This is a genomic window from Clostridium sp. CM038, assembly GCF_055081105.1.
On the sequence record NZ_CM143651.1, the window covers coordinates 1,043,085 to 1,273,770 of the forward strand.

Below are 230,686 nucleotides of genomic sequence, written 5' to 3' on the forward strand. Positions count from 1 at the left end.
ATTTTCTGAAAGGAATATAAGTGAATATTTCAGCTCTGCAGGATATGGGTTAATAGATTTTTTTATAAAAGGTAATTTATATGGGTGCCTTCTGTAAGTTGGAATTCATAAGTTTTTTTAAGTTAAGACATTTAGGGGGTAAAAATTATGGAGGTTATAGTTGCAAAATTTGGTGGGAGTTCAGTATGCGATAGTAAACAATTTCAAAAAGTAAAAGATATTGTCTTGTCGGATGTTAGGCGGCGTTATGTTGTGCCATCAGCTCCCGGGAAAAGAAATAAAGGTGATTATAAGATTACAGATCTTTTATATTTGTGCCATGAGCATGTAAAAAAATCACTACCATTTGATGAATTATTTAAATTAATTGAAGAAAGATATACTGTTTTATGTAGTGAATTAAAGATTTCTATTGATATGTCAAAACATTTAAGAGAACTTAAAGAAAAAATAATTAATGGAGCTTCAGAAGAATTTGTAGCAAGTAGGGGAGAATATTTTAATGCTTTAATATTAGCTGAATATTTGGGGTACGAATTTATTGATGCTGCTGAGATTATTTTTTTAAAGAAAAGTGGACGATTGGATGAAAAGGCAACCTACGATGCCGTAAAGACTAGGTTATCAAAAGTAGAAAAAGCGGTAATTCCAGGATTTTATGGTTCTTCCAAAGATGGTGAAATAAGAACCTTTTCAAGAGGTGGTTCAGACATTACCGGGGCAATAATTGCTAGAGGTGTAGGTGCGAAGCTATATGAAAACTGGACAGATGTGTCAGGTCTCTTAATGGCGGATCCTAGTATTGTTAATAATCCCAAACTTATTGAAGAGGTGACATATAAAGAACTTAGGGAACTTTCATATATGGGTGCAAATGTTTTTCATGAAGAGGCAGTTTTTCCAGTTAAAAATCATGGAATCGCAATAAACATAAAAAATACTAATAAGCCAACAGATAATGGAACCTTTATTTTAAGTAATAAATCAGAAATTAAAGTTGGAAACATTACAGGGATAGCAGGAAAAAAAGATTTTACAGTAATAGCAATGGAAAAGACACTTATGAACAAAGATATAGGATATCGTCGCAGGATTCTTTCAATTCTAGAAAGTAATAATGTATCTTTTGAGCATATCCCATCAGGGATAGATTCAATTTCATTGGTAATTGACGATTCTGAATTAGAGAATAAAATTGATGAAATATTAGAAGAAATTGAAAATCAATGTAGTCCAGATTCATTAATAATTCACCCAAATATGGCTTTAATGTCAGTGGTTGGAGAGGGTATTATAAGAACGAAGGGGATATCTGCTAAAGTACTTAGCGCATTATCAAAATATGATATAAATATTAGAATGATCAATCAAGGGTCAAGTGAGTTAAGCATAATTATTGGTATAGAAAATGAGGATCTTGAAAATGCAATTAGGGCAGTTTATAAAGCATTTGAAAATTAATAATTACCTGTGGATAAGAAATAATATTTAAGAGCCGCAAGAGACAATTTAAAAGGGGGAAATTAATATGGAAAAGGTAAAAATAGCGATTTTAGGTTTTGGAAATGTTGGGACAGGTGTATGGAAAATACTTCACGAAAATAGAAAAGAAATAATGAAACGTTCAAATTATGAAATAGAAGTTGCTAAAATACTCGTAAAAGATATAAATAAAAAAAGAGATATAGATGTACCTAAGGAAATATTAACAGATAATATTGATGATATTATAAATGATGAAAGTATAAAAATTGTGGTTGAGCTTATTGGTGGAAGAAAAGAAGCTAAGGAGTATATGATACGCGCAATGAAAGCTAAAAAACATATTGTAACTGCTAACAAATTAGTTATCGCGAACTGGAGCGAAGAGTTATTTAAAACAGCAGAGGAAGAAAACGTATTATTTTATTATGAAGCAAGTGTGGCTGGTGGAATTCCAATAATACGTGAAATAAATGAGAGTCTTACAGCCAATAGGATTGAACAGATAATTGGAATTATAAATGGAACAACTAATTACATATTAAGCAAAATGACAATGGATGGAATTAGCTTTGATGAGGCACTAAAAGAGGCTCAAGAAAAGGGTTATGCTGAAGCAGATCCAACCTCTGATGTTGATAGCTTTGATGCTGTATATAAGCTTGCGATAATGTCTTCTCTAGCATTTGGAACTAAGGTAGATCACGATTGTATTTACAGAGAAGGAATAAGAAGTATTAGTGACATAGATATAGAATATGCTAAAAAATTTGGTTATACAATAAAGCTTTTAGCAATAGCTAAAGAAGAAAATAACAAATTAGAGTTAAGAGTACATCCAACAATGATACCTTCGAGCCACCCAATGGCAAATGTAGCCGATGCATTTAATGCGATTATGATAAAAGGAAATGCAGTTGGAGAATTAATGCTATATGGAAAAGGCGCTGGAGATTTACCAACTGGGAGTGCAGTTGTAGGTGATATAATATCCATATTAAGAAACAATGTGAAGCCTTCTGATGCAAGGGCCCTAAGTGACGAAGGTGATTTTAAAAGAGTGAAAAAATCAGAAGAAAATGAATCAGAATTCTATATCAGACTTAACGTTAAAGATAAGGCAGGAGTTTTAGGAGATACAGCAAAAATTTTTGGAAATAACAATGTTAGCATCGTATCAGTTACTCAAGATGTAATGCTTGAAAATTATGTAATATTGGCATTTATTACACATAAGAGTGAAGAAAAGAATATACGAAATTCATTAGAAAAAATAAAAGAACTAGAAAATGTAAACAAAATAGAAAGTATAATAAGAATAGAATCATTTAATTAAAATTTATATGATTTAATGAATTTTTTCTTAAATTATGCTTTAACGAAAAGCATAATCTAAGAAAAAAATCTAATATTCAAATGATAAGACTAGGTTCGTACCTAACAGTGCATTTGGCAATTGAAAATTCAAAGATTATTAATGACATCCGCAGCCTACGGCTAAAAGATTTTTGGGCGTGGATTATTAAGATTTTTCTTGTGTTTTTGTCAACTGTTCCTGCTAAATTCATCTTAATATAGATATGCATAATGGTATGAACTATCGACCAGAGTGACTCGAAATAAGAAGAGCAGAAACATTGAAATTCCATTTAGAAATTCTTGTTTTGCCAATATTAAATACTCGTGAGCCTGACAGGAAGTCAGGCTAGTGAACCGGCCGTAAGCCGAATGTGAGCGTCAGAGAATTTAATATTTGCAAAAGATTAGAATTTCTTAATGGAATTTCACGTTTCAAGCTCTTATTTCGAGTCACGCGGTCGATAGTTCACAGGATGTATCCCTTATTCACATTCGAATAATTTTCTCGCAAATTTTACAGTTTGAGTTGCATCTTTTGCATAATAATCTGCTCCTATCATTTTTGCATACTCTTCATTTAAGACAGCGCCTCCAACAAGAACAGTGCAATCCAAGTTATTGTCTCTAAGTGCTTTTATTGTTTCACCCATGCTCCTAACTGTTGTGGTCATAAGTGCACTTAAACCAACTAATTTAATGTTTCCGCTGCGAACTGCATTAACAACTATATCCTCGTGTACATCTTTACCAAGGTCAATTACCTCAAATCCATAGTTTTCGAGTAGGATTTTCACTATGTTTTTTCCTATATCGTGTATATCTCCTTTAACAGTTGCAAGCACAATTGTACCTTTGCTAAGTTTTTTATCCGTGCTTGCCATCATTCTTTCTTTGATTACCTCAAAAGATTTCTTTACTGCTTCTGCAGATTGTAATAATTGAGGAAGAAATATTTCTCCGCTTTCATATTTTTGGCCCACAATATCAAGTGATGGAATTAGATATTTGTTTACAACTTCAAGTTCTGACATAGTTTTCAAAAGTTCTTTTGTTATTTTCGAAGATTCTTCTTTCAAACCATCAATAATAGTTTGATTTAAATCTTTAGCATTTACAACTTCTTTACCAACTGGTTTTCCTTCAAAGGATGAATAAGCATCTATATATTTTTTTGAAGCTTTATCTTTATTCCATAAAACATTAAATGCATTAATAGTCGCCATCATATCGGGGGATAGAGGATTGAGTATTGGTGCATCAAGGCCAGCGGTTAATGCTGCAGCAAGGAACGTTCTATTTAATAGTTCTCTTTGTGGTAAACCAAATGATACATTGCTTACTCCAAGAGTAGTTTTAACTCCTAGATTAGATTTAACAAGTTCAACTGCTCGAATTGTCTCTTTAATTTCACTTTGCTGCGCTGATGCAGTTAAAACAAGACAATCTATTATAATATCTGATTTATCTATTCCGTACTCTTCAGCCTTTTGTACAATTTTCTGGGCTATTTTAAGCCTGCCTTCAGCCGTTTTTGGAATGCCATCCTTGTCAATAGTTAAACCTATTACACATGCACCATATTTTTTAACAATTGGAAATATGGAAGCCATTACTTCGTCTTTACCATTAACAGAGTTTATTAGTGGTTTTCCGTTATATATTCTCACTGCTGACTCAATTACGTCACATCTAACACTATCAATTTGAAGGGGAAGATTTATTACACTTTGTAATTCTTTTATTGTTCGTATCATAACCTCATGCTCGTCGATTTCAGGAAGTCCCACATTTACATCTAGTATATCTGCTCCTGCATCTCTTTGATTAATAGCTTCATAGAGTATATAGTCCATATTATTATTTTTTAAAGCCTCTTTAAGTTTCTTTTTGCCTGTAGGATTTATTCGCTCACCGATAATTTTTATTTGTCCTCCAAGGACTACTGTTAAAGAGGGGGAACTTACTGCCGTTATTCTTTTAACATCACGGCGTACAGGCTTTAATTTTTTAAGCTCAGCCTTTATAGCTGTTATATGCTCGCAAGCGGTACCACAGCATCCACCGAAAATCGTAACACCCATTTCTGCCATAATTTTTGCATACTGCGCAAATTCATGGGCCTGAACATCGAAAACTGCGTCTCCATTTACAAGTTTAGGAAGACCTGCATTAGGTTGGACTATAACAGGAATACTTGAGTACTTAAGTATTTTTGTTATTATTGGAAGCATTTCATTTGGTCCTAAAGAACAATTTACCCCAATTGCATCTACTCCAAGACCTTGAAGTACGTTCACCATAGTTATTGGGTCTGTTCCCGTTAATGTGCGCTCGTCACCTTGATATGACATTGTACATACTATTGGAAGAGAACTATTTTCTTTTGCCGCAAGAATAGCAGCCTTCGCTTCATAAATATCGGACATTGTCTCAATAAGAATTATATCAGCGCCTTCCCTAGAGCCAATTTTAATCTGCTCTGCAAAAGCCTCATATGCATTATTGAATGATAATGTTCCAAGTGGCTCCATTAATTGACCAATAGGGCCAATATCAAGTGCAACAAGATTATCACCAGCCGCTTTTCTTGCAATTCTCACAGCACTTCCAACAATACCTTCAACGGTATATTGCGTGTCTTTAAGCTTATAACTATTGGCACCAAATGTATTTGTGGTAATAACGTCACTTCCTGCATCTAAGTATTCACCATGTATTTTTTCAATGATTTCTGGGTGCAATATATTATAGCTTTCTGGTAATTCACCCATCTTAATTCCGTATTTTTGCAGCATTGTTCCCATAGCTCCATCAAATAATAAAAAATTATTAAAGTTTATTTTTCTACACACAATATCTACCATCCTTTCTGAATTCACAATTTTTATTTTTACAAATTTTACATTTTTGTAATTTGTCAATTGATTTTAAACTTGCAACTTCACTAAGACCTATAAGTGCTGTTACCGATTTTCTTGGTATCATGATACTATTTTCAGTAATAGATAGTCCTATTTTTTTATAAGCATCTAAAACATTTAATATTTCTGACCCATTATCAATAGAGAAGTCTCCATATCCAGGGCTGTATCTAGTTGTAATATGCAAATTATCTATTAAGGCATTTTTCATAATCTCATCTTGCAACTCATTACATAAGGTTTCTATTGCGGTGGTTGCACAGGCGTCCATAATTAAACCCTTTGTAATATTAAATCTTGAATAGTAAGATATTCTACTATCCACATTTATCCCTAATGTTGCGGCCATAACCACACATTTTCTTGAATTTACTAGGAGATTTATTATATCTGCATCTTTTAAAACTAACGTACTACCCAAGAGGAAAATCTGATCATTTTTTCTTTCAATATCAAAAATTTCATATACAAAATTTTCTTTACATATGTCAATAATCTCACCGCAACATTCATCAACTAAATCAATTATACTCTTATTAATAATTTGATTTTTATAGCCCAAATATCTTAATACTTCTTGTTTATCAATTACCATAGTACGCTCCAATCAGTTTTACTTTTAGAATAAAGTATAAATACAATAATTGCAAATATAATATATTTTATGAATATTTATGAAATGTATGTTTGCATTGACATTTGATTTTATATGAGTTACAATAAAAAACAATAATTTGATAAAGCTCTTTTTTACGTATAGTAGTATAAAGAATGATAGTCAGATGATTATGGTGAATACATATAATAAATAATAATAAAAAGGAGTATTAATATGAAATATATTGTAGTACTAGGAGATGGAATGGCAGATTATCCTGTGAAGGAGCTTAACGACAAAACACCTCTTCAATACGCTAATACGCCTACTATAGATTATATGGCAAAGCACGGCACTCAAGGATTAGCTAAAACTGTGCCAGAGGGTATGCCGGCAGGCAGCGATACAGCAAACATGGCTGTTTTGGGATATGATCCATTTGTGTACTATAGTGGACGTTCACCATTTGAAGCAGCAAGCATGGGAGTCCAAATGTTAGATACAGATGTAACATTTAGATGTAATTTGGTAACGGTATCTGACGACCAGCCCTATGAGGAAAAAATTATGATTGACCATAGTTCTGATGAAATTACAACGCAAGAGGCAGGAATATTAATAAAAGAATTAAGTGAGTATTTAAACGCTGAGGCAATAAAGTTTTATCCAGGTATTGGCTATAGGCATCTTATGATATGGGATAACGGACCATACTCTTGGAAACTTACACCACCACATGACATTCTAGATAAAAAGGTAAAGGATTATATGCCTAAAGGACTTGGTAGTGAAATATTTGAAGAAATGATGAAAAAAAGTTTCGAATTTTTATCAGGGCATGATATAAATAAAAAGAGAGTAGCAAGGGGACTAAAGCCAGCTAATTCAATATGGATCTGGGGTGAAGGAAAGAAACCGCTCTTGTCTAGCTTTTATAAAAAATATAATTTAAAAGGCTCAGTAATTTCTGCTGTTGATTTAATAAAAGGAATAGGAATGTGTGCAGGGATGGACATTATTGATGTAGAAGGGGCTACTGGAAATATTAATACTAATTTTAAAGGTAAAGCAGAGGCCGCTCTAGGCGAAATGGCAAAGGGGAATGATTTTGTTTATATTCATGTTGAAGCTCCAGATGAATGTGGACATAGATGTGAAATAGAAAATAAATATAAAGCCATAGAGTACATAGACAATCAAATAGTAAAGGTTATAAAAGATGAAATGGATAGAATCGGTGAAGATTATAAAATGATAATACTCCCAGATCATCTTACACCACTCGTACTTAGGACTCATACAGGAGAGCCGGTTCCGTTTTTAATATATGAAAGTAATAAAGAAAAGGACAACCTAAATGGCTCTTATAATGAATTCGCGGCTAAAGAGACAGGACTATATTTTCCGGAAGGATATAAGTTAATGGATTACTTTATAAAAGGTAGTATATAGGGGGAAAAAAATTTATGAAACAAATATATTATAAGAGTACTCGCGGAAATGAAAAAGAAGTAAAATCCGCAGAAGCTATTGCAAGAGGACTAAGTGAGGATGGGGGACTTTTTGTACCAACATCAATACCAAAGTTAACTATAGGACTTGCTGAATTATGTCATATGGATTATAAAGAATTAGCATTTACTATAATGAAAGAATTTTTAACTGATTACGATGAAAAGGATTTATTAGAGTCTATAGATATGGCTTATGATGAAAAGTTTGATGCGAAAGCTATTGCGCCGATTTCAAAGAATGGTGGATTATATTTTTTAGAATTATACCATGGACCAACTTTAGCATTTAAGGATATGGCTTTATCAATATTACCTTATCTTTTAAAAAATGCAGTAAAGAAGTTAAACATTGATAAAGAAATGGTTATTCTTACGGCCACATCTGGTGATACAGGCAAAGCAGCACTAGAAGGTTTTGCAAATGTAGAAGGCACAAAGATAATAGTCTTTTTCCCACAGGAAGGTGTTAGTGAGATTCAAAAAAGGCAGATGTTAACGCAATCTGGGGATAATACTTTTGTAATCGGAATTGATGGAAACTTTGATGATGCACAAAATGGAGTTAAACAGATGCTTACAGATGAGGGCCTTCTCAAGAGATTAGAAGAAAACAATAAAATGTTCTCATCAGCTAATTCAATAAATATTGGAAGACTAATACCACAGGTTGTATATTATTTCTATGCATATGCTCAGCTTTGTAATATGGGAGACATAAAAATAGGGGAAGAGATAAATTTCTGTGTTCCTACTGGTAATTTTGGCGATATATTGGCAGGATACTATGCAAAGAAAATGGGATTACCAATTAAAAAGCTAATTTGTGCTTCAAATGAAAATAAAGTATTATTTGATTTTATAAATACAGGCACATATGATAGGGTAAGGGATTTTGTAATTACTATGTCCCCTTCAATGGATATATTGATTTCAAGTAACCTTGAAAGACTTTTATATGCTATAAGTGGGGAAGATTCAAGTAAGATAAAAGACCTTATGAATAAGCTTAAAAAAGATGGTAAATATGAGATTGATGATGATATGAAAAAAGGGCTAAAGGATTTCTTTGGAGGATATGCAAGTGAGGAGGATACGGCAAAGGCAATAACTGAGGTTTATAAAACTACTAATTATGTAATTGATACACATACTGCAGTTTCCTATGCGGTTTATCAAAAATATTTAAAAGAATCAAAGGATAGTGCGAAGACAGTTATTGTGTCGACGGCAAGCCCATATAAATTTACGCCAGATGTTATGAAATCAATAGATGCAAAATACACAGGGCTAAATGACTTTGAATTAATAGTGGAACTTAGTAAAATAACAAAGGTCGATATTCCAGTAGGGATAAAAGATTTAGAAACAAGACCAGTACTTCATAAAACTAAATGCGCAAAGAATGAGATGCAAATACAGCTTGAAAAGATTCTTAAAATATAGTAGGATCAACCTATGGTTAATATTACATTCCCTCAGACTATTTAATTAGTTTGAGGGTTTTTCTTTTATTAATAACAGGGTTAGCCATAATTGGTTAAATATTGAAAGGATTTATTGACAATATATTTATAAATAGTTAGAATAGTATTGAGGTAATTTAGTATACTCAATCAACTTAATATGAAAACTTAAATATTTATATTATTGAAAATAGAGTAAGGGGTGATGTAATTGAAAAAGCAGCAATATGATGTAATCGTTATCGGGTCAGGAGTAGTTGGTAGTGCAATTGCAAGGGAACTTTCAAAATATGAAATTAATATAGGTGTATTAGAGAAAGAACTAGATGTAGTATGTGAGACAAGTGGTAGGAATAGTGGAGTGCTTCATGCAGGATTTAACAGCAAACCTGGAACACTTATGGCAAAATTTTGTGTACAAGGATGCTTAGGATTTGATAAAGTTGCAAAAGAATTAGATATACCCTTTAAAAGAACGGGGAAACTTGTAATAGGCTTTAGTGAAGAAGATATGGAAGGATTAAAAGATTTAAAAGCACTAGGAGAAAAAAATGGAGTTCCAGGTCTTGAAATTGTAGGTCGTGAAAAAATTAAAGAATTAGCACCTAATGTAGAAGGGACAGCAGCTTTATATTCTCCAATGACAGGTGTATTGGATCCATTTATATATACAATTGCATTAGCAGAAAATGCTTGCCAAAATGGTGTGGATTTTTATTTAGGTAGAGAAGTAATTAACATTGAAAAAAAAGAAAGTTGTTATAAAATTACTACAAAAAATGGAGAAACTTATTATAGTAGATGGGTAATTAATAGTGCTGGATTAAATTCTGATAAAATAGCAGGTCTGGTTGGTGTTACAGATTATACAATATATCCATGTAGAGGAGAATATTTTATTCTTGATCAAAGCATAGGCAAGTTTCTTGAAATTCCAGCCTATCCAGTTCCTAATAAGAAAGAGGGAGGTCTTGGTGTACATCTTACGCCTTCAATTCATGGCAATATATTTATCGGACCAAGTGCTCAGTATATAGATGAAAATGATAACTATTCATCAACTGAGGATGTTATGGACATGCTTATAAAAGAAGGCACAAAAATATTGCCTCAAATTAAAAGAGAACATTTTATTAGAAATTTCACAGGCATTAGACCAAAGCTTGTTAGTAAAGAAAAAGGTGGATATGCAGATTTTGTAATAGAAGAAAGAAAGGAAATCCCTAATGTAATTAACTTAATTGGAATTGAATCGCCAGGACTCACTTCAGCAGTCCCAATTGCAGAATATGTAGTAGAAAAAATTAAGAACAAGGAAGATTTAAAAGAAAATAAAAAATTCAATCCTATAAGAAATGCAGTAGTAAAGTTTATAGAACAATCTGAAGAAAAACAAGATGCACTTATAAAAGAAAATTCAGATTATGGAGAAATTATTTGTAGATGTGAGAACGTTACAAAAGCAGAAATTATACAAGCAATAAGAAATCCATTAGGAGTAGATACATTAACAGGCATTAAATATAGAACAAGATCCATGATGGGAAGATGCCAAGGTGGATATTGTCAAACTAGAATTGCAGAAATAATTATGAAAGAAAAAAATAAAAAAGTAGATGAAATAACTTATTTAAGAGAAAATGGAAAAATGTTTTATGGGGAGGTAAGACAATGGAAGTAATTCAAAAGGAAGCAGTTATAATTGGTGGTGGCCCAGCTGGGCTTGCAGCAGCTCTAAAACTAAAAGAAGAAGGTATAGAAGATGTTTTAATATTAGAAAGAGAAGAAAAGCTTGGTGGAATATTAAAACAATGTATTCATGATGGTTTTGGTTTACAAAGATTTAAGCAGGCGCTTAGCGGTCCTGAATATGCGGCTAGATTTGTAGAACAGGTAAAAAAAGCGAATATTGAATTACAAACAGGAGCGACTGTAATAAATATTACAAATAACAAGGAGGTTATATCAGTTACAAGGGAAGGGCTAAAAAAATATAAAGCTAAAGTAGTGGTGCTCACCATGGGTTGTAGAGAAAGAACAAGAGGAGCTATAAGCATACCTGGGACAAGACCAGCAGGTGTATTTACTGCTGGAGTAGTTCAAAGCTATATGAACCTAAAAAATATTATGGTTGGAAAAAGAATTGTTATACTAGGTTCTGGAGATATCGGACTTATAATGGCAAGGAGACTCACACTAGAAGGAGCAAAAGTATTGGCCGTAATAGAAAAATTACCTTATCCTAGTGGATTGCCAAGAAATATAGAACAATGTTTAAATGACTATAATATTCCCTTATATTTAGGTCATACGGTAACAAACATCAAAGGAAAAGAAAGATTGCAAGCCGTAACAGTGAGTGAATTAGATAAGAATGGACAAATTATTTCAGGCACAGAAATAGAATATCAATGTGATACATTAATACTATCTGTTGGTCTTATTCCTGAAAATGAGTTATCTCTTAAAGCTGGAGTAAAAATTGATGAACGGACTAAGGGACCTATTGTGGACGAAAATTTACAAACTAACGTAGAAGGAATTTATGCAGCTGGCAATGTGCTTCATGTGCATGATTTAGTGGATTTTGTATCTGATGAAGGAGAAAAGCTTGCTAGGGCAGCAGCAAAATATATAAGAAATGAAAAACAAAATGAAAGTCATATTTTAATAACAACAGATAAAACTATTAACAATGTAGTTCCACAAAAAATAAGTGGGAAGCAAGATGTAGAAGTAACTTTAAGGGTTAGTAGGCCCTCAAGAGATGGCGTCATAGAAATTGTGCAGGGCGAAAAAGTGATTAAATCAAGGAACTTTAAAAAATTGAATCCTGCAGAAATGATACGCTTAACATTAAAAAAAGAGGATATTATTAGTGAAGAAAACATTAAGGTGGTGGTATCACAATGAATAGAGAAATGACATGTATAGTTTGTCCTAATGGTTGTGAATTAACTTTAGAACTAGAAGAAAACATTATCAAAAATGTAACTGGAGCTTCCTGTAAAAAAGGAATAGCATATGCAACGCAAGAAATACAAAATCCTAAGAGAACTATTTCATCATTAGTTAAAGTAAATAATGGAGAAATGCCACTGGTTAGTGTAAGGACAACAACATCTATTCCTAAAAACAGGATATTTGATGTTATGAAAGAAATTAAGAATATAGAAGCTGATGCACCTATAGAAATTGAACAAGTGATTATTAACAATGTGTTGGGTCTCGGCGTAGATATTATTGCTACAAAGTCTATATGGAAGAAATAAATCATTATAATTAATATGACAATTAAAAGGGGGGTATTTATGGAACTTTTAAATGCTTTTGGTAGTATATTTAGTATTGTTATAATGATAGCTATTGGATGGTGGCTAACGAAAAAAAATTGGATGGATAAGTCCGGTGCAAAGCTATTCGCAAAAATTGTTATCAATGTAGCGTTACCGGCTTTGATGATTAGCAATCTTATGAAGGATTTTGACAGAGCAAAGCTTTTAAGTTTAGGGAAGGGTATTATAGTTCCAATAATTTCAATAGCTCTTACTTATTTAATTGGCAAGACCTTTGTAAAAGTTTTTAATGTTACGAAAAATAGACGTGGTTCCTTTGCATCTATGTTCTTTGTGTCTAATAGCATATTTATTGGATTGCCAGTAAATTTAGCTCTATTTGGTTCAAAATGTGTTCCTTATGTTTTGATATACTATATAGTTAATACTACATTCTTTTGGACTATAGGTGTTTTTGAAATAAGTAAAGATGGGAATGGAGGATCTAATAAATTTGCATCACCGGATACTTTAAAAAGAATATTTTCACCTCCTCTAATGGGATTTGTAGTAGCTATAATATTAATACTTTTAGCTATTCCTGTACCTGCATTCCTAATGGATACTTGTAAATATTTCGGAAATTTAACTACCCCTTTATCTATGTTATTTATAGGTAACACAATTTATTATGTAAATTTAAAAGGAATACGTTTCAATAAGGATATGTGGGGCATTTTATTGGGAAGATTTATAATATCGCCACTACTGGTAGTGTTAATATGTAAATTCATTCCTTTGCCTCAAATCATGAAAAATATATTTATTATTCAAGCAGCTATGCCAGTAATGACTACTACTGCTATAGTGTCTAAATCTTACGATTCAGATTACCAATATGCTGCTATTATGATTGCTCTATCCACGTTGTTAAGTCTATTTATAATTCCTATATATAAAATACTCCTTTGATAAGATATATGAAACAAAATAAAGAATATATAAAAAGCCTTCTTTTCATTTAAATAAGTGAAAAGAAGGCTTTTTAATAAAAATTTACTTTGTTTCAAAGGCATCTAAAAAAACGCTTGGGAGTTGTTTAGTAACACCATAGGCATGCTCTAGATGGTCCTTTTTCTATATTCATTAGGTGAAACGCTTACATATTTCTTGAAGGTGGTACAAAAATGACTTTGACTATTAAACCCGGATTTGGTAGAAATCACATCTAAAGGATAAGAGGAATTATCTAGGATATCTTTTGCCACATTTATTCTATATATGTTTATATATTCACAAAATTTAAAACCGGTGTTCACTTTAAAAAGATAACATAGATAGTTGCTACTTATATGAATGTGAGTTGCAACTTTTTCTAGGGTTATTTTTTTCTCAATATTTGAGTGGATATAAGCCAAAGCATTGTTTACAATTTCATTTTCTGATGCTTTTTTACCATTATTAATGACTTCCGTGTAGCTTTTAATAATTTTTTCTCCTAGAGAAATTAAGTCTTCCTTCAAATGACAAGTGTCCATTAGCTTAAGATTTTTATAGCATAAGTCCTCCAAGGGGATTGAATTGTTAATACAGAAATAGGTGTATATAAAGATATTAATTGAATATATTAGTTTTTTTAATTCATCTGGGCTACTCGATGAAGATAAAAGTATATTTATCTTTTTTATATATATGGCATTGGCAGTTTCTAAGTTGTTATTTCCAATACTTAAGACCAGTTCAGTGTGATTGAGTAAATTTTTCATCGCATCTCCTTAATATTTTTAAAAAAGACAATAATAATTTTAAAAAACCTCTAACTTAAATATATTATAATATAATCAAGAATGATAATCAATATCAATGCAATAAGATAATATAAATTAAGTCTAAAAATGCATTGAAATTATTACCACATGAATGTACAAAATATTTTATATGAGGAGGAAATTGATTTGAAAAATGTAGTTATTATTTATTGGAGCGGAACAGGGAATACAGAGGCTATGGCAGTAGGGATTATGGAAGGGGCAAAAAATGTAGATGCAAACGTTAGACTACTTAATGTGAACGATGCAAAAGTAGAGGACGTAATAAATGCAGATGGAGTAGCTTTGGGATGTCCATCTATGGGCTCAGAGCAGCTTGAGGAATCAGAAATGGAACCATTTATTGAGTCAATTGCGAGCGCAATAAGCGGCAAAAACACTATTTTATTTGGTTCTTATGGATGGGGCAATGGAGAATGGATGGAGGATTGGCAAGAGAGAATGGAAACATATGGTGCTAACATTATAGTAGATGGACTTATAATTAATAACGATTCTGATAAAGAAGGTATTGAAAGGTGTAAGGAAATAGGTGCGTTATTATCAAAAAAATAAAAGTAAACTTAATATGAAGTTGATAGTGTTAACACTATTGTGAAATTAATGGAGGGTGTTTTATGGGAATAGTAGAGTTAAGGGGATTGTTAGAAATTGTAGATGGTTATGATGATTTGGAGTATTTATTTTCAGTAATAATACGTAATGCAGGACCAACTATTAAAAAGCATAAGACATCATCTTTAATTAATTTTAGTAATAGTAATAGAAACTTAAATAACATATGGGAAAGATATAAAGATGAAGTGAAAGCTAAACTAGATATTGATTACTTTGAATTAAAAAAGGATATAACAAATACGTTTGTACTATTTTATAATAAAGAAAAAATCAAGTTAAGTATAAGCGATAATAAAAACATGGAATTTTTAAAAAGATTTGGATACAATGAAAAAATGAATATAAAGGAATGTTTATTGCTTTTAGGCAAAAGATTCGAAAATATATGCCCTCACGAAATTGGGATTTTTTTAGGCTATCCTCTAGAAGATGTAGTATCATTTGTTGATTATCCAAACGCTAAATGTAAAATGGTAGGTTATTGGAAGGTATATCATGATATTGAAAAAGCAGAAATTATTTTTAATAAATATGATGAAATTAAATTTACCATCATGAGATTAATGATGAAAGGGATGAAACCAACAGAACTTTTAAATAAAGATAATCGATTAAAACAAATAGAAGAACAAAAGCGTGGAGAATCTATATTTCAATATATGGAAAGCAAAGATATGTATAGAGTTCAATAACATTAATTAGATATAGTGAATCTAGAGTAAAATAAACGGTGAATTTTTTTAATAAAATTTCACCGTTTTAACTTTTATATATTTAATTTTAATATCGACTACAGAAGGAGATAATTAGATTAAATTCCGTTTATGTCTAAATAATGACGATTAATGCATTTTATATTGAATTATAGACCTTTATGAAATATAATACGAATGAATCATGCTTAAATAAGGAATAAAACCATATTTATGGATGCAAAAAAATCATAAAACAAAGTTTTTGCTGCAAATGTTGTAAATCAAAGAAGAATGTGGTAAACTAATTCTGAAAGTTGTTATTAATTTAACAAATTTTTTTATTTAAAGTGCATTTATAGGAGGGGAAATCTATGAAAAAGAAACATATTATTTTTTTAAGCATTATTGGTGTAATAATACTATTTGGAATCATTGCCTATGTAGTTAAAAACAATAAAGATTCAGCAGGTAATAAAGGTAAAGAAGTAGCTTTATATACAATACCGGCTAAAGCGAAAATATTTGTAAATGGTGTTGTTGTTCCTGAAAAAACGGAAAATATATATCGAGATGAAACAAAAGGAACTATAAATAAGGTTTCGGTTACGAATGGACAAGTAGTAAATAAGGGTGATGCTCTTTTTACATACAGGAACAGTTTGGTTACGGATGAGATAGATAAGGGAAACCAAGAAATTACTAATGCTAACAATCAAAAAAAGAAATTAGTCGATAAACAAGAAGAAGCAAAAAAACTTTTAGAAAAGCAGAAGGAAGAAGCAAAACAACAAGCAGAACAGGCTGGTGTCGATCCCGCTGCCATGGGTGCGTCGGCTGCAGCAGGTACTGAGGCTCAAATTAGTGGCTACTCAGATCAAATAGATGCTGTGCAAGCTCAAATTGATACTTCAAAAGGGATGCTTAAAAATTCAAAAGAGAAAGAATACACTTATATAAAAGCGCCGATAAATGGAAAAGTAATATTAAATGATTCTAAAGATATGACGAAACCATATATTGTAATAGAGTCTACTACAGTTTATGTAAAAGGAAGTATTAATGAAAAGGATCAAACAAAGGTAAAGGAAAATCAAAAAGTGGATATACTTATATTCGCTATAAATAAAACTATAACAGGAAAGGTGAAAAGTGTAGGAAATAGTCCAGCAGCGCCAGATGTAGCGGCTGGAGCGCAAGGTGCTACAGGTGGAGCTTCTGCTATATCTTATTATGATGCAAATGTATCCTTGGATTCACAAACAGATGTTATCAATGGTTTTCATGTACAAGCCACAGTGAAACTTAAAGAAGAAGATATGAAAATACCAAAGAGTGCAATACTTGAGGAAGCTGGAAAGCAATACGTGTTTAAAGTTGTGGATAAAAAGTTAAAAAAACAAGCAATTACTTATAAAAAAGGTGTGGAATCAGAAGTTGTTGTACTTAGTGGGCTAAATGAAAATGACCGTATAGCGAAAACTACTAAAGAAATGAAGGAAGGTATTTCTGTTGAGTAATCTTATTGAGTTAACAAATATTAATAAGTATTATAAGTTAAAGGATTCTAAATTACACGTATTGAAGGATATAAATTTAACTATAGAGCAAGGTGACTTTGTTATGATAATGGGGAAATCAGGTAGCGGAAAAACTACACTTTTAAACCTTCTTGGTTTTCTTGATCATTTTGATAATGGAAAATATGCGTTTAATGGCAAGGATGTTACTCATCTTAGTGAAAATGAAAGATCAGAACTTAGAAATAGTTATCTGGGGTTTATATTTCAACAGTTTCATTTGATAGATTCATTGACTATTGGTCAGAATGTTGAGCTTCCTTTGCTTTACAAAGAAGGCACTGATGTACCTAAAAAAGAAAGAGCACACCTTGTAGAAAAATATTTAGATACGGTAGGATTGCTTCATAAAGAGAAGCAATCACCTTCACAATTATCTGGAGGACAGCAACAGCGTATTGCAATAGCAAGAGCTCTCATTAATAATCCTTACGTGATTTTAGCTGATGAGCCAACAGGCGCTCTAGACAGTAAAACCAGAGAGGAAATTATGAATATACTAAAGAAACTTAATGAAGAAAATAAAACAATAATAATGGTAACACATGATGACGATTTAACTAAATATGCTAGCAAAGTAATCCATTTAAAAGATGGAGTGATAACAAAGGTGGATTAGATATGTCTATAATAAATTTAATCAAAACTTCAATATACAGTCTAAAATCACATAAATTAAGAGTTTTTCTCACAATGATAGGAATAATCATAGGTATAAGCTCTGTAATATCCATTATGTCAGTTGGTAATGGGTTAAAGGTAAAAATGAATGAATCTATGGCGGATACAAGCGCAAATAAAATAAATGTTAATTTTGAACCAGAAAACGTTGATGCGGATTTAACCTTGATTGAACCCTTTAGCAAATCCGACCCATATTCTCTTAAAACAGTGGCTGGAGTAGAAAAGGTTGAGGAATCAAAGGATATGCAAGGAATGGGCGGATATACATCAGGCGAGGCTGTGTATTTTGATAAAAAAGCATACATTGGGCTAGAAGATTATGATGATAAAGAAATAAATATTAAGTATGGTCGTTCTTTCAAAAAAAGTGAAAATTCTAAAAAGTTAATTATGTTGGATTATAAATCAGCAGAAAAACTTTTCGAATCTCCAGAAAAGGCAATAGGTAGTGGAATAACGGTAAATGGAATTATATACGAGGTAGCAGGAGTTCTAGAAAAAGAGGGTGCATTCTCTCTAACAGGTGGAACAAGTTTAATTTCAAAGGAGTCAAAAGAAGATATGAATACAGAGGCCGCTATTTCAAGCTTAGATGTTTATCTTAAAGCTGGTGAAGATAAAAATAAGGTTTTTGAAAACATAAAAAAGGAGCTTATAGTGTCTCATCCTAATTTAAAAGGTGAGTATAAGCTACAGGATCCTCAGGCAAGTACTAAGATATTTGAACAAATTATTGGGTATTTAACTGCTTTCATAGCATTGATTAGTGGTATTTCCTTATTTGTTGGGGGAATAGGTGTAATGAATATAATGTATGTTTCTGTAACTGAGCGGAAACGAGAAATTGGTATACGTAGGGCTATTGGGGCAAAACCTAAAAGTATATTACTCCAATTTCTTATAGAAGCGATTATGGTGACAGGGCTTGGTGGTTTACTTGGTATATTATTCGGATTTATTTTTTGTAAAATAATTGGTGTATTTATGCCATTCCCTCCAGTTATGAGCGGAGAAAGCGTTATAGGAGCAACTGCAATCTCTGTTATAATTGGAATAATTTTTGGAATTATACCAGCAATTAATGCATCGAAAATGGATCCAATTGAGGCTATTTACAATTAAATCTTGGTGAAAGCCATTATTATATTATTTTAAAAATATATTTATTGGAGGCGAATTATGGAAAACGTTAAAAAACCAAAAGTAGGAGCAGGTATAAAAACAATGTCGATTATTCAATTGATTGTTAGTGGGTTTGGGTTAATAGGGATTATAGTAGCCCTTTTAATGAAAGATAAGCTTGCAGCTCAGTATAAAACAATGGGGATGGATGTTCCTCAAGTATCAACTTCTACTTATATTATTAGTTTAGTAATAATAACAATAATAACTATAGGTATTATTTTAATTTTAATGAAAAAGGAATTAGGAATATATATCTATTTTACTGCTATAGTGGCAAACATCGTATATACAATTGTAAGTGATGGATTTAAACCTGTATCACTTGTTGGTTTGATAATCCCTGCACTTATGGGATTATTCATTTGGAAGAAAAAAGAAATATTTAGTACTGACACTAAAACTGAAAATATAGATGTATAGTGCCTGTTATTAATAAGAACAAAAAATAATATTAGATTAAAAATCCTGTTAACTTATTATGTTAACAGGATTTTTAGAATTTGACTGTATGTGCGTTAATGAAAATAATGTAATAGTAATCAAAAAGGCTGCCGTCTATAGGCAGCCAGTTAAGGTAATAAAATTAGTTATAATCTGTTGATGTTAAACAATTCTGAAGACAGATATAGTTCCAATAGCCCCAGCTAGACCTGCAAGTACTATACTAATAGGACCATTTGAATTGTTAGCAAATCTAAAAGATTGTCCTGCTGTTGCGGCATAAACCTTGTTAGAGCCATTTACAGTTGGATTTGTTACTAAAATAGATATACCACCAATAACAACTCCACTAGGGGATTCTTCTAAATCAAGTTGTAAAGCAAAGGTTAAAGGATCTGGAGTAACAGCAAACTTCCAGTCGATTACATAAACACCTGTTGTATTAATTGTAAATATACCTGTTGTTGGATCATAACTTAAATCAGGTCCTACAATATCTACAGTATCATAAATAATAGTGCCGCCAACTGGAATTGATATTTTATTTGTTGTTATAACACCATTTGCATACGAATTAAAACTTGGACCAGTTGCACCAGTTGCTCCGGTTCGTCCAGTTGCTCCAGTTGCACCAGTTCGTCCAGTTGCACCAGTAGCACCAGTTGCTCCGGTTCGTCCAGTCGCACCAGTCGCACCAGTTCGTCCAGTAGCTCCGGTTGCTCCAGTTGCACCAGTTCGTCCAGTTGCACCAGTTGCACCGGTTGCTCCAGTTGCACCAGTTGCACCAGTTCGTCCAGTAGCACCGGTTGCTCCAGTTGCACCAGTTGCACCAGTTGCTCCGGTTGCACCAGTTGCACCAGTTCGTCCAGTTGCACCAGTCGCACCGGTTGCTCCGGTTCGTCCAGTTGCACCGGTTGCTCCGGTTCGTCCAGTTGCACCGGTTGCTCCGGTTCGTCCAGTTGCACCGGTTGCTCCGGTTCGTCCAGTTGCACCGGTTGCTCCGGTTCGTCCGGTTGCACCAGTTGCTCCAGTTCGTCCAGTTGCTCCGGTTGCTCCAGTAGCTCCGGTTGCACCAGTTGCACCAGTTCGTCCAGTTGCTCCGGTTCGTCCAGTAGCCCCAGTTGGTCCAGTTGGTCCAACTATGCATTTTATACAGCAAGGATGACAGTCGTGTTTGTCATCACAGTGGTGTTTCTCATCGCAGTGTGGTCTTTCGTCACAGTGGTCTTTATCATTACAGTGTGATTTGTCATTACAATTGTGCTTTTTAGGAATTAAAAAGTCATAAGGTTCATATTCATCGTCAGATTGATATTTTTCAGAAGAAAAATCATTGTATTTATTCAATATAGATACCTTCCTTATTAATAATATTTTTTCTATTTAAAGAGCTTGTACTTTCTTTTATTTAAGATGCTTACACTTTCTATACATAATATGCAAATACCTTGCTTTGTGTTAAAGATATATATTAACAATTTAGTTCAACAATTACCATTCGAACTATTTATGTGAAAATTATGTGTTTTGTGAAAAATTGTTATGATCGTCATTGATTAAAAATGGTTACTTATATATAATAGAAAGATATGGTTAAAAATAGATATTTATTATATTTCTTAGGAGGAGGTTGCAATGAGACTTATTAGAGGATTTTATGCCAGAGAAGCTTTGCAGGTTGCTAAGGAACTTTTAGGAAAAACACTTGTACATGAAGTTAATGGAGTAAAGTTAAGAGGAAAGATAGTTGAAACAGAAGCATACATTGGAACAATAGATAAGGCTTGTCATGCTTACGGGGGAAAACATACACCAAGACTTGAGATTTTATATGGCATGCCTGGCATCGCATACGTATATTTTATTTATGGGATGTATCATTGCTTTAATGTAATAACAAAAGAAGAAGGAATTGCTGAAGGAGTTTTAATTAGAGCTATTCAGCCAATAGAAGGTCTAGACGAAATGTCAAAGCTAAGATTTAAAAAAAGTTATAATGAATTGACAAAAGCTCAAATTAAAAATTTAACCACAGGCCCATCTAAGCTCTGTATAGCTATGAATATAAATAAGGAAAATAACAAACAGGATTTGTGCATAAGCGAACTATATATTGAAGACGCAGTGGAAAAAGAAAAAATTGAAATTATAGAAGCTAAGAGAATTGGAATTGATTATGCAGAAGAAGCAAAGGACTTTCTATGGAGATTTTACATTAAAAACAATATTTGGGTATCTGTAAAATAGAGAAATTACATCATCTCTAAACTAATCTGGTATTTTTTGAATGGTTCTTAATCCTGTCTTTACAAGATTATAATGCATATCCACCATTTATATACTTCCTTTCGCTAATAAGTATTAAAACTTCTATTATAGTTATATGATTATTATTTAAATCTTGGTTAGTTGGCTGAATAGGGAATGTTTCTTTTGATAAGAAAATTGACTATAATAATATTGATATTGAATCATTATAATAAAAATGAAGGGAAGTAATCGGAATGAGTTTTTTATTTAAAGACAATGATAAAAAAGAGGGGGTACAAGAAATTAAGTTTGGGAAAATTATAAATAAAAATAGAAAAATTATAAGGGAGGCAACATTTAGAATATTAAGTACTGCAATTATATATAATGATGAAGAAGATTATTATGATACATTGGCAACATGTGTTAATGAAAATAATGTAATAGAAACAATAAGCATAGAAGGATTTGATATACATGAAAATGTTGTAGATCTTAAAGGGGCGTATATTGACTATGAAGAGGATTCAGAAGTAAACTTCACTGGGACAATATACTATTTGTAATTTTATGTAGATTATGAAAAGAATTGAAATAATAGAGAGGTTAGTATATCGTATACTAACCTCAATTTGTTATGTCCTTCTATATTCCTTTTTTTATGGGTACTTATTGCTCACATAAGCATATTATAGTATAAAAATTAGAAAGTGGTGATAACAATGTATTTATTTCCATATGATGCATCTTGGATGGTGGCGCAACGGCACATTACTGAGCCTAGGATAATTAGTGAAGCAGAAGTAGATTTAAGAAATATTATGCGTATACTTTGGGAACAACATATTGTCTGGACGAGGATGACAATAACAAGCATAATAAAAGATTTACCAGATGTAGATTTTGTTACTAAGCGACTTCTTCGAAATCCAACAGATTTTAAGTTAGTATTAAAACCTTTCTATGGGGATGAAATTGCTTCTCAATTTAGTGAATTATTTAAAAGTCATCTTGTCATCGCCGCACAGCTTGTTAAAGCGGCCAAAGCTGGTTATAGTAAAGAGGCAGCAGATGCTGAGAAAAGATGGTACGCAAATGCAGATGAAATCGCAGTTTTCCTTGCTAGAATCAATCCTTATTGGTCTCAAGAAAATTGGAAAACAATGTTATATGAACACTTGGCTATGACCAAAGCAGAGGCAATCGATATACTTACCAACAACTACGAAAGAAGCATCACAGTATACGATGAAATTGAAAATCAAGCTCTAAAGATGGCAGACGTTATGGCAGAGGGCATTGTTAAACAATTTTCAAAATAAGTTTTCAATTCATCTTCTGCAAAGCTGTGCAGCTACGCAGGAGATAATTTAATTATAAAAAGTATAGATAATTAAAGGCATATAGGGTAAAATTAAAAATATGGCACTTTATGGTTAAACAAAGGAGGAGTATTTTGGAGATTAATCAAATATCACAATTATTAAAGAATATTGGCACCAGTGGAACGCAATCCACAAGATCAGACTTTAAATATTAATAGGAATCATTCATATGTTTAATTTATCAACGATGCAATGGTCATGTTTAATAATATCGGCCATCTTAGTAGGAGTTTCAAAGACAGGAATAAGCGGATTTCTGATGCCTGTTATACCAATTATTGCTAGTGTTTTTGGAGGGAAAGAATCTACAGGTGTTATACTTCCTATATTAGTAGTAGGGGATGTTTTTGCAGTGTACTATTATAATCGACATGCTAAATGGGAAAATATAAAAAAACTTTTGCCATGGACAATCATAGGTTTACTACTAGGCGTTATAGTTGGAAACTTTATTAATGATAAACAATTTAAGGCGGTTATATCTATTTCAGTTTTACTTTGCTTAGTCGCTTTAATTTATACTGAAAAAAAAGGTGGAAATATAAAAGTCTCAACAAATAAATGGTTTTATGCAATGGCTGGAATTGCTACTGGCTTTACATCCATGATTGGTAATGCTGCAGGCCCTATATTCAGTGTGTATTTGTTATCTATGAACTTCAAAAAAAATGATTTTATGGGCACAACGGCTTGGTTTTTCTTTCTTGTTAATTTGGCCAAATTACCATTGCAAATTTTATTTTGGCAAAATATTTCATTTAAAACTATTTTACTTAGCATTGGTATGATACCAGCAATTGCAGTAGGAGCACTCTTAGGGATGCTTATGATTAAAAAAATTAATGAAAAAAACTTCAGATATATTATTATAATCATGACATTTATAGCAGCAGTAAGACTGTTGGTATAAGTTTAGAAAAAACAGTAATCCGATTTATAATCATATTTTATGCACAAGGATATAGTATCTTTAATGATTTAGATGAAATTTTTTCTTCTTCCAATTTTGATAAATAAAAATTATTAAATAAATGAAAAGGCTGTGAAGTAATTACTTCACAGCTTTTAATATTAGCTATAGAATTTTTATAATTTTAAATATCCAATACGACAGTATTCCCCTAATTTAGCAAAGTTACTATGATAGAATGTTTTTAATGAAGTTTTTAAAAATAAAAATGTAAAATTTTGTACTGAGGTAGATATGGTTAAGAATAAAATAGAAGGTTTAACACAGGTAAAGTAGAGTGGAGCACATTATTTTTTATAAGAGGGTACGTTACTTAGGAGGAATTATTTATGAGGGAAGTTGAATTTTCAGAACTAATAAATATTGATTCACTAAAAAAGATGGCTGAAAATATTTATGCTGCTGTAGGCATTAATTTTGGAATTGTGGATATAGACGGCACAATTATTATTGCAACGGGATGGCAGGATATATGCACTAAGTTTCATAGAGTTCATCCAGTTACATGCATGCAATGCTCCATTAGTGATCAATATATTAGTGATCATATTATGGATGGTGTATATATATCTTATAAGTGTCTAAATAATATGAGGGATATTGCATTTCCTATTGTTATTTCAGGAGAACATTTGGCTACGATTTTTTTTAGCCAATTTTTTTATGAAGATGAAGTAATAGATAAAGAATATTTTGCAGCACAAGCAATAGAATTAGGGTTTGATGAAAAAGAGTATCTAGATGCGTTAAGCAAGGTGCCTGTTTATTCTAAAAAGAAGGTTGATCATATAATTGAGTATTATTCAGGGCTTATTATGACGCTTGCCGAAAGTGGTTTAAGGCAACTTACGTATGAAAATTCTCAGAATGAACTTGAAAAAAGCCAAAAATATCTAAGCGCAATTTTTAATTCCGTAAGTGATTCAATATTCATTCATGATGTTTATGGAAATATAACAGATGTAAATGAAACTGCCACCACTATGTTTGGTTATTCGCAAAATGAATTAATAAGCATGAATGTATACGATATTATCTCAAAAAAATCTGATAATACTGAAGTTGATATAGCATCGTTAAGTAGTAATGAACATCTTATACAAGAGTTTATAGTTAAAAATAAAAGTAACAAAGACTTTTGGGTAGAAGTTAATGTTCATGCTACAAAGATTCATGAAGATGAAATAATTATAGCAACTGTGCGAGATATTACAGAAAAAAAACGGAGTGAATTAGCATTACAGAATGAAGCTATTGAAATAGAGAAGTTAAGATCTGAATTTTTTGCCAATGTTTCTCATGAACTAAAAACTCCCTTAAATATAATATTAGGTACAATACAAATTATTGGAATGTGTATTAATGATGAAGAAAATCTTATTAATAGGGAAAAGATTATTAATAATATAAATATTGAAAAACATAATTGCTTTAGATTGCTAAAAGTAATAAACAATTTAATTGATTTAACTAAATTAGATGTAGGTTTTTATGAACTGAATATGGTCAATTGTAATATTGTTAATATAGTGGAGGAAATTACTTTATCTGTAGCTGTAGCTGAGTATATTAATAATAATGGCTTAAGTCTCATATTTGATACTGATATAGAGGAAAAGATAGTGGCTTGCGATCTAGATAAAATTGAAAGAATAATGCTTAACATGCTATCCAATGCTATAAAGTTTACAAATCCTGGTGGAAGCATAATTGTTAATATATCTGATGGTGAAGAATACATAACTATTTCAATTGAAGACACAGGAATAGGTATACCGAGCGACAAGGTGAATCTAATATTCGATAGATTTCGTCAGGTAGATAAATCATTTACAAGAAATTATGAAGGAAGTGGTATTGGATTATCTCTTGTTAAATCACTGGTAGAAATACAAGGTGGGACGATAACAGTTGAGAGTAAATATGGAGTTGGTACTAAGTTTTTTATAAAATTTCCTGTTAAGGTATTGAAGCATGATGGCAGAGAAGAAAGTATAAAGAGGGTTGATAATGGCATAAACGATTTTGAGCAAAAAATAAAAATTGAGTTTTCAGATGTATATAAATAGGACATGCTGGATTTAATACCTATTCCATTTTGACAAGCAGAATCTTCAAGAGCTCACTTCCACAAAGATAGACAAAGCCACATAATCTGTGCAGCTTTGTCTATCTTTTGATTTTATACATACTTGAGATATCATTTAATAGATGCCTTGCCTCATTTTTCGCTTAGTAATAATACTTCCTAAGAGCCAAAGTGCAACAATCCAAATAAGTAAATATATAAGCTGTCCTTTAAAATAAAACATGCCATTCCCGTTCTCTATCCCTTGAATCAATGTCATATATGCATTTTGTGGAAGGATACTGCAAATAGTATCAAAAACTTTATTGTTCCCCGTAAAGGAATAAAAACAGCCTGCTAATATACAAGTTATTACGTATATAGCACTGGCCACTAAAGAGATGTTTCTCTCTAGCACTGATGAAATAAATAAAGCAAGTGATGTTGAGAGAGCAGTAAGAATTCCAATTAACATTGCTAGCATTAAAAGGCCAAATCCAATCTTTATATTAAAACACAGCTTTGTGATAACAATTACTAGATAGGTGGGTATATAAAGACATAAAAATGTAAAAATTCCCTGTGCAAAAATATATTGCTTTTCGCTTACGGGTGTCGTTAATATCCGCCTAAATGTTTTTAGGGTTCTATCTTCTGGATAAAGGATCGTCAAAGCAACCCCCTGCATTAAAACAATCATTAGAATAAATCCTAAAATATTTGTTCCAACACCTCTTTTCGATTGTCCACTTTGATCGCTTTTGGGAATTTTACCGAAGTTAAAAAAGTTTTCTATGAGTTCCTTATCAGCTTTGCTTTTTATACCTGTTACCTCATAGGTTCCATCGTTTTTTTCTTCCACAACGGCAGCATATTTACCCAAAAGGAGATTCGAAGTAGCTGGTTTTTCATTCATTACATCAATTTTAATCCTATCATTTTTGGGAATGCTCTGTGCATAATTTGTTACCAAGGCAATATGTTCCTTCATCTCCATTTTGCCAGAAAAAAATACAGCAACTCCAATCATAAGGGGTACAACGACCACTGCAATTATAACTATCTCTTTTTTTGCTAAAATCCTGTTTAAATTATTTTTAAATAGATTGAGCACATTCATTATACATATTCCTCCGGTTTAAAAGTGATTTGACATATTATTATACAGATGATACTACTAAACAACACAATGAGAAGAGTAGGGAGGTATATGCTGAAATCATTATCATAAATGACCTTAAATGTACATTCTGTAACCCACTTGACTGGCGATAAATAAGATATTCTCTCCACTATATTTCCAAGACTAGCTACAGAAAAAAACAAGCCACCCAAAAATATAAACAAAAACAAAAATATTTGCATTACAGAATTTGCTCCTTCTTCACTTTTGAAAATACAGCAGAACATGGTGCCGAGAGAGCAGCCAAATAACGAAAATACATTGATTAACAACATAATATACAGAATGTTTTTTCCTCCAAAGTTAATATGAAAAATATATTGTCCTACAAGCAATAAAACACTGTATGAAACCGTACCCAAAATATAAGTAGCAATCAATTTAGATAGATATATCTCTGTTTTTGAAACCGGAGCATATACTATGCGAGTATTACCTTCCTTTACCCTTTCTTCCATAAATGTATTGGAAGCTGTCATGGCAATGAATAACGCTGTAAAAATCATCATTGTGACTCCATAATAATCATAGGAACTTACATGCCCTGCACCATAATTACCTTTTGTCACAAAACCCATAACCGCAATCATTATTATTGGAAATACAGTGTTAAACATTAGCAGAGTTGGGTTTCTAATGATATTCATAAAATCAAATTTGACTATTTTTATAAAGTTCATGTATTTCCTCCTAATCTCTTAGATTCTTTCCGGTAAGTTCTAAAAATACAGTTTCTAGAGATGCCTCTTTACTGCTCATACTTTCAATCTTACAGCCCTTTGCTATGATTACGGATATGATTTCATTGAGATTATCCTTTGACTTTTCGGCGGTTATTTTAAACACATTTTCAGTAATTTCAATTTTAGTTATGCCATCAATTCCGGAAAATTGATTATTGCTTAATTCATTTAAATTGTTTACATGAAAAGAATATGTGATTTCATCATTCACTTCCTGTTTTAATTCTTCTTTTGTACCTTCAGCAATAATCTTTCCTTCGTTCATAATAATGATTCTATCAGAAATCGCTTCCACTTCTTCCATGTAATGTGTGGAATAGATAACTGTTGCACCTTCATTTTTCAGGATTTTAATCGATTCCAATATATGATTTCTTGATTGGGGGTCGATACCAACTGTGGGTTCATCCATGATAATAAGTTTTGGCTTATGGGCAATGGCACAAGCAATATTTAATCTTCTTTTCATGCCGCCTGAAAAGGTTTTTGGCTTATCATCCTTTCTATCGTAAAGACCTACTAATTCAAGGGCCTCCTTGACCTGTTTTTCCAGCTGATTTTCTTTGAGTTTATATAGACTTGCAAAAAAACGCACATTTTTCTCGGCAGTAATTTCTTCATAAATGGCCAGGTCCTGAGGAACTATTCCAATTCCCAGTTTGATGGCTTTTACATCTTTTTTTAAATCATGGCCCAAAATAGTTATTTCGCCATTATCAGGTGATAATATGGTGGCAAGGATATTGATAATTGTACTCTTGCCCGCCCCATTAGGACCTAAGAGTCCAAGAATTTCACCTCTATTTACTACAAAATTTATTCCATCAACAGCTTTTTTCGTATTATAACTTTTTTCTAAATTTTTAACGGTAACAATATTATTCATTTTTATCTCTCCTCTCATTTCGAGAATGATTTCTTCGTCTTTCAAATTCCTTTAATGCCCTCGATTGATCGTCACTTAGTTCTTCTTCCCCTCCAAAACCAGCATCTTCTTCAAATCCATCCTGCTCTTCACCGTTGAAACGATACAGTTTCTTTAATAGGTTCCACAATATTTCCATTTCGTTCGTGGTGAAATCTTTAAAAACATCTGCGAAAAAGTTCATTCCTTTTTCACCACATTCCATCATTACCTGTTTCCCAGACTCTGTAATTTTAACATTTACCGCGCGCCTATCCTTCTGGCTCGGCATCGTGACAACGTAACCTTTATTTTCGATAATCGTTATCAGTTGTTTCACACTCTGTTTGGTGGTACCTAACTTTCTCGCAATATTGTTCAGCGTAGTTCCATCCTCCGGCAAATGAATAATTGCAATCATTGCCATAAACTGTCTTGAAGTTAAGCTCTCAAAGTATTTATCGCCTTGTACCTGAAGCTTATTGTTAAGAGAAAAAAGTGTAGCGTAAGTTTGCTGCATTAAAAATAAATCTCTATAGTTATCCATAAATACCTCCTATTATTAAGACATTATACTGTCGAAACAATAGTAACAGAACACTTTAAATTTGTCAATATACTGTCTATTTTTGTGAATACAGTCAAACTATAATCTATATCTCAAACGACTATTAGTAGTTTGAGATATAGAACCTCAAAAGAGATTTAAACCACCTGTGAGTTCTGTATCGTAGTTATAGTTCAGTACATGCTATCAAGGACTGTAATTTTTATAAAGTTACTGTTTTACCTTTTATAAAGGAAGCTAACATGGCTAGAAAAGTAGGGTAGCAATAGGCATTGAAATGTATATAACTCCAGTCATTAAGAAAAACCATCTGGAGCTGAGCTCAGATGGTTTTTTCTTTGGTCGAAGATAGCATTTTATTATTTTGTATATTTTTGTTTTAGGTGTAACCAAAATAATAGAACTACCGGCATTTTGATGAAATCTACGCTAAAAGCAATTAATTTTTAATTACCAATTTATAGGGCTTAAATTTATATGTATTATTCCAAATATCTTCTGACGAGGGTATATATGTGTAGTTAAACTATTTTCCGTTCAAAATCACACCTTTCTATAAATTATTATTAAATTTTAAAATTTCATGATAATTTACTACTATTAGTTAGAAATATTGTATGCCATTTTTCTTATAAGTTTTAATAAATTTTCTCTATCTTCATAAGTATCTAAAGAAAGCATTATCTTTCCGTAAAGCTCTTCTTCAAATTTAATATGTTCCTCTTGTGCCATGTGACCTTCCTGCGTAAGTTCTAGTTTATAGGATCTTCTATCCTTGTTACTAATAGCTCTAATAATAAGATTACGCTTTTCTAATCTATCAATCATGCTGGTTAATGTACTTTTAGGTACATTTAATGTTTCTAATATATCTTTTATAATAATATTTTCTTTTTCAGAGACAATTCTAAGTATTGTAAGTTCATTAGTTCTTAGTCCTTGTATTCTCAAAAACTTTGATTCTATTTCCTTATAATTGGAGGCTACTAGCATAAAATGCCATAATTTATTTAATTCATCTACTTGCTTTTTATATTCTTTATCCATATTATCACTCCAAAATTTATTTTATATTAGCATTAATAGCAAAACTTTTATGATTTATTTTTTTAAAGTTAAATGGCTTAAATCCAGACTTTATTAAGAGTTCTTCGATTTTATTCTTATGATATATTTTATAATCACCAGTATTACTTAGTTTGTAATATAAATTTAATACTTGTCTAATAACTACTGGTGCAGTTGGATCTCCAATAATTAATGTTCCATTAGATTTTAATATTCTTTTCATCTCCAATAATGTTTTATCTGGGTTCGGATAATGGTGAAATGATGCATTACATACGATTACATCAAAAGTATTATTTTCCCAAGGAATACATTCTGAATCGCTAACTTTTAAATCTGCTCTATTACCAAGATTTTTTTTTGCAACATCAATCATTTTTTCTGAAATATCTAATCCAGATAATTCTATATTATTATTTTCAACTAATTTCATCAATACATTTCCTGTGCCACATCCAACATCTAATAATTTTTTAGGCTTAACAAGCATTATTCTGTTAATAATTTCATTATACATCGGAGCTACGAATTTCCCATTAGCACTTTTATCGTAAGATTCAGCTTGTTTATTAAAATTTATTTTTGAATTCTCTTTAAAAACATTTTTATTGCTTTTCATATAAGTTCCCCCTCTAAATAATAGAGCTTTCACGGAAACTCCTTAGCTCCTGTGATTACTCATTTTTAGTATCATTAATTTTTGTTGATTCCCCCACTTTTTTTGCATAAAACACTTGACAAGCCTGTAAAATTTTGCGGTCCTCCTCTTAAAGACATGTTTTAATAGGAGGATTATTTTATGCTTAAAAATTGGAGCTCTCATGCTGATTATCAGCAATTTATTATTTTAAATCTCTCATGTTTCTACAAAGCTTTTCCTAAAAAAATTATAGAACTTGAACCTTCTATCTCTAAGTTGTATTGCTTAGACTTAGATATTCTTAGAGAGATATTAAAACCTTATTATTCTAATATTGGTAGACCTGCAACTCTTCAACCTGAGATATTTCGTTCATTTTCTTTAATGCTTTTTCAAAAGGAAACAAGCATTACCAACTGGGTTAAAAAGATTCATGCCTGTGAGTTACTTGCAACCTGTATAGGCTGCACTAAAAATAATGTCCCATCACTTGGTGCTCATTATGATTTTATCTCTAGATTATGGCTTTCAAATCTGTCTACCGACAGGGTAAACCTAAAAAAAATATATTCGTATAAGAAGAAACCCTCTAAAATTAAGGCACCCGGGAAAAATAAAAAGCTTCCTAATAAAAAAACTGGTGTTGTTAAGAGAATTTCAGATTTTTTTGAAGCTGGTCGCTCATTTTCCCTAAGAGCCGAAAGGCTGCTTCAAAAAATATTCTCATTAGTTGCTGTAGAACCCTCTTTTAATCTTAACTTAATAGAAAAAGATAACCTTACAGTTGGCGGCGATGGTACTTGTGTTCACTGTAAGTCTTCTTACTATGGTTCTAAAGTTTGTGACTGCCGTGAAAATGGAATTTACGATTGCAAATGCCCTCGTAGACTTTCTGACATAAATGCTAATTGGGGTTGGGACAGCCATGAAAATCGTTGGTTTTATGGCTACACTCTCTATGCTTTATCTGTCTATAATAAAAAATATAAGATAGATCTACCTATTTATCTACGATTTGTAGAGGCAAGCAGACACGACAGTGTCACTGGAATAGTAGCATTAGCTGAATTTAGAGAACTGTTACCGCAGTTCACTATATCAAATTATGTTCTTGACTCAGCTAATGATAACTACCCTACATATGAATTATGTTCTAAATGGAACATTAATCCCTTTATTGATCTGAACTCCAAAAACAAAGGAAATTCAAAATATCCAGTTACTCTAGATATTAATGAAAAAGGATTTCCTATCTGTATTGGTGGCCATGAAATGGTCTATAACGGTTATGAAAAAAGTCGTTCACGCCTTAAATGGCGTTGCCCTTTAGTTTTAAAAAAGGTTGCTAGTTGCTCTTGCTGTGAACAGTGCTCACCTTCACCTTATGGGCGAGTAATCTACACTAAACCATCATGGGATTTGCGGTTGTTTACTCCTGTGCCTCGCGGCTCAAAACAATGGAAAACTATTTATAAAACTAGAACCTGCTCAGAACGTATAAACAATCGTATTCTAAATGATTATAAAATTCATACTTTACGAATACATGGTAAAAAACGTTATTCATTTATGACTATGATTGCTGGAATTAATATTCATCTAGATGCAAGACTTAAAGTTTCAGGTTTTAGTATTTTAAATTTATTAGAGTAGCTGTTTGACAATTAAGTACTTTTTTCTGAAAATTCCTGCATCGTGTAGGCTTGTTTGCTATACCTATTTTTATTCCTAACTGCTCTCTGAACATAAAATTTATAGCACTATAATGACTCTATACATAATTAAGTTTTACATATTAGTTTCCGTGACTACTCTAATATAGCACGTTGATATAGTTCTTGTTTCGTACTATATTAATATAGTACTACTTTTCATAAAAAAACTCAATATTATTTAAGTTTTTTTATGAAATAGAGTGTAGATAATTGAACTAACGAATCTAATGTAATTGGACAGGATATGAAGAAAAAGTCACTATCAAAGAAAAGGCTATGAAGTTGCTTGAAAAATCAAATTTTAAATATGAATATAAACATATTACCTATGAAAAATCAGGTCATATGCTAACAGTACCATTTCAGTCTATACCATCATTAAAAGGATCTAGAGTAGACATAGACAGGTGGGCAAAAGCAAATATTGATGCATGGAATGAGACAATTGATTTTTTGGAAAATTGGGCAAAGTAGTATCGTTAATATAAAGTTTTGTTCATGTCGTATACTAATAATTTAACTACTGTAACTAAATATTTAAACTTTTTTTTATGATTCAGTATAGAGAAGTCGGAAAAAATCACGCTAAAAAACAGTTATCTATGGTATAATTTACTTATAAATTGTTGCAAATTGTCAGAACTTACGAAGGTATACAGTTGAAAGAGGTAAGTTTAAAGATATATCAATAAGATTTTACGCAAGGGGGAATTAAATTGTTAGAGGTAAAAAACCTTACTAAAAAGTTTAAAGATTTTACAGCGGTGGATGGAGTTTCTTTTGAAGTTAATAAGGGAGAAATATTAGGTCTCATCGGAGAAAATGGAGCTGGGAAAACAACTATAATGAGAATGCTTGCAACTATGCTTAAGGTAACAGAGGGAGAAGGGAAAATTTCAGGACATGATTTAGTAAATGAGCCTGAGAGTATTAGAGAGGAAATTGGAATTTTATTTGGTGGAGAGGTTGGCCTATATGACAGGCTTACAACAAGAGAAAATATAATGTATTTTGCTCAATTAAATGGAATGAACGCATGCGATGCCAAGAAAAGCATTGAAGAGCTTACGCGAGAACTTGAAATGAGTGAATTTATAGATAAAAGGGTAGGGAAATTTTCAAGAGGTATGAAACAAAAGGTAGCAATTGCAAGAAGTATTGTCCATAAGCCTTCAGTTATGTTATTTGATGAGCCAAGTACCGGACTTGATGTTTCTGCCACAAGACTTATTCAAGATTTTATATTTAAGTGTAAGTCAGAAGGTAAGGCTATAGTTTTCTCAAGTCACAGTATGGTAGAGGTTGAAAAGCTTTGTGATAGAGTTGTAATAATACATAAGGGAAAAGTTGTGGAACATGGAACAATAAGTTCGCTTAAGGCTAAATATAATAATGAAGACATGGAAGATATTTTTGTTAAGCTTATTGGAGGTAATCATGAATAAATTAGTTAGTGTAATATTGGTTAAAGAACTTAAGGACATGCTTAGAGATAAAAAGACAATAATAGTAAGTTTGTTAATTCCTCTTTTATTAATGCCTATACTTAGCTTTATTATGGGGAAAACTATGAATAGTGCTGAGGATTCTGTTGAAAAAAATATAAATATTGTGATGGTCGATAAGGGAAATAGCAGCATTGCGAAGATATTAAAAAATGATAAAACTATTAAATTTAAAACGGGCATTGATGGGAAAGCCGCAGTAAAGGATGGAGAAGCACTGCTTTTTATAGAAATACCAAAGAATTTTGATGAATCTATTTCAAGTGGTAATGTTTCTGATTTAAAGATTTTTTATGATAATACAAATACAAAATCATCTATTGCACTTAGCAAGGTAACGGAAACAGTAGACAAATTAAGTAAACAAATAGTTGCAAATAGATTAACAAAAATAAATATTGATGTAAAGATATTAACGCCAATAAAAATTGCTAAAACAAGTTTTCAAAAGGAAGAAAATGCACAAAGTCAAATGTTATTAGGTATAATGATTCCTATGCTTGTACTCCTTTATAGTGCACAAGGAACCCTTGCAGCAGCCACAGATTTAGGAGCAGGTGAAAAGGAAAGAGGAACACTTGAACCACTTTTAACAACAAAAGCTGGGAGACATTATATATTAACAGGAAAACTCTTTGCAATAACAATAATGGGATTTATAGTATCGGTATGTTCAATGCTTGGACTTCTAATTTCAATGAAAATACCTAATGGAATGTTCGGAAATGGAAGTTCTTCAGTTGGTTTAAGTTACAAAGCAATAGCCTTAATTGGAGTAATAGCAATAATAACAACAATGTTTTTTGGTGCTCTTGAACTAGCGGTAAGTATATATGCTCGTTCATTCAAGGAAGCCCAAACCTATTTGGTACCATTTTCAATAATTCCGATATTTGCCGCTTATGGAACTATGTTTATGGATTCAAAAAACATACCTTTTCTTTATTTTAATATACCATTGCTTAGTGTAAGCTCAGTGGTTAAGGAACTTACAAGTGGAATTTATAATTATGGTCATATAGGAATAACAATAGTATGGTCCATAGTTTATACGATAGTTGCTGTTATGCTAGCAAAACATATGTTTAATAAGGAAAGTGTAATATTTAGATCTTAATAATTTAACCTGTAAAATAAACGAAGGATTTAAACTGTATAATTAGAAAATCGAGAGCATAGCAAAGTAGGTGTAATTTAAATGGCATTAAGACAAATTAGATTTTTTGATGATGAAATACTAAGAAAAAAGAGTAGAATAGTTGATGTGGTAGATAATAAAATAAGACAAATACTAAATGATATGGCAGAAACTATGTATAATACAGAAAATGGTGGAGGATTAGCAGCTCCACAAGTAGGTATATTAAAACAATTAGTTGTAATAGATATGGGTCAAGGACTTATAAAACTAGTTAATCCAAGGATAATTAAGCAGGAAGGTATTCAAGAAGTTATAGAGGGATGTTTAAGTATTCCAAATACATTTGGAAAATTAAAAAGACCTGAAAAAGTAGTGGTGCAAGCATTGGATGAAAATGGTGATGAAATTATATTGACTGGTACAGGAGATTTAGCAAAATGTTTTTGTCATGAAATAGACCATTTAGTAGGTATTCTTTTTACTGATTTAGTTACTGAATATATAAAGTAATGTTATTGAACTTAACCATGTTAAATGGATACTAAAAATAAACAACTACCGTAAAATATATTGAATTTACGTAAGTTGGCATCGCTTTTCATATGGTGTCAGCTTTGCTTTTAGTTGAATATATCTGGTTATTTTATTATCCTTTTACCTATTACAAATTTTTCTTTATAATATCCAGTTAATTCAGATGTTTTTATAACATCACCAGTTTTAGGAGAATGTATAAATTTACTGTTTCCAATATACATTCCTACATGGGATACTTGATATGGAAGATCTGGATTTGTCATAAAAAAGACTAAATCCCCATTTTTAAGATTATTCATATTAATAGAAACACCTTTATTTATTTGGTCCATAGTTGTTCTGGGCAAATTTATACCAAAATGTTTATAAGCATACTGTACAAACCCCGAACAATCAAATCCACCTTTTACATATTTACCTGTAGAATCTAATATTGCAGGAGTTGTGCCACCAAATAAGTATTTCATTCCTAAAAACGTATTTGAATATGAGACTAAATCATTCCCATTTATTAAGGCTTCATATTGTTGTCCATTTTTAATATATTTAGCTTTGGTTAATGGAGTTTCAAAATTCGAAGAAATAACAAAAATCATATATACTATTGTTACTGCTAAGAGAATTAACAGTATTAACCAAAGTCTTACTGGATTCCTTTTGTTAAAAGATTTTCTCATATTGCCCCCCACACTACGATGTTTAATATAACCTTATATTAAATTACTATATCATTTCTAAAAATATTCTAAAATGTTTAGAAAAATCAAGAATTCTTACAATACACTAATAGCTAATTTTGATTAATAGACAAATTTATACTATAATATATTCATCTAGAATGTGATTGAGAGCATTTAGATATTGGGGAGAGGGTAATACTATGGAATATATAGGAATATTAGCATTCTTTTTAGCTATTTCAAATATGGGATTAAGTGATAAAGTTAAAAAACTAAAAGAAGATGTTAAAAAAATGAAGAATTCAATGAAGGGGGAAGTCAAAATGTCTGAAATACTAAAAGAACTTGAAGGTAAAAGATGTACGCTTACAGTGAGTGGAAGTTTAGTGGGACCAATAGATTGTGAAGTTATAAATGTGGATGGTGAATGGATGAAGGTAAATCAATTTGTAAGAAAAGATCAACGTAAAATAAGGATAATTAGAATTGATAATATAAATGATATAAATGATGTGTCAATAGTCTAATTTCTATTAAGTATGATGGATAGGCATTTAGCGTCTATCCATTATTTTTTTTGCCCTTATCGATAGGGTTACATCATTTTCAATATGTAATGTGATAGCATTACCCTAATTTAGCAAAGATTATATGGTAGAATGGGTCGAATGAGGGTTTAGATAATAAAATGTGAAATTTTTAAAAGGGGATGAACAAAATGGATTTTATAACTGTAAATGAGAAAAAATGTATTAAATGCGAACAATGTATTAAGGAATGTCCAGCATATGTTCTAAAGATGGGAGAAAAGGGACCAGAAGAAGTAGCAAATACCACTTGCATTGCCTGTGGACATTGTGTTGCTATATGCCCGAGGGAAGCTATAGATAATAAAAAAATACCACTCGCACAACAAGTTGATGCAAAAGATTTTGCAGAATTAAATGCAGAGCAGGCGGAGCATTTTCTAAGGGCACGTCGTTCTATAAGAAATTATCAAGATAAGTCTGTATCAAGAGAAAAATTAACAAAATTAGTTGATATTGCAAGGCTAGCACCTACTGGAAGTAATAGTCAAGGTATATCATTTGTTGTAGTTGAGGATAAGCAATTAGTTAAAAAAGCTGCTGAACTTACTATTCGAATGATAGAAAAATCTCCACTAAAGGATGCATTAAAAGGATTAATCAGTACTTATAGGGAAGACGGGGTTGATTCAATTCTGCGAGGTGCTCCAAACTTAATTATAACCACTGCGGACAAAGTCTTTTCAAACGGGAGGGCTAATTCTATTTCTTGTCTGACTTATCTAGAATTATTTGCTCCTTCACTAGGACTTGGAACTTGTTGGGCTGGATTTTTTGAGTATTGTGCATCCATTAAGGGTTCACCAATGTTTAAATTATTTAATATTCCAGAAGGCAAAACTATAACAGCTGCCGTTATGGTCGGATATCCTAAGTATAGCTATAAGAAATTAGTTGATAGAAATCCATTAGAGGTTACTTATATATAATATTATAGGGAGATTAAGTATGTTACATACAATTTTAGGAGCTTACTAGCATTTACTCTAAATTTTCAACTGTTAATAAAGTAATTTAAGTTAAAGTCCTAATCAGTGGACAATATAAATTTCATTGATTAGGGCTTATATATATTGTACTGTGTGATTAAACATTCTCTTTAGTAATCATTTTTGGGGGTTTTTATAGTTTTGAAAATTATATAACAAACATTTATGATATAATTGGTACATATTATAGTATGAGTGATATTTTTGATAGTAGTGATAATTAAATTATTTATATAGTATAAAATTATAAAAAAAGTTAATATAGGGACCTTCTAAAAATTAAAAATTGGAGGAATAATTATGCAAAGAAAATTATATAAGTCTACCACAGATAAACAAATAGACGGCGTTTGCGGTGGTATTGCTGAGTATTTTGATATAGATGCTACAGTTATCAGATTAGCTTGGGTACTTTTAACGCTAATATATGGTATAGGTATATTATTTTATATAATATGTTGTGTTGTTTTGCCAGTTAATAATAATACTCATTATGATGATGACGATACAATTCAATTTAAAGAATTATAAATGTAGGAACTTATGCTGGACAAACTGTAAACCATCTACATGTGCACTTGTTTTCCAGATATATAGGTGATGTGACTGATCCAAGGGGTGGGGTAAGGAATTTAAAAGAAGCTTTAATTGAGTATAATGGATAGGCATTTAGTGCTTATCCACTATTTTTTTGTCAATTGCCTGTTGACAGTTCCCTTAGAGGATAGTTTAAACTCAATTTTAGGAGGCGATGATAATGAAAATTAATGAAGTGATGAAAGAAACGGGACTAACTAAAAAGGCAATTTATTATTATGAAGAGGTGGGACTTATTAGACCCCAAAAAGAGGAAGAAAGCAATTATAGAATTTATACTATGGATGATATTAATAGACTAATTACTATTAATGCTTTAAGAAAATTGGATTTCTCTATTAAGGATATTCAACTTATATTATTAGAAAAACAGGATGTTGCAGAAGTTATAAAAAAACAGTTAGACATCATCAATGAAAAAATTAAACTGCTCGATAACAGTAAAGGAGTGTTAGAAAATTTGATTGAACAAGGAATAGATTCAAATATTGATAATTTAAGGGTGTCAATTCAATGTTTAGAAGCCAAATCTAAAAATATTGCTGGATATATGCAAAAGGAACTTCATAGGATACTACCAGGTAATATGGGGAAAATGTTTGCGATTCATTACGGACAGTTTTTGGACGAACCGCTAGATACTAAAGAAAAAGAGAAGGCTTGGATGAGCCTTATAAATTTATTAGATGCTAAGGAAGAGGTTCAATATGCAGAAAATATAAAAGAACTAATTGACGAAATGTTTGGAAAGTATAGCGACAAAGATCTGATGGAATTAAATGAAAAATCGAAAAGTGTAACAAACCAAATATTAAAGCGAGATGTGGAAGTCTGTGAGGAAGTAAAAAATGAGGTCAAAGCAAAAATTATAGAATACGAAAAAACGCCTCAATATCAAAAAGATTTAAAATTTCAGCGGTTTATGATGGATAATATAGCTCCTATTTTCAATGAGATTGAAATATATTTATGTATTTTAAGCACTAGATTTGAGAAGTTCAATAAAATTTTACGTGCTTCAGCTAGCACTGAAAATTAGGTACCCATTTTCTTAAGATTATATTATGATAAGGCAGGGATAATCCTTGTCTTTATTTTTATTTGTTATAGTTATGATAATATGTATAAACGATTTTGCACTCAGAATAAAAGTTGAGTTTTCAGATATATATAAATAGTTTAGATATGCTTGACCAACGGATAATTTTAGAGGTATTGTATTGATATGATTTAATTAGAATCTTGTTAATTTAACAAGAATTTAATTCAACACTTAACTGCATTATCTAATAACATGCTGAAACCATTGATTCTATGGAGTTAAGTATAGTTAATAATTTAGTTAAATTTAACTAAATTTAATAATAGATTTTAACAATGAAAAAAGCAGTATAGATTCATACCTTAATACAAAATAAAGGCGGCGATAATAATGTCAGAATGTATATTTTGCGACTACGATGAATCAGAAATAATAGTAGAGAATAAATTGGCCTTTGCTATATTAGATCATTTCCCAGTAAATAATGGTCATTGTTTAATAATACCAAAGAGGCATTTTGCAAACTTCTTTGATGCAACTGAGGAAGAGGTTAAATCAATATATAAATTAATGCACGAGGTAAAAGAAATGTTTGATATTCAATATGAACCAGCTGGATATAATATAGGTATAAATGTAGGGACTTATGCTGGACAAACCATAAACCATTTACATGTTCACTTGATTCCTAGGTATATAGGTGATGTAGCTAATCCAAGGGGTGGAGTAAGGAATTTGAAAGAGGCTTTGGTTGAGTATGATGGTTGAAGTAGATGTAATTAATAAAGGTATAATTACCAGTGATTCCATTGCATTTAAAGAGGCGAATCTAGAGTGTGATTCAAACTGTTCTACAGGGGGTAATGATTATTTACTACCTAAATTAACAGCTTAATTAAAAAGGGCAAAGAGCATAGATATTATAGTAGGATTTTTAATGGAATCAGGTGTTAAATTGCTTATTAACGATTTAAAACAGGTAGCAGATAAAGGAGTTAGAATTAGAATCTTAACAGGAAATTATCTTAATATCACTCAGCCTCAAGCTTTATATTTAGTAAAGGATGCTCTAGGTGATAAAGTAGATTTAAGGTTTTATAATATTCATAATAAATCATTTCATCCTAAATCATACATATTTGAATATGAAGAGGATGGAGATGTTTTTACAGGATTTTCCAATATGTCGAGTTCTGCATTAACTAGTGGCATTGAATGGAATTATAGATTAAATAAGAATAAAAACCTAGAAGATTTTACACATTTTAAAAATGTTTTTGAAGACTTATTTTTAAATCATTCTATAATTATTGATGATGATGAAATGCGGCATTATTCAGCAGTATGGAAAAGGCCTAAAATCTTTAATGTTTTCGAAACATCAGAAGATAGCAAAGAAGAATTTGGAAAGTTAATTCCTCTGTACGAACCTAGGAGGAGCACAGATTGAAGCTTTATATGAACTAAAGAAATGTAGAGAGGAAGGCTTAGATAAAGGATTAGCTGTGGCAGCAACAGGCATAGGTAAAACTTATTTAGCCGCTTTTGATTCATTAAATTTAAATAAAGTTTTATTCGTAGCCCATAGAGAAGAAATATTAAATCAAGCAGAAATATCCTTTAAAAACATTAGGCCTAATATAAAGACTGGATTTTTCAGCGGTAAAAATAAAGAAACAAATTGTGATGTTGTATTTGCTACAGTACAAACATTGGGACAAAAAAAGTATTTGTGCGGGAAGTATTTTAAAAAAGATGAATTTGATTATATTATAATAGATGAATTTCATCATGCAGCTGCGGGTAATTATGGGAATATATTAAAATATTTCACTCCGAAATTTCTTTTAGGACTTACGGCAACTCCTGAGAGGATGGATAACAAAGATGTATTTGTACTTTGTGATTACAATATTGTTTATGAAGTTAGATTAAAAGGAGCAATAGACAAAGGATGGCTCGTTTCTTTAGATCTGAGAGAAAAGCTAAAAAAGGTAAATTTTGATTTTATGAAAAATCATTACATTTACAATTTATATTTAAGTTGTTGCTGAAAACACATTTTGCACCTCAAAATAGAACCCGCCAGATAAATGCTATGGAGGGTTTTATCTATTCATAAACTTTTTCAAGGACTATGCCTTTTTCAAAGCCGCCGCGGTCTTCTTTTTTTTCAGTCCTTTTGTTAATTAAATCTTTTTCAGAATACCCAAGAGCATTTGCAAGACCAATTAAAACTTCCATAACGTCAGCAAGTTCTTCTAAGTTTTTAGTTTCTAGATACTCAGATACTTCCTCGTTTAATTTGGTTTCAAGTAATGGTAGTAGTTCTTCTTTTTTAGCATAGTGAACATCAAAGTTTTTGCCAGTAGCGCTAATGATTTCAGGGATTTTGTCACGGACTAGTTTGTTGTAGATTTTCATGGGGGGGCCTCCTTGGGGTGAGTTTATGGGTTTATTATAATTATAACATATGGTAGGGATATGAAGGTAATGCACATAACAAGTGATAAAGTGTTGTTTATAAAGAAGTGTGGGTAAAGTCCCTTTTAGGGAGTATATATTGTTAAATTGTGTCAAAAGTATGGATATAAGTAAAAAGAAAAAATAGTGTTTTGGTGAGAGGGGATAATTTAGTTGAGAATTGTTTCGTGGAATTGTAATGGAGCATTTAGAAAAAATACAAATATATTCAAAAATTAAATTCAGATATTTAGGTTATACAAGAATGTGAAGATCCTGCAACAACTGTAGATGAGGAATATAAAAAGTTTGCAAGTAATTATTTAATTGAAAGGATAGTTTCATAAGAAATTATACTGCCACGCCTTGGAAAAAGAAGGAGGATATTATAAATATATTAAAAACCATAAACAAAGCAATAAACTAAAGACCTCATTTTTAAAGGATATAGATAGTGATTATAGAAATACATCTATATTTTTAGTTTTTGATATGGCAAGCGGGTATAGAGAAATTTATAAATATTATTTAACGACATTTTAGAATGAAGGTCCTCCACATATATATGTGGAGAATAAATACTATGACAAAAAAAGAACTTTAGTGGGAATTTAATTATCATTCTGAAGTCGTTAATATTGCAGCACCGGAGGTGATGATTTAAGGATAGAACAGTTCTTGTGGGATACTTAAGAAATAAAGAGCAACTTGAAATAAATTTAAAAGGGAAGTTTTATCACACCAAATGCAGCAACATAAATCTTACAGAGTATAATATTAAGTTTGTAGCTTTAGCGCAGTCAAAGAGACAATTTGTAGGTGAAGCTGGCGTAACTAATTATGGCAAGGTAGTAGACATTAAAGTTGTGAAGAGAAATTCAATAAAGAAAATCCCAAGTGATTCTGATATAGATTATTATGTTTTTAAAATAGATACATGGAAGAAGCTTTAAAGAAAAATCGAAGTAAAGGGATACCAAGTGGGGAAAGGATATAAATAGATACTATATGAAGTTAAATCTAGCATTTAAAGAATGCTAGATTTTTATTGTGCGCCCGGCATGGGCGCAATCTAATGGGTGAAAGTCCCTAGCACGGGTTAATAGTGCCAAGTGCATAGCTTAAGACAAGGGTGTCCATCGTGAGATGGAATCTGAAGGAAGTTGGCGGCCAAACTCCGGTCTGACGAACAGAAACTACATATAAGGCATATGCTTGTGGGTAAGTTTGCAATACAAAACGAAGCCCAAAACTATTCGAAACAAGTGGTGTAAATGTAGCAGATAGATGGAGTGAAAGATTGCGTTCTTACCCGGGGAGATCTGATAGGTAAGTTGTGGATATGAATTTAGAAATAACAACCCATACAGTGATGTATGGCTGAACTATCAGAAGTCAGCAGACGTCATAGTACCATGCAAAACGCGTTAGCGTGGGAAGGACTGAACAATAGGAGGTTTTGGAATTTTGAAGGATACGAGAAAATATGATAAAAGCAGACAACTTCATAAAGAAGGCTCTCTACGAGAGAATAGAGTGGAACTCGAAGGTAATGTAGAAGTGCATAGTATTTCCTCTATGTCAGAAGAAGGAAGAAACGATGTGAATGAATATGATAATGGTTTACTCGAGCAGATATTATCGAGAGATAATATGAATAAAGCATATAAAAGAGTAAAAGCCAATAAAGGAAGTCATGGGATTGATGGTTTGACAGTAGATGAACTTCTACATTATCTAAAAGAGCATGGACAAGAATTAAGGCAATCATTATTAGAAAGTAGATATAGACCTCTAGCCGTAAGAAGGGTAGAAATACCAAAACCTGACGGTGGAATTAGGCTACTTGGAATACCTACTGTATTAGATAGAGTTATTCAGCAAGCGATATCACAAACTCTAATACCAGTATATGAAAAGAAATTTTCTGATAATAGTTACGGTTTTAGACCTTTAAGAAGTGGAAAACAAGCTGTTGAAAAATGTAGGGGATATATTAATGCTGGACATACATGGACGGTGAATATAGACCTTTCTAAATACTTTGATACGATAAATCATGATAAATTAATAAGGATACTATCGGAAGATATTAAAGATAGTAGAGTAATTTCTCTGATACGAAAGTATCTACAAAGTGGAGTGATGATAAATGGGGTATTTATGAATACAGAAGAAGGAGCACCTCAAGGCGGGCCTTTGTCCCCATTATTAAGTAACGTAATGTTACATGAACTCGATGTAGAACTAACAAAACGAGGACTAAACTTTTGTAGATATGCTGATGATGCGAATATATACGTCAAAAGTGAGAAATCAGCAAATAGAGTAATGAAGAGTATTACGAGATTTATTGAGGAAAAGTTAAAGCTTAGAGTGAATAAAGAAAAGAGTACAGTAGATAGACCTTGGAAACTTAAATTTTTAGGATTTTCATTTTACCGAGCAAAAGGTGAATACAGAATGAGAGTTCCTCAAAAACCTATAATCAAATTCAAAGCAAAGCTAAAAGAATTAACTTCAAGAAGTAATGCGATGAGCATGAAATATAGGTTTATGAAACTTAAGCAAGTGATAGTTGGATGGATAAATTATTTTGCTATTGCAGACATTAAAAGTATTCTTAAAACACTTGATGAATGGTTAAGGCGAAGAATTAGAATGTGTTTTTGGAAACAATGGAAAAAGATTAAAACAAAATATGGGAACCTTGTTAAATTAGGAATACCAAACAATAAAGCTTTGCAATATGCAAATACAAGGAAAGGCTATTGGAGAACATCCAATAGCCCTATATTAAACAAAACATTGACCAATAAATACCTTAAAAATATAGGATTAGTTTCTATATCTGAGACATATTTATTAAAACATTAATTTCTATTGAACCGCCGTGTACCGAACGGTATGCACGGTGGTGTGAGAGGTCGCTAAATAAATTAATTATTTAGCTCCTACTCGATTTGATAATATTTTAGTATGTAAAAAATCATGTTAATAATAGATTGAACTACCATTAATATTCTGTAATGGAGGAATTAAGCACAATATGTTATAATTAATCAATTAATGAAAAAAAGTGGGGTATCATGGGTATTTTTGATGTAATAAAGAAAAGTATACTTGGTGTTAGCTTCGAGAGTAAACTTATGAAAACAATAACTACACCAATTTTTATAAAGGAATTTAACAAGGAAAGTAAGAATATACTTAATTTTAAGGAACTTTTAAACAATTCAACTGATCAGGTTGTAAAAAATAAAATTGATAATGAACTTAACCTTCAAAAATATGTCCAAGAAGGTCTTAGCAAAGTGTATTTTGAACTTGAAAATCCACCAGCACCGTTTTATGGATTACATAACATTAGGTTAGGACTGGGAGATGGTATTGCGGACATAGACTTTTTAATGATTACTCATCAGTTCTCTTACATTATAAAGTGTAAGAGTCTTCAGGGAAACATTGAAATCGATAGTCAAGGTAATTTTACAAGATTTGTAAAGAAAGCTGAGATTGTTTTAAAGAAAATATTAAAGGTGTATAGTCTCGATAAGTTGCCAGTAGTTTCTTTAACAGTTTCTACAAATCCTAAAGCTACAGATAAACAGGAGTTTATTGTAATTAAAGGATTTGGAGAAGTTAAGTTTGAGAAGTATGGTGAAGATATTATAAATATAATAAAAAGATTTACGTGTAGGGGGGAGAATTATGCAACTTAATGTAGAACAGAGAAAACTCGTTCAAAGTAAACCTGCTGGGCATTCCTTAATCAAGGGAGTTGCAGGTTCAGGAAAAACCACTGTTGCAGTGTATAGAATACCATTTTTATTAGAAAATTATTGTTTTCATAAGGATGATAAAATTTTAATGGTAACTTATAATAAAAGTTTAATAAGTTATATTAAGTATATTTACGATAAGGTTGAAAAAGACAGGGAATATGAAATTATTTCTCTTTTTGAAATAGATAAGAGTAAGTTAGAAATTAAAAATATAGATGCTTTGATGTATAGATACTTTATGGAATACTGTAAGTCTAATCATCTGAAATTACAAGTTGAGAGCAGACAGGCGATTATCTCAAGTATAATTATAAAAGCTATCTATGATGCCAAACAATATTATCCTGATGTTAAAATACTAGAGCACAGTAATTTAAATTTTATATTAGAAGAAATTGGATGGATTAAAGCTTGTAGATACCTAGATGTCGAGGAATATCAGAGTGCTGATAGAATTGGTAGAATGTCAAATCATGATGGACCTCAAAAACTCCAAAAAAATTCAAAGACTAGAAGTGCTATCTATAAAGTAATGCAGCTCTATGATATTAGTATGAGGGAAAATAACAAAGTTGACTTTAATGATGTTTCACTTTTAGCACTAGAACAGATTAAGAAAAAACCAATTAAAAAGTATACGCATATAATTTCAGATGAGAGCCAAGACCTTACTAGGGTTCAGTTAGAATTTATATATGAGTTAATGAATAATAAAGATTATTCTTCTACCATGTTTGTATCCGACAATGCACAAAGCATTTACCCTCAATCTTGGTTGGTTAAAGGAAGAAGCTTTTTGAGCGTAGGATTTGATGTTAAAGGTAGAAGCAATTCTCTTGCTAAAAATTATAGAACCACTACCCAGATTGCTCAGGCGGCCTATAGCCTATTAGATAAAGATTTACTAATTATAGAGGACGAAAACTATGTTAAGCCATCATTATTAGATAAACAAGGTGTTTATCCTGTATTTAGGGCATTTGCCGACAAACCTTTGGAAGCAAATTATTTAACAAGACTTATTTCTAAACTTTTCAAAAACTATGAGTATGGAGATATAGCAATAATAGCAAGGACTAATGGTCAGATTAAAGAATTAAGCACCTACCTTGAAACCGCCAATGTACCTTTTAAACTTATGACAAAGCAAGATGGTTATGAATTTGGTGATGATAAAGTTAAAATTCTAACCATGCATTCAATTAAAGGGCTAGAGTTTAAAGTTGTAATAATGATTGGTTTAAATTCTAAATCGATTCCACTAAAACGTATTAGTATTGACGATGATGGAACTTTTGAAACGAGAGAAAGAAAACTTATGTATGTTGGTATGACAAGGGCTACTGAAAGGCTTTATTTGACTGCGGATGGAACACCTTCGAAATTTATTAGTGATATAAATCCTAAGTTCTTAAAACATGATGAAAACACATTAATGAGTAATTTTTATTCCCTTAAGCAAGAAGATTTTTCATTTGAAGAAAAACTTACGGATGTATATTCAGCCGAAGAAAAAGTGAGACAGTGGATTATTAATGAACTCAAGGAAAACTATAAATACCCTGAGAAGCTTTTAGATATAGAGTATCAAGTTAATATATTTTCTAAAATTGGGTACGTGGATGTAGTTGTTTCAACTTATAGGAATAATACAAAGACTCCTTATATTTTCATTGAGGTTAAAAGACAGGGTGCTGGGATTGTAAATTGCTTTGAGCAACTAAAGAGTTACATGAGTACGACACCAACTTGTAAGTATGGGTTAGCTACAGATGGAGTAGATTTGTTATTCATAAATAGCGATTTGGAAGTAATTGAGGATATGCCTCCATTTAAGGCTTCAATGCTGCCTTCTAGTTTAGAAAACTATTGTTACGTGGATCTAAGAAACAATGTTAATCATAAATTTATGAGAGATTACAATAATATTAGTGAATTGATTTTTGAAAATGAAGAGGTATCAGAACTTAAGGACATGAAAAAATTGAATGTATTTAGTGGAATAGCCGCTGGAGACCCTATTTTATTAAACTCTACTGTTGATGAACAATTTTACATTCCTGAGATATGGACCCAAAAAAATAGCACTAACTATATGATAAAAGTAAGAGGGGATAGTATGATAAATGCTAATATTAATGATGGCGAATTAGTAGTTATACGACAGCAAAACACTGCAAATAATTATGAAATTGTAGCAGTAGATTTGGATGGAAATACTACATTAAAAAGATTTGTTAAAATGGGGGACACAGTGCTTCTTATGTCTGAAAATCCAAATTATGAACCAATTAATGTTGCAGAGACTCAGATGAGTATTTTAGGGGTTGCTGTTGGGGTAGTAAAGAGTAGTAATTAGAAAAAATAAGCATATTACTTTTGATGGTAGTGAGTGATATGCTGTTATAAATAGAAGATTTAAAAGATCCAATCAAAGTGACGATGAGTCAATTTTGTTGGCTCTTTTTTAATTGTATGTAAATTCAAAAAAAATAAAACACGTATAATCTTGTGGAAAATAATAGACATTAAGACTATAATTAGAATGAATTTACAAAAAAGATCCAACTAAACTAGTATGTTTTATTCCTAAAGGGAAAAAATTAGATTTATAAATTTAATGGTCGTAAAAAATGTTTATTCAAAGCAAATTGTTTAGATAAGATTTAATTTATACGTGTATTGAGAGATATTAGCAAGAACAAACTGTTCCCAGTTTCTTCTATGGGGTCTGGACATCCACCTAAAAAAAGGGACAAAGCGACAGCCAGCGAGGAAACTGCTGAAACATAGGTTTTGGTAGTTTTTTCGTTGTTAAAACATAATCCAATGACAGTTATAGAATATCAATCTATAGTGTTTAAGTAAATAGTAAAAGGGATTTCCAAACAGCGAATCGCTTAAAACATATCTAACTTAAAATAGTTAAGTAGCATATATTGAAAAACCTAACAAGGAATCTCCTTAATTATGATGCAATTATAAAAACTATTTCAAACTTATGTGGCTCTGGTCATAAATCTGGCTGGACGTTAACTTAGAAATTAAGAAGGGTGGTGCATACAACATGATCAAAGTAAAGCAAAACACATTTCTCGAGTGTGTTATTGTAGTGACGACCACAGGTGGGGTAGGTTTTTTAATTCTATTCCCTTTTATGAGCATGAGTTCCTTAACATATAGTATTTCACTAAACTTCTTACTGATGATTTGGATGTCTATAGTGGAAACATTATTGAGGCCGCAACTCAAATCATCTTATTTTAATTGTCACCGTATTGAGGATGAAGGTAAAATATACAAGTATCTTGGTGTTGGTTTTTTTAGGAAATTACTAGTATTAAGTAATTGGGAGAGCAGTAGAAAAAAGGAAACTCCTATCAGAAAATCTTTAATTTTATTAGAGTATTATGAATACAGAACCCGGACTTCTGAATTTGGACACGTAATTATAGCTATTATAATTGCAATCATTACCGTATATGTTTGTATGGCATATTCATTTAAGCAAACAATATGGTTAATATTTTTTAATATATTTCTTAACATATACCCTATTATTGTCCAGCGGTATAATCGGCCACGGGTACGGCGAGTGATTAATAAACATAAGTTAAAACATCCTAATTTTGCTAAAGAAATTGATAATATAGTGAAGTTTTATTACTAGGTATTCTTTGTATCATATAAAATTATTAGCAAACCCTAAGATTTGTTGTTAATACATATATAAATAATTTAAAAGCCACTTCCGAAAGGAAGTGGCTTCTGCTTATTTGTTAATATGGTATATCAATAATCGTGATTAGAGGCTTATCTTCATTACAACATCTTTTAATTAGATATTAGCTTCTAATTAAGTTTTGTTTTGCTCGAAAACATAGAACCAATAGCCATTATAATTGCAAAGATAATTAGATATGCAACAACTGCCATTTTATGAGAAAAACAAGCAGCAATTATCATGAATATGCATCCCGCTAATGAAATAATAGGCATTACGAATCTTTTAAATGAGCTTAGATCCTTTTCTTTTTTCATTATCATAATAAAAATAGGAATATATAATGCATAAATAGTAACTATAGGTAATTCTGATGAATCAAAACAAAAGAATCCGAACCAAGGGTCTGTTAAGTTAGCGCCATAGAAGTATAATAACCATATAGCACAAAGAAGTAGTCCCAGTATAGATGAATTTGTTGGCATATTAGTCTCACTATCTATTTGTTTAAATATTTTTGGTTTTGGTCCAAAGCCCCTTGCTGCTAATGAATAAATACCACGAGTACATCCGAGCATTAATCCATTTAAAGTTCCGAGGCAAGAAACAATAACAAATACAAATATTAGAGAACCAAATGTAGAGGAGAATGTTTTTTGAAATGCCAATTTAGCTCCAGCTTCTCCGCCTTTCATCATAACTTCGTTTGTTACAGCTCCAGCTAGTCCTATGTAGTAAAGAATATAAACAGCCATAATTAGAAAAGTTCCTCCAATAAGAGCAAGTGGAAGATTTCTCTTTGCATCTTTTAATTCAGCATTGATACTTGTAGCAATAATCCAACCCTCATATGCAAAAGCTGTAGCAACAACTGCTGTAAATAATGCATTCGTAGTATTTACTTCTTTTACTACTGTTGTAAAATTAAACATAGTCATACCACTATTGATACCTACGATTGTCCCAATTATACCCATTAAAATCAGTGGAATTAGTTTTATAATAGTTGTACTAACTTGAAATTTACCAGCTAAAACTGGTGATAATGCATTTAAAGCATAGCTACCTATCAAATATAGACATGCGATAGTCATACACTCTCCACCTGTAATTGGAAATCCAAATAATACGCAGGTATATCTAGCTGAAACCCATGATAAAACTGATGTCAATGTTGGATAGTAAATTAGTGCCATAAACCAGCCAACATAATATCCATATTTCTCACCCATAGCAGCTTCTGCATAATCAACTATACCATTTACTTTCTCGTATTTAGTTGCCATTACAGCAAAAGTATAGGCGCAAGAAATCATAATAATACCGCCAATAATCCAAGCCAAAATACCTAGTGGAAGACTTCCTCCAGTTGCAGTTAATACTTTTTCTGCCTTAAAAAAAACACCACTGCCGATTACGATGCCAACAACCATTGCGATTGCAGTCATTAGCCCGTACTTTTTTTCTAATTTTGGCTTCATAATTAACCATCCCTTTCGTAATTTATAATTTTCAGATAATTTATTATATCATTATACTTTACTGTTTTATAGGGATAAAACCAATATTATTGTTGCCAATATTTACATATTTATACATCCTTCAAATTTGTATTTTGATAAATATTATCGCCAACGTTGTTACAAAAGATATCCCGGATAATTATATTGCATACGGTAATCCGTGCAAACCAATAAGATTAATTACAGAGAAAGATTCAAAGTTAAACTTACTGTAATTTTCTAATATCCAGTATGAGGTAATAATGTTATAATTAATTAAAAGGTTTGTTATGTAATAATAAGATAATATCGGGAGGGTATAACCAATGAAAAAAATTGAAAAAATATCTATGCCACTGGGGATGGTTGGTGTAATTGGATATATGCTACATACTATTATTGGAAACTTGCTATGGAAACAATATAATCCGATTACAACAGATATTAGTTCTCTAACAGCAGTTGGTGCTCCAAATTCTGTAATACTTAAATTTTTTACAAGCGTATATGGTATTTGCACAATTTTATTTGTGGCAGGACTTATCATTAAATCTTTTAGAAAATATCACTTGGTAACACGAGTAGGATATGTTGTGATGATGATTATGCAGATTGTTTCCATGGTTGGCTATATCCTTTTTCCATTGACGGGTGATAAAACGGTTATGAATTTTCAAAATAGGATGCACATCGTAGTAACAGTTGTGGTAATGTTCACTACAATTTCATCCTGTTTTATACTTGCAGTTGGATACTTAAAGCAAGAAAAAATAAAAAAACTCGGAAGGTTTGTTTTAATAATGTCCATTGTTATAACACTAACAGGAGCAACCAATCCCATAGGAATGGGTATGAGACTTAATATTTTAGGATTAACAGAACGATTGGTTATTTATTCCTTGCAATTTATGATGTTTACACTATCCTATTATTATACTTTCAATAAAGATGAGAAAAGTTATTTGGATACCTCAGCTTTAAAAGTGGGGGTATTTTATAAGTTTATGGTGAAGGAGAAATCGTGATTATGCGTAAGTTCAAATCACCATTTATATTAATAATAGCATCAATGTTATCAGTACTAGTATTACTTTTTTTATTCCATATGAAACAATCTAGAGAAAAAGCAACTTCTAATAAAGACTTTAACATAGGAGTAATTGAAACAACTGAACAAGATAATAAAAGCAACTTAACTTTTTACAATAAAGGTTTAAAAAAAACTGGAACACAAAAAATTAAATTAGGGTCCATGGGTTCGTCATTTGACCTTCCAAGAATGTATGGTAAGAATATGTATGTTGTTCCAAAAGGAATAGGTAATCAGAAAGAGTTAACTGTAATTATGGAATATAATACTGAAACTAGTAAATATAAAACATATGATATGAAGCAGCACGGTATAAATAGTTTTGCTGTTAATGATAAAGCAATCTACAGCGCAAACACTTTAAGTAATGAATCCATAATAAGTTGGTATGATAAGCGTTCGGGAAATGTAAAAACAATATCGAAGGAAGGTATTTATATTGACCGTATTGACTTGTATAATGATACTTTATATGCTTTTGCAATGGAGAAAGATAGCGATGGAAATAAATCTCATTTGTATTTGATTGATACAAAAAGTTTTAAGATTACAGATATAATAGATATAAGTAAAAGTGGTGAAGGCCACAATTACTCAACTAAAATAGGTGATGATATTTATTTTACTAACCAATATGAAGTATCTGATACTGAGCGAGGATCCTATAATTTAAGTAAATTTAATATTAAAAGTAAAACTGTTTCAAACATAAAGCTTAAAGAAAGGTATCCATTTCAAATATTAAATTATAAAAATAAATTAATAATATCTCATTATGATTTAGTTCAAATGCAAGGAAATAAAATTACTATATATGACCCGAGGACTAATGAACAACAGGTTGTAACTCTTGAAAACAATTTGGGACAAATAAGTATTAAAGATGATAAGCTTTATTCAAAGGATAGAGAATATTTATATGTTTACAGTATTAACAATAAAACTTTTAAATTACTAAACAATGTTGATATTTATACAAAGAGAAAAAATATCTTATTTTATTATGTATCCGGATTTTTTACTAAATAGGGGTAAACATAGATAAACCTTATTTTTTATGTCTTGATGAAATGAATTTAGCAAGGGTGGAGTATTATTCTCCTTTAATAAAGAAATGGACTACTCAATTGTTCAAAAATATTAGCAACCTCAGTCGCAAGATCCTTCAGAAAATGCTCCGGGGGATGTTAGCAAATTGTGAAAGCAATTAGTTTTGCTAAAAATAACAAGAGAAAAAAATGCTCAGGTTATTTTAACTTGAGCATTTTTATTGAAATTTTAGTGGGTAAGGAAAAGATTTATATTACAAGAGGCTATTTGAAATTGTAAAAGGATCAAATATACACTGAAGTTTAATACATCATATAGATCAATTTTTTCTTTTTTCTATTTTGGCAATTATATTTAGGTCTCTCAACATGAATAGATGCCTCACTATGTAACTGCTATCGGGTGTTTTATATCGAAGGATATAAAAGTAGGATTTAACTGATAGTCCTCTGCTATGAATGTGGTGCTTATTCATTCTAGGCATTATTGTTGATGCTGCATGTGAAGCGCTCATTCTTATATGGAAATAGTACAAAGGCTCCAAAAACACAATTATCATAGGCACATGTTTTATTATTTTTATATACTATGGCATCTCTATACCTGTGCATAGTATTTATATCCTCTTCCTTAGGTCCAATACCATCATAACTTTTTTGGTATTCAGTTGATGTATCTATTTTATACTTTGCATCAAATACAAAAATATAAGCTCCGCTTACTATACTGTTATCCAAATTATTTGGTATATACGAAAAACTACCTATAATAGCGCGATAAGGATTATATACAATAGTATTTTTAGAAACAATCATTTTTTTTTGTTTTTCATTTACAATTTCTTCGCCAAAAACATGTTTTGAAAATTCAAGATAATTGTTTTCATTATTCTTATTTACGGAGCAAAGTGTATATTCTTTATCTAAAGCTTCATCTGTCGATAAATCTAATTTTTTAGAAAATCTTTCTATGGTATAATTTCTTAAAGGAATAAAATTGTCAAAATCCTTTCCAATATTTTTCCAAAACAAGTAATATGATGGATCTAATCTATTTTTAATATTTTTAATTTTAACTCTCATACAATCACTTAATAATTCTTTTCCTCTGGATTTTTTTGAATCACTATCGAAGTTTTTAAGAGAGTTTTTTAAAATATCGACTTTAGTGTTTTTCATCTCCACAATATTATATTTTTCTAATATAATATCAAGATCTGTTTTTTCTCCATGTTTCACAAAAACTCTACCATTTAACTCAAAACCAACATTTTCGGCAGAGGCCATAAAGATGGTGTAATCTAACTTCTTTTTAATGTTATTTATATTATCTAACAAATTATCTGTGATCAATTTTGAAATCTCATACTTTAATTCAGTCGTATATTTTTCAATATATAAAACAACTGTATTTATTGTTTCAACACCTGATTGCACAAATGTATGAGTAGGCAATTCAATAATAGCTTTAATGTGTGCATTTCTTAAAATATATTCTCTTGTTTTTAAATCTTCAGAATTACTTAATATCCCCTCTGGTAAAACAATAAGCATCCTGCCTTCAGGTCTTAAAAGATTTATACCTCTTTCAATAAATAATACATGCGCATCCATTGAATTCTTGCCTTTTGCTAAATCATATTGTGATAATATAGCAGTGTCTCTTTCCTTAATAAATGGTGGATTTGCTAATATTAATGTACATCCACCTTCTTTTTTAATTTCGTCATATGGTGATAGAAAATACTTTTTTCCTTTCCAATCTGTTTTACTAAGACCATTACCCCTAACTATTTTTCTTCCGTCACCCCATAACATCATGTTCATTTTGGCAATACGAACTGCACGTGGTTCAGCATCAATTCCAAATAGTTGATTTTGTTTTAAATTCCCTTCAAATTCGTTTTTCGTAGTCCCCATTTGCATAAATATTTGCTCGGGCAATACTGTTAAATTTTCTTTCATTTTACCGAATGCCTTTATAAGAAAGCCACCCGAACCACAGGAAAAATCCGTTACTATATCATTAATACTTACATCAGCCATTTCTACCATAAAGTCAACAATTTTTCTAGGAGTAAAAAATTGTCCTAATCCTTTTCCTCTTAATTGTGAAGGTAAGAATTCCTCAAAAGCCCTACCTTTAATATCTAATTTGTCATCGTTAATATAAAAACCTTCTAATTTTTTTAATACTTTCTCCAAAGTTACAATTGAAATTTTAAGTCCTGATATTTCTTCAAACACGTCCTTATAATACAGTTCCATACTATTTCTAAACCAAGTATTAATTAAAGTCATCGGATTTTGTTCAGGTACATTTTTGAATTTTTCAATATCAAAATATTTATTAACAATTTTGTCGTCTCTATAGTTCATATCTGCCATTTTCAAATATAATATCTTACTAAATTCATCAAAGCATGAGACAGAATCAAATCTTTCATTATTTCTAATAATATTATGAATACTTCTAAAGAATCTTCTATAATCAGTTATTTCATTTGTCTTGGTTTTCTTTTCAGGCAACTGTTGCTTTTTTAAATTGCTAATATTATCTTTTGAAATAATATTCTTTAAAGATTGAAAATTTAAATCATACAATTTGTCTATTGTACTTTCAATTATGTTTACTTTTTTATTTCCACTTAAATATTCCCTTAAAATTATAGAACGTCCATTACTAATTACAGAATACGCAACTTCTTTTGCAAAAGCATAAGAATCTACTTGTGTAATGCCGTCTGTAAGTGATACATTAGGTTTTTTTGATTCTACAACAATTACTGGATTTCCATCTTTATAAATTATTAAATCGCTAATTTTAGTGCGTTTTTCTCTACCTAACTTATAAGTAACTTTTTCTTTCCATTTTAGATCCTTATTTAAATCATATCCTAATTCTTTAACAAAAAATTCCTGAATGAATTTATTTTCAACATCACCCTCGCTGAATAAATCCGCTGGTTTGTACTCTATATTACTAATAGTTATCACCCCCTTTATGTTATGAGACAAGTTATTACAGAAAAGAACAGGGTGTAATATACTGTTTTATTCTACTATTAACTAGCTATACAAGTTTAGAGAATGTTAGCAGCAAAATTGTCCACTTCATTACCAATTTTTGTTTCTATTCTTCAGCTTTTGATTAATAAAGTTCGGATTATTTTAAAAGTAGATTACTAATGCTTATTAATATAAGCATATTTATGATTAAGCAGAAATATATTAATAATTTGAATATATTGGAAATTATAAGTGGGTTGAAGGAATTTAAATTACTTATGGTATCCCAGAGGGAGCAGCTAATCGTGAAAAAATAGTTATTTCAGTTGAGAATGAGTTCAAAGTTCAGAAATTCAAATTTTCTGATTTAAGCAAGCTTGTTTTTAAAGTAGATGACGAACATTTTGATACAAGGCTACATGAAGATAAGGTTAAAGAACATGGTTCAGATGCATTGGAGTACTATAGGTCTTTCCATTGGGACCACCTGGATGAAAAGGGACAAGTATCCAACAAAAGTGGGGAATATATATTACTGATGAAGGGTTGTATTTTGTTGCTAAAAATGTATTTATGAGCCAGTGGATAGATAATCGAACAAGTATAATTCTTACATTTAAACTTTTATTTATGCATGAGTATTTTTACTTTTTAACAGATATAGCTGCAGCGACTATGGAGATTACATTAAAAGAAAATATGCAGAATATATATGATGAATATATAAAGGGGCCTTTAAAATCTATTTTATATGAACTAAAATCAACTAAAAGTGAGATGTTAATAGATATTTTTAAAAATATATTGTTAGAAAAGAATAAGTATAATTTCTATGAAAATTATATGAAAAATGTGTATATACAAACAATAGGTTCATTTGAGGAAGCTATTGCAAATGCATATTCTTATAAAAAAATTAGGGGATCTAAGGACTTAATGGGAATAACGAAATTTATGAAGAGTCAGCCTACAGGTTATAGGAATTTTGACAATTATGTGTCTAATAAAAAGTTTCAAGAAGGAATAAGAAAATAAAGTACGTCAATTTTAAAATCTGCAGATGGATCATATACCAATAGTTGTTTACAGCCGCCATTAATTTTATATGATATAAATTGTAGTTTTATTAAGTATGATGATGTACCTATATATTTTATAAGTAAATTATGTGATAGTGGATCTGTTATAAAAATAATCACATCCATTCCTAAAGAAAAATTTGTAGAAAGTAAAAACTTTAAGAAGGAGTTACAGTCTCTTCATCCAGATATGGTTAAACAATGTTATAAGACATTAGATAAAATGACTAAGAACCTTTTACTTGTTCGAAAGGTTTAAATTTCGAACAAGTAAAAGGAGTTAAGGATGAGTTTACAGCTAGTAAGCTTTTTATAGTTTATTATTTTTAAGTGTTTTTCAATATTTTAGTTTTAAATAATTTTATATGTGCTAAAATAATAAATATGGTGAAAACTAGTATCTAAAAAATGCATAAAATTCAAGAAATATATCTAGAAGGGTAATAATAAAATGATTGATGAAAAATTGGTTGTTAAATTAAAAGAAATTTTTGAAAAGTATAAAGAAATTGAAAAAGTAATATTATTTGGCTCGAGAGCGAGGGGCGATAATAAATATAATTCAGATATAGATATTTGTATAGTTGGAGCAGGAATGATGCACTTGACATTAGCTAATATTAATATGGATATAAGCGAAATAAATACGCCTTTAAGTTTTGATATATTATCATTTAATGAGTTAAATAAAGAAGAATTAATAAAGAATATATTAAAGGAAGGGGTTGTTATATACAATGGGAAAGAGATTAGGTGAAAAAGTAAGCGATTTTGTAAAAGCCTTAGCTAGATTGGACGAAGCATTAAAAAAGGATATTACAGATGATATAATTATTGATGGAATTATTCAAAGATTTGAATTTACATTTGAGCAAAGTTGGAAAGTTATGAAGTCGTATTTAGAAGAGCAGGGTATAATAGACGAGGAAATATCTCCACGGAGTACTATTAAGATAGCATATAAGCATAAGATAATTGTTGATGGGGAAATTTGGATCGAAATGATGTTGGATAGGAATAGAACATCACATATGTATGATGAAACAATAGGTAGAAATATAGTTGAGCGAATTAGAAAAAGTTATATTGCTGAATTTAATAATTTAAAAGCTTTTTTGCAAACATATTAATGAGATGTCGCGAAGCAAGAACGTCATTTAAATTTGTGAAATTGTTTTATATAGAAGATAACTTATCTTTATATTTAAGATAAATAAACTTGAACCAGAGCAAACAAAACAAATGTTTGGAAGGTTCTTTTTTTTATTATCTTAATATGCTGATTTATGGGAAAAGTGTAAATTTGAATATGTTTATATTAGGGATATTATAAAGATGGGTTTTGGTATAATATAATTTGTGAGGTGTAATAGATATGTTATCATGTATAAAAAGTATACATTTTAGAAGATTAAGAATGAGAGGAATAAAAAACAATTAAATATTAATATAAGGGTGGTAAACATGATATGTAATTTAAGATTGCAAAAGATTTTACACATATTATTAAGTGTTGATAAGATAGTTACTGGAGAATATCTCTGTAATACATTAGGCGTCTCATCTAGAACTATAAGAAGTGATATAAAGGAATTAAACTATATATTAGAAGATAAAGGTGCAATTATTTTATCCGAAAAATCAAGAGGGTATAGAATTGAAATTCTTAAAGAGAAAACATTTAAGGAGTTCTTAAGTGAGAACAAAGAAAAGAATACATCTAATAATTTAACAGCTATAGAAAGGGCAGAATATATAATAACAAGGTTATTAATAAATGAGTTAAAAGGAATGGCGGGAATAACTCAAATTGAACTCGCAGATGAATTATATGTAAGTTTATCATCATTAAAGAATGATATTAAACTTGCAAAAAATACTCTAGTAAAATTTAGTGCTGATATAGAGAAGATTGGTAATAAGGGAATTAAAATTACTGGAAGTGAAGAGAATATACGTTATTGCATCAATAGATATGTTTTAGCTAGTAATAAAGAAATAAAAAATAATCTGCATATCCAAATAAAGAAAATTTTAGGAGAAAAAAATACATATATAAATTATATAATTAAAAATAATATTTCTAAATTTAATTTTAGATTATCGGACATAGCATATAGAGATATACAATCTTATTTAATAATAATGATTATTAGAAACTATTATCATAAAAATATTTCTTATGATGCGGATATTAGAAAAAAGTTAAAAAGAGAATCAAAAATTAAGATAGCTAAAAGTATATGTAATGAAATAAAGGATGAATTTGGAATTGATTTAATCGAAGAGGAAATGTTATATCTGACTAAACATATAATGGCAAGTAGTCATATGGAAACAAGCAAAGAAACAGAAGAATATTATGTAGAGGAAGATGCAATACTACGAAAAATATTAGCATCAATAAATAATAGTTTTAATATCAATTTTACTAATGATAATATGCTTATCAATTTCTTAGGTCATCATCTTAAAGTATCAATAAATAGAGCGAGATATGGAATTAGGGTAGAAAATTCTATGCTGAGTGTAATAAAAAATAACTATCCTTTTGCATTAGAGCTTTCACTTCTCGCAAACAAGATTATTAAAGAGGAAACAGACCTTAATTTAACAGAAGATGATATTGGATTTATTGCTCTACATTTTGCAGCAGCCATTGAAAGAAAAAATAAAAACAGAGAATCTACTGCAAAGAAAGTCATAATAGTATGTACAACAGGTGTTGGGACATCTCTGCTTCTTAAAGTAAAGTTAGAATCCCATTTTAAAAATAGGTTAAATATTGTAGATACTATTCCGCGATATGAATTAAATGATGACGTAATAGAAAAAGCAGATTTAATAATATCTACAGTTCCTTTAGATATTAGATTAGATAAGGTTATATATATTAAAAGCTTATTAGATAGTGAAGAAATTAAGCTTATTGAAGAAAAGATAGACAATAAAATTAATAATACAAATGGTCTTGTAAGTAAACTTAAAGAAAATTTATTCTTTAAGAATGTTGTGGCTAGTAATAGAGACAATTTACTAGATTTTATGACAAAAGAACTAATTAAAAGAGAGTATATAAATGAAAATGTAAGAGAGAGTATTTTTAAAAGAGAAGAGATAGCTAGTACAGAAATAGGCGAATTAGTTGCGGTGCCACATCATATGAGCGAGGACATAAATGAGTCTTTTATTGCTGTTGCTGTATTAAAGAAGGGAATTACTTGGAGTAAAGAACAAGTACAATTAGTTTTACTTATAGGTATGGCGGTTAAAGATAGGTATGAATGGAAAAATTGTTTAGAGCATTTATATAAAAATATTATAGACATTGAAGTTGTGAAAAATATTATTAAATGTAATGATTTTGAAGAATTAAATAAGATAATAAGCAAATTTTAAAGATAAAACTTCGGTGGGAGGATAAATCTCCTTCTGAAGTTTTATTTTTGCAGCATCTAAGATGATGATTTAAAAGAATTGTAATTAACTAAAAGTAGATATTTAATTTCCGCTATAACAGGAAAAAGTGTATCTATGAATATGTTTACATCCAATATATAATAAAGACAAGAAATGAATAAAGCATTTGAAGTTTCTTAATTAATAAAGTAAACGGAGGATGAAATATATGAAATTATTAGCAGTTACATCATGTCCAGTTGGAATTGCACATACTTATATAGCCGCAGCAAAGTTAAGTAAGATGGCAAAGAAAATGGGAGTAGAAATTAAAGTTGAAACTCAAGGAGCAACGGGCGCGGAAAATGTAATAACAGAAGAAGATATAAGAGAAGCTGATGGAATAATAATTGCAGCTGATAAAGCAGTAAGTTTAGAAAGATTTGAAGGGCTTCCAATGATAGAGTGTCCAATAACTAGAGCTATTAAAGAACCAGATGTTCTAATACAAATGTTTTTAGATGGAAAAGTAGAAAAGAAGAAAGAAAAAAGGATGAAGAGTGTTGATGAAAGTAAGAAGGAATTAAAATCTAAGCAACCAACTTTTTATAAGCACTTAATGGGTGGCGTTTCATATATGATTCCAGTTGTAGTTGTTGCAGGACTATTAATAGCAATGGCACTTGCATTTGGTGGAAAACCTACTAATGCGGGACTTGTAATACCAGATGAATCATTTTGGAAAATTATAGAGAAGATAGGTGGAGCAGGATTCCTATTCATGGTACCAGTATTGTCTGGATTTATTGCGTATTCAATAGGTGATAGACCAGGTTTAGTACCAGGACTAATTGGTGGATATATTGCATCGAATGGATCTTTTTATGGGTCAGAAGCGAATGCTGGATTTTTAGGCGGTATAGTAACAGGATTTTTAGCTGGATATATAGTTAAGGGATTAAAATCAATTAAAGTTCCAGACATGATTAAGCCAATAATGCCAATAATAGTAATTCCAATTATATCAACATTGGTAACGGGATTAGTATTTATATTAGTTGTAGGTGGACCAATAACAATAACATTTGAAGCATTAAAAAGTTTTCTAGTAGGTTTGTCGGGCACAAGTTCAGTAATTTTAGCTACTATATTAGGTGCAATGGTCGCATTTGATATGGGTGGACCAGTAAATAAAACAGCATTCTTATTTGGTGTTTCAATGATAACAGCAGGCAATCCAGAAATAATGGGTCCTATTGCAGCAGCAATAGCAATTCCTCCAATAGGAATGGGTATTGCAACATTCTTAAAAAAGAAATACTACAGTAGTGAAGAATTAGATGCTGGTAAAGCAGCATTTGCAATGGGGCTTTGTGGAATAACAGAAGGAGCAATTCCATTTGCTTCACTTGATCCTTTAAGAGTTATACCATCATTAATGGTAGGTTCAATAGTTGGTGCTAACATAGCTATGTTAGGTGGAGTTGCTGATAGAGTACCACACGGTGGCCCAATAGTTGCTTTAATGGGTGGTATTGACGGAATATTAATGTTTTTAATAGCAATAATTGTAGGTTCAATTGTTACAGCATTGATGATTAATTATCTAAAAGGTATGAAAATAAGAAAAGAGCAAAAAGCTTAAAAAATAAGGAATACAAGGAGAAAAAATATGAGTAAATTATTTGATGTGAAATATATGGATTTAGATTTAAATACATCTGAAAAGTTTGAAACTATAAAACATTTAGCAAACTTAATAGATGAAAGATTAATAGATGTAGATAAATATGTAGAAGATGTTAAAGCAAGAGAATCAATATCAACAACAGGAATAGGTGATGGAGTTGCTATTCCACATGCAAAGTCAGCCTGGGTTAAAGTACCAACAGTTGTTGTGGGGAAAAGTTCAAGTGGAATAGAATGGGAAAGTCTTGATGATGAACCGGTGAACATTGTATTCCTAATAGCAGTACCAGAAGATGGAAAGAATGAACACTTAAAGATTCTTCAAAGACTTGCTATAAGCTTAATGGACGATGAGATTAAAGAAGAAATAGTAAATGCAACAGATAAAAAAGTTATAGAAGAATTATTAAATCACAATACAGAGGGATAAGTAAAATAGTAAGCTATGAATTTAGAAATTTCTAAATTCATAGCTTTTTTATATAATAATAACTAAATTAGATACAGATTGAATGATTTAATAGAACTTGTCTGGATTTTATATCCGTATGTTTTCTATGACAAGAGACGCTAATGAATTTTTCCATGACGAAAAAATTGATGGAGATATTTATTTTTCAGGAGGATATGATTTGCTTCAAGAAGATGAACATATATTTCCCTATGATGAGATCGAGCATTATGAGGAAGTAGGGATCGATGCCTATGAAGAAGATTCTTTTGAACTTATTAGATGGTTCTCGGAAATATGGAAGAAAATTATTGGAACAAAAATCAACATTCCTTCGTACTTTTCTTAAATGTAGTACAAAAATGACTTTGACTATTAAAACCAGATTTAAAATAAATCACATCTAGTGGATAGGATGAGTTGTCTAAGAAATTTTTTGCTACATTTGTTCTACATATGTTTATGTATTCACAAAATTTAAAACTAGTATTCTCTTTAAAAAGATAACACAAGTAGTTTCTGCTTATATGAATGTGAGTTGCAACTTTTTGTAAGGTTATCTTTTTTTCAATATTTGAATGAATATAGGCCAAAGCATGTTTTATAATTTCGTTTTCTGATATTGATTTATCATGATGAATGGCTTTTATGTAGCTCTTAATAATTGCTTTCCCTAAAGAAATTAAATCTTCCTTTAAGTGATAATTGTCCATAAGATTAAGATTTTTATAGCATAAATCCTCCAAGGTTATGGAATTGTTGTTGCAGAAATAGGTGTATATAAAGATGTTAATTGAGTAGAGCAGTTTCCTTAATTCATTTGTATTACTGGATAATACTAAAAGTACTTTTACCTTTTTCATATATATCATATTGGCATTTTCTAAGTTATTATTCTTAATGCTTAAGGCAAGTTCTGTGTGATTGAGTAAATTTTTCATAGCATCTCCTTTATATTTTAAAAAAATATAGTAATAATGTTAAAAAAATCTAATTTAAAACCATTATAATGTAAATAAGAACGATAATCAATATCAACACAATGAAAAATGTAAATAAAATTGTTCTCTATCATAATGAAGATGGACGGTAAGGGTTATCAGCAGTTACTATACCAATAGGAATATGAATGTACATAATATTATCAAGAGGAGGAAAAAAATGAAAAAATTAGTAATTATTTATTGGAGTGGAACTAAGAAAGAGGTGATTGTGTATGCCTAAAATAAGTTACAACACTAATGGATTAAGAAAGCTGGAGTTGATTGAAGCCATCAACAAGGTAAAGAATTTTGGCTACGATGGCTTAGAAATGTCATTTCATGATAACCATATTAATCCATTAAAGGTGAGTAGAGAGCAATTATTGCAAGTAAAAAAAATATGCAAAGATATAGATATAGATATCGTATGTATTGCTACTGGCGCGGATAAGTTATTAAGTTCTGAACCATTTGAACCATCATTAATAAATACTGAAAAGGAGGGCAGAAGAAAAAGAATTGATTTGTTAAAAAAATCAATAGCTGTAGCTAAATATTTAGAAGTACCTGTTTTAAATTTTGCAAGTGGAAAATTAAAAGAAGGTATGGATAAAGAAAAAGCTATGGAGTATCTTTGTGAGGGAATTGATACCTTATTAGAAGAAGATGACAAAATAATACTAGCAATAGAACCAGAACCTAATTTTTTTGTCGGTACATCAGCTGTTGCAGTAGAATTAATTAAAAAGATAAATAATCCAAGATTTAGGTTGAATTTAGATATTGGACATGTTTATTGCTGTGAAAATGATTTTTATGGAGCTTTAGAAAATTCTTTACAATATACACGCCATATTCATATAGAAGATATTAAGAATAAGGTACATTATCATCAAATACCTGGAGAAGGAGATATAAACTTTCAAAAGGTGTTTGAAATCCTAAAGAAATATAACTATGAAGATTATGTAAGTGTAGAGTTATATAACCATTCAGAAATGTGTGATAAGGCATTAAAGGAAAGTAAAGAGTACCTAACTAATGTAATCGATAGTTTTTAGTATAGTGGGAATGCATTATTAGATATAAAAGGATATATAGATGGTCTCAAAACAAATAAACAAATAAAGGAAGAGGGTAATAAGTATGGTTTTAGAAAAAACGGGGCTTTTTAAAAACAAAGCTGTAATGTTAAGTGGTCCCCAAAAGATAGAAGTTAAAGAAATAAAATTGAACCCAATCAAGGATGGTGAAATACTCATAAAGGTTAATTATGTAGCCCTTTGTGGTTCCGATATAAAACTATATGAAGGAAAATACTTAGGTCCACATAGTTATCCCATCATTTTGGGACATGAATGGGTAGGAAAAATAAGTTCTATTGGGGAAAATGTAAAAGGAAATTGGAATATTGGAGATTTAGTAACTGGGGATTGTTCTATCTATTGTGATGAATGTACTCTCTGTAAAGAGAATAAAAATCAATGTGACTATGTACAAAAAAGAGGTATAACAATTGACGGAGCATGTGCACAATATATTATTGAAAATGAGAAGTATATTTATCATTGCCCAAAAATTAGCAAACATAAGGCGTTTGTTCTAGCAGAACCTATGGCTGTTGCTGTACAAGCAATAACCAACAGAATTGAAAAATCAAAATTAAAAAAAATTAATAATGCTTTGGTACTAGGTGCCGGCGGGATAGGCGTGATGTCATTATTTGTATTACGAGAGATAGGTATCCCTAATATTACAGTGGCAGATATAGAAAGCAAGAAACTAGAGTTGATTTCTTCATTTGATTTTTCTAATGTAAATACAGTTAACATGGATTTTAAGGATAGTATAGGGGATTCAAATAATTGTTATGATCTTATCATTGAGGCTACTGGAAGTGGAGAAGCGTTTAAGAAAGCACTTATTCTAGCTGAAAGATGTGGAACTGTCATTTGCATTGGTCATCAGAACTATATTGATTTAGATTTTGAAACAGTTATTAAAAAAGCATTAAGTATTTATGGCAGTATTGGCGGTACAGGAGGATTTGAAAAAGCAATACAAATAATAGAGAAGAACAGTGAAAATATTTCAAAAGTAATTACTGAGACAATACCATTGGACGACGTTGAAAAAGAGTTTATTGATGGATTAAAAATATCAGATAATATTAAAATTGCGATAAATTTACAAGTATAAACAAGTATCATATGCTGATTAAGAGGGGGTACGGGGCAATATGTTAAAGGTTGGAATTATTGGTGTAGGAAGAATTGGGAAGGTACATGGAGAAAGTATATCAAAATATGTTAAAAATGCTGAAATTAAATCAATTGCTGATGCATACTTAAACGATGCTACAAGAGAATGGGCAAAGAGTAAGGGAATACTTGAGGTATATACTGACTATAAAAAAATATTAGAAGATCCAGAAATTGATGCAGTATTAATTTGCTCCTCAACAGATACACACTCACCAATCTCAATAGAAGCAATAAGAGCAGGAAAGCATGTTTTCTGTGAAAAACCAATTGATCATGATTTAACTAGAATAAAAGAAGTCATTAATGAATTAGGTAAATCTAAGGTTAAGTATCAAGTAGGGTTTAATAGAAGATTTGACCATAACTTTAAATCAGTTAAGAATGCGGTTGCTAGTGGAAAAATTGGAGAACCTCATATTTTGAAAATAACTTCAAGAGATCCTGAGCCACCTTCAATAGATTATGTGAAGATTTCTGGTGGCATGTTCTTAGATATGACAATTCATGATTTTGATATGGCTAGATATCTTTTAGATAGTGAAGTTGAAGAAGTTTATGCAGTCGGTAATGTATTGATAGACAACGCTATAGGCGAAGCTGGGGACATTGATACAGCTATTATAACATTAAAGATGCAAAACGGAACTTTAGCAGTAATTGATAACTCAAGGCAGTCAGCTTATGGATATGATCAAAGGGCTGAAGTGTTTGGATCATTAGGTCAGGTTTCAATAGCAAATGATAGCACTTCATCGGCAGTAATATCAACTCAAGATGGTGTTACAGGAGAAAAACCATTATTCTTCTTCCTAGAAAGATATATGCAGGCTTATGCGCAGGAAGTAACAGAATTTATTGACGCAATTGTAAATAATACAGATACACCTGTAGATGGTGAAGATGGGTTACAAGCTGTATTAATTGGTGAAGCTGCTACAAAATCATTACATGAGAATAGACCAGTTAAATTATCTGAAATTAAATTTTAATTATGAGGGGTGTTAATTATGTTAGATAGTAAAAAGGTCAAATTAGGTATTGCTCCAATTGCATGGACAAATGATGATATGCCAGATTTAGGAAAAGAAAATACTTTTGATCAGTGCTTGAGTGAAGCCGCATTAGCCGGTTTCCAAGGAACAGAGGTAGGAAATAAGTATCCAAAGGATGTTAAAGTTTTAAAAAAGGCTTTAGAGCTTAGAGGGTTGGAAATTGCAAGTGCTTGGTTTAGTTCGTTCTTAACTACGAAACCATATGAAGAAACTGAGGCAGAATTTATTAAGCATAGAGATTTTCTACATGATCTGGGGGCTAATGTAATCGTTGTAGCTGAGCAAGGACATAGCGTACAAGGTGAACTAGATACTCCAGTGTTTGATGGGAAGTACCATTTTAATGAGGAAGAATGGAAGCTGCTTGGAAATGGATTAAACAAGCTAGGAAAGTTAGCTCAAGATAAGGGAATGAAAATGGTTTACCATCATCATATGGGAACAGGAGTACAAACAACAAAAGAGATAGATAAGCTTATGAGTATTACTGATGAAAATTTAGTTTACTTGTTATTTGATTCAGGTCATTTAGTATATTCAGGTGAGGATCATATAGCAATAATTAAAAAATATATAAATAGAATCAAGCATGTTCATTTAAAAGATATTAGACGGGAAATAGTAAAAAAGGTTAAAGATGAAAAACTTAGTTTCTTAAAAGGAGTTCGATTAGGAGCTTTTACAGTGCCAGGTGATGGAAGCATTGATTTTAAGCCAATATTCAAAATTTTAGCAGACAATAATTATGAGGGTTGGCTATTGGTGGAAGCAGAACAAGACCCTGCAAAGGCAAATCCATTTGAATATGCAGTAAAGGCAAGAAAATATATTAAAGAGACATGCGGACTATAATCTCCCTGTAAGTATATTAAATTTATGTGGTGTATTTTTACTATACTATAATGAAGGGAAATATAAAAGTTTACCAGTTAAAAGCTAGGGAAACCAATGCTTTCTGAATTTAACAAGCTACTAATTATGAAGTAGGAGGAATTAGTATGGAACAAAATCTTAAGAAAAAAAAATTCCTAAGCAAAATAGCTTTTATATCAACTTTGGGTGGACTTTTATTTGGATATGATACGGGGGTAATCAATGGGTCCTTAAGTTATATGGCTAGAAAGGATCAATTGGATTTAAACACTATCACTGAAGGACTTGTTACAAGCGGATTATTATTTGGTGCAGCTATAGGTGCAGTAGTAGGAGGACGTTTATCTGATAGATACGGTAGAAAAACAATAATTAAATTTCTTGCTATAGTTTTCGTCTTTGCAACTTTAGGTTGCTCAATTTCATCTAGTGCATCAATTTTAATCTTTTGTAGATTTATATTAGGACTAGCGGTGGGAGGAGCATCAGTTATTGTACCAACATTTTTAGCTGAAATATCTCCTACGCACTTAAGGGGAAGTATTGTCACCCAAAATGAAGTTATGATTGTTATTGGACAACTATTAGCTTATATATTGAATGCTATTTTAGGAAATGTTTTTGATACTCCTGGTATTTGGCGCTATATGATAGTCATTGCTACTATCCCAGCAATTATCTTATGGGTTGGAATATTAACAGTTCCTGAAACCCCGAGATGGTTAGCCGCTAACGGAAAATTTTATCAAGCATTGGAGATTTTAAGAAAGATTCGTAATGAAGAAGATGCAGAGGAGGAAATTAAAGAAATAGAACAAGTTATTCAATCTGAAAAAAATTTAGAGTGTGCTACTTTTAAAGATTTAAATACTCCATGGATTCGCCACATTGTATTAATTGGAATCGGAATAGCCGTTACACAACAAATCCCAGGAATTAATATAATGATGTATTATGGAACAACAATTTTGGAAAAAGCCGGTTTTGGAACTCGAATGGCATTAATAGCTAATATAGCAAATGGATTAATGTCTGTTATTGCGGCAGTTATCTATATGAAATTTTTTGCAAATAGATTTGGTCGTAGACCCTTATTATTAATAGGACTTTCTGGAACTACCTTAACTATGCTTGCAATGTCTATTCTTACAAATACGTTAGCGGGTTCAAGTATGCTTCCATACGTTGTACTTATATTTACTGTGATTTTCTTAGCTTTCTTCCAAGGGTGTCTTGGACCAATAGTCTGGTTATTACTAGCCGAAATTTTCCCGATAAGAATAAGAGGATTAGGAATGGGTATTGCAGTATTTTTCCTATGGACCACTAACTTTTTTATTGGCCTTCTTTTCCCTACAATATTAAAAGGGTTAGGTTTATCTGGTTCATTTATGGTATTTGTAGTGTTAGGCGCTATGGGTATGATATTTGTATATAAATGTGTACCAGAAACACTTGGTATATCTCTTGAAGAATTAGAGAAAACTTTTAAGAATTATAAAACAAAAAATACAGGGATAACTATAGAAAAATAAATAGTAGGAATTACATATAGACAAAGGTACATTTAAAAAAATAGGTTCTTAATTAGTGTGATTTCTAGTCAATAATAATAAAGATTATTCTTATATGTCATCTTAAGTAACCCCATATCTATGATAGGGGGTTACTTGAGATGACAATGATCTTAATAGGGGTTATTGCAACATTAACCTTTATAAATCAAAGAAGCAACATATGGTTTTTTAAATGCAATATTTATTATATGCGTTTCCCAAATAGCATGTTATTCCATGTATTTGTTTATTTCTTCCTCTAAATTTTGTTCTTTACCATATTTATTACTTACATCAAGAAATTATTTCCCTTTCTTTTTCTTTTTAAGATTTCCTTGTCTACCAATACTTTCTGTAGGTTTTATCTTGGACTTTGCCTTGACGCTCTTAGCTTTCTCCACTGACTTGTTAACAGCTACCTTACCCTTAACAATTGCCTTCATAATATCCCCCTTTTGATTTTCTTTTATTCTAATATGGTAATTTGCCCTATTATCATATTGTACGTATTTATCATAGAAATAACACTTAAAATCATAAATAGTACCACAGTGACTTTCACAGCGTTAATGGCAACCGCAGTCGCAAGCTCCTTAGAAAAACTCCCTGGGGGATATTAATAAATCATGGATATAATTTGTTTTGCTACTTTGTCTAACTAAATTAGATGCTCTATGCTCTTAAAAAAAAGTAAAAAAGTGTTGACCCTAACACTATGTCATAGTGTAATATAAAAATAGAGTTTAACGACATTGGCAAAACTCATAGACGGCGAGTATTAAACAGTATTGATAGCTCTAAAGTCAAAGTTGGAGGTGCAGCAATGAAAACAATAAAACAAGTTTCGGATTTGACAGGAATAAGTGTGCGCATGCTACATTACTACGATAAAATCGGATTGTTAAAACCAAGCAATTTTACAGACGCAGGTTACAGACTTTATGACGATGAAGCTCTTGAAACCTTGCAACAGATTTTATTTTTTAAGGAACTTGATATACCACTAAAAGAAGTTAAAGAAATCATGGCTAGTGCCCACTTTGATAAAATGCAAGCACTAAAAAGTCATGAAAAATTGCTTATACTAAAACGCAACAGATTGAATGGTTTAATAGAACTTGTAAATAAAACATTAAAAGGAGAAACCACAATGAGTTTTGAAGAATTTGATATGAGTGAATATTATAATGCACTAGAAGAATTTAAAACTGAACACAAAAATATTATAATTAAATCTTATGGTAGTATGGATAAATATGATAAATTTATTGGAATGTGTAAATCTAAGGAAGCTGAGATTGCTAAAATGGCTATAAAGCAATATGGAAGTATTAAAAAATATGTTAAAGCTATGAAGAAAAATTTTAATAGTGATATGTTTATTAAAGAAGAACAATATGATAAGTTTAAAAAAGATTGCTTGGAAGATAAGCATCCTAAATTAAAAGAACTATATAAAAAGCTTGTATCTGACTTAAGTAAAGATCCTTTTTCAAAGGGAATTCAACAGATTGCTGAAGAAATAACAAATATAGCTAAAAAAGATTATGAAATTTTCAAAATGGATAATGGGGATGATTATTGGTACTCTATGGTAAAAATTTATTTAGTATATCCTAAGTGGATAGAAGAAGTTGATAAGAAATATGGAAATGGTGCATCTAAATTTATCGGAGAAGCCCTAAAAAATTATTTGGCAGATAAGCTGCCTAAAATAAATACATTATATGAAAAGCTTACATCTGACTTAAGTAAAGATTCTTCTTCAAAAGAGATTCAACAAATTGTTGATAAAATTGCAGCTATAACTAAAAAGAGTCTTGAATCTTTAAAAGTGGATGTTGGAGATAACTATTGGGGTTATACAGCTGATCATTATTTATCAAATCCTACGTATATAAAAGTAATCGATAAGGAATATGGCACTGGTGCATCTAAATTTATTGGAGAAGCTTTAAAATTTTATTCTGAAAATAATAAGTAATGAATTATTCCAAGCACTCTCAATTTCTTGAGATGTTTCATTTTTAATGAAGGCTTTACATCTGGATTTTCTATCCGTTTTCTATGACAAGAGATGCTAATGAGTTTTTCCATGACAAAAGAATTGATAGAGATATTTATTTTTCTGGAGGATATGATTTGTTTCAAGAAGTGGAACATATATTTTCCTATGATGAGATCGAGTATTATGAGAAATTGGGGATCAATTACTATGAAGAAGGTTCTTTTGAACTTATTAGATGGTTTTCGGAAATATGTAAGAAAAATCAACATTCCTTCGTACTTATGTTTACATGAACGATATAAGATCTTTTGATCTAATAAATTTGAGAAGTGTTTAGGCACATGCTGAATATTAGTTCCAGCATGTGACCAGTTTTACAATTATGTCCATTGAACCCTATTTGAATCTACCCAAATAGATATTTTAAAGGTATTAATGATCTATTACTAAGTAAATACAAAATATTTTATACTAGAATTTTACTGAAGACACAAAACATAAATTAACTGCAGCTCCATCGGTTCCAGGAATGTCAATTAATGCTAAACTTGCACCAGTTGCTAAAACAGTGTTGTTGCCTGATATTATATTGTCTCTATTTGAATCTATATTAGCAACACTTTTACTAATATTATCTTCAAACAATAATCTTAGCTGTTCAGAGCAACATTGCTTACAAGCATCTGACATATCTTTAATAGTTTTATCCAAAGCAACTTTCAATGCATCTGGTACTTTATCGGAAGAACTATCTACTAAAGCGGAAGCTTGTATTAACTCAATTTCACAAAGAGATACAATTGTTCCATCTTTAAATTGAACTAATACCGCTGTGGATGCATCATTTGCATCAGGATAAAATCTATCTATGCTGTCATTAGTTACAGGTGGTTGTGGTGCTACTGTTTCAACCCTTATGTTAGTTGCACTAACGCTAAATAGATAACCTAAAACTACTCTTAAACTTGGTAAACAGCATTCACAACTACTTGGCCCGGCAGGTCCTTGAGCTCCAGTATCGCCTTTCGGTCCTTGTGGCCCGGCAGGTCCTTGAGCTCCAGTATCGCCTTTCGGCCCTTGTGGCCCGGAAGGTCCTTGAGCTCCAGTATCGCCTTTCGGTCCTTGTGGACCGGAAGGTCCTTGGGCTCCAGTATCGCCTTTCGGTCCTTGTGGACCGGAAGGTCCTTGAGCTCCAGTATCGCCTTTCGGTCCTTGTGGACCAGCAGGTCCTTGAGTCCCAGTATCGCCTTTCGGTCCTTGTGGACCAGCAGGTCCTTGAGCTCCAGTATCGCCTTTCGGTCCTTGTGGACCAGCAGGTCCTTGAGTCCCAGTATCGCCTTTCGGTCCTTGTGGACCAGCAGGTCCTTGAGCGCCAGTATTGCCTTTCCGTCCTTGTGGACCAGCAGGTCCTTGAAATCCAGTATCACCTTTCAGCCCTTGTGGACCAGGTGGACATTGTGGTGGGCATGGTTTTGGTTTACAACAAGTTTCACAATATTTTTTTTTATAATTTGTACAATTTTTACAACTTACAATATCATTCTCATCAATAGCATGCCAATAATACCTACTGTTTGGTCTTTGATTAATCCCCATAATATTTTCCTCCTTAATTCTAATAAAAAGCTCTACTTTATATAATATGTGACTATGACAATTATGATAATTATCTTATTTGTTGGATGTGTGGTAATAATACTATGAGTAAGATTTATAATGACAATAGTAAAGTAGGCAATATATCTGATACTTTTGGTTTAGATTAAAGTTCAGGAATTGCCCCACTTGATTTCACTGTACATGTATTAAGAAAGCTTGTTGTATTTTTACCAGAAGTATTAGATACCTTTTTTATTGGGGTATTTTCATATATTGTACATCAACTTAAAAAGGCAGTAATGTCTTTTTTCTATATAATCTGCTAATATCATAGAAATAACACGAATGATGAATGGTTATACGACTTTGTCTCTATTTTTTCAGATGTAGCTCAATGCTTAGAATAATTACTTTAACATTGTTGAAATAGAAACAAAAGTATAATATAATATTGTTAATACACTAACGGGTGGGAGGCCAGGCCATGAACAAAGAAGAACAGGTCATAATAGGTTTCAGGGACTTATTAAACAAGATAGTTTCGCTTAATAAGGTTAAGATGAAAGACAGTCTTAAGGGCTATAAGTCTTCTGAAGTACATTGCATCGAATACATTGGAAGAAATATAGATTCAAACGTGACAAAACTTGCGGAGTCCTTTTATATGACTAGGGGTGCCATAAGTAAACTAACTAAGAAGCTCATAAAAAAAGGCATTATCGAAAGCTACCAGAAACCGGATAATAAGAAAGAAATCTATTTTAGGCTTGCTGAGCAAGGGAAAGTAATTAACAAAGTCCATGAGCAGTTGCACAAAGAGTTTCAAGAGCGGGATAAAGCCGTATTTGAAGAGGTAACCGAGGAACAATTTGATATCATGCTTAGCTTCGTCGAAAAGTATAGTAGGCATTTGGATGCAGAAATAAAGAAGCAAGGTGTAGATATAAAAAATCCAAATGATTCTGAATAATGGGGTTGTATAAAAAAGTAGCCTAAAGGGGCTGTATCAAAACGCTGAAACATCAGCGTATGATACAGTCCCCTTTATTATTGACAAGGAAACAATAAAGTGATAGAATGGTTATGTTGCCAAGGAAACATAACTATTCTTTTTCGAGAGGTGAGAATTTTAAATGTGTAAATTTAAGTAAATCAATACACAATCTACAGAACAAACCGTTATATAGTATATATAATAATACTATAAATAGACCAGACATAAAAGGAGAAAAAATGAAAGAAAAAATAAATCATGTAAATGTCAAAGAGATGAATTTTGATCAATTATTTAAACAAATTTCTACGGAAGAGATATGCGACAATGTACTTACGTTGGTAGGTCCGTTGGTAGGAAAAGAATTTACGGTTATTACTGCGGGCAAGGAAGATCATTATAATTCCATGATAGGCAGTGGGGGTGGTTTGGGAACTCTTTTCAAAAAGCCCACCACTTGGTGTATTCTTCGAGCAGACCGTTATACGCTTGAAATAATTCAAAAAGAGCAAACATATACGCTGTCTTACTTCGCGAATGAATATAAGGAACAAGTGCTCCTTTTGGGAAGTAAATCAGGAAGAGATAGTGAAAAAATGAAAGAAGTTGAATTGACAAGTGTTCAAACTCCTTCCGGTGATATGTCTTTCAAAGAAGCCAGACTAATTATTGAATGTAAATTAACGCAACTTACTACCCCCAATCCCAATGATTTTTACACACAAGAAACTAAAGACTATATAAACGAAGCTTACAAAGAAGCAAACCATTATCGCAAATTTGCATTTGGGGAAATCACCCATGTTTGGGTAAAGAAATAAGAAGAAACCAGAATTAACGCAGAGAATAATAAGTCATTCTCTGCTTAAGTCGTAGGGGTTAAAAATAGGGTTGTTTTTTAACAACTCTTTTTTTAATTTTCCATAAAATTGCAAAATATACAATTTTATGGAATTGAAATATAAAATATGGTATATTCTTATATGTAAGGTATTTAACTATCTTATTTTTAAAAATATAAGGGGGCGTTAAAATGAGAGGAAATGTATCAAAAAAGCTTATATCTACGGTAGTAGCGGCTACACTAATGTTGGGGTCATTCTCAATAAATGCATATGCTAAGGAAGATAATAATCAATTTGAAGGTAAGGTAAGCATAGGCGATTTCGGGCTATATACTAAAATAGCGGGAGAGGGCAAGGTTTCTGTAGTGTTTGATTCAGGTTATAATGATGGTATAAATACTGAAAGTGATCCCCAAAAAGGTTGGGGAGAAATTCAACAGGAAATATCTAAATATGCAAGAACAGTAACATATGATAGAGCAGGGCTTGGAAAAAGTGATGACACTGCCAATAGAGAACCATTAAATGATAAAGATAGGCAACTATTGATGAATAATAATTTTTGCTCAGTATCATATGATAGCTCAATATTTGAAAAAGGTAATGGCAAAACAGCCATTGATAAAGCTCGTAACTTACATGCCCTTTTAAGAGCAAAAGGTGTTAAAGCACCTTATCTTTTAGTAGCTCATTCAATAGCTAGTTTAGATGCTGTTGAATTTACAAAATTATATCGAAAAGAGGTTGCAGGCATAATTATGGTAGATGGTTCAGGAAAGAATGTTATGGGGGATGCGATGAATTTCATTAATTCAAATATGCCAGAACTGAAAGAATCTCTCTTAGGTCAGTTTACTAAAGCGGATGGCACAATAGATGAAGTATTACAAAGTGAGCAGCAGGTGTACCAAGCAGGAGATGTACTTAGAAATGTACCATTAACTTACCTATCAGCAGATGATGAAGGTATGGGACCCATATATCAAGCAGTTGTAAACGCAGAACAAGAAGATTGGCTTAGCTGCTCTAATTATTCTAAAAGAATACCAGTTCCAAATTCTGGACACTATATATATATAGACCAACCTCAGTACGTAGTAAATGCAATTAAAGACATGATTAATACTATAGAAAATAAAAATTCACCACACAAGGATGATAATCAAAAGATTATGAAATAATAATCGGTACTTTGTTAAGGTCAATTCAAGTAAAGTTTGCGCTAGATTAAGAGGGTGATTTCTGTATTGTGAACAGGAGTTATCTTTTTTTTATTGGCCATTCTAAGGGGGTCATTTTCAGGATTGCAGCTGAATCTTGAGAAAACAAGGATTTTATATTGTAAAGATGATGATAGAAAGGGAGATTACCCAGATTATAAAATTTCGTTTGAGGACTATTTACAGAAATGATTGAATAGCCATAATAATATTGGAAAGAATTATAAATATAAAACTGTTAGGAGGAATTTATATGAAGCCTATACTAAAATTAAGTGTTATATTGGCCATGGTTCTAACTTTTTCATCTTGTTCTTCTCCAGAAGTTAGCCAAAATTCTAAGACAACTACTGGAAACCATGGACAATCAGTACAAGTATCGCAGGTTCAAACTCCTGTAAAGATTCCAACTATTAAAGAAACAGTTGCTACTTTATGCTCAGATGAGTTTCAGGGGAGATTAACTGGCTCAAAAGGAAATGAAAAAACTGGCGAATATATTGTGAAAACTTTTAAAGACATAGGATTAGACCCTTTTTTTGATGATAGTTATTATCAAAAATATTATCTGGGAGTTAACAGCAGTTATAGAGGCGGAGAAAATAATATTAAACTTAAAATGGTTAATAATGTTGTAGGAGTTATAAAAGGTAAAAAAAGCGAAAATGCAGTAGTGATATCAGCTCATTTTGATCATTTAGGATATGTGGATGGAACAATTATTAGGGGAGCATTAGATAATGCTTCGGGGGTATCAGCCTTAATAGAAGTAGCACATAAACTAAAAGAGAAATCTAAAGCAAAACCATTTGATACGGATATAATTTTTTGTGCCTTTAATGGAGAAGAAGTTGGATTAAAGGGGAGTCAAGCTTTTGTCAATGCTGTTACATCTACTAATTATAATTTCTATAACATTAATATAGATTGTGTAGGAGCTAAAAAAGGAGGAAAACTTGCTCTAAAGAATAAGAACGAGCTTTCCAATAAGTTATATGGCGCAGTAAAAACTGCTTTTAAAAAGGATAACATTGGATTTGAAGATACTGTGGTGCATGGTTTAAGTGACCATGTCAATTTTCAATCTATGGGGATTCCCAGTGTTTTTATAGCACAAGAAAATGTTGAGAATTTAGTCCATAAACCCACAGATACTCCGGACACTTTAGATTATGGGCAAATAGATAAAATTGCAAATGCTATAAGTGATTTTATAGGGGCAAATGATGGAGTAATATTTATACAATAGTTATTGTTGAAAAAGGAGACTAATAAAAAACTATATTTATATTTCATCACAAGTAACCCCATATCTAATGATATGGGGTCAGACCGTTGACAAACATAAAATGTAAAACACTCTAATTTAAAATTGGAGTGTTTTTTTTTATATTCAAAAAGGATTTTAGGACATCAATGTCGAATATATATAGTATACAAACTTTATAATTCGGAGGGCATTATTATGATTAATGAAAAGAATTTTACACAACAAAAACTAGAAATGGTGTATTTAGAAGATTTAGTTCCTAAAGACCATATTCTGAGAAATATAGATAAATACATGGATTTCTCTTTTATAAGAGAACTGACTAAAAAATATTACTGCTTAGATAATGGAAGACCTGGCGTAGATCCTATTATACTTTTTAAAATGCTGTTTATTGGGTACTTATTTGGAATAAAATCTGAACGACAACTTGTAAAGGACATTGAAGTAAATGTGGCTTATAGATGGTTTCTAGGACTAAGTCTTACTGATCCTATTCCAGATCATTCAACAATTAGCCAAAATAGACGTAGACGGTTTAAAGGTACAGATGTGTTTCAAAAAATATTTGACGAAGTAGTATTTAAGGCTATAAATCTTAAGATGGTAACCGGTAAAATACTTTACACAGACTCTACACACCTAAAAGCAAATGCTAATAAGCGAAAGCTTGTGAAAATTGAAGTTGAAAAAACGCCGAAAGAATATGTAGCTGAACTTAATAAAGCAGTGGAAGAAGATAGAATAAACCATGGTAAAAAACCTTTAAAGGAAAAAGAACCTGTTACCAAAATAAAAGAAACTAAAGTTAGCACAACCGACCCCGACAGTGGATATATGATGAGAGATGGCAAGCCGGAAGGCTTCTCATATTTAGATCACAGAACTGTCGATAGCAGACATAATATAATTACTGATGTGTATGTTACTCCTGGAAACATAAATGATGTTGATCCTTATATCGATAGATTAGATGTGCAAATAAAAAAGTTTAATTTTAATACAAAATATGTTGGTGCAGATGCTGGTTATGCTACAAATCTTATATGTAAAGAACTATATGAGAGGGAATTAAAATCTGTAATGGGATACCGTAGGTCTCCACATACAAAAGGAATGTACACAAAAAATAAATTCCAATATGTTAAAGAGCAGGACATTTACGTATGCCCTGACTTAAGGGCTTTACATTATAAAACGACAACAAGAGAAGGATATAAAGAATATGTTGGTAATGCAAAATATTGCGAGATATGTCCAAATAGAGCTCAATGCTTTTCTGCAAAAAGCAAGTTTAAAACTATTAGAAGACATGTTTGGGAAACGTATAAAGAAGATGTTGTAAAGTTCACCAGAACAGATAAAGGCAGAAATATATATAGAAGAAGAAAAGAAACTATAGAGCGAAGCTTCGCAGATTCAAAACAACTGCATGGGCTTCGCTATTGCCATATGCGTGGATTAGAAAATGTGCAAGAGCAGTGTCTGCTTACAGCAGCAGTGCAGAATATGAAAAAGATAGCTAGCCTGCTATCTTTACTGTTTTTTGATTTTCTAACTAAGAAGATAGTTGTTATTTTAAATTTATCCATAACTCAAAATGCTATCGCATAATTGCATGTAAAAAACCCAGTATAATAAAAAAATTATACTGGGTTTGTAAACAACCTGACCCCATATCTAATGATATGGGGTTTAATATATTTAGATTATATTGATGTTCTGAATGTAACACTAGAATTTGTACTGTATGTTATAATAACAATATTTAGTAAAATGCACTTTATCTCTAAACTATATATATTTAGCAGTAAGAGATTCTTTACATTTAGTTAACTCTAAAGGTGTCCCCTCAAAAATTACATTTCCGCCTCTTATACCACCCTCTGGTCCAAGATCTATTATCCAATCTGCGCTCCTAATAATATCCATATTGTGTTCTATTATAATAACAGTATTTCCATTATCAACAATATTTTCAACTATGCCTATGAATTTTTCTATATCAGACATGTGAAGTCCAGTTGATGGTTCATCCATAACATATATTGAACCATTTTTATGTAATTCGTTAGCAAGTTTCAACCTTTGGCATTCTCCACCGGATAATGTATCAAGTGTTTGACCTAAAGTTAAATATCCAATTCCCATTTCTTCTATTGACTGTAACTTTGTCTTAATTTGTTTATTATTAAAAAATACTAAAGCTTCCGAAACAGTCATATCTAGAACATCTATTATTGTTTGATCTTGGATAGTATATTCTAAAACTTCTTTTTTGAACCTTTTACCAGCGCATTCTTCACAAGTGTTTTTAGTATTCTCCATAAAAGCAAGGTTTGTTTCAATTATTCCAGTGCCATTACAATTTTCACAGGCACCTTTTGAATTATAACTAAATAGTGATGCATTGACGTTATTATCTTTTGCAAAGACCTTTCTTATGTTATCCATTATTCCACCATAAGTGGCTAGGCTTGATCTAGAATTTGCGGAAACCGCACTCTGGTCAATTAATATAACATCTTTATTTTGATTTGGAAATTCCTGTTTCATAAGTGTACTTTTTCCAGAGCCTGCAACACCTGTTATAACCGTTAATACCCCCTTGGGGACCTTAACTGATATGTTTTTTAGATTATTTGTATTGCAATTATTAACTTCTAGATATCCATTAGGCTTTCTTGTAACTTTTTTAATTGAAAGACTACTCTTTAAGGCATTTCCTGTAAGTGTGCCAGATGTGAGTAATTCATCATAGCTTCCTTCAAATACTATATTACCGCCTTTGGTACCTGCATATGGACCAACATCAACAACATAATCAGCGATTTTTATGACATCTGGATCATGTTCAACTACAATAACTGTATTTCCTTTATCTCTGAGCTTTTGTAATAGATCATTTAATTTATGAACATCTCTTGGATGAAGCCCAATACTTGGCTCATCAAATATATACAATAAATCTATAAGATTACTATTTAAATGCTTAACCATCTTTATGCGCTGAGATTCACCACCTGATAGTGTTGAAGTCTCCCTATCAAGGGTTAAATATCCCAGGCCTATATCAATAATATTATTGAGTTTTTCTTTTATACTATCAATTACCGTGGAGACTTCTTTAAAATTAATTTCGTCTATAACATTAATAAGTTCATCAATTTGCATTGACATAAAATCTGAAATGTTATAACCATTAATTAAAGAACTTAATGCTTCTTGATTTAGTCTTTTACCGTGGCACAGAGGGCATTCTGCTGACATCGTTAATTTACTAAGCTTTTTCTTTGAGGCCTCAGACATTTCTTTATCACTATTTAAATATGATCTATTAAACTTTAGAATTAACCCTTCATAAGTTATATTCATTGTTCCAATAACATTTACTTTTATCTTTTCAGGGGGGCCATATAAAAATTTCTCTAGTTCCTCATCTGTATAATCACATAGCTTCTTATCATTATCGAAAAATCCAGATTCAGCAAATATTTTCCATGGCCAAGAACCAATACCAAACCCTGAGAGCAATATAGCACCTTCATTAATTGATTTATTTTTATCTAGAATTTGATCCATATCTACAGTTAGTTTCATGCCAAGGCCCTCACACTCTGGGCACATACCACTTATATCATTAAAAGAAAACTTATTTCGCTGAGCTATATGAGGAATTGCTATTCTAGAAAAGAGCATTCTAATGAATGGGTTGATATCTGTAATCGTTCCAAGGGTTGACCTTGAATTCGCACCAATTCTTTTTTGATCAATAATTATCGGTGTAGATAAATTTCCTATATATTCAGCTTTCACTTCGCCATACTTTGGTAAAAAGTTTCTAATAAAGGCACTAAATGTCTCATTTAACTGACGTTTTGCTTCCTTTCCTATTGTATCAAAAACAATAGAGGACTTTCCTGAACCAGATACCCCAGTAAATATAGTGATTTTTCTTTTAGGTATATTTAATGAAACATTTTTTAAATTATTTTCTCTACATCCTTTTAAAATTATAAACTCTTCCTTCATTTTATCTCCTCCATCGATCATTCTTCTGTTGCTCTTACTATATCTACATTTATATCTAGTGTTTCTATAACTTCTTTTAAATAATCCTAGTTGCCAACTTTTATTTGATAAAGCATTTTAAATATAGACATCATACCATAATTTAATTATATAACATTAATGCAACCTATAAACTCGCTGGAGAAAAATCTATGATCGTTTGGGGTAAGATGGATTAATAAATGAACTGCGATGTAAACATTTAAATACAAGTGTTACCCAAGATGAATTGCCGAATAGCGATAAGTTAAAAATATATGAATCCCCAACATCCTTTAATCGAGCATTTCAAAGTGTTCATGGTGTCGCTCCAACTGTTGCACGTACAAAGGGAACATTATTAACCGCTTATTCACCTATAAGTTTTTCAATTTCAGTTATAGGAGGTGAGAATATGAACTATAGAATTGAAACAAAAGAAACAATTAGAATTGTTGGGGTTAGGACAGCGTTACAAGAGGATATGGACCAAAACCAAAAAAATGTTCCCGTATTTTGGAATAGGATGCTTGAAAGTACGTTATTTTCTGAAATTTGTGGACTTATAGACAAAGATCCACATGGTATTTTTGGTGTCACAGCCTATACAAATCCACAAAATATCTATTACTATATTGCTACTCCTACGGATAAACCTGTACCTGATGGAATGTTTGAGTTTGAGATACCAGCTGCCACATGGGTGGTCTTTGAATGTAACGGTCATTTTAAGGAATCCGTTCAAACTATATTCAAACGATTTCTTACAGAATGGCTTCCAGTTTCAGGATACGAATACGCTGAACTTCCTGATATAGAAGTTTATCCTGTTAGCGATAAAGGCTCAAAAGGCGGTCATGTAGAAGTCTGGATTGCAATTAAGAAAGAGAGAAGTGAAGAATAAATGGATTATCAAATTGAAATTAGAGATATCGAAACTATTAGAGTGGCTTTTATGAAGTATAAGGGAGTTGTCACTGAAGCAAGTAAAGTATTTCCCAATGTGTTTAAGTCTATTCAGGGCAAATCAAATGGTGCACCATTTTTCTGCTACTATGTGGTGGATCAGAAATCAAAAATGGGTGAAATGGAATTATGTGTTCCTACTGCTGAAACACCAAACGGGAATGGTATTACAGCAAAAGAACTTCCGCGAATAAAAGCTGTTTGTGCTACTCATATCGGTTCTTATGAAACTATGAATTACGAATATGAAGCAATTGACCGTTATGCACGGGAAAATAACCTAACATTACAGCCTCCGTTTAGGGAAGTCTATATCAAGGGTCCGGGAATGTTTTTGAAAGGCAATCCCCAAAAGTATATTACAGAAATACTATTCCCGATTAAAGAGGAGGAATAGTATGTCTGCAATTGTAATTGATAAATTGGTTAAACAGTATAAGAACGGCGTCAAGGGCTTAGACGATTTAAGTTTGGAAGTAAACTGCGGAGAAATTTTTTCTTTGCTTGGACCAAATGGTGCAGGAAAGTCTTCGCTTATCAACATACTAACAACACTTTACAAGCCTACATCTGGAACTGTAACCGTGTTAGGTAAAGATTTATGCAAGGAACCCGCTTGGATTCGTACACAGATTGCCTGTGTTTCACAGCGCGTTTCTATTGATGATCACCTATCTCTTATGGAAAATATGATATTTCAAAGCAGGCTCTACAAGGTGGACAATGTTACAGCAAAAAAAAGGATAAACATCCTTATTGACAGTTTCGGACTGTCGAAGTATTTGAAATACCCGGTTGCTTCCTATTCCGGCGGAGTAAAGCGTCGATTGGATATTGCAATGAATATGGTATCAATGCCTAAAATACTTTTTTTAGACGAACCAACGGTTGGTATGGATGTCGCTTCCAGAAAGGCCATGTGGGAAATCGTTCAAAAAATCCGGGATGATTTTAAAACAACGATTTTTTTGACCACTCATTATCTTGATGAAGCTGATCAACTTAGCGATACAATTTGTATTATGAAAGAAGGCCACGGATTGATACAGGAAACTCCTGGAAATCTGAAGCAATATATAAGACAAAATATACTCCGAATTGGTTTTTATGAGAAGAAAAAAGCGGAAGAATGTGCGGAGATACTTGCTAAATCACATATACTTCCGTCAATAAACATCCGTAAATACTCGATTTTTGCGGATGCTGGAGATGATCGAAAAACTTTTGAAGATATTAACAAGTGGCTTCTGGAAAAGAGGGTCTCTTTTGAGGCGATAGAAATAGTACAGCCCAGCCTTGAAGATGTGTTCTTGAAGTTAACTGGGTATGGCGAAGAGGTGAGTAAATGGAGATAATAAATATATTATGGCGCAATATAAAGTGGCGATTTCAGAACCCTATTTCAATACTACTTACAATTATACAGCCTCTTATTTGGTTAGTATTATATAGTTCAATCGCGGAACAGTCCATGAAGAATATATCAGGCGCCAACTATACTTCGTTTATGCTACCTGGTATCATGGTGCTTGTTACACTCGCATGCTGTAGTAGCGGCGGTTATATCAATTTTATTATGAAATCCAATGGTAGCTTCTACAGGATATTGATAGCGCCTGTAAAACGAAGCTCCATTGTTCTGGGACAAATACTGGAAGCAGTTTTAGTTTCATTCATTGAAATAGCCATCATGCTTGTTCTATCTATATTTTTGTCAGTACGTATTGCATCTGGATTTATTGGATTGTTTCTGATGATACCTCTTATTTTTCTTACGGCATTTTTTATGTCGGGGTTATCTTATGCTATTAGTATGTGTTTGCCCAATGAAACAATTTATGAAACCACCATGAATCTGATTGTACTTTCCATCTTCTTTACAAGCACAGCATTATTTCCCATGGAAAGTATATCTGGAGGCTTAAAAATTGCGGTAATGATAAATCCTTTCACTCATATTATAAACCGCCTGCGGAGTTTGATTTTGGGAACTTCTATTGATTGGCAAAACTTATTACTTGTGACAGTGATATTTATCTGTCTTTGCTCAATCAGCTTTGTATTGGCATTTTGGAGACTGAAAAAAGAAACTGTTAATTAATTAAAGTGATTTACAGTTAGAGTTAATCACTTGTTTTACAAATTTCATATATTTCGTCGCAAGTAATCCTATATCTAATGCTATGGGATTACTTTGCTTTAAGTGTATATTGATATTCTGAAAGTAACACAATACCAATTGAGTTACTTTCACAGTGAGGCTATAGACTAGATATGAGTATAGGGGTAGCACCAACATTTTCGGATTCATTGGCTGTATACTAATTAGCAATAATATTTATTATTCCATAATTATCTAGTCTGCTTCTTATAAATTTTGTTGTTCTGTTATAGTTTAAATATTACATGCTACAGGTATTAATCATAATTCATCTATAAATTCAAACAATTCTTCAACTCTTACTTCAAAGACTTTAGCCAAACCTATAGCAAGTTTTAAAGAGGGGTTATATTGCCCTTTTTCTAACCGGATTATAGTTTCTCTTCTTACTCCAACTTTAGCAGCTAATTCATCCTGTTTCATATTGGTTTTTGCTCGATATTCCTTTAATTTAGTTACTAACATTATTTAATTACTCCCCTTCGCTGTCACTTACTGTGCGGTCGAACCATAAAAATAATATACTTTTTGCAGCTATAGCAGCAAATGCAACACATCCAAAAACATTAGCTGGAATTATGACCTCTTTCAATGTCAAGAAATGAAATACTACGAAAGCTACTAACATTAAAATTATTATTATCTTATTTGCTTTATTAATATTTGATTCTACCAGTTCATCTGCTTTTTCATATTCCCCCACAAACACAAACACCGTATAAAAAACGATTTCTGCTAATACTATAATACTAATAGGTCTTTCCATTGGTATTACTGACAAAACTCCCATAATGATGGATAGGCCTGCAATTAAAAAATGTTTTTGTTTTAAGTCTTTCATAAGTTCCCTCCTATATGTGATTAATTTATCACTTCATGTTACAATTAAATCACATATCGAAAGATATATCAATACAAATGTGATTGATTACTCAATTGTAAAGCGATATGCCACTTTGTAAATTGAAATGCTCAATCCTGTAATGATAACTGTCCTGATTTCATTTTGGAAATCTGTACTGCCCGCTTTAGGGTTCCCTATGTCTGTAATGGTTGTGAAACGCTTGGAAAATGCTCTTTATTAAAAAATATATACAATGCGGAGCATGCCCATATGAAAGCTCACGAAGCCATTTCACAGTCCAGAAGTGGATTGTGTGTATCGGAAGATGAAGTAGCCAGACTCAATAAAATAATTTCTCCACTAGTTCAAAACGGTCAATCTGTTCATCAGATATATGTTACGCATGAAGATGAAATTATGTGTAGTGAAAAGACTATTTACAACTACATAGATGCCTGCCTTTTCGATGTGCGAAATATTGATCTTCCGAGAAAAGTCAAGTTCCGCGAAAGGTATAAAAAACCGGAATTCAAGGTAGATAAAGGCTGCCGCATTGGGCGCAACTATAATGACTTTCAGGCATTCCTTGCTAAAAATCAGGATACCACTGTTGTACAGATGGATTCTGTGATTGGAAGTAAGGGTGGCAAATGCCTTTTAACGATTCACTTTGTAGATACCAGCTTGATGTTAGCATTTCTTAGAGATGCAAATACTTCAAAATCAGTAACGGATATTTATGAAACACTTTATGAAACCCTTGGGAAGGAGGTTTTTACAGCCCTTTTCCCTGTAATTCTTACAGACAACGGGAGCGAATTTTCGAATCCAAAGGCAATTGAATATGGTACTGAAAAATTCTCAGGACATCGTACCAATGTATTTTATTGTGATGCTGGAAGTCCCTATCAAAAGGGAGCCATTGAGGTTAACCATGAGATGATTAGGCGGATTCTTCCGAAGGGAAACAGCTTCGATCATCTGACACAGGAAAATATCAGCCTAATGATGAATCACATTGATTCCTATAAAAGAAAAAAACTGAACAACCGTAGCCCATACGAAACGTTCAGCTTTTACCATGGAGAAGAGATTTTACAAAACCTAGGGTGTACACCGGTAGCAGCCAGCGACATCATGTTAAAACCAATTCTTCTCAAAAAATAAAAATATAAAACAGTGCCGCCAGCTATCCATACAATCCTAAAATAGGGGTGGATTCTCCGATTACAAAAAAATCGAGAGTGAGTTGACCTCTATTCGGCATGCATATTTTCTATTATCATACATCAAAAAACCGAAAAATCAAACTGCATTTGGATTACAAATGTGGCTTTTGGGTTTCAAAACTGGCTTTTCAGATACAAAGGTTGCATTTCATTTACAAATATTCAATTGTCAATTACAAACGTTGCATTTCAATTTACGGTAAGTTGTAAAATGAAATGACCATAGAACAAAAAATAAAGACTCAAGAGAAAAAATCTTGTACAATGTTAAGTGACTAAACCAACACAAGTACAGGAGGATTTCAAATGAGTCAATCAAATTTTATCACAGAGAACAAAAAAGGTAAACACCTAACATATGAGGATCGTATAAAGATAGAGACATTATACAAAATGGGGCTAAATTCAAGCTGTATTGCGGAGCAAATAGGTGGACGTTCAGAGCGTACAATAAGGCGTGAAATTGCTAAAGGAATAGTAGAATTATTGAATAGTGATTTAACCACTCGAATGGAATATAGCGCAGAAATTGGGCAGTCAGAACATGACAGACAAGGCACAGCAAAAGGGCCTGCATTGAAAATAGGGAAAGATCACAAATTGGTGAAGTACTTAGAAAAAGCCATTGGTAAATATGGCGAATCTCCGTATGCAGCTATTCAAAATATAACAAATAAAGATCTACAATTCGAAACAACTATTTGCTTCAAAACTGTGTATAACTATTTGGATAATAATTTATTCTTAAACATAAGTAACAAAGATCTGCCTGTTAAAAAGAATGCCAAAAAGAGAAACTATAAAAAAATAAGGCCGGCGTATAACAATACCAAAGGAACAAGTATATCAGAAAGACCTACAGCGGTAGCTGCACGTGATGAGATAGGGCACTGGGAAATGGACACCGTAGTAGGAAAGCAGGGTACGAAGACTGTATTAATGGTATTAAGCGAAAGAGTAACTCGCAAGGAGTTAATCTTTAAAATACCTTCTAAATCACAGGTCGCTGTTGTGAAGGAATTGGACAAATTGGAGCGTAAAATGGGAATGGCATTCTCAAAAACATTTAAAACAATCACCTGTGATAACGGCTGTGAGAACCTTGATTTCGAGGGTATTGAGACCTCAGTAAGGAATAAACGAAAGAGAACTAAAGTATATTATGCCCATCCATATAGTTCATGGGAACGAGGCACAAACGAGAATATCAATAAAATGATACGACGATTTATCCCAAAAGGTGTGGATATTTCAGCATTCTCTAAAAAACAAATTATGCAAATACAGCACTGGATCAACAATTATCCAAGAAGGATTTTTAACGGTCTATCTGCTAATATGATGGAACGGAAAACCATTACAACTTAACATTATATTTTTCTTGAAAATTTCGGACATTTTATATTGCAATCTACAGAGCCTTTCTTCATAGGTGAAAAACGTTGACATATATCCTCCATTCTGCCGCCAACTCTTTTAGGATATGTAATTTTGAATGTTAGTAAAACAAAAGACTGACACATACCAATATTTTTGTATACCGAGATGCAACCTCTTGGCATATATATTTTATTTAAGAATTATACCTCAATTGTAAATAGAACAGGTTGCTTTTAGATTTACAATTGAGTAATGTGATTGATTTACTCTACCATGTATTTTTTTCCTTTCCTTGTTAATACTTTATACTGTTTTCTTTCAAAGTCCTTACCACTTGCTCTATCCTCGAATGTAACTTTATATTCAATGTTATTAGATACAGCATATTGTTCTAGGGCTTCATGTTGCCTGTCTGTGTTTTGTTCCTTGGTGCTAACTCTTATATAAGTATATATATTTTTCATCCTTTACAACTCCCACGAATTATTTACCATGATTTTATTGTAATGGGTACCATAAAACATATCAAACCACATTTGTTTAAATCATTAAAAATCTAGTTGCCTAAAAACTATGAATTTTTAGGAAGAATCATTCTTTACAGATCATATGATAAAAATATCTCACCTTAGTGTAGTTTGGTATCGTTTAAAATGCCTGTCATTACATTTATTACATTTATATACTATTTTTGGCTTAATTAGTGGTAATATCCTATTTGTACAGAAATAAAACATCTTATTCACTAAAACATGTTTGTTATAAAATGAATAGCACTACGCCAATTTTTTATTGAATATCGATGGTTAGAAATAATTCTATACTATTATTATAATTTCCAGTTATCTTTATCATTTTGTAGTTAGTTGAAATACTGGAAATTCATTAAAAACTAAATACAAAATTAATTATTCGAGGAGGAAAACTATGATGAAAGATGTATTAGTATCACCACAAACAAAAGATTTAAATGTAATAACAAATGTTGAAGGTACCAAATTTAAGCAAGCTAACAATGAGGGTTTATATTTAGGAGTGTTCGAAGACGTTAAAATTGCTATTGCCAAAGCAATATATGCACAAAAGGCGTTGACTATTTCTTATAATAAAGAAGATAGAGAACGACTTATAAGAAGTATAAGAAAGGCTACATTGGAAAATAAAGAGATACTCTCAAGAATGATTTTAGAAGAAACAAAAATGGGACGATATGAAGATAAAATATTAAAACATGAATTGGCAGCTAAATATACTCCGGGTACAGAAGATCTAACTACTACAGCTTGGTCTGGAGACCACGGGCTTACCGTAGTAGAGATGTCTCCATATGGGGTCATAGGTGCCATAACACCCTCCACAAATCCAACGGAAACTGTTATTTGCAATAGTATAGGTATGATAGCTGCCGGAAATTCTGTCGTGTTTAATGGACATCCAGGGGCAAAAAAATGTGTTGCATTTGCTGTAGATATGATAAATAGAGCCATCATCTCTTCTGGTGGTCCAGAAAATTTAGTAACTACTGTAGAAAATCCAACTATGGAATCCTTAGGTGTAATTATGAAACACCCATATATAAAACTTTTATGTGGGACTGGAGGACCAGGATTAATAAAAACACTTTTAAATTCAGGTAAAAAAGCTATAGGTGCAGGTTCCGGAAATCCTCCTGTTATAGTAGATGATACTGCCGATATAAAGAAGGCCGCAAAAAGCATCATAGAAGGTTGTTCTTTTGATAACAATTTACCTTGTATTGCAGAAAAAGAAGTGTTTGTTTTTGGAAATGTAGCAAATGATTTAATAAATAATATGATTCAAAACAATTCTGTACTTCTAAATAAAGAGCAAGTATCAAGGTTATTAGATTTAATACTAATAAAGAAAGATGAGAAAAGTTATAATTGCAACAAAAAACTAGAATATGATATAAATAAAAAATGGGTAGGAAAAGATGCAAAATTATTTTTAGATCAAATAGATGTAGAAGTACCTACTAACGTTAAATGTATAATATGCGAGGTAGATACAAATCATCCTTTTGTAATGACAGAGCTTATGATGCCAATACTTCCAATTGTAAGAGTTAAAGATATTGATGAAGCTATAGAGTGTGCAAAAATAGCGGAACAAAACAAACGACATAGTGCATATATATATTCAAAAAATATTGATAATTTAAATAGATTTGAAAAAGAAATAGATACAACTATTTTTGTAAAGAATGCTAAATCCTTTGCTGGAGTAGGTTTTGGTGCAGAAGGATTTACAACATTCACTATTGCTGGACCTACTGGTGAAGGAATAACCTCTGCAAGAAATTTTACAAAACAAAGGAGATGTGTGCTTGCAAACTAACTTTTTAATGAAGCCGGTGCATTTACAAACCATGGCAGGGAGATACAACCATTGATGAAATTAATATTAATTCTGTGACAGAAGCAAATTTAATTATTCCAGATGATATAAAGATTATGGATGTATAAAAATTTATATTTCAAAATATAGTACTTGTAAGAAAATTGTTGATAATAATAAATAAGAAAAGAGAGTGATTATTTTATGTTAGAAAGTGAAATAACTAACCACATTACAACACCACTTACTGCTCCATCATTTCCTAGAGGACCCTATAGATTTCATAACCGTGAATATCTTAATATAGTATACCGTACAAGTGCTGATGCCTTACTAAAAGTTGTACCGGAACCTTTATCTTTAGATTTAGATGAACCTTTAGTTAGAGTTGAAATGATGTATATGCCAGATGTAAGTGGATTAGGTGCTTATACAGAATGTGGCCAGGTTATTCCTGTAAGTTTTAATGGTATAAAAGGTGACTATTTGCATATGATGTATTTAGATAATTATCCAGCTATTGCCGTTGGTAGAGAACTTAGTGCCTACCCTAAAAAACTTGGTTATCCAAAACTATTTGTTGATTCAGATACATTAGTTGGTACATTAGATTACGGAAAATTAAGAGTATTAACTGCTACGATGGGATATAAACACCAATCTTTAGATATAAATGAGGCACGCAATGAAATTTGCCGTCCTAATTTTATGCTAAAAATTATACCTAATTATGATGGAACTCAAAGAGTTTGCGAGCTCATATCTTCACAAATTACGAAGGTTACTATACATGAGGCATGGACTGGTCCTGCAAGATTACAATTATTCGATCATGCTATGGCACCATTTAATGACCTACCTGTAAAAGAAATAGTATCCTGTTCTCATATTCTTACGAACTTGACCCTTCCTACTCCTAAAGTTGTATATGATTATCTAAAAAAATAGTTATAATATATCACTGCATAAAAAGATATCACCAACTGACGAGGCCACTGAAAAACTATATGAAAAATCGTCATCTAATTAAAGATGGCGATTTTTTTATATAAAAGACTAAAAAACAAAAAGGAATTTTAAAAGATATGTCGAATTAGTATAGTAGAATAAAATAAAAGGGGCTAAACTATTATGCTAAAAGGACAATTGGAAATAAAAATAAATACATACCATAGCTTATATTCGTTAATTATTCCGAAAGATAACATTTTAAAGCAAATTAATGACCTTGTTGACTTTTCATTTGTTTATGACGAATTGATGATTAACTATAGTTCATCTATGGGTAGAGGTGCTATTAACCCCATAATGCTATTTAAATATTTACTTTTGAAAGTAATATATGAATTGTCTGATGAAGATGTTGTTGAAAGAACTCTTTATGACATGTCCTTTAAATATTTTCTAAATTTAGCCCCAGAAGAAACAAATTTAATAAACTCAAGTACACTAACTAAATTTAGAAAGCTTCGCCTTAAAGACATGAATTTATTGGATTTATTAATAAACAAGACTGTAGAACTTGCTATAAAAGAGGGAGTTTTAAAAAGTAAAGCAATAATAGTTGATGCTACGCATACCAAGTCACGTTATAACCAAAAGTCAGCAAGCGAGGAATTATTGAAACGTGCAAAAAACTTAAGAAAAACATTGTACGGAGTACATCCTGGTATTAAAGAAGAGTTACCTAATAAAGTTACAACTGGAGTACTTGAAGATATTCTTGAGTACTGCAAATTATTAATTGATACCATAAACGAGAAGCCAGAAACTGCAGCAAATCCAGCTGTGAAAACTAAATTAAACTACTTAATGGAAGCTATTAATGATGACTTAGAAAATCTAAAAATATCAAAAGATGAGGATGCAAAAGTGGGGCATAAAACTGAGGATAGTTCTTTTTTTGGATATAAATCACACCTTGCTATGAGTGAAGAACGTTTAATTACAGCAGCTGTTATTACAACTGGCGAAAAAAGTGATGGAAAGGAGCTCATAACCTTAATAGAAAAAAGCCGTGAGGCTGGTATAGATGTAAATGAAGTAATTGGAGATACAGCTTATTCTGAAAAGAAAAACCTAGAATATACAAAAGAAAATAAAATTGCATTAATTTCAAGACTAAATCCTGTAATTTCACAAGGAATGCGAAAAAAAGAAGATGAATTTGAGTTTAATAAAGATGCTGGTTTATTTGTATGTCCGGCAGGTCATATGGCTATTAAAAAAGCAAAACAGGGAAAGAAGAATGTTGGTAAAAATCAAGTGCTAACCTACTATTTTAATGTAGAAAAGTGTAAAAATTGTGTTCATAAAGATGGGTGTTATAAAGAAGGCGCTAAATCTAAAACTTATTCAGTTTCAATAAAGTCAAATACTCACAAAGATCAAATAGAGTTCGAAAAAAGTGAATATTTTAAAAAACGAGCTAGGGAACGTTATATGATAGAGGCTAAAAACAGTGAACTTAAGCACCAACATAGCTATGATGTAGCAATATCGTCAGGCTTAATTAGTATGCAAATTCAAGGTGCATTATCAATCTTCACTGTGAATCTAAAGAGAATAATTAAGTTGAAAAGCATGAAATAGGGCTTTTAAAACTTAATTATAAAATAAAAAGCATGAGATATCCAAAATATGAATATCTCATGCTTTTTCTATTCAAGCTTGAAAACTCTACTAAATAAAGAGTGCTTTTTTCAGCGGCCTCCCAACTGACAGGTGGTATTTTTTTTGCATTTTTAAATAATAGATTATCAAAAGTATTAATTGTTGTTAATGCACAGTATTTGCAATAATGTTATTAACATTTGTTCTATAAATCAATCTTAGGATATGTGTAGTAATGGAACGAAAATCCCTGTCGTTTCAATTAAATAATTGTTTAGTTCATAAAACGTTTACAGTTAATTTACAGTTAAGCTAACTGTTATTAAACAGTAGATCACGTAGTACTGATCTTGTTAGTATACCTGTTGATTGCTCATAATTCAATCTTTTTAGTTCAGGAGCGGCTTCAAGTCTTTTTCTCCAACTAGTTTTAGCTCGTGCCATTTTGACTAAAATTTTAATATTAGCTTGAGTTCCATTCTTAATTTTATAAGTTATTAATATCTAAACCACCTCGCTCCTCTTTTTTATATTCCTATAGGAAATATTAGTATCATTTATTTGTGGAATGAATTTAAAAGAGCACCTTATAGAGCCTTTATCTAACTTTTATAATAAAATCATATCATAAAACCTGCAATTTTTTTGTAATATTATGTTTTGATTAATGATAACTATTTTGCAAATTTCGCTAATATTATAAATGTAGACTCTTATAAATTGGTACATATGTCAAGGATATTCTAAAAAAAAGGTACTAACAAGCCAAGAGCTAGACACTCCTGATAATTCACATAAGCATCTGGTTATATTTTTAAAGTTATATTTTTCAATAACTTCTTTAATAGTTTTAAAAGCATCACTAGATTTAATTTTGTTATTGACTCTAACGTAATGTAACGTAATAGTTTATTGTATAACTATACTAAAAAGAAAAGAGGTAAAAAAAGTGAAAGTTACAGCAATTAGATCCGATGAAATCTATAAAAAAATGATTTCCTCAAAGCTTGAGCAGCGAGATGACATCTATCGATATGAACTGATGAAACCATTTGAATTTAAGTGGTCATGTATTGGTATTCCAATTAAAGCGGATCAGTCAGGTGGTTACGATGTTGTTATGGCAAGCAGTATGGGTGGTGGATTTTCACCAAGCCAAATTAACAGTGAACGAATTAATGATGTTGAAAAAATCAGTGATGAAAGATTTTGGAGTGATTGTGAGGAGAGTATTACAAAAACGCTTAATGAGTTTGAGGATAATGGTATTTCACTTCCTACAAAAGATTATATCTTTACTGTTTTACTGAATGATCCACTAAACCCAATGTCAAAAATGACTGGTGATTATTGTGGGGATGGGGGAATTCCTGGTTATATCATCGGAACAATTATCCCCAATGAGCAATCGATTAAAATGCTACCTGTCGCGCTTGCCCACGAAGCCAATCATAATGTAAGATGGCAGTTTATGCATTGGAGTAATGGAATTACATTGGGAGATATGATTGTTAGCGAAGGTTTAGCAGAAAACTTTGCCGCCTTTATGTTCGGAGAGGATAAAATCGGTATGTGGGTTAAAAACACAACAGCAGAAACGCTTGCAACTGTTATTAAACCTGCAATTAAGGAGAATTTGAACAATAATGACTTCAATAAACTTTCAGTATTTCTCTATGGCGATGAAATTATGGCCATGCGTGGTGTAAAGCCAGTTGGTATGCCTTATTGCGCAGGATATGCTTGTGGCTATTATCTAATCAAGCATTATCTTAAAAAGACTGGTAAAACAATATTTGAAGCTACAATTACACCAACTGTTTATATTTTAAAGGAAACAGAGGATTTTTGGAATTGAAGATTAATGAAATTGCAAAATTAACTGGAGTTACAGTAAGAACATTGCATTATTATGATGAAATAGGATTGCTTAAACCGAGCCAAATTACTGAAGCATGTTATCGCTTATATGATGAAAATGCCATTGCTGAATTGCAACAGATATTATTTTTCAAAGAGTTGGAATTTTCGCTTAGTGAAATTAAGGATATTATTACAAATCCTACATTCAATAAAACAGAAGCACTAAAAAATCACAAAGAGTTACTTATTAAAAAGCGTGAACGAATTGATAATCTGATAACTCTTGTAGACAATACAATAAAAGGAGAAAATAACATGAGTTTTAAAGAATTTGATATGACAGAAATTGAAAGTGCCAAAAATAAATATGCAAAAGAGGTTAAAGAACGTTGGGGGAAATCTGATGCCTATAGCGAAAGTGAGAAAAAATGTAACAATTATAGTAAAAATCAGTGGCAGGAAATAAACGAGGAATTCAGAGATATTTTAAAAGCCTTCGCTACCAATATGAATAATAAAACTCAAGGCAGCGAAGAGGTTCAAGCACTTGTTAAAGAGTGGCAGAGTTTTATCACAGCAAGATGGTACAACTGTACAAATGAAATTTTGCAGTGCCTTGGTCTTATGTATGCTGGAGATGAACGTTTTAAGAAAAACATTGACCAGAATGGTGAGGGAACAGCAGAATTCCTCTCACAGGCAATTGCGATTTACTGCACAAAATAAGTATAACTTTTAGTTGTAACCGGCAATCATAAAGGGGAAGATTTCGGCAAACTAAAAGGGTGAATTTCTTCCAGTTCAAAAACTAAGGTTGGTGTAGCGAACTATAGAATAATGGATATACGTTTATAAAATTTGTTTCGGGGATGTATGTCTTAATGTGTATTTTATAGGAAAGATTGGCTGGTTTCCTAAAACAATATAAAAATATCGAGAACCATCTGTACCTAAATTAATTTTAGTAGCATTAAATAGTCATCTTTTTTTTCAGCTATAATTTCAAATCCTACAGCCTTATACATTCTCACTGCATAATTGCCTTTGGATACACTCAATGATGTTTGGCTGTATCCTTTTTCCTTCAAGTATTCTATCAGCTTTTTCATCAAAGATGTTCCTATCCCTTGATTTTGATATTCTTTTATCAGCGAAATAGAAAACTCTGGCGTTTTATCATCTATGTTCCCATAGCCTTTTATTTCACCTGCTAAAATCCCAACCCATACAGCACCAATTATAATACCTTCAACATCTGCCACTAAGCAGTGATCGTCCTTCTTTTTAAGAAAATCATCGATGTATACACTAATTTCAGGTATAACGTACCTAACAATATAAACGCTATTAAATGTGTTCATCACGAGTTATCCAGGGTTAAAAATAAAGAATTTCTTAAAATTTTATTTAAAAAATGTGATGTAGCTCAATTAGATGTAGCGAAAATTTTCGAGAACCTCATTATAGAGGAATCTTTTGATATTAAATTTACTGATGATAGAACTTCTGTAAATTGCTACTTAGAAAAAGTGGACAATCATCCTATAAACTTTACTTTAGAAAGCAGCTCTAATGTAATTCCCATGAAAACAGAAAATATAGAAGACCAAGATAATAATGATTTTCTGAAAAAGGAAGAAATTCAGGAGCCACGTGAATTCATAATTAACAAGGATATTAGTAGGGGCTTACAAGGCCCTTATAAGGGGCTACCAAGTAATAGAATAAGAAGTAATAAAGAAGAATAAATAAAGAACAAGAATTAATAAATAAAGAAGAAGAAGAAGCAGTAACTAAAGAAGAAGCAATAGTCATAAAATATAGAAATAATTCTGCTGCTGCTGATGGTGAGGGCTTAAAAAGTGTACTTAAGGTATTTGAAGAAAATGTACATGCTATCACGCCTTTGGTGTATGAAAAAATATTAGATTTTGCAAAGCATGTAAGTAGCAAAGTTATCATTATGGCTATTGATGAGTCTGTAGAATATAATGCTAAAACTATAAAGTACATCACTAAAGTACTCAATAGCTGGATAAGTAAAGGCATAAAAACTTCTGAGCAGGTAAAATTCTATCAAAAACAGTGGGCGAGTAAAAAGAGTGGCAGCTCAAGCCCTAATGTGAAAAATGGTGGCTTCTGCGACTATGATCAAAGGACATATGATTTCGATCTTCTAGAAAAACAGCTATTAGGACAAGTATACTGATTAGTTATCTTTGGATATTCCCTTAATAACGAATTTTATATTCCAGAGATATGGGTTCAAAGAAATAGTATTAATTATATGGTGAAAGGTTATTGGAAATGAATTTTCAGTTTTTGTTGTTAACAATATATCCAGCAATGTTATTGAAATTTTAGGATATATTGTTATAATAAAGTAATAGTTTGTTGGTTAATTCGCTTGTTTATAGACATAAATAACTTATCAAAGGTGAATTTCAAATGATAATAAACTTGGAGGAATGAAATCATGAATGTAGATACCTATAAAAATTTACTGGATGAAGTGGGCTCAGGAAATAATGCTGTTATTATTACAATGTTGGATAACAAAAATTGTGGAAATAAACCATCTCAGAACAAAACACTTTTTACAAAGGAAGGTCTGAATTCCCATAATCGAATATCTGATTTAGATGAATTACTTTACCAAAAGGCAAACTATGCAATAGAAACTGGAATTCTTCAGTTTGTTAAAATTAGTGAAAGTGAAGCTTATTTAATTGAACCATATTTTCCAGAACCACGCTTGATAGTTTTAGGTGGTGGACATATAGCTAAGCCCTTAGCTGAATTTGGTTCAAAAGTAGGTTTTTCAGTTACAGTTATCGATGACAGACCATCATTTGCTAATAGTGAACGATTTCCTACTGCTAAAAAAGTGATTTGTGAGAGTTTCGAGAACTGTTTCGACTTAATTAGTTTAAACAATTCTGCCTATGTTGTTATTGTAACTAGAGGTCATAGGCATGATATGGATTGTCTCAGACAAGTTTTAAAACATGATACTGCATATGTTGGAATGATTGGTTCAAAACGGCGAGTTAAAAGCGTCATGGAGCAAATGGTAAATGAAGGATATACTCAAGAGAAGTTAAACAAAGTCAATGCCCCTATAGGTCTTGAGATAGGAGCAGTAACACCAGAAGAGATAGCGTTTTCTATTATATCTCAGGTCATCAGTTATAGACGACTCGGTGATATAACCAATAGTATTAATAGGCATACGAAAAGTAATTGGCCGGAATTTGACAATGAAGTGTTGATGGAATTGTGCAAAGAAGAAAATTCTCCAAAGGCAATCATTACAATCATTTCTACGAAAGGTTCAGTTCCAAGAAATGCAGGAGCTAAAATGCTTGTATGGCCTTATGGTAAGATTTTAGGGAGTATCGGCGGAGGGTGTAGCGAAGGCACGATAATTAATGACGCCCGTAACTTACTCGGAAATGGTGGGTATCAAATTCAAAGCATAGATATGACAGGCGCCATCGCTGAAGATGAAGGGATGGTATGTGGAGGAATCATGGAGGTAATAATAGAGTCTTTTTAAACATCACGAGTACGGTTGTATTTATTTTTGGTTAAATAAAATATACTTGTCCATATCTAAAGTTTACAATTAAAATAATTACAAAAGCTATAAGTCTTAATCTTATTCTTGGTTTTTTATTAGGCCTGCAAATAATTTTGTGTAAACAGGATAAAAAGCACTTTTTCTTGGCAATAATTGAGATAAGCTAATTATCAAAGATTGCAAGGAGGAGTATTTTTATGTCAAACATTTAGAAAGATATTTTAAGGGATTATATCAACGAGTAAAAGTTTACAAGTCCAAATGAGGTTTTAACTGCTATGAAAAGTATGTTTAGAGACGTTCTTCAGGAGACATTAGAAGCAGAAATGGATTCGCAACTTAGATATGATAAATATGATATATCCGAAAAACAAACTCCAAACAGTAGAAATGGTGAATTTGAGCCTAAAATATTGCCTAAGTATCAAAGAAATATAACTGGTATCGAAGATAAAATAATGGCGCTCTATGCAGCTGGAATGACTACAAGGGACATATCAGAGCAAGTGAAAAATCTATATGAGGTTGAGATATCTGCTGAAATGGTTTCGAATATAACAAACAGAATTATGCCTGTAGTTACAGAGTGGCAAAATAGGCCACTTGAAAAAACGTACTCTTTTATTTTTATGGATGCAATTCACTACAAAGTACGTGACGACAAGCATATCATAATCAAGGCAGCCTACGTTGTTTTAGGTGTAAATATGGATGGCGAAAAAGAGGTGCTTGGTATTTGGATAGGAGCAAATGAAAGCAGTAAGTTCTGGCTTTCAGTGCTTAATGACCTTAGAAACAGAGGCCTTAAGAACGTTTTGGTGTTCTGTGTCGATGGCTTAAGTGGCTTCAAGGAAGCAATAGGCGCGGTATATCCTTTTGCAAAGATACAACGATGCATAATTCATCAATTAAGAGCAAGTATGAAATATATACCACATAAAGACAAGGAGGCATTTGCTAAAGATTTGAAAGCCGTTTATGGCTCAGTAAATGAAGATTTTGCACTAGAAAATTCAAATTTTGCTAAAGAAAAATGGGGTAGTAAATATCCAAATGCAATAAAAAGTTGGGAAGATAATTGGGATAATCTCATAACTTTCTTTGTATTTCCAGATTATATTCGTAGAATTATATATACCACAAATGCTATAGAGAGTCTTAACAGTCAATTTAGAAAAGTTACGAAGACAAAGCTTATATTCCCGAACGATGATAGTCTTATGAAGATGCTATATTTGGCAACTGAAAAGGTAAGTAAGAAATGGACTAGAGTATATGCAAATTGGGACCTTGTTATCAGCCAGCTCAATATATTATTTAGTGAGATCCTAAATGAAGGAGCGTAGCTTTGGGACTCCGTCCCCCAAACCCCTAAGAGTTATAGCTTGAATTTTCCCGTTAAACAAGCAAAACGGACTACCCAGAGGCAATCCGTTCATGTATGATTCATCAATAACGACTCAAATCACTTTCAATACTACCCTAACCTAATATTTAGAGAGTATATTAATAACTAAAAATGGAAATAATATACTGAAAAGTAATTACAAAGTAACAACATTTATCAACTATACTAACATTTTTTCATAATTAAATTATTTTGCTTAAAGGAAGAGAATACACAAAATAATTTACACCCTCCAATATGATTTTCATTATGTTGTATGTTCTTGATTGTTTATTTATATCTAAAATTTAAAAAGTTAATTAAACTTTGGATATTTTATTAAACACTTTCTCCTTATGCCACTTAATATACGGAATTTGTTCTACTCTTAACTTTAAATTTATACTTTCATTAATATTCAATAATTTAAATTGAGATGTCTCTATTCTTTTAGATATTATAATATTACCATCAATGTTAAACGTTATTAAACCTTTATCAAATAATGAATCATGCCCTGCGCATAATAACATACCATTATTAACATCTAATCGTTCTATGTTATTACTCTCCTTCCAAGGTTTACAATGACTTGCTATAAATAATTCTTTTATTGTAAGATTACATATCGCACATACACATGAATTTTTTAATAACTTATTTTTAAATAGTCCTTGTCCAACTCTTATCTTAATTATTGCTTCTCTTTCTGTTTCATCCTTAAATTTATTAAGTAAATTATTAATACTGTCTATGTTATCTTTTTCCTCTTGTGATAAACCTTTATTGGTATTAATGTTATGCCTTTTATAATCTGTGGGGTATTCCGGATCATAAATTTTATCTATTTCGTCTAAAATAAGATTTATCTCATCATTAGTTTTAAAAACTAAATTTTTTCTGTTACAGAATTCTTCGTATAACTGGTAGTTATATTTCATATCACATAAATTTGAATAAGCTTTGCATCTTTTGTTATATCTCATCGCGACCTTTAAAAAGTCCTTATAGGTTAGACTCCCATTTCTGTCTTTTATATGTTTTATATAGAAGAACATACCAGATTCCTTTAATGAGTCTGCAGTTACATGTACTCCCAATGTCTGTTTTGCTGTAAGTCTTAATGTAGATGAAATTGTGTTTTTTTTTCTCTATAATCTGCTTTTAGGGACTCTTTTACATTATCGAAGACCCTTTCATAAGAAAGACTATCAGTAACCCTATAACCTTTAATTTTTGCCCACTTTATATATCTATCATAAGTACTCATGCCTTGATCACACGATGATTTTGATACAGTTTTAAATAGTTTAAGTAATGTTTCTTTTAATTGGTCATCTGTAAAATTGAAAAACTCATTTTTATTTTTAGGTTGTCTTTCGTACATAATAAGCTCATTTAAAAAATGTTTAGATTGAATTCTACTTGCGTCTTTATTAGAAGCATATTATTCTTTAATAAAAGCTTGTTTATAAGCTATCACTATTTTTATCCCCCTAAATTAAATCTTTATTGTAATTATATACTTTAAAATGTAATTAATTCATATTAGGGTGATTAAGTACTATCAAACTGCTTGGAAATTTATGAAAGGTAAGTTAAAATAATAATACTAAATATTTATTATTGTATTATAAAGATATAAACCATGCATAAAAGTAGTGTATATTCTCAATTAGACACCTTTTATGCAGTTAAATAGAGCCTTATTGCATATGGAAAAAGTATGAATGAGGGTATATGCTAGATATAGGTACATAACAAATGACGTGAAATTAAGCTTTCACGACATTTGTATTTTTCCTTATTATATTAAGAGTTATTAAGTAATTTATCAATAACATTATCTTTACCAATAACCCATACAATATAATTTAATTATGTTGTATGGGTTATTGGTAGTTTTAAAAAATGATATTCCATATATATTTTTATTTCACCTTAATAATACGTTCCAGTGTTAAAAAAGTGTATGATGTTGTTTTATCATCATTGATGTACCCAGTTTCTTCTTCTCTACTATTCCACTCTAAATAGTTTAGTTTAGGGAAAAAAATATCAGCATTATATTTCTTATGTACTTTTGTTAAATGTATTTTATTACAATAAGGCAATAATAACTTGTAAATCTTTCCGCCACCTATAACAAAGTATTCTTTACTGTCTTCCATAAATGCAAATAACTCTTCCTTAGAATTTAAAATAGTAACTCTTTCATCATTTATAACAAAATCTTTATTTTGTGTAATAACAATATGATGTCTACCAGGAAGGATACCAGGAAGTGACTCAAAATTCTTTCTTCCCATTATAATAGTATTTCCACCTGTGATTTGCTTGAACCTTTTTAAGTCTTTTGAAAAATGCCAAAGTAAATTGTTATTTTTACCTATAGCAAAATCCTCTCCAATTGCAACAATACATGTAAGCATTATACCGCCACACTCCCCATATTTATTTTCCCAAGGTGTTTATAATCTATAAGTTTAATATCTTCTGGTGTAAAGTTATAGAAGTTTTTAATATCTGGAATTCTTCTTCTAAATCAAATTGCATAATTTGATGAGGTAGTTTGTAAGTTGCAACTCCAGTACGGTTTTAGTCATGATATCCTCTTTTCAAAATCTTCTCACCCATTTTAAGATATTGTCTATCCATTTCATTTAACATAATTCATCTTTAGTGAGAGGGTATTCAACAATTACCCAAACCCACTAAATATTCACTTCCTTCCTATATCCCGTGTACAAAGCACTAATAGTTAGCTGCCCATATTATACAAATACAACATAGCATTCTATAAATGTGTTTTAAATATTATATCATGAATAGCCGCATATGAGTTTACCACAAGGGATATTTTGTATAACTCATACACTGAATTGCATAAAAAGCCACATAAAGAATAAAGTACAAATGACGTGAAAGTCTATTTTCACGTCATTCGGGTACAGCCGACATACGTGGTGCGTCCCGACAGGGCGTATATTCTAGCAGGTGGGAATCCTGTCAAGGTAAGATTTAGCAAATCGCTTTGTATCGAGTCTTAGAGATGTTGCGGTAACGTAACATTTTAAGGGTAGACAGAAAGTTAGCGAGGTAGAATTGACTGGGTGGTAACCCAGCAGTGAATGGTATTGAGCTTCGAAAAATCGGTCAATGATGTGGCAGAAACGTTCACGTACGTGGAAAGCAACATTTATTTGTGCGTTAAAGCGAGTGCAAATAAACGCATCCGTAGTCAGAGGCCCTACCTAGCTAAACATTGAGAATATACGGAAACTCGGGGAGATCCTACTTGGTCTTTTCAAATGAAAAGTATGCAGTACAAACTGAAGAAGTAAGGAACGCAAATGCCAGTAGGAAGTCGGATACTTTCATAGTACTGAAGATAACGGGTAATTCCGGAGGAAGGAGAGTAACATATGGAACTGCTTAAAAGAGAAACACTGCCCGGACTTAGAACTGGAATAACAGTGAGAACAAAACTTGTAAGCATAGCACAAGTAGCTCGCAGAAACAAAGAAGCAAAATTCTGTTCATTGGCTTATTTAATGAACAAGAATACTTTAAAAGAATCATTCAATAGACTGAATGGCTCGGCCTCTGCGGGTATAGATAAGGAAACTAAAGAAAGTTATAAGAAAAACCTAGATGAAAATTTGAATAATTTGGTAATCAAATTAAAGAAAGGTTCTTTCAGACCTCAACCAGTAAAACGTTTATATATCACCAAAGTAGGTAGTAATAAAATGAGACCACTTGGTATACCTATACTAGAAGATAAAATAGTACAAGGTGCTTTAGTTATTATTTTGCAGAGCATTTACGAAGAGGACTTTCTACCAATATCATTTGGTTTCAGACCAGATAAAAGTTGTCATGATGCACTAAAGAATTTAAGTGATGATATAAGTGGTTTCTTTGACCATGTTAACAATTAATGGATGATGAAATTTCTCAAACTTAGAATAAGTGATAGTAAGATACTTGCTTTGATTAAAAGATTTTTAAAAGCAGGCACAATGGAAAAAGGTAATTTTAAAGAAACAACAGAAGGTGTTCCGCAGGGCGGTAGCTTGTCTCCACTTTTGACAAATATATACTTGAATTACACTTTTGACCTGATAGTGTAACCTGTTTTCAATATGAAAATGATGCAAAAAGGTATTATGAAGAACTAAAAGGTAGACTAGCAAAATTCGGATTAAGTATAGCAGAAGAAAAGACTAAAACTATAGAATTTGGACGCTATGCTAAAGAACGATTAAACCGAAGAGGAATAAAGAAACCGGAAACCTTTGATTTTCTTGGATTTACACACTATTGCAGTAAAAGTAGAAATGGCCTTCCAATAGTTGAAAATTAATAATTCTTAATAAAACCTCACAACTATTAAAACCGAATAATCCTTTAAAACACCGTATTATTCAAATTTGAATTTACGGTGTTTTGCGTCGCATTTCAAAAACATTCTGAACAAACTTTATTACAAAATATCTACTTATAGTAGATTTAGCTAAAGTCTTTTTTCCTAAATCGTTACATTTAGGGGGCTGTGTTTTTTCTTAACGTACGAAATATCAATTTTGCGTATGCTACCACTAATTACCTATATTTATATTTCAAAACATGTACTATCCATTTGACATCTGTCAGAAATAAATAAGATGTACTTATGAAACATAAAAACAACGAATAAGGACTATTTCAAAAAGTGTACTTTGTGAAATAGTCCTTATTCCCCCTTTTGGAGGGGATGGGCAAAAACACCCATAAACTAATATATAGCCATGTGTTGGATATTGATTCCAGCATGTGGCATACGGCAACCATTCATGTAAAAATGGGCCACTTCCCATGTTATGAAATAAATTCAAGTTTTTTATTGGATTATTATTAATGATCTTTGTAAAATTCGCTCTAAATAATAGTAACATATCGTATATAATGGTATTATTTACTTGAAAGTTAATTCGTAATCATAGATTAAAGCTAAGTAAAAATTATATAATCTAATTATTGGAGGGTGACATATGGAGTGGACAAAAAAAATCGCACAAAAACACATATATATTTTTTCATTTATAGTTGCATTAATCGCTATAGTGCTTCTGTATATTTGTAACTTTTGGATATTCAAATCGGCTAATGGGTCGAACTATGACTTGAACCGTATCCTTGCTTATGTAGCACCATTAATTTTTGTTTTGGTTGTTTGTTTATTTTTAGGAAATATTACTATTATTGAATTTCATAAAAAAGGCATTGTCACAGGTGTCTTGTTTGGATGGCTTATTATTGCTGATGGTGTATATGGGTTTGTGTCATCATATGTTAGTTTTGATAAAAGCAGCATTTCCTTTCCGAGTATGCAAAAAATAATCTTCTTTACCTTAGGAATGCTTTTGGTAGGTATACTTGAAGAAGCACTCTGCCGAGGGGTTATACTAAATAATATGCTAAATAAATGGGGCCACACTAAAACTGGTATAATAAAATCAGTAATATTATCTTCACTAATTTTTGGATTGCTTCATTTAGTAAATTTAATTGTATCTCCAACTCTTATTATGGCAACCGTAAGCCAGGTAATATATTGCTTTTTACAAGGTATTTTGTATGCTTGTATTTATCTTAGATGTAAAAATCTATGGGGGGTTATTATTCTTCATGCTCTATATGACGGACTTGGGTTTGCATCAGATATTTATCATACAGCGGCTGCTTCTGTAGCACCAGTTGATATTTCTGTTGTATCAGGGTTAACTACTGATATGCTATATATACCTTTTGCTTTACTCGGTTTTTTCTTACTTAGAAAAATATTTGTTGAAGATATGTTTCAGTCTGTAACAAATATATAATCAATATAATTGAAAGTGAAAGTTATTTCGGATTCTTCATATATGTCGACATACTGCCCCCCACATCATTAGATGTAGGGTAATTATGTTAAAAATGTAATATCTTCAAACAGCGTGAAAGGCATCTTTCACGTCATTTGTGTTTTTCAATCCATAATATATACGTGTTTTTTATAGTATAATTAACTATATATTTATGCCGTATTAGTAAAAAAACTGCATAGTATAGATAATTTATACCGATATAGGTAGAAATATGGTAATTTGAGAGGAGGAATTTATATTAATATGGCCCTTTGGATTGCAATAGGTGCTACTTTTTTATCCTTTTTTGTTGTTATCAACGAAAAAGATAAAAAGAAATAATTTCAATTTATTATTTGGTTAATTCGTAATCTTCTTATCTTGCGACACAACTGCATTTTATTGCGGTGCAAGATAAAAAGGGGAGTGAGTAATGTTCTGGTTAGTAATTCGATTTGTGCTTTGTTTTTTGACTATTCCTGTGTTCATGATAATCTCAATAAAATTTGGATGGAGCAGAGCATTATGGACTGCTTTGGAACAAATACCATAGAAGTCATTAATACTTTGATTGAACAAGTTTTGATAAAAAAGTTATTGTTTCAATGTTTTTTGATGTATTTATACTTGTTGTGGTATTCTTTGCAACCACATACTTACTTGATAATAAGATAATTCTAAAACGATTTTTTTCATATAACTAACACTAATTTTAGGGGGGTATATTATGATTAATGAAGTATTAAAAATTGAAAAACTAAAAAAAGTAATTGGTAAACGTACAATCGTTTCAGATATTTCCATTGAACTTAAAAAAGGAGAAATATTCGGTTTTCTAGGACCTAATGGTGCTGGAAAATCTACTACTATTAAGATGATTGTTGGATTATCCAAAATTACTGAGGGAAATATTTATGTAGATGGATGCTCAGTAAAAGAAGATTTCAAAGGGGCAATGCGTAACATTGGGTGCATAGTTGAAAATCCGGATATGTATACTTATATGTCTGGACTCGATAATCTCAAACTATTCGCTAAAATATATAAAGAAGTAGATGAGATTCGAATCAATGAAGTTGTGAAAATTGTGGATTTAGAGCGGGCAATAAATGATAAAGTAAAAACTTACTCTCTAGGTATGAAGCAGCGCCTAGGTATTGCTCAGGCATTACTTCATAGTCCAAAACTTCTTATACTTGATGAGCCTACAAATGGTCTTGACCCAGCAGGAATCAAGGATCTGCGGGAGCTACTTCGAAAGCTTTCATCAGAAACTGGTCTTACTGTGCTTGTATCTAGTCATATATTAGGTGAAATGCAGCAGATGTGCGACCGTGTTGGGATAATTAATAAGGGGAAAATTATAACGGTAAAATCCATTGAAGAACTCCTTAACATGTCGCAGAATGGTGATAAAACTATTCTGAGATTAGAATCTGATAATAATAAAAAGGCAGCTTCGCTTCTAACAAGCGTTAATATAAATAACAGTATCTTAGAAGGTGGATTACATATTGAAACAACCAAAAATCGTGTTCCAGAAGTAGTTACAACCTTAACTTCTGCAGGCATAGCTATTTTCGCTATGGATAGACAAGTAGTTCAATCACTTGAAGATGTATTTATGAAACTTACAGGGGAGGTAAAATAACATGGGGAATTTTTTTACACTTATTTCACTAGAAAATACAAAACTTTGGAAAAGACTTTCTACAAAAATAATGTTGCTCATAATGATTGTAATTGTAATAGCGGCAACGAGTATTTATAAATATCACAAGATGTCTCAGAATGATTCAACTACTACAAAGATTTCCGAAAATTGGAAACAGGACTTAATGGTAAATCTTCCGGTAGAAAAAGCTGCTCTAACGCAAATTGAAAAAAAAGATAAAACGTCACCAGTTATAGGAAATATGAAAAAAAATATAGCTGAAGATGAATATAGCATTACTAACAATATCAAGCCAGAATCCAAAGACAGCATTTGGACAAAAATCACAAAGTTTGATGGCTATGTTCCATATAGTTTAATTATTGCACTTCTTTTAATGATATCATGTTCAGCTTTATTTGCAGGTGAATTTTCTGAGGGTACAATGAAAATGATGATATCACGGCCTTATAAACGGTTTGAAATTCTTACTTCAAAATTAATTGTTACATTATTTTATGGTCTTATACTTTTGGTAACAACATTTTTGTTGAACTTTATATTGCTGGGTATATATTTCGGTTTCAATGGCATGGGTGCTAAGGAAATGATGTGGACGAGTACCAAAATAATATATATACCGTCCGTACTAAAAACATTTATTATTTATGGCCTTAATTTTCTTACTGTGCTTGTGTATGTATTAGTAGCTTTTGCACTTTCAATAATATCTCGTTCACGCTCAATTGCAACCGGATGCTCTTTATTCTTGCTTTTAGCTGGTAGTTCTATGGTGCAACTATTCTCAACCCGTTTCAACTGGGGTAAATATCTTCCTTTTGGACTGTCGGATTTTACTAACTTTATTATTAACGGATCATTCGTCGTTGGTACAACACTTGCATTTGCTATTGGCGTATCCACTGTATATTCTATAATATTCTGCTTTGCAGGTTATTTCGTATTTCAAAAACGCGATATTTAAACACAAATACTTTCACATTGGGTCTATTGCCTATTACTTAAAAATTTCATTTTGGATGTATTACGAATTGATATTAGTATAATAATAAAACTCCGCAGTCAAAGGCTGGTCCACATCAAATTTGCTCCTTCATTCTTCATACGAAAACCTGATGTGGCACAAGCTCTTTCACTGCTCTAGGTCCTAAAGGAAGCTTTGGACAATGTGCGAGACGTTAATTAGTGAAAAGCTAATTAACCTAACTTTCATGGTTAGGTATAACTGATAATTTGAGAAGTAGAATGAAGGGGTAACGTCCTGAAATGCTTCCTTTGATACTCCGAATAGCTTTAGATTGATTAAGCAATCTATGGTTATAAGCTCGGTAAAGTCGGCTGAGATTATACCCTAACATTAAGTTGAGGAAAAGCGAACTAGAGGTAGTCGAGTATAAGATAGGTCGGAAGTCCAAAAAAATTACCTATGGTGAGAATGTAATAAATTACTGACGAAATTCCGAAAGTAAGGGTCTAAACAAAGAATAACTAGAAATGGTTATGACAACTAAGTTTGTCATATGAGGAGATTAGTAAACATGTTGTCTATGAAAATCTCTATACTGTTACAGGCAGTATCAATCATATAGGCTCAGAGGAAACACTTAAGGGTAAAATGCGGATAAAATTATCGGAACGTCGTAAGCCAGTAATATTGAGGTATTAATGCCAATGAGATAGTAGTAAGGAAATTCATAAGATATAACTTACTTTAATACTGGTGAAAGTAGAGCCACAGTATTGATGAAGCTATGATAATAAGTAGTGGAGAGATAGGCTCAAGTCAAGATGTTATTAGAAATGTTAATAGAATTAGAATGTTGTAAGGTTCGAGTAAGACTAAGAGAAATACGAAATCGTAAGGAGAAGTAGTATTGACTTACACGACACAGGATAAGAAAATTAAGAAGAAACAAAAACTAAGAAACAATGAGTATTATAACACTCAAAAAATGCAAGACAAACTTTATGAAGAAAGTTGCAAAGGAAGAACATTCAAGAGATTAATGCCTTTAATTTGTGCAGAAGAAAATATACTTCTTGCATATAGGAATATTAAACAAAATACTGGAAGCAATACAGAAGGCACAGATGGTATGACTATTAGAAATATAGAAAATTTACCGTCTCAACTTGTAGTGAATACAGTTAAGGCGATGCTTAGTGATTTTAACACTGGTACAGTTAGAAGAGTTTTTATTCTTAAGTCCAATGGAAATTTACGACCACTAGGAATACCTACTATGTGGGACAGACTGCTACAACAGTCAATAAAGCAAGTACTTGAACCCATTTGTGAAGCAAAATTTCATAAGCATAGTTATGGATTTAGACCAAACAGAAGTACCAAACATGCTATAGCTAAATCCATGTTATTTATCCACTTCAACAAACTACGTCGCAACAGTATAAAAGTCCGAAGTTAGAATTATTTATTTTTAAATGTATATGGGGGAAATTAGATGGATACAAAATGTATAAGTACAAAGCGATTAATTATAATAAATACTGTTCTCATTCTATTTTCTGCACTTTTTGCGATTATTGTTCATGCACTTTTGCCCACTTCTGTAGATGTTGCGCAGTTTGATAGTATTTTTGTTAAATGCTTTGGGTTTCCTACCGTAGCAATATTTTATTTCATTCTGCTATTTATACAGTCTGTAATGGTGGTAAGATACATAGGCGTGAGAGCAGATGCGCCTAAATTACAAATAGGGATTAGATTTGGGATAGCCTTCGCAATGATTTACTTATTTGGAATGCAAGAGATAGTAGTTGAGGGGTCTCTTTTTTCAAATTGGGGACTCGGTTTTGTTAAGTATCAGCTTATAATGGGAATAGGAGATGGTCTACCTGCAATATTGTTATGTGTGGCAATTGCTTATTTTACATTAAGTGAAAGTAAGGAAATTAAACCAATTAGTAAATTACAAATGACGAAATGCATAAAAACCATTGCTATTATTGCAATTGCTATTTTTGTGGAGAGAACAATTGGTTATGAAAGCGGTCTTATAAGCAGTGACAGTGCTACATATCCAGTTCCGTGCTATATATGGACAGGTTTCTTTGGAATACTGATGGGTTATGTTTATGTGATTTTGTATCCTTTGTTAGTATTCGAAAAAAGGCAGTGTGGTATAGGTATACCATTAAGGTTCATAGCAACTATAGGTGTGAATTGGATGATTTTTAATAGCTTTATTGGCTTAATAACGAAAGGTGCTATGCCTCAAATGTTATTACGGAGTGGATTAGATGTTGTGGTGTTGTTTTTGGCTTCAGCAGTAGCCGGTAACTATATTATTGAATTAAATGACGCTAAATAATTAACGTAATGTGAAAATATTTTAATTCACAATTTTCATATAGTATGACTAAAATCCTACCTTTTTCATTTTCTAGGAATATGTTTGAAATATGTTTTAGAGTAATTAAAGCACCGATATATTCAAAAAATTCTTTGAGTATATCGGCGCTTTGGTAATATATGTCTTAACGTATAAAATCCGCGTTTTGTGGTTACTACCCCCTAGGCGGAGTTCTTTGAAAATTTAAAAAATTAACCATAGTAAATATAATAAGAAATCTATAGTCTATTATTGAGATGATTACAATTAACCCATATCGATTATGATGTGGGTTTTTAACATATGATATTCTGAACGTAACACAATAGTGATTGAGTTACATTCACTTTGGGTCTATAGGCTAGATGTTCATATACAATAAATGACGTGGGATTTATATTACTAATCGTTTGAACGACGATAGTGAACTTCGTAAGTCAAAGCACCTACAGGAGCTTTAAAAGGTCCATGCTGCATGCCTGGTGGACGAACTGCAACCATTCCTTTAGTAAATGTTTGTTCTCCGCAAATCAAACCACCTTCAATAATATAAACTTCTTCCCAACACTCGTGAATCAGAATATTTGTTGTCTCTGTTCCTGGCGCAAATTTTAGAAGTCTAGTAAACTCACTCGTCTTTTTATCCTGAGTAACTATTAGTTCCAATACTCCTTCTGGATAACCTTTTGGCCGGTTCCAGCCTGACTTATTTGGATTAAAAAACTCTTTTTCTTCTTTCGGCATGATAGTCACTCCTTTTTTGTATTTTAGTTATTATTCTATGGCATATTGTATATTCCTTCTTATATGGGATATAAAGAACATAGCTGTCCTGTACTGAAAACTCGATTCCTAAATATGGTAATAACTAACCTAAGCATTAATTAAAAGTTCCGAATCTTATTTTGGAACTTGAACTTAGGTGTATTTAAAGCATTTTATTGAGTATTTTAGATGCATATGGTAAGCTACTCTTAAAATAAGCTCCTACTCTTGTACTTATAGGAACTTTTAAAGGTAGGGCACATATGATAAAAGATTTTAATTTAAACCTAAGAGAGCTCCAATTAGTTTATAATAAATAAAATGAGGCAAAAATAGGATTTGCAGTGCTGTATAAATATTTGCAAAATTACGGTAAACTTCCTGAGAGTAAAGAAGCAGTGTCAGAAAAAAGTATTGAGTTCATTGCAAAACAACTTAAAATTGATGGAAAAACTTATTTAAATTACGATTTTAATAGCAGAAATGCTTTTTTTCATAAGAAGCAAATTCGAGAAGAACTTTGCTTTCGTGAATATAGTAAAAATGATATGGAATCAATTAAAGAATAGCTTATACAAATAGTTTTACCTGTTAATGATGATATTGAGTATTTAAAGCAACAACTATATAAAAGGTTTTACGAAATAAAAATTGAGTCTACTACTGAAGAAACTTTAGAGCGTATAGTTTCTTCAGCTATAAATACATTTAGATATAGGTATAAACAATGTTTTTTTATCCAACATGGCTGATATTTATTTATCAAGTGCCAATAAAGTATGAATGTTGTAGATAAGAAATATGGTAATGGCGCAGTTAAATTTATTGGAGAATCTCTAAAATTTTATTCTGAAAATAATAAGTAATGAATTAAAATGGAATATTACGCAGATGATAATAGACTAAATACTCAATATTGCATATGCGGATTCACTATAGATTAACGGGGGCGAATTATTAAAAAACCATACATTTTATTCCTTAGCGTGGGTTAGTATAGATAAGTCGGAAATGTTGGCTGCACCCCAGTATAATAAGACTAAATGTGTAAATGCAAAAGATTTTACTTGTAATGACACAAATGGAGGTATGGGATGAATAAAATATTGGTTGTTGAAGATGAAGATATTTTACGTGAAGTGATAATTGACTATCTAATTGAGTATGGATATCAGGTATTAGAGGCCGAAGATGGGGAAAAAGCTTTAGAGCTATTTCAATTAAATTCTGTTGATTTAGTTATACTAGATATTGTTCTGCCGAAGATTGACGGCTGGTCAGTATGCCGTAGAATACGGAAAAATTCCAGTATCCCTATAATCATTTTGACTGCACGTTCAGATGAGGATGATTCTCTTCTGGGATATGAGTTGGGAGCGGATGATTATCTGATCAAACCATATAGTCCTCTGGTTCTAATGGCAAAAGTGAAACGATTTCTTGAAAAATACCCAGGTACTATGGATGGAATGTTGACGTCAGCCGGCGGTATTGTTATAAATATGGGGTCAAGACTTGTTTCTATTGATTGTAATACTATTAATTTGACTCATACAGAATTTGAGATTCTAGCTTACTTAATGCAAAATAGAGGGATTGTAATTACCAGAGAACAATTAATAGCTAAAATATGGGGTTATGATTTTTATGGTGATGAAAAGACAATGAACAGCCATATCAGAAACCTGCGTGCTAAGCTTGGAAGTAAAGGCTGCTACATTGTTACGGTTATCCGCTCGGGATATAAATTCGAAGAGGGGCAGCTATGAAAAAAAGTATTGTTTTTAAATGGTTTGTGCTAACAGTTCTATTATTCTCTACTATGTTTTTATTCATTGGAATAACGCAAAATTACTTTTTTAAGAAATATTATATTAATGAGAAATTGGATACTCTCAAAATGTATATGAAGGAGTACTCAGATATAGTAGCGAAAAAAGGAGCGGAAGCAGCATCTGGTGAAATATATAAGAATAACCAAATCTGGATTACAAAATTGGACAAAAATGGTCGTATCGGCGATGTGGAAAATTACTATCTCGAAGTGAAATTGAAAAATGAATCTCAGGGTACTTTGCGGATACCAATGTACTCCTTTGAAGGAGAATATTCTTCTGATGTACTCGCTTCATTTAAGGTCGGCGATGAGGTGATTATTGATACAGTGAATATAGCAGATGAAAAGATACCTTATATGATAAATACTAATTCAACGGGCGTCGTAAATTTAAATATTGCAAACAAGCTGAATGGTCCTAATGCCGATAAAGCGTATAGTCACCTTGTAACTGACGTATTGAGGGGAAAGATAACGAAGACTGCATTTCCCGAACGAGGGTTGGATATTTCGTTTCCCTACCATGAACTTTATTTTTTGAAACAGATAAAAGAATTTCAAGCCGGTTTGCTAGCTAATAATGCGAAACCTCTTCAGGGTACAGAAGAATTTAGTGCAACAGAAAAACTTGTGGAATATAAGATAATTATTAAACCGGTTGTTGAAAATGGGGTAACGGGATATATTTTTGCTATGACATCTCTTCAGCCGGTAGATGAAGCAATATCGGTTATACAGCAATTCTATCCTTACTTTTTTGGATTTACATTTCTGTGTGTTATATTCTTGGCATTTATTTTTTCTAAGTGGCTGGCGAAACCTCTGATATCCATCAACCAGGTCACAGAGAAAATAGCAAACATGGATTTTACGGAAAAACTGCCGGTGCGTTCCGCCGATGAAATTGGTCAGTTATCCCAAAATATTAATTATCTGTCGAACCAGATGGAAGTATATATTGGTCAGCTTAAACAGGATCTTGATAAAGAGAGAAAATTAGAAACTATACGAAAGGAATTTATTGCAGGTGTATCTCATGAGCTGAAAACGCCTCTTGCGGTTATGAAAAGTTGTCTGTCTATTTTTAAAGACGGAATTGCAGCTGAAAAAAGGGAACATTACTTACAGGCGATGGAAGATGAAATACAACGGATGGACTTGCTGGTTGTAAACATGTTGGATCTAGCTAAATTTGAATCTGGTACCTATAAGCCTGAATTAGCTCCTTTTGAAATGGATAAAGCAATTACCGAAGTATGCAAGTCCCTGGCTGAGCAAATACAGGAGAAAAATATCTCTCTTATATTAAGACTTTGCCCTAAAATTGTAGTGGGGCATAAATGGCTAATCAGTCGAGTTATTACTAATTTTCTCAGTAATGCAATCCGGAATACGGAGAATGGATATGCAATCGTAATTGCTATAAGCTGCAATGGAGAGACAGCAGAAATCAGCATAGAAAATCAGGGGAAGCCAATATTAGAGGAAGACAGGAAAAAGATATGGGACCAATTCTACCGTGTGGAGGCACGGACATCCAAAGCAGGTACGGGTCTTGGACTTTCCATATCCAAGGGGATATTGGAGCTTCATCATGCAATTTATGGTGTGGAAAATACGAAAGATGGCGTCTGTTTTTTCTTTTCTCTACCGGTCCAACCATAAATCATTGATTATATCTTCAGAGAAAGATATATGCCTTCTTTAAGATACTTTTATTCAAAAAAATTAATATTTTACTGACGAAAAAGCTATGAAGGGTACTTCATGGCTTTTGTTCTGCAAAAAATTAGAAAGAAATAATATCCGAACTCTATCTTATCTGCACCTGTTCTGCATTTTACTATTGTAATATAAGTTTATCAAATAAAGAAAAGAGGTATTTTTATGAAAAAATTAATTATTAGTTTCCTTATGGGTATTCTTTTGATAGGTATGAATGCCTGCGGGAATACAAATGCTGCAAAGGATGTTACAGCTAAGTCTAAGAACAATGTGTTTATCGGAGATTCCATTACCGAAGGTTTTGTCATCAATGAAATTCTTCCTAAAGAAAGTGTAATAGCTGGGGCAGGAGCCACAGCCGGGTTTACGTATGATAAAATTGATGGCTTGACTAAAAAGAAACCGGACAACGTCTTTATCATGTTGGGATCGGATGACCTGTTCATGCCTGTGAAGGATCCTAAAGAATTATTCAGAAATGATTTAACAAAACTGATTAACAAGATAAAGGAAGAACAGCCCAATTGTAAGATATATCTCCAGTCCATAACACCTGTAACACAGGAGGCATTAAAACTAGAACCCCGCTATAAAAATGTAGATGAATATAACAAGCTTTTAAAGGAGTTAGCGGGCAAGTTATCAGTTAATTATATAGACATAGGAGCATTGGCAAAGGAAAATCCCAATTTATTTGCGGAAGATGGTGTTCATTTCAAGAAAGAATTTTATCAACTGTGGTTGAAGAAACTTTCTAAATAATTATAGCGGAGGGATATATGATATTCAGTAGTCTGTTTTTTACATTTGCGTTTTTGCCTATCACAGTAATTCTATATTATTCCTTAGGAAAGCACTTTAGGAATATTGTCCTGCTGACTGCAAGCCTGTTTTTTTATGCATGGGGAGAACCTATCTATGTGTTATTGATGTGCGGTTCCATAACGATTAATTACTGTCTAGGCACTCTCTTAGGTAGATCTGATACCAGCAGCCGAAAAAGGAAGCTTTTTTTAATAATAAGCCTGGTGCTCAATTTAGGCTGTCTCGCTTATTTTAAATACATCGGCATGATCATAAGTACAATAGGTAGTTGGAATTTGAATGTAGGAATACCGGCGCTTCCCTTAGGAATTTCGTTTTACACCTTTCATGCACTATCTTATGTGATTGATGTATACAGGGGAAAAATAAAGCCTCAGAAAAGTCTGATTCTTTTTGCTCTTTATATTACTATGTTCTCGCAGTTGGTGGCAGGGCCAATTGTGAAGTATATAGACATTGAACCACAGTTAGCTTACAGGAGCATGAACTTCAAAAAAATTAATTCCGGGATGCAGCGCTTTCTGTGTGGTCTTGCGAAAAAGATGCTTCTTGCAAATAATATAGGACTACTATGGTCTGAAGTAAAAGCCATGCCAGGTACAGAAGTTTCAATGCTCATGGCATGGGCCGGGATTATTGCCTTTACATTACAGATTTATTTCGATTTTAGCGGGTATTCAGATATGGCTATCGGATTGGGAAAAATGTTTGGATTTCGTTTCAAGGAAAACTTCCAGTATCCATATATTTCGCAAAGTATTTCGGAATTTTGGCGCAGGTGGCATATCTCCCTAGGATCATGGTTTAAGGAATATGTATATATTTCTCTTGGTGGAAACCGTGTCGGTAAGTGGAAACTGATACGGAACATGTTCATTGTATGGTTTCTCACCGGGCTCTGGCATGGTGCAAGTTGGAATTTTGTTTTATGGGGGCTTTATTTTGGAGCTTTAATATTAATAGAAAAATTGTTTTTGCAGAAAAGCATGACAAGATGGCCAAAGGTTGTCCGTCATATATACTTATTGCTGTTTGTTGTTATAGGCTGGGTGCTTTTTGAATTTACCAACCTGACGGATATGCTCGGTTTTCTGCGGATCATGTCTGGAGTAGGAGGTAATGCGCTTATTAATAACCAAGCAATTGTGAAGCTAAAAGCTTATGCCATCTTATATATTGTTTGTATCATTGCGGCTTCACCTTGGCCTAAGGAACTGGCGTTAGTATTTGAAAGAAGTCATTACAATATTTATAAATTAGCAGTAACCGTGTATTATTGTGTACTAATGTTTTTTTCCACGGCATACATGGTTAGTTCAACCTACAACCCATTTATATATTTCCGATTTTGACCAGGAGGATTGATATGAGAATAAGTAACAAAAAAAAACTTGCCGTTATACAGAATATCGTGTGTATGTTGCCGCTTTTATTTATACTTGCTATGTTTATATTGAATCTTGCTCTACCGGCTAAAACCTATTCAAGAGAGGAGAGGCGTTACTTAGCACAATGGCCTGTTTTTCGTATTGAAAAAGTATTAGATGGCAGTTATGAGACTAAGGTTGAATCATATTTTTCTGATCAGTTCCCTTCTCGAAATTTTTGGGTTCATATTCAGAAAGGCTCCAATCAAATTTTATTTAAAAGGTAATTTTTATTACATTGCTGTGGATAGTAACATTAGCAACGATTGATCAATATGAGAGAAAAATGCTACAACTACAAGATCCTTCTGATACATATCAAATATGTCAGATAAACGATGAAGTTCAAGACAATGTAGAAAGAGGGTAAAAATCCATGAAAAAAAAGTTGTTGAAAATAAATATAAAAGCACTCTTTGTATTCTTATTAATCCTGGGATTGCTATTTATTAGTAATATGGTGAAAAAAGGAGAGAATGCTAATTCACAGAGTATTACTTCTAATTTTACAGTATGTATTGATGCAGGCCATGGCGGATATGATGTTGGTGCTACAAACTCATCGAATATTTTTGAAAAGGATGTAACATTAGCAATTGATCTTAAAGTAGGCGATCTCTTAGAAAAAGATGGTATTAAGGTGTTATATACAAGGACTACTGATAAAGTGTCCTGGCCCTCTGATAATAAGCTAGATCTTAGAGCAAGAGTTAAAGTATCAAATGAGGCTAAAGCAGATGCATTTGTATCTATACATTGCAATGCTGCTACTGACTCTAGTTATCATGGAGTAGAAACCTGGTGTAGGTTTCCTAATACTGATGGTGAAAAACTTGCTAAAAGCATCCAAAAGGAACTTGGTAATAGTAAGTACTCCGCCGATAGAGGTTTAAAATATGAATCTAATGGACACTCATTGGCTGTATTACGGCTTAATAATTCTGTTTCCGCATTAATTGAAATAGGTTTTTTAAGTAATTCTTCAGATGCTAATTTTGTAACATCTGAAAGTGGACAAGATGTATGTGCTAATAGTATAGCAAAAGGAATTTTAAAATATAAGTCATCAGTTAAAAAGTAATTAGTTTTTAACTAAAATTAATGTTTAGATATAACAAAGGAGAAAAAAATTATGAGAATAAAAAGCAATAAATTTAAGACAATAAGAAACACTGTAATTATAGTATTATCTATTATATTATGTGCTTTATTTTATACAGGGTATACATGGGTTTCAGAAATGAATGTTCAAGCCAAGGGAAATCAGGTATTACAGGCTAAGGCACAGGAAATAAAGGAAAAAGACGAAGCGGATAAGAAAGCTAAAGATTTAAATACTAAAGCCGCCAATGCTGCAGCTGATTATGATATACAAAAAGTATCAGATATATCTAGCGGTAGAGGCGTGAAAGATGGCAAAAAAATGGCATTTCTTACTTTTGATGATGGCCCATCTACTACTGTAACACCACAAGTACTAGATGTATTAAAAGATAATAAAATAAAAGCAACCTTCTTTACTGTTGGAAACCTTATAGAATCTAATAATTCAAGTAAAGAGCTTATAAAAAGAATTTCCAAAGAAGGACATTCTATAGGAAATCATAGCTATAGTCATTCAATGAAAACATTATATCCTCATAACAGACTTGATGTAAGTATTTATATGGCTGAACTTGAGAAAACTAACAATATCTTAAAAGATATTTTAGGACAAGATTTTAATGCACGAGCAATGAGAATGCCAGGTGGATATATGTCTAGAGTATACTACGATGATCCTAATTTGACTGAATTGAATGCCAAGTTAAAGGAAAAAGATATGTATAGTATAGATTGGAATGCATATATTTTCGATGCTGAGGGTAAAAACAAAACTGCACCCGAATTAGTAGAGGCCTTTAAAAAGGATGTAGGTACACAAGAAAAAATAGTAGTATTAATGCATGATACCTATGGTAAGGAAGAAACTGCAAAGGCATTACCTGAAATTATAGACTATCTAAAAATAAATGGATATGAATTTAAGATTATAAAATAACTTTCGGAGGGCATTGTAAAGTAATTTTGGAGGAGGTGAAAATGGGATGAAAGCTGTTGCTTCTGTGGTCATGAACGGAATTAATGAAGCTTATGACGAATATCTTAGGATAGGTCAAGGTGATTTAAGAAAAGTTATATTCCAGACAGGACAATTTGATCGTGTAGCCTCCGAACTTGGTGGCATTGCTAACCCTAAAACCATTTGGGCAAGTCCACTAGAACAAATACATTATGGGGTAATAATCGCAAAACGCGGATTTTATACGTTAAGACATATATTACTAAAACACCGATATATTCAAAAAATTTGTTGAATATATCGGTGTTTTGCTTCCTTTTTTCAGTTTATCATTTGCCATTTTTATCTCTCGCTTAGTTAGTATTATCAATACTATAATTGTATTTTAACTAACTTGTTTTGATCAAAAAAATAAGAGCTTTATCATTTAGTGATTAAACCCTAGATATATCAGTGCTTTACACTGATGGTATATACTTTTTCGAGTTAGAACTATTACATATTAATTCTAAGTCGGAATATTAAAATAATAGTGTTGAATTGTAAATAACTGGCTTAGCGTTGTAAATTTACGCTTTGCGAGCACTACCCCTGTATACATTATATAATAGCTGTTGCATCAAGCCTATATATTTTTGCAATATTTCAACATAACCCAATTAGTTAAAAGTCTTAAAAGAAAGGATTTTGTATCTATAATAAGTAACAACATTTATCAACTATACTAACATTTTTTCATAATTAAATAATTCAATTATTTTGCTTAAAGGAAGAGAATACACAAAATAATTTACACCCTCTTTTTATTTTCTGAACATATCTATAAATGGTGGCTTCAGATGACCCTAATGTGTTAGCAAGCTGTTTAACGGCACCTTTTAATAAAAAAATCCCTTTTTGATGAAGTTCCTCGACTATATGAATCTTATCTTCTTGTTTTAAATATTCAATAGTAATACCTTTAGCAGAGGTTATTTTATTAATTGAACATTGAGCTAATTCTTCAATGATTGAAGAGAGATTTTCTGATTCGCTATCATATTTACTAATTATCATAGCTGTAAAAAACGTCAAAACGGCAATTAATTTTAACGATGATAAATATTATTAAAACTTTCGGATAAAGTAAAAAGTTTAAGATTTACCTATACAAGGAAAAAAGTTAAAGTAGATATCAGACCATAGGCTTAAAATATAATAATTTATTAGATAAGTATCTAAAACTTTACAACAACTTTACATATATGATAATCTTCTCATATAAAAATAGTTTATAATTTTACTTGCTAATTATTTATATTAATAAATTTGAATAAATAAAACAATAATATTATTGGAGGTGATATGGTTGAAACAAAACATTCTAATAGTAGAAGATGATTTAGCAATATCAAACTTAATCAAATTAAATTTAAATATAGCAAATTATGAAACTAAAGAAGTTTATGATGGCTTAGAAGCAATTAATATAATTGAAAATGAACCTTTTGATTTAATACTACTGGATGTTATGCTTCCAAATGCTGATGGTTTTACTATAATGGATAAAATAAGATATTTAGATATTCCTGTTATATTTCTTACTGCTAAAAACTCAGTTATTGATAAAGTAACTGGATTAAAATTAGGAGCAGAAGATTATATTGTAAAGCCCTTTGAGGCTCTAGAACTGTTAGCAAGAATTGAAACTGTTCTTAGAAGATATGGAAAAGCTAATGATGCTTTGGAATTTAAAGATATTAAAATATATTTAAAAGAAAGAATAGTAAAAAAAAGTGGCAAAATAGTAGATTTAACTCTTAAGGAATTTGAATTATTATGTATATTGGTGCAAAATAAAAATATAGCATTAACTAGAGATATACTATTAGAAAGAGTATGGAAATATGATTACTTTGGAGGAACTAGAACTGTTGATATGCATATAGGTTCAATTAGAAAAAAATTAGACCTAAATGATAATATTAAGACGGTTTATAAAATTGGCTACAGGTTGGAGGACTAATAGATGAAATTTTGGCAAAGAATATACATTTTATTTTTGACTTTATTTATTTTAACCTTTAGCTTTGCAGGAATTTTAATAATAGAAAAGATTCATAATGAAACATTAAAAAGAGAAGTAGATAGATGTTTAAGTGAACATTTGAGTATTTATTCAGGAGTGAATTTAAGTATTCCGGTGTATGACACTTTAAGAAGGTATTCCCGTAATACCAGCTCGGATGATGAAATTTTATCTAATGCCATCAATGATTATTACAAAAAATACAATGATAAAAATGTTTATGTAGAGATTTTAGATACAAATAATAAAAGTGTGTTTAGTAATATGAATTTTAAAATGCCTGATAAAAGAGAAGAAATCAATTCACTTCAACCAGATAAAAGACAATATATAATTAAGGATATAGGTAATAAATCATATATATTTATATCAAACTTGATAAATATAAACAATAAATCCTATAAATTTACTTATGCGCGAAATATTTCAGGAATTTATAAAGAAAGAGGAAATCAGTATGTTTTCTTTTTTAAACTAGACGTAGTAGTATCTTTAGTTTTCATGGCGTTTATGTATTTTGCAAGTAAATATATAACAAAACCAATCCAGAATCTTATAGGGGCTACTAAAAGAATAGTTAAAGGAAATTTTTCAGAAAAGGTAGAAATAAAATCTAAAGATGAATTTGGCGTGCTGGCAGAAAATTTCAATACAATGGCTGAGGTTGTTGAAGAAAAAATAAATGAATTAGAAAGAAATAATAATGAAAAACAGAGGTTCATCGATAACTTGGCCCATGAATTAAAAACACCATTAACTTCTATAATAGGGTATGCAAATTTACTTCGTACCACCAAATATAATGAGGAAATTTTTATAGACGGTCTTGGCTATATATATGGAGAGGGAAAGCGGTTAGAGGAATTATCTTTTAGGCTAATGGACTTAATACTATTAAGAAAAGAAGAGTTTAAGCTGCAAAATGAAAGCATAAAAAACATTGTTCTTGAAGTAAAAGGGTCATTGCTTCCAAAACTTATTGAAAAAAACATAAGCTTAGTAATAGAGGATAATGATTTTGAAATGATGATGCAACGTGATTTAATGAAGGTACTACTAACTAATCTTATAGACAATGCTATAAAAGCTTCTAAGGTTAAATCAGAAATTCACATTGGTATTAACAAATATAAATATGAAGTTGAAATAAAAGATCATGGCATAGGGATTGCTAAGGAACATATAGATAAGATCTTTGAACCCTTCTATATGGTTGATAAAGCAAGAACTAGGGCAAGTAATGGTGCCGGATTAGGTTTATCAATATGTAAAAAGATATTGGATATTCATAGTGGATGCTTTGTAGTTGAAAGTGAAATAGATAAGGGAACTTCAATTAAATTAATATTTAATACTTGTAAAGGTGGTGACTCCTTTCATGAAACATAAAATAATACTTCTCGTATTATTGATTTCTAGTATTTTTTTAACTTCCTGTAGTGATTTTAGTAACATAAAAAAAAATCAACTGGTAGTTATAAAGCTTGATAAAAATACTATATCTACTTCAGATATAGTGAATGGAAAAAAAATCTTAACAGAGGAAGGGGCAAAATTAAAAGCTCTAGAAATTTTAGAAAAATATTTTAATGTGAAACTTTACCTGACAGAGGTTGGAAGTAATGTTCAGTTCTTTAGTTCATCAATGTTAAAAAGAGATTTAGAGCTGATAAAGCCAAGTAATTATTCAAAAACGCAATTGGAATATAGTAAATCTGTGTTAGAAAACGGTTTATATAATGTAGAATTTTTTACAAGAGTAGAAAAGAAAACACAAAATACAAATTACACAGGCTATGTTATGAAAATAGATTCAAAAACAGGAGAATGTATATATTTTAACAGTTATGATAGTGAGATTATACCTTCTTCAAACAGTAGTATTGATATAACCGAAGCAAAAAAAATAGCAAAAGAATTTATACTAAAAAATAATATTGGTAATATTAAAAATATAAAGTTAGTTAATCAAAATCCGAAAAGCGTAAAGGAGCCAGTTGGATGCAGTTTAGTATACGAGGATGCTGACGTAGCTAGTAATAAAGTAATAATTTCTATTGATGAGAGCACTAAAAAAATATACAGTTTCTCAATAGGAGTAATGGCGATAATTCAATCTAATACTAGTTGGTAAGAAAATAAACAAATGGAATAAAATTATAAAACCTACTACCTTTAGTGTAAGTGACATAAATAAGAACAATCATCCCATATTCGGAATGCTTTTTCTTATATATGTCACTTTACAAAATACTCACTTTTAACAAAATCTTATTTTGTTAAAAGTGAGTATTTTTTTAGAACTAGATAATTCTTTTCTTTACATATACTTTACAACTATTAAAAACTTCTGATATATGCTCCTATTATAATTAAATATATCAGATAAACGATAAAAAGCAAAAACAATGTAGAAAGAAGGGAAAACTATGAAAAAAAAGTTGTCGAAAATAAGTATAAAAGCACTCTTTGTATTCTTATTAATCTTGGGATTGCTATTTATTAGTAATCCAGTAAAAAAAGGAGCGAATGCTAATCCACAGATTATTAATAACCACGAGCAAAAGAGTAATACTTCTAATTTTACAGTATGTATTGATGCAGGCCATGGCGGATATGATGTTGGTGCTACAAACTCATCGAATATTTTTGAAAAGGATGTAACATTAGCAATTGCTCTTAAAGTAGGCGATCTCTTAGAAAAAGATGGTATTAAGGTGTTATATACAAGGACTACTGATAAAGTGTCCTGGCCCTCTGATAATAAGCTAGATCTTAGAGCAAGAGTTAAAGTATCAAATGAGGCTAAAGCAGATGCATTTGTATCTATACATTGCAATGCTGCTACTGACTCTAGTTATCATGGAGTAGAAACCTGGTGTAGGTTTCCTAATACTGATGGTGAAAAACTTGCTAAAAGCATCCAAAAGGAACTTGGTAATAGTAAGTACTCCGCCGATAGAGGTTTAAAATATGAATCTAATGGATACTCATTGGCTGTATTAAAGCTTAATAATTCTGTTTCCGCATTAATTGAAATAGGTTTTTTAAGTAATTCTTCAGATGCTAATTTTATAACATCTGAAAGTGGACAAGAAGTATGTGCTAATAGTATAGCAAAAGGAATTTTAAATTATAAGTCATCAGTTAAAAAGTAATTAGTTTTACACTAAAATTAATGTTTAGATATAACAAAGGAGAAAAAAATTATGAGAATAAAAAGCAATAAACTTAAGACAATAAGAAACACTGTAATTATAGTATTTTCTATTATATTATGTGCTTTATTTTATACAGGGTATACATGGGTTTCAGAAGTGAATGTCCAAGCCAAGGAAAATCAGGTATTACAGGCTAAGGCACAGGAAATAAAGGAAAAAGACGAATCGGATAAGAAAGCTAAAGATTTAAATACTAAAGCCGCTAATGCTGCAGCTGATTATGATATACAAAAAATATCAGATATATCTAGCGGTAGAGGCTTGAAAGATGGTAAGAAAATCGCGTTTCTTACTTTTGATGATGGCCCATCTACTACTGTAACACCACAAGTACTAGATGTATTAAAAGATAATAAAATAAAAGCAACCTTCTTTACTGTTGGAAACCTTATAGAATCTAATAATTCAAGTAAAGAGCTTATAAAAAGAATTTCCAAAGAAGGACATTCTATAGGAAATCATAGCTATAGTCATTCAATGAAAACATTATATCCTCATAACAGACTTGATGTAAGTATTTATATGGCTGAACTTGAGAAAACTAACAATATCTTAAAAGATATTTTAGGACAAGATTTTAATGCACGAGCAATGAGAATGCCAGGTGGATATATGTCTAGAGTATACTACGATGATCCTAATTTGACTGAATTGAATGCCAAGTTAAAGGAAAAAGATATGTATAGTATAGATTGGAATGCATATATTTTCGATGCTGAGGGTAAAAACAAAACTGCACCCGAATTAGTAGAGGCCTTTAAAAAGGATGTAGGTACACAAGAAAAAATAGTAGTATTAATGCATGATACCTATGGTAAGGAAGAAACTGCAAAGGCATTACCTGAAATTATAGACTATCTAAAAATAAATGGATATGAATTTAAGATTATAAAATAACTTAAGGAAGTATTTGTAATATAATGGTATAAAACAACTTATAAGTGTTGCCTAATTAGTGTAGCGAAGGCACGATAATGCTTATTCTTGGTTTTTTATTTTCTGAACATATCTATAAATGGTGGCTTCTGATGAGCCTAATGTTTTAGCAAGTTGTTTAACGGCACCTTTTAATAGAAAGATTCCTTTTTGATGAAGTTCCTCGACTATATGAATCTTATCTTCTTGTTTTAAATATTCAATAGTAATACCTTTAGCAGAGGTTATTTTATTAATTGAATATTGAGCTAATTCTTCAATGATTGAAGAGAGATTTTCTGATTCACTATCATCTTTACGTTCTAATTCAGGTTCTTTTTTATAAAGAGAATATACCTTTGAAACAGTTTCCATCAAAGTATTAAGTGCTGTTTCATCAGTGTTCACAGATATAAGACCAATTAAATTCATATCATCATCTCTTATAAAAAAAGTTGATGAACGTAGGGAGTTATTTATTTTATTATCTCCGTTATAATTAGTAATAAAATCATTTTTTTCATTTGAATTTTCTTTTAGTATTTTTAAAATTAAATCTGTTGCAGGAGCACCAACTTCTCTTTTGGAAATATAGTTATTTTTTATACTAATAATAGAATGGTCTAAATCTGTTAAGTCGTGTAAAGCCACTTCACTATTTTTACCCAAAATCGCAGCAATAAAATCTACCAACGGAATATATTTATTTAATTTATTCTGTATAAGTTTAGATGACATTTTTTCACCTCATAAATATCTTTATATTTAGCCTTGTGCATATTGCAAAGTGTTGTCTTTATAGAATTTTAACTGAAGAGATATAATTCCAGTAAGTGTTATATTTTCACTGGAATTATAGTACTATCTCCTAACTTACATAAATGATTCTGTTTCTATATGGGATATTTTATTAGTGGTAATTTTTTTATCAGCCCAATTTTTACCTTCAATAATGCGAGAAATAATCATTGCAACCCCAGTATCACCAGTAGCGTTAATTGCTGTTGCTGGTGCGTCTGTTATTGTTCCAATTAAAACCATAATTGGAATTGAAACAGCCGGAAATCCAAAAGCAGCTACAATAAATATTTCTCCAACATAGCCACCTGCTGGTATTGCACCCATTACTGATGAGGCTACTACAGATACTACAATAGCAGTCAATAAGTTTTTAGGATCCAGAAAGTTAATGTTAAAAATAGAACACATAAATGCAATTTTTAAAATTGAAATTAAACACGCTCCATCTTTATGAAGATTACAACCCATAGGAATAGTAATATTCTTAATATCTTCTGGAATGCCAATGTTTTTTGAGGCAATAAGATTACTCGGTATACTTGCAGCACTAGAGCACGTACCTAAAGATGTTAAAGCTGGCGGAATAATGTGTTTCCAAAAATTTCTAATTCCTCTATTCCCATCACCAATGAAAGCGAAAATAGTATTTGCTAAAAAGAAATATATTAGTGCCGCTATAAAATATATTATTAATGCTCTTGATAGTGGTCCTGCAATTTCATCACCATACTGCCCAATCAAAGTAGCGAAGAATGCACCTAGTCCTATTGGGGCTAAAAGCATGACATATCCAACCATTTTCATAATAACACTAGATAGTGAGTCAAATAATTGCATTACAGGTTTTCCTTTTTCTCCTATAGCAACAGTAGATACTCCAAAAAACATAGAAAAAACAATTAAAGCCATCAAATTTTTTCTTGACCATAACAGTGAAAAGTCATTTACTGTAAACATCGATAAAAAATTACTACTGCTCGTCATATCCTTTACTGTTTCATTCATAACGATATTTGCTCCATGAGCTGGATCAAACACTCCACAGATGACAGCCATATAAACGCTGGCTATGATTTCTGTTACAATAAACAATACCATCATGATAGATAATACTTTACCAAGCTTGTGCAAATTCTCCATATTAGCAATGGAAGATACTAACGATACGAAAATCATAGGGACTACGCAACAATATAATAAATTTAGAAAAACATCTGCTATAGGAGTAAGAAGTACAGCTTTTGGTCCAAGTATCCATCCTACAATGGACCCTACTAACATTCCCCCAAGGAGGATAAAAGAAAATTTATAATTCTTTAAAAACTTCATTAGTGTTCCTCGCCTTCTATTTTTACAAAGAATTGATATTCTTTATGATGTTGTCTACAGCCATTTCAACATATTTGGGATCAGTAGCCATATTGAGTCTAACAAAACCTTTGCAATCTTTACTAAACAACTCACCTAAATCAACAGCAAGTCTACATTTGTCCTGTATAAAGGTTTTTGTGTCCTTAGGATCTATATATTCTCGTAAATCTAACCAAGCAAGATAGGTTCCTTCTAATGGCGTAATAATTATTTTTGGTGCTTTTTCATTTAGTCTGGTTTTAACATAGTTATAATTATATCGTATTACATCTAGTAAAGAATCTAACCACTCTTTTCCATGGCTATAAGCAGCTTCTGCTGCAGTGAGTCCCATGATATTTACTTCTGTTTGATTAACAGTTTTTGCATAAGCGTCATATTTAGCTCTTATTTCTTCATTGGATATGATTATATGGGAATTTAATAACCCAGCTAGATTGAAAGTTTTTGACGGTGCTGTAACTGTTATTAGATTATCTGCATACTTTCCGCAACTTACAATCGCTGCTGGAATTTGAATATTTTTTCCAACTATAATATCCTGATGAATCTCATCTGAAACAACAAGTACATTGTGTTTTTTACATATAGACAAAACTTTATCCAATTCTTCTTCTGTCCAAACTCTACCAACTGGATTATGAGGAGAGCATTGGATAAATAATTTGACGTCGTTTTCAACAATATTCTTTTCAAAATTCTCGAAATCAATAGTATATACTCCGTTAGTATTAATTAATTCCGATGTAATCAATTTTCTTCCATTATCGTTTACCGCATTGTGGAAGGGATAATAAACTGGAGTAATAATCATTACTGAGTCATTGGGTTTTGTAAAAGCATTAACAAACCAGTATAAGGCAAGAACAACACCAGTTGAAAAACGCATCCATTCTTTATTTATCTCATAATTATGTTCATTCTTTTCCCACTTAATGAAGGCATCATAATAGGATTCAGGTACATAAGAATATCCAAATATTCCGTGTTGAATTCTTTTCTTCAGTGCATCAACTACAACTTCAGGAGTTTTAAATTCCATGTCTGCAACCCACATAGCAATTAAATCTTTATCACCATAACGCTTATCTAGTGCATCCCATTTTAAGGAGTTTGTCCCTAACCTATCTATTGAATACTTTTCACAAAATTCTTTGATATTCATTATAAAAGCTCCTTTTTTTTATAAATTAGCTATTGCGTAAACTTCGACTAATACTTTTTATACGTTTACAATATTATATAAACTAAATAGCCATTAATTTATTATAACAATATATTATCATAGCTGTAAAAAAACGTCAACATAATAAATTATCTTAATCTTGATAAACTTTTATTAAAATTAAGATAATTTATTTTAGAATAATTTATGGATGCGAAGCATATGGTTATGTGAAAGATGAAATATTGGCTGAAGATTATTTAGTTTTTGTACTAGAATTAATGATTAGATATAACAGGGGGAGAAAAGAATTATGAGAAGAAAAAGTAATGATTTTAATACAACAAGTAGCACTGTAAATATAGTGTTTTTTATTGTATTATGCAGTTTATTTTATACAAGCTATACATGGTTTTCTAAAGGGGCGAAAGCCGCTAATGCCACTAATGCCACTAATGCTGCAAATGCTGCAAATGTTGCAGCTGATTATGATATACAAAAAATATCGGCCATAGCTAGCTGCAAAGGGGAGAAGGATGGCAAAAAAATGGCATTTCTTACTTTTGATGATGGGCCGTCTACTACGGTAACACCTCAAGTACTAGATGTATTAAAAAATAATAACATAAAAGCGACCTTCTTTACAGTTGGAAAATTTATAGAATCTAATAATTCGAGTAAAGAGATTATAAAAAGAATTTTCAAAGAGGGACATGCTATAGGAAATCATAGTTATAGTCACTCATTGAAAACCTTATATCCCCATAACAGACTTGATGTAAGTACTTATATGGCTGAAATTGAGAAAACTAACAATATCTTAAAAGATATTTTAGGACAGGGTTTTAATGACCGAGCAATAAGGATGCCAGGTGGTTATATGTCTAGAGTGTACTATAAAGATCCTAAGTTGATTGAATTGAACGCTAAGTTAAAAGAAAAAGATCTGTATAGTATAGATTGGAATGCATACATTTTCGATGCTGAGGGTAAAAAGAAAACTGCACCCGAATTAGTAGAGGCATTAAAAAAATCTGTAAGTACACAAGAAAAAGTAGTAGTATTAATGCACGATACCTATGGTAAGGAAGAAACTGCAAAAGCATTACCTGAAATTATAGACTATCTAAAAATAAATGGATATGAATTTAAGATTATAAAATAGTGTTGCCTAATTGTAGGAAAATACGAAAATTATAAATTTAATAAAAAAAGCACCCATAAATGAGTGCTTTTTATTACTGATATTAAGAACAAAGGTAATTCTAAAATTATGCTCCCATAAACATTTTTATATCATCATCTACATTACTTATTCCACCAATACCAAAGCTGTCAACCAATACCTTTACTACGTTTGGTGATAGGAATGCTGGTAGTGTTGGTCCTAAATGAATATTTTTAACTCCTAAATGCAGTAATGCAAGTAATACTATAACTGCCTTTTGCTCGTACCATGCAATATTATAAGAAATCGGAAGTTCATTTATATCATCTAATTCAAATACTTCTTTTAGTTTAAGTGCAATTACTACTAATGAGTATGAATCATTACATTGTCCTGCATCCAATACTCTTGGAATTCCACCAATATCACCTAAATTTAACTTGTTATATTTATATTTTGCGCAACCGGCTGTAAGTATAACTGCATCCTTTGGTAGCTTTTCAGCAAATTCTGTGTAGTAATCACGGCTTTTCATTCGTCCATCGCAGCCTGCCATTACAAAGAATCTCTTTATTGCTCCAGATTTAACAGCGTCCACAATTTTGTCCGCAAGAGCTATCACTTGATTATGAGCAAATCCTCCTACTATTTCACCTTTTTCAATTTCTTTAGGTGCCGCACATTTTTTAGCCTGTTTAATTATTTTAGAAAAATCTTTTGAATTTCCATTTATTCCATCTGCTATATGCTTAACGCCTTCAAAACCTGTTAATCCTGTAGTGTATATTCTATCTTTATAAGATGCTTTTGGAGTTACAATACAGTTTGTAGTCATAAGTATTGGTCCATTGAAGCTTTCAAATTCCTGGTTCTGTTTCCACCATGCATTGCCATAATTTCCAACTAAGTGCTTGTACTTTTTAAATGAAGGATAATAGTTAGCTGGAAGCATTTCACTGTGAGTATATATATCTACTCCCGTGCCCTCCGTTTGTTTTAATAACTCTTCCATATCTTTTAAGTCATGTCCACTAATTAATATAGCGGGATTATTTTTAACTCCTATATTAACTTTTGTTATTTCAGGATTCCCGTAACTCGTAGTGTTCGCCTTATCAAGTAAAGCCATTGCATCAACACCATACTTACCACATTCAAGTACTAAGGCCACAAGTTCATCAACGCTTAAATTATCGTTAAGCGTTGAAGCTAACCCCTTTTGAGTGAATGCATGAAGCCCATCATCGTTGTATCCAAGACTACTCGCATGCTTAGCATACGCAGCCATTCCCTTCAGTCCGTAAATAAGCAATTCTCTTAAAGATCTTACATCCTCATTCTCTGTTGAGAGTACTCCAACTTTTCCTGCTTTTTCATCAAATGCTTTTAAGTCATTAGAAAACCAAACTGCTGCATCGGGTAAGTTTAATTCCTCCTCTTTGCCAAATCCAAACGTATTAAATATCCTTGTAAGCCAACTATCATTTTCGCCTTTATCACTTAACTTAATTCCAGCTTTAAGAATCTGACCTTTTACTTCTTCCCTTAATCTTAAACCTTCTCTTATTCTTTTAATAAATACATTTCTATCAAAATTTGCATTAGTTATAGTTGCAAATAAACTTTCCATTATAAAAGCATCTACTTCTTTATTAACGATACCATTCTCTCTAGCACGTACACTGTATATAGATATTCCTTTAGTTATATAAATTAGCAGGTCCTGAGCTTTTGCGAGACTTTCAGTCTTACCACAAACTCCCTTTACCGTACAACCTTTGCAATTAGCTGCTTCTTGACATTGATAACAAAACATAGCCATATTAATAAACCTCCATTTTTCTCTTTTGTAAGCACTGGTTGTGCCTGTTCTATGTGATTATTATACTGATATATAATCATGTTGTCGGTAACATATGTTACTAACTTATTTTATTACTATACGATGTCTAGTGTATTTTTGTTTCTTCTAATTTTCTGTGTACAACACTTGCCTCTTTTATGTATGTTTAAAATTAATCTAAATACTTCTTCTCTAATTCTTCTAAAACACTTATATATTCTTTTTGTAATTGATTTTTAGTTGCCTCTAATTCAATATTTTCACAACTTACATTTACGCCCTCCATGTCCACTTGGCTTAATGCTCTTCTAGCAAAGGTATATATCAATTTATCTTCTTTATCAATATGTCTTGTTAACAGATTAGCATAGCATACGGAATTTGCGATTATATCCACTCGTGAATCTAAGTCACCATTTTTAACTCTTAAAAGAGCTTCTTCTAAAAGCGTTATATGTTGCCTTCCTAAATCATGTTCTATATACATTCCAGATAAGGGTCCTTTTACCATATTTTGCCCTAGTTGAGTTTCCATCTTCTTAAAAAGGACAACCTCTTCCTTATTGTGATGATGCTTATCGGCATAGTTTCTAACAAATAGAATCATCTTTTCAAAAGACACAAAATCAACAGTATTGCTATTTAATATTTCTACGCTTAATATCTTAAATAATTTTAATCCACGTAAAATATATTTATGTTCGTCCATCATTAAATCTATTGCATCCATAATTAATCCTCCTAATTTTTTCAATTCAATATTTATTTCAAATTATAATTATATTATTAACTTGTTTAATAATATAATACTAGTTCTTATAGTGTAGAACAGTAGATTTCATACTCCTATGTTATAATTCTACTTAACTTTAATTTGAAAAAATATGATTTAAATCAAAATTATAAAAAAACAACCTAAGGCTTATGTAATAGGCCTTAGGTTGCTTGAAAATTACTATTCTACATATGATCTTAAAATATCTAATTGTTTTATAATTACCACTTTATTACCCTTAAGGATGATAATACCCGACTCTTCAAATATACTGAGCTTCCTGCTTATGGTTTCTCTCGTTACCCCAACATAATTTGCCATCTCTTCCCTATTTATAGGTAAGTTGATTTGCAAACCCTGATTTGTAGCAACTCCATACTTTTCACCAAACTCTAAAAGCATAAACGCAACTCTTATTTCTGCATCATTAGTAGCCAGATTTTGGGCAAGATTTTCAGTCTGAGTTAGACGCTTTGAAATAACTTGTAATAGCTTTATTGATATTCCTGGGTTGCCCATGATAATTTTATCCATATCTTGTTTGGTTAATGTACATATTTTAACATCTGATATGGCGTAAACATTAAAATTATATATTTCATCACTACTGAACAGGCTTAGTTCTCCAAAGAAATCTCCACTAGTGAAGATATGAACTATTTGCTCTTTACCCTCTTTTGTTAACTTAGATATTTTTACTTGACCTTCATTAATAATAAATAATGTATCTGATTTTTGTCCTTGGCTACACAGCATATCTCCTTTTTTATAGAATTTATGCCCTGTCATATCAACAATTTTTATAAGTTCATCGTCAGAGAGGAATGAAAATATAGGTACCTTCTTAGCACATAGGCTATGATTACAATTTCCACAACTACACTCTTTCATATATATCACCTACCATTTAGTATAATAACATCTTTAATTTAGCCCAGTCAAATAATAATCAGTATACTTTTTTAGTACTTAAAGATTTTGATTTTCTGTTTCCCCTTATTGAAACTTTGAAATAACAAAGGATGATAGTGTCTTATCAAAAATACATCAGGTTATAAAGGATACAGAGGATGAGCATGATGCTGCTGGAAATATAATTAAAGAATTAGAGAAGATAACCAGAGATTTCAATGCTTCGGAAGGGGTATATGAATATTCTCATTAATATCGTGTATAATCATGCCAGTAATGTGCAAAATATTATATAGAAGTTTTAAAAATTAGGAGGGTTACATATGCAAGGAAAAATGTTTTGTTTTCAATGTGAACAAACTTTCGGCGGAAAAGGTTGTACCAAAGTAGGAGTCTGTGGAAAAACGCCTGAAATTGCAGCAATGCAGGATTTGCTCATTTATCAGTTAAAAGGAATAAGCTGTTATGCTACTAAACTTTTAGCCAAAGGCGAAAAAATTGATAAGTCATGGGTTTCATTTATTGAAAATTCATTGTTTATGACATTAACTAATGTAAATTTTGATCCTGAATCTCATATGGATATGCTTAAAAGATCTCAAGTAATAAAAGAAGATGCCAGGAAAAAAGCAGCAGGGGAAGAAGTAAATTCTGAGGAAGCTTTATATAATTTAAGTGATACTAAGCAGCAGATACTTGAAGATGCTAAAAAAGCTGGCGTTATGTATAATGAAGACTTAGATGCTGATATCCGTTCAGTTCGCGAAACTATAAAATATGGATTAAAAGGGATTGCAGCTTATGCACACCAAGCTAGATGTATTAAATATAATAGCGATGAAGTAGATGATTTTTATTTTATAGGCTTAGCAGTAATGACTGATGATAGTTTAAATCTACAAGATCTTATCAAGTATTTAGTTAAAACTGGAGATATGTGTGTTAAGGTTATGGAGGTATTAGATAAAGCCAATAATGAGAAATATAATTCTCCAACACCTACAAAGGTTAATGTAAACATTAAAAAGGGTCCATTCATTGTAGTTTCTGGTCATGATTTAAGGGATCTTGAAATGTTACTTGAGCAAACAGAAGGCAAGGGAATAAATATTTATACACATGGTGAAATGTTACCATCGCATGGATACCCAAAGCTCAATAAATACAAACATTTAGTAGGTAATTTTGGAGGAGCATGGCAAGATCAACAAAAAGAATTTGATGGTATACCTGGTTGTATTTTAATGACAACAAATTGCTTAATGAAACCAAGAGATTCTTATAAAGATAGAATATACTCAACAAGTGTTGTTGGTTGGGATGGTCTAAAACATATATCTAATGATGAGAATGGATATAAAGACTTCTCTGAAATGATAAATAAAGCACTAGAACTCGGTGGATTTGAAAAAGATGAAGAAGTTAAAGAAATTCTAGTAGGATTTGGTCATAAAGCAACTTTAAGTCATGCTGAAACAATAGTAAATGCAGTTAAGGAAGGAAAAATTAGACACTTCTTCTTAATTGGAGGATGTGATGGTGCAAGACCAGGAAGAAACTATTACACTGAATTTGCTCAGCAGGTGCCTAAAGATTGTATTATTCTTACTTTAGCTTGTGGAAAATATCGTTTTAATAAGTTAGAGTTTGGTGAGGTAGCAGGACTTCCAAGATTACTAGATGTAGGTCAATGTAACGATGCATATTCTGCTGTGAAAATAGCCTCAGCACTAGCGGATGCATTTAAATGCAGCATTAATGATCTACCACTGGCAATTGTTTTAAGTTGGTATGAGCAAAAAGCTGTTGCTGACCTATTGGCATTACTTTCACTTGGAGTGAAAGGGATTTACCTTGGACCAACGCTTCCAGCTTTCTTAAGCCCTAACGTATTACAATTTTTAGTTGATACTTTTGATATTAAACCTATAAGCAATCCAGAAGATGATTTAAAACAAATACTCGGATAAATAATATTAATTTTATAATTATAATTTAAAATAAACGGCTGCTAAATGTAATTTGAATACATTTAGCAGCCGCTTATTTTACGTTTTTAGATTTTTTGTGATTTAAATCATATTGTAATGAAAAACAAATATGTATAATCAAAATAATATAGTGTCAGTAATAAAAAATTCATTATAAAAACAAGTGATTTATAATCGAAGTCGAAGATGTAAGTTATTAGTAAATAACTTTAATTAAAAAAGGGAATATTAAAAGCAAATATTAAAATGAAGTGGTGATAAAGTAAAAATATTTATTAATACAAAGGTAAAATATAGATAGTTGATGAGTTGTTGGATAAATTAAAGAACAATAAATAATGATGGAGGTATAAATATGACAGATATTAAATTTTGTGAGAATAACTTTACTTTTGGAACAGATGAAACTATGAAAAAATTAAAAGAGAACTATCCAGGTGTAGATATAACAGCTGAGGAATGCCTGGGATATTGTGGAGATTGCGCAGTGGGACCTTATGCTTTAGTAGATGACGAACTGATACAGGCTGGTACTGCAGATGAATTATATGAGAAAATTAAAAGCATGATGTAAGAAACAGATAAAACTATATTTTAGGATATTCATTTTAAGAACAATACCTTATTAAAAAATATATGAGAAGGGATTTTAAATCTACCATTAGATATGATTTGCCCAAGTCATGGAATTATTTGGAAAGAAAATCCCCTTCAAATTGCAAATAAATATATGGAATGGGCAAAAGATTATAAAGAAAATCAAGTTACAATAATTTATGATACTATGTGGAATGCTACTAGAATAATGGCAGAGGCAATAGCTGTCGGAATAAAAAAACTGTGGAACCCTGATGAAGTAGGGCTAGACAGGTGTAAAGATTTTGGTAAGAGTATAGGAAAATCATATTGAAAGTCAAGGAGCTCTAATCACAAAGTGATTAGAGCTTCTTGACTTTATTGCATTCAATCATAATGATACTTAGTAAATAACTTCATTATTTTTAAATTTTGATTTAAATCATATTTTTATAATTAAAATAAATATAGAATAGAGCCATAGGAAAGCAAGAACATATGAAAATAAATTAATATCGGAGGGACACATTATGAAGAAAAACATTATGCTAAGTGAAAAAATATTTTGGGTTGGTAAGGTTGATGATAGAGAGGTACCTTTCCATAGACTAACTTTAACTAAAGGAACCACTTATAATAGTTATTTATTAATGACTGAAAAACCTACAGTGATTGATACTGTTGATATAAGCTTTGGTAGAGAATTTGTAGAAAATTTAAAGAATATAATTGAACTTGATAAAATTAAATTTATTGTAATTAATCACACTGAACCTGATCATTCTGGTGCCCTTGGGAGTTTGGCGGCTAGAGCTAAAAATGCAGTAATTGTGTGCACAAAGCTGGCTGTAGCTGAACTTAAGGAAATGTATAATCTTCATAATAGAGAATTTTTAGTTGTGGGGGATGGGGATACTCTTGATATAGGCGGCAAGACCCTAAAATTCATAGAGACGCCTTATCTTCATACGCAGGAGACTATGATAACTTATTGCATCGATGATAAAATTTTATTCCCTTGCGATATCTTTAGTACCCACGTAGCTAACTATGAGTATTTTAATGATATGGCAAAAGACGATATCAATGATGACTATATTGGCTACTACAAATTAATAATGCACCCACATAGAAGATATGTTCAGAATATGATCGAAAAAATTAGAGATTTAGACATAAAGATAATAGCACCATCCCATGGATTTATTATTAGAAATAACGTTCAAAGTTTTATAGATATTTATGATAATATGAGCAAGAATACAGAGGTAGGTAAAAAAATACTTATTTTATACTCTACTATGACAGGTAGGACAAAAAAAATTGCTGATATTTTTAAGAAAAAATTTGAGGAGCAAAATATAGCTTCCCAAATCATTGATGTAAATAAAATACCAAAAGAAGAAGTAATGAAGGCTATTAATGAAGCCGATGCAATTTTCTTTGGCAGCTCTACCAAATATGCAGATATGATTGGAAATATGGAAGATATATTGAAGAATCTTCATGAAATAAATCTAGAAGATAAGATAGGGGCGGCATTTGGTTCTTATGGTTGGAGTGGAGAAGCTGTGGAAGTAGTTCAGGATTACTTGAAGGAAACCGATATTAAAGTTTTGAATACTTCTGATGTAATTAAGTCGACTGGTATGGTCGATATAGAATTCCCACTAAGGATTAGGTTTTCACCAAGCGAAGATAACATAAAGAGCATTGAAAGGGCAGTTGTCTATACTGCTGATTTATTACTTAGTACAATTTAAAATATGAGGAGGTATTTATTATGGGAAAAATTATAAATAAAAATCAAAGCCTTGGAGAAATAGTTTCAACTTTCCCAGGTTCTACAGAGACCTTTAACCGGTATAAAATAGATTATTGCTGTGGTGGACATGATACGTTAGCGGAAGCCTTGGAGGTCATAGATTTAGACGCTGATGAAATTATTGAAGAACTTAATAACGAGTACGAGGAGTTTATAAAAACTAATTCAGAGTATAAAGACTGGAGAAAAGAAAAACCTTCCACCTTAATAAGACACATAGTAGAAACACATCATGAATTTACCAAAAAACAGCTTAAAGAAATAGATACTCTATTATTAAAAGTACTCAAGGTACATTTTAAGCTTCATAGTGAAGAACTATTAAAGGTGCACAAATATTTTGGAACATTGAAAACAGAGCTAGAAGAGCACCTTATCAAAGAAGAGGAGAATCTATTTCCCCTTATTGAAAATTTTGAAATAACAAAGGATGATAGTGTTTTATCAAAAATACATCAGGTAATAAAGGATACGGAGGATGAGCATGATGCTGCCGGAAATATAATTAAAGAATTAGAGAAGATAACCAGAGATTTCAATGCTCCAGAAGGGGCTTGCACTTCTTTCAAACTTGTATATACAAAACTTCATGACTTAGAAAAAGATTTATTTATTCATATTTATCTGGAAAACAGTGTTTTGTTTAATATGCTTTGGCAGAAAAAGAGTTGCTCTATAAATTAATTTTTAGAGTAAAATTATTATTATAGGAGTTCAAATATGGAAAATAAAAATATAAAAGTTGTTGTATCAGGAGACATATGTGTAAATTTGTTGCAAAGGATAACATGTCCTCAGAATAATACTGGTTTGAATTGGCAAACTAATTTAAATATGCATAGTACTTTAAAACCAGGGCAAGCTTTGCTTCTATCAAAACTTGTATCTTTGGCAACAGGAGCATCTGTGCTTTCACCACAGATGCATAATATAGAATTAATTCTACCAGGAGAGGTTCTTAGTTCTAGTGCAGAATTAGAGCTTTTTCCGAAATTTGATGATAAAAACAATAATGAAAAAGTTTATAGAATAAGGCGTTTTATGGGTTTTACAGGGCCGGTTTCTGGTGTGCCGAGGTTACTCCCTATTATTAACGACGACGCTAATGCAGATATAATTATATTAGATGACGAAAATAATGGATTTAACTCTAATAAAGAATTTTGGCCTTTAGCTTTAAAGTCATCCGAAACATCACCAATAATCTTATATAAAATGGTTAATCCTATTGATTCTAGTGCACTTTGGAAATGCCTACAAAAATTTCATAAAGAAAAGACAATAGTAATTATAAATGGTGATGATTTGCGTTCGAAGGGAGTTAATATAAGTAAAAGTCTTTCTTGGGAAAGGACAGCGCAAGATTTTGTTTGGCAAATTAACAATAATCCAAATCTTGCTTTTCTAGCAAGTTGCCGCCATCTTATAGTACCTTTTGGTCTTGAAGGTGCTATCTATTATAAAAATGAAGGTGTGCCTGAAATTAAATTGTATTTCCTACCATATGAATTTGAAGGGGGCTTTATTAAAGACTCCCAAGGTAAAATGTACGGACTTACCTCCAGTTTTGTTGCAGGACTTGCAAGCACTATTGTTTCAGGAAGTCAAGATAATGAAGAATTATCTGAATTGATAAGCATAGGAATACGCAAAGGGACTGTTTCTGCTCAAAAATATTTTATTGAGGGATTTGGTAAAAATATTGAAAAATCTCAATTTTTAAGTCCAGATATATTTGTTGAAAGGGAAGATGATTTTGTACATACGGAGCATGTACAGGATGTATTAGTACCTACTTCAACTAATCCTAATTGCCGTGCTTGTTGGTATATTTTAAAAGACAAAAGCGCTACTAACTTAGCAGAGATAGCTTATGACATTGTTAAAAATGGAGTGAAAAATGCACTTGAATTTATACCAATAGCCCGATTTGGAAAGCTAACAACAGTTGATAAGGCAGAAATAGAAAGTTATAGGAGCATTAAAAATCTTATGCTTGAGTATATCTCAACTAAAAACACAGTTCGGCCTCTTTCAATTGCAGTATTTGGAACGCCTGGATCTGGAAAATCTTTTGGTATACTGGAAGTAGCTAATAGCATTGCGTCAAATTTAATTAAAAAATTAGATTTTAATTTATCTCAATTCCGTACACCATTAGATTTAGCAATTGCTTTTCGTAAAGTAAGTGATATTGCATTGGAAGGGAAAATTCCATTAGTGTTTTTGATGAATTTGATTCTGTTATCGAAGGAAAACTTGGATGGTTAAAATATTTTTTAGCACCTATGCAAGATGGTGTATTTAGAGAAGGAGATTCTATTCATCCTATTGGAAAAGCTATTTTTGTATTTGCTGGAGGAACAAGCAGTACTCTCAAAGGATTTTGTGGAGAAGACCTTGAAAATGAAAAAGAACAAAAACAGTTTTTACTTGAATTTAAAAATGCGAAGGGTCCTGACTTTTTAAGTCGTTTGAGGGGTTACGTAAATATCCTTGGGCCAAATCAAACCGATAATAAGTTGGATTCTTTATTTATAATTCGAAGGGCAATGTTATTACGTTCACTTTTGGAGCGTAAGGTACCTCATCTTATAAATAACAAAAAAGAGGCTCAAATTGATAATGGGGTATTACGGGCGCTTCTTAAAATTCCAAGGTATAAGCATGAATCAAGGTCTATGGAAGCAATACTCGAGATGAGCATGCTAACTAATGCGAAAAAATGGGAACAATCTCATCTACCTTCTAAAGAACAGCTACAACTACATGTAGATGAAGAACAATTTTTACGCCATTTAATGCATGATGCATTCTATAGTGAAAAAATTGAAAGTCTTGCAACTGCTATTTATGAAAATAACAGAAATATGAATGGGGATTTTATAATGACATGGCAGGATCTTCGTGAAGAGCTTAAAAATTTCAACCGTGATCAAGCAAAAAATATTCCTAATGCCTTACTTAAAATTAATTATGATGTTGTTTCTGTTAAAGAAAAACCAGCATTTATAGAATTTACAATTAAAGAATTAAATGCCTTAGCTAAGAAGGAGCATATGCGTTGGTATTATCATAGAAAAAAGGTTGGCTTTAAATATGGTGAAGTTGAAGATAATAAGAAAAAAACTAATCCTGCACTTGTACCTTGGGGCAAGCTGACAGAAGAGAAGAAAAATAAGGTATGCCAAATGATTAAGATTTGGCCAGAAATATTGGCCAAATCAAATTTTAAGATAGAACCACTAAAGAGTCTATGTCATTGTGAGACTATACTTTAACGACATTTCAGAAGGAAAGTCTCCCACTTCTATAAGTGGAGTATAAATCTCCTTCTGAAGTCGTCAATGCATCTTCTGCGAAGATGTTGCAGCTCCGCAGGAGATGATTTAACTAGAAAATAACTTTAAATGAAAAAGGGAATAATAAAAAATAAATATTAGAATAAGATGGGTGATATAAATGGCTAAAAGAATCGTAATCGTAGGGACTGGTATTGCATCAGTAACAGCAATCAAGGCAATTAGAGAAATAGATTTAGGTTCAGAGATATGTTTGATCGGACAAGAAAATTTTTATCCATATAACCGAATAAGGCTGTCGAAGGGTATATTTGATGACCTGGAGGAAAATAACATACTTCTTCAAAAAAAAGAGTGGTATGAGCAAAATAAAGTAAAAATAATTATTAATACAAAGGTATTGAATATAAATACAGATAGCCTTGAATTAATATTATGCGATGGACGTAAAATAAAGTATGATAAATTGCTAATAGCAACTGGATCCAGCAATAATATACCACCAATTGATGGTATAGGTAAAGAAGGGGTCTACACATTAAGAGGCCTTAATGATGCTTTAAATATTAAAGATAGCCTCAATGCAAGTGCACAAGTGATAGTTATTGGAGGTGGAATACAAGGAATTGAAATGGCTTGGATATTACATCAGCATGGCAAAAAGGTTACGATTGTTGAATTGCAATCAAGGCTTATGCCTCTCCAATTAGACAATAAAGCATCAGAAATATTAAAGAATATAATGCATGGTTATGGGATAGAAATACTAACAAATACTGGTGTAGTTAAAATAACAGGAGATGCTAAAGTAGCAGGCATTCTTATAGACAAAGAAGTGGAATTAAAATGTAATATGATTGTGTATTCCACAGGAATTAAACCTAATAAAGAACTAATCGCGTATACTAAAGTTAAAGCAGTAAGAGGAATATTAGTAAACAATAAAATGGAAACCAACATAGAAAATATTTATGCAGCAGGAGATATTGCTGAATATGATAATGAAGTTAATGGACTATGGAATATTGCTATAGCACAAGGAAAAGTTGCAGGTTACAACATTGCTGGGAAGGAAACTGTTTATGAAAAAATAATCCCAGTTACAACATTAAATGCTTTTGGCATTTCGTTATTTTCTATGGGGTGCATTGATGAATTAGAGTCTACAAAGGTACTAATAGATGAAGATACTAATCTTAAAATTTATAAAAAAATATTTATAAAAAATAATAAGGTAATCGGTGCGATTGTTATAGGTGATATGAAAAGATCGCCACTTCTTAAATCAGCTATAGAAAAGGGAATAACGGTAGGTGATGTTGATCTATCTGTTGATGAGTTGTTGGATAAGTTGAAGAACAATAAATAATGGTAAGAGTATAGTGAAAATTATAGGGGAGAATATAATATTAAGTAAATTTAAAGGAGATGTTTTTATGGATAAATACGTTTGTTTAGTGTGTGGATACATTTATGATCCAGAAGAAGGAGATTCAGATGGTGGAATAAAACAAGGTACTAAATTTGAGGATATACCAGAAGATTGGGTTTGTCCATTATGTGGAGTTCCAAAATCAGACTTTGAAAAAGTTGAATAAAGTTTCGTCTACTTTTAAAGTTACGGCTTAAATCTTTTCTAATAACTATATTGAAGGGGTGATATTAATGAAGGCTCACGTTGATAAAGATATATGCATTGGATGTGGATTATGCCCAGGGGTATGTCCAGAAATCTTTCAAATGGAAGATGACGGAAAAGCTGTGGCATCGCCAGATGAAGTGGCAGAAAATCTCGTAAGTAGTGCAAAAAAAGCAGAAGAACAATGCCCTGTTGATGCAATTTCTGTAGAACAGTAATATCATAAGAAAAAAATATAATAAACTGAAAACTTGTGTTGTCAACAAGAAAATCATATTGAAAGTCAAGGAGATTTAATCACAAAGTGATTAAATCTCCTTGACTTTAGTGCATTTTAAATATAATAAAACTGAAGAAGAGCCCTAAGGCTCTAGTTATATGCATATCCAAAAGATTTAGGGAAGGGTTAGGGAGTAGAAAACCTTTGCAAAAGAAAGACATTCAATATAGAATATTAATAACAGCATATAACAAATTAACATACTTATATGTTAAAAAACCAATTTTAAAATGTGGTTAAAATAATTTAAATGGAGTGGTGTTATAATGAACAACATTTTAGAAATTATTAAAAACGGAACCTTAACCTACGAGCAAAAGGTATTAACCCTCGCTAGAGCAGCGGAAGACAGTATAGACGTTCTAAATATTAGAAGGGATACTCAGATGCTTCGCGATGAGGGAATAATATGTGATCTTTTTGAAGGCCATGCACCGTATAGACCTAGGTATATAGTACCTAACTATCAGAAATTCATGAAAAATGGAAGCGAATTTTTAGGACTCACGCCACCAAAGGATATTTGGGAGGCTACAAATAGTTTATTAATATTATACAGACATGTGCCATCAATTTCTTCATTCCCAGTATATATAGGGAACATTGATTATCTCTTGGAACCGTTTGTCTTAGATGAAGAAGAAGCTTTTCATGCTATAAAATTATTTTTAACACATATAGACAGAACCATAACAGATTCTTTTTGTCATGCAAACATAGGGCCAGAAGATACTAAGGCAGGAAGATTAATATTAAGAGCGGAAAGAGAACTGCAAAATGCAATTCCTAACTTAACTTTAAAATATAGTACAAGTACTCCAGATGATTTTGCTATTGATGCAATTAACACTGCCTTAATAACTGCAAAACCAAGTTTTGCTAATCATGAAATGTTTTCAAATGAGTTTGCTGGGAATTACGGTATAGTTAGTTGCTATAATGGATTAACTATAGGTGGGGGAAGTTACACTTTATCTAGATTAAATTTAGCGAGGCTTGCTAAAAAAGCAAAAAACCAAGATGAATTTATAAATGTTATATTGCCGGATGCAGTAGAGAAAATGGCTGGGTATATGCGTGAGAGAATTAGATTTTTAGTGGATGAAAGTGGTTTCTTTGAGACCAATTTCTTAGTAAAGGAAGGATTAATAAGTAAAAATAACTTCACCGGCATGTTTGGGATGTTTGGACTTGCTGAATGCGTAAATTGTTTTATTGACTCTTCTAAATTAGAAAATAGGTTTGGACATGGTGAAATAGCTAATACTTTAGGCTATAGAATTATTGAAAAGTTAGAAGCTGAGGTTAATAAATATAATGATCCTCACTGCAATATATCGAAAGGTAGATATTTGTTACATGCTCAAGTGGGTATTGATTCTGATATGGGAATAAGTCCAGGATGCAGGATTCCAATTGGAGATGAACCTGAGCTTCCACAACATATAGTGGAGTCTGCTAAATTTCATAAGTTCTTTCCCTCAGGAATAGGCGATATATTTAATTTTGATAGCACGGTTAAAAGTAATCCGGAGTATGTGCTTGATATTATCAAGGGTGCTTTTAAAAAACAAATGAGATATTTTTCAGCATATTCTACTGATTGTGATGTAATAAGAATTACTGGGTATCTTGTTAAAAGATCAGAAATGAAAAAATTACAAGAGGGGCATCAGGTGTTACAGGATACAGTAGCATTAGGGCTTGGGGCAGTTCTGAATCAAAAGGTACTGGAAAGAAAGGTAAGAAAAAATGATTAAGGGATTAGTTAACCGAATTATTCCCTTTAGCTCGGTGGATGGACCAGGAAATAGAACTGCCATATTTTTGCAAGGGTGTAATTTTAACTGTTCTTATTGTCACAACCCAGAGACTATAAATGTTTGTAATAGTTGTGGGGAATGCATAGATGCTTGCCATTATAATGCATTACAATTTAAGTCCTCTAATGTAGTATGGGATAAAAGAGCCTGTAGTAAATGTGATGAATGTATAAGATTTTGCAAAAGGAATAGCTCCCCTAGAGCACAAAGCATGACTGTAGAAGAAGTCGTACGCGAGATAGAGAAGAATAAAGTTTTTATCTCTGGGATTACAGTCTCAGGTGGTGAGTGCACCCTTCAAAGTGAGTTTTTAATACATTTATTTAGAGAAGTTAAAAAAATGAATTTAACATGTTTTGTGGATACCAATGGTTCGGTACCTTTATGGGAACATGAAGAGCTAGTGGATGTAATGGATATGGCAATGGTAGATATAAAATCCTATAATAACGAGGAACATAAGAGACTTACGGGTATGGAAAATACTATTGTTATAGAAAATGTAAAATATTTAGCTAAGTTAAATAAAATTTATGAGATTAGAACGGTTGTTGTACCAGAAGTTTTAGAGAATCACAATAATGTAGATAAAATCAGCAAGTTTATTGCGCTATTAAATCCAGATATAAGATATAAACTTATAAAATATAGGCAAATGGGCGTACGATCTGAAATCATAAACAGTTACACTCCTAAGGAGGAATTCATGGAGGAATTAGGAGAGATAGCGACGTATAATGGTTGCAGAAGTGTAGTTATAGTATAGTAATTATTAGAGACCTCACAAAATGTGAGGTTTTTAGTTTACCTACCGTTGTTGGATACTGAGAAATTGGTATCTTTTTTAGATTCTGGAATAGCTTAATAGTAGGAGATATAATGTAGGTACCTTTATATTTCTAACGATATAAGATATTACCTTCTTTAATATAAGGTAATATCTTATAGGGGCGGTGAATAAGATGAATTGGAAAGAAGAATTAGTTTTACAATTAAGAAATTTGACTATTGATAAAAGCATTATTGGCAGAGCAATGCAAAACTTTGTTGAGGTATTTAATAGTAATCTAGACAAATACAATATAAAGAATATTCGAGCAACAACAGATTCAAATGAATATATAGATATAAAGTATTATAAAAAAATCAAAATAGAATGTTCTGATAAAAATGTTACTTTTATTTTATTTAACAAAGATAGGATTCAGCAAAACATATCTATTAAATTAAGTATTGCTGAAAAAGTAGGAGGTTATTTTATTCAGTATATTAATACGGAAGAGCGTAACCCAAAATTGAGAGCATTTATTGATGAAAATACTATTGATGGAATTTTTGAAGATTTATTTGAATTGAATGAAGAAATAATAACTATGAATGAAGAAACAATCAATTAAATAATAAAGAGCATCCGCTTGGATGCTCTTTATTATTCAGACCGTTGACAAACATAAAATGTAAAACACTCTAATTTAAAATTGGAGTGTTTTTTTTTATATTCAAAAAGGATTTTAGGACATCAATGTCGAATATATATAGTATACAAACTTTATAATTCGGAGGGCATTATTATGATTAATGAAAAGAATTTTACACAACAAAAACTAGAAATGGTGTATTTAGAAGATTTAGTTCCTAAAGACCATATTCTGAGAAATATAGATAAATACATGGATTTCTCTTTTATAAGAGAACTGACTAAAAAATATTACTGCTTAGATAATGGAAGACCTGGCGTAGATCCTATTATACTTTTTAAAATGCTGTTTATTGGGTACTTATTTGGAATAAAATCTGAACGACAACTTGTAAAGGACATTGAAGTAAATGTGGCTTATAGATGGTTTCTAGGACTAAGTCTTACTGATCCTATTCCAGATCATTCAACAATTAGCCAAAATAGACGTAGACGGTTTAAAGGTACAGATGTGTTTCAAAAAATATTTGACGAAGTAGTATTTAAGGCTATAAATCTTAAGATGGTAACCGGTAAAATACTTTACACAGACTCTACACACCTAAAAGCAAATGCTAATAAGCGAAAGCTTGTGAAAATTGAAGTTGAAAAAACGCCGAAAGAATATGTAGCTGAACTTAATAAAGCAGTGGAAGAAGATAGAATAAACCATGGTAAAAAACCTTTAAAGGAAAAAGAACCTGTTACCAAAATAAAAGAAACTAAAGTTAGCACAACCGACCCCGACAGTGGATATATGATGAGAGATGGCAAGCCGGAAGGCTTCTCATATTTAGATCACAGAACTGTCGATAGCAGACATAATATAATTACTGATGTGTATGTTACTCCTGGAAACATAAATGATGTTGATCCTTATATCGATAGATTAGATGTGCAAATAAAAAAGTTTAATTTTAATACAAAATATGTTGGTGCAGATGCTGGTTATGCTACAAATCTTATATGTAAAGAACTATATGAGAGGGAATTAAAATCTGTAATGGGATACCGTAGGTCTCCACATACAAAAGGAATGTACACAAAAAATAAATTCCAATATGTTAAAGAGCAGGACATTTACGTATGCCCTGACTTAAGGGCTTTACATTATAAAACGACAACAAGAGAAGGATATAAAGAATATGTTGGTAATGCAAAATATTGCGAGATATGTCCAAATAGAGCTCAATGCTTTTCTGCAAAAAGCAAGTTTAAAACTATTAGAAGACATGTTTGGGAAACGTATAAAGAAGATGTTGTAAAGTTCACCAGAACAGATAAAGGCAGAAATATATATAGAAGAAGAAAAGAAACTATAGAGCGAAGCTTCGCAGATTCAAAACAACTGCATGGGCTTCGCTATTGCCATATGCGTGGATTAGAAAATGTGCAAGAGCAGTGTCTGCTTACAGCAGCAGTGCAGAATATGAAAAAGATAGCTAGCCTGCTATCTTTACTGTTTTTTGATTTTCTAACTAAGAAGATAGTTGTTATTTTAAATTTATCCATAACTCAAAATGCTATCGCATAATTGCATGTAAAAAACCCAGTATAATAAAAAAATTATACTGGGTTTGTAAACAACCTGAATAATAAAGAGCATCCGCTTGGATGCTCTTTATTATTCAAAACATCTTATTTCCCACGTGCTAGGCCTCTATCCATTTTCATTTTTTCTCTTAATTATAGCACTGATAATAACATTTCTATTCTGGTTTATTGTAAAATAATCATATTAATTACATCATCTGGTGCTAATTTAATTAGTTAAAAGTATTTTAATTAATTAATTGGTTAAAAATGGTGGTAATTTATTTAATTTACGATATAATATAAGTACTAGTAGTCTAAATTTATTGTATAATTGTGTCAATAATTGACAGAGAGCTTCCAGTATTTCATTCAAGGGATGATATTCTTGGAAGACTTACGATAACTGTAAATAATACATAGGGAAATAACTCAGAAGTAAGAGATTATTCAGTTGATACTAATAAATTTAAAGAAACTCTACATTTTAATATGTTTAGAGAAAGCAGCAAAGAAAGAAGGTAATAAAAGCAAGTAATTGATAGGAGGACTAACATATGAAAAAGAAATTCAAGATGCCAACGGCTTATACTATTTTAGCTATTATAATTGTAATGGTAGCGATTCTTACATGGATAGTGCCAGCAGGACAATATAACTTTCTAGAGCCAAACGCTGATAAACTACAGCTTATCCCAGGAACATATCACGCAGTTCCTTCAAACCCACAGGGTTTTAAAGATATTGTTTTAGCTCCTATAATTGGATTCTATGACGCAGTAGATGTTATATTATTCGTTATTGTAATAGGTGGATTCTTAGGAACAGTTATGAAGACTGGGGCAATAGATGCAGGTATAGGTAGACTTGTTAAAAAGCTAGCTGGAAAAGAACGATGGCTTATACCATTGATAATGCTATTCTTCACAATAGGGGGAACAACTTTCGGTATGGATGAAGAAACACTAGCATTCTTCCCAATATTAATACCAGTGTTTCTTGCAGCTGGGTATGACACGCTTACAGCAGTTGCCGTTATAAAGCTAGGGTCAGGAATGGCAGCTATGGCATCTTTAACTAGCCCATTTGCTATTAGTATAGCATGTAAATTTGCCGGCATTTCCATTGGTGAAGGAATTGGAATAAGAATGGTACTTCTTGTTACTTTTGTAGCTTTAGGTATATTCTGGACTATGAAATATGGTGAAATGGTTAAGGCAGATCCTACTAAATCATTGATTTATGATTTGCACCATGGACACAAGAAGCATTTTCTTGGAAATAGAAATGAAAACGATATCCCTGAATTAACAGGTAGAAGAAAACTTATACTTACTGTTTTTGGGTTAACTTTCGTAGTAATGGTAATGGGAATTATTCCGTTTAGTGATTTAGGTATTAAATTCATTCCAACACTAGGCTGGTGGTTTGGTGAACTCGCAGGAGTATTCCTTGTATCTAGTATAATTATAGCTATAATAGCAGGGTATAAAGAGGAAAAATTCCTTCCTATTTTTATAGACGGTGCACGTGATTTGTTAGGAGTTGCGATAATAATAGGTTTGGCAAGGGGTATTACTGTTGTAATGGATGCAGGACATATTTCTGACACAGTTTTACATTTGGGCGAAATTTGTCTTAAAGGAAAAGGATCAATAGGGTTCACTGTATTTACTTATTTATTCTATTTACCTATGTCATTCTTAATACCTTCAACATCAGGGCTTGCAACTGTTACGATGCCAATTCTGGCACCTTTAGCCGACTTTTCTGCTGTGCCAAGACATATAGTAATAACTGCTTATCAAGCTGCAAATGGATTGTTAAGCTTATTTTCACCAACATGTCCGGTTATTATGGCTGGATTAGTTATGGGTAAAGTACCATATGAGAGATGGTTTAAATTCATATGGAAGTTGATAGTAATAACATTTGTTGTTACACTTGTACTTTTAGTATTATCTATGTTTGTATATAGATAAATAATATATTTTAATAGTAAGATGTATTTATATGAAAATGATGAAGACCACTAGGCAACAGTATAATGTACCTTATAGAGTAGACAGCTAGAAAAGCCTACCCTATAGGGTACTTTTATATATAATTAAACATTATTGTCATGAATTTTCTTAGGATATGGAAATTTTAAAAACTATTCACCTTCTAAAAAATTATGGATGTAAGGTTTGTGGTTGACTCTCATGACTTGTGATTTCGAATATAAGATGTACTAGGACCACCTCACAAAATGTGAGGTTTTTAGTTTATAGAGTTAAGTTACAAATATAAAAGTAGTATCTATTTATAATTCGTCTAAAAGCTCATTTTCATAGTGGACTACGACCAGCATTCAACATTGACCTAGGCATAGTAGCATGGTAATATATTCTTATTAGGCGATTATATGGATAAAGATTATTTAGTAACTAAATCAAATTATTTTAATATGTAAAGTACTATATAATACTTTACATATTAAAGATTTTAAATATAGAGTAAAAAAGGAGGGATCATTTTGACAAAAAAACTTACAGAAATGACAAGATCCTCTGGTTGAGCAGCTAAAATAGGGCCGGAGGCTCTCTCTAAAATATTAAACCAATTACCTAAAATGGTGGATGAAAATTTGATTGTCGGAATTGAAACTTCCGATGATGCAGCTGTTTATAAGATAAATGATGAAATGGCAATGATACAAACTTTGGATTTTTTCACTCCTGTAGTGGATGATCCATATACTTTTGGACAAATTGCAGCGGCGAATTCTTTAAGCGACATATATGCAATGGGAGGGAAACCAACGCTTGCACTTAATATAGTTTGTTTTCCGACCTGCATTTCTATGGATATACTTGGAGAAATACTTAGAGGTGGAGCAGATAAAGTAATTGAAGCAGGAGCAATTGTCATAGGAGGACATTCAGTTGATGATAATGAGCCCAAATATGGCTTATCAGTCACTGGTTTTGTGCATCCGGATAAAATTCTGAAAAATTATGGATGTGAGGTTTGCGATGTACTGATACTTACAAAACCTTTAGGTACGGGTATAGTGAACACTGCAATAAAAGGAGGCGTCGCGTCTGTTAATGCATATAATCAAGCAGTAAAGGTTATGACTACTTTGAATAAATATGCTGGAGAAATAATAGCATCACATGAAATAAACGCCTGTACTGATATAACTGGATTTGGAATTATGGGGCACTGCTTTGAAATGGCTAAGGCTTCAAAAGTTACACTAAAGCTTTGGAAGAATAAAATACCATATATCAAAGAGGCAAAAGAGTACGCTGAAATGGGTTTAGTCCCGGCAGGTTCTTATAAAAATAGGGATTATATAAAAGAGGAATACGAGCTTAGAAATATTGAACCTTGGCTGGAGGATATTATATTTGATCCTCAGACATCTGGAGGGCTACTGGTTTCATGTACTAAAAGAGAAGCTGAAAAACTAATTGAAGAACTTTCAGAACTTGAATTGAAATCTGAAATTATTGGTGAAGTTCTTGAATATGGAGATAAATATATTATTGTAGAGTAAAAACAGAATGGAGAATAAAAATGGAAAAAAATTTACTGCTACGAAAATTACCAAAAATTGATGGTCTTTTAAATGAAGCTTTTGTAATTGATGTTTTGTTAAACACATCGAGAGTCAAGGTTGTTGATGCACTTAGGGAAACAATTGATCTATTTAGGAAAAACATTTTATCTGGAGATTTAGAAAACTTTGAAACAAAAGATATCCTTGAGCAATTTAAAAGAAATATAGAGGAAAAAAAATCTGTAAGTTTAAAAAAGATAATCAATTGCACTGGAGTAATTATTCATACAAATTTGGGAAGGTCGAGGCTTTCGAAAAATGCAGTAGAAGGTGTATTAAATATAGCTAACAATTATAGCAATCTTGAATATAACTTAGCTGATGGGAAAAGGGGATCTAGATACAGTCATGTTGAAGATATCCTTACGAAAATTACAGGGGCCGAAGCTGCATTGGTTGTTAATAATAATGCCGCAGCAGTACTTTTGGCTTTAAATACACTGTGCAGCGGGAAGGAAGCGATTGTATCAAGAGGACAGCTTGTAGAAATTGGTGGATCTTTTAGAATACCAGATGTAATGAGATTTAGCGGCGCAAAGCTAATGGAGGTTGGAACAACTAACAGAACCCACCCTCATGATTATGAGAGTAACATAAATGAAAATACGGGGGCATTATTAAAAGTACATACTTCAAACTTTAAAATTCTTGGGTATACACTTGAGGTTCCTAATGAGGAATTAGTTGAAATAGGACTTAAGAATGACATTCCAGTAATTGAAGATATTGGTAGTGGAACTCTAGTTGATTTTTCAAAGTACGGTTTTACTCATGAACCAACAGTTCAAGAAAGTGTAAAAAAAGGGGTAGATGTTATTACATTTAGCGGAGATAAGATGCTCGGAGGACCTCAAGCCGGGATTATAGTAGGTAAAAAGAAATACATAGATATGATGAAAAAAAACCAACTTACTAGAGCACTTAGGATTGATAAAATGACTCTTGCGGCGCTTGAAAGCACACTTAAATATTACTTTGATGAAAATGAAGCTGTGGAAAACATTCCTACACTTTATATGATATTAAGCTCTAAGGAGCTTCATAAAAAAAGAGCGTTGAAGCTTAAAAGTAAACTTAATTCAAATTCAGAAAATTTTACATTTAAAGTTTGCGAAGATTTTTCTATGGTAGGTGGGGGTTCAATGCCCGAGGCACGGATAGCGACCTTTGTAATTAAAGTTAAAAGTAGTAATTTACCCTCAGAGAAAATTGAAAAGAGGCTTAGGCTAAATAAAGTTCCGATTATAGTACGCGTAAGTAATGATGAGGTCATACTCGATTTAAGGACCATTGCTGATAATGATTTTGAAGTAATATCAGAAGCTTTTAAAAAAATGGATCTAAATTGAAATTTTATTTGGGGTGGTGATAACTATGAAACATATTATAATTGGTACAGCGGGGCATATAGATCATGGTAAAACATCACTCGTAAAAGCACTTACAGGTAGAGAAACTGATACCTTAAAGGAAGAAAAAGACAGAGGAATATCGATAAATTTAGGGTTTGCCTGTTTTGATCTCCCGTCTGGAAGAAGAGCAGGAATAATAGATGTTCCTGGTCATGAGAAATTTATTAAGAATATGCTGGCGGGTGTAAGTTCTATTGATATAGTTTTAATGGTAATTGCTGCTGATGAGGGTATTATGCCTCAGACAAAAGAGCATTTTGAAATACTTCAACTACTTGATGTAAAAAAAGGAATTATTGTGCTTACTAAAATTGACATGGTGGAAGAAGAATGGCTTTCAATGGTAAAAGATGACGTTAAGGAGCAATTTAAAGACAGTTTCCTAGAGAATGCACAAGTCCATTGCGTATCATCTAAAACTAGGCAAGGAATATCGGAACTTGCATGTGAGATAGATACGATGACGCAGGAGGTACGTTCAAAGGATATAACAGGGCATTTTAGGCTTCCTGTTGATAGGGTATTTTCGGTAAGTGGTTTTGGAACTGTTGTAACTGGTACTGTTATTAGCGGTAAAATTGAAGAAGGGCAAACAGTTATGATGTACCCCTCAAAATTAATGTCCAAAATAAGAGGAATTCAAGTGCATGACAATCCAGTTAAAATTGCAGAGGCAGGTCAAAGGTGTGCTTTAAACCTTGCAAATGTTAAAATCAAAGATATCGAAAGAGGGGATGTTATTTCAATAGAAAGCGTAATGGAGCCATCTCTTATGGTAGATTGTAAGCTTTACTATTTATTGAGCAATTCAAAACCTCTTGTAAATAGACAAAGGGTAAGATTGTACCATGGAACAAGTGAAATTATTTGCAGAGTAGTAATACTTGACCTTGAGGAAATAAATCCGGGAGAGGAAGCATATGTACAGCTTAGGCTTGAAAAGCCTCTTACAGCTCAAAGAAATGATAGATTTGTAATTAGAAATTATTCACCAATGTATACGATTGGTGGCGGCTCGATAATAGAGCCCTCAGCGCCAAAGGCTAAGAGGTTCCATTGGGACTACATAGAAGATCTTAAAATAAAAGAAAGTGGGCACTCTGAGAGTATTATTGAAAAAACTGTAGAAAAATTAAGCTCAGAATATCCAAAAATTTCTGACATATTGAAATCACTAGGTAAAAATGAAGGAGATGTTCAGGAAAAGCTTAATATTTTAGTTTTAAATCAAAAGCTACTAAAGCTTAAAGGTGGAGATTCTCCAGTTTATATTCATATAAACTATTTAAATAAAAAGGTAAATACTCTTTTAAAGCTTACTTCGGATTATCATAAAATTAATCCGCTCAAGCTTGGAATCTCAAAGGAAGAAATTAAAATAAAAGTATTTGGAAAAAATATAAAACAGAAGACATATGATGATTTGCTATTTGGGCTTGAGCAAAAAAAAGTAATTAATCTTAAAAGCAAGTTTATAGGTGAATATGGTTATGAAATAGTACTTACCAAAGAGCAACAATCAGAAAGAAACACAATAATAAAAGTCTTTGAAGATGCACATTATATCCCACCCAAATATGAGGAGTTGCTCGAGACTTCAAAGGATAAAAAGATTTTTACTATGGTATTTGAACTACTACTTGATGAAGAAATACTCTTTAAAATAAACACAGAATGCTACTTATTAAATGACTATTATAAAGAAGTAAAGGATAAGGTTAAAAAATATATTGATGAAAATGAAAGTATTACTATTGCACAGTTTAAAGACATGATGAATACTAATAGAAAATATGGACTTATTTTACTAGAACATTTAGATGGAATAAAATTCACTAAACGTGTGGGAGATAGTAGGGTACTTTTATAGCAGGTGAAATAAAATTTAATTGGTAAGTTGTATAATGAAATGACCGAAGAGTAACAAAAAATAAAGACTCAAGAGAAATACTCTTGTATAATGTTAAGTGACTAAACCAACATATACGGGAGGATTTCAAATGAGTCAATTAGATTTTATCACACAGAGCAGAAAAGGTAAACACATAACATACGAGGAACGCATAAAGTTAGAAGCTTTACACAAAATGGGACTTAATTCAACTCGTATTGCGGAGCAAATAGGTGGGCGTTCAGAACGTACAATAAGGCGTGAAATTGCTAAAGGAATTGTAGAACTATTGAATAGTGACTTAACCACTCGAATGGAATATAGCGCAGAAATTGGGCAGTCAGAGCATGACAAACAAGGTGCCGCTAAAGGTCCTGCATTAAAAATAGGAAAAGATCACAAATTGGTGAGGTACTTAGAAAAAGCTATTGGTATAGATGGCGAATCTCCGTATGCAGCTATTCAAAATATCACAAATAAAGATCTACAATTTGAAACAACTATTTGCTTCAAAACTGTGTATAACTATTTGGATAATAATTTGTTTTTAAATATAAGTAACAAAGATCTGCCTGTTAAAAAGAATGCTAAAAAGAGAAACTATAAAAAAATAAGATCAGCGTATAACAATACCAAAGGAACTAGCATATCGGAGAGACCTGCAGCGGTAGCTGCACGTGATGAGATAGGCCATTGGGAAATGGACACTGTAGTTGGCAAACAGGGTACAAAAACTGTCTTAATGGTGTTAAGTGAAAGAGTAACTCGTAAGGAGTTAGTCTTTAAAATACCATCTAAATCACAGGCGGCTGTCGTGAAAGAATTGGACAAATTGGAGCGTAAAATGGGAATGTTATTCTCAAAAACATTTAAAACAATCACCTGTGATAACGGCTGTGAGAACCTTGATTTCGAGGGTATTGAGAACTCAGTAAGAAATAAACGAAAGAGAACTAAAGTGTATTATGCTCACCCATATAGTTCATGGGAGCGAGGCACAAACGAAAATATCAATAAAATGATACGACGATTTATCCCAAAAGGTGTGGATATTTCAGCATTCTCTAAAAAACAAATTATGCAAATACAGCACTGGATCAACAATTATCCAAGAAGGATTTTCAACGGTTTATCTGCCAATATGATGGAACAGAAAACCATTACAACTTAACATTATATTTTTCTTCAAAATTTCGGACATTTTATATTGCAATCTACAAAATAAAATTTAATTTTACAAAAGATATCATAGTATGAGTATCTGTGATAAAATGGTACTAGAGTTAAATTTTTATGGGAGTAGATAGGTGCTGGTGTGCCTGCCAGTCTTCAAAACTGTGTTGACCTGCTAAGACCAGGTTGGGTGTGTTCGATTCACACATATTCCCGCCAATTAAATAGGCAGACGGCGGCTTAGATACATATTTTTATGTTATCTGAGCCGCTTTTTATTTTGGCTTTGACAACAAAATTTTAGATTGATTTTCGAAAATCTGATTAAGCTTTTTTACAGCTTCCTTTTTCATGTTTGGTAGAACGTGAGAGTACGTATAAAATAACCACATGTAAGTAGAATTATAAGTGGCTCTCTGGTAGAAATAAAAAACACAAGTCACCTTAGAATATTAGAAAAATTTAAAGGCATAAATACAGAATTATTAGCAGTATGGTTTGATATAGATAGTTCAATAAAAGGGGTAACGAATAGATGTTTAGCTACGGGATTAAAGGTTAATCTAGATAATGCCAAATATGTACTTAAAGAAGTATTGAACATTAAAGTATATTGTAGGGTATGTAATGCTACAAACTTAATATAGAAAAAAGTGAGATAAATAGGTTAAAAAAATAGAATAGCAACGGAAAGAACATAGCAAAAGAGCATACAATTCGTATGCTCTTTTGCTATGTGTGTTTAAATAACATTTATATAATTAGTACAGAAAGTAAAATATGTTCTAAATTCCACAAAGGTATAAGTTATTTTAATGTTTTTTAATAAACAAATATAGACAAGTATAGACAAGTATAGACAAGTATAGACAGTTATATGCAAATAATTTTTATAAGGGAGCTTCAAAAAAATAACAAGTCATATTCCGCCATATTTTGCACTACGCTTCATCACCACAACATTTACATAGCCTAGCTATGTAAATGTGAATGTTCTTTGCCTGGCACAAAACATTCACATAATCTCTGACTTGTTGTTTTCTTTCAGCTCCCTTATTAATTAATAATCAAGTTTTCTTGACTTTTAAATTGAAATCGTTTAACATTAAAAATGTAAAAAAAATTGTATTATATTGACGAAAGGAGGAACACCTAACATGAAAAATTTTGGTGTTTTTGATATTATAGGTCCTATAATGGTCGGTCCATCATCTTCTCATACAGCGGGTGCTGCTAGACTTGGTAAAATAGCAAAAACTATTGTTGGAGCTGATATAAAAGAGGTTACATTCTTACTTCATGGGTCCTTTGGTAAAACTTACAAAGGTCATGGAACTGATAGAGCGCTAGTCGCTGGCATACTTGGAATGGAACCAAGTGATGATGATCTTAGAAATTCTATTTCAATTGCTGAAAGTAAAGGCTTAAAAATAAAATTTATTGAGTATGATCTTGGACAAGTACATCCAAATACAGTTAAATTGTTAATAACAGATGTTAATAATGATTATTTTGAAATAATGGGTTCGTCTATTGGTGGCGGTAATGTAGAAATAAATGAAATAAACGGAAATAGTGTTCTTATAACCGGTTTATATCCTACTATTATCACTTGTCATGATGATATCCCAGGAACAGTAGCAAAAGTGTCAGACCTTATTTATGAGGATAAAATTAATATTGCTTTTTTAAAACTTGTTAGAGGCGAAAAAGGAAAATCTGCAACTATGACTTTTGAAGTAGATAGTACTATTAGCGATTCTTTAGTAAAAAATATAAAAAAAATTACTGGAATAAACAAAGTAATAGTTATTAATCCAGAAACAAGGAGGAAACATAATGATAGCGAAGTCAGCTAGTGAACTTATCGAAATATGTAAAACAGAAAATATAAAATTAAGTGAATATGCAATAAATCTTGAAAGTGAACAAAAGGATACTTCACGAGAAGAATTATTTCTGCATATGAAAGAAATCCTTGATGTAATGAGACAAGGTGCTACTTCTGGAAGAGAAAAAGAAGTTTATTCATTAAGTGGTCTTATAGGTGGAGATGCTTATAAACTGCAAAAATATTTAGAATCTGGTAAATCACTTTTAGGAGACACTGCTGTAAAAGCTATGGCTATGGCGTTATCTTCTTCAGAAGTTAATGGTTCTATGGGTAAAATAGTAGCGTGTCCAACAGCTGGATCCTGTGGGATACTTCCAGCCGTAATATTAACTGCTGGTGAAAAGCTTGGAAAAAGTACTGATGAAATGATTGAAGGATTATTTGCAGCTTCTGCAGTTGGTATGATTATTGGAATGAATGCAACCTTTGCAGGTGCAGAAGGTGGTTGTCAGTCAGAGTGTGGTTCTGCAGCTGCCATGGCCTCAGCTGCAGTTGTGGAAATGATGGGAGGAACACCAGAGATGAGCTTAAATGCTGGTGCCATCGTATTTAAAAATGTATTAGGACTTGTTTGTGATCCAGTTGCAGGGCTAGTTGAAATTCCTTGTGCAAAAAGGAATGTAGCTGGTGCAATTAGTGCACTTTCTACCGCTGATTTAGTTATGGCTGGTGTTTCTTCAAAAATACCATTTGATGATACATTATCTGCAATGTATAAAATCGGCATAGAATTACCAGCTTCCTTAAGAGAAACAGCTCTTGGTGGCCTTGCTGTTACTAAAACTGGTCTAGCACTTAAAGATAAGGTGTTTTCAAAAAAATAAATTTGGAATTATAAGGAGAAAAAAACAATGAACATTTTAATAGGAACTGGTCTTTTATTATTAGTATTAGCTTTATTTACACTTTTTAGTTGCAAAGCACCTGAAGGAATGAAAGCGATGGGTGCACTAGCAAGTGCTGCCTGTGCAAGCTTTCTAGTTGAAGCTTTTCAGTCTGCATTTTTTGGTGATGTATTAAAATTAAATTTTTTGAAAGAAGTTGGTTTATCTAATGGTAGTTTAGGAGGAGTAGCCGCTGCAATACTTGTACCTCTAGCTCTTGGAGTTTCACCAATATATGCAGTATTGATTGGGCTATCTTGTTCTGGTATTGGTATCTTACCCGGATTTATAGCTGGATACCTTATGTCATTTGTAGTTAAATATCTAGAAAAGAAATTACCAGGAGGCTTAGACTTAATAGTTATAATTGTTTTTGCAGCTCCATTAACTAGATTTATAGGAAACTGTATGACTCCTGTAGTAGATGGCACACTATTAAATATTGGTAGAATTTTAACTTCTGCGTCAAGTTCTAGTCCAATAATAATGGGTATAGTACTTGGAGGAACAATAACCGTTGTTGCCACTGCACCTCTTAGTTCAATGGCTTTAACCGCAATGCTTGGGCTTACCGGTGCACCTATGGCTATAGGCGCATTAGCAGTATTTGGTTCATCATTTATGAATTTCGTATTATTTACAAGAATGAAATTTGGAAGTAAAAAAGATACAATTGCAGTAGCTATAGAACCTCTAACACAAGCTGATATAACCACAGCAAATCCCATACCAATTTATGTAACTAATTTTATAGGTGGTTCTTTATGTGGAGTAATAATTGCATTAATGGGACTTGTAAATAATTCTCCAGGAACAGCAACCCCTATAGCAGGGTTCGCAGTAATGTTTGCATATAATCCAGCTTCTAAAGTGCTAATAGCAGCCTTAGGTTGTATTATAGTTAGTATTTTCAGTGGTTACGTAGGGTCTATTATGTTTAAAAATTATAAAATACATACTGCTGCAGAAATCCGTGGAGAGATTATCCCCGATTTAAAAGAAGTATCATAAATATATGTTTTTTTAAAACAATATAAGAAAAGGCTGAGTTTACTTTTATGTAAAACTCAGCCTTTTTTTAGGTGTTGTAAAATTATCAAGGCGGTAACTTTCAGTTACCGCCTAAGGGGTCTGGACAGCAAACTAAAAAAAGGGAGCAAAGCGACAGTTTGGCGAAAGCCAGTGAGGATAACTATTTATATATATTTTGGCAGTTTTTCTTCGTAAAATATAATTTGATTGCATTGCTAAGGTATCTCTCTTGACTGCATTTTGACAACGCTGCATATATTTCCATACTATTTCATACTGGTATCAAAACAATGTAAAAAGACGTTAAAGCACTCAAAACACTAACTTTCGAGTGCTTTATATTATAATAAAATTTGTTATAGATAAGCATTTAAACAGTCTTCAAAACTGTGTTGACCTGCTAAGACTAGGTTGGGTGTGTTCGATTCACACATATTTAGAGATATGTTCGCATTTTATTGAAGAGTGGAGGCAACAGAATAATCCGTCATCAAGCTGGTACAATTATGTAAAGACAATCATTAATCGTTTAAATGATATCTTAGATGAAAAACCCTATGTTCGTATGCATTCTTCGAAAGGGTTGATATATCCTGCTGTTTTACGTTCCTATCTGAATGATTATCTGTCCTTTATGCGAAAGCATGGAAACAAAGAATCAACTATAAATGTACGACGAGTATACTGTACGCAGTTCCTTTGTTCTCTTGAATCACAAGGGCTTAGATCTATAGGGGAATTGCAGCCCATTCATATTTATGATGCATTCATTTCGACTTTATCCAAAGAAGGCTTAGCTGCTATATTTAACTTTAAAAAGAAATTAGGCATACATAAAGAAGATAAATTACATGTAAGTCTAAATCCCAAGTATGCTACTCAAAAAGTAACTAGGTTAGCAAAATATGGAAAATCTCTTCCGTAAATTTCAAAACATTAGGCATAACTGTTTCTACTATCAGTAAATATAGAAAAAAGCAGTGAGAGAAGGATTGTTAGAAAAAGCAGAAAAACGGAATAAAGAACAAATGTTTATTTGAAATGTACTTATATTATTTTTTTGCTCAAAACAAGTTAGTTAAAGTAGAAGTATAGTATTGATAATGTTAACTAAAAAGGTAATAAAAAATATATATTAGCTAATTTAAGATCTTTGAGAAAAATATTAAAATAACACGAGTATATTTAATATTCCCCCTGAAGTTATCGTTATTTTAGTAATATATGTCTTAACTTATAAAATCCGCGTTTCGCGGTTACTATCCCTAAGGTAAATAATTCAAAGTAAATGTTTTGAGTCTGTATAACGTTTTATTTGCTGCCACTACCCCAATATGGGGAGCGGAGTTTCGCCACCGCCAATGAAACCCACGAATACATATTAACGTATTGGAGAGATCTAGTGCGGTTTTTGTTGTAAGTGAAAGAGGATGTCAGAAGTATGTTGTGTCTCTATGTCCAGGTATAAAAAAACAGTTGACATTTATGGATTACAGTAGTAATCTTTCTATAGATTACTACTGTAATCTATAGAAAGAAAGTAAAAGTTATATTGAATTAAGTACAATATTAAAGGAGAGGTATTTATTAAATGAAAAACAAATTTTTGAATGGTAGGTTTTATAGATGTAAAAAATTAGTCTTAGTTATTTTAGTGATAGTTACGCTAGTATCAGGTATATATTTCCTATGGTGGAATAAAACTAAAACCATTTCAGCGAATAAATATTTTGATAGTTATGTGAATTCATGGAAGAAAAAAGATTTTGCATTAATGTACAATATGATTGATGCGGAAAGTAGAAAAAAGATTAGTGAAGCAGATTTTGTTCAGCGTTATAAAAATATTTATAGTGGAATTGAATTAAAAGAAATTGATGTTAAAATTAAGGATTCAGAAAAAAAGAAATATGATTCAAGCATAGAGAGTGTTAAGTTTGAGGTTATAATGGATACGATAGCAGGTAAATTAACTTTTGATAATACTGGTGAATTAATTAAGGATAGCAAGAATAAAACATGGAAAATTCTATGGAGCAGCAAGATGATTTTCCCTGAACTTGAGAATGAAGATAAGATACGTGTAGCTACCTTGTATGCTAAAAGAGGTGAAATAAAGGATAAAAATGATAAATCCTTGGCACTGGATGGTACAGTAGCTGAAATAGATATTATACCAGAAAAGCTTGGTAATGATGCAGCTAAATCAAAGGGAAATGTTTCAAAAATACTACAAGTCTCCCTAGAAGATATTAATAAAAAGCTGTCAGCTACATATGTAAAACCAGACATGTTTATTCCTATAAAAACAGTATCTGAGGATGAAACAGAAAAAATAAGTGCGCTATTAGAAATACCAGGAGTAATGGTAAATGAGAAGAAAGCAAGAGTATATCCGTTAAAGGAAAAAGCTGCACATCTAATAGGATATATTCAAGCAATAAGTGCGGAGGAAATTGAAAAAAATAAGGAGGAAGGCTATAGAAAGGATGATATAATTGGGAAAACTGGTTTGGAGAAAATATATGAAAAAACACTTAGAGGAAAAAATGGATATGAAATATATGTAGTAGATAAAAATAATAAAAAGAAAAAGTCTTTAATTAGTAAAGCAGTACAAAATGGTGAAGATTTAAAGTTAACCATAGATGCTGATATGCAGAGTCTTCTTTATGATGAATTAAGTAAAGATGCAGGAACTTCAGTTGCAATGAATCCTAAAACTGGTGAAGTACTCGCTCTTGTTAGTACCCCTTCATATGATCCTAATAATTTTGTCATGGGAATGTCGCAAGATTTATGGAAAAGTTTAAATGAAGATAAGAAAAAGCCTTTGTATAACAGATTTCAAAGCAATTTATGTCCTGGATCAGTTTTTAAGCCAGTAATTGCTGCCATAGGACTTAAAACAAAGAAGATTGATGCAGAGATTTCTAAGAATATTTTAGGGCTTAGATGGCAGAAGGATAAAAGCTTTGGAAATTATTTTGTTACAAGAGTTGTAGATTATGGACAACCATCAGATCTAAGAAATGCTTTTATTCATTCGGACAACATATATTTTGCACAGGCAGCATTAGATATCGGCAAGGATACGCTTCAAGCAGAGTTAAAAGAATTTGGCTTAGGCGAAAAAATTCCTTTTGAATATGGATTGTCTAAATCTCAATTTGATGCGGATGGAGATATAAAAGGTGAAGTTCAGCTGGCAGATAGTGGATATGGACAAGGTGAAGTATTGATAAATCCTCTTCATTTAGCAGCTATTTATAGTTCCTTTGTTAATAAGGGCAGTATGATAAAACCATATATTAAATATAATGGAACTGCAAAGTCAGAAATGTGGAAGTCTAATGTTTTTACAGAAGAGGTGGCAAGCACAATTTTAAAGGATTTAACTCAGGTTGTTGAAAATCCTAGAGGTACTGGACATCAAGCATATATTAAAGGACTAAGCTTAGCAGGAAAGACTGGAACTGCAGAAATAAAGCTTTCTCAAGATGATGTTAATGGTACAGAATTAGGCTGGTTTGCGGCAGTTAATACGGATAGTCCTGATCTTCTTGTAATAGCTATGGCTGAGGATGTAAAAGAAAGAGGTGGAAGCCATTATGTAGTGCCAATGGTAAGAAAAGTATTTGAAAAATTTCATCCTGTTAAATAATAGAGGATGTATTTTAGAAGGAACTCTAATAAGTTTCTAATAAAAATATATATATAGATGTATTAATATAAATTATGAGGGGAGTTAAGAAGAATGAAAGAAATACCAAGAATTGCTGAAACTGAGTGGAAGGTTATGAAGATTATATGGTCTGATGCTCCAGTGACAGCAAATAATGTAATAGAAAAATTAAGTGGTGATGTTAGTTGGAAACCTAAGACTGTAAAAACGTTGATTAACAGGTTACTAAATAAAAATATTATTTCCTATGAAAAGGAAGGACGAATATATAAATATTACCCTATTTTTACTGAAGAACAATGTGTAAAAATTGAACGCAACTCCTTTCTTGATAGGATATATAATGGGGGCTTTAAAGAAATGCTTTTAAATTTTATAGAGGATGAAAATTTATCAACAGAAGATATAGAAGACCTTAAACAAATTCTTGATTGCAAGAAAGATAGGTAAATTTATTATGTTAATATCTAAGTTTTTTTCTCATTTAATTTATTCTTCCATTACTAGTAGCATAGTGATATTTGGCATATTGTTAATTAAAATTTTATTTAATAAGAAATTGGGGGCAAGATGGAATTATTATATTTGGTTTATACTAATTTTAAAATTGCTAATTCCTTATTTTCCTCAAAGCCCAGTAAGTATAGATAGAATTATAAGCTTTTTTTCAAATATTGCACACAAAAGTATGAATATTACCAATGTAACAGTTTCAAATAATTCACATAAAGAATTATCTATGGTAATGAACTCAACGAAGGACTATGCTATTTCTATAAATAGAGATTATTCAATATTTTATATTCTATGGTTAATGGTTTTTCTTATAGGCTTTGCCTTAATTGTTATAACCAATATTAAGCTTAGGGCAGGAATAAAAGATAAACCACAAATTTATGATGAAAATATTAAGGTTTTATTGGAAGGCTGTAAAAAAGATCTAAATATAAATCGAAGCATAAATATTGTAAGAATAGATGGTGATAGATGTCCAGCACTTTTTGGATTTATAAACCCCTATATTCTTATTCCTGATGGAATAGAAGAGAAAATTACACAGGATGAGATGAGATATATATTGCTACATGAACTAGCTCATTACAAGAGAAAGGACATGGCTGTAAGTTTGTTAATAAGTCTACTACAATTAATTTATTGGTTTAATCCTATTATATATTATGGTTTTTATCTTATGAAAAAAGATATGGAAATAGCTTGTGATGGACATGTTCTTTCAAAAATAAATGAGGAAGAGATAAAAGGCTATGGCCTTACTATTATTAAACTTCTAGAGTTAATTGCTTATAATAGAAATAATATTTTCACACTTGGTATTATAAAAAGCAAAAATAATGCAAAAAATAGGATAAAAATGATAGCTGGATTTAAGAAAGATTCAAAAGGTATAGTGTTGACTAAAACAGTTGTTTTTATTATTTTAACATGTATGTTTTTAGGTAGTACACAAGGAAATGCCATAGTAAAGGATAAAAAAGTATTAGAAAAAAATAGTGTTCATAAAGATTTAAGCAGATTTTATAAGGGCTTTGAAGGAAGCTTTGTATTGTTTGATGTTAATAAAGGAGACTATATAGTTTATAACAAAGAGAAAAGTGAAAAAAGAGTATCACCTTGCTCAACCTATAAAATAGTAGAAGCTTTGATAGGGTTAGAAACAGGTGTTATTAAAGATGAGAAAGAACTTTTCAAATGGGATGGGAGTAAATATCCTTATAGGGAGTGGAATCAAGATAATACATTATTTTCTGCAATGAAATATTCTGTAAATTGGTATTTTGAAGAAGTAGATAGAGAAATAGGCAAAAATAAATTGAAGTACTATATAGATAAGATGGATTATGGTAACAAGGATATTTATTCTCTACAAGCTGATTACTGGCTTCAAGCTTCTTTAAAAATTTCACCTATAGAACAGGTGGAAATGCTAAAAAAAATGTATAATTATGAATTGCCTTTTTCCAAGAAAAATATAGACATAGTAAAAAATTCAATAAAAATAATGGAAGATGGGGAAAGAGTAATGTATGGCAAGACCGGTTCAGGTGTTGAAAATAATAAAGAAGTTAATGGTTGGTTTGTAGGATATATAGAAGAAAATAATGATATGTATTTTTTCGCGACAAATATTGAAGGAAAAAATGGTGCTACAGGCGTAAAAGCCAAGGAAATAACATTACAGATATTAAGAGATTTAGGTAATGTTATGAAAAAATAACTTAACAGATTGATTAAATAACAAAGGAGAATTTATATGAAAAAATTAGTAAATTCAAAATTCAAGGTAAATAAGTTTAAAATTGCTATATTTATGCCGCTTATGATCTTTTCTCTTACTAGCTGTGGAAAGGTAGCAACTCAGCCACCTGTAAACACGAAGTCTGACACACAATATAATTCGTCATTTTCACAACTTGAAAGTGATTATGCTGTTAAACTTGGTGTATATGCTTTTGATACAGAGACGAATAAAGAAGTCGTATATCGTGCTGATGATAGGTTTGCTTACTGTTCTACATTCAAAGCTTTAGCCGCTGGTGCTGTTTTAAAACAAGATTCATTAGAGCAGCTTAAACAAGTAGTTAAATATAACAAAGAAGATGTTCTCTCTCATGCTCCAATTACAAAAGATAACGTTGATAAAGGCATGACCATTGAAGAACTTTGCAATGCAGCAGTACGTTTTAGTGATAATACAGCTGCAAATCTTTTATTTGATCATATAGGTGGACCTAATGGTTTTAAATCTGCACTTAATCAATTAGGGGATAACGTTACGCAACCTACACGTATAGAACCAGATCTAAACGAAGCCATACCTGAAGATATTAGGGACACTAGCACACCACGACAATTGGCAACTGATTTGCAAGCATACACAACTGGAGATATATTAACAGACGATAAGAAAAAAATTCTTATTGATTGGATGACAGGAAATGCAATAGGTAATACACTAATTCGTGCAGGAGCACCAGATGGCTGGGTAGTTGCTGACAAAAGTGGAGCTGGTTCTTACGGAACAAGAAATGATATTGCCATAGTAATGCCACCAAACAAAAAACCTATAATTATTGCAATATTGTCAACTCACGATAAAAAAGAGGCTAAATACGATGATAAACTGATTGCTCAAGCTTCTAAAATTATATTTGATTCTTTTAGCACAACTGAAAATAACAATTAAAGTAAGTTTGCCTATGTATTAAATTAGCGGAAAATCTCTAGCAAGTAAAACAGGAACTGCTGAACTGGAAAAGAAAAGTGCAGATGATAAAAATGGAAAATAAAATTTAATGTATTTAACTCAATATTATTAAAAGGAAAGATTAAAATGGCAAATAAATAAGTTGAACTTTCAACTAAATTATATGAATTTATAATGGATGAAGAAATTAAACAGTTAAAAATATCATTTAAAGGTTTTAGTGAACAAGAAAAGCAAATGGCAACTGAATTAGTAAAAAGAATGAGTGAAATATAGAAAAATATTGGCTCGATATAAAAAATAAATCAGTGTTAGCAAAGCAAAATAATTCAAGGTAATATTTGGGTGTAATAGATTAACAAAGTAGAAATATGGTAACTAATACAGAAGTTTATATATAGGCAAAACAGGGGCTATTTGTAGCTATAAGGAGGAGTGAAATGGAATTTAGAAAAGCAGTTGAAACAGATACTAATGATATAATGAGTATTATCATGCAGGCACAAGCATACTTAAAAAAGCATGGGATTAACCAATGGCAGAATAACTATCCCAATGTTGAAATAATAAGTAATGATATTGATAATAAAAATGGTTATGTACTGTTAAAAGACGATAATATTGTTGCTACTGCAGCAGTTTCTTTTGATGGAGAAAAAACATATGACTCTATTTATGAGGGGCAATGGATTAGTGATAATGAATATGCAGTTATTCATAGAATCGCTATTGACAACAATTATAAAGGATTAGCATTAGCATCACAGATTATCAAAAATATAGAGCAGATTTGTTTGAATAAAGGTGTGTACAGTATAAAAATGGATACACATGAAGAAAACTTATCTATGCAAAAGCTGCTTAAGAAAAACAAATTTCAGTATTGTGGAATAATTTATTTAGAAGATGGAAATAAAAGAATAGCTTTTGAGAAAACACTATACTAAAAAAATAGTCACAAAATCATGAGTAATATTAATTAATGGATCTTCATTAGAATTACTTATGGATATATTTAATCATTCGTCAAAATCACAGACTTTAAGATACATTGGGATTACTGAAGAACAAAAGAGGGAAGTTTATTTGAAATCTAACATTGGATAGAAAAATGTACCCCTATTTCAAGCTAATATACATTTTTGGCGGGATAGGCAGAAACACCCAATATAAAAAATACCTCCTGTTAAGTTTATCGTATCTTAACAAGGAGGTATTTTTTATAAATAATTCTTTGGTTCTTATTGACATTTTTTTAAAAAGTATTCTATGTGATGTGAAACTATTTCTTTACAATAATCTGTAAGATCAAATTCTCCATCTTTTTGAGACCAATTGTATATCGTCCCCCTTGAGATTAGAAGCAATTCATCACGAATTTGATTTGCTCGATAATCAGTTCTCAAAACACTCTCATCCTGTGCTTTTTGTATGAGTATCAACAAATTGCTTGAAAGTGCGCGATTATCTGAGAGAAAAAATTCATTACCATGTGTCAATTGAGCCTTGTAAATTTGAGTAATAGCATCTACACCAAGCATCTTAGCATATTTCGTTTGATAACCAATATACTCTATTATCTTATCAATTATGTTCTCGGCCTGCAAATGATTAACCACATATTCATCAAAATATTTATCACATTCAGAATAGCCTTCGATTATTATACCTTCCTTGCCCTTCAAATGGTGATAAAAAGCTCCCGTTGACACTTCTGATTTTTCACATATTTGTTTTATGGCCTTGTTCTTTCATCAATTTCAAAGAAATATCCAGAATATGGTTTTTGGTACTGATTGCCTGCTTTTGCCTGTTTGTCATCTCTTCCATAATATAACCTCCGCAACTCAAGGGAGTAGATAAATAGCTACTAATTATTAAATATTCATGGCTACTTCAAATGCGTCCCAAATAGATTTCATAATGTTCTTAACTTCCCTAGAATCCCCAATATTATAAGTTTCCTTTTTACTTTTGTCAAGTATGCTTTGTAGTGGATTATAAGGCTCGTACCCTGTTGCAGCTATTATTGTGTCTGCGTTTAATATACTTTCTCCATCTTTATTAGAAACTTTAACGCCATTTGAATCTATTTTTTCAATCTTTGTGCTAGTCATTACTTTAATATTGTTGAATGGAAGTAAATCCTTCATCATATCCCAGTTCATAAATGGCATATTGTGAGGACCACCGCAAATAACCGGAAGCATTTCTATTATGCTAACATTTTTGCCCATTTTTGACAACCAAAGACCGGCTTCACAACCAACAAGACCTGCACCTATTATTACAATATCTTTACCAGCCAAGGATGGATCAATTAATACATCAGTTGCACTTAAAATCTTTCTATCTGTGTAAAATTTAGGGATAAACGCCTTAGAACCTGTTGCCATTACAATAACATCAGCATCCGTTATCTCAATCATCGACTCATCAGCAGTTGTATTTAATTGAACGTTAACTCCTAATATATCCATTTGTCTTTGATACCATTTGCATAGAGAGCGGTCATCGCTCTTGAAATCAGGTATTCCACCTGGTATTAATGTTCCACCTAATTTACCGCTCTTTTCAAGCAATGTTACATGGTGGCATCTCAACTTGCAAACTCTTGCAGTCTCCATACCTGCAAGTCCACCACCAATTATTAAAACACTCTTTTTTTTCATTGCTGGTGTTAAGTGATATGATTTTTCACGACCACATTGAGGATTAACTGCACAAGATAATGGTAGCCCATGAGCAATTCTTCCCATACACCCATCATGACAAGATAGACATGGTCTAATATCTTCCCACTCATCCGCTTTTATCTTCATAGGTAGATATGGGTCAGCCAAAAGTGGACGTCCAAAGGAAACAATATCACAAGAATTAGTATCAAATGCGTCATTAATCACGTCAGGGTCATCCATTCTACCTGAAATAGTGACTGGAACATCCACAACTTGCTTAACTTGTCTACCGAATTCTCTGTACATTCCCTTTTCGTTAAAATACATTGGTGGGTGATTCCAATACCAAGAATCATAAGTTCCAGCATCAACATTTAGCATATCATAGCCCGCTTCTACTAATATTTTAGCTGCTTCCAATCCTTCTTCTGTATCCTTACCAACTTCATCAAATTTTTCTCCTGGTAATGCGCCTTGACGAAGTCCCTTCATCATACTCTTAACACTGAAACGTAGTGAAACTGGAAAATCTTCACCACATTGTGCCTTGATTCCCTTAACTATATCAGTTGCGATTTTCAAACGGCCTCTTAAGTCTCCGCCATATTCATCAACTCTTTTGTTAAAGAAACCGATTGCGAATTGATCTAAAAGATATCCTTCGTGTACAGCATGGACCTCAACTCCATCAAAACCTGACTGTTTTGCCACTGCTGCTGATTTTATGAAGTTTTCTATTAAAACTTTTATATCTTCAGTAGTCATTGCTTCATGAGTTAATCTTGGGTCAAAGCGGTTTTCTGCCTTTGAAGGAGCAATTGGCTTTTTATATAGTCCAGGCATTGCAGAACGTCCCAAACCACCTGTCAATTGTAAAAATATTTTTGCATTATAAGAATGAATTCTTTCATTCATTGGAGCTGTTGACATATTAAAGCATAGTGGATTATAAGTAGGGCAAGGTTGAATTTTATTTATCCCAGTTTTCTGGTACAGGCTTAGTGATGTATTCAGTTCCTGAGAATATAGGGCAAGCACCACCAAATTTACCAACCACACCATCAATCATCTTAATTGAATGAGGAACACCTGCTGGAATATAAACAGCACCTGGAGTTTTAATTTCGTAATAGTCATCACCTAAAGTTACTGCGATAGTAGCTGCATTTTCTCCTCCTAAGATTAAATACATTTCATCTCCATAATGAATATGTGGAGTTGCCTTTCCCATAGTGCTTTAGCTTCTGGAACAATGCTAGAGCTCATAATCACAGGAAATCCCTTACCTCCTATGGAACCCTCATGATCTGGGAGACTCTCTTGCCAGCAAATTTCATTAACTACCAAATGTTCAAATTTCCTTTCCATAATAATTGCCACCTTCTAATTGTTTTAACAACATACCCCATAGAGAATATTTACATAATATATTCACCGAATGCGTTATGTAAATATATTCTATAACAATGATAAAAAAATGTAAACAATATGATTTAAAACCATAAATTACAATTGAATTTAAGCTGCAAATTTGATTGTAATTTATGGACTATCATTGCTTACAGAAGTGAACAACAAGTTAATAAAGTAATCGATGAAAACGAATCTGATATAAAAGAAAAAAATACATACAAAATGAAACTTGCAACATTAGAAGGTTATAAAAAGTTAAATAACAGTAACACACTCTGATTCAGAAATCTATACCTGAAAAACAGTTATAATTCCAATATAATGCATAATGTTCATTGTGAATAAACTGTAAATATAGTAAAATAATATTATGTTTTATATATTATGGAGGGAATGAAAATGAATTGCAAAAATGTGTGATTAGTTTAGAGGTTTATTATTTTTTTAATTATGTACAATAAGAAAGTGAAGGTGAAGGACATGCTATACATAGGAATTGACATTGGATCAACTGCTTCTAAGGTATGTATTCTTGAACATGATAAAATTAAAAATACTTTTATTTACCCAACAGGTTGGAGTAGTGTCAAAACAGCTGAGGAAATAAAACAAGCAATAGTAAAACTAGGAATGACCTCTAGTAATAGTAAAATAGTTGCAACAGGTTACGGAAGGGTTTCTGTACCCTATGCAGATAAAACAATAACTGAAATAACCTGCCATGCAGTTGGGGCGTATTATTTATTACATGAAGATTGTACAGTTATTGATATAGGTGGACAAGATACAAAAGTTATAACTGTTGAAAGTGGTAAGGTTACAAACTTCTCTATGAATGATAAGTGTGCAGCTGGTACTGGTAAATTTTTAGAATTAATGGCTGGAACACTAGGATTCGATATTGATGAACTTTGTACTGAAGCCGCAAAGGGGAGTGGAACAACTATCAGTTCGATGTGTACCGTTTTTGCAGAATCTGAAGTCATTAGTCTTATTGGTAGTGGTAAAAAACGTAAAGATATTGCATTTGGTGTAATAGAATCTATTACTGGTAAAGTAAAATCGCTGTGTCAGAAACATTCTGATTCACATAATTATTTCTTAACAGGAGGACTTTGCGATAGCCCATTTATTATGGATCAACTTTCAGAAAAATTAGGTTCACCTGTAGCTACTCAAAAAATGGCAAGATATGCAGGTGCTATTGGAGCGGCTATAATGGCAAGCAGAATTGAAAAAAGTTCTAATAAAACGTTATAACGGAGGGGGATATATTAATGAATAACTTACCAGAAAAATTTGAAGATTTTAGTGAGGCAAGAAGAAATGCTTTTTTAAGCATCAAGAATTTAAAAGATGAAGGCAAGAAGGTTGTGGGTGTATTTTGTACTTTCACACCAACAGAAATAATAATGGCCGCAGATGCTATTGCAGTTTCATTATGCAGTATGACTGAGGAACCTATAGCTGATGCCGAAAGGGATTTACCAAGAAATCTATGCCCATTAATTAAAGCATCTTATGGCTTTGCAATTACAGATAAATGTCCATTTTTTTATTTTTCCGATATGATTGTTGGAGAAACTACATGTGATGGAAAGAAGAAGATGTATGAATATTTAGCAGATATTAAGAAGACTCATATTATGCAGCTTCCTCAAAACTGTAATGATGAGGATTCTTATAAACTATGGAGCAATGAATTAGTAAAGCTAAAGAAGTGTCTAGAAAATTTTTATGGTGTTGAAATTACGGATGAAAAGCTTAAAATAGCGATTAAGCTTAAAAATAGGGAAAGAGTAGCTCTAAGAAAGTTTTATGAGCTAGGCCAGCTAGAACCACCAGCAATTACAGGCTACGAAATGCATAAGGTTCTATCTGGAGCAGGATTTAAATTGGATAAAGAAGTATTGATAAAAGATCTTGAAAGCATAACAAGTGAGTCATTAGATAGGTACAATATGGGGGAAAGAAAAGTTTCGAGTGATGCAAAGAGAATACTTATTACAGGATGTCCTCTAGGACAAGGAACTGAAAAAATAATTAAGGCAATAGAAGAGAATGGTGGAGTAGTGGTATGCTATGAAAACTGCGGTGGAGCTAAAACAACAGAGACATTGGTTGATGAAAACAAGGATCCTCTTTACGCTTTAACAGAAAAATATTTAAATATTGGATGCTCTTGTATGACTCCAAATGATAACAGAATAGATTTGTTAGAAAAGTTATGTAAAGAATATAAAGCTGACGGAGTAATAGATGTAATACTTCAAGCTTGTCATACGTATAATGTAGAAACTCTTAGATTAAAAAGAGTTTTCAACAAGAAAAATATTCCATATATGAGCATTGAAACAGATTATTCTCAAGCAGATATAGGACAAATTAATACAAGAATGTCAGCATTTATAGAGATGTTATAATATAAATGATTTAAGTGGATATTATTTGAATTTATAGATAGTATTTGAATTAAAAGCTTTACATTGTTAAAAAAAAGATTATAATAAAGTTGTAATAACTTTTAAATATTGATAGATGATGTTTTCGGGAGATTAAGCTTAAGCTTAGTTATTTAATATAACATCCTTAAATGGATAGCCGAAGGGCCAAGTATTACATGCGCTGTAATATGAATATCTCAGGCAAAAGGACCGAAGATTGATATACCTCTGGAAAGCAATTGCACCGAAGGAGTAATTCTCTCAGGTAAAAAGACAGAGATAAAGGCTTAAATGAGCTTCTTATCTTTGTCTTTTTTTATGCGCAAGCGGAAATAAATTGAATTAATGTATTTGTAAGGGGGGGATTAATTGATAGAAGAAGTATTGATTGTAACTAATAACCCATTATGTCTAGACAAATTTGGTGAAAAATATAAAGTCGAATTTTTAAGTACTGGAATAATGAATGTACTAAAAGCTGTAAGAAATCATATTCATAAGGGACACCTTTTGCTCACACATCCGCTTTCTAGCAGCATAAAGCCAAATGAAACGCCCTACAAAACTGTAATAATAACAAAATCAAAAAAAGAAGTAATAGATTTACAGTCAGTTAATTTTATTGAAGAATCAATACACACAACTGAAAAATTCATTAAAGATAGGGGAACACCAGCATGGTCAGATGCGGTGCGAAATGATTTCATGTTAATAGATTACGATATTATAAGTCATGGTCTAAATTGAAAATAAATGCAATATACTGGGAGGGCTTAAAATGGAGCATATTTATGACACTATAATTATAGGAGGTGGCCCAGCTGGGCTATCGGCAGGGCTTTACGCATCAAGGTCAAAACTTGATTCTATAATAATTGAACGAGGAAAATTTGGAGGACAGGCCGCAATAACAGATGAACTTGCAAATTATCCTGGCTCAATTGAAGAGTGCACTGGTCCAAAATTGATTAAAAGAATGAGAACTCAAGCCGAGGAATTTGGTACAAAGTTTGCAAAAGATACTGTAGAAAATATTTTACTTGAAGGTGAAATAAAAACTGTTAAATGCAAAAAAGAAACATATAAGGCTAAAACTATTGTAATTGCAACAGGCGCTTATCCCAGATTAGCAGGTTTTAAAAATGAAAATGAGCTACGGGGCAAGGGAATTTCATATTGCGCTACCTGTGATGCTGATTTCTTTACGGAGCTCGATGTAGCCGTAAATGGCGGTGGAGATTCCGCCATAACTGAAGCAATTTATCTCACGAAGTTTGCAGATAGTGTAACAGTAATTCATAGAAGAGATGAATTAAGAGCTTGTAAATCAATTCAAGAAAAAGCTTTTGCTAATCCAAAAATCAAGTTTATATACGACTCAGTTATAGATGAGGCAGAAGGCGATGAAATACTTGAAGGCCTTAAGGTCAGAAATGTTAAAACAGGCGAAGTTCAAAAAGTGAAGGTTGATGGATGCTTTGTATTTGTCGGATACATTCCTATTTCAGAAATTTTCAAAGGTAAGGTCAATATGGATGAAAGTGGTTATGTAATGACGAATGATGATATGGTAACCAACATTCCAGGCGTTTTCGCAGCTGGAGATATTAGGGTCAAGAATTTGAGACAGGTTATAACTGCAGCAGCTGATGGCGCAATAGCAGCAACTTCTGCAGAAGTATATATAGCAAATAAATAGAATTAGGGGGTATTTAAAATGATTAGTTTGACAAAGGAAAATTTTGATGAGGAAGTAGTATCTTATTCTGAAAAAGCAGTATTTGTTGATTTCTGGGGTGACAAATGTGAAGTATGTAAGGAACTTATGCCTGGAGTACACGAACTAGAAAACAAATATAGCGATAAAATCAAATTTGCAAGTCTTAATATCGGTGGTTCTAGAAGACTCGCTATATCTCAAAGAGTACTTGGACTCCCAACGATGATAATTTATAAAAATAACGAAAAAATAAGCACTATTACCCCTGAAAACATCGAAACAATTGATGATGTAGAGAATTTTATTAAAAGCGTTTATGAAACATTGTAATAAATGGCTAAACTATTTCGGAGGTGGAAACTTTGCGTTTAGAACTTGGTGAAATTAAAATTAATGATGTTCAATTTGGCACTTGCACAAAGGTTGAAAAGGGAGTTCTTTTTGTAAATAAAGAAGAACTGCTTGCACATATAGGCGGAGATGAAAGAATTGAAAGTATTAGCATTGAAATTGCAAGACCCGGAGATGAGACAAGAATAATTCCAGTTAAAGACGTTATTGAGCCAAGGGTAAAGGTATCAGGTAGCGGTGGGATATTTCCAGGATTTATAAGCAAGGTTGATACAGTTGGAAATGGAAGAACAAATGTTTTGAAAGGCGCAGCTGTTGTAACTACTGGAAATATTGTTGGGTTCCAGGAAGGAATCATTGACATGAGTGGAATTGGTGCTAAATATACACCATTTTCAAAATTAAACAACGTTGTAATAACATGTGAAACAAAGAAAAGCGTACTTCCACATGATCACGAAGAAGCTGTTAGAATGGTTGGATTTAAGGCTGCAACATATCTTGGTGAATGTGCAAGAGAACTTGAGGCTGATGAAATTAAGACTTTCGAAACACTTCCTCTTTTAGAACAGGTAAAACAGTATCCTGATCTTCCTAAAGTAATATATGTATATATGCTTCAAAGTCAGGGGCTTCTTCATGACACTTATGTATATGGAGTTGATGCAAAGAAAATAATACCTACATTCATATACCCAACGGAAATATTTGATGGTGCTATTGTTTCAGGAAACTGTGTTTCAGCTTGTGATAAGAACCCATCGTATGTTCATATGAATCATCCTGTAATTGAGGATTTGTATGAGAGACATGGTATTGACTACAATTTCCTTGGATGTGTATTAACTAATGAAACTGTATACCTTGCAGATAAAGAAAGATCATCAAGCTATACTGCAAAATTAGTTGAATATTTAGGTGCAGATGCAGTAATAATTTCTGAGGAGGGTTTTGGAAATCCAGACGCAGATTTAGTTATGAATTGTAACAAGATTTCAGCACTAGGAATTAAAACAGTGCTAATAACCGATGAATATGCTGGTCAAGATGGAGCTTCACAATCACTTGCAGATTCAACTCCTAAGGGCGATGCAGTAGTAACTGCTGGAAATGCAAATGAAGTTATTGTACTTCCCGCAATGAAGAAAATTATCGGTCATCCGGAAAATGCAAATGTTATTGCTGGAGGACATTTTGGAAGTTTGAGAGAGGACGGCTCAATTGAAGCTGAAATCCAGGTAATTACTGGAGCAACAAGCGAAGTTGGGTATAATACTTTAAGTACAAGAGGGTACTAATTTTTTTATAGAAAGGATGATATAAATGTTAAAAGGTAAAAAAGTAATTGCTATAGGTGATAGAGATGGAATACCAGGTCAAGCAATCGAAGAAAGCGTAAAAACTGCAGGAGCAGAAGTAATATTTGCTTCAACAGAATGCTTTGTCTGAACTGCCGCTGGTGCTATGGATCTGGAGATCCAAAAAAGAGTTAAAGAATTAGCAGACAAGAATGGTGCAGAAAACATTGTAGTTATACTTGGTGGAGCAGAAGCAGAAGCTTCAGGACTTTCAGCTGAAACAGTAGCTGCAGGGGACCCTACATTTGCAGGCCCACTTGCAGGAATTGAACTTGGTCTTGCTGTTTATCATATGATTGAGCCAGAAATAAAGGATGAATGTGATGCGACGGTTTATGATGAGCAGTGTGGAATGATGGAAATGGTTCTAGACGTTGACGATATAATTAAGGAAGTAAAGACAATAAGAGATGAGTTTTCAAAATATTAATTTTAAGTTTAAAAAGTAAATTCAAAATATGAGAAAAGGGGGAAACCCAATTGATTAAGGTAGTTCATTATATAAATCAGTTTTATGCTGGTATAGGCGGAGAAGAAGAGGCAAATTATAAACCAGAAGTAAGAGAAGGTTTCGTTGGTCCTGGAATGGGGCTAAACAAAATTTTTAAAGGTGAAGCTGAAATAGTTGCTACTGTTATTTGCGGAGATTCATATTTCAATGAAAATCTAGAAAAAGCAAAAGCTGAAGTAATTGAAATGATAAAAAGTTACAACCCTGATTTAGTAATTGCAGGCCCAGCTTTCAATGCAGGAAGATACGGAATGGCATGTGGTGCTGTTGCAAAAGAAGTTAAAGAAAAATTAAATGTTCCTGTGCTTACAGCAATGTATATTGAAAATCCTGGTGCTGATATATATAAAAAGGACGCATATATTATTGAGACTAGAAATAGTGCGGTTGGCATGAGGCAAGCTCTTCCCGCTATGGTAAAGCTTGGTTTAAAACTTGTTCACGGTGAAGAAATAGGATCACCTGCAGAGGAAGGTTATATTGAAAGAGGAATAAGAAAGAATTATTTTGATACAGTTAGAGGTTCAAAAAGAGCAGTTAATATGCTCGTTAAGAAGCTTAAAGGAGAGGAATTTGCAACTGAGTTTGTAATGCCTGTATTTGATAGGGTAGAGCCAAATGCAGCTATAAAAGACATAACCAAAGCTAAAATTGCATTAGTTACATCAGGTGGAATAGTTCCAAAAGGTAACCCTGACCATATTGAATCCTCAAGCGCTTCAAAGTTTGGTAAATATGACATTTTCGGTGTTGACGATTTAACAGAGGCGACATATGAAACTGCACATGGTGGATTTGATCCAACTTATGCCAATTCTGATTGTGATAGGGTTCTTCCAGTAGATGTATTAAGACAAATGGAAAAAGAAGAAAAAATAGGTTCGCTTCACAGATATTTTTATTCTACGGTTGGAAATGGTACATCCGTTGCCAATTCAAAGAAATTTGGAGCACAAATTGTAAAGGAATTGTTAGCTGATGGTGTGGATGCTGTTATATTAACGTCAACATGAGGAACTTGTACACGTTGCGGTGCAACACTCGTTAAAGAAATAGAGCGTGGAGGACTTCCAGTAGTCCACATGTGCACAGTAGTTCCAATTTCACTTACAGTTGGAGCAAATAGAATAGTACCGACAATAGCTATCCCACATCCACTAGGAAACCCTAGTTTAGAGAAGGAAGCTGAAATGAAGCTTAGATATAAACTGGTAGCTAAAGCACTTAAAGCATTAGAAACCCAAGTTGATGGGCAAAAGGTTTTTGAAGAATAAAACTATTATTAAAAAGTGCAAAAGTGAAGATATTTATCTTCACTTTTGTTAATTAAAATAAAGGAATATAAAGGAGGAATGAAATAATGAGCTTTCCAGTAGTTAAAAAAGCATCTTATATTCTTATTAACACTCCAGATATGGTAATGCATTGCGGAACAACAGCTGCAGTTGAGAGAAAAAACAATCCGGATTCAGAATTCTTAAAAGAGGCAAAAAATCATTTAAGAACTTTTGAGGATGTAGTAGCATATCCTCCTAATCAAACTTATATAGGTAACATAATTCCAGAGGAACTTTTAGAAATTAAAAGACCTTGGAACAATTCAAAAATTGAAGGTGCTCAAAAAGCAGGAAAATTCGGAGAAATAATGCCCCAGGATGAATTTTACGGATTGCTTAAGGTTTCAGATGTATTTGATTTAGTAGTATTAGAAAAAGGTTTTACGCAAAGTGTTAGAGAAAAATTTGCTGCTCATGAATTACTTAACGTAAAAGTTGAAGCACTTGGCGTTGGAGAGGACATAGCTATCATAAAAGAATTAGTTGATACTCAAGATGCAGAAGGATTGTATCTTGGTGATGATCTAATTGGGTGTGTAAAAAAAGCTCATGATGTAGATATAAATCTTTCAGCACATGTTATGCTTGAAAACCTTGCTGTTAAGGCTTCAGGTGTCCTTGCATTAATGCAGTTAGTTAAACTTACTGGAATTGATGTAAGTGAAGTTGATTACTTAATTGAATGTTCTGAAGAAGCAGTAGGAGATATGAATCAAAGAGGCGGAGGCAATCTTGCCAAAGCATGTGGTGAAATTGCTGGTATTAAAGGAGCGACTGGTATTGACATGAGAGGTTTTTGCGCGGCACCAGTTCATGCAATAATAAATGCTTCCGCTCTAGTAAAATCAGGTATCTTTAAAAATGTTATAGTTTTTGCAGGAGGATGTACTTCAAAGCTTGGAATGAATGGACGAGACCATGTAAAAAAAGGACTTCCAATCCTTGAGGATTGCCTTGGAGGATTTGCATTACTTATAACAGAAAATGATGGCATAAGCCCTGAAATAAGAACAGACATCATTGGAAAACATACAATTGGAGATGGCTCGGCACCTCAAGCTGTGCTTGAAGCTTTAGTATTAAAACCATTAACTAATGCCGGAATGAAAATAACTGACGTTGATAAATACGCTCCAGAACTTCAAACTCCCGATATCACGGAACCTGCAGGAGCTGGAGATGTACCAACTCAAAACTATAAAATGATTGGCGCTCTTGCTGTTAAAAACGGACAATTAGACAGAAAAGAACTTCCAAGCTTTGTATTAAAGCATGGCTATCCAGGATTTGCTCCAACACAAGGACATATTCCATCAGCAGTTCCAATAGTTGGACATGGAATTAATGCAATATTGGATGGGAGAATGAATAATTTTATGTTAATTGGAAAAGGAAGCTTGTTCCTTGGAAGGATGACTAATTTGTTTGATGGAGTTTCAGTACTTATACAAAAAAATTCTGGAAAGCAAGATGATGTAGCTGAAGTTTCAAATGAAGAACTAAAGCTTATGATAGCGGAAAGCATGAAAAAATTTGCTGAAATGATGATGAACGAATAGTTGAGTCTTGATATAGTAAGGAGAGTGATCTTATGGGAAACATAAAAACAAAAAAGGCCATAGCGGAGGCTTTCAATGAAATAGCAGATGGTATTAAAAGTGGAAGCTTTAAAAAGAGAATTAAAATAGGATTAACAACATATGGCTCAGAGCATGGTATTTCTGAAATGTTAAAAGCATGCATACTAGCATCAAAAAAGTATGGCAGCTTTGATATTGTACTGATAGGTGAAAAGATTGACTGTGAATTTGAAGTAGTTGAAGTAGCTTCTGCAGAAGACGGGCACAATAAAATGTTGAAACTTTTGGAGGAAGGAAAAATCCAGGGTTGTGTTACCCAACATTTTAATTTTCCAATAGGAGTTTCTACAGTGGGGATGGCTGTTACTCCAGCAAAAGGACGCGATATAATAATAGCTACGACCACAGGTGCTACTTCAACTAATAGAGTAGAAGCCATGTTGAAAAATGCTATAGGTGGAATTGCAGTTGCAAAAGCTACAGGAATAAAAAATCCTAAAGTAGGAATTTTAAATATTGATGGAGCGAGGGAAGTTGAAAGAAACTTAGGTGAATTAAAAAAGTCTGGTTATAATTTTGAATTTGCAGATTCGTTAAGAGCAGATGGTGGACCAATGATGAGAGGTAATGATGTACTTGCAGGAACTCCAGATGTACTGGTTTGCGATTCACTTACTGGAAACCTTCTTATTAAAATGCTTTCATCTTATACAACTGGCGGGGATTATGAAACTTCAGGTTATGGATATGGTCCAGGAGTTGGAGAAAACTATGATAAACTTATTAATATAATATCAAGGGCCTCTGGCGCACCTCTTATTTGTGAAGCACTTAAATATTGTTTTGAGTGTGCACAAAATGATCTTATGATTGTAGCTGAAAATGAATATAAAGCTGCAGAAAAAGCTGGAATTAAAAAGTTAATTGATGGGATACTAAGTAAAAGTGAAAAATCATCAGAAGAAAAAGTTGCACTCCCTCCAAAGGAAGTAGTTACTTTTGCTATACCAGGTATAGACATTTTAGAACTCGATGATGCATGTGCTGCCCTTTGGAAGGAAGGCATATACTGCGAAAGTGGAATGGGTTGTACTGGACCTGTATTAATGATAAACGAGAAAAATTCTGAGAATAGCACAAAGATACTTGTAAAATGTGGTTATAAATAAAAAATATTAGTTATAGAGAAGAAGGAGGCGTAGCAAACAATGTTATGCCTCTTTTTTTTTTATGAATGTACAACTTTAATTAACATAATTATTTCTAATAGAATAGTATATGAATGTAAGATTATTATTGGAGGTATTTAGTGGGATATTATATTAGAGTAGAAGAAAATGTAAAGATCTATGTAGAGGATATTAACCCTAAGGGTGAAAAGACAATAGTGTTTCTTCACGGTTGGCCCGGAAGTCATAAGTTGTTTGAATATCAGTTTAATGAACTTCCAAAGATGGGATACCGGTGTATCGGTATAGATCAGAGGGGATTCGGTGAATCCGATAAACCGTTCGAAGGCTATGACTACGATAGATTATCAGACGATGTTCGAGGTGTAGTAGATGCACTTAAATTAAAGAATTTTACACTAGCGGGGCACTCCACAGGAGGAGCAATTGCTATTAGATACATGTCCAGGCACAATGAATACGGGGTATCCAAACTAGCTCTTTTTGCAGCAGCAGCACCAAGCCTTATCCAGCGTCCATATTTTCCTTACGGATTGAAAGAGGAAGTTGTCAAAGATATGATTAAGGAAACATATAATGATCGACCTAAAATGTTGAGGGGATTTGGAGACATGTTTTTCTTCCAGCATATAACCCAGGCATTTTCAGATTGGATTTTTCAATTGGGGCTACAAGCAGCAGGTTGGGCCACTGCGGCAACTTCAACCAGTTGGCTCGGCGAGGAACGTTTATTTTTTGATCTTTCTAAAATAAGTGTTCCAACTTTAATTCTTCATGGTATTCATGACAAAGTCTGTCTCTTCCCATTAGGGCAGGCACAAAGACAAGGCATTAAAAATTCTAAACTTGTACCATTTGAATTCAGTGGCCACGCATTATTCTATGATGAGAAAGATAGATTTAACAAAGAATTGGCTTTATTTATTGAGGAGTAAGAAATTTAAAAGAGGCAATGGTTGAGTATGATGGATAGGCTTTTAATACGTTAAGAAGTATCTTAATTAACTAAGATACTTCTTTCTTATAATTACACGAGGTTCATAACCTGGAGTGAAAAAGAACATTGGTAATCTGGGCTAGTGACTGCACCGAGCATGAGTGATTTGATTTTAAAATTATTGTTGACGATACTTAATGATGATGTTATTATAGGCATATAATGTATGGACCATTTTTTTGGTATATAGTACATAAAACATAATAAATTACTAAATAAAGGAAGTGTAATGATGAACAAACAAAAGGTATTGACAATCGCTACGCTCGTATGCTTGACTATAGGTACTTTCGCTGGGTGTGGTGCTGAAGTTCCTAAAGGTACTAATGTTAGCACTTTACAGCAAGGCTCGATTAAACAATTACAAAAAAACAATTGGTCTGAAAATAACTATAATAAGATAAATAAATTAATTGTTGAGAATGGAATTAATAGTCCAGGCTATAACAAGGATAAGAGGCCATACTTAGTTTCTGATTGGGACAATACTACTGCGTTTAATGACGCAGAAGAGACATTGTTGATGTATCAATTAAGAAATTTAGAATTCAAAATGACCCCTGAGAAATTTGCTGAGGTAATCCGCACAAACATACCTAAAGATAATTTCGCTAAGGAATGTAACAATAAAGATGGAAAACCTGTAAATATTGATTTAATTGCACAGGACATAAATTCTGATTATGAATATCTTTATAAAAATTACAAAGGTCTTGCAGGTGAAAAATCTTTAGATGAAATAAAGGTAACTCCTGAATATCAAAACTTTGTAGCAAAAACAAGATACCTGTATGAAGCTATTGGTGAGAGTTTTAGTTCAGATATAAGTTATCCTTGGGTTACTTATTTGTTTACTGGAATGAATGAAAAGGAAGCAAGAATTTTAGCTCGAAAATCATTGGACTTTAATTTAGCTGACACAGTATCAAAAGAGACGATACAAAGTTTAAGCTCTGCACCTGGTAAGGCAGGAGTAGTTTCAGTTACAGTCACACATGGTCTGAGATCATTTCAAGAACAGCAAGATTTATACAAAACTTTAATGTCAAATGGTATTGATGTATATATATGTTCAGCGTCATTTGTAGACTTAGTAAAAGAATTTGCTTCAAATCCTAATTATGGGTACAATATTCCTGAACAAAATGTACTAGCTATGGAATTAGAAAGAGATGATAATGGAATAATTAAAAATGAATTTAGAAAAGGATATGACCAAACTCAAAGTATCGGAAAAACTAAAACTATTGAAAAGTTCTTAGTATCTAAATATGGGTATGAACCTATAATGGTTTCTGGAGACAGTGACGGAGACGTTTATATGTTAAAAGACTTTAAAACTACTAAATTAGGATTAGTGTTAAATAGAGTCAAGGGCGGCAAAACAGGAGAAATAAGTAAAATTGCATCTGAAACAATAGGTAAAGATAATGAAAAATACTTATTGCAAGGAATAGACGAAAACTTAGGACAATTTAGACCATCAGAAAAATCTGTATTATTCAACCAACACGAAGAAAAATTAATAAAATAGATTTTAATACCTCAAGAAGTATCTTAATTAACTAAGATACTTCTTTCTTATGATGCAGATTTCCTTTAAACCTTTATGGGTGAAATAAGGAAGTATATCTATTAGAAAAAAATCAGAATTTAGAAGGAGTGTAGATACATCTGTAGAAATTATAGTTAAGGTAAAATTGTGTTGCATGAGGGGGATAAATTATGGAATGGATTAAAATAGAAAGTGATAATTATATATTTAATTATCATGTTGGTTCTATTGCAGAAAAGGACATAGAAGAAATAATCGACATACAGGAAACTTGTTATGATTTTATTTGTAACTGTTTAACTACTAAAATGGGAACTAAAATTAAATACTATTTATGTGAGTCTTCTATAGAAGTTGGCAAATTGTATGGAGACAATGAACCATGCAATGGATTTGCCCGTGAACCAAATGAAATATATGCTGTATATAATAAAAAAGTTAAGTGTGTAGGATTTCATGAAGATGCACATATAATTTCATATAATATATCAATGCCGCCTCAAACATTTATAAGAGAAGGACTGGCAATGTGTTTTGACAAAGTTTCCTTGGGTATACCTAATTACAGTTGGGTAAAATTTTTTATTGATAATGATTTGTATGCAAATATAGAAGATTTAGTAATTGATGAAAATTTTTATAAGTATAGTGATTTAATAACTTATCCTATTGCTGGGGCATTTGTAGATTATCTTATTTCATTTTTTGGTATCGACAAATTCAAGCTATTCTATTGTTCACTAAAAGAAGAGGATTTTAAAGTGAATTTTTTTGAAATATTCAATATCACCCTATCTAATGCAAATAGAAAGTTTATTAAATATATTAATAGTATAGGAAATAATAATGCTATTTCTAATATAATAAAAGGTGAATTAGAAGAACGAAATCTCTTAAAATTAGTAAAATGATATAACACGTATGGGCATGGAACTCTAGTCTTGATAATATGGAAATTTTTAAAGGAATCTATTAATTTTGGGATTCCTTTAATTAATAGGAGAATTTATATGGAAAATAAAACAATGAATTTTGCAATTAAGCAAATGAAATCTGATAAAATAAATGAAATATTTAATCAAGAACCCTTTTTTGAAGAGTATTTTAAAGTGTTTTGTGGGAATAAACCATTTGACAAAAATATTATTAATTCTATACAGCATGAGTTAGATATAAATAATGTAATTACATTATCTAACACCCTAATTAGTATATTTGAAAATAAAGCTAGTATCTTATCCAAAATTGAAATCAAAAATGATATTGGTTTAATTATTTTTATTGGAGATGGTAAAATAGATGGTCATAGTATTATTTTAAATAATTCATCTTATGTTTTTGTTGATATAAAAGCAATTATTTCACGTTCTAATAAAAATTATGATTTAGATGTTTTTCTATCTCACGAAATAATTCATGCAGTACATTATGATTTAAATAAAGAGTTCTATTTAAAAAACTATAATTCAACAGAGGATAAATATTTGAAAACATTAATTGTAGAAGGCGTGGCTACATATATAAGTATGTTTATATTTGGAATATCAGAAAATTTAGGATATTGGTTTGGATTTTTAGAAAATGATGAAGTTAATGAATGGGTTTATAATTGTAAAAAAATGAAAACAGCTATAGGGATAAATCTTAAAGGATTAATTGCTTATAAAAAATTTGATAAGAATATATATGATAAATTATTTTGTATTAAATCTAAAAAAATTACTTTTTATAGAATAGGATATTATTATGGTTGTGAAATAATAAAGAATATATGTTATGAAAATAATATTAATGAAGTGTTTAGACTTGGATTCAGTGATATTAAAGAATATATAAATCATTATTTTGAAATTGTAATAATATAGATGGAAATTTTTATTGTTGCCATTGAGAAAAGTAACATAACTTATCATTACTATTAAATAATTTTGCATAACTTTCATAGTTCAATGTTTTTAAAATGGAGAAACCTTTTAAAACTATCCAATTTAAGGTAATGATGGTATGATTGTATAGGTGTTTTGTGTCGTAATAGTTAAATATTTTCAAGAAATATTAATGTACAAAAAGGAGGTTGATAACAATGGAAAGAAAGAAAAAAATTATAATTGGATGTATACTAATTTGTTTAGTTTGTATCATTGGAGCTTATAAGTATGTAAATATTAATCAAAAGAATAACTTTAAGATAAGTCAAGTAAGTTGGAATGGCGACACAAAAAATTGGACTGATAATACTCAAAATAACATTTATGATATTAAATTTGAAATATTTGATGGAATAGATTTAAAAGAGATAACTTCTGAAAAATCTACTTATGCTATGAAAATTAATTCTACTGCTGAGAAGGGGGAATTAAAAATTAAGATTTATAACGATAAAAAAATATTATTTGAAAAAAATGGAACTATGAATAAAACTATAACAATTTCAAATGATGATAGTAAAAATGTAAAGATTGAAATTATAGGAAAAAAGGCTAAAGGTCATATTAAAATTAAACTAACATAAAAAAAATGGTGTATCACAATTTTCTTTAAATGTAAGTTCTAATACCAGGTACTTTCTATCATGTGATATATATAAGTTTATATAATGGATTATATTATTTTAGAGTAAATGAAACCCAATAAGGGCATACTTTTAGTTATGTTCTTTATGGGTTTTTTATTATATGAAATTTGGGGAGGGATTTTCATTAAAATAACTAATATAAAAAAACTGCGTTAAGAACGGTGAATAGTGTGGTGATGTTATAGTAGAAATACACACTGATATAGGTAATTAATAAAAATTAGCTTCTATTTTTTTGTTTTTGATGGTAATATACTTATATAGAAAAATAGTCGTAAAAAAAGCACAAAATATTTCTATTTGGACTTTTTCTAAGATTCAAAACGTATAATGTGAAATTTAGAGATGATTTAATTATAATACCCTTATAAATGAATGGAGGAAGTATTTTGCGGAATGGTTTCTTGCATCTAGATAATATTATTAATGTAGATAATTTTCAAAAAATCCAGGATAATATAGCGGAGGTAACCGGCATTGCTATGGTGACGGTTGATTATAAAGGGAAAAGGATTACTACACATAGTAAGTGTAGTGAATTTTGTAAATTTGTAAGATTGCATCTAGACGTGGGTCACCTTTGTGAAAAATGTGACGCTAGAGGAGGACTCGAGGCTGCTAGATTACAACAACCATATCTATATATATGTCATGTAGGTGTAATAGACCTTGCAATTCCTATTGTAATAGATGGACAATACTTTGGTGCGGTAATGGCAGGACAAGTTATTATTAAAGATGAAGAAAAGGAAGATTTAGAACAAATAGTTAACAATAAATATTTTAATATGGAATTAGAAAAAGAAGGCGAACTTAAAGTTTTATATGAAAAGTTACCTATGATGACTTTGGACAGGGTTAAATCTGTCGCTAACATGATTTTTCATATTAGTAACTATATTGTAGAAGAAGCCTTATTAAAAATAACTTCAAATAAACATAATGATAAAATTTTAACTGTGGGTTCATTTAAGACGACAAATTTACAATTTAAAAAGGCTAATAAAGTGAAAACAGTGGAAGAAAATTTAAAGAATAATGTTAACTTAGATTTTAGTGAAGATAAAAATAATATAAAATGTGAGAACAAATGCGATATTATTTTAAAACCAGCATTAGATTATATACAAAAGAATTATAGGTACGCAATTACCCTTAATGGTATGGCATCCTTGTGTAACATTAGTCCTAGTTATTTTAGTAAGCTTTTTAAAAAAAGTATTGGAGATAATTTCTCGAGTTATATAAATAAAGTGAGAATTAAAAAAGCTAAAGAGTTGCTTGAGGCGTCTGATGTCCCAGTAAGCAATTTAGCATTGGATTTAGGGTTTGAGGATTGTGGTTATTTTATAAAAGTATTTAAAAAGATTGAAGGGGTAACCCCGGCGGTTTATAGAAATGAATATAATGTAGAAAAATAGCACTAGGCTAAAACTAGTGCTATTTTTTTCGTGTAAAACACTAAATGCGACAAATTACTGTGGGAATTTACATAAAGTGAGCAATGTTTTTCTACAAGAATGCAATATTTTTCAATGAAAATTTAATTATACAAGCTTATACTTTAGATAGTTAGTAAATTAACAAGGGTTGTGTTAACAGTGAAGAAAATGTTAATATCACCTTAAAATAGAGTTCAGGTTACAATTCAACAAATTACAATGTTTAAAAAAACTAAGGAGGAATAATATATGAGAATGTATGATTATTTAGCACCAGCGGTTAACTTTATGGGAGCAGGAGCTGTAAAAGTAGTAGGCGAAAGAGCTAAAATTTTAGGTGGAAAAAAAGCGTTAATAGTGACTGATAAGTTTCTTCGTAGTCTTCCGGGCGGTGCAGTAGCACAAGTTGAACTTTCATTAAAGGAAGCAGGAATTAGTTTTGTATTCTATGATGATGTTGAACCAAATCCTAAGGATAGAAACGCAATTGCAGGCGTAAAAATATTTAAAGATGAAAAATGTGACATGATTATTACAGTTGGTGGCGGAAGCTCACATGACTGCGGTAAGGGAATCGGTATATTGGCAACTCATCCAGGAGAATTAGTTGACTATGCAGGTATAGAAACTCTTGCAAATCCACTTCCTCCAATCATTGCTGTTAATACAACAGCTGGAACAGCTAGTGAAGTTACTCGTCACTGCGTTATTACAAATACTAAAGCTAATATTAAATTTGTTATAGTTAGTTGGAGAAACTTACCATCAGTTTCAATCAATGACCCACTAACAATGGTTGGAAAACCTGCAGGACTTACAGCTGCAACTGGTATGGATGCTTTGACTCATGCTATAGAAGCATACGTTTCAAAGGATGCTAATCCTGTTACAGATGCTGCTGCTATCCAAGCTATTAAATTAATATCAAACAACTTACGACAAGCTTATGCACTAGGAGAAAACTTAGTGGCTAGAGAAAATATGTGTTATGCTTCACTGCTTGCTGGTATGGCATTCAATAATGCTAACTTAGGTTATGTACATGCAATGGCTCACCAATTAGGTGGACTTTATGATATGCCTCATGGAGTAGCTAACGCTATATTACTTCCATTCGTTGAAAAATGGAACGTTATTTCAAATCCACAGAAATTTGCTGATATAGCAGAATTCATGGGTGAAAATATACAAGGACTTTCAGTACTAGATGCAGCTCAGAAATCTATCGATGCTATGTTTAGACTTGCAAATGATGTTGGAATTCCAACTAACTTAAGATCACAAGGAGTTAAAGAAGAAGACCTCGAATATATGGCTGAATGGGCATTAAAAGATGGTAATGCATTCAGTAACCCAAGAAAAGGAAACAAGAAAGATATTGTTGAATTATTTAAATCAGCATTATAAATTTTCTTTAACGACATTTTTAAGGAAGATAATTTAATATAAATTAATACAATTATAATATGTCCTTGATGCAATCATCGAGGACATATTATAAATTATATATGTCTTTGATAGTTATAAATTTAACAAATTCTTACGTTTTAGAAGATGTTTTAATAAATTGTAAACAGTAGTTAAATAAAAAAATTATATTAAGAGAGGAAGTTTTAATATGTATATTCTACAAGATGGATTTAGTAAACCAACAAAGAGGATAGTAGCATTAAAGGAACAAATACTTTTAGCAGTTCCATGTATTGAAGTTGATAGAGCGTTATTAATAACAGAATCATTTAAAGAGACAGAAGGACAACCAGCAGTAGTTCGTAGGGCTAGAGCACTTGAAAAGATATTAAATGAAATTCCTATTATTATAAGAGATGAAGAGCTAGTAGTTGGAAGTCTTACTCAGGAAGCAAGATCAGCTCAAATTTTTCCTGAATTCTCAAATAAATGGATTAAAGATGAATTTGAAACCATAGGAAAGAGAAAAGGTGATTCATTCCAAATTACCGAAAAGGCAAAAGGACAACTTACAGAAGTCTTCAATTATTGGGAAGGCAAAACTACTAATGAACTTGCTACTTCATATATGTATCCAGAAACTATTGATGCAATTAATGAAAATGTATTTACAGTTGCAAACTATTATCTTAATGGAGTAGGACATGTATCTGTAGATTACGCTAAGGTTTTAGCTAAAGGATATAAAGGAATTATTGAAGAAGTTGAATGTGCAATTGCATCTGCTGATAAAGAAAATCCTGAATATATTAAGCAAAAACTATTTTGGGAATCTATCATATGTTCTTGCAAAGCCATAATAAATTATGCACATAGATATGCAAAGCTTGCTAGAGAAATGGCTTCAAAAGAATCTAATGACGTGCGCGCTAAAGAATTATTACAAATAGCTAAAAACTGTGAAACAGTACCTGAAAATGGAGCAACTAATTTTTATGAAGCTTGCCAATCATTCTGGTTTGTACATGCAGTTATAAATATAGAATCAAATGGACATTCTATTTCTCCAACAAGATTTGATCAATATATGTATCCATATTATGAAATAGAATTAAATTCAGGAAATTTTGACATAGATGCAATTCAAGAACTTATTGATTGTGTATGGGTTAAATTAAATGATATTAACAAAGTTCGTGATGAAGTATCAACAAGAGCATTTGGTGGATATCCACTGTTTCAAAACCTATGTGTAGGTGGACAAACTAGAGAAGGCAAAGATTCTACAAATGATTTATCATACATGTGCATAGACGCTACAGCTCATGTAAGATTAGCAGCACCTTCATTCTCAGTAAGAATATGGAACAAAACTCCAGATGAATTCCTATTAAGATGTTGTGAGTTAAGCAGATTAGGCCTTGGTATGCCAGCATTTTATAATGATGAAGTTGTAATTACTGCATTAGTTAGTAATGGATTAACAATTGAAGATGCTAGAGAATATGGAATTATTGGTTGCGTTGAACCGCAAAAACCAGGTAAAACAGAGGGATGGCATGATTCAGGTTTCTTTAATCTAGCAAGACTATTAGAAGTCACTATAAATAATGGTATGAGTAATGGAAAACAAATTGGACCTAAGACTGGGGAATTTACACAGTTCAAGTCTATTGAAGAAATTATTGAAGCTTATACGAAACAAATGGAATACTTTGTTTATCAATTATCAGTGGCAGACAATTCTATTGATATTGCTCATGCAGAAAGAGCTCCATTACCTTTCCTATCTTGTATGGTTGATGACTGTATAACAGATGGTAAATCACTTCAAGAAGGCGGAGCACATTATAACTTTACAGGACCACAAGGTGTTGGTGTTGCGAATGTAGGAGACTCTTTTGCAGCTATTAAAAAGCTTGTATTTGATACTAAAATGATAACTTTAAAAGATTTAAAAGAAGCTTTAGATACTAACTTTGGTCAAGAAGATTCAACTTCAAAGATAGATTTTGAGGACTTAAGACAAATGTTAATTCATAGAGCACCTAAGTTTGGTAATGATATTGATGAAGTTGATGAATTAGCAAGTCAAGGAGCATATATTTACTGCAAAGAAGTTGCAAAACATAAAAATCCAAGAGGCGGAAATTTCCATGCGGGATTATATCCAGCGGCAATTAACATCCTATTTGGTGATCTTATAGGAGCAACTCCAGATGGTAGAAAAGCACATGAAGCATTAGCAGATGGTGTATCTCCAGTTAGAGGAGCAGATAGTAATGGACCAACTGCTGCTATAAATTCAGTAGCTAAATTAGATCATTTTATTGCATCTAATGGTACTTTATTAAATCAAAAATTCCATCCAGGTTCAATTCAAGGAAGTACTGGATTAAATAATTTAGCATCACTTGTTAGAAGCTTTTTCGATCAAAAGGGTATGCATGTACAGTTTAATATAATAGATAAGGAAACTCTTGTTGAAGCACAAAAGAATCCAAGTAAATATAGAGATTTAGTAGTACGTGTTGCCGGTTATAGTGCGCAATTTATAACATTAGATAAAGCAATTCAAGATGATATTATAAAGAGAACTGAACAAACTTTCTAAAAGGAGGAAAAGCAGATGCCGATAAGAAGAATTAATTATAAGCAAAAAGGCAAAATTTTTAATATGCAACGCTTTTCTATTCATGATGGACCTGGGATTAGGACAATAGTGTTTTTTAAAGGTTGTCCTTTAAAATGTGATTGGTGTAGTAATCCAGAATCACAGGATCCATTAGTTCAAATTATGTTTAATGAAAAAAATTGTATTGAGTGTAAAAAATGTGAAAAAAATTGTCCGGCAGGCGCAATAGATATGCTAAGACCTGGAAGAATAGATAGAGAAAAATGCACAAGTTGTGGACTTTGCGCTGAAAATTGTTATCCAGGAGGTATTGTGAAATCTGGGGAAGAAACTACTGTAGAGAAGGTAATGACTGAACTAAAGAAAGAAACTATTCAGTTCAGACGTTCTGGAGGTGGAGTTACATTATCTGGAGGAGAAATGCTTATGCAACCAGAATTTGCAATTGAACTTTTAAAAGCTTGCAAGTCAATGGGATGGCATACTGCAATAGAAACTACAGGCTATGCTAGTGAAGAGACAATAGATAAGATAATTCCTTTGGTTGATTTAGTGCTTTTAGATATAAAACATTTAGATGATGAAAAACATAAAAAACATGTTTATGTAAGTAATGAAATAATAATAAGAAATGCTAAAAAAATTGCTGCTTTTGGCACAGAGCTTATTATAAGAGTACCTGTTATTCCACAATTTAATTGTGATAAAAACAGTATATCTGATATTGCTAAGTTTGCAAAAAGTTTAGGGATAGTAAAGCACTTAGATTTATTACCATATCATAAGCTTGGGGCCAATAAGTATGAGAACCTAGGATTAGATTATATAATGGGACAGGAAATTAAAACGCCAGATGAGGATACTATGAATAGCTTTAAAAAAATAGTAGAGGAATATGGATTGGAATGTTCTATTGGAGGCTGAAGATGCTTACAGTATTTCAAGCATTCAGCATATTATATTGCAAAGAATAAAAGAAGTAATTATTGATTATGATGGATAGGCATTTAATGCCTATCCATTGTTTTTGTTTTTAATCATATATATCAGATAACTCTATTTTAATCCGTTCTACTTTAGTTTCTTTTGTATAAATACTATTTTCATTAAAATTTTCATCTTTAGGTAGCAATTTTACAGGAATCTCTACTCTAAATTCACTGCCATTATCTAGAGTACTTTCTAATTCAATAGTTCCATTATGTATAACTACTAACTCCTTAACTAATGAAAGCCCTATTCCACTTCCTTCTCTGTTTCTAGATAGAGACTTGTCTACTTGAACAAACTTTTCAAATATAGAAGATTGTTTTTCAATAGGTATTCCTATTCCTGTATCTTTAACAGATATAACTACACTATTTAGCTTATTATATATATTAACTTCTATTTTCCCACCACTAAGAGTAAATTTTATAGCATTTGATAACAAATTCAGTATTATTCTTTCCATTGCATCTGCATCAAAAGCCATAAATCTTTCTTCTATTTCTGTATCAAAAACAATAGAAATATTTTTGTTTTCTACATAATCAACAATTGATGATACAATATTTTCTACTACATTTACTATGTCATTGTTTTGCATTTGTATAAAAAAATGACCTGCATCAATCTTTGTTATATCTATAAGATTACCAATAATTCTAAGTAACCTATAGCAATTTTGTTTCATTATATCTGTATATTTTTCTATGTTTTTATCTTCTTGCTTAACTTCACTATTTTTTAATTCTATAACCTGAAGAGCACTAAAAATTAAATTTAGAGGTGTTCTGAGTTCATGAGAAATATTTGAAAAAAAGTTTGTTTTCAATTTATCATAATTCATAAGTTCTATAATCATCTTTTCATTTTGCTGATTATTCTTAAAATCTGTTATATTAAACCCTAACAAAATCAACCCTTTATAAGTTCCATCATCACTAAATAGAGGTATTCTCAATGTATCATAAATTTTATTAATGTTCTCTCTTTCATCTTGCACTACTTCCTCACTTCTATATACAGTGCCTGTTTTCAATGCTTCCTCATCCTTATTTGACCAATTTTCTAATACATATTTTGCCTGAGTTGATATATTAGTTAATTCCCCGATATTTTTATCCTTACAATCTTTTTCATCGATATTTAGTAATGTTAAAAGTACATTATTTATATCAAGAAACTTACCTTTAGCACTTTTAAAATAAATTATATTAGTAGTAGAATTTATTAATGTATTTAACAAATTTTCACTTTCAGATAATAATCTTTCAGCACGCCTACGTTTGTTTATATTAATAATGACAAAAATCGTTGCTCCTATAATTATAAATATAACAATAGATGAGGCATATAAAATTTGTTTTTTAGACATATTATAAGATTTATGAGGTTCATTAACTATCTCTGATCCTTTAGGCAAATCCTTCATATCAATAGTAAATTGTTTTAATTTATCATAATTAAATACGTATCTATGAGATGAATCCTCAGTAACAGGTATATCAGAAACTTTTTCACCATTCAATATTTTCAAGGCTAGTTTACCTACTTCTTTTCCTAAGTCATTACCATATGTAACCACGCCTCCAACACTTTCTTTGTTAGTCTGGATATAACCTGTAGAATATATGGGTATAAATGTATCTTTGAAAAGTACATTTACAGTTTCCCCAATTGAAATATCCTTACCCTTATTATTTTTAGTTGTTCCATTAGAATCAAAATAAATAATAGTATCTTTAGGTAAGCTTTTTACTCTTTCTTTAAGTTTTGTAACATTTTCCTCATCAGAAAATAAAAATTTAACTTTGTCTTTATATAAAGGTATTAAACCTTCTATAAGATTTTTAGTAATTATTCCCCTTGGGTTTTTATTTGTAATTATAAATATTTGCTTAGTACTTGGATGAAGCTTTAAACCAACATCAATGGTACTTTGAATATCCGGACTCTTTGAAAGCCCTGTAAAAAGAGGATTGGCGTTAATCATAGACTTATTAAAGTTATAGACTCCACAAAATACAACTGGAGTTTTAGGAAACAAGGTATCTCCATATTTCTGTAAGAATTCAAATGCATTATCATCTAAAGTAATTACAACATCAAATTTTGTGCTTCTAAATTTATATTTAAATAATTTATAAACTATCTGCGAATACTCTTCTTCAAAATTATAACCTGAGTCCAAGTATTGAATTTTAACATCTATATTTTTTTTACTATTTACAAACTCTGAATTTATTGCAGATGTAATTTGTCCAGTCCAATTTATGGATTGATTTCCAGCGGCAATACTACTATCATTACCATATGAATTTAAAATCAGTACATTTTTCTGAACTGTATTTTCGGCATGAACAGAACTTTGAAGAAAAAGAAAAAAGATTATAAAAGATATTAAGAAAATATAATATTTTGTATATTTATTAATTGTCATATAAGAATTAAATCCTCCTGAAAAAAATTATATACATTGATTACTTCAATGTTAATTACTTTTTATATATTTTTCTACTTTATATTACAAGTTATGTATATGTATTCTACATAAAATATAAATTTCCTTTTTTTTTCTGTGTTTTACACAATTTTAGGAACACTCTTTTAGCAAGTTCAGGCGGTCTTCCTTCGCAAATACACTTGAGATAATTATTTTTATTTTTTATACAAATTCCGCAGGATAATTGCGAATGTATGTTGAATTATGCTAAATAGAATATTTTGGAGGCCTGAATAAAAAATATAACGATAACTTTGGCCATTTAGAAGGGGATAAATGTTTAGTTAGTGTTGCTAAAACTTTGAAAAAATTGAGTGATGGACATTATTTTGCTGCAAGGTATGGTGGTGATGAATTTGTAATTGTGTTACCAAAGTGTTCAATTGAGCATGCAATTAGATTTGGGGAAAACAAAAGAAATAAAATGGTAGAGCTAAATATTTCACATAAATTCTCGAAAATTTCAAGTAGAGTTACGCTATCAATTGGGATCTCTTTTATAATTCCCAGCAAAAATGTTTCAATAAATGAATTCATAGAAAAAGGTGATACCCCGATTTATATTGGTAAAAGAAATGTTTGATATTCAATAGGAACCAGCGGGAAACCTAATAACAAGTACGATGTTACATTGGATGGTAACGTATAAAAGGAGTTGATTTTTATGAAATATACAATTGCAATCTGTGATGATGAACCTGTTCAAGTAAGAGTTATTGAAAAATATATGGAATCATTCAACAAAGAAAAAAAATTTCATATCATTTGTTCTAACAGTGGTGAACAATTACTTTCCCAAATACAATACAAGCCTGCACACATTTGCTTTTTAGATATCCAAATGAAAGGAATGAATGGACTGGAAATAGGAAAAAAAATTAGAGAACTTAATAAAAATGCAATCATTATATTTATTACAGGATTTAAAGATTATGCATTGCATGCTTTTGGCATAAAGGCTTTTGACTACATTATCAAACCGATTACGGAGGAGAGATTTAAAAATTTATTTCAAGAAATATCCGAAAAGCTGAAAAGTACCTATCCTTATGCAGAAGAGGAAAAAGACCTAACTATAAAAACTAAAGAAGGTATCTACAACATTAAATACGATTCCATCTACTATTTTGAAAAACATTTGAGGAAAATCATTGCTGTGTGCAAGGGAAAGAATTTAGAATTTAATGAAAGTTTTAAAAACTTAAAAGATCATTTAGATATGACTTCTTTTACCCAATGTCATCAAGGATTTATTGTAAATAATAAGAAAATTTCCTTTTACAAAAATCAACAAATTTGTGTGGAGAAAATAGAGCTATATATTCCTGTAAGCAGAGCATGTGTGAATGAAGTTAGGAGAATTTCCTGTCATAATTTATTCCGTTAGGAGGTGGGATACATGTGCTTTTTATGGGAAGCTTATGAATTCTCAATTAATCTACTAGAATGTTACATGTTGTACTTTTTTCTTACTCTAGTTCTTCAAAAAAAAATTAAAAATAATTATACGGTTGTTTTCATTATTCTATTTCAAAGCATCCTTCTTCAATTTATAAATAAAGGGTTAGGGAATACAAGAATTTTGGGGTTTATCCTCATTTTATGTGTTACTATTGTAATTTATTTTATAAACCTTAATTGCAACTTAAGAAATCTATTTTTTGTAATGATTCTGTTTATGGGATGTCTTGCAACCTTTGATTTTGTCGGTGTTATTATTACAAGTATGGTATTTCACGTTTCTCCAAGTCTTCTTGTGCAAAAAAATATTTATAGAGTAATCAGTGCAGTGACTACCCGAATAGTCATGTTATTTTTTATACAATTTAAAGTAAGTACTTCTTATATAAGAAAAATTCTTATTTACCAAATTACTATTGTTTTAATGATAAACATATTTTTCAATTCTATTTTTTTTAATATATATGAGGGGAAATCTTTTTTTAAAACTAATTTTTTTATAGGATTCATTACCCTCTGTATAATACTTTTCAGTTTTGTTATCATGAAAATTATCCAGCAAATTTTACTCTATTCAAAAAAAGAAGTAGAATGGTCTCTACAAGAAATAGAATATAAAAAGCAGATCTTTTATATGAACAATATACAAGAGTTAATTCATACATTAAGAGCACAGAGGCATGACTTTAACAACCATATCAATTGTATCTACGGGCTTTTAAAGACAGGAGAGATAAATGTCGCAAAAGAATATTCTGAAAAACTAGCAAGTCAAACATCAGAAATTAATACTATTCTAAACATAGATATTCCTATTATTGCAGCATTGTTAAATTTCAAGTTATCTATCGCAAAAGAAAGAAAAATTGAATTATATATAGATATAAATTTACCTAAAGATATTAAAATAGATCCTGTGAATATCTCTATACTTTTAGGAAATGCACTAGATAATGCCATAGAAGCTTGTGAAAATATAGCAGATGGAAATAAGTTCATTCGAATCAAAATGTATATAGAAAAGGTACATCTAATCATTAAAATTACCAATACCACAAACAGAGCAAAACAGGAAGGTACAGAGGAACATAAAACAACACATCCCGATAAGGAAAACCATGGGTTCGGACTTGAAAATATAAATTACATAGTAAACAAATATGATGGTTTAATACAAATAGAAGAAAAAGAAAATTTATTTATACTGAACATTGCTCTTTTAATAAAATGATAATAGAATTACCCATAAATTTACAAAAAAATATTCGATTATGACATTTCAACAACCAATCATGCAAACGCCATTTAAACCTTTACACAAATATGTATAATTATAATAAAAGAAGCAAAATTTTGAAAGTAAAAAAGGGGGAAATGTAATTATGAAGAAAACAAAATCTTTGATTATATTAATCTTTACAGTTGCAACATTTTTTATGACCGGTACAGCTTACGGTTGGAATGGTAATAAGGATGGAACGGGAACTCATGCAGTGATTACGGATCAAGCAGTGGAAATGTTAAATAACGACCTAGATCCAGGTGAACCACAGAAAGTAAAAGATAATATAGAACTTTTAAATGAATATATTAATGATTTGAAAATTGGGTCTACTTTCCCAGATTTTGATCCAAATGGATATGATTTGTATCAAGACCACTTCTGGGATCCAGATACAGGATATAATTTCACTCATACGGCGCCATGGTATACTAGTTATACTGTTACAGAAACAGCAGACAGTCAAAGTAGAAAATTTTCAGCATTGGCTTTAAATGAATGGAAAAAGGGGAATTACCAAGATGCTTCAAAACTACTTGGACAAGCTATTCACTACTTAGGAGATATCAACTGCCCTTATCATGCTGCGAATATTACAGCGGTAGATAGCGCAGGACATGTCAAATATGAGACATATGCTGACAATAACATAGGCAAGTATCTTCTTAATACAATGAATGGAACAACTAAGGAGTCAGTATATGCGAATGTTATTACAACAGCTGATTTTTCAAATTGGATTACAAAAAACAATACTTACTGGGGAAAGCTTTCAAAATCATTATATTTTTCCAAATCTACAATGTCTAACTCATATGCAGATTGGGATTATTCTCTGGGACAAGCATTACCAAATTCTCAAAAAAGTATAGCAATGTTCCTATATAGGTTTATAAATGAAGCATCGAATACTGTGCCAGTAGGATCACTTAACTTTAATCAATTACAAGTTGTTATTAAAACAGCAGACTTTGATTATGCAAGTACCGACGATTATGTATACTTTGGCATTGAAACACAGGATGGGCAGAAATTTGAATTGCCCTTGGACAATCCGGGGAATGATTTTAAAAGAAATCAAACAGACAGCTATAATTTGACTTTACCTAAAACTATTAATGCAGATACTATTACAAATACATGGTTAAGAAAAGCTATATACACCGCTCCGGGAGATGATTGGAAGCCTGAAAATATAAAGGTAATCATTTGCGGAGAGGTAAGACAAGATTTAAATATTACTTCAGTGTTAAGTGGAGACGTTAAATATACGATGCCTTTTAGTTTAAAATAAGAGTGCTAGAAATGCTATGTATTTAGTATTTTATAAAAGTTGAAAAGAATTTTTCAAAAAAAATATTATGCAAAAGGGATTTCTAAATATGGAAATCCCTTTAACGGTATTTTTGAAAGTAACTTAATTGTAGTTGTGTAACATTCATTATGTCATAACAATTAATTTATAAAGGTGATTATTTAACAATGAGACCTAGTATGCTCGATAGAGAAACAGCTTGCATAGTGTTAACTATTGCACCCTTAACATCAGCAATATTTACTCCTATACCTTCAAGATCGCAACTAGTAAAATCTATTCCTTTAAGACTTGTAAAATTCATTTGAGCATGGAGTAGATTAGACTCTTGAAATTCAACTTTTAAAAATTTTGAATTTTGAAAGTCGGAAGATCGTAATTGACATTGAAGGAATGCAACTTGCTTACAATTAGAATAACTAAAAAAAGCAAATTGACCGTTACAATTTTTAAAAATCACATTTCTAAGGGTGGCTTCATTTAAATTAATACCAATAATCTTACAGTTCACAAATTCTACTCTATGTAATGAAGCCTCATTAAAATCTACATTGGATAAATCACAATTTTCAAATCTCACATCCACAAGTTCTATGCGTCTAAAAGCTATCTTATTAAAAATAACTTTTTTAAATATAACTTGTTTAAAATTTACCATGTCTGCTTTATGGTTTTCTAAAGAGCAATCACTAATTGTTCCATAAGAAAATATAGCTTCATCCACTATATTTTCCTTAGATAACTCTATGATATCTAAATCGCTATCAAATTTAGGTCTTAAAACTTTCGTTTTTATTTTATTGTTTTCCATGTGTAATACCTCCATTTTAATCTAAAAACAAACAACCCTACGTAAAGGTATGCTCTAAACGAACACTTCATTTATTCTTTTTTTATAATTACAAATATAATTATAACATTTTTTCTCTAAATAAAAAATTAAAGGATTGTAGACTTATTAAGCTAGCAATGGTCGTTGTTTAAAAGAGCTTTCACGGAAACTCCTTAGCTCCTGTGATTACTCATTTTTAGTATCATTAATTTTTGTTGATTCCCCCACTTTTTTTGCATAAAACACTTGACAAGCCTGTAAAATTTTGCGGTCCTCCTCTTAAAGACATGTTTTAATAGGAGGATTATTTTATGCTTAAAAATTGGAGCTCTCATGCTGATTATCAGCAATTTATTATTTTAAATCTCTCATGTTTCTACAAAGCTTTTCCTAAAAAAATTATAGAACTTGAACCTTCTATCTCTAAGTTGTATTGCTTAGACTTAGATATTCTTAGAGAGATATTAAAACCTTATTATTCTAATATTGGTAGACCTGCAACTCTTCAACCTGAGATATTTCGTTCATTTTCTTTAATGCTTTTTCAAAAGGAAACAAGCATTACCAACTGGGTTAAAAAGATTCATGCCTGTGAGTTACTTGCAACCTGTATAGGCTGCACTAAAAATAATGTCCCATCACTTGGTGCTCATTATGATTTTATCTCTAGATTATGGCTTTCAAATCTGTCTACCGACAGGGTAAACCTAAAAAAAATATATTCGTATAAGAAGAAACCCTCTAAAATTAAGGCACCCGGGAAAAATAAAAAGCTTCCTAATAAAAAAACTGGTGTTGTTAAGAGAATTTCAGATTTTTTTGAAGCTGGTCGCTCATTTTCCCTAAGAGCCGAAAGGCTGCTTCAAAAAATATTCTCATTAGTTGCTGTAGAACCCTCTTTTAATCTTAACTTAATAGAAAAAGATAACCTTACAGTTGGCGGCGATGGTACTTGTGTTCACTGTAAGTCTTCTTACTATGGTTCTAAAGTTTGTGACTGCCGTGAAAATGGAATTTACGATTGCAAATGCCCTCGTAGACTTTCTGACATAAATGCTAATTGGGGTTGGGACAGCCATGAAAATCGTTGGTTTTATGGCTACACTCTCTATGCTTTATCTGTCTATAATAAAAAATATAAGATAGATCTACCTATTTATCTACGATTTGTAGAGGCAAGCAGACACGACAGTGTCACTGGAATAGTAGCATTAGCTGAATTTAGAGAACTGTTACCGCAGTTCACTATATCAAATTATGTTCTTGACTCAGCTAATGATAACTACCCTACATATGAATTATGTTCTAAATGGAACATTAATCCCTTTATTGATCTGAACTCCAAAAACAAAGGAAATTCAAAATATCCAGTTACTCTAGATATTAATGAAAAAGGATTTCCTATCTGTATTGGTGGCCATGAAATGGTCTATAACGGTTATGAAAAAAGTCGTTCACGCCTTAAATGGCGTTGCCCTTTAGTTTTAAAAAAGGTTGCTAGTTGCTCTTGCTGTGAACAGTGCTCACCTTCACCTTATGGGCGAGTAATCTACACTAAACCATCATGGGATTTGCGGTTGTTTACTCCTGTGCCTCGCGGCTCAAAACAATGGAAAACTATTTATAAAACTAGAACCTGCTCAGAACGTATAAACAATCGTATTCTAAATGATTATAAAATTCATACTTTACGAATACATGGTAAAAAACGTTATTCATTTATGACTATGATTGCTGGAATTAATATTCATCTAGATGCAAGACTTAAAGTTTCAGGTTTTAGTATTTTAAATTTATTAGAGTAGCTGTTTGACAATTAAGTACTTTTTTCTGAAAATTCCTGCATCGTGTAGGCTTGTTTGCTATACCTATTTTTATTCCTAACTGCTCTCTGAACATAAAAATTATAGCACTATAATGACTCTATACATAATTAAGTTTTACATATTAGTTTCCGTGACTACTCTAAAATACAAAGCTTGGTTATAATATAAGAGAATTAGAATATTCATTAAAGTGTGGAGGGGATATATGAAAAAAATAGATTTTATAGACATAGCAAAGAAATAAGAAAAGATGGAGAACTAATAGGCCTTGCACCAAATTTTGATAATAATTTAGGATTATCAGGAGTTCTTAATAATAAGGGTTTAGAAAATACCTGGTATTCAACAGCGTTTACAAGGAATAATTATAAACCAATATTAGAAGAGTATGATTACGATCTACCTAAGATTGATTTAGAAGAGATAAAAAGAATTATAAATGATACATTGGAAGATTTTCCTATACTAAGGTCGGAATCTGGATTTAGTGAAATTGTATTTAAAATAATAAAAAATAATTATGAAGAATTATTAAAGTAAGAACATATGGGGTTGTTGAAGCACTAATTAGAAAAGAAAAGTAAAAGGGAGTTAGTGGAATATGATGGTTGAAATAGATACTTTTAATAAAGGAACAATCACCAGTGATTCCATTGCATTTAAAGAGGCGAATCTAGAGTGTGATTCAAACTGTTCTACAGGGGGTAATGATTATTTACTACCAAAGTTAACATCTTCATTAAAAAGGGCAAAGAGCATAGATATTATAGTAGGATTTTTAATGGAATCAGGAGTTAAATTGCTTATAAATGATTTAAAACAGATAGCAGATAAAGGAGTTAGAATTAGAATCTTAACAGGAAATTATCTTAATATCACTCAGCCTCAAGCTTTATATTTAGTAAAGGATGCTCTAGGAGATAAAGTAGATTTAAGGTTTTATAATATTACTAATAAATCATTTCATCCTAAATCATACATATTTGAATATGAAGAAGATGGAGATATTTTTATAGGATCTTCTAATATGTCGAGTTCTGCATTAACTAGTGGCATTGAGTGGAATTATAGATTAAATATGAATAAAAACGTAGATGATTTTACACATTTTAAGAGTGTTTTTGAAGATTTATTTTTAAATCATTCTATAATTATTGATGATGAAGAGATGAGAAGATATTCATCAGTATGGAAAAGACCTAAAGTCTTTAATTATTTAGAAAAAGCTGAAGATAACAAAGAAGAATTTGGTACAGTAATTCCAATGTACGAACCTAGAGGTGCACAGATTGAGGCTTTATATGAGCTGAAAAGATGTAGAGAAGAAGGCTTAGATAAAGGATTAGTTGTGGCTGCAACGGGCATAGGTAAAACTTATTTAGCAGCTTTTGATTCACTTAATTTTCAAAAAATTCTATTCGTAGCTCATAGAGAAGAAATATTAAATCAAGCAGAAACATCTTTTAAAAATATTCGGCCTAATATTAAAACTGGATTCTTTAGTGGTAAAATTAAAGATAGTAATTGTGATGTGCTATTTTCTACAGTCCAAACCCTGGGGCAAAAGCAGTATCTATGTGATGAATATTTTAAAAAGGATGAATTTGATTATATTATAATAGATGAATTTCATCATGCAGCAGCAGGTAATTATGCGAATGTATTAGAATATTTTACTCCAAAATTTCTTTTAGGACTTATTGCAACTCCAGAGAGATTGGATAACAAAGATGTATTTGCCCTTTGTGATTACAATATTGTTTATGAAGTTAGATTAAAAGGAGCAATAGACAAGGGTTGGCTCGTTCCCTTTAGATACTATGGAGTTTTTGATGAAACAGATTATACAAAAATATCCTTTAAAAATGGTAAATATGATGAGGCAGAACTAGAAAATGCATTGATGATTAATAAACGTGCAGATTTAATTCTAAAACATTATAAAAAATATAATAGTAGACGAGCTTTAGGATTCTGCAGCAGTAGAAGACATGCAAATTACATGAGCAAATATTTCAATGAAAATGGAATAAAGGCTTGTGCTGTAATGAGTGGCAAGCAATCTGAGTTTTCAATGCAACGAGGCGAAGCAGTGGATAAATTGAAAAAAGGAGAATTGAATATTATATTTTCTGTGGATATGTTTAATGAGGGCTTAGATATTCCTGAAATTGATATGATATTACTTTTAAGACCGACAGAATCTCCAACTATTTTTCTTCAACAACTTGGACGTGGGTTAAGAAAGTACAAAGATAAGAAATATTTAAACATACTAGACTTTATAGGTAATTATAAAAAGGCTCACTTGATTCCATTCTTTCTAAGTGGGGATTTAAAAGACATTGCCAAAAAGGCTAAACAAGGTAAATTACCTAGAGAAGAAGAATATCCTGAGGATTGTATAGTAGACTTTGATTTTCAGGTAATTGATATATTTAAGAAGATGATGCAGCAGCAAAAGAATATATTTGATCTATTAGTGGATGAATTTAATAGAATAAAAGAAGACTTGAAAACTAGACCAAGTAGACTTCAAATGTATACTTATATGGATGATGATCTTTACAATGTAATAAGATCCAGAGGCGAATTAAATATATTTAATGATTATTTAGGCTTTCTAAATAAAATAAATGAAATTTCAGAAGAAGAGAAACTATTTTTAAAAACTGTGGCTTATGGATTTTTAAATAATATTGAAAAGACTTCAATGACCAAGACTTATAAAATGCCATTACTCCTAGCTTTTTATAATAATGGTAACATTAATTTGAAAATAGATGAAGAAATCATTTTTCAAAGCTTTAGGAATTATTATGATAAACCTTCAAATGTAGTGGATCTTTTGAGACATGATTCAAGTAAAAATTTTAAGAACTTTAGTAAAAAGGACTATCTAAGAATTGCAGAAAACCCAATAAAGGCATTTTTAAATTCTGCAAAAGATTTCTTTTATAGAGATAAGTCATATTTTTGCTTAAAGGATGATTTAGGTGAATTTATTGAAAATCCTGAATTTATAGCTCATTTTAAAGATATTATTGATTATAGGACTAGGAGATTTTATAAGGAAAGACTTGAGAAGTTAGAAAAATAAATATGATGACAAAGCCATCCATAGAGAAAAATTATGGATGGTTTTGACTATTCATAAACACTTTCAAGGACTATGCCTTTTTCAAAGCCGCCTCTTTCTTCTTTTTTAGCATTTCTTTTATTAATTAAATCTTTTTCAGAATATCCAAGAGTGCTTGCAAGACCAAATAGAACTTCCATAATGTCAGCAAGTTCTTCGAGGTTTTTAGCTTCTAGATATTCTGATACTTCTTCATTTAATTTGGTTTCGAGTAATGGTAGTAGTTCTTCTTCTTTAGCATAGTGAATATCAAAGCTTTTACCAGCGGATTCAATGATTTCAGGGATTTTGTCGCGGACTAGTTTGTTGTAGGTTTTCATGGGGGACCTCCTTTGGTGATTGGATGAGTTTATTATAGCATATGGTGGGAATATGAGGTTAATGCAACAGAACAAATGATAAAGTGTTGTTTATAAAGAAATGTTGGCAAAGTTCCTTTTAGTGGGTATGCATTAAATAATGGTAAATATATAGACGTAAGGAAAAATAATGTTTTGATGAGAGGGGATAATTTAGTTGAGAATTGTTTCGTGGAATTACAATGGAGCATTTAGGAAAAAATATAAATATATTCAAGAATTAAATTCTGATATTTATGTGATACAAGAATGCGAAGATCCTGAAATAACTTAGGATGAGGGATATAAAAAGTTTGCAAGCAATTAATTATGGGTAGGCCATAAAAATAAGGGCTTGGGTATTTTCGCAAAAGATACAATAACGTTGAAAGATAACCAATGGAAAACATATGGATTAGAATGGTTTATTTCTTGTACGGTTAATGATAAATTTTCTTTATTAGGAGTATGGGGATGTGGCAGTTATATAGAAGATATCTATGTTTATTTTCAAATACATAATGAAAAGTTGAAAAATATGTTGATTTGTGGTGACTTTAATAGTAATAGCTGCTGGGATAAAAAGCATAAGCGTAGGACGCATTCATCAGTAGTAAATGGATTAGAAGGACTAGGGTTATATAGTTGCTATCATTTAAAAGAAAATGAGGTTCAAGGTAAAGAAAACAAACCCACATTCTTTATGTATAGAAAGAAAGAAAAACCTTATCATATAGATTATTTTTTCTGTGAAAAAGAAAAAGTTAATGGTTTAGAGATAGGTGAGTTTGAAGATTGGATAGGTGTAAGTGACCATATGCCTGTAATTTTAGATAACAATACTTTGATTTGAAAGAAAGGTAATTTGTAATGTATACAAGATAATATTTAATAAAGAAGAGTGAACAAAACTCAATAGGTACAGTTAAATCATCTTCTGCGAAGCTGATTATCTTCTTAGAAGATGCATTAACCTACGATAATTGTTATTAGAACTATGCGGTTACATGGCAAGTTATGTTATTGTCATGAATTAAATTATAAAGATATTTGTGAAATATCAGATATTTAGGTGTAAAAGAAGGGTATATGTGTTAATGTGTTGAACAATAAATAATAATTGGGAAAGATGTTCAACATAGTAATTGAAACCATGGAAGAATATAGTGGAAAAGTAGAGTAAAGCATACTGTAAATATTTTTATGTTGTTGATAATTATATATTAATTTCCAATATGGATAGATTAAATAATTAAAAATAGGAATATTATAAAATTAAATTTATATTCCAAAGTGGATAGATTAAAAAAAAACGTTTATATTTAATATTATATGATAAAGACTAATCATAAACAATGGATAATATTTAATACTTTATGATAAATTTCTAAAAATGGGTAAGTTGTAAAATGGAATGACCATAGAACAAAAAATAAAGACTCAAGAGAAAAAATCTTGTACAATGTTAAGTGACTAAACCAACACAAGTACAGGAGGATTTCAAATGAGTCAATCAAATTTTATCACAGAGAACAAAAAAGGTAAACACCTAACATATGAGGATCGTATAAAGATAGAGACATTATACAAAATGGGGCTAAATTCAAGCTGTATTGCGGAGCAAATAGGTGGACGTTCAGAGCGTACAATAAGGCGTGAAATTGCTAAAGGAATAGTAGAATTATTGAATAGTGATTTAACCACTCGAATGGAATATAGCGCAGAAATTGGGCAGTCAGAACATGACAGACAAGGCACAGCAAAAGGGCCTGCATTGAAAATAGGGAAAGATCACAAATTGGTGAAGTACTTAGAAAAAGCCATTGGTAAATATGGCGAATCTCCGTATGCAGCTATTCAAAATATAACAAATAAAGAGCTACAATTCGAAACAACTATTTGCTTCAAAACTGTGTATAACTATTTGGATAATAATTTATCCTTAAACATAAGTAACAAAGATCTGCCTGTTAAAAAGAATGCCAAAAAGAGAAACTATAAAAAAATAAGGCCAGCGTATAACAATACCAAAGGAACAAGCATATCAGAAAGACCTACAGCGGTAGCTGCACGTGATGAGATAGGGCACTGGGAAATGGACACCGTAGTAGGAAAGCAGGGTACAAAGACTGTATTAATGGTGTTAAGCGAAAGAGAACTAAAGTATATTATGCCCATCCATACAGTTCATGGGAACGAGGCACAAACGAGAATATCAATAAAATGATACGACGATTTTTCCAAAAGGTGTGGATATTTCAGCATTCTCTAAAAAACAAATTATGCAAATACAGCACTGGATCAACAATTATCCAAGAAGGATTTTTAACGGTTTATCTGCTAATATGATGGAACAGAAAACCATTATAACTTAACATTATATTTTTCTTGAAAATTTCGGACATTTTATATTGCAATCTACACAAATTTCTAAAAATGTAATAAAACATTGACATTAGAGTTTGTTTGTTTTACAATAAATTCATATTGGGTTATATTATGTAATGAATACTATAATATTAAAGGGTTTTTTTAAAAGATATTTAAAGCTTTACAATATTCGTATGGGTGATACCGAAAAGCGGTATTCAACTTGGGGGTTAAGACTAATCAATTAGGTAGTATGAAGCTGGATAATTATATAAATAGAGGCTTAAACTTTAGGGAGGAGAAAACGATGAGATTTAAAATAGAATTAGAGTTGAAAAATGAATATTTACCTTTGGATTACCGACCATCTGTAATTAGTTTATTTAAACATAGTTTAACTGCATATGATAATGGTAAACATTTTAGTACTTATTATGAAATAGGTAAGGACAAGCCTTTTACATTTGCAGTAGGTATACCAAGTAGTAAATTTACAAAAGAAAAAATATTAGTACCAAATAGAAAAATTAATATTACTTTTAGCACAGGTGATATAGGAACAGGTATAGTATTTTTCAATGCTTTATCAATGCAGAAAAACAAACTCTATCCTTTGGCATATGAGAATGTAATGATTGTAAAAGATATTTTAATTGAAAAAGAAATTGCGATTACAACAGGTAGTATTGATATTATGTTTAAATCTCCTTTATGTGTAAGAAAACATAGCAGGGGAAATAACAAAGATACATATTATTCTTATGAAAAAGTAGGCTTCTATGAAGCATTTAATAAAGTGTTAGAGTTTCAAATATCTAATTCTAGTACTTTAACCACTTCTATTTTAGAGGGCTGTTCTATAATGCCGGTGCAATGTAAAAAAACTGTGGTTAGACACCATTCACAATTTGTAGAAGTTACAGTAGGTATGTTTAGTTTGAAAGGTAATATAGCATTGCTCAATTATTTGTATACAGGGGGCATTGGAAGTCGCAAATCAAGTGGCTTCGGAATGTTTGAAATAATGAGGAAGGGGACACTATGAAAAGCATAATAGAAAATGAAAAATTCAACACTAAAATGGAAGCCTCAGATTGGAGATACGGTGCTAGTATAGTGGGAATAATAAAATATTTTGATTATCTTGTGTTTAAGCAATACGAGGTACAATCTAACTTATATGAAATTGATGATGATGTTATATCATATGATAGCGAAAAAATTACAGAGGAAAGATACTTGCTATTTGTTGAGTATTATTTTGAAAGTGCTATGCATCATAGGGTAATTGAGCAAATATTAGATAATAACGAATTTACTGATGATCAAATAAAATTAGTAAATGATAAATTAAAAGCTAATGTTATTATGAAAAAGGTTTTCGGAGAAATTAAATTTTCAGGCGAAAACAAAGAAATTATATTACAAAAGATTAATGAAAACAGACTATTATTGATAAAAGAAACATACAGGAGTGGAAAAAGTTTGTATGCAAATTTTGCCAATACTAACAGTCTATTTGCAGAGCCGGGTGTCATTTGTAGAATACAAAATTATAACATAGATGTACCTAAAAAGGGCAAATCAATCTCATATAATTGGGATTTCAAAACATATAAGTGGGAGGATGAAAAGGAATTTGATTTTATTCCATTTGCATTTTCAAAGTCATATGAAGGTTTTTTTATAAATAACAACTATTCAATAAAGCAAGTTTTTGATACAAATAATTTGATTAGTAATAGTGATAATCCTAGAAGTACATTGTTCTGCGATTTGAAAAATTCTTCTGGCTTTATAGACTTTGATGTTGAGGTAATTATTAAAAATAGAGACGTTGATTATTTTGAAACGTTGTATATTAGAAAAGATGCCATCAAAATATTCGCAGAAATAAAAAATTATAAAGCTATTAAGATGAAATATAAAGTTAATGATAATTATTATATGAATTTTGAAAAAATAGTCACAGATAACATATTAAATAATATAAAAATTGATGCTCTAATAGAAATACTATTAAAATCTAAATCCAGTTACACATATAATATTAAAACACTCATAGAAATTAATACACTAATTTATGGAGGGGATAAAATGGACAAGCAAATGAAATCTGCTTATGCAAGTGCTAAAAGAGTAATGAAAGAAATTCCAGAAAACAAAGTAAATAGTTATAAGCAGAAGTTAATAAGTGCAATAACATTTAAAGATTACGAAAGGTTTTGTGAAATATTATTACAGTTATCTTCCTATTCGGGGGTTGTTTTTCACTTTGCATATGACTTATTTGAGAACTTTGATGAAAATAAAAATATAGCCTATACGTTTATAAATGCACTTAATAATGAGTCTAATAAAGATAATGGAGGAAAAAAAGATGAATAAAAAAGCATTAACACTTACAGTTGTGGCAAATATGACATCTAATTACGGAGAGGGTCTTGGAAATATATCAAGTGTTCAGAAAGTTTTTAAAAATGGTAAGAGTTATGCAACAAGGAGTAGAGAGAGTCTTAAAAACGCTATAATGGTACAAAGTGGCATGTATGGGGATCTACAAACTGTGGTAGATAAAAAAGTAAATCAAAAAGTTGTGTCTGATGAGCTTAATGCTACAAATTGCAGAGCTTTAGAGGGTGGATATATGAATACAACTGGAAATACATATATTCGAAAGAGTTCCTTCTATTTAACTGATGCAATTGCTTGTGATGATTTTGTAAATGAAACAAGATTTCATAATAATCTTTATCTTGCATCAAATTTTGCAAAAAATAATAGTTTAAATCTACAAGCAGATGCGGGAAAATGTGGACTTATGCCATACCAATATGAGTATGACAAAACCATGAAAATGTATAGTATAACCATTGATCTTGAAATGATAGGTAGGGACGAGAATTTTGAAACGCCAGAGGCTGATGCTAAGGAAAAGGCAGATAGGGTTATTGCTATATTAGATACAATTGAAACTCTTAATTTAGTGGTAAAAGGAAATTTGGATAATGCGGAACCACTATTTATTGTAGGTGGCCTAACTGATAGAAAAACTCATTATTTTGAGAATGTAGTAAAGGTGAAAGAGGACAAACTACTAATTACTGAAGATTTAAAAGATAGAATTGCAAAAGGGTGTAATGTAGCACTGCTTGAAGGTGGCAATTTTAAAAATGAATCTGGAATTAAAAGTGAATTACCATTGATTAGTGTTTCTAAATTTTTTGAGGATTTAAGGAATCAAGTTAACACACATTATGGGGTGTAAGCATGGAAGTTTTAAGAATTATACTAACGCAAAGCAGTGCAAATTATAAAAAAGAAGAAACTGTTTTAAATAAAATGACCTATCCACTTCCTCCATTTTCAACAATAATTGGAGCATTGCACAGCGCATGTGGGTATAAAGAATATCATCCAATGGATATTAGTATTCAGGGCAAATATGAAGCTATGCACAAAGAACCTTATACGGATTATTGTTTTTTGAACTCTACAATGAACGATAGAGGGATTTTAGTGAAAATGAAAAATCAAAACCTTTTATCAACCGCATTTGACAAGGTTGCTAAAGCAAAAGCAGCAACACAAAATGATTTCAGAAAAGGAATTACAATAGAGGTTATAAATAGAAAATTGCTAGAAGAATACAGAGTACTTAAAGACTTAACAGAAAAAATTGCGGAATTTAAAAAAGATAGAATTGACAAAGTATTAGGTCTTACTAAAAAACGTAAAAAGGCATTATTAGATAAAAAGAAAAAGTGTGAAGCAAATTCACCAGCATTTAAAGTGATTTCTAAAAGAGAAAAAGAAATAAAGGAATTAGAAAAAACAATTAAAGAGAGATTAAAAGAGTACAAGAATAAGGAATATGAAATACCATATTCAAGATTTGCAAGCCTTACAACTTCTTTAAAATATTATGAGGTTTTAAATAATATAGAATTAATACTTCATATAAAGAGTGATAAAAATACACTTGATGAAATTAAAGACAATATATATAATTTAAAATCAATTGGTAGAAGTGAAGATTTTGTAGATGTTAAAGAAGCTTGTTTTGTAGATGTTGTAGATGGGATTGAAGACGAAGATGAAGTTATTAGTGAATATTCTGCATATATAAATTATGAACTTATAAAAAATGAATATGTAAATTTACGATCAAAAAAAGGAACTTCAGCAGATGGAACAAAGTATTATCTAAATAAAAATTATATTATAGAGGATAACAAACGGATTTTTGAAAAAAAGAAAGTTGTTTACACTTCTGAATATTCAGCAGAAGATGGAAGTGATAATCTTTATTTTGATATAAGTAAAGAAAAGTCATATATAGTTAATTTTAATTAGGGGTGATAGTATGGATTTATCCAATTACAATGCAAAACCTGACAAAACAATAAGGCAGCACACCGATGATTTATTAAGAAATCTTGATGTATTGCAAAATTTAAGATATATCAGAGACCATAATATATATGAACTTACAAAAATTTCTTGTGGATATCATGATTATGGTAAAGCGAATAGAGAATTTCAAAAAAGAATAAAAAACAATACTAAGTTTAATGAAAACACGGAGATAGCACACAATGTGTTATCTCTATATTTTATAGATAAAAATGAATTTAAGAATGTAGATGATTACTATAAAGTAGCATTTGCTGTTTTAAATCATCATAACTACTGTGATAACATTGGAATAATAGAAAATGGGCGAAGCAAAGAATTAATAAAGAACCTATTAAGTGATTTCAAAGTTAATGTAATTAAAAGAAGCACTATTAAAAATATAAACAAAGTAACAGAAAATCAGGACGCAATTCTTATAAAAGGATTTCTACACAAGTGTGACTATAGTTCAAGTGGAGAAATCTCAATTGAATATGAAAATGATTTTCTAAACGGTGGTCTTGATAATTTATTAGAAAAATGGAGAAGTGGAAACAGTAATGCGAACTGGAATGAGCTTCAACAGTTTTGTAAAGAAAATACAAATAATAACATTGTGGTTGTTGCCCAAACGGGCATGGGTAAAACAGAGGCAGGACTTCATTGGATTGGCAATAATAAAGGCTTTTTCATATTACCATTAAAGACAGCTATAAATTCCATATATAAAAGAATTAAAGAAGAAATTCTAGATGAAAACCAAATTCAAACTAAATTAGCACTTCTTCATTCGGATTCGTTAAGTTATTATAATAACGATAAAAATGATGAAATGGATATTATGGATTATTATAATCAGAGTAAACAGCTTTCCATACCTCTTAGTATTTCAACACTAGATCAATTATTTGATTTTGTTTTTAAATATCAAGGGTATGAACTTAAACTTGCTACATTATCTTATTCCAAAATAGTCATTGATGAAATTCAGATGTATGGAGCAGATTTACTTGCATATTTAATTTATGGACTCAAAATAGTAAATAAATTCGGAGGAAAGATTGCAATTCTAACGGCAACATTAGCGCCGTTTATAAGAGATAAATTAAAAGAGGGAGAAAATCCGATTGAGTTTGAAGAGAAAACATTTATAAATGATATAAAAAGGCATAATATTAAGGTTTATCATAGCCAAATTGATACTGATAGTATATATAATAAATTTGAAGAAAACAGTGAAAAGGGTATAAGTAATAAAATACTTGTAGTTTGTAATACTGTTAAAAAAGCACAGCAAATATACAATGAGCTTTTAGAAAAAGGAGTATCAAATATAAATATACTACATAGTAAATTTATAAAATGTGAAAGAGCCGAAAAAGAAAGGAAAATATTAGAGGTTGGAAAAACTGAAAATATTGGGACATGCATATGGATTTCTACACAAATTGTAGAAGCGAGTTTAGATATTGATTTTGATTATTTGTTTACAGAACTTTCGGATATAAGTGGATTATTTCAAAGGCTTGGTAGGTGTAACAGGAAAGGCATGAAATCTATAGAAGAACCTAATTGCTTTGTGTTTTTAAACATAGATAATAACCTTTTGACAAATGGAACTAAAGGAACTAAAGGTTTTATTGACAAGAAAATATATGAATTATCAAAAGAGGCATTAGAAGATGTAAATGGGATATTAACTGAAAGGAATAAAATAAATATTATAAATCAATATTTAACAACAGAAAATTTAAAAGGCAGCGATTATTTATTTAATTACAATAAATTTACAAAGTGGATAACAGATTTACCTCCTTATGAAATAGATAAAGAAGATGCAAAATTAAGAAATATAACATCTTATGATGTAATACCTAATAAAATCTATGAAGAGCATAAAGATCAAATAGATGAAAACTCTATAAAACTATTAAAGGTTGTAAATCGAAAATTAGGGAAAAAAGAGATAGATCAAATAAAATTAGAAAAAATAAAGTTAAAAGAAGAAATTAAAAAGTATACTGTGCCTGTTGGTATATATGATATATATTTTAAAGGGTCAAATGTACTTATTAAGAAGGTTCAACTAAGTAGATATGAATTTGTAAATGTTGTAAATTGCAATTATAACGAATTGGGATTTATACGATTAACCGGCAAAGAAGTAAAGGGACTTGAAGAAAGCTTTGATAATTTCTTGTAAAGGGAGTGATTGTTATGGATAAGCCAATTACTGGTATGATGATTTATTATTACATTGTTTGTAAGAAAAAACTATGGTACTTTTACAATCAGATACAAATGGAAGCAGACAATGAGAATGTTCAAATAGGAAAGGTTTTAGATGAAAATGCTTACGAAAGAGAAGAAAAACATATTAATATAGATGATGTGATTAGTATTGATTATATAAAAAGTAAGGGTATATTGCATGAAGTGAAAAAGAGTAAAAAAATAGAAGAAGCTGGAATAATGCAGGTTAAATATTATTTATATTATCTAAAACAAAAAGGGGTAAAAGACATTAAGGGAAAGATTGACTACCCTCTTCTAAAGCAAAGTATTGATGTAGAATTAACAGCTGAGGATGAAAAATATATAGAATCCGTTTTAATAGATATAAAAGAAATTGTAAATACACATTTGCCACCAATGCTTGAAAAAAAGAGGATTTGCAAGAAATGTGCATATTTTGAATTGTGTTATATTTAATGAAAGGGAGGAGTCGTATTGAAACGAAGCTTTTATATATATAATAATGGTGAGATACATAGAAAAGACAATACACTGCAATTTACAAATAGTGAAAATGAAACTAGAGATATTCCCATAGAACAAGTTGAAGATATATATATCATGTCGGAAATGAAATTTAATACGAAGTTTATAAATTTTGCATCAAAATATCAAATACCTATACATTTTTTCAATTATTATAGTTTTTATACAGGGAGTTTTTATCCTAAAGAGGCGTTACTTGCAGGTAATTTGCTAGTAAAACAAGTTAGACACTATGAAGACAATCAAAAAAGACTTTGTATAGCAAGGAAATTTATAGACGCTGCTGCTGCTAATATCTATAGAAATCTAAGATACTATAATGGTAGAGGTAAAGATGTAGGAAAACAAATGATAGAAATTGATTCTCTTAGGAAAAAAATATTAAAAACAGAGAGTATTAATGAATTAATGGGCGTGGAAGGTAATATTAGAAAACAATATTATTCAGCATGGAATACTATTGTTGATCAAAAAATAGATTTTGAAAAGAGAGTAAAAAATCCTCCAGATAATATGATAAATACAATGATTTCATTTGTTAATGGATTAGTGTATACAAGAGTGCTAGGAGAAATATATAGAACACAGCTTAACCCTACCATCAGCTATTTACATGAACCAGGAGTAAGACGATTTTCATTAAGCCTAGATTTAGCTGAAGTATTTAAACCAATTTTAGGGGATAGAATAATTTTTTCATTGTTAAATAAAAATCAAATAACGCCAAGCTGTTTTACAAAAGATTTAAATTACCTTCATTTAACCAAAGATGCATCTAAAACAATATCAATGAAGTTTGATCAAATGTTGAAAACAACAATTTATCATAAAGAGTTATCAAAAGATGTCACATATCAGCATTTAATAAGACTTGAGTGTTATAAATTAATAAAACATATAATGGATGAAAAAGAGTATGAAGGTTTCAAAATATGGTGGTAGGAGGAGTTTAATACAATGTATGTTGTCTTGGTATATGACATAAGTGGAGAGGAAAATGGACAAAAGGTATTGGGCAAAGTTTTTAAAATATGTAAAAAATATTTAACCCATATCCAAAATTCTGTATTTGAAGGTGAGATTACAGAAGGACAAAGAGCAAAATTAAATGCAGAATTAAATAAATTTATTAGGAAGAAATTAGATTCTGTGATAATATTTAAAAGTAGAAACGAAAGATGGCTTGATAAGGAATTTTGGGGTAAAAATGATGATGCATTATCTAACTTTTATTAATACTAATGAACTGTCGATGTGACATAATGTGAAAGCACCGGGAGTACGACAAACCGTTGTGCGTTAAGGTTTTACGGTATCAAAATATTAAGTTTATGGTATTATTAACTTAATAATATATATAATAAAAAGACATCGACAAAAACTATGGTTGAAACGTCCACTAATAGGGACTTAAAGGGCAAACGTATTTTAATCTATCCATATTGGAATGTAGATTGTGTTAGAGCATGTTTTACATTCTTCTTGCTTTTCATTTTAATCTATCCATATTGGAATGTAGATTCAATCCCATTAGTGTTATAAGTAAGAGCATTAAGTATTTTAATCTATCCATATTGGAATGTAGATTGGAGTTATCTTTATTGATAATATAATTATTACTTATTTTAATCTATCCATATTGGAATGTAGATACGAAACACCTTCGCCAATAGAGAGCGAAAATCCAAGATTTTAATCTATCCATATTGGAATGTAGATCCTTTAAAAACATCAAGTATTGCATTTCCGCCATTATTTTAATCTATCCATATTGGAATGTAGATTTTAAAATCATTGGTATTAATGCAAAAATCGAAATCATTTTAATCTATCCATATTGGAATGTAGATTTTGAATTATATGAATGGGAGGTATTTTTATTTACACATTTTAATCTATCCATATTGGAATGTAGATTACTTTAACAGCTACTTTAATAGCAATAAATGTTATATTTTAATCTATCCATATTGGAATGTAGATAGACACCCAAGATAACAGGGAAAGGTCAAATATATTTATTTTAATCTATCCATATTGGAATGTAGATTGTGCCGTTTAAATGTTTTAGCAATACACCATTGTAATTTTAATCTATCCATATTGGAATGTAGATGGGAATATGGGATGAACCTTTAACATTTACAATAACATTTTAATCTATCCATATTGGAATGTAGATACACCATAAAGACGGTAGAGATAGTATGAAATCAGATTTTAATCTATCCATATTGGAATGTAGATTTGGTAGTTGTAGAAGATACTATGTTACCTGCTACAGATTTTAATCTATCCATATTGGAATGTAGATTTATGAGTGCAACTGATTATTTTAAGTCTGTAGAAGATTTTAATCTATCCATATTGGAATGTAGATCAGGAAAGGAATTGCAGGAGTTAAGAAGTAAACTTGATTTTAATCTATCCATATTGGAATATAGATGTTAACACCCTTAATTATAGTCTTTTGATATTTGTCATTTTAATCTATCCATATTGGAATGTAGATGCACACCTACTGTAATAGCTTATTGTGTACGTAGTTATTTTAATCTATCCATATTGGAATGTAGATCTATCTCTTTAGAATCATTTGTAAAGGTTATTTCATTTTAATCTATCCATATTGGAATGTAGATATTTCTAAGGAAAGCACATTTACAACAACCGTAGCAATTTTAATCTATCCATATTGGAATGTAGATACGAACAAGAAGAGTTTAAAAGGATGATGGAAGATAATTTTAATCTATCCATATTGGAATGTAGATTGCCCCATAGTGACTAACCATCCATTTTTATCAAAACATTTTAATCTATCCATATTGGAATGTAGATAAAGAAATTAAAAGGCTTCAAAGGTGGGTGAATAGTAATTTTAATCTATCCATATTGGAATGTAGATAAAAGCAAAGCGACGTCGGATGCGCTTATAAGAGATGATTTTAATCTATCCATATTGGAATGTAGATAATTAAATTCAACTTTACCGTTTCTACTTTTCATGGTGATTTTAATCTATCCATATTGGAATGTAGATACAAATGAGTTGCTTGAAGTCGATGCAAATCTACTAATTTTAATCTATCCATATTGGAATATTTATCAGCCAAGTTAATGATTATATGGCCATGTGGGATTTTAATCTATCCATATTGGAATTTATTTTTTAGTTTGATTCTGTCGATAGACAGATCTGAGAGCCATAATCTAGAGATAAAATCATAATGAGCACCAAGTGATGGGACATTATTTTCAGTGCAGCCAATACAGGTTGCAAGTAACTCACAGGCATGAAGCTTTTTAACCCAGTTGGTAATGCTTGTTTCCTTTTGAAAAAGCATTAAAGAAAATGAACGAAATATTTCAGGTTGAAGGGTCGCAGGTCTACCGGTATTAGAATAATAAGGTTTTAATATCTCTCTAAGAATATCTAAGTCTAAGCAATGCAACTTAGAGATAGAAGTTTCAAGTTCTATAATTTTTTTAGGAAAAACTTTGTAGAAACATGAGAGAGTTGAAATAATAAATTGCTGATAATCAGCATGAGAGCTCCAATTTTTAAGCATAAAATAATCCTCCTTTTAAAACATGTCTTTAAGAGGAGGAATTCAAAATTTTACAAACTTGTCAAGTGTTTTATGCAAAAAAATGGGGGAATTAATAAAAATTAATGATACTAAAAATGAGTAATCATGGGCTCTGAAGAGTTTCCGTGAGAGCTCTATATATAGGAGGGTGTTAAATATGTTTAACTCAATAGAAGAATTAGGAATTTTCAAGGATAATAAAATAAGATTTTTAAATGAAGTACATTGTAATAGCTCAAAAAATACCAAACAAAAAAATTATGATATATTAAAAAAAATAGTTGTTTTTGAAAATAAATATAAAAAAAGTTTTATAGAGTTTTCTAATGATGAAATAGCCAGTATGATTGAAACAATAGCTCGTCATTCACTCTCTAAACGAAGTTGTGATAATGTCGTAGGTGTATTAAGAAACTATGAAAGATGGGCTAAAAAAGTAGGATTACATCCGACAAATGTCCTTTATATGGATTCCATATCAGTGACTAAAGATGTAGTTAAATTTATAGATAAAAAGGAGTTATCGAATAAATTTATTACTAAAAAAGAACTGTTCGATATAAAGCAAATAATTGAAGAAAATAGTGATGTTGAAATAATGCCACAAGATTTTCTAACAATGATTCTGCCGTTTTATGGAATATACGGTAGAGAGTGTTCAGAAATGACTAATTTAAAAATGAAAGATGTAGATAGAGATAAAAACAAAATAACTGTGAAAGATAGTCAGGGGAAAGAAAGGGTCGTAAAAGTAGATGAAAAATTAATAGACTTGATTATAAAAGCATATGAACAAAAGGAATACCCCAAAAGAGATAATTGGATACACACATTTATTAAAACTGAGTATGTTTTTAAATCTACAAAAAACATAAATGAAAAATTATCAGTCAACGGACTTCGTACACGCTTCACGAAAGTTCTTGATTATTACAATGAATTTAAAAAGGATGAAGGCATAAGCCGACTAACAATGAAATCTGTCACTGCTAGCGCAAAGTATGCAAAATTGAAAAAATTAGAATTTGAAAATGGAAAATTACTTGATAAAGATTTTAAGCAAATAGAAATTGAATTTGGAGATAAGCCAAGTAATTACTTTAATCTTAAAGATGATTACAAGTACGTTATGTCTGAGTATATAGAGGAAACATGTGCTACGGAAACAGAAACGGAAACGGAAAAGGAAAAAACTTGGTTAGTTATTTTTAATGATAATAATCTTAATGAAAATCATTTTACTTTAGATTTTAAAAATTCTATTCAAAACTTAAAGTATATAAATAATGGTGATAAAGTTGTATATTATATTTTAAAAGAAAACACAGTAAAAGGAATTTACGAAGTTTATGATAAAGCTATTAACGATACTAAATTGAAGTTAAAACCTGTTTTAGAATTGAAAATAGGTCTAAAAAAAGAAAGTAAATACTTGTTGAAAATAATATATGCTGAGGGTCATAAAGATGATGAAGTATTTAGAAGTAGTTCTATTGCAGAAATCGTTTATTTCACTAATTTAGAAACTGAAATTTATGAATCTTTCATAGATAGCAAATATAATAAAAGAAGAGAATTGCTTGTTAACCTAGTAATAAGAGATATGAAAATTATCTATGAATTAAAAAAACTTTATGATAATAGGTGTCAAGTTGAAGGGTGTAACTTCATATTTACGAAGAAAGGTGGAGATGAATATTCTGAGGGACATCATTTAATACCATTATCACAAAATGGTGGACAACAAAAGGATAATGTAGTTATATTATGTGCTAATCATCATAGGGTATTTCATTATGCTGATGTTGAAATTTGCGAACTTATTGATAATAAAAGAGAAATAACTATAAATGGGAAACAGAATTACATAGTATACAAAAATACCAATGCAAATTAACTCATTAGCATACTAACATACCTTTTCGGGGGGGGGATGGGCAAAAAACACCTTTATAAGAATTATCAATGTGTAGTGGACTAGGAGAAAGATAAATTAAAGCTATAGAACTCACAATTAAATAAGAATATATCTAAACTAAAAGAACATGACCAATTATTTAAGGACACCATGAAAGCTTTATCAATACTATAATTGTACTTTAACTAACTTGTTTTGCGCAAAAAAATAAGAGCTTTATAATTTAGTGATTAAACTCTAGCTATATCAACGCTTTACACTGATGTTATGTACTTTTCCGAGTTAGAACTATTGTATATTAATTCTAACTCGGAATATTCAAATATAAATGCTTAATTGTAAATAATTGGCTTAACGTTGTAAGTTTACGCTTTGCGAGCACTACCCCTACATTACCTTATCGGGGGGATAGGCAAAAACACCCAATATAGCATTAGCGAAATAGTGAACATGTCTGGAATTAGTCAGGCAACACTATATAGGTATATCAGGAAGCAAGACTTATAATTTCTTAGGCAACAGGAAATATATGTATTTCCTGTTGCCGTTTTGGTTCCATTGCTACACAGACCCCTATTTAAAGCATTTTATTTACTATTTTAGGCTGATGTGGTAAAATAATCTCGAAAAGTTCCTACACTCAACATTATAGGGCTCCCGCCAATATTTCTCTTAATCACACCAACAGAAAAAAATAACTTTAAATCAAGTAACATCAATACTTCTACAACTATGATATATAACATTTTTAATCTTAAAACAAATAACCCTATAAAATTGTGTGTGTAAAGTATAACAAAACAACAATGGTAAAAAAAATATTTTCATCTTTTGATAATGCATATTTATCAAAAATTACTAAAGATAAAAAAGGAAATTATGATGCTGAGCTTCATAAAATAGTATGTAAAAATAAAAGTAACCAAGAAATATCGGCAAATGATATAGAAGATATAATCATTTTAGAAAATTGGAATATTTTAGTTTCGGGCATTTTAGAAAGACAAAATAGAGTTATGCATGATATGGGTAGAAGAAAAAGCTATGACCAGTTAATACTGGCATAGCTTTTCTTCTTTTATTATTTTTCCACAGTTTAAATCTATTAGAATTATATAAAGATTGGCTCTTAAGGACTTCGGAGGATTACTAATGAAAAGGTCAAATTCATTTTTACTCCCAACGGCTATAGATATTTTTGTATCTGATGTAAGTTCAATAGAAGCTATTTGGCCATAAATATTATAAATTGTTTTGGAGGTAACAAAAGGTTTAATTTGAATAAACCATTTAGAATACTCCCAGTTAGTTATTTCAAGCATTAAATCAGCAGGACCGTTTATGGTTTTATTTAAACTCCACTCAAAATCACGAGTATATAGATCAGATAGAATAACTTGAAAAAATTTCTTTTCACTTTCTATGATTTGCATTCGTTTATTATCTGTAGAGATTTCCTCTGTTTTATCATCTATGTGCCCAGCAGCTAACATTAATTCACTATATGTAACTCCATTGTAGGCACCACCAGCTAATTTATTAATTGTATCTGGGGCGGGAGGCGATTTTACTAGCTTTCGAAGTAGCCGTGAGATGTGAGCTGCACTTACATCAATTGTATTTGCATATTGATTAATTGAACGATCACCTTTAGCTTTTTCTAATAATATAGCAAATGTAACTAGATCAAAATTGCTGTAGTCAACCATATAATCACCCCTTTTTATGAATATTATACCATTTTCTATTGTTTGTAGTCAATAAAATATAGAGAATAAATATAATTACATTTAAAAGAGTATTGCGAATATTTAACAGATATGATATATTGTTTACAGATAATGCAATTAACTACAAACAATGTAATTAGAGTAGTCACGGAAACTAATATGTAAAACTTGAGTTTGTATAAAGTTATATAGAACTATAAATTTTATGTTAAGAGAGCAGTTAGTGATAAAAATAGGTATAGCAAACAAGCCTGCACGATGCAGGAATTTTCAGTAAAAAATATTCAATTGTTAAATAGCTACACTAATAAATTTAAAATACTAAAACCAGAAACTTTAAGTCTTGCATCTAGATGAATATTAATTCCAGCAATCATAGTCATAAATGAATAACGTTTTTTACCGTATATTCGTAAAGAATGAATTCTATAATCATTTAGAATACGATTGTTTATACGTTCTGAGCAGGTTCTAGTTTTATAAATAGTTTTCCATTGTTTTGAACCGCGAGGCAAAGGAGTAAACAACCGCAAATCCCATGATGGTTTAGTGTAGATTACTCGCCCATACGGTGAAGGTGAGCATTGTTCGCAGCAAGAGCAACTGTCAACCTTTTTTAAAACTAAAGGGCAACGCCATTTAAGGCGTGAACGACTTTTTTCATAACCGTTATAGACCATCTCATGGGCACCAATACAGATAGGAAATCCTTTTTCATTAATATCTAGAGCAGCTGGATATTTTGAATTTCCTTTGTTTTTGGAGTTCAGATCAATAAAGGGATTAATGTTCCATTTGGAACATAATTCATATGTAGCATAGTTATCGTTAGCTGAGTCAAGAACATAATTTGTTATATTGAATTGCGGTAACAGTTTTCTAAATTCAGCTAATGCGACTATTCCAGTGACACTGTCGTGTCTGCTTGCTTCTACAAATCGTAGATAAATAGGTAAATCGATCTTGTATTTCTTGTTATAGGAAGATAAAGCATAGAGCGTGTAGCCGTAAAACCAACGATTTTCATGACTGTCCCAACCCCAAGTAGCATTTATGTCAGAAAGTCTACGAGGGCATTTGCAATCGTAAATTCCATTTTGACGGCAGTCACAAACTTTAGAACCATAGTAGGAAGATTTACAGTGAACGCAAGTACCATCACCCGCAACTGTGAGTTTATCTTTTTCTATTAAGTTAAGATTAAAAGATGGCTCTACAGCAACTAATGAGAATATTTTTTGAAGCAGCCTTTCGGCTCTTAGTGAAAATGAGCGACCAGCTTCAAAAAAATCTGAAATTCTTTTAACAACACCTGTTTTTTTATTAGGAAGCTTTTTATTTTTCCCGGGTTCTTTGATTTTAGAGGGTTTCTTCTTATACGAATATGTATTTTTTAGTTTGATTCTGTCGATAGACAGATCTGAGAGCCATAATCTAGAGATAAAATCATAATGAGCACCAAGTGATGGGACATTATTTTCAGTGCAGCCAATACAGGTTGCAAGTAACTCACAGGCATGAAGCTTTTTAACCCAGTTGGTAATGCTTGTTTCCTTTTGAAAAAGCATTAAAGAAAATGAACGAAATATTTCAGGTTGAAGGGTCGCAGGTCTACCGGTATTAGAATAATAAGGTTTTAATATCTCTCTAAGAATATCTAAGTCTAAGCAATGCAACTTAGAGATAGAAGTTTCAAGTTCTATAATTTTTTTAGGAAAAACTTTGTAGAAACATGAGAGAGTTGAAATAATAAATTGCTGATAATCAGCATGAGAGCTCCAATTTTTAAGCATAAAATAATCCTCCTTTTAAAACATGTCTTTAAGAGGAGGAATTCAAAATTTTACAAACTTGTCAAGTGTTTTATGCAAAAAAAATGGGGGAATTAATAAAAATTAATGATACTAAAAATGAGTAATCACGGGCTCTGAAGAGTTTCCGTGAGAGCTCAACAAGAGTAGTCACGGAAACTAATATGTAAAACTTAATTATGTATAGAGTCATTATAGTGCTATAAATTTTATGTTCAGAGAGCAGTTAGGAATAAAAATAGGTATAGCAAACAAGCCTACACGATGCAGGAATTTTCAGAAAAAAGTACTTAATTGTCAAACAGCTACTCTAATAAATTTAAAATACTAAAACCTGAAACTTTAAGTCTTGCATCTAGATGAATATTAATTCCAGCAATCATAGTCATAAATGAATAACGTTTTTTACCATGTATTCGTAAAGTATGAATTTTATAATCATTTAGAATACGATTGTTTATACGTTCTGAGCAGGTTCTAGTTTTATAAATAGTTTTCCATTGTTTTGAGCCGCGAGGCACAGGAGTAAACAACCGCAAATCCCATGATGGTTTAGTGTAGATTACTCGCCCATAAGGTGAAGGTGAGCACTGTTCACAGCAAGAGCAACTAGCAACCTTTTTTAAAACTAAAGGGCAACGCCATTTAAGGCGTGAACGACTTTTTTCATAACCGTTATAGACCATTTCATGGCCACCAATACAGATAGGAAATCCTTTTTCATTAATATCTAGAGTAACTGGATATTTTGAATTTCCTTTGTTTTTGGAGTTCAGATCAATAAAGGGATTAATGTTCCATTTAGAACATAATTCATATGTAGGGTAGTTATCATTAGCTGAGTCAAGAACATAATTTGATATAGTGAACTGCGGTAACAGTTCTCTAAATTCAGCTAATGCTACTATTCCAGTGACACTGTCGTGTCTGCTTGCCTCTACAAATCGTAGATAAATAGGTAGATCTATCTTATATTTTTTATTATAGACAGATAAAGCATAGAGAGTGTAGCCATAAAACCAACGATTTTCATGGCTGTCCCAACCCCAATTAGCATTTATGTCAGAAAGTCTACGAGGGCATTTGCAATCGTAAATTCCATTTTCACGGCAGTCACAAACTTTAGAACCATAGTAAGAAGACTTACAGTGAACACAAGTACCATCGCCGCCAACTGTAAGGTTATCTTTTTCTATTAAGTTAAGATTAAAAGAGGGTTCTACAGCAACTAATGAGAATATTTTTTGAAGCAGCCTTTCGGCTCTTAGGGAAAATGAGCGACCAGCTTCAAAAAAATCTGAAATTCTCTTAACAACACCAGTTTTTTTATTAGGAAGCTTTTTATTTTTCCCGGGTGCCTTAATTTTAGAGGGTTTCTTCTTATACGAATATATTTTTTTTAGGTTTACCCTGTCGGTAGACAGATTTGAAAGCCATAATCTAGAGATAAAATCATAATGAGCACCAAGTGATGGGACATTATTTTTAGTGCAGCCTATACAGGTTGCAAGTAACTCACAGGCATGAATCTTTTTAACCCAGTTGGTAATGCTTGTTTCCTTTTGAAAAAGCATTAAAGAAAATGAACGAAATATCTCAGGTTGAAGAGTTGCAGGTCTACCAATATTAGAATAATAAGGTTTTAATATCTCTCTAAGAATATCTAAGTCTAAGCAATACAACTTAGAGATAGAAGGTTCAAGTTCTATAATTTTTTTAGGAAAAGCTTTGTAGAAACATGAGAGATTTAAAATAATAAATTGCTGATAATCAGCATGAGAGCTCCAATTTTTAAGCATAAAATAATCCTCCTATTAAAACATGTCTTTAAGAGGAGGACCGCAAAATTTTACAGGCTTGTCAAGTGTTTTATGCAAAAAAAGTGGGGGAATCAACAAAAATTAATGATACTAAAAATGAGTAATCACAGGAGCTAAGGAGTTTCCGTGAAAGCTCAACAAAATAAAGGGGGCAATCAATATGGCAGTTGTATCTACAAAAGTAGCAAGTGCGCTAAAACTCACTATGAAAGTAGGCGTGGACATCGACGGTAATGATAAATTTGCAACAAAGACACTAGGTAATTTAAAAGTTACTGCAGTGGATGAGGACATTTTTGCAATAGGAAAAGCTATATCTAACATTAAAACTTATCCATTATTTACACTAGACAGACAAGATCAATTTAGCTTAGTTATGGAATAGGTTTTCAGCTTAAAACTTAGAGTTAAATTAAGTTAAATAATTAAAAGGAGGAAAAGACATATGCATAAATTAGTTATGAGATTTTTAACATCTATAGAAGGTAAATATTTCACTTTAAGCGTAGATGATATTAAAGCTGATGAAGAGGGAGTGCCAACTATAACAGACATTGAGGTGAATGCTCTTATGGATTTAGTTATTGCAAAGAACATTTTTGCATCAGCGAATGGTAGCTTAACTGGCAAGAAAGATGCTAAAGTAGTTACTACTGATACTAATGAAGTTGATGTAGCTTAGAGAAAAGTGTTAAATGCCGTATGGATAGCATAAAAATATGCAATCTATACGGCATTTTAATTACAGTAAAATCATTCTGAATTATTTAATTTTCTTATTGATATCACCTACAATATCAAGCATAGTAACCTTTCTTAGAACATTTTCCATTGCTTCTTGTGCACTGAACAAAGTGACTTCAATAACGGATTGAATGTTTGCACCTATGGGACAATTGGGATTTGGAGTTGGATGAATTTGAAACAAACCACCATCGTCCACTATCTCTACCGCTTTGTATACTTCTAATAAAGTTATCTATTCAATATGATTAGATATTAATGGACTGTCTTCTGGCGAAAAACAACTATTTTTAAGAGGATTATCTTTGAAATTCTTAGAGGTTAATAATTCAATCATATTAATAGATGAACCTGAAATATCGCTACATCCAGAGTGGCAGCAAAAAATAATAAAGGTTTATGAGAATATAGGAACTAACAATCAGTTAATAATTGCAACTCCAGACTATATATCTTAAAAGTGTAATTACAAGAGATAATATAGAAGTTGGAGATTATACAATATATAATGACTTTTATAATGACCCAAGAGATTTTGAAAAAAATAATGTGCTATATCAGTATCCTATAAACAATGATAAATTAATAATTGGGAAGTTTTGTTCAATTGCATGTAAAGCAAAGTTTCTCATGACCAGTGGAAATCACACAATGAAATCACTATCTACTTATACATTTCCTATTTTCAAAGAAGAATGGGATGAAGCATTAAAACCAAAAGATGCTTGGGATAACGAAGGTGATATTGTAATTGGAAATGATGTATGGATAGGATATGACGCTATAATTATGTCAGGTGTGAAAATTGGTGATGGTGCAATTATTGGAACCAGAGCAGTAGTTACTAACGATGTTTCACCTTATACTATTGTTGGGGGCGTACCAGCAAAAGTTATAAAGAAAAGGTTTAGTGATAATGTAATTTTAAAGTTGCTGAAAATTAAGTGGTGGGATTGGTCATACGAAAAAATTCAAGCAAATATTAAGTACATTCAATCAGGAGATATTAATAAATTAGTTTAAGGTTTAGCGACGCATTGTTCATATAATCCGAATGAAGCAGATGAAAAAATAATAGATGAAGCAATAGAAGAATTCAAAAGAAAATAGCCATTATTTAAGTGAATTAAAAAGACTTACAGAAAATATGGAAGAACATGCATTAAAAGCATAAGCTCAGTTAATTAAATATATATGGAAATAGTAAAGAACTGGTGTAATTTAGCTGGTTCTTTTTGATTTTTTGATGAATAGGTACCTGATCCTTGGGAATAGTTACTAATAGAATTCCCATCATAGTGAAATAATCTATGTGAAATACATATATTACAAAAAAAATATGCGAATTTGCTTCTAAAAAGTAAGCAAGTAGTATATAATAAGTATAACGAACTGATGTTCTAATATGAGTAAATTAAGATTAATAAAAAGGAAGATGATTTATGCTATGAGTAAATTGATATTTCATATTGACGTAAATAGTGCCTATCTATCATGGGAAGCTGCATATAGACTTCAACAAGGGGAAGAGTTAGATCTTAGAACGGTACCATCTGTAGTAGGCGGAGATGAAGAAAGCAGGCATGGAATTGTTTTAACTAAATCAATGCCTGCTAAAAAATTTGATATTCACACAGGAGAGACTTTATATAGTGCAAGGGCTAAGTGTCCCGGAATAATAATTGTACCTCCAAGATATTCATTATATATGAAGTGTAGCGAGGCTATGCATCAAATATTTTTAGAATACACTCCAAGTATTCAGCGTTTTTCAGTTGATGAAAGTTTTTTGGACTTTTCTAATATGGAACATTTATATCCTGACTATTTGAAACTCGCTGAAACTATAAAAGAGAGGATAAAGAATGAGCTTGGGTTTACAGTGAATATAGGGATATCAAATAATAAATTGCTTGCAAAGGTAGCTTCGGATTTTAAGAAGCCAGATAGAATTCACACACTTTTCCCAAATGAAATAAAACATAAGATGTGGCCATTACCTGTTGAAGATTTATTTATGGTAGGTAGAGCCACAGCGCCTAAATTGCACAATTTAAATATTAATACTATTGGAGAATTAGCAAATTATAATTTGGATATTTTAAAGAATAAATTAAAGAGTCATGGTCAAGTTATTTGGAATTACGCCAATGGCATCGAATTTTCAGAAGTCCGCAAGAGCAATTATATTAAAATGAAGGGTATAGGTAATTCTACAACAATAGCTTTTGATGTGGAAGATAAAGACACGGCTCATAAGGTGTTACTATCCTTGTGTGAAACAGTTTCCATGCGTTTAAGAGATTCACACAATTGTTGTACTGTGATAAGTATAAGCGTCAGGGGGAGCGACTTAATATTTTATTCTCGTCAAAAGAAAGTAGCTGTAGCAACTGACTCTACTCGCAAAATATATGAAATAGCATGCTATTTATTTGATAATGTTTGGAAAGGTAATCCAATAAGGCAATTGGGGATACATATCACAGACTTTTGTAGTAATGAGTTTTATCAGTGTTCTTTGCTAGATAGTTTTGATTATGAAAAAGATAAAAAGATAAATGATACCGTTGATAAAATAAGATTAAAATATGGGCCAAAAGCTGTAGTTAGGTCTTGTTTTCTTCATTCAGGGCTAAATAGTATGTGTGGTGGAATGGCAGATGGTGAGGAAGATTATCCATTAATGAGCGCAATGCTTTAAGGATGTTTATAATAAATGAAGGTTTTAGCATTACCTATAGAAATGGTATATCTAATAAATAATTGATAAAACAATCAAAGGTTATATATATATTAATTAAAGTGAGAAATGGTAAGGAATTTAGCAATTAATAGTTTTGTACAATATTGGCTTATATATGGAGAAAACTAAATATATAATGGTGGTGTAATTTATTATGAAAATAATCGCAAAACCTATCGAAATGATTTGTTGGTTTGATAAAAAGGGTATTATTCATCCTTTGAAATTTAGATTTGAAAATCTAGATGACTCCAATTCTGTAGTGAAAGTAGACAGGGTCATAACCAGGGATAAGGAAAAATTGGCTGGAAATGAAA

Annotated in this window: 203 protein-coding genes, 1 tRNA gene, 9 pseudogenes, 1 CRISPR repeat array and 1 riboswitch (1 of these 215 running past the window's edge); of the genes and pseudogenes, 168 read left to right on the forward strand and 45 right to left on the reverse strand. The window is 31.3% G+C overall.

The window, feature by feature from the left end:
* Positions 1 to 147 precede the first annotated feature (147 nt).
* Entirely contained in the window at positions 148 to 1,461 is a 1,314-nt protein-coding gene (locus tag ACWJKS_RS04675) for an aspartate kinase (RefSeq protein ID WP_165414486.1), read from the forward strand.
* A 67-nt stretch (positions 1,462 to 1,528) separates the two neighbouring features.
* Positions 1,529 to 2,818, forward strand: a complete 1,290-nt coding sequence (locus ACWJKS_RS04680) for a homoserine dehydrogenase (protein ID WP_462960543.1) — start codon at positions 1,529 to 1,531, stop codon at positions 2,816 to 2,818.
* A 505-nt stretch (positions 2,819 to 3,323) separates the two neighbouring features.
* On the opposite strand, the gene ACWJKS_RS04685 is transcribed toward ACWJKS_RS04680, so the two are convergent.
* Together ACWJKS_RS04685 and ACWJKS_RS04690 are read right to left on the reverse strand one after the other, a co-directional pair.
* Positions 3,324 to 5,705 carry a homocysteine S-methyltransferase family protein gene (locus ACWJKS_RS04685; RefSeq protein WP_220286538.1) on the reverse strand — a complete coding sequence of 794 codons (2,382 nt, stop codon included), beginning with the start codon at positions 5,703 to 5,705 and terminating at the stop codon, positions 3,324 to 3,326.
* Positions 5,686 to 6,357, reverse strand: a complete 672-nt coding sequence (locus ACWJKS_RS04690; protein WP_216302873.1) for a vitamin B12 dependent-methionine synthase activation domain-containing protein — start codon at positions 6,355 to 6,357, stop codon at positions 5,686 to 5,688. The genes ACWJKS_RS04685 and ACWJKS_RS04690 overlap by 20 nt, the downstream gene beginning before the upstream one ends.
* A 237-nt stretch (positions 6,358 to 6,594) precedes the next feature.
* Here ACWJKS_RS04690 and ACWJKS_RS04695 point away from each other — a divergent pair, with 237 nt between their 5' ends.
* The 6 genes from ACWJKS_RS04695 (at position 6,595) to ACWJKS_RS04720 (ending at position 13,584) form a co-directional block, all read left to right on the forward strand.
* The gene (locus ACWJKS_RS04695) at positions 6,595 to 7,812 is read left to right on the forward strand and encodes a cofactor-independent phosphoglycerate mutase (RefSeq protein ID WP_462959317.1); all 1,218 of its coding nucleotides are present in this window, start codon (positions 6,595 to 6,597) and stop codon (positions 7,810 to 7,812) included.
* A gap of 14 nt (positions 7,813 to 7,826) precedes the next feature.
* Complete coding sequence (gene thrC / locus ACWJKS_RS04700; protein ID WP_462960544.1) at positions 7,827 to 9,317, forward strand: threonine synthase; 1,491 nt, start codon at positions 7,827 to 7,829, stop codon at positions 9,315 to 9,317.
* Between the two features lie 231 nt (positions 9,318 to 9,548).
* The gene (locus ACWJKS_RS04705; protein WP_216302870.1) at positions 9,549 to 11,018 is read left to right on the forward strand and encodes an NAD(P)/FAD-dependent oxidoreductase; all 1,470 of its coding nucleotides are present in this window, start codon (positions 9,549 to 9,551) and stop codon (positions 11,016 to 11,018) included.
* Positions 11,009 to 12,250 (forward strand): NAD(P)/FAD-dependent oxidoreductase, encoded by a 1,242-nt coding sequence (locus tag ACWJKS_RS04710; protein WP_253198160.1) that lies wholly within the window; start codon positions 11,009 to 11,011, stop codon positions 12,248 to 12,250. Before ACWJKS_RS04705 ends, ACWJKS_RS04710 begins: the two co-directional genes overlap by 10 nt.
* On the forward strand, positions 12,247 to 12,609 hold the full coding sequence (locus ACWJKS_RS04715; protein WP_462960545.1) for a DUF1667 domain-containing protein: 363 nt from the start codon (positions 12,247 to 12,249) through the stop codon (positions 12,607 to 12,609). The genes ACWJKS_RS04710 and ACWJKS_RS04715 overlap by 4 nt, the downstream gene beginning before the upstream one ends.
* A 39-nt stretch (positions 12,610 to 12,648) precedes the next feature.
* Positions 12,649 to 13,584: an AEC family transporter gene (locus ACWJKS_RS04720; protein ID WP_462960546.1), complete on the forward strand. Its 936-nt coding sequence runs from the start codon at positions 12,649 to 12,651 to the stop codon at positions 13,582 to 13,584.
* A gap of 149 nt (positions 13,585 to 13,733) precedes the next feature.
* Here the strand turns inward: ACWJKS_RS04720 and ACWJKS_RS04725 are convergent, their stop codons facing one another.
* On the reverse strand, positions 13,734 to 14,378 hold the full coding sequence (locus ACWJKS_RS04725) for a helix-turn-helix transcriptional regulator (RefSeq protein ID WP_462954166.1): 645 nt from the start codon (positions 14,376 to 14,378) through the stop codon (positions 13,734 to 13,736).
* A gap of 189 nt (positions 14,379 to 14,567) precedes the next feature.
* Between ACWJKS_RS04725 and ACWJKS_RS04730 the strand changes: the two genes are divergently transcribed.
* The 6 genes from ACWJKS_RS04730 (at position 14,568) to ACWJKS_RS04755 (ending at position 19,620) form a co-directional block, all read left to right on the forward strand.
* A complete protein-coding gene (locus tag ACWJKS_RS04730) occupies positions 14,568 to 14,996 on the forward strand; it encodes a flavodoxin (protein ID WP_216302862.1) in 429 nt (142 codons plus the stop codon).
* Between the two features lie 62 nt (positions 14,997 to 15,058).
* A complete protein-coding gene (locus ACWJKS_RS04735) occupies positions 15,059 to 15,751 on the forward strand; it encodes a DUF3793 family protein (RefSeq protein ID WP_462960547.1) in 693 nt (230 codons plus the stop codon).
* A 374-nt stretch (positions 15,752 to 16,125) separates the two neighbouring features.
* The gene (locus tag ACWJKS_RS04740; RefSeq protein ID WP_462960548.1) at positions 16,126 to 17,271 is read left to right on the forward strand and encodes an efflux RND transporter periplasmic adaptor subunit; all 1,146 of its coding nucleotides are present in this window, start codon (positions 16,126 to 16,128) and stop codon (positions 17,269 to 17,271) included.
* Complete coding sequence (locus tag ACWJKS_RS04745) at positions 17,261 to 17,950, forward strand: ABC transporter ATP-binding protein (protein WP_202881874.1); 690 nt, start codon at positions 17,261 to 17,263, stop codon at positions 17,948 to 17,950. The genes ACWJKS_RS04740 and ACWJKS_RS04745 overlap by 11 nt, the downstream gene beginning before the upstream one ends.
* Before the next feature lie 2 nt (positions 17,951 to 17,952).
* A complete protein-coding gene (locus tag ACWJKS_RS04750; protein ID WP_462960549.1) occupies positions 17,953 to 19,137 on the forward strand; it encodes an ABC transporter permease in 1,185 nt (394 codons plus the stop codon).
* 57 nt (positions 19,138 to 19,194) lie between these two features.
* Positions 19,195 to 19,620, forward strand: a complete 426-nt coding sequence (locus ACWJKS_RS04755; protein ID WP_462960550.1) for a hypothetical protein — start codon at positions 19,195 to 19,197, stop codon at positions 19,618 to 19,620.
* A gap of 183 nt (positions 19,621 to 19,803) precedes the next feature.
* On the opposite strand, the gene ACWJKS_RS04760 is transcribed toward ACWJKS_RS04755, so the two are convergent.
* Entirely contained in the window at positions 19,804 to 20,988 is a 1,185-nt protein-coding gene (locus ACWJKS_RS04760; RefSeq protein ID WP_462960551.1) for a complement C1q domain-containing protein, read from the reverse strand.
* Between the two features lie 288 nt (positions 20,989 to 21,276).
* Here ACWJKS_RS04760 and ACWJKS_RS04765 point away from each other — a divergent pair, with 288 nt between their 5' ends.
* From ACWJKS_RS04765 to ACWJKS_RS04785, 5 genes are all read left to right on the forward strand, one after another.
* Complete coding sequence (locus ACWJKS_RS04765) at positions 21,277 to 21,888, forward strand: DNA-3-methyladenine glycosylase (protein ID WP_462960552.1); 612 nt, start codon at positions 21,277 to 21,279, stop codon at positions 21,886 to 21,888.
* Between the two features lie 257 nt (positions 21,889 to 22,145).
* Positions 22,146 to 22,457: a hypothetical protein gene (locus tag ACWJKS_RS04770; RefSeq protein WP_462960553.1), complete on the forward strand. Its 312-nt coding sequence runs from the start codon at positions 22,146 to 22,148 to the stop codon at positions 22,455 to 22,457.
* Between the two features lie 186 nt (positions 22,458 to 22,643).
* The gene (locus ACWJKS_RS04775) at positions 22,644 to 23,213 is read left to right on the forward strand and encodes an acetylglutamate kinase (RefSeq protein ID WP_462960554.1); all 570 of its coding nucleotides are present in this window, start codon (positions 22,644 to 22,646) and stop codon (positions 23,211 to 23,213) included.
* Between the two features lie 232 nt (positions 23,214 to 23,445).
* Positions 23,446 to 24,186: a sulfite exporter TauE/SafE family protein gene (locus tag ACWJKS_RS04780; protein WP_462960555.1), complete on the forward strand. Its 741-nt coding sequence runs from the start codon at positions 23,446 to 23,448 to the stop codon at positions 24,184 to 24,186.
* 389 nt (positions 24,187 to 24,575) lie between these two features.
* Complete coding sequence (locus ACWJKS_RS04785; protein WP_462960556.1) at positions 24,576 to 26,315, forward strand: sensor histidine kinase; 1,740 nt, start codon at positions 24,576 to 24,578, stop codon at positions 26,313 to 26,315.
* Between the two features lie 135 nt (positions 26,316 to 26,450).
* Here ACWJKS_RS04785 and ACWJKS_RS04790 read toward each other — a convergent pair whose 3' ends face one another.
* The 6 genes from ACWJKS_RS04790 to ACWJKS_RS04815 all read right to left on the reverse strand — a co-directional run bounded on the left by ACWJKS_RS04790 (position 26,451) and on the right by ACWJKS_RS04815 (position 31,399).
* Positions 26,451 to 27,434, reverse strand: a complete 984-nt coding sequence (locus tag ACWJKS_RS04790) for an ABC transporter permease (protein WP_462960557.1) — start codon at positions 27,432 to 27,434, stop codon at positions 26,451 to 26,453.
* Complete coding sequence (locus ACWJKS_RS04795) at positions 27,434 to 28,177, reverse strand: ABC transporter permease (RefSeq protein ID WP_462960558.1); 744 nt, start codon at positions 28,175 to 28,177, stop codon at positions 27,434 to 27,436. Before ACWJKS_RS04795 ends, ACWJKS_RS04790 begins: the two co-directional genes overlap by 1 nt.
* A 10-nt stretch (positions 28,178 to 28,187) precedes the next feature.
* Positions 28,188 to 29,126, reverse strand: a complete 939-nt coding sequence (locus ACWJKS_RS04800) for an ABC transporter ATP-binding protein (protein WP_462960559.1) — start codon at positions 29,124 to 29,126, stop codon at positions 28,188 to 28,190.
* Positions 29,119 to 29,691 (reverse strand): MarR family winged helix-turn-helix transcriptional regulator, encoded by a 573-nt coding sequence (locus tag ACWJKS_RS04805; RefSeq protein WP_462960560.1) that lies wholly within the window; start codon positions 29,689 to 29,691, stop codon positions 29,119 to 29,121. The genes ACWJKS_RS04800 and ACWJKS_RS04805 overlap by 8 nt, the downstream gene beginning before the upstream one ends.
* A gap of 621 nt (positions 29,692 to 30,312) precedes the next feature.
* Positions 30,313 to 30,759: a MarR family winged helix-turn-helix transcriptional regulator gene (locus ACWJKS_RS04810; RefSeq protein ID WP_462960561.1), complete on the reverse strand. Its 447-nt coding sequence runs from the start codon at positions 30,757 to 30,759 to the stop codon at positions 30,313 to 30,315.
* 16 nt (positions 30,760 to 30,775) lie between these two features.
* The gene (locus ACWJKS_RS04815) at positions 30,776 to 31,399 is read right to left on the reverse strand and encodes a class I SAM-dependent methyltransferase (protein ID WP_462960562.1); all 624 of its coding nucleotides are present in this window, start codon (positions 31,397 to 31,399) and stop codon (positions 30,776 to 30,778) included.
* Positions 31,400 to 31,579: 180 nt separating this feature from the next.
* Here ACWJKS_RS04815 and ACWJKS_RS04820 point away from each other — a divergent pair, with 180 nt between their 5' ends.
* From ACWJKS_RS04820 to def, 5 genes are all read left to right on the forward strand, one after another.
* Complete coding sequence (locus ACWJKS_RS04820) at positions 31,580 to 33,073, forward strand: hypothetical protein (RefSeq protein ID WP_462959674.1); 1,494 nt, start codon at positions 31,580 to 31,582, stop codon at positions 33,071 to 33,073.
* A gap of 323 nt (positions 33,074 to 33,396) precedes the next feature.
* Positions 33,397 to 33,609, forward strand: a complete 213-nt coding sequence (locus ACWJKS_RS04825) for an acyl-CoA thioester hydrolase/BAAT C-terminal domain-containing protein (RefSeq protein WP_462961045.1) — start codon at positions 33,397 to 33,399, stop codon at positions 33,607 to 33,609.
* A 242-nt stretch (positions 33,610 to 33,851) separates the two neighbouring features.
* Entirely contained in the window at positions 33,852 to 34,580 is a 729-nt protein-coding gene (locus ACWJKS_RS04830) for an ABC transporter ATP-binding protein (protein WP_462960563.1), read from the forward strand.
* The gene (locus ACWJKS_RS04835) at positions 34,573 to 35,757 is read left to right on the forward strand and encodes an ABC transporter permease (protein WP_462960564.1); all 1,185 of its coding nucleotides are present in this window, start codon (positions 34,573 to 34,575) and stop codon (positions 35,755 to 35,757) included. Before ACWJKS_RS04830 ends, ACWJKS_RS04835 begins: the two co-directional genes overlap by 8 nt.
* Positions 35,758 to 35,838: 81 nt before the next feature.
* Positions 35,839 to 36,291 carry a peptide deformylase gene (gene def, locus ACWJKS_RS04840; protein WP_462960565.1) on the forward strand — a complete coding sequence of 151 codons (453 nt, stop codon included), beginning with the start codon at positions 35,839 to 35,841 and terminating at the stop codon, positions 36,289 to 36,291.
* Between the two features lie 128 nt (positions 36,292 to 36,419).
* Here the strand turns inward: def and ACWJKS_RS04845 are convergent, their stop codons facing one another.
* Complete coding sequence (locus ACWJKS_RS04845; RefSeq protein ID WP_462960566.1) at positions 36,420 to 36,995, reverse strand: C40 family peptidase; 576 nt, start codon at positions 36,993 to 36,995, stop codon at positions 36,420 to 36,422.
* A gap of 203 nt (positions 36,996 to 37,198) precedes the next feature.
* On the opposite strand from ACWJKS_RS04845, the gene ACWJKS_RS04850 reads away from it, so the two are divergent.
* From ACWJKS_RS04850 to ACWJKS_RS04890, 9 genes and pseudogenes are all read left to right on the forward strand, one after another.
* Positions 37,199 to 37,525 carry a hypothetical protein gene (locus tag ACWJKS_RS04850; protein WP_462960567.1) on the forward strand — a complete coding sequence of 109 codons (327 nt, stop codon included), beginning with the start codon at positions 37,199 to 37,201 and terminating at the stop codon, positions 37,523 to 37,525.
* A 191-nt stretch (positions 37,526 to 37,716) separates the two neighbouring features.
* Positions 37,717 to 38,514, forward strand: a complete 798-nt coding sequence (locus ACWJKS_RS04855) for a nitroreductase family protein (RefSeq protein ID WP_462960568.1) — start codon at positions 37,717 to 37,719, stop codon at positions 38,512 to 38,514.
* Between the two features lie 360 nt (positions 38,515 to 38,874).
* Positions 38,875 to 39,105 carry a PspC domain-containing protein gene (locus ACWJKS_RS04860; RefSeq protein WP_462960569.1) on the forward strand — a complete coding sequence of 77 codons (231 nt, stop codon included), beginning with the start codon at positions 38,875 to 38,877 and terminating at the stop codon, positions 39,103 to 39,105.
* Positions 39,102 to 39,239 (forward strand): annotated as a pseudogene (locus ACWJKS_RS04865) (HIT domain-containing protein); the annotation flags it as partial. The gene ACWJKS_RS04860 and the pseudogene ACWJKS_RS04865, both read left to right, overlap by 4 nt.
* Before the next feature lie 92 nt (positions 39,240 to 39,331).
* Positions 39,332 to 40,210: a MerR family transcriptional regulator gene (locus ACWJKS_RS04870; RefSeq protein WP_462960570.1), complete on the forward strand. Its 879-nt coding sequence runs from the start codon at positions 39,332 to 39,334 to the stop codon at positions 40,208 to 40,210.
* Positions 40,211 to 40,603: 393 nt separating this feature from the next.
* Positions 40,604 to 40,981: an HIT family protein gene (locus ACWJKS_RS04875; protein ID WP_462960571.1), complete on the forward strand. Its 378-nt coding sequence runs from the start codon at positions 40,604 to 40,606 to the stop codon at positions 40,979 to 40,981.
* Positions 40,971 to 41,108, forward strand: coding sequence for a hypothetical protein (locus ACWJKS_RS04880; RefSeq protein WP_462960572.1), 138 nt, complete (start codon positions 40,971 to 40,973; stop codon positions 41,106 to 41,108). The genes ACWJKS_RS04875 and ACWJKS_RS04880 overlap by 11 nt, the downstream gene beginning before the upstream one ends.
* A 42-nt stretch (positions 41,109 to 41,150) precedes the next feature.
* The gene (locus ACWJKS_RS04885) at positions 41,151 to 41,663 is read left to right on the forward strand and encodes a phospholipase D-like domain-containing protein (protein WP_462960573.1); all 513 of its coding nucleotides are present in this window, start codon (positions 41,151 to 41,153) and stop codon (positions 41,661 to 41,663) included.
* Positions 41,659 to 42,267, forward strand: a complete 609-nt coding sequence (locus ACWJKS_RS04890) for a DEAD/DEAH box helicase family protein (protein WP_462961046.1) — start codon at positions 41,659 to 41,661, stop codon at positions 42,265 to 42,267. The genes ACWJKS_RS04885 and ACWJKS_RS04890 overlap by 5 nt, the downstream gene beginning before the upstream one ends.
* Positions 42,268 to 42,325: 58 nt before the next feature.
* Here the strand turns inward: ACWJKS_RS04890 and ACWJKS_RS04895 are convergent, their stop codons facing one another.
* On the reverse strand, positions 42,326 to 42,637 hold the full coding sequence (locus ACWJKS_RS04895; protein WP_462960574.1) for a phosphoribosyl-ATP pyrophosphohydrolase: 312 nt from the start codon (positions 42,635 to 42,637) through the stop codon (positions 42,326 to 42,328).
* A gap of 719 nt (positions 42,638 to 43,356) precedes the next feature.
* Between ACWJKS_RS04895 and ACWJKS_RS04900 the strand changes: the two genes are divergently transcribed.
* The 5 genes from ACWJKS_RS04900 (at position 43,357) to ACWJKS_RS04920 (ending at position 50,131) form a co-directional block, all read left to right on the forward strand.
* A complete protein-coding gene (locus ACWJKS_RS04900; protein WP_462960575.1) occupies positions 43,357 to 43,629 on the forward strand; it encodes a hypothetical protein in 273 nt (90 codons plus the stop codon).
* 514 nt (positions 43,630 to 44,143) lie between these two features.
* Positions 44,144 to 45,553: a group II intron reverse transcriptase/maturase gene (gene ltrA / locus ACWJKS_RS04905; RefSeq protein ID WP_258280593.1), complete on the forward strand. Its 1,410-nt coding sequence runs from the start codon at positions 44,144 to 44,146 to the stop codon at positions 45,551 to 45,553.
* Positions 45,554 to 45,765: 212 nt separating this feature from the next.
* Positions 45,766 to 46,398, forward strand: a complete 633-nt coding sequence (locus ACWJKS_RS04910) for an NERD domain-containing protein (RefSeq protein WP_462960576.1) — start codon at positions 45,766 to 45,768, stop codon at positions 46,396 to 46,398.
* Complete coding sequence (locus tag ACWJKS_RS04915; RefSeq protein ID WP_462960577.1) at positions 46,388 to 48,820, forward strand: S24 family peptidase; 2,433 nt, start codon at positions 46,388 to 46,390, stop codon at positions 48,818 to 48,820. The genes ACWJKS_RS04910 and ACWJKS_RS04915 overlap by 11 nt, the downstream gene beginning before the upstream one ends.
* An 855-nt stretch (positions 48,821 to 49,675) precedes the next feature.
* Positions 49,676 to 50,131: a glycosyl-4,4'-diaponeurosporenoate acyltransferase CrtO family protein gene (locus ACWJKS_RS04920; RefSeq protein ID WP_462961047.1), complete on the forward strand. Its 456-nt coding sequence runs from the start codon at positions 49,676 to 49,678 to the stop codon at positions 50,129 to 50,131.
* A gap of 182 nt (positions 50,132 to 50,313) precedes the next feature.
* Here ACWJKS_RS04920 and ACWJKS_RS04925 read toward each other — a convergent pair whose 3' ends face one another.
* On the reverse strand, positions 50,314 to 51,666 hold the full coding sequence (locus ACWJKS_RS04925; protein WP_462960578.1) for an APC family permease: 1,353 nt from the start codon (positions 51,664 to 51,666) through the stop codon (positions 50,314 to 50,316).
* Positions 51,667 to 51,818: 152 nt separating this feature from the next.
* Here ACWJKS_RS04925 and ACWJKS_RS04930 point away from each other — a divergent pair.
* From ACWJKS_RS04930 to ACWJKS_RS04940, 3 genes and pseudogenes are all read left to right on the forward strand, one after another.
* A pseudogene (locus tag ACWJKS_RS04930) lies at positions 51,819 to 51,923 on the forward strand (sugar O-acetyltransferase); the annotation flags it as partial.
* Positions 51,924 to 52,013: 90 nt separating this feature from the next.
* Positions 52,014 to 52,712, forward strand: coding sequence for a DUF998 domain-containing protein (locus ACWJKS_RS04935; RefSeq protein ID WP_462960579.1), 699 nt, complete (start codon positions 52,014 to 52,016; stop codon positions 52,710 to 52,712).
* A 2-nt stretch (positions 52,713 to 52,714) separates the two neighbouring features.
* Positions 52,715 to 53,806 carry a hypothetical protein gene (locus tag ACWJKS_RS04940; RefSeq protein WP_462960580.1) on the forward strand — a complete coding sequence of 364 codons (1,092 nt, stop codon included), beginning with the start codon at positions 52,715 to 52,717 and terminating at the stop codon, positions 53,804 to 53,806.
* Between the two features lie 497 nt (positions 53,807 to 54,303).
* Here ACWJKS_RS04940 and ACWJKS_RS04945 read toward each other — a convergent pair whose 3' ends face one another.
* Positions 54,304 to 56,823: an N-6 DNA methylase gene (locus ACWJKS_RS04945; RefSeq protein ID WP_462960581.1), complete on the reverse strand. Its 2,520-nt coding sequence runs from the start codon at positions 56,821 to 56,823 to the stop codon at positions 54,304 to 54,306.
* Positions 56,824 to 57,381: 558 nt separating this feature from the next.
* On the opposite strand from ACWJKS_RS04945, the gene ACWJKS_RS04950 reads away from it, so the two are divergent.
* The 7 genes from ACWJKS_RS04950 (at position 57,382) to ACWJKS_RS04980 (ending at position 63,802) form a co-directional block, all read left to right on the forward strand.
* Complete coding sequence (locus ACWJKS_RS04950) at positions 57,382 to 57,870, forward strand: hypothetical protein (RefSeq protein WP_462960582.1); 489 nt, start codon at positions 57,382 to 57,384, stop codon at positions 57,868 to 57,870.
* A gap of 495 nt (positions 57,871 to 58,365) precedes the next feature.
* Positions 58,366 to 58,671, forward strand: a complete 306-nt coding sequence (locus ACWJKS_RS04955; RefSeq protein ID WP_220287008.1) for a nucleotidyltransferase domain-containing protein — start codon at positions 58,366 to 58,368, stop codon at positions 58,669 to 58,671.
* Positions 58,652 to 59,044, forward strand: coding sequence for a nucleotidyltransferase substrate binding protein (locus ACWJKS_RS04960; RefSeq protein WP_216304134.1), 393 nt, complete (start codon positions 58,652 to 58,654; stop codon positions 59,042 to 59,044). Before ACWJKS_RS04955 ends, ACWJKS_RS04960 begins: the two co-directional genes overlap by 20 nt.
* A gap of 334 nt (positions 59,045 to 59,378) precedes the next feature.
* Entirely contained in the window at positions 59,379 to 61,313 is a 1,935-nt protein-coding gene (locus ACWJKS_RS04965; RefSeq protein ID WP_462960583.1) for a BglG family transcription antiterminator, read from the forward strand.
* Between the two features lie 229 nt (positions 61,314 to 61,542).
* Complete coding sequence (locus ACWJKS_RS04970) at positions 61,543 to 62,958, forward strand: PTS fructose transporter subunit IIC (protein WP_253198271.1); 1,416 nt, start codon at positions 61,543 to 61,545, stop codon at positions 62,956 to 62,958.
* Positions 62,959 to 62,985: 27 nt separating this feature from the next.
* Positions 62,986 to 63,432, forward strand: coding sequence for a PTS sugar transporter subunit IIA (locus tag ACWJKS_RS04975; protein WP_462960584.1), 447 nt, complete (start codon positions 62,986 to 62,988; stop codon positions 63,430 to 63,432).
* Positions 63,433 to 63,559: 127 nt separating this feature from the next.
* Positions 63,560 to 63,802, forward strand: coding sequence for a hypothetical protein (locus ACWJKS_RS04980; RefSeq protein WP_462960585.1), 243 nt, complete (start codon positions 63,560 to 63,562; stop codon positions 63,800 to 63,802).
* Here the strand turns inward: ACWJKS_RS04980 and ACWJKS_RS04985 are convergent.
* Positions 63,777 to 64,394: a helix-turn-helix domain-containing protein gene (locus tag ACWJKS_RS04985; protein ID WP_462960586.1), complete on the reverse strand. Its 618-nt coding sequence runs from the start codon at positions 64,392 to 64,394 to the stop codon at positions 63,777 to 63,779. The genes ACWJKS_RS04980 and ACWJKS_RS04985 overlap by 26 nt on opposite strands.
* Positions 64,395 to 64,669: 275 nt before the next feature.
* Here ACWJKS_RS04985 and ACWJKS_RS04990 point away from each other — a divergent pair, with 275 nt between their 5' ends.
* The 5 genes from ACWJKS_RS04990 to ACWJKS_RS05010 all read left to right on the forward strand — a co-directional run bounded on the left by ACWJKS_RS04990 (position 64,670) and on the right by ACWJKS_RS05010 (position 70,160).
* Positions 64,670 to 65,497: a sugar phosphate isomerase/epimerase family protein gene (locus ACWJKS_RS04990; RefSeq protein ID WP_462960587.1), complete on the forward strand. Its 828-nt coding sequence runs from the start codon at positions 64,670 to 64,672 to the stop codon at positions 65,495 to 65,497.
* Between the two features lie 85 nt (positions 65,498 to 65,582).
* Positions 65,583 to 66,635 (forward strand): zinc-dependent alcohol dehydrogenase, encoded by a 1,053-nt coding sequence (locus ACWJKS_RS04995; RefSeq protein ID WP_462954139.1) that lies wholly within the window; start codon positions 65,583 to 65,585, stop codon positions 66,633 to 66,635.
* 40 nt (positions 66,636 to 66,675) lie between these two features.
* Positions 66,676 to 67,689: an inositol 2-dehydrogenase gene (gene iolG, locus ACWJKS_RS05000; protein WP_462960588.1), complete on the forward strand. Its 1,014-nt coding sequence runs from the start codon at positions 66,676 to 66,678 to the stop codon at positions 67,687 to 67,689.
* 18 nt (positions 67,690 to 67,707) lie between these two features.
* Positions 67,708 to 68,604 (forward strand): myo-inosose-2 dehydratase, encoded by an 897-nt coding sequence (iolE, locus tag ACWJKS_RS05005; protein ID WP_462960589.1) that lies wholly within the window; start codon positions 67,708 to 67,710, stop codon positions 68,602 to 68,604.
* A gap of 146 nt (positions 68,605 to 68,750) precedes the next feature.
* The gene (locus ACWJKS_RS05010) at positions 68,751 to 70,160 is read left to right on the forward strand and encodes a sugar porter family MFS transporter (RefSeq protein ID WP_462953074.1); all 1,410 of its coding nucleotides are present in this window, start codon (positions 68,751 to 68,753) and stop codon (positions 70,158 to 70,160) included.
* Between the two features lie 323 nt (positions 70,161 to 70,483).
* Here the strand turns inward: ACWJKS_RS05010 and ACWJKS_RS05015 are convergent, their stop codons facing one another.
* A complete protein-coding gene (locus ACWJKS_RS05015; RefSeq protein ID WP_216304528.1) occupies positions 70,484 to 70,624 on the reverse strand; it encodes a hypothetical protein in 141 nt (46 codons plus the stop codon).
* Between the two features lie 380 nt (positions 70,625 to 71,004).
* Here ACWJKS_RS05015 and ACWJKS_RS05020 point away from each other — a divergent pair, with 380 nt between their 5' ends.
* Together ACWJKS_RS05020 and ACWJKS_RS05025 are read left to right on the forward strand one after the other, a co-directional pair.
* Positions 71,005 to 72,165: a MerR family transcriptional regulator gene (locus tag ACWJKS_RS05020; RefSeq protein ID WP_220320537.1), complete on the forward strand. Its 1,161-nt coding sequence runs from the start codon at positions 71,005 to 71,007 to the stop codon at positions 72,163 to 72,165.
* Positions 72,166 to 72,323: 158 nt separating this feature from the next.
* Positions 72,324 to 72,482 (forward strand): hypothetical protein, encoded by a 159-nt coding sequence (locus tag ACWJKS_RS05025; RefSeq protein ID WP_220320536.1) that lies wholly within the window; start codon positions 72,324 to 72,326, stop codon positions 72,480 to 72,482.
* Between the two features lie 178 nt (positions 72,483 to 72,660).
* On the opposite strand, the gene ACWJKS_RS05030 is transcribed toward ACWJKS_RS05025, so the two are convergent.
* Entirely contained in the window at positions 72,661 to 73,785 is a 1,125-nt protein-coding gene (locus tag ACWJKS_RS05030) for a hypothetical protein (protein ID WP_462960590.1), read from the reverse strand.
* A 487-nt stretch (positions 73,786 to 74,272) separates the two neighbouring features.
* On the opposite strand from ACWJKS_RS05030, the gene ACWJKS_RS05035 reads away from it, so the two are divergent.
* From ACWJKS_RS05035 to ACWJKS_RS05055, 5 genes are all read left to right on the forward strand, one after another.
* Entirely contained in the window at positions 74,273 to 74,758 is a 486-nt protein-coding gene (locus ACWJKS_RS05035) for a MarR family transcriptional regulator (protein ID WP_462960591.1), read from the forward strand.
* A gap of 263 nt (positions 74,759 to 75,021) precedes the next feature.
* Positions 75,022 to 75,603, forward strand: coding sequence for a flavin reductase (locus tag ACWJKS_RS05040; protein ID WP_462960592.1), 582 nt, complete (start codon positions 75,022 to 75,024; stop codon positions 75,601 to 75,603).
* 212 nt (positions 75,604 to 75,815) lie between these two features.
* Positions 75,816 to 76,808 (forward strand): alpha/beta fold hydrolase, encoded by a 993-nt coding sequence (locus ACWJKS_RS05045; RefSeq protein WP_165414767.1) that lies wholly within the window; start codon positions 75,816 to 75,818, stop codon positions 76,806 to 76,808.
* A gap of 292 nt (positions 76,809 to 77,100) precedes the next feature.
* Positions 77,101 to 78,096 carry a M28 family peptidase gene (locus ACWJKS_RS05050; RefSeq protein WP_462960593.1) on the forward strand — a complete coding sequence of 332 codons (996 nt, stop codon included), beginning with the start codon at positions 77,101 to 77,103 and terminating at the stop codon, positions 78,094 to 78,096.
* Positions 78,097 to 78,312: 216 nt separating this feature from the next.
* Positions 78,313 to 79,731, forward strand: a complete 1,419-nt coding sequence (locus ACWJKS_RS05055) for an IS1182 family transposase (protein WP_268064117.1) — start codon at positions 78,313 to 78,315, stop codon at positions 79,729 to 79,731.
* 180 nt (positions 79,732 to 79,911) lie between these two features.
* Here the strand turns inward: ACWJKS_RS05055 and ACWJKS_RS05060 are convergent, their stop codons facing one another.
* Positions 79,912 to 82,149, reverse strand: a complete 2,238-nt coding sequence (locus ACWJKS_RS05060; RefSeq protein WP_216304522.1) for an ATP-binding cassette domain-containing protein — start codon at positions 82,147 to 82,149, stop codon at positions 79,912 to 79,914.
* Between the two features lie 433 nt (positions 82,150 to 82,582).
* Here ACWJKS_RS05060 and ACWJKS_RS05065 point away from each other — a divergent pair, with 433 nt between their 5' ends.
* Genes ACWJKS_RS05065 through ACWJKS_RS05080 form a run of 4 tightly spaced genes read left to right on the forward strand, consistent with a single transcriptional unit; the run spans position 82,583 to position 85,234 of the window.
* Positions 82,583 to 83,071, forward strand: coding sequence for a GyrI-like domain-containing protein (locus ACWJKS_RS05065; protein WP_462960594.1), 489 nt, complete (start codon positions 82,583 to 82,585; stop codon positions 83,069 to 83,071).
* A complete protein-coding gene (locus ACWJKS_RS05070) occupies positions 83,072 to 83,530 on the forward strand; it encodes a GyrI-like domain-containing protein (RefSeq protein ID WP_462960595.1) in 459 nt (152 codons plus the stop codon).
* Between the two features lies 1 nt (position 83,531).
* Positions 83,532 to 84,488, forward strand: coding sequence for an ABC transporter ATP-binding protein (locus tag ACWJKS_RS05075; protein WP_462960596.1), 957 nt, complete (start codon positions 83,532 to 83,534; stop codon positions 84,486 to 84,488).
* Complete coding sequence (locus ACWJKS_RS05080; RefSeq protein ID WP_462960597.1) at positions 84,479 to 85,234, forward strand: ABC transporter permease; 756 nt, start codon at positions 84,479 to 84,481, stop codon at positions 85,232 to 85,234. Before ACWJKS_RS05075 ends, ACWJKS_RS05080 begins: the two co-directional genes overlap by 10 nt.
* 321 nt (positions 85,235 to 85,555) lie before the next feature.
* On the opposite strand, the gene ACWJKS_RS05085 is transcribed toward ACWJKS_RS05080, so the two are convergent.
* A complete protein-coding gene (locus ACWJKS_RS05085) occupies positions 85,556 to 85,759 on the reverse strand; it encodes a helix-turn-helix transcriptional regulator (protein WP_253198308.1) in 204 nt (67 codons plus the stop codon).
* 7 nt (positions 85,760 to 85,766) lie between these two features.
* The gene (locus ACWJKS_RS05090; RefSeq protein WP_216304521.1) at positions 85,767 to 86,135 is read right to left on the reverse strand and encodes a hypothetical protein; all 369 of its coding nucleotides are present in this window, start codon (positions 86,133 to 86,135) and stop codon (positions 85,767 to 85,769) included.
* Between the two features lie 135 nt (positions 86,136 to 86,270).
* Here ACWJKS_RS05090 and ACWJKS_RS05095 point away from each other — a divergent pair.
* Both ACWJKS_RS05095 and ACWJKS_RS05100 read left to right on the forward strand, forming a co-directional pair.
* Positions 86,271 to 87,305, forward strand: a pseudogene (locus tag ACWJKS_RS05095) (IS30 family transposase); the annotation flags it as partial.
* A 368-nt stretch (positions 87,306 to 87,673) separates the two neighbouring features.
* A complete protein-coding gene (locus ACWJKS_RS05100) occupies positions 87,674 to 88,735 on the forward strand; it encodes an IS30 family transposase (protein ID WP_224578950.1) in 1,062 nt (353 codons plus the stop codon).
* A 275-nt stretch (positions 88,736 to 89,010) separates the two neighbouring features.
* On the opposite strand, the gene ACWJKS_RS05105 is transcribed toward ACWJKS_RS05100, so the two are convergent.
* Positions 89,011 to 89,211 (reverse strand): recombinase family protein, encoded by a 201-nt coding sequence (locus tag ACWJKS_RS05105; RefSeq protein ID WP_462960598.1) that lies wholly within the window; start codon positions 89,209 to 89,211, stop codon positions 89,011 to 89,013.
* Between the two features lie 463 nt (positions 89,212 to 89,674).
* On the opposite strand from ACWJKS_RS05105, the gene ACWJKS_RS05110 reads away from it, so the two are divergent.
* From ACWJKS_RS05110 to ACWJKS_RS05130, 5 genes are all read left to right on the forward strand, one after another.
* Positions 89,675 to 91,105 (forward strand): aldehyde dehydrogenase family protein, encoded by a 1,431-nt coding sequence (locus tag ACWJKS_RS05110; protein WP_462960599.1) that lies wholly within the window; start codon positions 89,675 to 89,677, stop codon positions 91,103 to 91,105.
* A gap of 204 nt (positions 91,106 to 91,309) precedes the next feature.
* Positions 91,310 to 92,053, forward strand: a complete 744-nt coding sequence (adc, locus tag ACWJKS_RS05115; RefSeq protein WP_462954131.1) for an acetoacetate decarboxylase — start codon at positions 91,310 to 91,312, stop codon at positions 92,051 to 92,053.
* Between the two features lie 183 nt (positions 92,054 to 92,236).
* A complete protein-coding gene (locus ACWJKS_RS05120; RefSeq protein ID WP_462952569.1) occupies positions 92,237 to 93,697 on the forward strand; it encodes an IS1182 family transposase in 1,461 nt (486 codons plus the stop codon).
* A 970-nt stretch (positions 93,698 to 94,667) separates the two neighbouring features.
* Positions 94,668 to 95,576 (forward strand): DUF2268 domain-containing putative Zn-dependent protease, encoded by a 909-nt coding sequence (locus ACWJKS_RS05125; RefSeq protein ID WP_462960600.1) that lies wholly within the window; start codon positions 94,668 to 94,670, stop codon positions 95,574 to 95,576.
* The gene (locus ACWJKS_RS05130; RefSeq protein WP_462960601.1) at positions 95,573 to 96,307 is read left to right on the forward strand and encodes a MerR family transcriptional regulator; all 735 of its coding nucleotides are present in this window, start codon (positions 95,573 to 95,575) and stop codon (positions 96,305 to 96,307) included. The genes ACWJKS_RS05125 and ACWJKS_RS05130 overlap by 4 nt, the downstream gene beginning before the upstream one ends.
* Before the next feature lie 224 nt (positions 96,308 to 96,531).
* Here the strand turns inward: ACWJKS_RS05130 and ACWJKS_RS05135 are convergent, their stop codons facing one another.
* Positions 96,532 to 96,843 carry an N-acetyltransferase family protein gene (locus tag ACWJKS_RS05135; protein ID WP_462960602.1) on the reverse strand — a complete coding sequence of 104 codons (312 nt, stop codon included), beginning with the start codon at positions 96,841 to 96,843 and terminating at the stop codon, positions 96,532 to 96,534.
* A 6-nt stretch (positions 96,844 to 96,849) separates the two neighbouring features.
* Here ACWJKS_RS05135 and ACWJKS_RS05140 point away from each other — a divergent pair, with 6 nt between their 5' ends.
* The 4 genes and pseudogenes from ACWJKS_RS05140 to ACWJKS_RS05155 all read left to right on the forward strand — a co-directional run bounded on the left by ACWJKS_RS05140 (position 96,850) and on the right by ACWJKS_RS05155 (position 100,510).
* Entirely contained in the window at positions 96,850 to 97,329 is a 480-nt protein-coding gene (locus ACWJKS_RS05140; RefSeq protein ID WP_462960603.1) for a hypothetical protein, read from the forward strand.
* Between the two features lie 65 nt (positions 97,330 to 97,394).
* Entirely contained in the window at positions 97,395 to 97,790 is a 396-nt protein-coding gene (locus ACWJKS_RS05145; protein ID WP_462961048.1) for a DnaD domain-containing protein, read from the forward strand.
* Positions 97,791 to 98,057: 267 nt separating this feature from the next.
* The gene (locus ACWJKS_RS05150) at positions 98,058 to 99,140 is read left to right on the forward strand and encodes an XdhC family protein (RefSeq protein ID WP_462960604.1); all 1,083 of its coding nucleotides are present in this window, start codon (positions 98,058 to 98,060) and stop codon (positions 99,138 to 99,140) included.
* A gap of 242 nt (positions 99,141 to 99,382) precedes the next feature.
* Positions 99,383 to 100,510: pseudogene (locus ACWJKS_RS05155) on the forward strand (IS256 family transposase).
* A gap of 361 nt (positions 100,511 to 100,871) precedes the next feature.
* Here ACWJKS_RS05155 and ACWJKS_RS05160 read toward each other — a convergent pair.
* The 4 genes and pseudogenes from ACWJKS_RS05160 to ACWJKS_RS05175 all read right to left on the reverse strand — a co-directional run.
* Positions 100,872 to 101,651, reverse strand: coding sequence for an HNH endonuclease (locus ACWJKS_RS05160; RefSeq protein ID WP_462960605.1), 780 nt, complete (start codon positions 101,649 to 101,651; stop codon positions 100,872 to 100,874).
* Between the two features lie 20 nt (positions 101,652 to 101,671).
* Positions 101,672 to 101,938 carry a hypothetical protein gene (locus ACWJKS_RS05165; RefSeq protein WP_462960606.1) on the reverse strand — a complete coding sequence of 89 codons (267 nt, stop codon included), beginning with the start codon at positions 101,936 to 101,938 and terminating at the stop codon, positions 101,672 to 101,674.
* Between the two features lie 544 nt (positions 101,939 to 102,482).
* The gene (locus tag ACWJKS_RS05170) at positions 102,483 to 102,983 is read right to left on the reverse strand and encodes a dihydrofolate reductase (protein WP_216304398.1); all 501 of its coding nucleotides are present in this window, start codon (positions 102,981 to 102,983) and stop codon (positions 102,483 to 102,485) included.
* Between the two features lie 82 nt (positions 102,984 to 103,065).
* Positions 103,066 to 103,209, reverse strand: a pseudogene (locus ACWJKS_RS05175) (thymidylate synthase); the annotation flags it as partial.
* A gap of 767 nt (positions 103,210 to 103,976) precedes the next feature.
* On the opposite strand from ACWJKS_RS05175, the gene ACWJKS_RS05180 reads away from it, so the two are divergent.
* From ACWJKS_RS05180 to ACWJKS_RS05205, 6 genes are all read left to right on the forward strand, one after another.
* Entirely contained in the window at positions 103,977 to 104,495 is a 519-nt protein-coding gene (locus ACWJKS_RS05180; RefSeq protein ID WP_462960607.1) for an RNA-directed DNA polymerase, read from the forward strand.
* A gap of 1,092 nt (positions 104,496 to 105,587) precedes the next feature.
* Positions 105,588 to 106,418: a lysostaphin resistance A-like protein gene (locus ACWJKS_RS05185; protein WP_462960608.1), complete on the forward strand. Its 831-nt coding sequence runs from the start codon at positions 105,588 to 105,590 to the stop codon at positions 106,416 to 106,418.
* 751 nt (positions 106,419 to 107,169) lie between these two features.
* A complete protein-coding gene (locus tag ACWJKS_RS05190) occupies positions 107,170 to 108,093 on the forward strand; it encodes an ABC transporter ATP-binding protein (protein ID WP_462960609.1) in 924 nt (307 codons plus the stop codon).
* Between the two features lies 1 nt (position 108,094).
* A complete protein-coding gene (locus ACWJKS_RS05195; protein WP_462960610.1) occupies positions 108,095 to 109,081 on the forward strand; it encodes an ABC transporter permease in 987 nt (328 codons plus the stop codon).
* Between the two features lie 910 nt (positions 109,082 to 109,991).
* A complete protein-coding gene (locus ACWJKS_RS05200) occupies positions 109,992 to 110,543 on the forward strand; it encodes a reverse transcriptase domain-containing protein (protein ID WP_462960611.1) in 552 nt (183 codons plus the stop codon).
* A gap of 36 nt (positions 110,544 to 110,579) precedes the next feature.
* Positions 110,580 to 111,449, forward strand: a complete 870-nt coding sequence (locus tag ACWJKS_RS05205) for a hypothetical protein (protein ID WP_462960612.1) — start codon at positions 110,580 to 110,582, stop codon at positions 111,447 to 111,449.
* A gap of 423 nt (positions 111,450 to 111,872) precedes the next feature.
* Here the strand turns inward: ACWJKS_RS05205 and ACWJKS_RS05210 are convergent, their stop codons facing one another.
* Entirely contained in the window at positions 111,873 to 112,214 is a 342-nt protein-coding gene (locus tag ACWJKS_RS05210) for a cupin domain-containing protein (protein WP_216303541.1), read from the reverse strand.
* Positions 112,215 to 112,567: 353 nt separating this feature from the next.
* Between ACWJKS_RS05210 and ACWJKS_RS05215 the strand changes: the two genes are divergently transcribed.
* From ACWJKS_RS05215 to ACWJKS_RS05255, 9 genes and pseudogenes are all read left to right on the forward strand, one after another.
* Positions 112,568 to 112,804, forward strand: coding sequence for a DUF4158 domain-containing protein (locus ACWJKS_RS05215; protein ID WP_462961049.1), 237 nt, complete (start codon positions 112,568 to 112,570; stop codon positions 112,802 to 112,804).
* Between the two features lie 525 nt (positions 112,805 to 113,329).
* A complete protein-coding gene (locus ACWJKS_RS05220; protein WP_216303539.1) occupies positions 113,330 to 114,004 on the forward strand; it encodes a response regulator transcription factor in 675 nt (224 codons plus the stop codon).
* Entirely contained in the window at positions 114,001 to 115,737 is a 1,737-nt protein-coding gene (locus ACWJKS_RS05225; protein ID WP_462960613.1) for a sensor histidine kinase, read from the forward strand. Before ACWJKS_RS05220 ends, ACWJKS_RS05225 begins: the two co-directional genes overlap by 4 nt.
* A 222-nt stretch (positions 115,738 to 115,959) precedes the next feature.
* Positions 115,960 to 116,559: a GDSL-type esterase/lipase family protein gene (locus ACWJKS_RS05230; RefSeq protein WP_462960614.1), complete on the forward strand. Its 600-nt coding sequence runs from the start codon at positions 115,960 to 115,962 to the stop codon at positions 116,557 to 116,559.
* A 17-nt stretch (positions 116,560 to 116,576) separates the two neighbouring features.
* Positions 116,577 to 117,974: an MBOAT family O-acyltransferase gene (locus ACWJKS_RS05235; protein ID WP_462960615.1), complete on the forward strand. Its 1,398-nt coding sequence runs from the start codon at positions 116,577 to 116,579 to the stop codon at positions 117,972 to 117,974.
* 14 nt (positions 117,975 to 117,988) lie between these two features.
* Complete coding sequence (locus ACWJKS_RS05240; protein ID WP_216303535.1) at positions 117,989 to 118,276, forward strand: DHHW family protein; 288 nt, start codon at positions 117,989 to 117,991, stop codon at positions 118,274 to 118,276.
* Between the two features lie 149 nt (positions 118,277 to 118,425).
* Positions 118,426 to 119,130 (forward strand): N-acetylmuramoyl-L-alanine amidase family protein, encoded by a 705-nt coding sequence (locus ACWJKS_RS05245; RefSeq protein ID WP_462960616.1) that lies wholly within the window; start codon positions 118,426 to 118,428, stop codon positions 119,128 to 119,130.
* Positions 119,131 to 119,181: 51 nt separating this feature from the next.
* Complete coding sequence (locus ACWJKS_RS05250; RefSeq protein ID WP_462960617.1) at positions 119,182 to 120,090, forward strand: polysaccharide deacetylase family protein; 909 nt, start codon at positions 119,182 to 119,184, stop codon at positions 120,088 to 120,090.
* Positions 120,091 to 120,118: 28 nt separating this feature from the next.
* Positions 120,119 to 120,331: pseudogene (locus ACWJKS_RS05255) on the forward strand (cell wall hydrolase); the annotation flags it as partial.
* 530 nt (positions 120,332 to 120,861) lie between these two features.
* Here ACWJKS_RS05255 and ACWJKS_RS05260 read toward each other — a convergent pair.
* Positions 120,862 to 121,167 carry a helix-turn-helix domain-containing protein gene (locus tag ACWJKS_RS05260; protein WP_462960618.1) on the reverse strand — a complete coding sequence of 102 codons (306 nt, stop codon included), beginning with the start codon at positions 121,165 to 121,167 and terminating at the stop codon, positions 120,862 to 120,864.
* 292 nt (positions 121,168 to 121,459) lie between these two features.
* On the opposite strand from ACWJKS_RS05260, the gene ACWJKS_RS05265 reads away from it, so the two are divergent.
* From ACWJKS_RS05265 to ACWJKS_RS05285, 5 genes are all read left to right on the forward strand, one after another.
* Positions 121,460 to 122,116: a response regulator transcription factor gene (locus ACWJKS_RS05265; RefSeq protein ID WP_462960619.1), complete on the forward strand. Its 657-nt coding sequence runs from the start codon at positions 121,460 to 121,462 to the stop codon at positions 122,114 to 122,116.
* A gap of 3 nt (positions 122,117 to 122,119) precedes the next feature.
* Positions 122,120 to 123,568, forward strand: a complete 1,449-nt coding sequence (locus ACWJKS_RS05270) for a HAMP domain-containing sensor histidine kinase (protein ID WP_216303530.1) — start codon at positions 122,120 to 122,122, stop codon at positions 123,566 to 123,568.
* Positions 123,558 to 124,313, forward strand: coding sequence for a hypothetical protein (locus ACWJKS_RS05275; protein ID WP_462960620.1), 756 nt, complete (start codon positions 123,558 to 123,560; stop codon positions 124,311 to 124,313). The genes ACWJKS_RS05270 and ACWJKS_RS05275 overlap by 11 nt, the downstream gene beginning before the upstream one ends.
* A gap of 295 nt (positions 124,314 to 124,608) precedes the next feature.
* Complete coding sequence (locus tag ACWJKS_RS05280; protein WP_462960621.1) at positions 124,609 to 125,337, forward strand: N-acetylmuramoyl-L-alanine amidase family protein; 729 nt, start codon at positions 124,609 to 124,611, stop codon at positions 125,335 to 125,337.
* Positions 125,338 to 125,388: 51 nt separating this feature from the next.
* Positions 125,389 to 126,297, forward strand: a complete 909-nt coding sequence (locus ACWJKS_RS05285) for a polysaccharide deacetylase family protein (protein WP_462960622.1) — start codon at positions 125,389 to 125,391, stop codon at positions 126,295 to 126,297.
* Positions 126,298 to 126,378: 81 nt separating this feature from the next.
* On the opposite strand, the gene ACWJKS_RS05290 is transcribed toward ACWJKS_RS05285, so the two are convergent.
* The 3 genes from ACWJKS_RS05290 to ACWJKS_RS05300 form a co-directional block, all read right to left on the reverse strand.
* Positions 126,379 to 127,053 (reverse strand): helix-turn-helix transcriptional regulator, encoded by a 675-nt coding sequence (locus tag ACWJKS_RS05290; RefSeq protein WP_462960623.1) that lies wholly within the window; start codon positions 127,051 to 127,053, stop codon positions 126,379 to 126,381.
* Positions 127,054 to 127,188: 135 nt separating this feature from the next.
* Positions 127,189 to 128,445, reverse strand: coding sequence for a dicarboxylate/amino acid:cation symporter (locus ACWJKS_RS05295; protein WP_462960624.1), 1,257 nt, complete (start codon positions 128,443 to 128,445; stop codon positions 127,189 to 127,191).
* A 22-nt stretch (positions 128,446 to 128,467) separates the two neighbouring features.
* Positions 128,468 to 129,652: a MalY/PatB family protein gene (locus ACWJKS_RS05300; RefSeq protein ID WP_462960625.1), complete on the reverse strand. Its 1,185-nt coding sequence runs from the start codon at positions 129,650 to 129,652 to the stop codon at positions 128,468 to 128,470.
* 313 nt (positions 129,653 to 129,965) lie between these two features.
* Here ACWJKS_RS05300 and ACWJKS_RS05305 point away from each other — a divergent pair, with 313 nt between their 5' ends.
* The gene (locus ACWJKS_RS05305; RefSeq protein WP_462960626.1) at positions 129,966 to 130,817 is read left to right on the forward strand and encodes a polysaccharide deacetylase family protein; all 852 of its coding nucleotides are present in this window, start codon (positions 129,966 to 129,968) and stop codon (positions 130,815 to 130,817) included.
* 106 nt (positions 130,818 to 130,923) lie between these two features.
* Here ACWJKS_RS05305 and hcp (ACWJKS_RS05310) read toward each other — a convergent pair whose 3' ends face one another.
* The 3 genes from hcp (ACWJKS_RS05310) to ACWJKS_RS05320 form a co-directional block, all read right to left on the reverse strand.
* Positions 130,924 to 132,642: a hydroxylamine reductase gene (gene hcp, locus ACWJKS_RS05310; protein WP_462960627.1), complete on the reverse strand. Its 1,719-nt coding sequence runs from the start codon at positions 132,640 to 132,642 to the stop codon at positions 130,924 to 130,926.
* 193 nt (positions 132,643 to 132,835) lie between these two features.
* A complete protein-coding gene (locus ACWJKS_RS05315; protein ID WP_462954115.1) occupies positions 132,836 to 133,393 on the reverse strand; it encodes a hemerythrin domain-containing protein in 558 nt (185 codons plus the stop codon).
* 225 nt (positions 133,394 to 133,618) lie between these two features.
* A complete protein-coding gene (locus tag ACWJKS_RS05320) occupies positions 133,619 to 134,329 on the reverse strand; it encodes a Crp/Fnr family transcriptional regulator (protein ID WP_462960628.1) in 711 nt (236 codons plus the stop codon).
* Between the two features lie 344 nt (positions 134,330 to 134,673).
* Here ACWJKS_RS05320 and hcp (ACWJKS_RS05325) point away from each other — a divergent pair, with 344 nt between their 5' ends.
* From hcp (ACWJKS_RS05325) to ACWJKS_RS05460, 28 genes and pseudogenes are all read left to right on the forward strand, one after another.
* Entirely contained in the window at positions 134,674 to 136,320 is a 1,647-nt protein-coding gene (gene hcp, locus ACWJKS_RS05325) for a hydroxylamine reductase (protein WP_216303519.1), read from the forward strand.
* Between the two features lie 376 nt (positions 136,321 to 136,696).
* The gene (locus tag ACWJKS_RS05330) at positions 136,697 to 136,915 is read left to right on the forward strand and encodes a YuzB family protein (RefSeq protein ID WP_216303518.1); all 219 of its coding nucleotides are present in this window, start codon (positions 136,697 to 136,699) and stop codon (positions 136,913 to 136,915) included.
* Positions 136,916 to 136,993: 78 nt separating this feature from the next.
* Positions 136,994 to 137,182 (forward strand): annotated as a pseudogene (locus tag ACWJKS_RS05335) (anaerobic nitric oxide reductase flavorubredoxin); the annotation flags it as partial.
* A 265-nt stretch (positions 137,183 to 137,447) separates the two neighbouring features.
* A complete protein-coding gene (locus tag ACWJKS_RS05340) occupies positions 137,448 to 138,680 on the forward strand; it encodes an FprA family A-type flavoprotein (protein WP_462960629.1) in 1,233 nt (410 codons plus the stop codon).
* Positions 138,681 to 138,700: 20 nt separating this feature from the next.
* The gene (gene ric, locus ACWJKS_RS05345; RefSeq protein WP_462960630.1) at positions 138,701 to 139,426 is read left to right on the forward strand and encodes an iron-sulfur cluster repair di-iron protein; all 726 of its coding nucleotides are present in this window, start codon (positions 138,701 to 138,703) and stop codon (positions 139,424 to 139,426) included.
* A gap of 36 nt (positions 139,427 to 139,462) precedes the next feature.
* A pseudogene (locus tag ACWJKS_RS05350) lies at positions 139,463 to 142,023 on the forward strand (RyR domain-containing protein).
* Between the two features lie 181 nt (positions 142,024 to 142,204).
* Positions 142,205 to 143,413: an NAD(P)/FAD-dependent oxidoreductase gene (locus ACWJKS_RS05355; protein WP_462960631.1), complete on the forward strand. Its 1,209-nt coding sequence runs from the start codon at positions 142,205 to 142,207 to the stop codon at positions 143,411 to 143,413.
* Between the two features lie 67 nt (positions 143,414 to 143,480).
* Positions 143,481 to 143,642, forward strand: a complete 162-nt coding sequence (rd, locus tag ACWJKS_RS05360) for a rubredoxin (protein WP_165414173.1) — start codon at positions 143,481 to 143,483, stop codon at positions 143,640 to 143,642.
* A 67-nt stretch (positions 143,643 to 143,709) separates the two neighbouring features.
* Positions 143,710 to 143,901, forward strand: coding sequence for a ferredoxin (locus ACWJKS_RS05365; RefSeq protein ID WP_462960632.1), 192 nt, complete (start codon positions 143,710 to 143,712; stop codon positions 143,899 to 143,901).
* A 328-nt stretch (positions 143,902 to 144,229) separates the two neighbouring features.
* Positions 144,230 to 145,723: a YjjI family glycine radical enzyme gene (locus ACWJKS_RS05370; RefSeq protein ID WP_462960633.1), complete on the forward strand. Its 1,494-nt coding sequence runs from the start codon at positions 144,230 to 144,232 to the stop codon at positions 145,721 to 145,723.
* Positions 145,716 to 146,552, forward strand: coding sequence for a YjjW family glycine radical enzyme activase (locus tag ACWJKS_RS05375; protein WP_462960634.1), 837 nt, complete (start codon positions 145,716 to 145,718; stop codon positions 146,550 to 146,552). Before ACWJKS_RS05370 ends, ACWJKS_RS05375 begins: the two co-directional genes overlap by 8 nt.
* A gap of 196 nt (positions 146,553 to 146,748) precedes the next feature.
* Positions 146,749 to 147,183, forward strand: coding sequence for a hypothetical protein (locus ACWJKS_RS05380; RefSeq protein WP_216303510.1), 435 nt, complete (start codon positions 146,749 to 146,751; stop codon positions 147,181 to 147,183).
* Positions 147,184 to 147,357: 174 nt separating this feature from the next.
* Positions 147,358 to 148,776, forward strand: a complete 1,419-nt coding sequence (locus ACWJKS_RS05385) for an IS1182 family transposase (protein WP_268064117.1) — start codon at positions 147,358 to 147,360, stop codon at positions 148,774 to 148,776.
* 556 nt (positions 148,777 to 149,332) lie between these two features.
* A complete protein-coding gene (locus tag ACWJKS_RS05390; RefSeq protein ID WP_462960635.1) occupies positions 149,333 to 150,757 on the forward strand; it encodes a YfcC family protein in 1,425 nt (474 codons plus the stop codon).
* Between the two features lie 557 nt (positions 150,758 to 151,314).
* Entirely contained in the window at positions 151,315 to 152,322 is a 1,008-nt protein-coding gene (gene selD, locus ACWJKS_RS05395; RefSeq protein WP_462956748.1) for a selenide, water dikinase SelD, read from the forward strand.
* Between the two features lie 20 nt (positions 152,323 to 152,342).
* Positions 152,343 to 153,734: an L-seryl-tRNA(Sec) selenium transferase gene (gene selA, locus ACWJKS_RS05400; RefSeq protein ID WP_462960636.1), complete on the forward strand. Its 1,392-nt coding sequence runs from the start codon at positions 152,343 to 152,345 to the stop codon at positions 153,732 to 153,734.
* A gap of 25 nt (positions 153,735 to 153,759) precedes the next feature.
* Positions 153,760 to 155,667, forward strand: coding sequence for a selenocysteine-specific translation elongation factor (selB, locus tag ACWJKS_RS05405; RefSeq protein ID WP_462960637.1), 1,908 nt, complete (start codon positions 153,760 to 153,762; stop codon positions 155,665 to 155,667).
* Positions 155,668 to 155,797: 130 nt separating this feature from the next.
* Positions 155,798 to 156,859 carry an IS30 family transposase gene (locus tag ACWJKS_RS05410; protein ID WP_462959495.1) on the forward strand — a complete coding sequence of 354 codons (1,062 nt, stop codon included), beginning with the start codon at positions 155,798 to 155,800 and terminating at the stop codon, positions 156,857 to 156,859.
* 124 nt (positions 156,860 to 156,983) lie between these two features.
* Positions 156,984 to 157,080: transfer RNA gene (locus ACWJKS_RS05415), tRNA-Sec, on the forward strand.
* 938 nt (positions 157,081 to 158,018) lie between these two features.
* Complete coding sequence (gene sdaAB / locus ACWJKS_RS05420; RefSeq protein WP_216303798.1) at positions 158,019 to 158,720, forward strand: L-serine ammonia-lyase, iron-sulfur-dependent subunit beta; 702 nt, start codon at positions 158,019 to 158,021, stop codon at positions 158,718 to 158,720.
* Positions 158,701 to 159,579: an L-serine ammonia-lyase, iron-sulfur-dependent, subunit alpha gene (gene sdaAA, locus ACWJKS_RS05425; protein ID WP_216303799.1), complete on the forward strand. Its 879-nt coding sequence runs from the start codon at positions 158,701 to 158,703 to the stop codon at positions 159,577 to 159,579. The genes sdaAB and sdaAA overlap by 20 nt, the downstream gene beginning before the upstream one ends.
* A 27-nt stretch (positions 159,580 to 159,606) precedes the next feature.
* Complete coding sequence (locus tag ACWJKS_RS05430) at positions 159,607 to 160,650, forward strand: PTS sugar transporter subunit IIC (RefSeq protein WP_216303800.1); 1,044 nt, start codon at positions 159,607 to 159,609, stop codon at positions 160,648 to 160,650.
* A 655-nt stretch (positions 160,651 to 161,305) separates the two neighbouring features.
* On the forward strand, positions 161,306 to 161,596 hold the full coding sequence (locus ACWJKS_RS05435; protein WP_462960638.1) for a hypothetical protein: 291 nt from the start codon (positions 161,306 to 161,308) through the stop codon (positions 161,594 to 161,596).
* 666 nt (positions 161,597 to 162,262) lie between these two features.
* Positions 162,263 to 164,335 (forward strand): penicillin-binding transpeptidase domain-containing protein, encoded by a 2,073-nt coding sequence (locus ACWJKS_RS05440; RefSeq protein ID WP_462960639.1) that lies wholly within the window; start codon positions 162,263 to 162,265, stop codon positions 164,333 to 164,335.
* 93 nt (positions 164,336 to 164,428) lie between these two features.
* Positions 164,429 to 164,806 carry a BlaI/MecI/CopY family transcriptional regulator gene (locus ACWJKS_RS05445; protein ID WP_216303803.1) on the forward strand — a complete coding sequence of 126 codons (378 nt, stop codon included), beginning with the start codon at positions 164,429 to 164,431 and terminating at the stop codon, positions 164,804 to 164,806.
* Positions 164,807 to 164,813: 7 nt separating this feature from the next.
* Positions 164,814 to 166,592 carry a BlaR1 family beta-lactam sensor/signal transducer gene (locus ACWJKS_RS05450; RefSeq protein WP_462960640.1) on the forward strand — a complete coding sequence of 593 codons (1,779 nt, stop codon included), beginning with the start codon at positions 164,814 to 164,816 and terminating at the stop codon, positions 166,590 to 166,592.
* Between the two features lie 36 nt (positions 166,593 to 166,628).
* Positions 166,629 to 167,561 carry a class A beta-lactamase gene (gene bla / locus ACWJKS_RS05455; protein ID WP_462960641.1) on the forward strand — a complete coding sequence of 311 codons (933 nt, stop codon included), beginning with the start codon at positions 166,629 to 166,631 and terminating at the stop codon, positions 167,559 to 167,561.
* A 461-nt stretch (positions 167,562 to 168,022) separates the two neighbouring features.
* Entirely contained in the window at positions 168,023 to 168,529 is a 507-nt protein-coding gene (locus ACWJKS_RS05460) for a GNAT family N-acetyltransferase (protein WP_462960642.1), read from the forward strand.
* Positions 168,530 to 168,823: 294 nt separating this feature from the next.
* Here ACWJKS_RS05460 and ACWJKS_RS05465 read toward each other — a convergent pair whose 3' ends face one another.
* The 4 genes from ACWJKS_RS05465 to ACWJKS_RS05480 form a co-directional block, all read right to left on the reverse strand.
* The gene (locus ACWJKS_RS05465; RefSeq protein ID WP_462960643.1) at positions 168,824 to 169,267 is read right to left on the reverse strand and encodes a hypothetical protein; all 444 of its coding nucleotides are present in this window, start codon (positions 169,265 to 169,267) and stop codon (positions 168,824 to 168,826) included.
* Between the two features lie 192 nt (positions 169,268 to 169,459).
* Positions 169,460 to 171,322 (reverse strand): oxidoreductase, encoded by a 1,863-nt coding sequence (locus tag ACWJKS_RS05470; RefSeq protein ID WP_462960644.1) that lies wholly within the window; start codon positions 171,320 to 171,322, stop codon positions 169,460 to 169,462.
* The gene (locus tag ACWJKS_RS05475) at positions 171,231 to 171,452 is read right to left on the reverse strand and encodes a cupin domain-containing protein (protein WP_462960645.1); all 222 of its coding nucleotides are present in this window, start codon (positions 171,450 to 171,452) and stop codon (positions 171,231 to 171,233) included. The genes ACWJKS_RS05470 and ACWJKS_RS05475 overlap by 92 nt, the downstream gene beginning before the upstream one ends.
* A complete protein-coding gene (locus ACWJKS_RS05480) occupies positions 171,443 to 171,628 on the reverse strand; it encodes a hypothetical protein (protein ID WP_462960646.1) in 186 nt (61 codons plus the stop codon). The genes ACWJKS_RS05475 and ACWJKS_RS05480 overlap by 10 nt, the downstream gene beginning before the upstream one ends.
* 525 nt (positions 171,629 to 172,153) lie before the next feature.
* Between ACWJKS_RS05480 and ACWJKS_RS05485 the strand changes: the two genes are divergently transcribed.
* The 19 genes from ACWJKS_RS05485 to ACWJKS_RS05575 all read left to right on the forward strand — a co-directional run bounded on the left by ACWJKS_RS05485 (position 172,154) and on the right by ACWJKS_RS05575 (position 193,702).
* Complete coding sequence (locus ACWJKS_RS05485) at positions 172,154 to 172,933, forward strand: acyl-CoA dehydratase activase (protein WP_462960647.1); 780 nt, start codon at positions 172,154 to 172,156, stop codon at positions 172,931 to 172,933.
* Between the two features lie 17 nt (positions 172,934 to 172,950).
* Positions 172,951 to 174,096 carry a double-cubane-cluster-containing anaerobic reductase gene (locus ACWJKS_RS05490; RefSeq protein ID WP_462960648.1) on the forward strand — a complete coding sequence of 382 codons (1,146 nt, stop codon included), beginning with the start codon at positions 172,951 to 172,953 and terminating at the stop codon, positions 174,094 to 174,096.
* A 239-nt stretch (positions 174,097 to 174,335) separates the two neighbouring features.
* A riboswitch (glycine riboswitch) is annotated at positions 174,336 to 174,404 on the forward strand.
* Between the two features lie 82 nt (positions 174,405 to 174,486).
* Complete coding sequence (locus ACWJKS_RS05495) at positions 174,487 to 174,864, forward strand: GrdX family protein (RefSeq protein ID WP_187351433.1); 378 nt, start codon at positions 174,487 to 174,489, stop codon at positions 174,862 to 174,864.
* Between the two features lie 31 nt (positions 174,865 to 174,895).
* Positions 174,896 to 175,816, forward strand: coding sequence for a thioredoxin-disulfide reductase (gene trxB, locus ACWJKS_RS05500; protein ID WP_216303810.1), 921 nt, complete (start codon positions 174,896 to 174,898; stop codon positions 175,814 to 175,816).
* Between the two features lie 18 nt (positions 175,817 to 175,834).
* Positions 175,835 to 176,167, forward strand: a complete 333-nt coding sequence (locus ACWJKS_RS05505) for a thioredoxin family protein (protein WP_216303811.1) — start codon at positions 175,835 to 175,837, stop codon at positions 176,165 to 176,167.
* A gap of 32 nt (positions 176,168 to 176,199) precedes the next feature.
* Complete coding sequence (locus tag ACWJKS_RS05510) at positions 176,200 to 177,486, forward strand: glycine/sarcosine/betaine reductase component B subunit (protein WP_462960649.1); 1,287 nt, start codon at positions 176,200 to 176,202, stop codon at positions 177,484 to 177,486.
* Positions 177,487 to 177,511: 25 nt separating this feature from the next.
* Positions 177,512 to 177,976: a glycine/sarcosine/betaine reductase complex selenoprotein A gene (grdA, locus tag ACWJKS_RS05515; protein ID WP_165413475.1), complete on the forward strand. Its 465-nt coding sequence runs from the start codon at positions 177,512 to 177,514 to the stop codon at positions 177,974 to 177,976.
* 50 nt (positions 177,977 to 178,026) lie between these two features.
* Positions 178,027 to 179,331, forward strand: coding sequence for a glycine reductase complex selenoprotein B (gene grdB / locus ACWJKS_RS05520; RefSeq protein ID WP_165413476.1), 1,305 nt, complete (start codon positions 178,027 to 178,029; stop codon positions 179,329 to 179,331).
* A gap of 86 nt (positions 179,332 to 179,417) precedes the next feature.
* Positions 179,418 to 180,953, forward strand: a complete 1,536-nt coding sequence (grdC, locus tag ACWJKS_RS05525; RefSeq protein ID WP_462960650.1) for a glycine/sarcosine/betaine reductase complex component C subunit beta — start codon at positions 179,418 to 179,420, stop codon at positions 180,951 to 180,953.
* 32 nt (positions 180,954 to 180,985) lie between these two features.
* Complete coding sequence (gene grdD / locus ACWJKS_RS05530; RefSeq protein ID WP_462960651.1) at positions 180,986 to 182,143, forward strand: glycine/sarcosine/betaine reductase complex component C subunit alpha; 1,158 nt, start codon at positions 180,986 to 180,988, stop codon at positions 182,141 to 182,143.
* 140 nt (positions 182,144 to 182,283) lie between these two features.
* Positions 182,284 to 183,099, forward strand: a complete 816-nt coding sequence (locus ACWJKS_RS05535) for an alpha/beta fold hydrolase (RefSeq protein ID WP_462960652.1) — start codon at positions 182,284 to 182,286, stop codon at positions 183,097 to 183,099.
* A 291-nt stretch (positions 183,100 to 183,390) separates the two neighbouring features.
* Entirely contained in the window at positions 183,391 to 184,695 is a 1,305-nt protein-coding gene (locus ACWJKS_RS05540) for an HAD family hydrolase (protein WP_462960653.1), read from the forward strand.
* 191 nt (positions 184,696 to 184,886) lie between these two features.
* Positions 184,887 to 185,627, forward strand: a complete 741-nt coding sequence (locus tag ACWJKS_RS05545) for a hypothetical protein (protein ID WP_462960654.1) — start codon at positions 184,887 to 184,889, stop codon at positions 185,625 to 185,627.
* Between the two features lie 99 nt (positions 185,628 to 185,726).
* Positions 185,727 to 186,581, forward strand: a complete 855-nt coding sequence (locus tag ACWJKS_RS05550; RefSeq protein WP_462960655.1) for a hypothetical protein — start codon at positions 185,727 to 185,729, stop codon at positions 186,579 to 186,581.
* Between the two features lie 218 nt (positions 186,582 to 186,799).
* A complete protein-coding gene (locus ACWJKS_RS05555) occupies positions 186,800 to 187,228 on the forward strand; it encodes a hypothetical protein (protein ID WP_462960656.1) in 429 nt (142 codons plus the stop codon).
* A 452-nt stretch (positions 187,229 to 187,680) separates the two neighbouring features.
* Positions 187,681 to 188,712: a PocR ligand-binding domain-containing protein gene (locus ACWJKS_RS05560; RefSeq protein ID WP_165414190.1), complete on the forward strand. Its 1,032-nt coding sequence runs from the start codon at positions 187,681 to 187,683 to the stop codon at positions 188,710 to 188,712.
* A 270-nt stretch (positions 188,713 to 188,982) separates the two neighbouring features.
* Positions 188,983 to 190,140 (forward strand): iron-containing alcohol dehydrogenase, encoded by a 1,158-nt coding sequence (locus ACWJKS_RS05565; RefSeq protein WP_462960657.1) that lies wholly within the window; start codon positions 188,983 to 188,985, stop codon positions 190,138 to 190,140.
* A gap of 211 nt (positions 190,141 to 190,351) precedes the next feature.
* A complete protein-coding gene (locus ACWJKS_RS05570; RefSeq protein WP_165414188.1) occupies positions 190,352 to 192,757 on the forward strand; it encodes a glycyl radical protein in 2,406 nt (801 codons plus the stop codon).
* A 15-nt stretch (positions 192,758 to 192,772) separates the two neighbouring features.
* The gene (locus ACWJKS_RS05575; RefSeq protein ID WP_216303820.1) at positions 192,773 to 193,702 is read left to right on the forward strand and encodes a glycyl-radical enzyme activating protein; all 930 of its coding nucleotides are present in this window, start codon (positions 192,773 to 192,775) and stop codon (positions 193,700 to 193,702) included.
* A 109-nt stretch (positions 193,703 to 193,811) separates the two neighbouring features.
* Here the strand turns inward: ACWJKS_RS05575 and ACWJKS_RS05580 are convergent, their stop codons facing one another.
* The gene (locus tag ACWJKS_RS05580; RefSeq protein ID WP_462960658.1) at positions 193,812 to 196,202 is read right to left on the reverse strand and encodes a sensor histidine kinase; all 2,391 of its coding nucleotides are present in this window, start codon (positions 196,200 to 196,202) and stop codon (positions 193,812 to 193,814) included.
* A 292-nt stretch (positions 196,203 to 196,494) separates the two neighbouring features.
* Here ACWJKS_RS05580 and ACWJKS_RS05585 point away from each other — a divergent pair, with 292 nt between their 5' ends.
* The 4 genes from ACWJKS_RS05585 (at position 196,495) to ACWJKS_RS05600 (ending at position 200,302) form a co-directional block, all read left to right on the forward strand.
* Complete coding sequence (locus ACWJKS_RS05585) at positions 196,495 to 196,848, forward strand: GGDEF domain-containing protein (RefSeq protein ID WP_462961050.1); 354 nt, start codon at positions 196,495 to 196,497, stop codon at positions 196,846 to 196,848.
* A gap of 81 nt (positions 196,849 to 196,929) precedes the next feature.
* Positions 196,930 to 197,652 carry a LytR/AlgR family response regulator transcription factor gene (locus tag ACWJKS_RS05590; RefSeq protein ID WP_462960659.1) on the forward strand — a complete coding sequence of 241 codons (723 nt, stop codon included), beginning with the start codon at positions 196,930 to 196,932 and terminating at the stop codon, positions 197,650 to 197,652.
* 708 nt (positions 197,653 to 198,360) lie between these two features.
* Positions 198,361 to 198,957 (forward strand): sensor histidine kinase, encoded by a 597-nt coding sequence (locus ACWJKS_RS05595; protein WP_462960660.1) that lies wholly within the window; start codon positions 198,361 to 198,363, stop codon positions 198,955 to 198,957.
* 151 nt (positions 198,958 to 199,108) lie between these two features.
* Positions 199,109 to 200,302 carry a phospholipase C gene (locus ACWJKS_RS05600; RefSeq protein WP_462960661.1) on the forward strand — a complete coding sequence of 398 codons (1,194 nt, stop codon included), beginning with the start codon at positions 199,109 to 199,111 and terminating at the stop codon, positions 200,300 to 200,302.
* 178 nt (positions 200,303 to 200,480) lie between these two features.
* Here ACWJKS_RS05600 and ACWJKS_RS05605 read toward each other — a convergent pair whose 3' ends face one another.
* Positions 200,481 to 201,134: a pentapeptide repeat-containing protein gene (locus tag ACWJKS_RS05605; protein ID WP_462960662.1), complete on the reverse strand. Its 654-nt coding sequence runs from the start codon at positions 201,132 to 201,134 to the stop codon at positions 200,481 to 200,483.
* Positions 201,135 to 201,466: 332 nt separating this feature from the next.
* Between ACWJKS_RS05605 and ACWJKS_RS05610 the strand changes: the two genes are divergently transcribed.
* From ACWJKS_RS05610 to ACWJKS_RS05620, 3 genes are all read left to right on the forward strand, one after another.
* Positions 201,467 to 202,960, forward strand: a complete 1,494-nt coding sequence (locus ACWJKS_RS05610; protein ID WP_462959674.1) for a hypothetical protein — start codon at positions 201,467 to 201,469, stop codon at positions 202,958 to 202,960.
* A gap of 213 nt (positions 202,961 to 203,173) precedes the next feature.
* On the forward strand, positions 203,174 to 203,521 hold the full coding sequence (locus ACWJKS_RS05615; RefSeq protein WP_462960663.1) for a hypothetical protein: 348 nt from the start codon (positions 203,174 to 203,176) through the stop codon (positions 203,519 to 203,521).
* A gap of 64 nt (positions 203,522 to 203,585) precedes the next feature.
* Positions 203,586 to 206,081: a DEAD/DEAH box helicase family protein gene (locus ACWJKS_RS05620; protein WP_462961051.1), complete on the forward strand. Its 2,496-nt coding sequence runs from the start codon at positions 203,586 to 203,588 to the stop codon at positions 206,079 to 206,081.
* 47 nt (positions 206,082 to 206,128) lie between these two features.
* Here the strand turns inward: ACWJKS_RS05620 and ACWJKS_RS05625 are convergent, their stop codons facing one another.
* Positions 206,129 to 206,440 carry a phosphoribosyl-ATP pyrophosphohydrolase gene (locus ACWJKS_RS05625; RefSeq protein WP_462960664.1) on the reverse strand — a complete coding sequence of 104 codons (312 nt, stop codon included), beginning with the start codon at positions 206,438 to 206,440 and terminating at the stop codon, positions 206,129 to 206,131.
* Positions 206,441 to 206,813: 373 nt separating this feature from the next.
* On the opposite strand from ACWJKS_RS05625, the gene ACWJKS_RS05630 reads away from it, so the two are divergent.
* The 12 genes and pseudogenes from ACWJKS_RS05630 to ACWJKS_RS05685 all read left to right on the forward strand — a co-directional run bounded on the left by ACWJKS_RS05630 (position 206,814) and on the right by ACWJKS_RS05685 (position 222,585).
* On the forward strand, positions 206,814 to 207,311 hold the full coding sequence (locus ACWJKS_RS05630) for a hypothetical protein (RefSeq protein ID WP_462960665.1): 498 nt from the start codon (positions 206,814 to 206,816) through the stop codon (positions 207,309 to 207,311).
* Between the two features lie 651 nt (positions 207,312 to 207,962).
* Positions 207,963 to 208,833: pseudogene (locus ACWJKS_RS05635) on the forward strand (IS30 family transposase).
* A 302-nt stretch (positions 208,834 to 209,135) separates the two neighbouring features.
* A complete protein-coding gene (cas6, locus tag ACWJKS_RS05640; RefSeq protein WP_462960666.1) occupies positions 209,136 to 209,873 on the forward strand; it encodes a CRISPR-associated endoribonuclease Cas6 in 738 nt (245 codons plus the stop codon).
* On the forward strand, positions 209,870 to 211,216 hold the full coding sequence (gene cas8a1 / locus ACWJKS_RS05645; protein WP_462960667.1) for a type I CRISPR-associated protein Cas8a1/Csx8: 1,347 nt from the start codon (positions 209,870 to 209,872) through the stop codon (positions 211,214 to 211,216). The genes cas6 and cas8a1 overlap by 4 nt, the downstream gene beginning before the upstream one ends.
* Positions 211,209 to 212,096, forward strand: a complete 888-nt coding sequence (cas7i, locus tag ACWJKS_RS05650; RefSeq protein ID WP_462960668.1) for a type I-B CRISPR-associated protein Cas7/Cst2/DevR — start codon at positions 211,209 to 211,211, stop codon at positions 212,094 to 212,096. Before cas8a1 ends, cas7i begins: the two co-directional genes overlap by 8 nt.
* Before the next feature lie 2 nt (positions 212,097 to 212,098).
* Positions 212,099 to 213,184: a CRISPR-associated protein Cas5 gene (cas5, locus tag ACWJKS_RS05655; RefSeq protein ID WP_462960669.1), complete on the forward strand. Its 1,086-nt coding sequence runs from the start codon at positions 212,099 to 212,101 to the stop codon at positions 213,182 to 213,184.
* Positions 213,185 to 213,194: 10 nt separating this feature from the next.
* Entirely contained in the window at positions 213,195 to 215,429 is a 2,235-nt protein-coding gene (gene cas3 / locus ACWJKS_RS05660; RefSeq protein ID WP_462960670.1) for a CRISPR-associated helicase Cas3', read from the forward strand.
* A gap of 14 nt (positions 215,430 to 215,443) precedes the next feature.
* Positions 215,444 to 215,938 carry a CRISPR-associated protein Cas4 gene (gene cas4 / locus ACWJKS_RS05665; RefSeq protein ID WP_462960671.1) on the forward strand — a complete coding sequence of 165 codons (495 nt, stop codon included), beginning with the start codon at positions 215,444 to 215,446 and terminating at the stop codon, positions 215,936 to 215,938.
* A gap of 18 nt (positions 215,939 to 215,956) precedes the next feature.
* The gene (cas1b, locus tag ACWJKS_RS05670; RefSeq protein WP_462960672.1) at positions 215,957 to 216,949 is read left to right on the forward strand and encodes a type I-B CRISPR-associated endonuclease Cas1b; all 993 of its coding nucleotides are present in this window, start codon (positions 215,957 to 215,959) and stop codon (positions 216,947 to 216,949) included.
* Positions 216,950 to 216,964: 15 nt separating this feature from the next.
* On the forward strand, positions 216,965 to 217,243 hold the full coding sequence (gene cas2 / locus ACWJKS_RS05675) for a CRISPR-associated endonuclease Cas2 (RefSeq protein ID WP_462960673.1): 279 nt from the start codon (positions 216,965 to 216,967) through the stop codon (positions 217,241 to 217,243).
* Between the two features lie 189 nt (positions 217,244 to 217,432).
* A CRISPR array of direct repeats spans positions 217,433 to 219,178; the repeat unit is 30 nt; unit sequence ATTTTAATCTATCCATATTGGAATGTAGAT.
* Positions 219,179 to 219,757: 579 nt separating this feature from the next.
* Positions 219,758 to 221,497 (forward strand): phage lytic cycle repressor MrpR family protein, encoded by a 1,740-nt coding sequence (locus ACWJKS_RS05680; RefSeq protein WP_462960674.1) that lies wholly within the window; start codon positions 219,758 to 219,760, stop codon positions 221,495 to 221,497.
* 827 nt (positions 221,498 to 222,324) lie between these two features.
* The gene (locus tag ACWJKS_RS05685; protein WP_462960675.1) at positions 222,325 to 222,585 is read left to right on the forward strand and encodes a hypothetical protein; all 261 of its coding nucleotides are present in this window, start codon (positions 222,325 to 222,327) and stop codon (positions 222,583 to 222,585) included.
* On the opposite strand, the gene ACWJKS_RS05690 is transcribed toward ACWJKS_RS05685, so the two are convergent.
* The 3 genes from ACWJKS_RS05690 to ACWJKS_RS05700 all read right to left on the reverse strand — a co-directional run bounded on the left by ACWJKS_RS05690 (position 222,571) and on the right by ACWJKS_RS05700 (position 226,858).
* Positions 222,571 to 223,227, reverse strand: a complete 657-nt coding sequence (locus ACWJKS_RS05690; RefSeq protein ID WP_165414136.1) for a hypothetical protein — start codon at positions 223,225 to 223,227, stop codon at positions 222,571 to 222,573. The two genes, ACWJKS_RS05685 and ACWJKS_RS05690, sit on opposite strands and share 15 nt — an antisense overlap.
* Positions 223,228 to 223,547: 320 nt before the next feature.
* Positions 223,548 to 225,041, reverse strand: coding sequence for a hypothetical protein (locus tag ACWJKS_RS05695; RefSeq protein WP_462960347.1), 1,494 nt, complete (start codon positions 225,039 to 225,041; stop codon positions 223,548 to 223,550).
* 323 nt (positions 225,042 to 225,364) lie between these two features.
* Positions 225,365 to 226,858, reverse strand: a complete 1,494-nt coding sequence (locus ACWJKS_RS05700; RefSeq protein WP_462959674.1) for a hypothetical protein — start codon at positions 226,856 to 226,858, stop codon at positions 225,365 to 225,367.
* A gap of 181 nt (positions 226,859 to 227,039) precedes the next feature.
* On the opposite strand from ACWJKS_RS05700, the gene ACWJKS_RS05705 reads away from it, so the two are divergent.
* Positions 227,040 to 227,264, forward strand: coding sequence for a DUF1659 domain-containing protein (locus tag ACWJKS_RS05705; protein ID WP_165413850.1), 225 nt, complete (start codon positions 227,040 to 227,042; stop codon positions 227,262 to 227,264).
* A gap of 60 nt (positions 227,265 to 227,324) precedes the next feature.
* A complete protein-coding gene (locus ACWJKS_RS05710) occupies positions 227,325 to 227,561 on the forward strand; it encodes a DUF2922 domain-containing protein (RefSeq protein ID WP_165414702.1) in 237 nt (78 codons plus the stop codon).
* 81 nt (positions 227,562 to 227,642) lie between these two features.
* Here the strand turns inward: ACWJKS_RS05710 and ACWJKS_RS05715 are convergent, their stop codons facing one another.
* Complete coding sequence (locus ACWJKS_RS05715; protein WP_462961052.1) at positions 227,643 to 227,858, reverse strand: Rrf2 family transcriptional regulator; 216 nt, start codon at positions 227,856 to 227,858, stop codon at positions 227,643 to 227,645.
* Between the two features lie 70 nt (positions 227,859 to 227,928).
* Between ACWJKS_RS05715 and ACWJKS_RS05720 the strand changes: the two genes are divergently transcribed.
* The 4 genes from ACWJKS_RS05720 to ACWJKS_RS05735 form a co-directional block, all read left to right on the forward strand.
* On the forward strand, positions 227,929 to 228,081 hold the full coding sequence (locus ACWJKS_RS05720) for an AAA family ATPase (RefSeq protein WP_462960676.1): 153 nt from the start codon (positions 227,929 to 227,931) through the stop codon (positions 228,079 to 228,081).
* Positions 228,056 to 228,646 carry a CatB-related O-acetyltransferase gene (locus tag ACWJKS_RS05725; RefSeq protein WP_462960677.1) on the forward strand — a complete coding sequence of 197 codons (591 nt, stop codon included), beginning with the start codon at positions 228,056 to 228,058 and terminating at the stop codon, positions 228,644 to 228,646. Before ACWJKS_RS05720 ends, ACWJKS_RS05725 begins: the two co-directional genes overlap by 26 nt.
* Positions 228,647 to 229,070: 424 nt before the next feature.
* Positions 229,071 to 230,327 (forward strand): DNA polymerase Y family protein, encoded by a 1,257-nt coding sequence (locus ACWJKS_RS05730; RefSeq protein WP_462961053.1) that lies wholly within the window; start codon positions 229,071 to 229,073, stop codon positions 230,325 to 230,327.
* A 196-nt stretch (positions 230,328 to 230,523) separates the two neighbouring features.
* Positions 230,524 to 230,686, forward strand: partial view of a hypothetical protein gene (locus ACWJKS_RS05735; RefSeq protein ID WP_165414698.1) — the 5' portion only. Its footprint extends 101 nt past the window's final position; the window shows 163 of its 264 coding nt (coding positions 1-163); its start codon is at positions 230,524 to 230,526; its stop codon lies off the right edge, out of view.

Bases quoted from the DNA above. Each gene is read 5' to 3' on its own strand.
- ACWJKS_RS04675 (WP_165414486.1), top strand. From the start codon at position 148: ATGGAGGTTATAGTTGCAAAATTTGGTGGGAGTTCAGTATGCGATAGT.
- ACWJKS_RS04680 (WP_462960543.1), top strand. From the start codon at position 1,529: ATGGAAAAGGTAAAAATAGCGATTTTAGGTTTTGGAAATGTTGGGACA.
- ACWJKS_RS04685 (WP_220286538.1), bottom strand. From the start codon at position 5,705: ATGGTAGATATTGTGTGTAGAAAAATAAACTTTAATAATTTTTTATTA.
- ACWJKS_RS04690 (WP_216302873.1), bottom strand. From the start codon at position 6,357: ATGGTAATTGATAAACAAGAAGTATTAAGATATTTGGGCTATAAAAAT.
- ACWJKS_RS04695 (WP_462959317.1), top strand. From the start codon at position 6,595: ATGAAATATATTGTAGTACTAGGAGATGGAATGGCAGATTATCCTGTG.
- thrC (WP_462960544.1), top strand. From the start codon at position 7,827: ATGAAACAAATATATTATAAGAGTACTCGCGGAAATGAAAAAGAAGTA.
- ACWJKS_RS04710 (WP_253198160.1), top strand. From the start codon at position 11,009: ATGGAAGTAATTCAAAAGGAAGCAGTTATAATTGGTGGTGGCCCAGCT.
- ACWJKS_RS04715 (WP_462960545.1), top strand. From the start codon at position 12,247: ATGAATAGAGAAATGACATGTATAGTTTGTCCTAATGGTTGTGAATTA.
- ACWJKS_RS04720 (WP_462960546.1), top strand. From the start codon at position 12,649: ATGGAACTTTTAAATGCTTTTGGTAGTATATTTAGTATTGTTATAATG.
- ACWJKS_RS04725 (WP_462954166.1), bottom strand. From the start codon at position 14,378: ATGAAAAATTTACTCAATCACACTGAACTGGTCTTAAGTATTGGAAAT.
- ACWJKS_RS04735 (WP_462960547.1), top strand. From the start codon at position 15,059: ATGGGAATAGTAGAGTTAAGGGGATTGTTAGAAATTGTAGATGGTTAT.
- ACWJKS_RS04740 (WP_462960548.1), top strand. From the start codon at position 16,126: ATGAAAAAGAAACATATTATTTTTTTAAGCATTATTGGTGTAATAATA.
- ACWJKS_RS04750 (WP_462960549.1), top strand. From the start codon at position 17,953: ATGTCTATAATAAATTTAATCAAAACTTCAATATACAGTCTAAAATCA.
- ACWJKS_RS04755 (WP_462960550.1), top strand. From the start codon at position 19,195: ATGGAAAACGTTAAAAAACCAAAAGTAGGAGCAGGTATAAAAACAATG.
- ACWJKS_RS04765 (WP_462960552.1), top strand. From the start codon at position 21,277: ATGAGACTTATTAGAGGATTTTATGCCAGAGAAGCTTTGCAGGTTGCT.
- ACWJKS_RS04770 (WP_462960553.1), top strand. From the start codon at position 22,146: ATGAGTTTTTTATTTAAAGACAATGATAAAAAAGAGGGGGTACAAGAA.
- ACWJKS_RS04775 (WP_462960554.1), top strand. From the start codon at position 22,644: ATGGTGGCGCAACGGCACATTACTGAGCCTAGGATAATTAGTGAAGCA.
- ACWJKS_RS04780 (WP_462960555.1), top strand. From the start codon at position 23,446: ATGTTTAATTTATCAACGATGCAATGGTCATGTTTAATAATATCGGCC.
- ACWJKS_RS04785 (WP_462960556.1), top strand. From the start codon at position 24,576: ATGAGGGAAGTTGAATTTTCAGAACTAATAAATATTGATTCACTAAAA.
- ACWJKS_RS04790 (WP_462960557.1), bottom strand. From the start codon at position 27,434: ATGAATGTGCTCAATCTATTTAAAAATAATTTAAACAGGATTTTAGCA.
- ACWJKS_RS04795 (WP_462960558.1), bottom strand. From the start codon at position 28,177: ATGAACTTTATAAAAATAGTCAAATTTGATTTTATGAATATCATTAGA.
- ACWJKS_RS04800 (WP_462960559.1), bottom strand. From the start codon at position 29,126: ATGAATAATATTGTTACCGTTAAAAATTTAGAAAAAAGTTATAATACG.
- ACWJKS_RS04805 (WP_462960560.1), bottom strand. From the start codon at position 29,691: ATGGATAACTATAGAGATTTATTTTTAATGCAGCAAACTTACGCTACA.
- ACWJKS_RS04810 (WP_462960561.1), bottom strand. From the start codon at position 30,759: ATGGATAAAGAATATAAAAAGCAAGTAGATGAATTAAATAAATTATGG.
- ACWJKS_RS04815 (WP_462960562.1), bottom strand. From the start codon at position 31,399: ATGAAAAGCAATAAAAATGTTTTTAAAGAGAATTCAAAAATAAATTTT.
- ACWJKS_RS04820 (WP_462959674.1), top strand. From the start codon at position 31,580: ATGCTTAAAAATTGGAGCTCTCATGCTGATTATCAGCAATTTATTATT.
- ACWJKS_RS04835 (WP_462960564.1), top strand. From the start codon at position 34,573: ATGAATAAATTAGTTAGTGTAATATTGGTTAAAGAACTTAAGGACATG.
- def (WP_462960565.1), top strand. From the start codon at position 35,839: ATGGCATTAAGACAAATTAGATTTTTTGATGATGAAATACTAAGAAAA.
- ACWJKS_RS04845 (WP_462960566.1), bottom strand. From the start codon at position 36,995: ATGAGAAAATCTTTTAACAAAAGGAATCCAGTAAGACTTTGGTTAATA.
- ACWJKS_RS04850 (WP_462960567.1), top strand. From the start codon at position 37,199: ATGGAATATATAGGAATATTAGCATTCTTTTTAGCTATTTCAAATATG.
- ACWJKS_RS04855 (WP_462960568.1), top strand. From the start codon at position 37,717: ATGGATTTTATAACTGTAAATGAGAAAAAATGTATTAAATGCGAACAA.
- ACWJKS_RS04860 (WP_462960569.1), top strand. From the start codon at position 38,875: ATGCAAAGAAAATTATATAAGTCTACCACAGATAAACAAATAGACGGC.
- ACWJKS_RS04870 (WP_462960570.1), top strand. From the start codon at position 39,332: ATGAAAATTAATGAAGTGATGAAAGAAACGGGACTAACTAAAAAGGCA.
- ACWJKS_RS04875 (WP_462960571.1), top strand. From the start codon at position 40,604: ATGTCAGAATGTATATTTTGCGACTACGATGAATCAGAAATAATAGTA.
- ACWJKS_RS04880 (WP_462960572.1), top strand. From the start codon at position 40,971: ATGATGGTTGAAGTAGATGTAATTAATAAAGGTATAATTACCAGTGAT.
- ACWJKS_RS04885 (WP_462960573.1), top strand. From the start codon at position 41,151: ATGGAATCAGGTGTTAAATTGCTTATTAACGATTTAAAACAGGTAGCA.
- ACWJKS_RS04895 (WP_462960574.1), bottom strand. From the start codon at position 42,637: ATGAAAATCTACAACAAACTAGTCCGTGACAAAATCCCTGAAATCATT.
- ACWJKS_RS04910 (WP_462960576.1), top strand. From the start codon at position 45,766: ATGGGTATTTTTGATGTAATAAAGAAAAGTATACTTGGTGTTAGCTTC.
- ACWJKS_RS04915 (WP_462960577.1), top strand. From the start codon at position 46,388: ATGCAACTTAATGTAGAACAGAGAAAACTCGTTCAAAGTAAACCTGCT.
- ACWJKS_RS04920 (WP_462961047.1), top strand. From the start codon at position 49,676: ATGTCTATAGTGGAAACATTATTGAGGCCGCAACTCAAATCATCTTAT.
- ACWJKS_RS04925 (WP_462960578.1), bottom strand. From the start codon at position 51,666: ATGAAGCCAAAATTAGAAAAAAAGTACGGGCTAATGACTGCAATCGCA.
- ACWJKS_RS04935 (WP_462960579.1), top strand. From the start codon at position 52,014: ATGAAAAAAATTGAAAAAATATCTATGCCACTGGGGATGGTTGGTGTA.
- ACWJKS_RS04940 (WP_462960580.1), top strand. From the start codon at position 52,715: ATGCGTAAGTTCAAATCACCATTTATATTAATAATAGCATCAATGTTA.
- ACWJKS_RS04955 (WP_220287008.1), top strand. From the start codon at position 58,366: ATGATTGATGAAAAATTGGTTGTTAAATTAAAAGAAATTTTTGAAAAG.
- ACWJKS_RS04960 (WP_216304134.1), top strand. From the start codon at position 58,652: ATGGGAAAGAGATTAGGTGAAAAAGTAAGCGATTTTGTAAAAGCCTTA.
- ACWJKS_RS04965 (WP_462960583.1), top strand. From the start codon at position 59,379: ATGATATGTAATTTAAGATTGCAAAAGATTTTACACATATTATTAAGT.
- ACWJKS_RS04970 (WP_253198271.1), top strand. From the start codon at position 61,543: ATGAAATTATTAGCAGTTACATCATGTCCAGTTGGAATTGCACATACT.
- ACWJKS_RS04975 (WP_462960584.1), top strand. From the start codon at position 62,986: ATGAGTAAATTATTTGATGTGAAATATATGGATTTAGATTTAAATACA.
- ACWJKS_RS04980 (WP_462960585.1), top strand. From the start codon at position 63,560: ATGACAAGAGACGCTAATGAATTTTTCCATGACGAAAAAATTGATGGA.
- ACWJKS_RS04985 (WP_462960586.1), bottom strand. From the start codon at position 64,394: ATGAAAAATTTACTCAATCACACAGAACTTGCCTTAAGCATTAAGAAT.
- ACWJKS_RS04990 (WP_462960587.1), top strand. From the start codon at position 64,670: ATGCCTAAAATAAGTTACAACACTAATGGATTAAGAAAGCTGGAGTTG.
- ACWJKS_RS04995 (WP_462954139.1), top strand. From the start codon at position 65,583: ATGGTTTTAGAAAAAACGGGGCTTTTTAAAAACAAAGCTGTAATGTTA.
- iolG (WP_462960588.1), top strand. From the start codon at position 66,676: ATGTTAAAGGTTGGAATTATTGGTGTAGGAAGAATTGGGAAGGTACAT.
- iolE (WP_462960589.1), top strand. From the start codon at position 67,708: ATGTTAGATAGTAAAAAGGTCAAATTAGGTATTGCTCCAATTGCATGG.
- ACWJKS_RS05010 (WP_462953074.1), top strand. From the start codon at position 68,751: ATGGAACAAAATCTTAAGAAAAAAAAATTCCTAAGCAAAATAGCTTTT.
- ACWJKS_RS05015 (WP_216304528.1), bottom strand. From the start codon at position 70,624: ATGAAGGCAATTGTTAAGGGTAAGGTAGCTGTTAACAAGTCAGTGGAG.
- ACWJKS_RS05020 (WP_220320537.1), top strand. From the start codon at position 71,005: ATGAAAACAATAAAACAAGTTTCGGATTTGACAGGAATAAGTGTGCGC.
- ACWJKS_RS05030 (WP_462960590.1), bottom strand. From the start codon at position 73,785: ATGGGGATTAATCAAAGACCAAACAGTAGGTATTATTGGCATGCTATT.
- ACWJKS_RS05035 (WP_462960591.1), top strand. From the start codon at position 74,273: ATGAACAAAGAAGAACAGGTCATAATAGGTTTCAGGGACTTATTAAAC.
- ACWJKS_RS05040 (WP_462960592.1), top strand. From the start codon at position 75,022: ATGAAAGAAAAAATAAATCATGTAAATGTCAAAGAGATGAATTTTGAT.
- ACWJKS_RS05045 (WP_165414767.1), top strand. From the start codon at position 75,816: ATGAGAGGAAATGTATCAAAAAAGCTTATATCTACGGTAGTAGCGGCT.
- ACWJKS_RS05050 (WP_462960593.1), top strand. From the start codon at position 77,101: ATGAAGCCTATACTAAAATTAAGTGTTATATTGGCCATGGTTCTAACT.
- ACWJKS_RS05055 (WP_268064117.1), top strand. From the start codon at position 78,313: ATGATTAATGAAAAGAATTTTACACAACAAAAACTAGAAATGGTGTAT.
- ACWJKS_RS05060 (WP_216304522.1), bottom strand. From the start codon at position 82,149: ATGAAGGAAGAGTTTATAATTTTAAAAGGATGTAGAGAAAATAATTTA.
- ACWJKS_RS05065 (WP_462960594.1), top strand. From the start codon at position 82,583: ATGAACTATAGAATTGAAACAAAAGAAACAATTAGAATTGTTGGGGTT.
- ACWJKS_RS05070 (WP_462960595.1), top strand. From the start codon at position 83,072: ATGGATTATCAAATTGAAATTAGAGATATCGAAACTATTAGAGTGGCT.
- ACWJKS_RS05075 (WP_462960596.1), top strand. From the start codon at position 83,532: ATGTCTGCAATTGTAATTGATAAATTGGTTAAACAGTATAAGAACGGC.
- ACWJKS_RS05080 (WP_462960597.1), top strand. From the start codon at position 84,479: ATGGAGATAATAAATATATTATGGCGCAATATAAAGTGGCGATTTCAG.
- ACWJKS_RS05085 (WP_253198308.1), bottom strand. From the start codon at position 85,759: ATGTTAGTAACTAAATTAAAGGAATATCGAGCAAAAACCAATATGAAA.
- ACWJKS_RS05090 (WP_216304521.1), bottom strand. From the start codon at position 86,135: ATGAAAGACTTAAAACAAAAACATTTTTTAATTGCAGGCCTATCCATC.
- ACWJKS_RS05100 (WP_224578950.1), top strand. From the start codon at position 87,674: ATGAGTCAATCAAATTTTATCACAGAGAACAAAAAAGGTAAACACCTA.
- ACWJKS_RS05105 (WP_462960598.1), bottom strand. From the start codon at position 89,211: ATGAAAAATATATATACTTATATAAGAGTTAGCACCAAGGAACAAAAC.
- ACWJKS_RS05110 (WP_462960599.1), top strand. From the start codon at position 89,675: ATGATGAAAGATGTATTAGTATCACCACAAACAAAAGATTTAAATGTA.
- adc (WP_462954131.1), top strand. From the start codon at position 91,310: ATGTTAGAAAGTGAAATAACTAACCACATTACAACACCACTTACTGCT.
- ACWJKS_RS05120 (WP_462952569.1), top strand. From the start codon at position 92,237: ATGCTAAAAGGACAATTGGAAATAAAAATAAATACATACCATAGCTTA.
- ACWJKS_RS05150 (WP_462960604.1), top strand. From the start codon at position 98,058: ATGAATGTAGATACCTATAAAAATTTACTGGATGAAGTGGGCTCAGGA.
- ACWJKS_RS05165 (WP_462960606.1), bottom strand. From the start codon at position 101,938: ATGTACGAAAGACAACCTAAAAATAAAAATGAGTTTTTCAATTTTACA.
- ACWJKS_RS05170 (WP_216304398.1), bottom strand. From the start codon at position 102,983: ATGCTTACATGTATTGTTGCAATTGGAGAGGATTTTGCTATAGGTAAA.
- ACWJKS_RS05180 (WP_462960607.1), top strand. From the start codon at position 103,977: ATGGAACTGCTTAAAAGAGAAACACTGCCCGGACTTAGAACTGGAATA.
- ACWJKS_RS05185 (WP_462960608.1), top strand. From the start codon at position 105,588: ATGGAGTGGACAAAAAAAATCGCACAAAAACACATATATATTTTTTCA.
- ACWJKS_RS05190 (WP_462960609.1), top strand. From the start codon at position 107,170: ATGATTAATGAAGTATTAAAAATTGAAAAACTAAAAAAAGTAATTGGT.
- ACWJKS_RS05195 (WP_462960610.1), top strand. From the start codon at position 108,095: ATGGGGAATTTTTTTACACTTATTTCACTAGAAAATACAAAACTTTGG.
- ACWJKS_RS05205 (WP_462960612.1), top strand. From the start codon at position 110,580: ATGGATACAAAATGTATAAGTACAAAGCGATTAATTATAATAAATACT.
- ACWJKS_RS05210 (WP_216303541.1), bottom strand. From the start codon at position 112,214: ATGCCGAAAGAAGAAAAAGAGTTTTTTAATCCAAATAAGTCAGGCTGG.
- ACWJKS_RS05220 (WP_216303539.1), top strand. From the start codon at position 113,330: ATGAATAAAATATTGGTTGTTGAAGATGAAGATATTTTACGTGAAGTG.
- ACWJKS_RS05225 (WP_462960613.1), top strand. From the start codon at position 114,001: ATGAAAAAAAGTATTGTTTTTAAATGGTTTGTGCTAACAGTTCTATTA.
- ACWJKS_RS05230 (WP_462960614.1), top strand. From the start codon at position 115,960: ATGAAAAAATTAATTATTAGTTTCCTTATGGGTATTCTTTTGATAGGT.
- ACWJKS_RS05235 (WP_462960615.1), top strand. From the start codon at position 116,577: ATGATATTCAGTAGTCTGTTTTTTACATTTGCGTTTTTGCCTATCACA.
- ACWJKS_RS05240 (WP_216303535.1), top strand. From the start codon at position 117,989: ATGAGAATAAGTAACAAAAAAAAACTTGCCGTTATACAGAATATCGTG.
- ACWJKS_RS05245 (WP_462960616.1), top strand. From the start codon at position 118,426: ATGAAAAAAAAGTTGTTGAAAATAAATATAAAAGCACTCTTTGTATTC.
- ACWJKS_RS05250 (WP_462960617.1), top strand. From the start codon at position 119,182: ATGAGAATAAAAAGCAATAAATTTAAGACAATAAGAAACACTGTAATT.
- ACWJKS_RS05260 (WP_462960618.1), bottom strand. From the start codon at position 121,167: ATGATAATTAGTAAATATGATAGCGAATCAGAAAATCTCTCTTCAATC.
- ACWJKS_RS05270 (WP_216303530.1), top strand. From the start codon at position 122,120: ATGAAATTTTGGCAAAGAATATACATTTTATTTTTGACTTTATTTATT.
- ACWJKS_RS05275 (WP_462960620.1), top strand. From the start codon at position 123,558: ATGAAACATAAAATAATACTTCTCGTATTATTGATTTCTAGTATTTTT.
- ACWJKS_RS05280 (WP_462960621.1), top strand. From the start codon at position 124,609: ATGAAAAAAAAGTTGTCGAAAATAAGTATAAAAGCACTCTTTGTATTC.
- ACWJKS_RS05285 (WP_462960622.1), top strand. From the start codon at position 125,389: ATGAGAATAAAAAGCAATAAACTTAAGACAATAAGAAACACTGTAATT.
- ACWJKS_RS05290 (WP_462960623.1), bottom strand. From the start codon at position 127,053: ATGTCATCTAAACTTATACAGAATAAATTAAATAAATATATTCCGTTG.
- ACWJKS_RS05295 (WP_462960624.1), bottom strand. From the start codon at position 128,445: ATGAAGTTTTTAAAGAATTATAAATTTTCTTTTATCCTCCTTGGGGGA.
- ACWJKS_RS05300 (WP_462960625.1), bottom strand. From the start codon at position 129,652: ATGAATATCAAAGAATTTTGTGAAAAGTATTCAATAGATAGGTTAGGG.
- ACWJKS_RS05305 (WP_462960626.1), top strand. From the start codon at position 129,966: ATGAGAAGAAAAAGTAATGATTTTAATACAACAAGTAGCACTGTAAAT.
- hcp (WP_462960627.1), bottom strand. From the start codon at position 132,642: ATGGCTATGTTTTGTTATCAATGTCAAGAAGCAGCTAATTGCAAAGGT.
- ACWJKS_RS05315 (WP_462954115.1), bottom strand. From the start codon at position 133,393: ATGGATGCAATAGATTTAATGATGGACGAACATAAATATATTTTACGT.
- ACWJKS_RS05320 (WP_462960628.1), bottom strand. From the start codon at position 134,329: ATGAAAGAGTGTAGTTGTGGAAATTGTAATCATAGCCTATGTGCTAAG.
- hcp (WP_216303519.1), top strand. From the start codon at position 134,674: ATGCAAGGAAAAATGTTTTGTTTTCAATGTGAACAAACTTTCGGCGGA.
- ACWJKS_RS05330 (WP_216303518.1), top strand. From the start codon at position 136,697: ATGACAGATATTAAATTTTGTGAGAATAACTTTACTTTTGGAACAGAT.
- ACWJKS_RS05340 (WP_462960629.1), top strand. From the start codon at position 137,448: ATGAAGAAAAACATTATGCTAAGTGAAAAAATATTTTGGGTTGGTAAG.
- ric (WP_462960630.1), top strand. From the start codon at position 138,701: ATGGGAAAAATTATAAATAAAAATCAAAGCCTTGGAGAAATAGTTTCA.
- ACWJKS_RS05355 (WP_462960631.1), top strand. From the start codon at position 142,205: ATGGCTAAAAGAATCGTAATCGTAGGGACTGGTATTGCATCAGTAACA.
- rd (WP_165414173.1), top strand. From the start codon at position 143,481: ATGGATAAATACGTTTGTTTAGTGTGTGGATACATTTATGATCCAGAA.
- ACWJKS_RS05365 (WP_462960632.1), top strand. From the start codon at position 143,710: ATGAAGGCTCACGTTGATAAAGATATATGCATTGGATGTGGATTATGC.
- ACWJKS_RS05370 (WP_462960633.1), top strand. From the start codon at position 144,230: ATGAACAACATTTTAGAAATTATTAAAAACGGAACCTTAACCTACGAG.
- ACWJKS_RS05375 (WP_462960634.1), top strand. From the start codon at position 145,716: ATGATTAAGGGATTAGTTAACCGAATTATTCCCTTTAGCTCGGTGGAT.
- ACWJKS_RS05380 (WP_216303510.1), top strand. From the start codon at position 146,749: ATGAATTGGAAAGAAGAATTAGTTTTACAATTAAGAAATTTGACTATT.
- ACWJKS_RS05385 (WP_268064117.1), top strand. From the start codon at position 147,358: ATGATTAATGAAAAGAATTTTACACAACAAAAACTAGAAATGGTGTAT.
- ACWJKS_RS05390 (WP_462960635.1), top strand. From the start codon at position 149,333: ATGAAAAAGAAATTCAAGATGCCAACGGCTTATACTATTTTAGCTATT.
- selA (WP_462960636.1), top strand. From the start codon at position 152,343: ATGGAAAAAAATTTACTGCTACGAAAATTACCAAAAATTGATGGTCTT.
- selB (WP_462960637.1), top strand. From the start codon at position 153,760: ATGAAACATATTATAATTGGTACAGCGGGGCATATAGATCATGGTAAA.
- ACWJKS_RS05410 (WP_462959495.1), top strand. From the start codon at position 155,798: ATGAGTCAATTAGATTTTATCACACAGAGCAGAAAAGGTAAACACATA.
- sdaAB (WP_216303798.1), top strand. From the start codon at position 158,019: ATGAAAAATTTTGGTGTTTTTGATATTATAGGTCCTATAATGGTCGGT.
- sdaAA (WP_216303799.1), top strand. From the start codon at position 158,701: ATGATAGCGAAGTCAGCTAGTGAACTTATCGAAATATGTAAAACAGAA.
- ACWJKS_RS05430 (WP_216303800.1), top strand. From the start codon at position 159,607: ATGAACATTTTAATAGGAACTGGTCTTTTATTATTAGTATTAGCTTTA.
- ACWJKS_RS05435 (WP_462960638.1), top strand. From the start codon at position 161,306: ATGCGAAAGCATGGAAACAAAGAATCAACTATAAATGTACGACGAGTA.
- ACWJKS_RS05440 (WP_462960639.1), top strand. From the start codon at position 162,263: ATGAAAAACAAATTTTTGAATGGTAGGTTTTATAGATGTAAAAAATTA.
- ACWJKS_RS05445 (WP_216303803.1), top strand. From the start codon at position 164,429: ATGAAAGAAATACCAAGAATTGCTGAAACTGAGTGGAAGGTTATGAAG.
- ACWJKS_RS05450 (WP_462960640.1), top strand. From the start codon at position 164,814: ATGTTAATATCTAAGTTTTTTTCTCATTTAATTTATTCTTCCATTACT.
- bla (WP_462960641.1), top strand. From the start codon at position 166,629: ATGAAAAAATTAGTAAATTCAAAATTCAAGGTAAATAAGTTTAAAATT.
- ACWJKS_RS05460 (WP_462960642.1), top strand. From the start codon at position 168,023: ATGGAATTTAGAAAAGCAGTTGAAACAGATACTAATGATATAATGAGT.
- ACWJKS_RS05470 (WP_462960644.1), bottom strand. From the start codon at position 171,322: ATGGTGTGGTTGGTAAATTTGGTGGTGCTTGCCCTATATTCTCAGGAA.
- ACWJKS_RS05475 (WP_462960645.1), bottom strand. From the start codon at position 171,452: ATGTATTTAATCTTAGGAGGAGAAAATGCAGCTACTATCGCAGTAACT.
- ACWJKS_RS05480 (WP_462960646.1), bottom strand. From the start codon at position 171,628: ATGGAAAGGAAATTTGAACATTTGGTAGTTAATGAAATTTGCTGGCAA.
- ACWJKS_RS05485 (WP_462960647.1), top strand. From the start codon at position 172,154: ATGCTATACATAGGAATTGACATTGGATCAACTGCTTCTAAGGTATGT.
- ACWJKS_RS05490 (WP_462960648.1), top strand. From the start codon at position 172,951: ATGAATAACTTACCAGAAAAATTTGAAGATTTTAGTGAGGCAAGAAGA.
- trxB (WP_216303810.1), top strand. From the start codon at position 174,896: ATGGAGCATATTTATGACACTATAATTATAGGAGGTGGCCCAGCTGGG.
- ACWJKS_RS05505 (WP_216303811.1), top strand. From the start codon at position 175,835: ATGATTAGTTTGACAAAGGAAAATTTTGATGAGGAAGTAGTATCTTAT.
- grdC (WP_462960650.1), top strand. From the start codon at position 179,418: ATGAGCTTTCCAGTAGTTAAAAAAGCATCTTATATTCTTATTAACACT.
- grdD (WP_462960651.1), top strand. From the start codon at position 180,986: ATGGGAAACATAAAAACAAAAAAGGCCATAGCGGAGGCTTTCAATGAA.
- ACWJKS_RS05540 (WP_462960653.1), top strand. From the start codon at position 183,391: ATGATGAACAAACAAAAGGTATTGACAATCGCTACGCTCGTATGCTTG.
- ACWJKS_RS05545 (WP_462960654.1), top strand. From the start codon at position 184,887: ATGGAATGGATTAAAATAGAAAGTGATAATTATATATTTAATTATCAT.
- ACWJKS_RS05550 (WP_462960655.1), top strand. From the start codon at position 185,727: ATGGAAAATAAAACAATGAATTTTGCAATTAAGCAAATGAAATCTGAT.
- ACWJKS_RS05555 (WP_462960656.1), top strand. From the start codon at position 186,800: ATGGAAAGAAAGAAAAAAATTATAATTGGATGTATACTAATTTGTTTA.
- ACWJKS_RS05565 (WP_462960657.1), top strand. From the start codon at position 188,983: ATGAGAATGTATGATTATTTAGCACCAGCGGTTAACTTTATGGGAGCA.
- ACWJKS_RS05570 (WP_165414188.1), top strand. From the start codon at position 190,352: ATGTATATTCTACAAGATGGATTTAGTAAACCAACAAAGAGGATAGTA.
- ACWJKS_RS05575 (WP_216303820.1), top strand. From the start codon at position 192,773: ATGCCGATAAGAAGAATTAATTATAAGCAAAAAGGCAAAATTTTTAAT.
- ACWJKS_RS05580 (WP_462960658.1), bottom strand. From the start codon at position 196,202: ATGACAATTAATAAATATACAAAATATTATATTTTCTTAATATCTTTT.
- ACWJKS_RS05590 (WP_462960659.1), top strand. From the start codon at position 196,930: ATGAAATATACAATTGCAATCTGTGATGATGAACCTGTTCAAGTAAGA.
- ACWJKS_RS05595 (WP_462960660.1), top strand. From the start codon at position 198,361: ATGAACAATATACAAGAGTTAATTCATACATTAAGAGCACAGAGGCAT.
- ACWJKS_RS05600 (WP_462960661.1), top strand. From the start codon at position 199,109: ATGAAGAAAACAAAATCTTTGATTATATTAATCTTTACAGTTGCAACA.
- ACWJKS_RS05605 (WP_462960662.1), bottom strand. From the start codon at position 201,134: ATGGAAAACAATAAAATAAAAACGAAAGTTTTAAGACCTAAATTTGAT.
- ACWJKS_RS05610 (WP_462959674.1), top strand. From the start codon at position 201,467: ATGCTTAAAAATTGGAGCTCTCATGCTGATTATCAGCAATTTATTATT.
- ACWJKS_RS05620 (WP_462961051.1), top strand. From the start codon at position 203,586: ATGGTTGAAATAGATACTTTTAATAAAGGAACAATCACCAGTGATTCC.
- ACWJKS_RS05625 (WP_462960664.1), bottom strand. From the start codon at position 206,440: ATGAAAACCTACAACAAACTAGTCCGCGACAAAATCCCTGAAATCATT.
- cas6 (WP_462960666.1), top strand. From the start codon at position 209,136: ATGAGATTTAAAATAGAATTAGAGTTGAAAAATGAATATTTACCTTTG.
- cas8a1 (WP_462960667.1), top strand. From the start codon at position 209,870: ATGAAAAGCATAATAGAAAATGAAAAATTCAACACTAAAATGGAAGCC.
- cas7i (WP_462960668.1), top strand. From the start codon at position 211,209: ATGAATAAAAAAGCATTAACACTTACAGTTGTGGCAAATATGACATCT.
- cas5 (WP_462960669.1), top strand. From the start codon at position 212,099: ATGGAAGTTTTAAGAATTATACTAACGCAAAGCAGTGCAAATTATAAA.
- cas3 (WP_462960670.1), top strand. From the start codon at position 213,195: ATGGATTTATCCAATTACAATGCAAAACCTGACAAAACAATAAGGCAG.
- cas4 (WP_462960671.1), top strand. From the start codon at position 215,444: ATGGATAAGCCAATTACTGGTATGATGATTTATTATTACATTGTTTGT.
- cas2 (WP_462960673.1), top strand. From the start codon at position 216,965: ATGTATGTTGTCTTGGTATATGACATAAGTGGAGAGGAAAATGGACAA.
- ACWJKS_RS05680 (WP_462960674.1), top strand. From the start codon at position 219,758: ATGTTTAACTCAATAGAAGAATTAGGAATTTTCAAGGATAATAAAATA.
- ACWJKS_RS05685 (WP_462960675.1), top strand. From the start codon at position 222,325: ATGGTAAAAAAAATATTTTCATCTTTTGATAATGCATATTTATCAAAA.
- ACWJKS_RS05690 (WP_165414136.1), bottom strand. From the start codon at position 223,227: ATGGTTGACTACAGCAATTTTGATCTAGTTACATTTGCTATATTATTA.
- ACWJKS_RS05695 (WP_462960347.1), bottom strand. From the start codon at position 225,041: ATGCTTAAAAATTGGAGCTCTCATGCTGATTATCAGCAATTTATTATT.
- ACWJKS_RS05700 (WP_462959674.1), bottom strand. From the start codon at position 226,858: ATGCTTAAAAATTGGAGCTCTCATGCTGATTATCAGCAATTTATTATT.
- ACWJKS_RS05705 (WP_165413850.1), top strand. From the start codon at position 227,040: ATGGCAGTTGTATCTACAAAAGTAGCAAGTGCGCTAAAACTCACTATG.
- ACWJKS_RS05710 (WP_165414702.1), top strand. From the start codon at position 227,325: ATGCATAAATTAGTTATGAGATTTTTAACATCTATAGAAGGTAAATAT.
- ACWJKS_RS05730 (WP_462961053.1), top strand. From the start codon at position 229,071: ATGAGTAAATTGATATTTCATATTGACGTAAATAGTGCCTATCTATCA.